The sequence below is a fragment of the Micromonospora sp. NPDC049204 genome (genome assembly GCF_040647935.1).
Classification (GTDB): Bacteria; Actinomycetota; Actinomycetes; order Mycobacteriales; family Micromonosporaceae; genus Micromonospora.
The window spans coordinates 1-226,329 of the sequence record NZ_JBEZDC010000002.1; the positions used below are offsets into that span (position 1 = coordinate 1).

The 226,329-nt window shown below is 71.7% G+C and carries 215 protein-coding genes, 2 tRNA genes and 6 pseudogenes (1 of these 223 only partly in view); 126 read left to right on the forward strand and 97 right to left on the reverse strand.

Going from position 1 to position 226,329, the window contains the following annotated elements; translation table 11 throughout:
* Nucleotides 1-361: 361 nt before the first annotated feature.
* On the forward strand, nt 362-835 hold the full coding sequence (locus AB0A90_RS02950; protein ID WP_357240689.1) for a DUF2243 domain-containing protein: 474 nt from the start codon (nt 362-364) through the stop codon (nt 833-835).
* Nucleotides 832-1,731, forward strand: a complete 900-nt coding sequence (locus AB0A90_RS02955) for a cytochrome c oxidase assembly protein (protein WP_357240692.1) — start codon at nt 832-834, stop codon at nt 1,729-1,731. Before AB0A90_RS02950 ends, AB0A90_RS02955 begins: the two co-directional genes overlap by 4 nt.
* On the opposite strand, the gene AB0A90_RS02960 is transcribed toward AB0A90_RS02955, so the two are convergent.
* The 7 genes from AB0A90_RS02960 to AB0A90_RS02990 form a co-directional block, all read right to left on the reverse strand.
* Nucleotides 1,732-2,001: a hypothetical protein gene (locus AB0A90_RS02960; protein ID WP_357240695.1), complete on the reverse strand. Its 270-nt coding sequence runs from the start codon at nt 1,999-2,001 to the stop codon at nt 1,732-1,734. It abuts the gene before it with no gap.
* A 185-nt stretch (nt 2,002-2,186) separates the two neighbouring features.
* Nucleotides 2,187-3,428 carry a CaiB/BaiF CoA-transferase family protein gene (locus AB0A90_RS02965; RefSeq protein WP_357240698.1) on the reverse strand — a complete coding sequence of 414 codons (1,242 nt, stop codon included), beginning with the start codon at nt 3,426-3,428 and terminating at the stop codon, nt 2,187-2,189.
* Entirely contained in the window at nt 3,425-5,581 is a 2,157-nt protein-coding gene (locus tag AB0A90_RS02970) for a 3-hydroxyacyl-CoA dehydrogenase NAD-binding domain-containing protein (protein WP_357240701.1), read from the reverse strand. Before AB0A90_RS02970 ends, AB0A90_RS02965 begins: the two co-directional genes overlap by 4 nt.
* Before the next feature lie 16 nt (nt 5,582-5,597).
* A complete protein-coding gene (locus AB0A90_RS02975) occupies nt 5,598-6,812 on the reverse strand; it encodes an acetyl-CoA C-acetyltransferase (protein ID WP_357240703.1) in 1,215 nt (404 codons plus the stop codon).
* A complete protein-coding gene (locus AB0A90_RS02980) occupies nt 6,802-7,962 on the reverse strand; it encodes an acyl-CoA dehydrogenase family protein (RefSeq protein ID WP_357240707.1) in 1,161 nt (386 codons plus the stop codon). The genes AB0A90_RS02975 and AB0A90_RS02980 overlap by 11 nt, the downstream gene beginning before the upstream one ends.
* Nucleotides 7,963-8,104: 142 nt before the next feature.
* Nucleotides 8,105-9,121, reverse strand: a complete 1,017-nt coding sequence (locus tag AB0A90_RS02985) for a peptidoglycan recognition family protein (protein WP_357240710.1) — start codon at nt 9,119-9,121, stop codon at nt 8,105-8,107.
* Between the two features lie 316 nt (nt 9,122-9,437).
* On the reverse strand, nt 9,438-9,653 hold the full coding sequence (locus AB0A90_RS02990) for a helix-turn-helix domain-containing protein (protein WP_112621205.1): 216 nt from the start codon (nt 9,651-9,653) through the stop codon (nt 9,438-9,440).
* A gap of 142 nt (nt 9,654-9,795) precedes the next feature.
* Here AB0A90_RS02990 and AB0A90_RS02995 point away from each other — a divergent pair, with 142 nt between their 5' ends.
* Complete coding sequence (locus AB0A90_RS02995; protein ID WP_357240714.1) at nt 9,796-10,053, forward strand: hypothetical protein; 258 nt, start codon at nt 9,796-9,798, stop codon at nt 10,051-10,053.
* A 51-nt stretch (nt 10,054-10,104) separates the two neighbouring features.
* The gene (locus AB0A90_RS03000) at nt 10,105-10,749 is read left to right on the forward strand and encodes a TetR/AcrR family transcriptional regulator (protein WP_357240717.1); all 645 of its coding nucleotides are present in this window, start codon (nt 10,105-10,107) and stop codon (nt 10,747-10,749) included.
* Nucleotides 10,750-10,812: 63 nt separating this feature from the next.
* Here the strand turns inward: AB0A90_RS03000 and AB0A90_RS03005 are convergent, their stop codons facing one another.
* Nucleotides 10,813-11,202 carry a hypothetical protein gene (locus AB0A90_RS03005; RefSeq protein ID WP_357240720.1) on the reverse strand — a complete coding sequence of 130 codons (390 nt, stop codon included), beginning with the start codon at nt 11,200-11,202 and terminating at the stop codon, nt 10,813-10,815.
* 78 nt (nt 11,203-11,280) lie between these two features.
* Here AB0A90_RS03005 and AB0A90_RS03010 point away from each other — a divergent pair, with 78 nt between their 5' ends.
* The 3 genes from AB0A90_RS03010 to AB0A90_RS03020 all read left to right on the forward strand — a co-directional run bounded on the left by AB0A90_RS03010 (nt 11,281) and on the right by AB0A90_RS03020 (nt 13,352).
* On the forward strand, nt 11,281-11,799 hold the full coding sequence (locus tag AB0A90_RS03010) for a MarR family transcriptional regulator (protein WP_357240723.1): 519 nt from the start codon (nt 11,281-11,283) through the stop codon (nt 11,797-11,799).
* A gap of 61 nt (nt 11,800-11,860) precedes the next feature.
* Nucleotides 11,861-12,709, forward strand: coding sequence for an MBL fold metallo-hydrolase (locus AB0A90_RS03015; RefSeq protein ID WP_357240726.1), 849 nt, complete (start codon nt 11,861-11,863; stop codon nt 12,707-12,709).
* Between the two features lie 7 nt (nt 12,710-12,716).
* Nucleotides 12,717-13,352 carry a CGNR zinc finger domain-containing protein gene (locus AB0A90_RS03020; protein WP_357240729.1) on the forward strand — a complete coding sequence of 212 codons (636 nt, stop codon included), beginning with the start codon at nt 12,717-12,719 and terminating at the stop codon, nt 13,350-13,352.
* 46 nt (nt 13,353-13,398) lie between these two features.
* Here AB0A90_RS03020 and AB0A90_RS03025 read toward each other — a convergent pair whose 3' ends face one another.
* Nucleotides 13,399-14,295, reverse strand: a complete 897-nt coding sequence (locus AB0A90_RS03025) for a zf-HC2 domain-containing protein (RefSeq protein ID WP_357240732.1) — start codon at nt 14,293-14,295, stop codon at nt 13,399-13,401.
* A gap of 72 nt (nt 14,296-14,367) precedes the next feature.
* On the opposite strand from AB0A90_RS03025, the gene AB0A90_RS03030 reads away from it, so the two are divergent.
* The 8 genes from AB0A90_RS03030 (at nt 14,368) to AB0A90_RS03065 (ending at nt 26,044) form a co-directional block, all read left to right on the forward strand.
* Nucleotides 14,368-15,408: an SAM-dependent methyltransferase gene (locus AB0A90_RS03030; protein WP_357240735.1), complete on the forward strand. Its 1,041-nt coding sequence runs from the start codon at nt 14,368-14,370 to the stop codon at nt 15,406-15,408.
* Nucleotides 15,409-15,788: 380 nt separating this feature from the next.
* Entirely contained in the window at nt 15,789-15,878 is a 90-nt protein-coding gene (gene kdpF / locus AB0A90_RS03035) for a K(+)-transporting ATPase subunit F (protein ID WP_036390805.1), read from the forward strand.
* Nucleotides 15,878-17,533: a potassium-transporting ATPase subunit KdpA gene (gene kdpA, locus AB0A90_RS03040; protein WP_357240738.1), complete on the forward strand. Its 1,656-nt coding sequence runs from the start codon at nt 15,878-15,880 to the stop codon at nt 17,531-17,533. The genes kdpF and kdpA overlap by 1 nt, the downstream gene beginning before the upstream one ends.
* 20 nt (nt 17,534-17,553) lie before the next feature.
* Entirely contained in the window at nt 17,554-19,749 is a 2,196-nt protein-coding gene (gene kdpB / locus AB0A90_RS03045; protein WP_357240741.1) for a potassium-transporting ATPase subunit KdpB, read from the forward strand.
* Nucleotides 19,749-20,630, forward strand: a complete 882-nt coding sequence (locus AB0A90_RS03050) for a potassium-transporting ATPase subunit C (protein WP_357240744.1) — start codon at nt 19,749-19,751, stop codon at nt 20,628-20,630. The genes kdpB and AB0A90_RS03050 overlap by 1 nt, the downstream gene beginning before the upstream one ends.
* A 71-nt stretch (nt 20,631-20,701) precedes the next feature.
* Complete coding sequence (locus AB0A90_RS03055) at nt 20,702-23,254, forward strand: DUF4118 domain-containing protein (RefSeq protein WP_357240747.1); 2,553 nt, start codon at nt 20,702-20,704, stop codon at nt 23,252-23,254.
* Complete coding sequence (locus AB0A90_RS03060) at nt 23,251-23,931, forward strand: response regulator (protein WP_357240750.1); 681 nt, start codon at nt 23,251-23,253, stop codon at nt 23,929-23,931. The genes AB0A90_RS03055 and AB0A90_RS03060 overlap by 4 nt, the downstream gene beginning before the upstream one ends.
* A gap of 103 nt (nt 23,932-24,034) precedes the next feature.
* Nucleotides 24,035-26,044 carry an FAD-dependent oxidoreductase gene (locus tag AB0A90_RS03065; protein WP_357240752.1) on the forward strand — a complete coding sequence of 670 codons (2,010 nt, stop codon included), beginning with the start codon at nt 24,035-24,037 and terminating at the stop codon, nt 26,042-26,044.
* Here AB0A90_RS03065 and AB0A90_RS03070 read toward each other — a convergent pair.
* The 4 genes from AB0A90_RS03070 to AB0A90_RS03085 all read right to left on the reverse strand — a co-directional run bounded on the left by AB0A90_RS03070 (nt 25,945) and on the right by AB0A90_RS03085 (nt 28,343).
* On the reverse strand, nt 25,945-26,328 hold the full coding sequence (locus AB0A90_RS03070; RefSeq protein WP_357240756.1) for an SAV_915 family protein: 384 nt from the start codon (nt 26,326-26,328) through the stop codon (nt 25,945-25,947). The genes AB0A90_RS03065 and AB0A90_RS03070 overlap by 100 nt on opposite strands.
* Before the next feature lie 39 nt (nt 26,329-26,367).
* Nucleotides 26,368-26,871, reverse strand: coding sequence for a universal stress protein (locus AB0A90_RS03075; protein WP_357240759.1), 504 nt, complete (start codon nt 26,869-26,871; stop codon nt 26,368-26,370).
* Complete coding sequence (locus AB0A90_RS03080; protein WP_357240762.1) at nt 26,868-27,275, reverse strand: hypothetical protein; 408 nt, start codon at nt 27,273-27,275, stop codon at nt 26,868-26,870. Before AB0A90_RS03080 ends, AB0A90_RS03075 begins: the two co-directional genes overlap by 4 nt.
* Before the next feature lie 105 nt (nt 27,276-27,380).
* A complete protein-coding gene (locus AB0A90_RS03085; RefSeq protein ID WP_357240765.1) occupies nt 27,381-28,343 on the reverse strand; it encodes an SDR family oxidoreductase in 963 nt (320 codons plus the stop codon).
* Between the two features lie 144 nt (nt 28,344-28,487).
* Here AB0A90_RS03085 and AB0A90_RS03090 point away from each other — a divergent pair, with 144 nt between their 5' ends.
* Nucleotides 28,488-29,243 carry a dienelactone hydrolase family protein gene (locus tag AB0A90_RS03090; RefSeq protein WP_357240768.1) on the forward strand — a complete coding sequence of 252 codons (756 nt, stop codon included), beginning with the start codon at nt 28,488-28,490 and terminating at the stop codon, nt 29,241-29,243.
* 21 nt (nt 29,244-29,264) lie between these two features.
* Here the strand turns inward: AB0A90_RS03090 and AB0A90_RS03095 are convergent, their stop codons facing one another.
* From AB0A90_RS03095 to AB0A90_RS03130, 8 genes are all read right to left on the reverse strand, one after another.
* Complete coding sequence (locus AB0A90_RS03095) at nt 29,265-30,368, reverse strand: L-dopachrome tautomerase-related protein (RefSeq protein ID WP_357240771.1); 1,104 nt, start codon at nt 30,366-30,368, stop codon at nt 29,265-29,267.
* Nucleotides 30,369-30,464: 96 nt separating this feature from the next.
* Complete coding sequence (locus AB0A90_RS03100; RefSeq protein ID WP_357240774.1) at nt 30,465-31,346, reverse strand: SMP-30/gluconolactonase/LRE family protein; 882 nt, start codon at nt 31,344-31,346, stop codon at nt 30,465-30,467.
* 123 nt (nt 31,347-31,469) lie between these two features.
* Nucleotides 31,470-32,411 carry a sugar kinase gene (locus tag AB0A90_RS03105; protein WP_357240777.1) on the reverse strand — a complete coding sequence of 314 codons (942 nt, stop codon included), beginning with the start codon at nt 32,409-32,411 and terminating at the stop codon, nt 31,470-31,472.
* Nucleotides 32,408-33,028, reverse strand: a complete 621-nt coding sequence (locus AB0A90_RS03110) for a bifunctional 4-hydroxy-2-oxoglutarate aldolase/2-dehydro-3-deoxy-phosphogluconate aldolase (protein WP_357240780.1) — start codon at nt 33,026-33,028, stop codon at nt 32,408-32,410. Before AB0A90_RS03110 ends, AB0A90_RS03105 begins: the two co-directional genes overlap by 4 nt.
* Nucleotides 33,029-33,038: 10 nt before the next feature.
* Complete coding sequence (locus AB0A90_RS03115; protein WP_357240783.1) at nt 33,039-33,878, reverse strand: hypothetical protein; 840 nt, start codon at nt 33,876-33,878, stop codon at nt 33,039-33,041.
* The gene (gene dgoD / locus AB0A90_RS03120) at nt 33,872-35,017 is read right to left on the reverse strand and encodes a galactonate dehydratase (protein ID WP_357240786.1); all 1,146 of its coding nucleotides are present in this window, start codon (nt 35,015-35,017) and stop codon (nt 33,872-33,874) included. Before dgoD ends, AB0A90_RS03115 begins: the two co-directional genes overlap by 7 nt.
* Nucleotides 35,014-35,724, reverse strand: a complete 711-nt coding sequence (locus AB0A90_RS03125; protein WP_357240789.1) for an FCD domain-containing protein — start codon at nt 35,722-35,724, stop codon at nt 35,014-35,016. The genes dgoD and AB0A90_RS03125 overlap by 4 nt, the downstream gene beginning before the upstream one ends.
* Before the next feature lie 35 nt (nt 35,725-35,759).
* Nucleotides 35,760-36,488 carry an SDR family oxidoreductase gene (locus AB0A90_RS03130; RefSeq protein WP_357240792.1) on the reverse strand — a complete coding sequence of 243 codons (729 nt, stop codon included), beginning with the start codon at nt 36,486-36,488 and terminating at the stop codon, nt 35,760-35,762.
* Nucleotides 36,489-36,665: 177 nt separating this feature from the next.
* On the opposite strand from AB0A90_RS03130, the gene AB0A90_RS03135 reads away from it, so the two are divergent.
* Genes AB0A90_RS03135 through AB0A90_RS03155 form a run of 5 tightly spaced genes read left to right on the forward strand, consistent with a single transcriptional unit; the run spans nt 36,666 to nt 44,090 of the window.
* Complete coding sequence (locus AB0A90_RS03135) at nt 36,666-37,961, forward strand: extracellular solute-binding protein (RefSeq protein WP_357240795.1); 1,296 nt, start codon at nt 36,666-36,668, stop codon at nt 37,959-37,961.
* 1 nt (nt 37,962) lies between these two features.
* The gene (locus AB0A90_RS03140; RefSeq protein WP_357240798.1) at nt 37,963-38,880 is read left to right on the forward strand and encodes a sugar ABC transporter permease; all 918 of its coding nucleotides are present in this window, start codon (nt 37,963-37,965) and stop codon (nt 38,878-38,880) included.
* Nucleotides 38,880-39,701: a carbohydrate ABC transporter permease gene (locus AB0A90_RS03145; RefSeq protein WP_357240802.1), complete on the forward strand. Its 822-nt coding sequence runs from the start codon at nt 38,880-38,882 to the stop codon at nt 39,699-39,701. The genes AB0A90_RS03140 and AB0A90_RS03145 overlap by 1 nt, the downstream gene beginning before the upstream one ends.
* Complete coding sequence (locus AB0A90_RS03150) at nt 39,698-41,785, forward strand: alpha-galactosidase (RefSeq protein ID WP_357240805.1); 2,088 nt, start codon at nt 39,698-39,700, stop codon at nt 41,783-41,785. The genes AB0A90_RS03145 and AB0A90_RS03150 overlap by 4 nt, the downstream gene beginning before the upstream one ends.
* A gap of 46 nt (nt 41,786-41,831) precedes the next feature.
* Entirely contained in the window at nt 41,832-44,090 is a 2,259-nt protein-coding gene (locus AB0A90_RS03155) for a glycoside hydrolase family 27 protein (RefSeq protein ID WP_357240808.1), read from the forward strand.
* Between the two features lie 208 nt (nt 44,091-44,298).
* Here the strand turns inward: AB0A90_RS03155 and AB0A90_RS03160 are convergent, their stop codons facing one another.
* The gene (locus AB0A90_RS03160; protein WP_357240811.1) at nt 44,299-44,778 is read right to left on the reverse strand and encodes a helix-turn-helix domain-containing protein; all 480 of its coding nucleotides are present in this window, start codon (nt 44,776-44,778) and stop codon (nt 44,299-44,301) included.
* 104 nt (nt 44,779-44,882) lie between these two features.
* Between AB0A90_RS03160 and AB0A90_RS03165 the strand changes: the two genes are divergently transcribed.
* Nucleotides 44,883-46,427, forward strand: coding sequence for an MFS transporter (locus AB0A90_RS03165; protein WP_357240814.1), 1,545 nt, complete (start codon nt 44,883-44,885; stop codon nt 46,425-46,427).
* Nucleotides 46,428-46,470: 43 nt separating this feature from the next.
* Here AB0A90_RS03165 and AB0A90_RS03170 read toward each other — a convergent pair whose 3' ends face one another.
* Both AB0A90_RS03170 and AB0A90_RS03175 read right to left on the reverse strand, forming a co-directional pair.
* A complete protein-coding gene (locus AB0A90_RS03170) occupies nt 46,471-46,878 on the reverse strand; it encodes a RidA family protein (protein ID WP_357240819.1) in 408 nt (135 codons plus the stop codon).
* Nucleotides 46,875-47,765, reverse strand: coding sequence for an NAD(P)-dependent oxidoreductase (locus tag AB0A90_RS03175; protein ID WP_357240822.1), 891 nt, complete (start codon nt 47,763-47,765; stop codon nt 46,875-46,877). The genes AB0A90_RS03170 and AB0A90_RS03175 overlap by 4 nt, the downstream gene beginning before the upstream one ends.
* Before the next feature lie 19 nt (nt 47,766-47,784).
* On the opposite strand from AB0A90_RS03175, the gene AB0A90_RS03180 reads away from it, so the two are divergent.
* Complete coding sequence (locus AB0A90_RS03180; RefSeq protein WP_357240825.1) at nt 47,785-48,690, forward strand: LysR substrate-binding domain-containing protein; 906 nt, start codon at nt 47,785-47,787, stop codon at nt 48,688-48,690.
* Nucleotides 48,691-48,724: 34 nt separating this feature from the next.
* On the opposite strand, the gene AB0A90_RS03185 is transcribed toward AB0A90_RS03180, so the two are convergent.
* Nucleotides 48,725-49,591, reverse strand: coding sequence for an oxidoreductase (locus AB0A90_RS03185; protein ID WP_357240828.1), 867 nt, complete (start codon nt 49,589-49,591; stop codon nt 48,725-48,727).
* 132 nt (nt 49,592-49,723) lie between these two features.
* Between AB0A90_RS03185 and AB0A90_RS03190 the strand changes: the two genes are divergently transcribed.
* From AB0A90_RS03190 to AB0A90_RS03225, 8 genes are all read left to right on the forward strand, one after another.
* Complete coding sequence (locus tag AB0A90_RS03190; RefSeq protein WP_357240831.1) at nt 49,724-50,605, forward strand: helix-turn-helix transcriptional regulator; 882 nt, start codon at nt 49,724-49,726, stop codon at nt 50,603-50,605.
* 53 nt (nt 50,606-50,658) lie between these two features.
* Complete coding sequence (locus AB0A90_RS03195) at nt 50,659-51,201, forward strand: TetR family transcriptional regulator (protein ID WP_357240834.1); 543 nt, start codon at nt 50,659-50,661, stop codon at nt 51,199-51,201.
* 89 nt (nt 51,202-51,290) lie between these two features.
* Nucleotides 51,291-52,322 carry a zinc-binding dehydrogenase gene (locus tag AB0A90_RS03200; protein WP_357240837.1) on the forward strand — a complete coding sequence of 344 codons (1,032 nt, stop codon included), beginning with the start codon at nt 51,291-51,293 and terminating at the stop codon, nt 52,320-52,322.
* 304 nt (nt 52,323-52,626) lie between these two features.
* Nucleotides 52,627-52,800 carry a hypothetical protein gene (locus tag AB0A90_RS03205; RefSeq protein ID WP_357240840.1) on the forward strand — a complete coding sequence of 58 codons (174 nt, stop codon included), beginning with the start codon at nt 52,627-52,629 and terminating at the stop codon, nt 52,798-52,800.
* Entirely contained in the window at nt 52,797-53,801 is a 1,005-nt protein-coding gene (locus AB0A90_RS03210) for a glycosyltransferase family 4 protein (protein WP_357240843.1), read from the forward strand. Before AB0A90_RS03205 ends, AB0A90_RS03210 begins: the two co-directional genes overlap by 4 nt.
* 117 nt (nt 53,802-53,918) lie before the next feature.
* Complete coding sequence (locus AB0A90_RS03215; RefSeq protein ID WP_357240846.1) at nt 53,919-55,055, forward strand: glycosyltransferase; 1,137 nt, start codon at nt 53,919-53,921, stop codon at nt 55,053-55,055.
* Nucleotides 55,052-56,104 carry a glycosyltransferase gene (locus AB0A90_RS03220; RefSeq protein WP_357240848.1) on the forward strand — a complete coding sequence of 351 codons (1,053 nt, stop codon included), beginning with the start codon at nt 55,052-55,054 and terminating at the stop codon, nt 56,102-56,104. Before AB0A90_RS03215 ends, AB0A90_RS03220 begins: the two co-directional genes overlap by 4 nt.
* Complete coding sequence (locus AB0A90_RS03225) at nt 56,101-57,591, forward strand: glycoside hydrolase family 130 protein (protein ID WP_357240851.1); 1,491 nt, start codon at nt 56,101-56,103, stop codon at nt 57,589-57,591. The genes AB0A90_RS03220 and AB0A90_RS03225 overlap by 4 nt, the downstream gene beginning before the upstream one ends.
* Nucleotides 57,592-57,647: 56 nt before the next feature.
* Here the strand turns inward: AB0A90_RS03225 and AB0A90_RS03230 are convergent, their stop codons facing one another.
* Nucleotides 57,648-58,688 carry an ice-binding family protein gene (locus AB0A90_RS03230; protein ID WP_357240854.1) on the reverse strand — a complete coding sequence of 347 codons (1,041 nt, stop codon included), beginning with the start codon at nt 58,686-58,688 and terminating at the stop codon, nt 57,648-57,650.
* Nucleotides 58,689-58,960: 272 nt separating this feature from the next.
* Between AB0A90_RS03230 and AB0A90_RS03235 the strand changes: the two genes are divergently transcribed.
* Both AB0A90_RS03235 and AB0A90_RS03240 read left to right on the forward strand, forming a co-directional pair.
* Entirely contained in the window at nt 58,961-60,175 is a 1,215-nt protein-coding gene (locus AB0A90_RS03235; RefSeq protein ID WP_357240857.1) for a PP2C family protein-serine/threonine phosphatase, read from the forward strand.
* Between the two features lie 69 nt (nt 60,176-60,244).
* Nucleotides 60,245-61,306 carry a DUF2855 family protein gene (locus AB0A90_RS03240; protein ID WP_357240859.1) on the forward strand — a complete coding sequence of 354 codons (1,062 nt, stop codon included), beginning with the start codon at nt 60,245-60,247 and terminating at the stop codon, nt 61,304-61,306.
* 41 nt (nt 61,307-61,347) lie between these two features.
* Here the strand turns inward: AB0A90_RS03240 and AB0A90_RS03245 are convergent, their stop codons facing one another.
* Both AB0A90_RS03245 and AB0A90_RS03250 read right to left on the reverse strand, forming a co-directional pair.
* Nucleotides 61,348-62,160: an RNA polymerase sigma factor SigF gene (locus AB0A90_RS03245; RefSeq protein WP_357240862.1), complete on the reverse strand. Its 813-nt coding sequence runs from the start codon at nt 62,158-62,160 to the stop codon at nt 61,348-61,350.
* Between the two features lie 226 nt (nt 62,161-62,386).
* Nucleotides 62,387-62,572, reverse strand: coding sequence for a hypothetical protein (locus tag AB0A90_RS03250; protein WP_357240865.1), 186 nt, complete (start codon nt 62,570-62,572; stop codon nt 62,387-62,389).
* Between the two features lie 316 nt (nt 62,573-62,888).
* Here AB0A90_RS03250 and AB0A90_RS03255 point away from each other — a divergent pair, with 316 nt between their 5' ends.
* The 3 genes from AB0A90_RS03255 to AB0A90_RS03265 all read left to right on the forward strand — a co-directional run bounded on the left by AB0A90_RS03255 (nt 62,889) and on the right by AB0A90_RS03265 (nt 66,149).
* Nucleotides 62,889-64,760, forward strand: coding sequence for a sigma-70 family RNA polymerase sigma factor (locus AB0A90_RS03255; protein WP_357240868.1), 1,872 nt, complete (start codon nt 62,889-62,891; stop codon nt 64,758-64,760).
* A gap of 14 nt (nt 64,761-64,774) precedes the next feature.
* Entirely contained in the window at nt 64,775-65,431 is a 657-nt protein-coding gene (locus AB0A90_RS03260; protein WP_357240871.1) for a DUF305 domain-containing protein, read from the forward strand.
* A 244-nt stretch (nt 65,432-65,675) separates the two neighbouring features.
* Nucleotides 65,676-66,149 carry a hypothetical protein gene (locus AB0A90_RS03265; RefSeq protein WP_357240874.1) on the forward strand — a complete coding sequence of 158 codons (474 nt, stop codon included), beginning with the start codon at nt 65,676-65,678 and terminating at the stop codon, nt 66,147-66,149.
* Nucleotides 66,150-66,169: 20 nt separating this feature from the next.
* On the opposite strand, the gene AB0A90_RS03270 is transcribed toward AB0A90_RS03265, so the two are convergent.
* Nucleotides 66,170-66,730, reverse strand: a complete 561-nt coding sequence (locus AB0A90_RS03270) for a GNAT family N-acetyltransferase (protein WP_357240877.1) — start codon at nt 66,728-66,730, stop codon at nt 66,170-66,172.
* 81 nt (nt 66,731-66,811) lie between these two features.
* On the opposite strand from AB0A90_RS03270, the gene AB0A90_RS03275 reads away from it, so the two are divergent.
* From AB0A90_RS03275 to AB0A90_RS03300, 6 genes are all read left to right on the forward strand, one after another.
* On the forward strand, nt 66,812-67,522 hold the full coding sequence (locus AB0A90_RS03275) for a siderophore-interacting protein (RefSeq protein ID WP_357240880.1): 711 nt from the start codon (nt 66,812-66,814) through the stop codon (nt 67,520-67,522).
* Nucleotides 67,519-68,778 (forward strand): MFS transporter, encoded by a 1,260-nt coding sequence (locus tag AB0A90_RS03280; protein WP_357240884.1) that lies wholly within the window; start codon nt 67,519-67,521, stop codon nt 68,776-68,778. The genes AB0A90_RS03275 and AB0A90_RS03280 overlap by 4 nt, the downstream gene beginning before the upstream one ends.
* 105 nt (nt 68,779-68,883) lie before the next feature.
* Nucleotides 68,884-70,056 (forward strand): siderophore biosynthesis protein, encoded by a 1,173-nt coding sequence (locus tag AB0A90_RS03285; RefSeq protein WP_357240887.1) that lies wholly within the window; start codon nt 68,884-68,886, stop codon nt 70,054-70,056.
* On the forward strand, nt 70,053-71,678 hold the full coding sequence (locus AB0A90_RS03290; protein ID WP_357240890.1) for an IucA/IucC family siderophore biosynthesis protein: 1,626 nt from the start codon (nt 70,053-70,055) through the stop codon (nt 71,676-71,678). Before AB0A90_RS03285 ends, AB0A90_RS03290 begins: the two co-directional genes overlap by 4 nt.
* Nucleotides 71,675-73,273, forward strand: a complete 1,599-nt coding sequence (locus AB0A90_RS03295) for an IucA/IucC family protein (protein WP_357240893.1) — start codon at nt 71,675-71,677, stop codon at nt 73,271-73,273. The genes AB0A90_RS03290 and AB0A90_RS03295 overlap by 4 nt, the downstream gene beginning before the upstream one ends.
* Nucleotides 73,270-74,439, forward strand: a complete 1,170-nt coding sequence (locus AB0A90_RS03300; RefSeq protein WP_357240896.1) for an alanine racemase — start codon at nt 73,270-73,272, stop codon at nt 74,437-74,439. Before AB0A90_RS03295 ends, AB0A90_RS03300 begins: the two co-directional genes overlap by 4 nt.
* Nucleotides 74,440-74,456: 17 nt before the next feature.
* Here the strand turns inward: AB0A90_RS03300 and AB0A90_RS03305 are convergent, their stop codons facing one another.
* Genes AB0A90_RS03305 through AB0A90_RS03315 form a run of 3 tightly spaced genes read right to left on the reverse strand, consistent with a single transcriptional unit; the run spans nt 74,457 to nt 78,372 of the window.
* Nucleotides 74,457-75,149, reverse strand: a complete 693-nt coding sequence (locus AB0A90_RS03305; protein WP_357240899.1) for a hypothetical protein — start codon at nt 75,147-75,149, stop codon at nt 74,457-74,459.
* The gene (gene eccE / locus AB0A90_RS03310; RefSeq protein WP_357240902.1) at nt 75,146-76,660 is read right to left on the reverse strand and encodes a type VII secretion protein EccE; all 1,515 of its coding nucleotides are present in this window, start codon (nt 76,658-76,660) and stop codon (nt 75,146-75,148) included. The genes AB0A90_RS03305 and eccE overlap by 4 nt, the downstream gene beginning before the upstream one ends.
* 32 nt (nt 76,661-76,692) lie before the next feature.
* Nucleotides 76,693-78,372 carry a right-handed parallel beta-helix repeat-containing protein gene (locus tag AB0A90_RS03315; RefSeq protein ID WP_357240905.1) on the reverse strand — a complete coding sequence of 560 codons (1,680 nt, stop codon included), beginning with the start codon at nt 78,370-78,372 and terminating at the stop codon, nt 76,693-76,695.
* 152 nt (nt 78,373-78,524) lie between these two features.
* Between AB0A90_RS03315 and AB0A90_RS03320 the strand changes: the two genes are divergently transcribed.
* From AB0A90_RS03320 to AB0A90_RS03330, 3 genes are read left to right on the forward strand one after another with little or no spacing between them, the layout of a single operon-like run.
* Entirely contained in the window at nt 78,525-78,935 is a 411-nt protein-coding gene (locus AB0A90_RS03320) for a YwqJ-related putative deaminase (protein ID WP_357240908.1), read from the forward strand.
* Nucleotides 78,932-79,417 (forward strand): SUKH-3 domain-containing protein, encoded by a 486-nt coding sequence (locus tag AB0A90_RS03325; RefSeq protein WP_357240911.1) that lies wholly within the window; start codon nt 78,932-78,934, stop codon nt 79,415-79,417. The genes AB0A90_RS03320 and AB0A90_RS03325 overlap by 4 nt, the downstream gene beginning before the upstream one ends.
* A complete protein-coding gene (locus tag AB0A90_RS03330; protein ID WP_357240914.1) occupies nt 79,411-80,670 on the forward strand; it encodes an SseB family protein in 1,260 nt (419 codons plus the stop codon). Before AB0A90_RS03325 ends, AB0A90_RS03330 begins: the two co-directional genes overlap by 7 nt.
* 26 nt (nt 80,671-80,696) lie before the next feature.
* On the opposite strand, the gene AB0A90_RS03335 is transcribed toward AB0A90_RS03330, so the two are convergent.
* The 5 genes and pseudogenes from AB0A90_RS03335 to eccCa form a co-directional block, all read right to left on the reverse strand.
* Entirely contained in the window at nt 80,697-81,242 is a 546-nt protein-coding gene (locus AB0A90_RS03335) for a hypothetical protein (RefSeq protein ID WP_357240917.1), read from the reverse strand.
* 353 nt (nt 81,243-81,595) lie between these two features.
* Nucleotides 81,596-82,732, reverse strand: a pseudogene (mycP, locus tag AB0A90_RS03340) (type VII secretion-associated serine protease mycosin); the annotation flags it as partial.
* Nucleotides 82,733-82,833: 101 nt separating this feature from the next.
* Nucleotides 82,834-84,609 (reverse strand): hypothetical protein, encoded by a 1,776-nt coding sequence (locus tag AB0A90_RS03345; protein WP_357240920.1) that lies wholly within the window; start codon nt 84,607-84,609, stop codon nt 82,834-82,836.
* A gap of 34 nt (nt 84,610-84,643) precedes the next feature.
* Complete coding sequence (locus AB0A90_RS03350; RefSeq protein ID WP_357240923.1) at nt 84,644-85,261, reverse strand: hypothetical protein; 618 nt, start codon at nt 85,259-85,261, stop codon at nt 84,644-84,646.
* Between the two features lie 109 nt (nt 85,262-85,370).
* Nucleotides 85,371-89,327, reverse strand: coding sequence for a type VII secretion protein EccCa (gene eccCa / locus AB0A90_RS03355; protein ID WP_357240926.1), 3,957 nt, complete (start codon nt 89,325-89,327; stop codon nt 85,371-85,373).
* Between the two features lie 136 nt (nt 89,328-89,463).
* On the opposite strand from eccCa, the gene eccD reads away from it, so the two are divergent.
* Nucleotides 89,464-90,852 (forward strand): type VII secretion integral membrane protein EccD, encoded by a 1,389-nt coding sequence (gene eccD / locus AB0A90_RS03360; protein WP_357240929.1) that lies wholly within the window; start codon nt 89,464-89,466, stop codon nt 90,850-90,852.
* Nucleotides 90,853-90,893: 41 nt separating this feature from the next.
* Here the strand turns inward: eccD and AB0A90_RS03365 are convergent, their stop codons facing one another.
* The gene (locus tag AB0A90_RS03365) at nt 90,894-91,640 is read right to left on the reverse strand and encodes an SUKH-3 domain-containing protein (protein ID WP_357240932.1); all 747 of its coding nucleotides are present in this window, start codon (nt 91,638-91,640) and stop codon (nt 90,894-90,896) included.
* A gap of 137 nt (nt 91,641-91,777) precedes the next feature.
* On the opposite strand from AB0A90_RS03365, the gene eccB reads away from it, so the two are divergent.
* The 3 genes from eccB (at nt 91,778) to AB0A90_RS03380 (ending at nt 94,003) form a co-directional block, all read left to right on the forward strand.
* Nucleotides 91,778-93,205, forward strand: a complete 1,428-nt coding sequence (eccB, locus tag AB0A90_RS03370; RefSeq protein WP_357240935.1) for a type VII secretion protein EccB — start codon at nt 91,778-91,780, stop codon at nt 93,203-93,205.
* A 162-nt stretch (nt 93,206-93,367) separates the two neighbouring features.
* A complete protein-coding gene (locus tag AB0A90_RS03375; protein WP_357240938.1) occupies nt 93,368-93,697 on the forward strand; it encodes a WXG100 family type VII secretion target in 330 nt (109 codons plus the stop codon).
* Nucleotides 93,698-93,715: 18 nt separating this feature from the next.
* Complete coding sequence (locus AB0A90_RS03380) at nt 93,716-94,003, forward strand: WXG100 family type VII secretion target (protein ID WP_357240941.1); 288 nt, start codon at nt 93,716-93,718, stop codon at nt 94,001-94,003.
* 115 nt (nt 94,004-94,118) lie between these two features.
* Here the strand turns inward: AB0A90_RS03380 and mycP (AB0A90_RS03385) are convergent, their stop codons facing one another.
* The gene (gene mycP, locus AB0A90_RS03385; protein WP_357240944.1) at nt 94,119-95,414 is read right to left on the reverse strand and encodes a type VII secretion-associated serine protease mycosin; all 1,296 of its coding nucleotides are present in this window, start codon (nt 95,412-95,414) and stop codon (nt 94,119-94,121) included.
* 152 nt (nt 95,415-95,566) lie between these two features.
* On the opposite strand from mycP (AB0A90_RS03385), the gene AB0A90_RS03390 reads away from it, so the two are divergent.
* The 6 genes from AB0A90_RS03390 (at nt 95,567) to AB0A90_RS03415 (ending at nt 113,607) form a co-directional block, all read left to right on the forward strand.
* Nucleotides 95,567-95,959 (forward strand): YbaB/EbfC family nucleoid-associated protein, encoded by a 393-nt coding sequence (locus tag AB0A90_RS03390; protein WP_357240948.1) that lies wholly within the window; start codon nt 95,567-95,569, stop codon nt 95,957-95,959.
* On the forward strand, nt 95,956-96,300 hold the full coding sequence (locus AB0A90_RS03395; protein WP_357240951.1) for a hypothetical protein: 345 nt from the start codon (nt 95,956-95,958) through the stop codon (nt 96,298-96,300). Before AB0A90_RS03390 ends, AB0A90_RS03395 begins: the two co-directional genes overlap by 4 nt.
* 153 nt (nt 96,301-96,453) lie before the next feature.
* Nucleotides 96,454-111,447, forward strand: a complete 14,994-nt coding sequence (locus AB0A90_RS03400) for a toxin glutamine deamidase domain-containing protein (RefSeq protein WP_357240954.1) — start codon at nt 96,454-96,456, stop codon at nt 111,445-111,447.
* A 32-nt stretch (nt 111,448-111,479) separates the two neighbouring features.
* Complete coding sequence (locus AB0A90_RS03405; protein ID WP_357240958.1) at nt 111,480-112,328, forward strand: DUF6406 domain-containing protein; 849 nt, start codon at nt 111,480-111,482, stop codon at nt 112,326-112,328.
* Complete coding sequence (locus AB0A90_RS03410) at nt 112,325-112,957, forward strand: hypothetical protein (RefSeq protein ID WP_357240961.1); 633 nt, start codon at nt 112,325-112,327, stop codon at nt 112,955-112,957. The genes AB0A90_RS03405 and AB0A90_RS03410 overlap by 4 nt, the downstream gene beginning before the upstream one ends.
* Before the next feature lie 23 nt (nt 112,958-112,980).
* Entirely contained in the window at nt 112,981-113,607 is a 627-nt protein-coding gene (locus tag AB0A90_RS03415) for a hypothetical protein (protein WP_357240963.1), read from the forward strand.
* A 65-nt stretch (nt 113,608-113,672) separates the two neighbouring features.
* On the opposite strand, the gene AB0A90_RS03420 is transcribed toward AB0A90_RS03415, so the two are convergent.
* Nucleotides 113,673-114,218 carry a hypothetical protein gene (locus AB0A90_RS03420; protein ID WP_357240965.1) on the reverse strand — a complete coding sequence of 182 codons (546 nt, stop codon included), beginning with the start codon at nt 114,216-114,218 and terminating at the stop codon, nt 113,673-113,675.
* A gap of 149 nt (nt 114,219-114,367) precedes the next feature.
* On the opposite strand from AB0A90_RS03420, the gene AB0A90_RS03425 reads away from it, so the two are divergent.
* Nucleotides 114,368-114,718 (forward strand): STAS domain-containing protein, encoded by a 351-nt coding sequence (locus AB0A90_RS03425; protein ID WP_357240969.1) that lies wholly within the window; start codon nt 114,368-114,370, stop codon nt 114,716-114,718.
* A gap of 9 nt (nt 114,719-114,727) precedes the next feature.
* Here the strand turns inward: AB0A90_RS03425 and AB0A90_RS03430 are convergent, their stop codons facing one another.
* A complete protein-coding gene (locus AB0A90_RS03430) occupies nt 114,728-115,972 on the reverse strand; it encodes a PP2C family protein-serine/threonine phosphatase (protein ID WP_357240972.1) in 1,245 nt (414 codons plus the stop codon).
* 232 nt (nt 115,973-116,204) lie between these two features.
* A complete protein-coding gene (locus tag AB0A90_RS03435; RefSeq protein ID WP_357240975.1) occupies nt 116,205-117,587 on the reverse strand; it encodes a lectin in 1,383 nt (460 codons plus the stop codon).
* A gap of 494 nt (nt 117,588-118,081) precedes the next feature.
* Here AB0A90_RS03435 and AB0A90_RS03440 point away from each other — a divergent pair, with 494 nt between their 5' ends.
* Both AB0A90_RS03440 and AB0A90_RS03445 read left to right on the forward strand, forming a co-directional pair.
* Nucleotides 118,082-119,302 (forward strand): DUF418 domain-containing protein, encoded by a 1,221-nt coding sequence (locus tag AB0A90_RS03440; protein ID WP_357240978.1) that lies wholly within the window; start codon nt 118,082-118,084, stop codon nt 119,300-119,302.
* Between the two features lie 97 nt (nt 119,303-119,399).
* Nucleotides 119,400-120,806, forward strand: coding sequence for a glycoside hydrolase family 6 protein (locus tag AB0A90_RS03445; RefSeq protein ID WP_357240981.1), 1,407 nt, complete (start codon nt 119,400-119,402; stop codon nt 120,804-120,806).
* A gap of 148 nt (nt 120,807-120,954) precedes the next feature.
* On the opposite strand, the gene AB0A90_RS03450 is transcribed toward AB0A90_RS03445, so the two are convergent.
* Entirely contained in the window at nt 120,955-122,178 is a 1,224-nt protein-coding gene (locus AB0A90_RS03450; protein WP_357240984.1) for an MFS transporter, read from the reverse strand.
* Nucleotides 122,179-122,469: 291 nt separating this feature from the next.
* On the opposite strand from AB0A90_RS03450, the gene AB0A90_RS03455 reads away from it, so the two are divergent.
* On the forward strand, nt 122,470-123,120 hold the full coding sequence (locus AB0A90_RS03455; RefSeq protein ID WP_357240987.1) for a CGNR zinc finger domain-containing protein: 651 nt from the start codon (nt 122,470-122,472) through the stop codon (nt 123,118-123,120).
* 54 nt (nt 123,121-123,174) lie between these two features.
* Here AB0A90_RS03455 and AB0A90_RS03460 read toward each other — a convergent pair whose 3' ends face one another.
* Complete coding sequence (locus AB0A90_RS03460) at nt 123,175-123,378, reverse strand: hypothetical protein (RefSeq protein WP_357240990.1); 204 nt, start codon at nt 123,376-123,378, stop codon at nt 123,175-123,177.
* 98 nt (nt 123,379-123,476) lie between these two features.
* Here AB0A90_RS03460 and AB0A90_RS03465 point away from each other — a divergent pair, with 98 nt between their 5' ends.
* Both AB0A90_RS03465 and AB0A90_RS03470 read left to right on the forward strand, forming a co-directional pair.
* On the forward strand, nt 123,477-125,429 hold the full coding sequence (locus tag AB0A90_RS03465; RefSeq protein ID WP_357240993.1) for a serine hydrolase domain-containing protein: 1,953 nt from the start codon (nt 123,477-123,479) through the stop codon (nt 125,427-125,429).
* Between the two features lie 237 nt (nt 125,430-125,666).
* Entirely contained in the window at nt 125,667-126,011 is a 345-nt protein-coding gene (locus AB0A90_RS03470) for a DUF1801 domain-containing protein (RefSeq protein ID WP_357240996.1), read from the forward strand.
* Between the two features lie 134 nt (nt 126,012-126,145).
* Here the strand turns inward: AB0A90_RS03470 and AB0A90_RS03475 are convergent, their stop codons facing one another.
* Nucleotides 126,146-127,471 (reverse strand): sugar efflux transporter, encoded by a 1,326-nt coding sequence (locus AB0A90_RS03475; protein ID WP_357240999.1) that lies wholly within the window; start codon nt 127,469-127,471, stop codon nt 126,146-126,148.
* Between the two features lie 331 nt (nt 127,472-127,802).
* Between AB0A90_RS03475 and AB0A90_RS03480 the strand changes: the two genes are divergently transcribed.
* Nucleotides 127,803-128,735, forward strand: coding sequence for a helix-turn-helix transcriptional regulator (locus AB0A90_RS03480; protein WP_357241002.1), 933 nt, complete (start codon nt 127,803-127,805; stop codon nt 128,733-128,735).
* Nucleotides 128,732-129,337 (forward strand): short chain dehydrogenase, encoded by a 606-nt coding sequence (locus AB0A90_RS03485; RefSeq protein ID WP_357241005.1) that lies wholly within the window; start codon nt 128,732-128,734, stop codon nt 129,335-129,337. Before AB0A90_RS03480 ends, AB0A90_RS03485 begins: the two co-directional genes overlap by 4 nt.
* Nucleotides 129,338-129,441: 104 nt before the next feature.
* On the opposite strand, the gene AB0A90_RS03490 is transcribed toward AB0A90_RS03485, so the two are convergent.
* The 3 genes and pseudogenes from AB0A90_RS03490 to AB0A90_RS03500 form a co-directional block, all read right to left on the reverse strand.
* Nucleotides 129,442-129,669, reverse strand: a complete 228-nt coding sequence (locus tag AB0A90_RS03490) for a hypothetical protein (protein WP_357241008.1) — start codon at nt 129,667-129,669, stop codon at nt 129,442-129,444.
* Nucleotides 129,670-130,963: 1,294 nt separating this feature from the next.
* Nucleotides 130,964-131,257 (reverse strand): hypothetical protein, encoded by a 294-nt coding sequence (locus tag AB0A90_RS03495; RefSeq protein WP_357241011.1) that lies wholly within the window; start codon nt 131,255-131,257, stop codon nt 130,964-130,966.
* A 747-nt stretch (nt 131,258-132,004) separates the two neighbouring features.
* Nucleotides 132,005-132,118, reverse strand: a pseudogene (locus tag AB0A90_RS03500) (hypothetical protein); the annotation flags it as partial.
* A gap of 361 nt (nt 132,119-132,479) precedes the next feature.
* Here AB0A90_RS03500 and AB0A90_RS03505 point away from each other — a divergent pair.
* The 4 genes from AB0A90_RS03505 to AB0A90_RS03520 all read left to right on the forward strand — a co-directional run bounded on the left by AB0A90_RS03505 (nt 132,480) and on the right by AB0A90_RS03520 (nt 135,749).
* Nucleotides 132,480-132,824 carry a helix-turn-helix domain-containing protein gene (locus AB0A90_RS03505; RefSeq protein WP_357241014.1) on the forward strand — a complete coding sequence of 115 codons (345 nt, stop codon included), beginning with the start codon at nt 132,480-132,482 and terminating at the stop codon, nt 132,822-132,824.
* A 48-nt stretch (nt 132,825-132,872) separates the two neighbouring features.
* Nucleotides 132,873-133,517, forward strand: a complete 645-nt coding sequence (locus AB0A90_RS03510) for an NAD(P)-binding domain-containing protein (protein WP_357241017.1) — start codon at nt 132,873-132,875, stop codon at nt 133,515-133,517.
* Between the two features lie 647 nt (nt 133,518-134,164).
* Nucleotides 134,165-134,240 (forward strand) — tRNA-Arg (locus tag AB0A90_RS03515).
* Between the two features lie 267 nt (nt 134,241-134,507).
* Nucleotides 134,508-135,749, forward strand: a complete 1,242-nt coding sequence (locus tag AB0A90_RS03520) for an MFS transporter (RefSeq protein WP_357241020.1) — start codon at nt 134,508-134,510, stop codon at nt 135,747-135,749.
* Nucleotides 135,750-136,027: 278 nt separating this feature from the next.
* Here AB0A90_RS03520 and AB0A90_RS03525 read toward each other — a convergent pair whose 3' ends face one another.
* From AB0A90_RS03525 to AB0A90_RS03535, 3 genes are read right to left on the reverse strand one after another with little or no spacing between them, the layout of a single operon-like run.
* Nucleotides 136,028-136,822 carry an ABC transporter permease gene (locus AB0A90_RS03525; protein ID WP_357241023.1) on the reverse strand — a complete coding sequence of 265 codons (795 nt, stop codon included), beginning with the start codon at nt 136,820-136,822 and terminating at the stop codon, nt 136,028-136,030.
* A gap of 13 nt (nt 136,823-136,835) precedes the next feature.
* A complete protein-coding gene (locus tag AB0A90_RS03530) occupies nt 136,836-138,353 on the reverse strand; it encodes a hypothetical protein (RefSeq protein WP_357241026.1) in 1,518 nt (505 codons plus the stop codon).
* Nucleotides 138,354-138,400: 47 nt separating this feature from the next.
* Nucleotides 138,401-139,150: an ATP-binding cassette domain-containing protein gene (locus AB0A90_RS03535; protein WP_357241030.1), complete on the reverse strand. Its 750-nt coding sequence runs from the start codon at nt 139,148-139,150 to the stop codon at nt 138,401-138,403.
* A gap of 117 nt (nt 139,151-139,267) precedes the next feature.
* Here AB0A90_RS03535 and AB0A90_RS03540 point away from each other — a divergent pair, with 117 nt between their 5' ends.
* Both AB0A90_RS03540 and AB0A90_RS03545 read left to right on the forward strand, forming a co-directional pair.
* Complete coding sequence (locus tag AB0A90_RS03540; RefSeq protein WP_357241033.1) at nt 139,268-140,413, forward strand: HAMP domain-containing sensor histidine kinase; 1,146 nt, start codon at nt 139,268-139,270, stop codon at nt 140,411-140,413.
* Complete coding sequence (locus AB0A90_RS03545) at nt 140,410-141,072, forward strand: response regulator transcription factor (RefSeq protein ID WP_357241036.1); 663 nt, start codon at nt 140,410-140,412, stop codon at nt 141,070-141,072. Before AB0A90_RS03540 ends, AB0A90_RS03545 begins: the two co-directional genes overlap by 4 nt.
* A gap of 163 nt (nt 141,073-141,235) precedes the next feature.
* Here the strand turns inward: AB0A90_RS03545 and AB0A90_RS03550 are convergent, their stop codons facing one another.
* Entirely contained in the window at nt 141,236-142,114 is an 879-nt protein-coding gene (locus AB0A90_RS03550) for a DUF1963 domain-containing protein (protein WP_357241039.1), read from the reverse strand.
* A gap of 203 nt (nt 142,115-142,317) precedes the next feature.
* Complete coding sequence (locus AB0A90_RS03555) at nt 142,318-143,202, reverse strand: NAD(P)-binding domain-containing protein (protein WP_357241042.1); 885 nt, start codon at nt 143,200-143,202, stop codon at nt 142,318-142,320.
* 46 nt (nt 143,203-143,248) lie between these two features.
* Here AB0A90_RS03555 and AB0A90_RS03560 point away from each other — a divergent pair, with 46 nt between their 5' ends.
* The gene (locus AB0A90_RS03560; RefSeq protein WP_357241045.1) at nt 143,249-143,620 is read left to right on the forward strand and encodes a helix-turn-helix domain-containing protein; all 372 of its coding nucleotides are present in this window, start codon (nt 143,249-143,251) and stop codon (nt 143,618-143,620) included.
* 101 nt (nt 143,621-143,721) lie between these two features.
* On the opposite strand, the gene AB0A90_RS03565 is transcribed toward AB0A90_RS03560, so the two are convergent.
* From AB0A90_RS03565 to AB0A90_RS03580, 4 genes are all read right to left on the reverse strand, one after another.
* The gene (locus tag AB0A90_RS03565) at nt 143,722-144,072 is read right to left on the reverse strand and encodes a DoxX family protein (protein WP_357241047.1); all 351 of its coding nucleotides are present in this window, start codon (nt 144,070-144,072) and stop codon (nt 143,722-143,724) included.
* Nucleotides 144,073-144,248: 176 nt separating this feature from the next.
* A complete protein-coding gene (locus AB0A90_RS03570; RefSeq protein WP_357241050.1) occupies nt 144,249-145,013 on the reverse strand; it encodes a hypothetical protein in 765 nt (254 codons plus the stop codon).
* Nucleotides 145,014-145,084: 71 nt separating this feature from the next.
* The gene (locus tag AB0A90_RS03575) at nt 145,085-145,666 is read right to left on the reverse strand and encodes an ATP-dependent Clp protease proteolytic subunit (protein ID WP_357242342.1); all 582 of its coding nucleotides are present in this window, start codon (nt 145,664-145,666) and stop codon (nt 145,085-145,087) included.
* A gap of 154 nt (nt 145,667-145,820) precedes the next feature.
* On the reverse strand, nt 145,821-146,306 hold the full coding sequence (locus tag AB0A90_RS03580; RefSeq protein ID WP_357241053.1) for a helix-turn-helix transcriptional regulator: 486 nt from the start codon (nt 146,304-146,306) through the stop codon (nt 145,821-145,823).
* Between the two features lie 277 nt (nt 146,307-146,583).
* Between AB0A90_RS03580 and AB0A90_RS03585 the strand changes: the two genes are divergently transcribed.
* Entirely contained in the window at nt 146,584-147,597 is a 1,014-nt protein-coding gene (locus AB0A90_RS03585; protein WP_357241056.1) for a potassium channel family protein, read from the forward strand.
* 124 nt (nt 147,598-147,721) lie between these two features.
* On the opposite strand, the gene AB0A90_RS03590 is transcribed toward AB0A90_RS03585, so the two are convergent.
* Entirely contained in the window at nt 147,722-148,201 is a 480-nt protein-coding gene (locus AB0A90_RS03590) for a MarR family winged helix-turn-helix transcriptional regulator (RefSeq protein WP_357241059.1), read from the reverse strand.
* A gap of 82 nt (nt 148,202-148,283) precedes the next feature.
* On the opposite strand from AB0A90_RS03590, the gene AB0A90_RS03595 reads away from it, so the two are divergent.
* Complete coding sequence (locus AB0A90_RS03595) at nt 148,284-148,928, forward strand: NAD(P)H-dependent oxidoreductase (RefSeq protein ID WP_357241062.1); 645 nt, start codon at nt 148,284-148,286, stop codon at nt 148,926-148,928.
* A 70-nt stretch (nt 148,929-148,998) separates the two neighbouring features.
* Here AB0A90_RS03595 and AB0A90_RS03600 read toward each other — a convergent pair whose 3' ends face one another.
* The 3 genes from AB0A90_RS03600 to AB0A90_RS03610 form a co-directional block, all read right to left on the reverse strand.
* Complete coding sequence (locus AB0A90_RS03600; RefSeq protein WP_357241065.1) at nt 148,999-150,033, reverse strand: 2-oxoacid:ferredoxin oxidoreductase subunit beta; 1,035 nt, start codon at nt 150,031-150,033, stop codon at nt 148,999-149,001.
* A complete protein-coding gene (locus tag AB0A90_RS03605; RefSeq protein WP_357241068.1) occupies nt 150,026-151,873 on the reverse strand; it encodes a 2-oxoacid:acceptor oxidoreductase subunit alpha in 1,848 nt (615 codons plus the stop codon). Before AB0A90_RS03605 ends, AB0A90_RS03600 begins: the two co-directional genes overlap by 8 nt.
* 298 nt (nt 151,874-152,171) lie before the next feature.
* A complete protein-coding gene (locus AB0A90_RS03610; RefSeq protein ID WP_357241071.1) occupies nt 152,172-153,641 on the reverse strand; it encodes a hypothetical protein in 1,470 nt (489 codons plus the stop codon).
* A 128-nt stretch (nt 153,642-153,769) separates the two neighbouring features.
* Between AB0A90_RS03610 and ndhC the strand changes: the two genes are divergently transcribed.
* Entirely contained in the window at nt 153,770-154,147 is a 378-nt protein-coding gene (gene ndhC, locus AB0A90_RS03615) for an NADH-quinone oxidoreductase subunit A (protein ID WP_088986508.1), read from the forward strand.
* An 11-nt stretch (nt 154,148-154,158) separates the two neighbouring features.
* Here the strand turns inward: ndhC and folP are convergent, their stop codons facing one another.
* Nucleotides 154,159-155,028 (reverse strand): dihydropteroate synthase, encoded by an 870-nt coding sequence (folP, locus tag AB0A90_RS03620; RefSeq protein WP_357241074.1) that lies wholly within the window; start codon nt 155,026-155,028, stop codon nt 154,159-154,161.
* A 153-nt stretch (nt 155,029-155,181) separates the two neighbouring features.
* Between folP and AB0A90_RS03625 the strand changes: the two genes are divergently transcribed.
* The 4 genes from AB0A90_RS03625 (at nt 155,182) to AB0A90_RS03640 (ending at nt 157,623) form a co-directional block, all read left to right on the forward strand.
* Entirely contained in the window at nt 155,182-155,844 is a 663-nt protein-coding gene (locus tag AB0A90_RS03625; RefSeq protein WP_357241077.1) for a DivIVA domain-containing protein, read from the forward strand.
* Nucleotides 155,841-156,338: an SRPBCC family protein gene (locus AB0A90_RS03630; RefSeq protein ID WP_357241080.1), complete on the forward strand. Its 498-nt coding sequence runs from the start codon at nt 155,841-155,843 to the stop codon at nt 156,336-156,338. Before AB0A90_RS03625 ends, AB0A90_RS03630 begins: the two co-directional genes overlap by 4 nt.
* A 66-nt stretch (nt 156,339-156,404) precedes the next feature.
* Nucleotides 156,405-156,986, forward strand: a complete 582-nt coding sequence (locus AB0A90_RS03635; RefSeq protein WP_357241083.1) for a DNA-3-methyladenine glycosylase I — start codon at nt 156,405-156,407, stop codon at nt 156,984-156,986.
* Between the two features lie 13 nt (nt 156,987-156,999).
* Nucleotides 157,000-157,623, forward strand: a complete 624-nt coding sequence (locus AB0A90_RS03640; RefSeq protein ID WP_357241086.1) for a hypothetical protein — start codon at nt 157,000-157,002, stop codon at nt 157,621-157,623.
* Here AB0A90_RS03640 and AB0A90_RS03645 read toward each other — a convergent pair.
* The 4 genes from AB0A90_RS03645 to AB0A90_RS03660 are packed head-to-tail and all read right to left on the reverse strand — an operon-like array spanning nt 157,620 to nt 161,848.
* Nucleotides 157,620-158,861 carry a DUF1501 domain-containing protein gene (locus tag AB0A90_RS03645; protein ID WP_357241089.1) on the reverse strand — a complete coding sequence of 414 codons (1,242 nt, stop codon included), beginning with the start codon at nt 158,859-158,861 and terminating at the stop codon, nt 157,620-157,622. The two genes, AB0A90_RS03640 and AB0A90_RS03645, sit on opposite strands and share 4 nt — an antisense overlap.
* Before the next feature lie 14 nt (nt 158,862-158,875).
* Entirely contained in the window at nt 158,876-160,174 is a 1,299-nt protein-coding gene (locus tag AB0A90_RS03650; RefSeq protein WP_357241092.1) for a DUF1800 domain-containing protein, read from the reverse strand.
* 59 nt (nt 160,175-160,233) lie between these two features.
* Nucleotides 160,234-161,025, reverse strand: coding sequence for an enoyl-CoA hydratase-related protein (locus tag AB0A90_RS03655; RefSeq protein WP_357241095.1), 792 nt, complete (start codon nt 161,023-161,025; stop codon nt 160,234-160,236).
* Between the two features lie 4 nt (nt 161,026-161,029).
* Complete coding sequence (locus AB0A90_RS03660; protein ID WP_357241098.1) at nt 161,030-161,848, reverse strand: PaaX family transcriptional regulator C-terminal domain-containing protein; 819 nt, start codon at nt 161,846-161,848, stop codon at nt 161,030-161,032.
* Nucleotides 161,849-162,037: 189 nt separating this feature from the next.
* Here AB0A90_RS03660 and AB0A90_RS03665 point away from each other — a divergent pair, with 189 nt between their 5' ends.
* Complete coding sequence (locus AB0A90_RS03665) at nt 162,038-162,205, forward strand: DUF3117 domain-containing protein (RefSeq protein WP_007455245.1); 168 nt, start codon at nt 162,038-162,040, stop codon at nt 162,203-162,205.
* Between the two features lie 146 nt (nt 162,206-162,351).
* The gene (locus AB0A90_RS03670) at nt 162,352-163,827 is read left to right on the forward strand and encodes a M17 family metallopeptidase (RefSeq protein WP_357241101.1); all 1,476 of its coding nucleotides are present in this window, start codon (nt 162,352-162,354) and stop codon (nt 163,825-163,827) included.
* Nucleotides 163,828-163,833: 6 nt separating this feature from the next.
* Here the strand turns inward: AB0A90_RS03670 and AB0A90_RS03675 are convergent, their stop codons facing one another.
* Entirely contained in the window at nt 163,834-164,478 is a 645-nt protein-coding gene (locus tag AB0A90_RS03675) for an O-methyltransferase (protein WP_357241104.1), read from the reverse strand.
* 513 nt (nt 164,479-164,991) lie between these two features.
* On the opposite strand from AB0A90_RS03675, the gene AB0A90_RS03680 reads away from it, so the two are divergent.
* On the forward strand, nt 164,992-166,248 hold the full coding sequence (locus tag AB0A90_RS03680; protein WP_357241107.1) for a trypsin-like peptidase domain-containing protein: 1,257 nt from the start codon (nt 164,992-164,994) through the stop codon (nt 166,246-166,248).
* A gap of 75 nt (nt 166,249-166,323) precedes the next feature.
* The gene (locus AB0A90_RS03685) at nt 166,324-166,743 is read left to right on the forward strand and encodes a preprotein translocase subunit TatB (protein WP_357241110.1); all 420 of its coding nucleotides are present in this window, start codon (nt 166,324-166,326) and stop codon (nt 166,741-166,743) included.
* A 308-nt stretch (nt 166,744-167,051) separates the two neighbouring features.
* Here AB0A90_RS03685 and AB0A90_RS03690 read toward each other — a convergent pair whose 3' ends face one another.
* The 3 genes from AB0A90_RS03690 to AB0A90_RS03700 all read right to left on the reverse strand — a co-directional run bounded on the left by AB0A90_RS03690 (nt 167,052) and on the right by AB0A90_RS03700 (nt 170,210).
* A complete protein-coding gene (locus AB0A90_RS03690) occupies nt 167,052-168,203 on the reverse strand; it encodes an Mrp/NBP35 family ATP-binding protein (RefSeq protein ID WP_357241113.1) in 1,152 nt (383 codons plus the stop codon).
* A gap of 77 nt (nt 168,204-168,280) precedes the next feature.
* Nucleotides 168,281-168,931, reverse strand: a complete 651-nt coding sequence (locus tag AB0A90_RS03695; RefSeq protein WP_357241116.1) for a DUF1003 domain-containing protein — start codon at nt 168,929-168,931, stop codon at nt 168,281-168,283.
* A complete protein-coding gene (locus AB0A90_RS03700) occupies nt 168,924-170,210 on the reverse strand; it encodes a CBS domain-containing protein (RefSeq protein WP_357241119.1) in 1,287 nt (428 codons plus the stop codon). Before AB0A90_RS03700 ends, AB0A90_RS03695 begins: the two co-directional genes overlap by 8 nt.
* Nucleotides 170,211-170,243: 33 nt before the next feature.
* On the opposite strand from AB0A90_RS03700, the gene AB0A90_RS03705 reads away from it, so the two are divergent.
* Both AB0A90_RS03705 and AB0A90_RS03710 read left to right on the forward strand, forming a co-directional pair.
* Nucleotides 170,244-171,113: a PhzF family phenazine biosynthesis protein gene (locus tag AB0A90_RS03705; protein ID WP_357241122.1), complete on the forward strand. Its 870-nt coding sequence runs from the start codon at nt 170,244-170,246 to the stop codon at nt 171,111-171,113.
* A 12-nt stretch (nt 171,114-171,125) separates the two neighbouring features.
* The gene (locus tag AB0A90_RS03710) at nt 171,126-171,656 is read left to right on the forward strand and encodes a hypothetical protein (protein ID WP_357241125.1); all 531 of its coding nucleotides are present in this window, start codon (nt 171,126-171,128) and stop codon (nt 171,654-171,656) included.
* Between the two features lie 39 nt (nt 171,657-171,695).
* Here AB0A90_RS03710 and AB0A90_RS03715 read toward each other — a convergent pair whose 3' ends face one another.
* A complete protein-coding gene (locus AB0A90_RS03715; RefSeq protein ID WP_357241128.1) occupies nt 171,696-172,403 on the reverse strand; it encodes an HAD family hydrolase in 708 nt (235 codons plus the stop codon).
* A gap of 106 nt (nt 172,404-172,509) precedes the next feature.
* On the opposite strand from AB0A90_RS03715, the gene AB0A90_RS03720 reads away from it, so the two are divergent.
* The 3 genes from AB0A90_RS03720 to AB0A90_RS03730 all read left to right on the forward strand — a co-directional run bounded on the left by AB0A90_RS03720 (nt 172,510) and on the right by AB0A90_RS03730 (nt 175,478).
* Nucleotides 172,510-173,466 (forward strand): DMT family transporter, encoded by a 957-nt coding sequence (locus AB0A90_RS03720; RefSeq protein WP_357241131.1) that lies wholly within the window; start codon nt 172,510-172,512, stop codon nt 173,464-173,466.
* Nucleotides 173,467-173,562: 96 nt separating this feature from the next.
* Nucleotides 173,563-174,087 (forward strand): SigE family RNA polymerase sigma factor, encoded by a 525-nt coding sequence (locus AB0A90_RS03725; RefSeq protein WP_357241134.1) that lies wholly within the window; start codon nt 173,563-173,565, stop codon nt 174,085-174,087.
* The gene (locus AB0A90_RS03730; RefSeq protein WP_357241137.1) at nt 174,084-175,478 is read left to right on the forward strand and encodes a hypothetical protein; all 1,395 of its coding nucleotides are present in this window, start codon (nt 174,084-174,086) and stop codon (nt 175,476-175,478) included. Before AB0A90_RS03725 ends, AB0A90_RS03730 begins: the two co-directional genes overlap by 4 nt.
* On the opposite strand, the gene AB0A90_RS03735 is transcribed toward AB0A90_RS03730, so the two are convergent.
* Entirely contained in the window at nt 175,456-175,731 is a 276-nt protein-coding gene (locus AB0A90_RS03735) for a hypothetical protein (protein WP_357241140.1), read from the reverse strand. The two genes, AB0A90_RS03730 and AB0A90_RS03735, sit on opposite strands and share 23 nt — an antisense overlap.
* 10 nt (nt 175,732-175,741) lie before the next feature.
* Nucleotides 175,742-176,563, reverse strand: coding sequence for an SDR family NAD(P)-dependent oxidoreductase (locus tag AB0A90_RS03740; protein WP_357242345.1), 822 nt, complete (start codon nt 176,561-176,563; stop codon nt 175,742-175,744).
* Between the two features lie 118 nt (nt 176,564-176,681).
* On the opposite strand from AB0A90_RS03740, the gene AB0A90_RS03745 reads away from it, so the two are divergent.
* Nucleotides 176,682-177,638: a CoA ester lyase gene (locus AB0A90_RS03745; RefSeq protein WP_357241143.1), complete on the forward strand. Its 957-nt coding sequence runs from the start codon at nt 176,682-176,684 to the stop codon at nt 177,636-177,638.
* Between the two features lie 76 nt (nt 177,639-177,714).
* Here AB0A90_RS03745 and AB0A90_RS03750 read toward each other — a convergent pair whose 3' ends face one another.
* Nucleotides 177,715-178,233, reverse strand: coding sequence for a DUF4190 domain-containing protein (locus AB0A90_RS03750; protein WP_357241146.1), 519 nt, complete (start codon nt 178,231-178,233; stop codon nt 177,715-177,717).
* A gap of 118 nt (nt 178,234-178,351) precedes the next feature.
* On the opposite strand from AB0A90_RS03750, the gene AB0A90_RS03755 reads away from it, so the two are divergent.
* Entirely contained in the window at nt 178,352-179,257 is a 906-nt protein-coding gene (locus AB0A90_RS03755; RefSeq protein ID WP_357241149.1) for an SDR family NAD(P)-dependent oxidoreductase, read from the forward strand.
* Nucleotides 179,258-179,270: 13 nt separating this feature from the next.
* Here the strand turns inward: AB0A90_RS03755 and AB0A90_RS03760 are convergent, their stop codons facing one another.
* Nucleotides 179,271-179,810, reverse strand: coding sequence for a DUF4190 domain-containing protein (locus AB0A90_RS03760; protein WP_357241152.1), 540 nt, complete (start codon nt 179,808-179,810; stop codon nt 179,271-179,273).
* A 178-nt stretch (nt 179,811-179,988) separates the two neighbouring features.
* On the opposite strand from AB0A90_RS03760, the gene AB0A90_RS03765 reads away from it, so the two are divergent.
* Entirely contained in the window at nt 179,989-181,185 is a 1,197-nt protein-coding gene (locus tag AB0A90_RS03765) for an acyl-CoA dehydrogenase family protein (protein WP_357242348.1), read from the forward strand.
* A 206-nt stretch (nt 181,186-181,391) separates the two neighbouring features.
* Here the strand turns inward: AB0A90_RS03765 and AB0A90_RS03770 are convergent, their stop codons facing one another.
* Both AB0A90_RS03770 and AB0A90_RS03775 read right to left on the reverse strand, forming a co-directional pair.
* Nucleotides 181,392-181,799 carry a CoA-binding protein gene (locus AB0A90_RS03770; RefSeq protein WP_357241155.1) on the reverse strand — a complete coding sequence of 136 codons (408 nt, stop codon included), beginning with the start codon at nt 181,797-181,799 and terminating at the stop codon, nt 181,392-181,394.
* 20 nt (nt 181,800-181,819) lie between these two features.
* Nucleotides 181,820-182,866, reverse strand: a complete 1,047-nt coding sequence (locus AB0A90_RS03775) for an Rv2578c family radical SAM protein (protein ID WP_357241158.1) — start codon at nt 182,864-182,866, stop codon at nt 181,820-181,822.
* Between the two features lie 93 nt (nt 182,867-182,959).
* On the opposite strand from AB0A90_RS03775, the gene AB0A90_RS03780 reads away from it, so the two are divergent.
* Nucleotides 182,960-183,379, forward strand: coding sequence for a DUF393 domain-containing protein (locus tag AB0A90_RS03780; RefSeq protein ID WP_357241161.1), 420 nt, complete (start codon nt 182,960-182,962; stop codon nt 183,377-183,379).
* Here AB0A90_RS03780 and AB0A90_RS03785 read toward each other — a convergent pair.
* From AB0A90_RS03785 to trxA, 3 genes are all read right to left on the reverse strand, one after another.
* Complete coding sequence (locus AB0A90_RS03785) at nt 183,343-184,299, reverse strand: HTTM domain-containing protein (RefSeq protein ID WP_357241163.1); 957 nt, start codon at nt 184,297-184,299, stop codon at nt 183,343-183,345. The genes AB0A90_RS03780 and AB0A90_RS03785 overlap by 37 nt on opposite strands.
* Nucleotides 184,296-184,736: a hypothetical protein gene (locus tag AB0A90_RS03790; protein WP_357241166.1), complete on the reverse strand. Its 441-nt coding sequence runs from the start codon at nt 184,734-184,736 to the stop codon at nt 184,296-184,298. Before AB0A90_RS03790 ends, AB0A90_RS03785 begins: the two co-directional genes overlap by 4 nt.
* Before the next feature lie 148 nt (nt 184,737-184,884).
* The gene (gene trxA, locus AB0A90_RS03795) at nt 184,885-185,247 is read right to left on the reverse strand and encodes a thioredoxin (RefSeq protein ID WP_074316526.1); all 363 of its coding nucleotides are present in this window, start codon (nt 185,245-185,247) and stop codon (nt 184,885-184,887) included.
* Nucleotides 185,248-185,794: 547 nt separating this feature from the next.
* Here trxA and AB0A90_RS03800 point away from each other — a divergent pair.
* From AB0A90_RS03800 to AB0A90_RS03850, 11 genes are all read left to right on the forward strand, one after another.
* Nucleotides 185,795-186,310: a MaoC family dehydratase gene (locus AB0A90_RS03800; protein ID WP_357241170.1), complete on the forward strand. Its 516-nt coding sequence runs from the start codon at nt 185,795-185,797 to the stop codon at nt 186,308-186,310.
* Nucleotides 186,311-186,427: 117 nt separating this feature from the next.
* Nucleotides 186,428-186,943, forward strand: coding sequence for a hypothetical protein (locus AB0A90_RS03805; RefSeq protein WP_357241173.1), 516 nt, complete (start codon nt 186,428-186,430; stop codon nt 186,941-186,943).
* A 51-nt stretch (nt 186,944-186,994) separates the two neighbouring features.
* Nucleotides 186,995-187,618, forward strand: coding sequence for an RNA methyltransferase (locus AB0A90_RS03810; protein WP_357241176.1), 624 nt, complete (start codon nt 186,995-186,997; stop codon nt 187,616-187,618).
* 79 nt (nt 187,619-187,697) lie between these two features.
* The gene (locus AB0A90_RS03815; RefSeq protein ID WP_357241179.1) at nt 187,698-188,375 is read left to right on the forward strand and encodes a DUF6758 family protein; all 678 of its coding nucleotides are present in this window, start codon (nt 187,698-187,700) and stop codon (nt 188,373-188,375) included.
* Between the two features lie 116 nt (nt 188,376-188,491).
* Complete coding sequence (locus AB0A90_RS03820; RefSeq protein ID WP_007455302.1) at nt 188,492-188,650, forward strand: hypothetical protein; 159 nt, start codon at nt 188,492-188,494, stop codon at nt 188,648-188,650.
* A 6-nt stretch (nt 188,651-188,656) separates the two neighbouring features.
* Nucleotides 188,657-189,532 (forward strand): PH domain-containing protein, encoded by an 876-nt coding sequence (locus tag AB0A90_RS03825; RefSeq protein ID WP_357241182.1) that lies wholly within the window; start codon nt 188,657-188,659, stop codon nt 189,530-189,532.
* A gap of 103 nt (nt 189,533-189,635) precedes the next feature.
* Nucleotides 189,636-190,418, forward strand: a complete 783-nt coding sequence (locus AB0A90_RS03830; RefSeq protein ID WP_357241184.1) for a SigE family RNA polymerase sigma factor — start codon at nt 189,636-189,638, stop codon at nt 190,416-190,418.
* A complete protein-coding gene (locus tag AB0A90_RS03835) occupies nt 190,415-191,674 on the forward strand; it encodes a hypothetical protein (protein ID WP_357241187.1) in 1,260 nt (419 codons plus the stop codon). Before AB0A90_RS03830 ends, AB0A90_RS03835 begins: the two co-directional genes overlap by 4 nt.
* A 61-nt stretch (nt 191,675-191,735) precedes the next feature.
* Nucleotides 191,736-192,608 carry a PHP domain-containing protein gene (locus AB0A90_RS03840; protein WP_357241190.1) on the forward strand — a complete coding sequence of 291 codons (873 nt, stop codon included), beginning with the start codon at nt 191,736-191,738 and terminating at the stop codon, nt 192,606-192,608.
* A gap of 41 nt (nt 192,609-192,649) precedes the next feature.
* Nucleotides 192,650-193,264 (forward strand): MarC family protein, encoded by a 615-nt coding sequence (locus tag AB0A90_RS03845; protein WP_357241193.1) that lies wholly within the window; start codon nt 192,650-192,652, stop codon nt 193,262-193,264.
* A 44-nt stretch (nt 193,265-193,308) separates the two neighbouring features.
* Entirely contained in the window at nt 193,309-194,229 is a 921-nt protein-coding gene (locus AB0A90_RS03850; protein ID WP_357241196.1) for a PD-(D/E)XK nuclease family protein, read from the forward strand.
* A gap of 21 nt (nt 194,230-194,250) precedes the next feature.
* Here the strand turns inward: AB0A90_RS03850 and AB0A90_RS03855 are convergent, their stop codons facing one another.
* Together AB0A90_RS03855 and AB0A90_RS03860 are read right to left on the reverse strand one after the other, a co-directional pair.
* On the reverse strand, nt 194,251-195,114 hold the full coding sequence (locus AB0A90_RS03855) for an oxygenase MpaB family protein (RefSeq protein WP_357241199.1): 864 nt from the start codon (nt 195,112-195,114) through the stop codon (nt 194,251-194,253).
* A 60-nt stretch (nt 195,115-195,174) separates the two neighbouring features.
* A pseudogene (locus AB0A90_RS03860) lies at nt 195,175-195,483 on the reverse strand (transcriptional repressor); the annotation flags it as partial.
* A 185-nt stretch (nt 195,484-195,668) separates the two neighbouring features.
* On the opposite strand from AB0A90_RS03860, the gene AB0A90_RS03865 reads away from it, so the two are divergent.
* Nucleotides 195,669-196,151, forward strand: coding sequence for a hypothetical protein (locus AB0A90_RS03865; RefSeq protein ID WP_357242351.1), 483 nt, complete (start codon nt 195,669-195,671; stop codon nt 196,149-196,151).
* 6 nt (nt 196,152-196,157) lie between these two features.
* Here the strand turns inward: AB0A90_RS03865 and AB0A90_RS03870 are convergent, their stop codons facing one another.
* Nucleotides 196,158-196,490: a hypothetical protein gene (locus AB0A90_RS03870; protein ID WP_357241202.1), complete on the reverse strand. Its 333-nt coding sequence runs from the start codon at nt 196,488-196,490 to the stop codon at nt 196,158-196,160.
* Nucleotides 196,491-196,595: 105 nt separating this feature from the next.
* On the opposite strand from AB0A90_RS03870, the gene AB0A90_RS03875 reads away from it, so the two are divergent.
* Nucleotides 196,596-196,775, forward strand: a complete 180-nt coding sequence (locus AB0A90_RS03875) for a hypothetical protein (protein WP_357242431.1) — start codon at nt 196,596-196,598, stop codon at nt 196,773-196,775.
* Between the two features lie 29 nt (nt 196,776-196,804).
* Here the strand turns inward: AB0A90_RS03875 and AB0A90_RS03880 are convergent, their stop codons facing one another.
* Entirely contained in the window at nt 196,805-197,416 is a 612-nt protein-coding gene (locus tag AB0A90_RS03880; protein ID WP_357241205.1) for a flagellar biosynthesis protein FlgA, read from the reverse strand.
* Between the two features lie 212 nt (nt 197,417-197,628).
* Between AB0A90_RS03880 and AB0A90_RS03885 the strand changes: the two genes are divergently transcribed.
* On the forward strand, nt 197,629-197,976 hold the full coding sequence (locus AB0A90_RS03885; protein ID WP_357242434.1) for a hypothetical protein: 348 nt from the start codon (nt 197,629-197,631) through the stop codon (nt 197,974-197,976).
* A gap of 14 nt (nt 197,977-197,990) precedes the next feature.
* Here the strand turns inward: AB0A90_RS03885 and AB0A90_RS03890 are convergent.
* Together AB0A90_RS03890 and AB0A90_RS03895 are read right to left on the reverse strand one after the other, a co-directional pair.
* Nucleotides 197,991-198,197: pseudogene (locus AB0A90_RS03890) on the reverse strand (FmdB family zinc ribbon protein); the annotation flags it as partial.
* The gene (locus AB0A90_RS03895; protein WP_357241207.1) at nt 198,194-198,871 is read right to left on the reverse strand and encodes a 5-formyltetrahydrofolate cyclo-ligase; all 678 of its coding nucleotides are present in this window, start codon (nt 198,869-198,871) and stop codon (nt 198,194-198,196) included. The gene AB0A90_RS03895 and the pseudogene AB0A90_RS03890, both read right to left, overlap by 4 nt.
* An 85-nt stretch (nt 198,872-198,956) precedes the next feature.
* On the opposite strand from AB0A90_RS03895, the gene AB0A90_RS03900 reads away from it, so the two are divergent.
* The 8 genes from AB0A90_RS03900 to AB0A90_RS03935 all read left to right on the forward strand — a co-directional run bounded on the left by AB0A90_RS03900 (nt 198,957) and on the right by AB0A90_RS03935 (nt 206,836).
* The gene (locus AB0A90_RS03900) at nt 198,957-201,275 is read left to right on the forward strand and encodes a diguanylate cyclase (RefSeq protein WP_357241211.1); all 2,319 of its coding nucleotides are present in this window, start codon (nt 198,957-198,959) and stop codon (nt 201,273-201,275) included.
* Nucleotides 201,276-201,284: 9 nt separating this feature from the next.
* On the forward strand, nt 201,285-202,247 hold the full coding sequence (locus AB0A90_RS03905) for a UTP--glucose-1-phosphate uridylyltransferase (protein WP_357241213.1): 963 nt from the start codon (nt 201,285-201,287) through the stop codon (nt 202,245-202,247).
* Nucleotides 202,244-203,557, forward strand: a complete 1,314-nt coding sequence (glp, locus tag AB0A90_RS03910) for a gephyrin-like molybdotransferase Glp (protein ID WP_357241216.1) — start codon at nt 202,244-202,246, stop codon at nt 203,555-203,557. The genes AB0A90_RS03905 and glp overlap by 4 nt, the downstream gene beginning before the upstream one ends.
* A 79-nt stretch (nt 203,558-203,636) precedes the next feature.
* The gene (locus tag AB0A90_RS03915; RefSeq protein WP_357241219.1) at nt 203,637-204,287 is read left to right on the forward strand and encodes a GNAT family protein; all 651 of its coding nucleotides are present in this window, start codon (nt 203,637-203,639) and stop codon (nt 204,285-204,287) included.
* A gap of 180 nt (nt 204,288-204,467) precedes the next feature.
* Nucleotides 204,468-205,250, forward strand: a complete 783-nt coding sequence (locus tag AB0A90_RS03920) for a hypothetical protein (protein ID WP_357241222.1) — start codon at nt 204,468-204,470, stop codon at nt 205,248-205,250.
* Nucleotides 205,251-205,519: 269 nt separating this feature from the next.
* Nucleotides 205,520-205,593, forward strand: a tRNA-Ala gene (locus AB0A90_RS03925).
* A 62-nt stretch (nt 205,594-205,655) separates the two neighbouring features.
* Nucleotides 205,656-206,015 carry a pyridoxal-phosphate dependent enzyme gene (locus AB0A90_RS03930; RefSeq protein WP_357241224.1) on the forward strand — a complete coding sequence of 120 codons (360 nt, stop codon included), beginning with the start codon at nt 205,656-205,658 and terminating at the stop codon, nt 206,013-206,015.
* 254 nt (nt 206,016-206,269) lie between these two features.
* Complete coding sequence (locus tag AB0A90_RS03935) at nt 206,270-206,836, forward strand: LysE family translocator (protein WP_357241227.1); 567 nt, start codon at nt 206,270-206,272, stop codon at nt 206,834-206,836.
* A gap of 141 nt (nt 206,837-206,977) precedes the next feature.
* On the opposite strand, the gene AB0A90_RS03940 is transcribed toward AB0A90_RS03935, so the two are convergent.
* The 3 genes from AB0A90_RS03940 to AB0A90_RS03950 all read right to left on the reverse strand — a co-directional run bounded on the left by AB0A90_RS03940 (nt 206,978) and on the right by AB0A90_RS03950 (nt 209,169).
* Nucleotides 206,978-207,358, reverse strand: coding sequence for a hypothetical protein (locus AB0A90_RS03940; protein ID WP_357241230.1), 381 nt, complete (start codon nt 207,356-207,358; stop codon nt 206,978-206,980).
* Nucleotides 207,359-207,446: 88 nt separating this feature from the next.
* On the reverse strand, nt 207,447-208,193 hold the full coding sequence (locus AB0A90_RS03945) for a hypothetical protein (protein WP_357241233.1): 747 nt from the start codon (nt 208,191-208,193) through the stop codon (nt 207,447-207,449).
* Nucleotides 208,194-208,281: 88 nt separating this feature from the next.
* Nucleotides 208,282-209,169 carry a hypothetical protein gene (locus tag AB0A90_RS03950; protein ID WP_357241235.1) on the reverse strand — a complete coding sequence of 296 codons (888 nt, stop codon included), beginning with the start codon at nt 209,167-209,169 and terminating at the stop codon, nt 208,282-208,284.
* Nucleotides 209,170-209,565: 396 nt separating this feature from the next.
* On the opposite strand from AB0A90_RS03950, the gene AB0A90_RS03955 reads away from it, so the two are divergent.
* A complete protein-coding gene (locus AB0A90_RS03955; protein ID WP_357241238.1) occupies nt 209,566-210,573 on the forward strand; it encodes a hypothetical protein in 1,008 nt (335 codons plus the stop codon).
* 80 nt (nt 210,574-210,653) lie between these two features.
* Here AB0A90_RS03955 and AB0A90_RS03960 read toward each other — a convergent pair whose 3' ends face one another.
* Entirely contained in the window at nt 210,654-211,019 is a 366-nt protein-coding gene (locus tag AB0A90_RS03960) for a hypothetical protein (RefSeq protein WP_357241241.1), read from the reverse strand.
* A gap of 78 nt (nt 211,020-211,097) precedes the next feature.
* Nucleotides 211,098-211,578 (reverse strand): annotated as a pseudogene (locus AB0A90_RS03965) (4-phosphopantetheinyl transferase).
* 200 nt (nt 211,579-211,778) lie between these two features.
* On the opposite strand from AB0A90_RS03965, the gene AB0A90_RS03970 reads away from it, so the two are divergent.
* A complete protein-coding gene (locus tag AB0A90_RS03970; protein WP_357241244.1) occupies nt 211,779-212,048 on the forward strand; it encodes a hypothetical protein in 270 nt (89 codons plus the stop codon).
* A 62-nt stretch (nt 212,049-212,110) separates the two neighbouring features.
* On the opposite strand, the pseudogene AB0A90_RS03975 reads toward AB0A90_RS03970, so the two are convergent.
* From AB0A90_RS03975 to AB0A90_RS04000, 6 genes and pseudogenes are all read right to left on the reverse strand, one after another.
* Nucleotides 212,111-212,255: pseudogene (locus AB0A90_RS03975) on the reverse strand (peptidase); the annotation flags it as partial.
* A 62-nt stretch (nt 212,256-212,317) separates the two neighbouring features.
* Nucleotides 212,318-212,773, reverse strand: coding sequence for a MaoC family dehydratase (locus AB0A90_RS03980; RefSeq protein ID WP_357241247.1), 456 nt, complete (start codon nt 212,771-212,773; stop codon nt 212,318-212,320).
* Between the two features lie 24 nt (nt 212,774-212,797).
* Complete coding sequence (locus AB0A90_RS03985) at nt 212,798-213,058, reverse strand: hypothetical protein (protein ID WP_357241250.1); 261 nt, start codon at nt 213,056-213,058, stop codon at nt 212,798-212,800.
* 27 nt (nt 213,059-213,085) lie between these two features.
* Entirely contained in the window at nt 213,086-213,763 is a 678-nt protein-coding gene (locus AB0A90_RS03990; RefSeq protein WP_357241253.1) for a TetR-like C-terminal domain-containing protein, read from the reverse strand.
* Entirely contained in the window at nt 213,760-214,506 is a 747-nt protein-coding gene (locus tag AB0A90_RS03995) for an SGNH/GDSL hydrolase family protein (protein WP_357241256.1), read from the reverse strand. The genes AB0A90_RS03990 and AB0A90_RS03995 overlap by 4 nt, the downstream gene beginning before the upstream one ends.
* Before the next feature lie 34 nt (nt 214,507-214,540).
* Complete coding sequence (locus tag AB0A90_RS04000) at nt 214,541-215,245, reverse strand: response regulator transcription factor (RefSeq protein ID WP_357241259.1); 705 nt, start codon at nt 215,243-215,245, stop codon at nt 214,541-214,543.
* Between the two features lie 1,234 nt (nt 215,246-216,479).
* Here AB0A90_RS04000 and AB0A90_RS04005 point away from each other — a divergent pair.
* The 12 genes in view from AB0A90_RS04005 to AB0A90_RS04060 are tightly spaced (at most 33 nt apart) and all read left to right on the forward strand, a layout consistent with a single transcriptional unit that may run on beyond the window.
* On the forward strand, nt 216,480-216,752 hold the full coding sequence (locus AB0A90_RS04005; RefSeq protein ID WP_357241262.1) for an acyl carrier protein: 273 nt from the start codon (nt 216,480-216,482) through the stop codon (nt 216,750-216,752).
* 11 nt (nt 216,753-216,763) lie between these two features.
* Complete coding sequence (locus AB0A90_RS04010; RefSeq protein WP_357241265.1) at nt 216,764-218,014, forward strand: beta-ketoacyl-[acyl-carrier-protein] synthase family protein; 1,251 nt, start codon at nt 216,764-216,766, stop codon at nt 218,012-218,014.
* Entirely contained in the window at nt 218,011-219,150 is a 1,140-nt protein-coding gene (locus tag AB0A90_RS04015) for a beta-ketoacyl synthase N-terminal-like domain-containing protein (RefSeq protein WP_357241268.1), read from the forward strand. Before AB0A90_RS04010 ends, AB0A90_RS04015 begins: the two co-directional genes overlap by 4 nt.
* Entirely contained in the window at nt 219,147-220,070 is a 924-nt protein-coding gene (locus AB0A90_RS04020) for a beta-ketoacyl synthase N-terminal-like domain-containing protein (RefSeq protein WP_357241271.1), read from the forward strand. Before AB0A90_RS04015 ends, AB0A90_RS04020 begins: the two co-directional genes overlap by 4 nt.
* A 5-nt stretch (nt 220,071-220,075) precedes the next feature.
* Nucleotides 220,076-220,867, forward strand: a complete 792-nt coding sequence (locus AB0A90_RS04025; RefSeq protein WP_357241274.1) for an alpha/beta hydrolase — start codon at nt 220,076-220,078, stop codon at nt 220,865-220,867.
* Entirely contained in the window at nt 220,864-221,844 is a 981-nt protein-coding gene (locus AB0A90_RS04030) for a thioesterase (protein WP_357241277.1), read from the forward strand. The genes AB0A90_RS04025 and AB0A90_RS04030 overlap by 4 nt, the downstream gene beginning before the upstream one ends.
* Nucleotides 221,828-223,018: a beta-ketoacyl synthase N-terminal-like domain-containing protein gene (locus tag AB0A90_RS04035; RefSeq protein WP_357241280.1), complete on the forward strand. Its 1,191-nt coding sequence runs from the start codon at nt 221,828-221,830 to the stop codon at nt 223,016-223,018. Before AB0A90_RS04030 ends, AB0A90_RS04035 begins: the two co-directional genes overlap by 17 nt.
* Nucleotides 223,015-223,950, forward strand: coding sequence for a beta-ketoacyl synthase N-terminal-like domain-containing protein (locus AB0A90_RS04040; RefSeq protein ID WP_357241283.1), 936 nt, complete (start codon nt 223,015-223,017; stop codon nt 223,948-223,950). The genes AB0A90_RS04035 and AB0A90_RS04040 overlap by 4 nt, the downstream gene beginning before the upstream one ends.
* Complete coding sequence (locus AB0A90_RS04045; protein WP_357241286.1) at nt 223,934-224,752, forward strand: SDR family oxidoreductase; 819 nt, start codon at nt 223,934-223,936, stop codon at nt 224,750-224,752. Before AB0A90_RS04040 ends, AB0A90_RS04045 begins: the two co-directional genes overlap by 17 nt.
* Before the next feature lie 33 nt (nt 224,753-224,785).
* The gene (locus AB0A90_RS04050; RefSeq protein ID WP_357241289.1) at nt 224,786-225,901 is read left to right on the forward strand and encodes a beta-ketoacyl synthase N-terminal-like domain-containing protein; all 1,116 of its coding nucleotides are present in this window, start codon (nt 224,786-224,788) and stop codon (nt 225,899-225,901) included.
* The gene (locus tag AB0A90_RS04055) at nt 225,894-226,178 is read left to right on the forward strand and encodes a hypothetical protein (RefSeq protein ID WP_357241292.1); all 285 of its coding nucleotides are present in this window, start codon (nt 225,894-225,896) and stop codon (nt 226,176-226,178) included. The genes AB0A90_RS04050 and AB0A90_RS04055 overlap by 8 nt, the downstream gene beginning before the upstream one ends.
* Before the next feature lie 7 nt (nt 226,179-226,185).
* Nucleotides 226,186-226,329: the 5' portion of an acyl carrier protein gene (locus tag AB0A90_RS04060; RefSeq protein ID WP_357241296.1), read on the forward strand. The gene runs 120 nt beyond the window's last position; 144 of the gene's 264 nt are visible here — the first part of the coding sequence; its start codon is at nt 226,186-226,188; the stop codon falls past the right edge of the window.

A 226,329-nucleotide genomic window follows, 5' to 3' on the forward strand; every position in this document is an offset into this window, starting at 1 on the left:
GCCGGCCGTGCGCGGTGCCGGCCGTGCGCGGTGCCGGCCGTGCGCGGTGCCGGCCGTGCGCGGTGCCGGCCGTGCGCGGTGCCGGCCGTGCGCGGCGCCCGTTCGGCGGGCTTGACCGTCCGGCGTGCCCGTTCGGCGGCCTTGCCCGCCCGGCGTGCCCGTTCGGCGGCCTTGACCGCCGCGCCTGCGCTTGATCAACACGGGGTCCTTCATAGCGCGGCATCCCACCCGGTCGGACCCGCCGAGTTCGCCGATCTCGTGTTGACCTTGGGGGTGGGCGTGTCGCCACGCCGGCTTTGGTGGCCGGGATTCATCGTGTTTGGGGGTATTTTTGCCACGACCGGTGGATGCGAGGTGTGTGGTGGCCGAGTCGAGTCTGCCGAGGGCACGCACCGTCGACGTGCGGGCCTCCATCCTCGCCGGCGTCCTGATCGGCATCGCGATCATGGCCGCGGTGGACGAGATCGTCTTCCATCAGGTGCTGGCCTGGCACCACTTCTACGACAGGTCGACGCCGTCGGTGGCGCTCCTCTCCGACGGGCTGCTGCACGCGGCGGAGGTGATCGCCCTGGTCGGCGGGTTCTTCTGGTTCGCCGACCTGCGCCGGCGACACGCCCTGTCGGCCCGGCTCGCCTGGGGTGGCCTCCTGCTCGGCGCCGGGGGGTTCCAGCTCTTCGACGGGCTGGTCGACCACAAGGTCCTCCGGCTGCACCAGATCCGTTACGGGGTGCACCTCGTGCCGTACGACGTGGTGTGGAACGTGGCCGGCGCGGCCCTGCTGCTGGCCGGCGCCCTGCTGATCTGGCGTGCCCGGTCGCGCGACGGCCGTCGATGACGGTGCCGCTGCCGGCTCCGCCCGCCTGGTCCGTTCCGCCGATCGCGCACGGCGGGCAGGCGGCGGATGCGTCGTCCTGGCTGCCGCTGCTCCCGGTCGCGCTGCTGACCGGCGGCTATCTGCTGGCCGCCGCGCGCGACCCCCGGGGTTGGGATCATCGCCGGACCGCCGCCTGGCTGGTCGGGTGCGGAATGCTGGCGGTCGCCGTCGGGCCGTTGGCCCAGCTTCCCGGCGGTCCGCGCGGGCACCTGGCCCAGCATCTGCTGCTCGGCATGCTGGCCCCGCTCGGGCTGGCGCTCGGTGCCCCGGTCACCCTGCTGCTGCGGGTCGCGCCGCCACCGGTACGCCGGGCGGTGGGCCGGTTGCTGCGCGCCCGCCCGCTGCACCTGATCGCGCACCCGGTCACCGCCGCGCTGCTCAGCACGGGTGGGCTGGCGCTGGTGCTGCTCACCCCGCTGTACGCGGCGGCCGAGCGTCAGCCCGCGCTGCATCACGCCGTACACCTGCACTACCTGGCCGCCGGTTATCTCTTCGCCTGGTCCCTGGCCGGGCCGGACCCGGCGCCGCGCCGACCGGGCCTGGCGGTACGGGTCGGCGCGCTCCTGGGTGCGGCAGCCGGACACGCCGTACTGGCCAAGTACCTGTACGCCCAGGCCGAAACCCTCCCACCGAGCCTCATCGACCGGGATCCGGAGGCGTTCCGTTCCGCGGCCCAGCTCATGTACTACGGCGGCGACCTGGCCGAGCTGCTGCTCGCGACAGCCCTCTTCGCCACCTGGTACCACTCCCGCCGCCCCCACCACTCCCGCCGCCGCCCCCACCCCGCTCACCCTCCTGCCCCGTTGATCAAGAGGTTTGCGTCAGAGGAGAGCGATTCCTTGACGCAAACCTCTTGATCAACGAGGTGAGGGCGGGGTCAGGGCGGCGGAGAGCTGGTGCAGGAACGAACGGATGCTTTCCTCACTGTGCCGCGTCTCAGCCTGGTCGTTCAGCGGACCCGGACAGCGCAGCGCCTGACCCAGCGCCTCCCGTGTCTCGGCGCGGTCCCCCGGGTAGAGCCCAGCGGTGACCCCGTCGGCCACCCGAGTCACCACCGCGTCGTCGAGCACCTGGTCGAACTGCACTCCATAGAGGATTCCGTTGACGTGGCTCTTCCACAGGTCCATGCTCGTTGGCTCCCTCATCGTCCGAGGTCAGGGCTCGACGCGATCCACCCGTTGGCGTCGAGGTACGCGGTGCTCTCCGGGAAACGGCGACGCGTCGCGTGCACGTCGCCAAGATCCGCCGGCACACCGACAGGATCCACCGGACCGGGTCGGTGAGACAACCGCCCCTGAGCCACCGCGTCGGGTCAGTTGCGCCGCGGCCAGTCGGCGAGAATCTCCGCTGCCGGTAGGCGGTCCTGCTCCGGGTCCGGTGCCGGGGTTGGCCGGTCGGTCGGCGTCCGACCGAAGCGGGGTGCCGGGGCCGGTTGGATCTCGCCGCCGACCTCGACGAAGGTGCCCCGCGCGGCGTTGTGCGGGTGTTGGTGCGCCTCACCGGGGGCGAGCACCGGCGCGACGCAGGCGTCCAGGTCGGTGAAGACCGCCGTCCACTCGTCCCGGGTCCGCTCGGCGAACCGTTCGGTGAAGCGCCGGCGCAGCTCATCCCAGCCGCTCGGGTCGTACTGCGCCGGCAGGTCCGGGTCGTCGGCCAGGTCGAGGCCGGTGAGGAGTACGTCGTAGAAGGCCGGTTCCATCGCGCCGACGGCCATGAATCCGCCGTCGGCGGTGGCGTACGTGTCGTAGAACGGCGCACCGCCGTCGAACATGTTGCGCCCGCGCGGCGCGGCCCACCGGCCACTGCCGAGCAGCCCGTGCAGGAACGACGTGAGCAGCGCCGACCCGTCCACCATCGCCGCGTCGACCACCTGGCCGACACCCGAGCGTTCCCGTTCCAGCAGCGCCGCCAACACGCCGACGGCGAGCAGCATGCCGCCCCCGCCGAAGTCGGCGAGCAGGTTCATCGGCGCGTACGGGCGCTCGCCGGTCCGACCCAGCGGCTCCAACGCCCCCGCCACCGCGATGTAGTCGATGTCGTGCCCGGCCCGGGACGCCAGCGGGCCGTCCTGGCCCCAGCCGGTCATCCGCGCGTACACCAGCCCGGGGTTTCGCCCCTGGCACACCTCCGGGCCGAAGCCGAGCCGCTCGGCGACCCCCGGCCGGTACGCCTCGACCAGCACGTCGGCCCGTTCGACGAGGCGCAGCAGGTCGGCCACCCCGGCCGGGGACTTCAGGTCCAGTGCGGTCACCCGTCGGCCGCGCTGCAACGGCCCGTCGGTCGGCGCGGCCAGCCGCCCCGCGCCCGGGGCACCCGGCCGGTCCACCCGCACCACGTCCGCCCCGAGGTCGGCGAGCACCATGCAGCCGAACGGGGCCGGCGCGAGGCTCGCCAACTCGACCACCCGCACCCCGGCCAGCGGCCCGCCGCGCGTCGAACCGCCCGGCGTGGCGCCCGGGTCGTCGTGCCGTGTGGCGCCCGGGTCGTCGCCCCGTGCGGTGTCTGGGTCGCTGGCCGCACCCGGTCTGCCGGGGCTCGGCCAGGAGGCCGTCATGCGACGCCAGCCGGTTCGGCGGGACGGGCGGCGAGCCTGTCGACCAGGTCGGCGGGGGGTGTGAACCGGTCGCCGTACCTGTCGGCCAGTTCGGCGGCACGGGTCGCGAACCCGGCCGGGCCGCCCGCGTACTGCCGGACGTAGCGGATCACGCCGCCGGTCCAGGCGGGGAACCCGATGCCGAAGATCGAGCCGATGTTGGCGTCGGTCTCGGTGCGCAGCACCCCCTCGTCGAGGCAGCGCAGCGCGTCCAGTGCCTCGGCGAAGAGCATCCGCTCCTGGAGGTCGGTGAACGGCACCGCCCGGCCGGCGTCGGTGACCAGGTCGGCGAGGCCGGTCCACAGCCGGCCCCGGGTGCCGTCGTCGTAGGAGTAGAAGCCGCGACCGGCCGCTCGCCCCGGCCGGTCGTACGCGTCGACCAACTCGTCGACGAGCCGGTGCGCGGGCAGCGGTAGGTACTCCTCGCTGGCCGCCTCGAACTGGCGGCGGATCCGCTGGATCAGGGTGAGGCTGACCTCGTCGGCAAGTGCCAGCGGCCCGGTCGGGTAGCCGGCCTGCAACGCGGCCTGCTCCACCGACGCGGCGGGGACACCCTCGGCGACCATGCCGACCGCCTCGTCGAGGAACCGGCCGATCACCCGGCTGGTGAAGAAGCCCCGGCCGTCGTTGACCACGATCGGGGTCTTGCCGATCCGCCGGCCCAGGTCGAACGCCCGCGCCAGGGCCGTGTCGCTGGTCCGCTGGCCGACCACGATCTCCAGTAGTGGCATCCGGTCCACCGGGGAGAAGAAGTGCATGCCGATGAAGTCGCTCGGGCGGTCCACTCCCTCGGCCAGCCCGGTGATCGGCAGGGTGGAGGTGTTGGACGCGAGCAACGCGTCGGGTGCCAACACCGGCAGCACCTCGGCGAAGACGGCCTGCTTCAGCGCGGGGTCCTCGAAGACCGCCTCGATGACCGCGTCGCAGCCGGCGAGGGCGTCCACCTGGTCGGTGGTGGTGATCCGGTCCAGTACGGCACGGGCGTCCGCCTCCGTGGCGCGGCCCTTGCGCACCCTGCGGGCGAGCAGCCGTTCGGCGTGCTCCCGGGCACGGCCGGCGGCCTCCGGCGTGACGTCCCGGACCACGACGTCCAGGCCGGCGCTGGCGCAGGCGTACGCGATGCCCGCGCCCATCATGCCGGCGCCGAGCACGGCCACCCGGCGCACCGGCGGGGCGTCCACGCCGGACGGTCGGGCGGCGCCACCGTTGACGGCCTTCAGGTCGAAGAAGAAGGCGCCGATCATGTTCTTGGCGACCTGCCCGGTGAGCAGGCCGATCAGGTGCCGGGTCTCCACCGTCAGGGCGGTGTCCAGGTCGACCTGTGCGCCCTCGACGGCGGTCGCCAGGATCGCCTCGGGTGCGGGCAGCCGGGCACCCTTGAGCTGCTTGCGCAGGGTGGCCGGGAAGGCCGGCAACTGGGTGGCCAGGGAGCGGCTGGCGGGTGTGCCGCCGGGCATCCGGTAGTCCGGCCGGTCCCACGGCTGCGCCGGCTGCGGGTTCGCCGCGATCCAGGCCCGTGCGCGGTCCAGCATCTCGGTGGGTGTGGCGACCACCTCGTCCACGATGCCCGCGGCCAGGGCGTCGGCGGGGCGCATCCGCCGACCGGTGAGCAGCACCGTGGTCAGCGCACCGGCCAGGCCGAGCATTCGTACCGTCCGGGTGACGCCGCCGGCCCCGGGCAGCAGACCCAGGGTCACCTCGGGCAGCCCGAGCCGGCTGTCCGGCGCGTCCAGCGCGATCCGGTGGTGGCAGGCGAGCGCGATCTCCAGGCCACCGCCGAGCGCGGAGCCGTTGATCGCGGCGACCACCGGTCGGCCCAGCGTCTCCAGTCGCCGCAGGTCCCGTTTGATGGTGCCGAGCAGCTCGGCGAGGGCGGGCGCGTCGGCGCGGGTGGCCCGGATCATCTCGGGCAGGTCACCGCCGGCGAAAAACGTGGACTTCGCGCTGGTCACGATCACGCCGACGAGATCGCGCTCCGCCTCCAGCCGGTCCAGCGCGGCGCTCATCGAGGCGGCGTACGCCCGGTTCATGGTGTTCGCGGACTGCTCGGGGTCGTCCAGGGTGAGCGTGACGATGCCGTCGGCGGCGCGGTCGTACCGGATGGTGGTGGTCATGTGTCTTTCCCCCGGGTCAGCAGCGCTCGAGAACGGTGGCGACGCCCATGCCGCCGCCGATGCAGAGGGTCACGAGGGCACGGCGTAGGTCGCGGCGCTCCAACTCGTCCAACGCCGTGCCGAGCAACATGGCTCCGGTGGCGCCCAGCGGGTGCCCGAGCGCGATCGCGCCGCCGTTGACGTTCACCCGGTCGGGGTCGAGGCCCAGGTCGCGGACGTACTTGAGCACCACGGCCGCGAACGCCTCGTTGATCTCGAACAGGTCGATGTCGTCGACTGTCAGCCCGGCGACGGCGAGCGCCTTGTGGGTGGCCGGGATCGGGCCGGTGAGCATCAGCGTCGGGTCGGCGCCGGTGACCGCCGCGCCGGCGATCCTCGCGCGCGGGGTGAGGCCGAGGTCCTGCCCGACCTGCTCCGAGCCGATCAGCACCAGCGCGGCGCCGTCCACGATGCCGGACGAGTTGCCGGCGTGGTGGACGTGCTCGATGGCCTCCAGCCAGTGGAACTTCTGCAACGCGACCGCGTCGAAACCGGCCGCCTCGCCGATCGTGGCGAACGACGGGGTGAGCCGGGCCAGCGCCTCCCGGGTGGTCTCCGGGCGGGGATGCTCGTCGACGGTGAGGATGTCCAACCCGTTGCCGTCGCGGACCGGCACCACCGAGCGGGCGAAGTGCCCGCCGGCACACGCCTTGGCGGCCCGCTCCTGCGACCGCAGCGCGTAACCGTCCACGTCGTCGCGGGTGAACCCCTCCAGGGTGGCGATCAGGTCGGCGCTGACGCCCTGCGGCACGAACGACGTGGCGAGCGCGGTCTGCGGGTCGGTGGCCCAGGCCGCGCCGTCGGAGCCCATCGGCACCCGGGACATCGACTCCACCCCGCCGGCGAGCAGCAGGTGCTCCCAGCCGGAGCGGATCCGCGCGGCGGCGGAGTTGACCGCCTCCAGCCCGGAGGCACAGAACCGGTTGAGCTGCACCCCGCCCACCTCGTCGGGCAACCCGGCCAGCAACGCGGCGGCCCGCGCCAGATCGCCGCCCTGCTCCCCGACCGGGGTGACGATGCCGAGCAGCAGGTCCTCCAGCCGCCCGACGTCCAGGCCGGGGTTGCGCTCGCGCAACGCGTCGATCAGGCCGACGACCAGCGAGATCGGCTTGACGCCGTGCAGCGCGCCGGTGTCCCGGCCGCGTCCGCGCGGGGTGCGGACCGCGTCATAGACGTACGCCTCAGAGGGCACGGGCGATCAGCTCCTTCATGATCTCGTTGGTGCCGCCGTAGATCTTCTGGACGCGGGCGTCGGCGTACATCCGGGCGATCGGGTACTCCGTCGTGTAGCCGTAGCCGCCGAAGATCTGGAGACAGCGGTCGATGACCTCGCACTGCCCGTCGGTGAGCCAGGACTTCGCCATCGCCGCGGTCGCCACGTCCAGGTCGCCGCGCGCGTGCCGGACGATGCAGTCGTCCAGGAAGACCCGGCTGACCCGGGTACGCGTGGCGCACTCGGCGAGCACCATCCGGGTGTTCTGGTGGCCCATCAGTGGCTTGCCGAAGGCGGTGCGCTGCTTGGCGTACGCGACGGTCAGCTCGACCGCCCGTTCCATGGCCGCGACCGCGCCGACGCCGATGACCAGCCGTTCCTGGGGGAGCTGTTGCATGAGCTGGACGAAGCCCAGCCCCTCGGCGTCGCCGAGCAGGTTGGCCGCCGGCACCCGGAACCCGTCGAAGAACAGCTCGGCGGTGTCGTTGGCGTGCAGCCCGATCTTGGACAGCAGTCGGCCCCGACGGAACCCCTCCGGATCGCCGCCGACCTCGCACACCAGCAGCGAGACTCCGGCCGCCCGCTGCTCGGGATCGGTCTTCACGGCCACGATGACCAGGTCGGCCAGGCCGCCGTTGGTGATGAACGTCTTCGCGCCGGTGATCAGGTAGTCGTCTCCGTCGCGGACCGCCCGGGTGCGCATCGCCTGGAGATCGGAACCGCCGTCCGGCTCGGTCATCGCGATCGCGCCGACCAGCTCACCGCTGCACAGGCCGGGCAGCCACCGCCGCTTCTGCTCCTCGCTGCCGTACGCGACCAGGTAGCCGGTGACGATGCCACTGTGGACGGCCAACCCGAGGCTGCTCTCCCCGGTGTACGCCTGCTCGTGCAGCAGCACGGCCTCGTGGGTGAACCCGCCGCCCCCGCCGCCGTACTCCTCCGGGACGGACAGGCCCAACAGCCCCAGCTCGCCGGCGCGGCGGTAGTGCTCGCGGTCCGGGTGGCCCTGTGCCAGCAGGCGGTCGGTGTGCGGCAGCACCTCCTTGGTGAAGAAGGCGCGGGCCAGGTCGGCGAGGTCGTCGTGCTCCGGTTCGCGCCAGGGCGAGGGGGGACCGTCGGGCGTCGGCATGTGCACCACCCTCGCGCGCTGTTGGCAGCATGTCAATAAGTCGCGATCAGCGGCCCCGGAGGCGCCGCGGGCATGATGCGACGCCGCCCCCCACCAGCGCGGCGGGCGCGCTGACTGGAGGGCGGCGGGACAGGGCTGCGAACTAGCGCCTCGGCGGCCGCGGCGGCGGAGTCGGGCGCATGCCGGCCAGCGTGGCCACGTCCTGGCGTAGCTGGCCGAGGTACGGGTGGAAGTAGTCGCCGGGGCACTCGGTCGCACCGGCCCCGATGCTCGCCCAGTCCCGGTGGCCCGAGATGACTGCCACGTTGCCACCCACCCCGCTCACCGGATTGACGTATCCGGTCCGGCCGGTGGGGTTGAGTCGACTCGTGAGGCTGAGACCCGCCAGGACGAGAGCCAGCGACCGTTGCGCGGCGGGGCTGGGCAGGCGGGACGTGTACCGGCCCAGCAGGCAGACGCCGATGTTGCCCGCGTTGTAGCCGCTCACGTGGGCCGCGTTGACCATGAGCGGCCGACCGTCGCTGCCGAAACCCGGGCCGTAGACCGGCTGCGGCCCCGGGTCGGAATAGCGACCCTCGTAGACCCGCCCGGCCTCGTCGATCAACAGGTGGTAGCCGATGTCGCCGAACTCCTGCAGTACGCACTGGTCGTAGTAGATGGCGCGTACCGTGGCCGCCGGATCGGGGTCCTCGTTGTGCTGGTACACCCCACTGTGGTGGACCGTCAGCGTCTGCACCGGGAAGAACTCGGTGGGCCACAGCTGGCTGCCGTTCGGGGCGAGCCGGAGCGACTCGTCAGCTCCCCAACCGGACCGGGGCAGATACGTCGGCTTCCGCCTGGTGCCGGGCGGCAGCGGAAGGTTGTTCGTTTCCGCGCTCGCGACCGTCCGCCGAGCCCCGTCGACCATGTTCAGCTCGACGACGGTGGCCGCCGAGCCGTCGGCGACCTGGACCTCGTACCCGGTGGCGCCGTCGACGACCACGATGTCGGACTGGGCCGACACCGCCTGACCGTCGCGACCGTTCGGGCACGCGCTGATCTCCAGCCAGTCGCTCCACCCCTTGCCGGTGCGAAGGCGCACCGCCGCCGCCGGACCGCTGTGCGCCACGGACAGGTGGGTCAACGGGATGGCCGGGGACGTCACCACCGTTCGGCTCATCAGTCGACCACGGCGGGCCGCGAGCGGCGACGTCACGGTGGAGGTGGACGGTGCCGCCGTCGCGGACCCGGCGAACGTGCCGGCGGCCGAGAGGCCGACAGCCGCACCGGCCGCGCCAGACAACAATCGACGTCGAGAAACCAAGGCTTCGCTCCCTTACCCAGTTGATCCGGTCCGATGGCATGGACGTTTCGGCCGCACTGGTCGGACTGTCACTGATGCGTGGCAAGGGTAGAGCAGAAGGTGGATCACCGCAGGCCGCTCGATCGGCGTACCCCGTCCCGGGACTGTCCTGATCCGACCCGCGCCGGGCGGGTTACTCGGCCTCGTCGCCGTCCGTGGGGCGCGGCGGGCGATGCTCGGCGATCCACGCCTCCACGTCCGCGCGCAGCCACACCGTGGTGCCGTGCAGGCGCTGGAACGGTGCGGGGAAGGTCGGGTAGCGAATGAGCTGACGCATTCGGGTCCGGCTCACGCCGAGCAGATCCTGCAGCTCGTGCGGACCGACCAGCGGACCCGGGACCTCACCCATGACCTGACGGTAGGGCGATCAGGCATGCCTAATTGCGTCTACCTACTTGCGCAGTCCTTTCGAATGGGTGAGGGTGAAGGTGACGGTCCCGGCCAATGGGTCCGGGCTGCCTGGCAGCGATCGCGAGTGATGGGAGAGCCCGATGGATCAGGCGACGGAGTTGGCGTGGCTGCGGGAGCGGGTCGGGGGACTGGAGACGGCGTTGCGCTGCGCACGGAGGGAGTTGTTCGATCTCCGTTGTCGCCTGACGTTGATCGGTCGGGTGGTTCAGGACGTGGACCGGGTGCAGCGAGCGCCCGGGGTTGCCCTCGGCGCGATCAACGCGGCGCTCTACTCCGAGACGTCAAACCTGGGGCAGGTCGCCCGGCATCTGGTTCGGCGTCGACGACCGATCCGTTGATCAAGGTGAGGTCGGGTGGCCGAAGGCGGAGCGGTCGATAGGGTCGGGCAGATGAGTGTCGAGACGGCTCCGCGCCGCCGCCGTCTGGAGCCGGACGCCCGGCGCGGGCAGATCCTGGCCTGTGCGGTCCGGCTGTTCGGCGACCGCCCGTACGCGGACGTGTCCACCACCGACGTCGCCCGCGAGGCTGGTGTCGCGCGTGGTCTGGTCAACCACTACTTCGGTGCGAAGAAGGACCTCTACCTGGAGGTCGTCCGGGTCATGGTGACCATTCCGGAGGTGGCCCTCGAACGGTTGCCCAAGGGTGACCTGCGGACCCGGGTCGACGCCAGCGTCTCCTGGTTTCTCGACGTGGTGTCCCGGCACAGCACCTCGTGGCTGGCCGCGGTCACCGCCCGGGGGATGGGCGGCGACGCGGACGTGGAACGGGTGCTCGCCGAAGCCGAGGAGGTCGCCGCGGACCGCATGCTCGTCGCCGTCGGCCTGGCCGGCGAGGCCGAGCACCGGGAGGAGTTGCGTGCCATGGTTCGCGCGTACGGCGGGCTGGCCACGTCGACCGCCCGGGAGTGGCTCCAGCGCGGGGCGTTGACCCGCGCCCAGGTGCACCTGCTGCTCACCACCACACTGCTGACCATCGTCGAGCAGGTCATCCCGCAGGCCATCGCCGGCCCGACCCGGCCAGCGCCGCCGGCCTGAGCTGGCCGACCCCGCTCTGGTCGGGTTGGTCGGGCCACCCGCCGAACCAGCCGGTGCCGGGCTTCAGACTTGCGCGGCGGCGGGGGTCGACTCGCGGAGCTGGAGCACGATGACGACGGCCAGGATGACGATGGCGATCGGGTCGAACACCAGCGAGATGAGGTTCATGTCGGCTCGCATGCCGCCGTCGACGACGGTCAGGGCGAGAAACACCGACTTGGTGACGATGGCGGTCGCCGCCGCCGGCACTCTGGCCGGCAGGTGGAAGGCTCCCCAGATGATGGCCGCGCCGAGAGCCGCCTGCAGGAGACCCCGGTGCTGGAGCAGCGCGGTGGTCATGGGGTCGGGGTGAGTCAGTCCGTAGCTGCTGGTCAGCAGTTGCGGCCACAGCAGGGCGAGTGCGGGCGTCGCCGTGATCACGCCGACGACGCAGAGGATGACGCGCATCTTCATGGGGCTCTCCAAGTGCGACCGGATCGCTGATCGTCAGCGTAGCTGATAATCAGCCGAACGGAAGACTAGGCTGCGGTGATGCGCTCATCCGAAACCATCGCCTCCGCCACCGGGTACCTGTTGTTGAAGTTGGCCGGCCTCGCCGGCGCCCGGATGGAAGAGGCGCTGTTGCCCTTCCACCTGCGCGGTCGGGATCTGCGGGTGCTGGCCTTCGTCGCGGACGGGGAGTCGTCCCAGCGCGACCTGGGTCAGCGGACCGGACTCGACCGCACCACGATGGTCGCGGTCATCGACGAGCTTGAGCGCAACGGATACGTCCGCCGCGAACGCAGCCCCGACGACCGCCGCAAGCAGCTCATCAGCGTCACCGCCGACGGCCGGGCCACCTTGTCGGAAGCCCTCACGGTGCTGCGCCGGACCGAGGACGATTTCCTTGCTCCCCTCGCCGAGGACGAACGGCGCCAGCTTCACCGGCAGTTGACCCTGCTCTACGCCGCCCACGACCCCGAATGTCAGACCGACGAGGCGGGGGAGCCCGGGACCGCGGATCTCGCTGGGGGTGACGCGGAGCACCGAAGAACAGACCCGCTGAAATAGGCGTACACGCTATGGTTATTTCAGTGGTCGCAAGGTGCGGCGACCCAGCTGAGGAGGAGACATGAGCACATCTGCCCTGTCCTACGACGTTCTCGTCTCGGAAGGCCCGGTTCGGGCGGGGGACCAGCGCATGCCGGACGGGTCGCGGATCCACTGGAACCCGATCTCGTCGACCTTGATCTACGGAGCCGAGGAGGCGCTCCTGGTGGACCCGCCGTTCACCCATGAGCAGATCGCGAAGGTGGGTGACTGGATCGCACGGTCGGGCCGGCGGTTGACCTACATCTACGCCACCCACGGCCACGGCGACCACTGGTTCGGCACCGGGGAGCTGCTCAAGCGCTTCCCCGACGCCGTCAGCTACGCGACGCCCGGCACCATCGAGGTCATGCACCAGCAGGCCACCGTCGGGCGGAGCGAGTTGTTCGACCGGGTCTTCCCCGGCCTGATCCCGGAAACGCCTGTCGTCGCCGTGCCCGTGCCGGCCGAGGGCTTCCTGCTGGAGGGCAATCTCGTCCAGCCGGTCGAGACCGGGCACACCGACACCGACCGGACCACCGTCCTGCACGTGCCGTCGATCGGCCTGGTGGTGGCCGGTGACGTCGTCTACAACGGCGTCCACCAGTACCTCCTGGAGACCGTCGACGGCGGCCTGCGGGAGTGGCTGAAGGCTCTCGATCGCGTGGAGGCGCTCGCACCTCGCGCGGTCGTCGCCGGCCACAAGAACCGGGACCTGCCCGACGATCCGGCAAGCATCGACCAGACCCGGCAGTACCTGCTCAACGTGGAGCGGCTGTTGGCCGAGAAGTCGACAGCCCGCGAGTTCTTCGACGAGCTGACGAGCCTCTATCCGGACTGGGTGAACCCGGGGCCCGCGTGGTACGGGGCGCTCGGCCTGATCGGCAAGTGACCCGATCATGTCCTCGGCACCGCACCCCGCGCTGTGGCCCGCCACCGCGAGATACGACCTGGACCAGGCCCCGGGTGGCCTCGGTCTGGTCCAGGATCTGCTCAACACGATCTCGGCCGGTGCGCCGAGGCAGCCGGACCTTCTCGACGAGCTGACCAGCGCCACGGCGTGGGCACTTGACGCCGCCGATCGATGGTCGACGACCACCGGGCGTTCGGCGCCCGCAGTCGCCCTCGACGCGGCGGGACTCCGGGCGCTACGGACCTTTCGCGACGACCTACGGGACGAGATCCACTCCCGGGTCCACACCACGGCTGAAGCCGGGCGCCCCGCGGCCGAGGAGCCGGCCCCGACCGGGCTGCGTTCCGCCGGTGCCACGCTGCGACTCGACCGGAACGGGTCCGTCCAGCTCGACCCCGCCGGGGTCGGGGCGGAACTGCTGATCTCGCTCGTGCTCGCGACGCTGTTCGAGGCACAACTCGCCGACACCGGGCGGCGGATCAAGACCTGCCGCAATCCACGCTGCCAGGTGGCGTTCTACGACCGGTCCCGGAACAACAGCGGCGTCTGGCACTCCGTCCGCGTCTGCGGGTACCCGAGCAACCTGCGCGCCCACCGCGCGCGCCTACGGCAGGCGGATTGACCTGCCCGCGCCGGGCTGGCGACGCGCCGGTCGACGCCGCCGGCGATCAGGCGGCGCGGCGTCCGCCGGCCCGCCCACCGCGCTCGGCACGCGTCGCCGCGGCGGCATGATCAGCACGCGCCACCGGGGCCGCGTACCGGTCGGCGGCCTGCGCCGGGTACGACCCGGGGCGGACCACCCGCAGCGGCCGGTCCACCTCGTCGGCGCCGAACCGCCAGCGTGACGGTGCGGGCTGCCGCTGCGGCGAAGGTCCACCGGGGCGCAGGCCGGGCCGGGACAGCAACACGGTGATCAGGTAGCCGACCACCAGGAACCCGTGACTGACCAGCCGCTCCCCGCCCACCGATCCGGTGGCCAGGTCGTTGACCGAGAGCAGCAGCAACGTGCCGACGAACGCGCTGAGCATCGGCAGCAGCCCGGCCGGCGGGCTGCGGCGGACCGCCACGAAGAGGAAGCCGGCACCCACCGCCACGTTCCACGCGGCCGACTCGTGCCACAGGTGCTGGCCGGCCGGGTGCAGGTGATCGGCGGTCGCGCCCCGGCCCACCTGGGCCAGCCCGAGCACCAACTGCACCGCGCCGAGCAGCCCGAGCGCCGCGCGTAGCCCGGCGACCAACCCGGCGCGCCCGGAGGCCGCGCGTAGCCCGGCGACCAACCCGGCCCGCCCGAACGCCGCGCGTAGCCCGGCGACCGAGCCACCGCGCCGCCACCACGACCGGCGGACCGGCTCCGCCGCGACGGCGGCCAGGATCGCCGCCGTCCGGTCGGGCACATCGGCCACCAATCGGGTACGAACCCGACGCGTCACCGCGGCCGCCGCCGTGAACCAGGCCCGACAATCGGCACACCCGTCCAGGTGTCCCTGCACCGCCGTCAGTTCGGCGGCGGTCTCCTCCCCGTCCAACTGCGCGGACAGGACCTCCCGCCACTGCTCACACCCCATGTACCGGTAGTCGCTCCGGGGGGCGCTCCGGTTCCCGGCGACCGGGGGCTGTTGTGGAATACTCGCCCGATCATGACGCGTTACGGCCTGCTGATCCTGCCCGCCACCAACCGGGTGTACGCCCGCTCCGCCATCGACCTCACCCGGGCCGAGCTGGAGATCTTCGGCCGTTCGGCCCTCGACGGCCAGATCGGCGAGCTGGACACCGAGGTGGTCGGTGGGGCGTCCTACGTCACCTTCACCGGTGACGGGTTGACCGAGCGGGACCTGGCCGCCCTGGGCAACCTCTCCGCCGGGTACGCGCTGTTCGAGATCGTCGGTGAGTTGCTGCGGCCGATCGAGTGGAGCCGACTGGACCGCTACGACGACGACCTGCTCACCATCCAGAAGTACCCGGGCAAGACCAACGAGCAGTTCACCAAACTGCTGCTCAACGTCACCCTGCTCGCCTCGGACTGGGCCGGTGAGCTGACCAGCCGCCGGTTCCGGGTGCTCGACCCGCTGTGCGGCCGGGGCACCACCCTGAACCAGGCCCTGATGTACGGGTTCGACGCCTCCGGCATCGAGCGCGACCAGAAGGACGTCGAGGCGTACCGGGCGTTCATCACCACCTGGCTGAAGCAGAAGCGGGTCAAGCACCGGGTGCTGGAGTCGGGGCCGGTACGGCGGGAGCGCAAGGTGGTCGGCCGGCGGGTGCGGATCGAGTTGGCTCCGACCCGCGAGGAGCACAAGGCCGGCCAGACCCAACTGCTGGACGTGGTCAACGCCGACACCGCCCGCTCGGCGGAGTTCTTCCGCCCGGAGACCGTCGACCTGGTCGTCGCCGACGCGCCGTACGGCGTGCAGCACGGCAGTCGTACCGCCGAGAAGGGCCTGACCCGCGATCCGCTGGCGTTGCTCGCGGACGCCGCGCCGGTCTGGGCCCGGTTGTTGCGCCCCGGCGGTGCGCTCGGGGTCTCCTGGAACACCCACGTCGCCAGCCGCGAGGACGCGGCGGCGGCGTTGGCCGACGCCGGCCTGACCGTGGTCGACACCGAGCCCTACCGCGCGCTGCGGCACCGGGTCGACCAGTCGATCATGCGCGACGTGCTGGTGGCCCGCCGCCCGGCCTGACCCGGCCCCGCACCTCCGCCCGCCCGGACCCCGCCCCGCACCTCCGCCCGCGCTACACCGCGCCGCCGCCCGCTCCGGGCCGCGGACGGGTCCCGCAACTGACCCCCCACCCCCGGACATGCGCGGGATCTGTGCCGCATTTCACCTGTTCAGTGCACCTGTGTGAAAACCACGTCAAGAAAAGGTTCGGCTCCGTCATGGTCGCGTTATGACCCCTGCCGTCTGGCGGGTGGTGGGGCTTTGATTGCCCGGCGCGACCGGAAGGCGGTCGCGACGAACCTTTCCGGCTGAGGAGTCAGCGTGTCTGACGTGGTGTTCGTGGTCCTGACGGTGGTGCTGTTCGCAGTGCTCGCCCTGGTGGTCCGGGCGGTGGAGAAGCTGTGAACGCGGTAAACGCCGTCGGTCTGGTGCTCGCGATCGTCCTGGGCGCGTTCCTGGTGTTCGCCCTGCTGTTTCCGGAGCGCTTCTGATGACCATGACAACAGCGGGCGTCATCTTCATCGTGACGCTGGTGGCGGCTCTCGTCGCCGTCTACAAGCCGTTCGGTGACTACATGTTCCGGGCGGTCGCCGGCACGAAGCAGTCCCGGGTCGAGCGGGGCATCTTCCGGCTGGTCGGGGTCAACCCGGCCGCCGAGCAGACCTGGGGCGTGTACGCCCGCAGTGTGCTGGCGTTCTCCGCGGTCTCGATCCTGTTCCTGTACGTGTTCCAGCGGGTGCAGAACCACCTGTGGCTGTCCCTGGGCTTCGACCCGGTGGTGCCGCACGGCGCGTGGAACACGGCCGTGTCGTTCGTGACGAACACCAACTGGCAGTCGTACTCGGGTGAGTCGACGATGGGCCACCTGGTGCAGATGGCCGGTCTGGCCGTGCAGAACTTCGTGTCGGCGGCGGTCGGCATCGCGGTGGCGGTGGCGCTGGTCCGCGGCTTCGCCCGCAGTCGCACCGGGCAGCTCGGCAACTTCTGGGTCGACCTGACCCGGATCGTGCTGCGGATCCTGCTGCCGATCGCCGTGCTCGGCGCGATCGCGCTGATGATCGGCGGCGTGGTGCAGAACCTCTCCGGCGGCACCGACGTGAGCACGCTGACCGGCGGATCCCAGACCATCACCGGTGGTCCGGTCGCCAGCCAGGAAGTGATCAAGGAGCTGGGCACCAACGGTGGCGGCTTCTACAACGTCAACAGCGCGCACCCGTTCGAGAACCCGACCACCTGGACGAACTGGCTGGAGATCTTCCTGATCTTCCTGATCCCGTTCAGTCTGCCCCGGGTCTTCGGCCGGATGGTCGGGCAGAACCGGCAGGGCTACGCCATCGCCGCGGTGATGGGCATCCTCGCGTTCCTCAGCGTCGCCATCACCAACATCTTCGAGCTGGCCGGCCACGGCACGGTGCCGCAGGCGGTCGGCGCGGCGATGGAGGGCAAGGAGGTGCGGTTCGACGTGTCGAACTCGGCCACCTTCGCCGCCGCCACCACGCTCACCTCGACCGGCGCGGTGAACTCGTTCCACGACTCGTTCACCTCGCTCGGCGGCATGATGACGATGGTCAACATGATGCTCGGCGAGGTCGCGCCGGGGGGCACCGGTTCGGGTCTCTACGGCCTGCTCATCCTCGCGGTGATCACGGTCTTCGTGGCCGGCCTGATGGTGGGTCGCACCCCCGAGTACCTGGGCAAGAAGATCGGGTCGCGCGAGATCAAGTTCGCCTCGCTCTACTTCCTGATCACGCCGATCCTGGTGCTCGTCGGTACGGCGGCCGCGTTCGCCACCGGCAACAACTCCACGGCGCTCAACGTCGGCCCGCACGGCCTCTCCGAGGTGCTGTACGCGTTCACCTCGGCCAGCAACAACAACGGCTCCGCCTTCGGCGGCATCACCGTCAACACGACCTGGTGGGACACCGCGCTGGGGTTGTGCATGCTGCTGGGCCGCTTCCTGCCGCTCATCTTCGTGCTCGCGTTGGCCGGCTCGCTGGCCCGCCAGGCACCCACCCCCGCGTCCGAGGGCACCCTGCCGACCCACCGACCGCTGTTCATCGGCATGGTCGTCGGCGTCACGGTGGTCCTCGTCGCGCTGACCTTCCTGCCCGCGCTCGCGCTCGGTCCGCTGGCAGAGGGGCTCTGACCATCATGAGGAACGAGGACATGTCCGTCACGTCCGCCCCAACAGAGCAACTCCCCGGCACGCCCGCCACCCAGGGCAACCGGATCGGCGGGGGCCTGCTCGACCCCCAGCAGCTCGTCCGGTCCCTGCCGGACGCGGTACGCAAGCTCGACCCCCGCACGCTGTGGCGCAACCCGGTGATGCTGATCGTCGAGGTCGGCGCGGCCTTCACCACCGTCCTGGCGGTGCTCGACCCGTCGGTGTTCGCCTGGGCGATCACCGTCTGGCTCTGGCTGACGGTGGTCTTCGCCAACCTGGCCGAGGCGGTCGCCGAGGGTCGGGGCAAGGCCCAGGCCGCCACGCTGCGGCAGGCCAAGAAGGACACCATCGCCACCCGGCTGATCGACTGGAAGCCGGGCGCGCGGGCCAACACCTACCGCGACGAGGCGGTGCCCGCGCCGGAGCTGCGCCAGGGCGACGTGGTGCTCGTCGAGGCCGGCGGCATCATCCCCGGCGACGGCGACATCGTCGAGGGCATCGCCAGCGTTGACGAGTCGGCCATCACCGGCGAGTCGGCTCCGGTGATCCGGGAGTCCGGCGGTGACCGCAGCGCGGTCACCGGCGGCACCAAGGTGCTCTCCGACCAGATCATCGTCAAGATCACCCAGAAGCCGGGCGAGAGCTTCATCGACCGGATGATCGCCCTGGTCGAGGGCGCCAACCGGCAGAAGACACCGAACGAGATCGCGCTGAACATCCTGCTCGCCGCGCTCACGGTCATCTTCCTGCTGGCCGTGGTCACCCTCCAGCCGCTGGCGATCTTCAGCAAGGCGTACCAGGCGGCCGCACCGGACAGCGGTGCGATCACCGGCTCCGGCGTCACCGGGGTGGTGCTGATCTCGCTGCTGGTCTGCCTGATCCCCACCACCATCGGCGCGCTGCTCTCCGCCATCGGCATCGCCGGTATGGACCGGCTGGTGCAGCGCAACGTCCTGGCCATGAGCGGCCGGGCCGTCGAGGCCGCCGGTGACGTCAACACCCTGCTGCTGGACAAGACCGGCACCATCACGCTCGGCAACCGGCAGGCCGCCGAGTTCGTACCTGTCGAGGGGGTCGACCCCGCGGCGCTCGCCGACGCCGCGCAACTGTCCAGCCTGGCCGACGAGACCCCGGAGGGGCGCTCGGTGGTGGTGCTGGCGAAGAACGAGTTCGGGATGCGCGAGCGTGAGCCCGGTGTGATGCCGCACGCCACGTTCGTACCGTTCACCGCGCAGACCCGGATGAGCGGCGTCGACCTGACGCCGGACGGCAGCGTGGACGGCGGCGCGGTGGGCACGGCCCGCCGGGTCCGCAAGGGCGCCGCCGCAGCGGTGATGAAGTGGGTACGGGAGAACGGCGGCCACCCGACCGAGCAGGTCGGCGAGATCGTGGACGCGATCAGCGGCACCGGTGGCACTCCGCTCGTGGTCGCCGAGCACGTCGACGGTGCGCCCGCCCGCGCGCTGGGCGTCATCCACCTCAAGGACGTCGTCAAGTCCGGCATGCGGGAGCGGTTCGACGAGATGCGCCGGATGGGCATCCGGACCGTGATGATCACCGGCGACAACCCGCGCACCGCGAAGGCCATCGCCGACGAGGCCGGGGTGGACGACTTCCTGGCCGAGGCCACGCCGGAGGACAAGCTCGCGCTGATCAAGCGGGAGCAGGAGGGTGGTCGGCTGGTCGCGATGACAGGTGACGGCACCAACGACGCGCCGGCGCTCGCCCAGGCCGACGTCGGGGTGGCCATGAACACCGGTACGTCGGCCGCCAAGGAGGCCGGCAACATGGTCGACCTCGACTCCGACCCGACCAAGCTGATCGAGATCGTGGAGATCGGCAAGCAGTTGCTGATCACCCGGGGCGCGCTGACCACGTTCAGCATCGCCAACGACATCGCGAAGTACTTCGCGATCATCCCGGCCATGTTCGCCGGCCTCTACCCGAGCCTGGACGCGCTGAACATCATGCGGCTGTCCAGCCCGGAGTCGGCGATCCTGTCCGCGGTCATCTTCAACGCCCTGGTGATCATCGCGCTGATCCCGCTCGCCCTGCGGGGCGTGCGGTACCGGCCGGCCGCCGCGTCGAAGCTGCTCGGCCGCAACCTGCTGGTCTACGGCCTGGGCGGCATCATCGTGCCGTTCATCGGGATCAAACTCATCGACCTGCTCATCCAGTTCATCCCGGGGATTTCGTGATGCGTCTACCCACCTGGATCGCCCAACACCTCGCCGCGCTGCGCGCCGTACTCGTCTTCACCGTGCTGCTCGGCCTCGTCTACCCACTGGCCCTGGTAGCGGTCGGCAAGTTGCCCGGCCTCGACGACAAGGCCGACGGCTCGCTGATCACCGCGGGCGGAAACACCGTCGGCAGCGCGCTGATCGGCCAGTCCTTCACCGACGCGGACGGCAACCCGATCGCCCGCTACTTCCAGTCCCGCCCCTCCGCCGCCGGCGACGGCTACGACCCGACGTCCACCTCGGCCAGCAACCTGGGTCCGGAGAGCGTCGTCGACACCATCGCCACCGACCCGGAGGAGTCCAGCGAGAGCCTGCTCACCCAGGTCTGTGGGCGCAGCAAGTCGGTCGGCGAGCTGAACGGCGTCGACGGTCGACGCCCGTACTGCACCGAGGACGGGGTGGGCGCGGTGCTCGCGGTCTTCCGCGCCGACGGTCTGACCGGCCGGGTCACCCGGGTGGTCAGCGTCAACCAGGCCGCCCCGGCCACCCCGTTCGTCTCCTCGTACCAGGGGGTGACGGTGGAGCCGGCCCAGCCGGGCGAGGACTACGTGGCCGCCGGCGGGGTGGTCACCCCGATCCGTGGCGACGCGCCCGCCGACCCGGCGGTCCCCGCCGACGCGGTCACCGCCAGCGCGAGCGGCCTCGACCCGCAGATCAGCCCGGCGTACGCCGAGTTGCAGGTGAACCGGGTCGCGCGCGAGCGCGGCGCGGACCCGGCGGCGGTCCGCGAGCTGGTCCAGGAGCACACCGGCGGGCGTGGGCTGGGCTTCATGGGCGAGCCCGGGGTCAACGTGTTGGAACTCAACATCGCCCTCGACAAGCAGTTCGCCGCGCGCTGAGCGCAGTCGCGGGCGGGGCCGTGCCGACCGGCGCGGCCCCGCCCGCCGATCTGACCAGGGAGGATGGTCCCGTGCCACGCGGAGAACTGCGCATCTATCTCGGGGCCGCCCCCGGCGTCGGCAAGACGTACGCCATGTTGGAGGAGGCCCAGCGGCGGGCCGCGCGCGGCACCGACGTGGTGATCGGTTTCGTGGAGACCCACGGCCGCCAACAGACCGCCGGGATGCTCGGCGATCTGGAGCAGGTGCCCCGCCGCACCATGGACTACCGGGGCGCCGAGTTCACCGAGATGGACCTGGACGCGGTGCTGGCCCGCCGGCCCGAGATCGCGATCGTCGACGAGTTGGCGCACACGAACGTGCCCGGTTCCCGGCACGACAAGCGCTGGCAGGACGTCCAGGAGCTGCTGGACGCGGGCATCGACGTGCTGTCCACGGTCAACGTGCAGCACCTGGAGTCGGTGAACGACGTCGTCGCCCAGATCACCGGCACCACCCAGCGGGAGACCGTGCCGGACGAGATCGTCCGCGCCGCCGAGCAGGTCGAGCTCGTCGACATGACCCCGGAGGCGCTGCGCCGGCGGATGGCGCACGGCAACATCTACCGACCCGACAAGATCGACGCCGCGTTGGGCAACTACTTCCGGGTCGGCAACCTCACCGCGCTGCGCGAGCTGGCGCTGCTCTGGCTGGCCGACAAGGTCGACGAGCAGCTCGACCGCTACCGCAGTCAGCAGGGCATCGCGGCCACCTGGGAGGCCCGGGAACGGGTCGTGGTCGCGTTGACCGGTGGCCCGGAGGGCGAGACGCTGATCCGCCGGGCGGCCCGGGTCGCGGCCCGCAGCAAGGGTGCCGACCTGCTCGCCGTGCACGTGGCCCGCAGCGACGGCCTGGCCGGCGCCGACCCGGCCCAACTGGCCCGGCAACGAGTGCTGGTGGAGAGCCTGGGCGGCACGTACCACCAGGTGCTCGGCACCGACGTGCCGGCCGCGCTGCTGGACTTCGCCCAGGGCGTGAACGCCACCCAACTGGTGCTCGGCGCCAGCCGGCGGGGTCGCCTCGCGCAGATCTTCGCCCGAGGCGTCGGGGTGACCACCACCGCGCTCTCCGGCTCGATCGACGTGCACCTGGTCACCCACAAGCAGGCCGGCAAGGGCCGTCGGGCGGCAGCCGTGCCGGCGGCGCTGTCCCGCCGTCGCCGACTGCTCGGCTTCGGCCTGGCGGTGCTGGGCATGCCGCTGCTCACCCTGCTGCTGAAGACCCTGCCCGACCTGACCCTCACCAACGACATCCTGCTGTTCCTCGCCGGGGTCGTCGGGGTCGCGCTTGTCGGCGGGGTGTGGCCGGCCCTGGTCGCCGCGCTCGGCGGGTCGCTGCTGCTCAACTGGTTCTTCACCCCGCCGTACCGGACGCTGACCATCGCCGAGGCGGACAACCTGCTTGCCCTGGCCGTCTTCGTCGGGGTGGCCCTCGCCGTGAGCTGGATCGTCGACGTGGCCGCCCGGCGGACCCGGGAAGCGGCGCGGGCCGCCGCCGACGCGCAGACCCTCGCCGCGGTGGCCGGTGGCGTGCTGCGCGGCGAACGCCCGCTGCCCGCCCTGCTGGACCAGCTCCGGGAGACGTTCGGGTTGCGCGCGGTGAGCGTGCTGGAGCTGGCCGAGGAGGCCAGCGGGCGTCCGGAGCGCGCCCGCGAGGAGCACGCCTGGTGTGTCGTGGCCAGCGTCGGCGACCAGCCGGCGTGCACGCCCGACGGCGGCGAGACGGCGGTGCCGGTCGACGAGCGGATCACCGTCGTGCTCAGCGGCCGACGGCTGGAGGCCGCCGACCGGCGGATCGTCGAGGCGTTCGCCGCCCAGGCCGCCGTCGCGCTGCGCCAGGAACGGCTCGCCGAGGAGGCCGCCACCGCCCGGCCCCTCGCGGCCGCGGACCGGATGCGTACCGCGCTGCTCGCCGCGGTCAGCCACGACCTGCGTACGCCCCTCGCGTCGGCGAAGGCGGCGGTGACCAGCCTGCGCAGCCACGACATCGAGTTCGACGAGTCCGACCGCGAGGAGTTGCTGGAGACCGCCGAGGAGTCGCTGGACCGGCTCGCCCGGCTCGTCGGCAACCTGCTGGACATGAGCCGTCTCCAGGCCGGTGTCCTCGGCATCACGGCGACGGCGATCGGCCTGGAGGACGCCGTACCCCTGGCGTTGGACGAACTTGGCCCGGGGGCCGCGACGGTCGGCACGGACATCCCGGCCGATCTGCCGGCCGCCACCGCCGACCCGGGCCTGCTGGAACGGGTGCTGGTCAACATCATCGCCAACGCCCTGCGCTACAGCCCGCCCGACCAACCGCCCACCATCACCGCCAGCGCGCACGCCGGCCAGGTGGAACTGCGGGTGATCGACCGGGGACCGGGCATCCCGGAGGACCAGTGGGAGCACGTCTTCCTGCCGTTCCAACGCCTCGGTGACCGGGACAACCAGACCGGCGTCGGTCTCGGACTCGCCCTGTCCCGGGGTTTGGCCGAGGCGATGGGTGGCAGCATCACCCCGGAGACCACCCCCGGCGGTGGGCTCACCATGGTGTTGCGGCTGCCAGCCGCCGCCCAGACCAGCTCGGAGGGGCCGCGGGAATGACGCGCATCCTGGTCGTCGACGACGAACCGCAGATCCTGCGTGCCCTGCGGATCAACCTGCGCGCCCGCCGATACGAGGTGGACGTCGCCGACACCGGGGCCGCCGCGTTGAAGGCCGCCGCCAGCCACCCGCCCGACCTGGTGGTGCTGGACCTCGGCCTGCCCGACATCGACGGCGTGGAGGTGATCCGCGGACTGCGCGGCTGGACCACGGTGCCGATCATCGTGCTGTCCGGCCGAGCCGGCAGTGAGGACAAGGTCGCCGCCCTCGACGCCGGCGCCGACGACTACGTGACGAAGCCGTTCGGGGTGGAGGAGCTGCTGGCCCGCATCCGTGCCGTCACCCGTCGGCTCGGCGGGCCCAGCGAGGCGGTACCTGCGCTGCGGATCGGCCAGCACACCGTCGACCTGGTCGACCACCGCGTGCGGCGCGACGACGGCACCGAGGTCAAGCTGACCCCCATCCAGTGGAGCGTGCTGGAGAAGCTGCTGCGCCACCCCGGCAAGCTGGTCAGCCAACGTCAGCTCCTCCAGGACGTGTGGGGGCCGGAATACCAGAACGAGACCAACTACCTGCGGCAGTACCTGGCCCAGCTACGGCGCAAGCTGGAGGACGACCCGGCCCGCCCCCGCCACCTCATCACCGAGCCGGGAATGGGCTACCGCTACCGCCCCTGACCCGTTGACACCCGCCGGCAGAGATTGAAGAATTTCGCTAGCAGTGGCAGCGGCGTGCTTCTGTAACCGTCCCCTCCACCGGTTACCCCTCGGGAGTCCCGCCGTGTCTGAGCCCCTGTCCCGTCGTCGGCTGCTGGCCGCCGGCGGCGCCGGCCTCGTCCTGGCCGGTCTCACCGACCCGTTCCGCGCCGGCCCCGCCCGAGCCGCCGTCACCACCGCCGACCTGGTCGTCTACGGCGCCACCTCCGGCGGGCTGGCCGCCGCGATCACCATGCGCCGACTCGGTCGCACCGCCGTGGTGGTGGAACCCACCAGCCACGTCGGCGGGCTGAGCACCGCCGGGCTGGGCGCCACCGACACCGGCGTCCAGGCGTCCATCGGCGGCCTCGCCGCCGAGTTCTACCGCCGGGTGTACGTGAAGTACCACGGCGGAACCCTCACGCCGACGTCGCCGCTGCGGATGACCTTCGAACCGCGCGTCGCCGCCGCCGTCTTCGCCGAGATGCTGGCCGAGGCGGGCGTGCCGGTGATCGTCGACGCCCGACTGAGCAGCCTCGGCCGCGCCGGCGACCGGATCACGGAGCTGCGCACCGAGGACGGCTCGATCTACCGGGGCGGGATGTTCGTCGACGCCACCTACGAGGGCGATCTGCTGGCCCTGGCCGGGGTGGGGTTCACCGTCGGGCGGGAGTCCAACGACACCTACGGCGAGACGATCAACGGGGTGCAGTCGCGCAACACCCACCAGTTCGTCTACCCCGTCGACCCGTACGTGACGGCCGGCTCGCCCGCCAGCGGTCTGCTGCCGGGCATCTCCGCCACACCGCTCGCCCCGCAGGGCAGCGCCGACGACCGGATCCAGGCGTACTGCTTCCGGATGTGCCTGACCCAGGCGGCCAACCGGATCCCGTTCGGCAAACCGTCCGGCTACGACCCGATCCGCTACGAGCTGCTGCTGCGGCACATCCAGGCCGGTTACGCCGGGCCGTACTTCACCACGCACTCGGTCGGCGGCGGCAAGACCGACTCCAACAACAACGGCGCCGTGTCGACCGACCACATCGGCTTCAACCACGCGTACCCGACGGCGAGCTGGGCCGTACGGGAGAGCATCATCGCCGAGCACCGCACCTACCAGCAGGGGCTGATGTGGTTCCTGGCCAACGACCCCCGGCTGCCGGCGTCGGTCCGGGACTCGACGGCCCGCTGGGGGCTGCCGGTGGACGAGTTCACCATCACCGGGGGCTGGCCGCCGCTGCTCTACATCCGCGAGGCCCGCCGGATGCTCGCCGCGTACGTGATGACCGAGGCCGACTGCCGGGGCCGGGTACGCGCCACCGATTCGGTGGGCCTGGCCAGCTACACGATGGACTCGCACAACTGTCAACGGGTGGTGGTCGACGGCAAGGTGCGCAACGAGGGGGACGTGCAGATCGGGGTGCCGGCGCCGTACCCGGTGAGCTACCGGGCGATCGTGCCGCACCGGGCGCAGTGCGCCAACCTGCTGGTGCCGGTCTGCCTCTCGGCGAGCCACATCGCGTACGGCTCGATCCGGATGGAACCCGTGTTCATGATCCTCGGGCAGGCGGCGGCCACCGCCGCGTCGCTGGCCCTCGCCGGGAACCTCGCCGTGCAGGAGGTGCCCGTGCCCACCCTCCAGTCTCGGCTGCGGCAGGACGGCGCGGTGTTGGAGTGGGGCTCGACGAGCGAGGTGATCCTGGACAACGCCGCGAGCAGCGGGATCACCCGGGCCGGCACGTGGCTGCGCAGCACGAGCGTCGGCGGCTTCTACGGCCCGGACTACGAGCACGACGGCAACACCGCCAAGGGCGTCAACCGGCTGCGGTTCCGCCCCACGCTGCCCGCCGCCGGGTCGTGGACGGTGCAGTTGCGCTGGACCGCCAACGCGAACCGGGCGACGAACGTGCCTGTCGACATCGAATACTCCGGCGGGCTGGTCACCCGCACGGTGGACCAGCGGCAGGCCGGCGGCCAGTGGGTGCCGCTGGGCACCTACCCGTTCACGGCGGGCACCGACGGGAGCGTACTGATCCGCACCGAGGACACCGACGGCCACGTGGTCGCGGACGCGGTGCGCTTCGTCCGCGCCTGACTGATCGGACGGGCGACGGTCTTCGGATCCAGCGGCGGCGCCACCAGCAGGGGGTCGACCTGGATCACGTCGATGCCGAGAGGGCGCAGCATGCCGCGCAACGCGGACTCGCACAACTCCTCCCAGTGCTGATCGACGCCCATCGCGGCGGCCAGGAGCTCCGGCCGGGTGAAGGCGATGCCCAGCCGCTGGCCCTGCGGCGAACGGCCGGTCCGCACCGTCCGCACCAGCCGTCCCGGCAGGTCGCGCACCGGAACGGCGTAAATTATCGGGGCCTCGTCCATGGTGGGGCTGGTCCTTTCGAAAGCGGTGGGGAGAAGAGGTCATCGGCTGAAACGTTCGAGGTCGTGCGCGAAGCGGCGGATCGTCGAGGCCCGCGCCCAGGACGGCGCGGGCACCGCGACGACCGGCACGGCCGCCCTCGTCACGCAGTACCGGGTGACGTGGCCACGCGACCGGCCGAACCGCCCGCGTTCCGGGCTGCCGACGACCAGCAGGTCGGTTTCCCGGTGCGCGTGGTCGACGAGCACCTGCCCGGCGTACCCCTGGGTCGCCACCAATCGGACGGTCACGTCCCGGGGCATGCCGCCGAGCGCCGCGTCGAAGACGCCACGCAGGTAGACCACCGCGGCCCGGTCGCACTCGTCCTGCCAACGCCACGTCAGGGTGCCGGGCCGCCACGTCGGCGCGAAGACCCAGGCGCGTACGGCGTCCAGGTGCGCGCCGTCGCGGCGGGCGAGCTGCATCGCGCGGCGCAGGGCCTGCATTCCGGCGAACGACCGGTCGACGCCCACCACGATCCGGCGGCCAACGGCGGGGCGGCTCACGCGGCGGACACCGCCCACGCCGGGGCGTCCTTTCCGGTACGCGGCTCCGCCTGCGTGCTCAGGTCGAGCGCGCGGAGGATGTAGTTGGCCGCGGCCACCTCCACCCCGGCCCGGCGGCGCAGGTCGGCCACGGCTCGGTGCAGAACGGTCCTGCTGTCGGCGGAGAGTCGCACCACGGCGTCGATGTCGGCGGCGATCCACCACGCGTCGACGGCGCAGGGCTCGTGCCGCAGGTACTCCACCAGGTGACTGCCGGGCGCGGACGGTCCCAGCCGAACGCTCACCAGCGCCTCGTGCCGGCGTGCCGGCTCGCCCGGACTGCCAGGCGCGTCCGGGCCGCTGTCGCTGTCGCTGCCGGGTGGGAGGTCCCCGCGTTCCCAGCGTGTCATCCGCCAAGGACTCATGGGTCCATCGTCACCACCGAGAGGCGGCGGTGCGCCCGCCGATACGCCATTTCGACGGGCCACCGCCAATTCTTGACGCCGCGTTCACGCCGACGCCTACGCCGGTCAGTTGCCGACGAACTCGACACCCACCAGTCGTTCCGAGACGGTCCACAGCCGTGCCGCGTCACTCGTGTCGTGCGCGGAGCGGTAGACGGCCAGTTCGGTCGGTCTGCCGGTGAACTGCCCCAGCCCGTCCGGGCCGTAGAACCGGCCGCCCCGCGCCTGTGGGCTGGTGGCGGCGTAGAGGGCGGGGAGCAGCCCGGCATCCACCGAGTGCACCAGGATGCCCCAGCGGGCCAGCCGGCTCATGATCGAGTGGTGCAGCGACGGCCGGCTGCGTCCCAGGTTGGGACCGGACGCGTACAGGTTGGTCATCGTGGTGCCCGGATGGGCGACGTTGCTGACGATGCCCCAGCCGGCGGCCCGGCTCCGTCGGTCCAGCTCCAACCCGACGTGCAGGGTGGCCAGCTTGGACGCGTTGTACGCCCGGATCGCCGCGTACCGGTGGGTGCTCTGCAGGTCGTCCCAGTCGAGCCGCCCGGAGCGGGCGGCGCTGCTCGACATGGTGGTGACCCGGGCGTGGCCGGCCCGCAGCAGCGGCAGCAGCCGCCCGGTCAGCGCGAAGTGCCCGAGGTGGTTGGTGCCGAATTGCAGCTCGAAGCCCTCGGCGGTGGCATGCCGGGTCGGAGGCGTCATCACGCCGGCATTGTTGATCATGATCTGGATCGGTCGACCCTCGCCGAGCAGCGCGTCGGCCAGCGCGGCCACCGAGTCCAGCGAGGCGAGGTCCAGCTTCCGGGTCGAGACGACGGCACCCGGCACGGCGGCTCGAATGACGTCCAGCGCGGCGGCGCCCTTGGCCGGGTTGCGGACCGGCAGCACCACCTCGGCCCCGGCGCGCGCCAGCCGTGTGGCCAGGCCGAGGCCCAGGCCGTCGCTGCCGCCGGTCACGACGGCGAGTTTTCCAGTCAGGTCCGGAACGGTCAGGTCGAGCACAACAACTCCCAGGTCGGCGGTGTCCCTCATCGGTCGTGGACAAGCCTGGATCGGTCGCCGACCACCACCCAGGGTCGTCTTATCCAGGGATCGACGGTCCCCGGCTGTCGCACGGGCCGGCTGTCCGGCGAGTAACGTCCTTGACGATCATGGACTTTCGGACGAGGAGGCACGGTGCGGACGACGACGGTGGACATCCCGACCAGCGACGGAGTGGCGGACGCGTCCCTGACCCGGCCGGACGGCAACGGCCCCTTCCCGGCGGTGCTGCTCTTCATGGACGCCTTCGGGCCGCGCCCGCGCCTGGTCGAGATGGCGGAACGGATCGCCGCACGGGGTTACCTGGTATTGACGCCCCACCTGTTCTACCGGGCCGGCCGGGCACCGCTGTTCGACCTGTCCCGACTCGGTGAGCCGGACCAGCGCGGCGCGCTCTTCGAGCAGATCATGCCGCTGGCCGGCGCGTTGACCCCGGACGTGTTCGACCGGGACACCACCGCGTACCTCGACTTCCTGGCCGCCCGCGACGACGTCCGGCCGGGTCCGGTCGCCATCACCGGCTACTGCCTGGGCGGCACGAACGCGCTGCGGGCCATCGAGGCGCACCCGGACCGCATCGCCGCGATCGCCAGCTTCCACGGCGGGTACCTCGCCACCGACGCGCCGGACAGCCCCCACCTGGCCGTCGGCTCGATCACCGGCGAGGTGTACTTCGGGCACGCCGACGCCGACCGGTCGATGACGCCCGAGCAGATCGCCACGCTGGAGAAGGCACTCGACGCGGCCGGCGTGCGCTACCGCTCGGAGGTCTACGAGGGCGCCCACCACGGCTTCACCATGGCGGACACCCCGATGTACGACGAGCAGGCCACCGAGCGCCACTGGGCCGCCCTCTTCGACCTGCTGGACCGCGCCCTGCCCGCGAGCTGACTGACGAGCGCGCCGGTCCGGTCAGCGGCGCAGCAGCACCGGGCCGGCGTCGATGCGGGTGCGGAACAGCGCGTACGGCTTGCGCCGCAGGTCCTTGCCCCGCTGGTACTGCGCCTGCCGGTGCAGCTGGTTGGCGGTGACGTAGAGGTACCCGTCGGTGGCCACCGACATGGTGTCCGGCCAGAGCAGCCGAGGGTCGTGGACCAGGGTCTCGTACTCGCCGTCCGGCAGCCGGCGCAACACCGCGTTGTGCTCGTACGCGGTGAGGTAGAGCCGCCCCGCGTCGTCGCTCTCCAACCCGTCCGAGGCGGTGCCCCGGTCCCCCTCGTCGACGACTGTCGCGGCGACCGCCTCCTGGGTGACGCCCGGGTCGGCCAGCGCCTCGGTGGAGACGCTGTGCAGTCGGCGCGAAGCCAGCGGGCAGTAGTAGAGCCGACTGCCGTCGGCCGAGATGGCGATGCCGTCGGAGCCCATGCTCACCGGTTTCGGCGGGCCGTCCGCCGGCCGTTCGAGGAACGGTCGGCCCTCGACCACCGGCCGGAACGTCGCCAGCGGCTCCGCCTTCGTGGACGGGTGGTCGTGCAGCCGCCGCCAGGAAGCGCCACTGGCCAGGTCGACGACGATGATCCCGTTCGGCCCGGAGTCCGCCGAGTCGGTGATGTACGCGACCCCCGCCTCACCGCGCCGCAGGTCGAACCGGACGTCGTTGAGGTACGTCGTCGGCAGCGCCACGTCCGCCGGAAAGGTGATCACCTGGGCGACCGTGTCGGTGTCCAGGTCGATCCGGACCAGCTTCGGGCCGCCCGGCTTCGTGGGCTGGAACATCGGGCTCCCGGTGTCCAGCACCCAGAGCCGGTCGGCCGGGTCCACCACGATGCTCTGCACCGACACGAACGCGCCCGCGTCGTCGTCGCCCGACGGGTCGTTCCACGCCTGGTCGGGGTAGGGCACCTCCCGGCCGTCGCGCAGCTCCACGACGGTGGCCGGCACCTCGTCGCCCCATTTCGGGAAGTTGACGAAGATCCGGCCCTGGTGCGAGACGCTCACCCCGGTCGGCATCGGGCCGGTGAAGGTGTGCACCAACTCCAGCTCGCCCACCGGCTCGTCGCCCACCGGCCCGTTCATGACGCCCACCTCACGATGCCCATCGTCTCGCCTCCTGCTCGGTCGGTAGCGCGCTCCGGTGCGGTTGTTCCCGCCCTGGCGTCCGATATTCCTCGGTCAGCTCACCGGCGCGGCGGCGTACGCGGCGGGCAGGCCGGGGACCTCGACGTCCACCGCGAGCAGCGCGCCGTCCTGCGGACCCGCGGCGCTCAGCCCGACCCGGGCGGTGCCGATGAAGAGTCGGCGCAGGTCGGGGCCGCCCAGGCAGATGCCGGCGGGCTGCTTCGCCGGCAGCCGGATCTCCCGGTCCAGGGTGCCGTCGGGCCGGTAGCGGCGGACCGCCGAGCCACCCCAGAACGCGACCCAGAGGTGGCCCGCCGCGTCGACGGTCATCCCGTCCGGGCCGCCGTCGTCGGGGGAGAGCCGCAGGAACGGCTCCCGCCCGTGCAGGTCTCCGGTGCCCGGGTCGACGGTGAACCTGTCGATCTCGCCGCGCGGTGTGTCGGCCAGGTACATGGTGGTGCCGGTGGCGTCGAACGCCGGCCCGTTCGGAATGGTCAGCCCGGTCACCGCGGGCACCGGTGCTTGGCCCGGGGCCAGCCGGTACAGCGTGCCTTCGCCGGGGACCGCGGCGTACGTCATGCTGCCGGCCCAGAATCGGCCGTGCGGGTCGGCGACCGCGTCGTTCATCCGGGTCGGCTCGGGCGCGTCGCCGACCAGGTCGGCGACCGGTCGGGGGTCGCCGCCGGCGGGCAGCACGGTGACGCCGGTCCCGGCGGCGGCCAGCCAGTCGCCGGGACGGTCGGCCACCGGGGCGACCGCGCCGAGCGGAACGTCGAGGCGGCGCACCTCCCGCAGTGGGGCCGGGGCGTCGCCGTCGGTCTCCAACAGCCGCCCGGCCAGCAGGTCGACGAGGACCAGCCGGTCGTCGACCCAGCGCAGCCCCTCGCCCAGCTCCAGCCGGTCGGTGCTCCAGACGGTCGGCTCGGTCAGCTCCATGGTGCTCCTCCAAGAGATCTCCGGTCGGCGGCGGCCGGTCCGCTTCGGTCGTCGGTGCACCAGCCTGCGCCGGCCGCCGCACCCGTCAGCGGACCGTACCGCCGGGGCATTGGTCGAGCAGCGTCAGCGGACCGTACCGCCCGGCCCGTGGTCGAGCAGCGTCAGCTCGGCTCGGTCGGGCAGGCCCTCCCAGTCACCCCGGGTGGCGACCGCGAACGCGCCGGTGGTGACCGCCCGGTCCAGCCGGGTCGACGCGTCGGCACCGTCGAGCCACCCGGAGAGCAGCCCGGCCACGAACGCGTCGCCCGCGCCGACGGTGTCCACCACCGGCACCGTCCGGGCTGGACGGTGTACCCGGCCGGTGGCGCGGTGGCTGGTCGCCCCGTCGGCGCCGTGCTTGACCACGACCTCGGTCACGCCGGCCGACAGCAGCGCCGCGACCGGGTCGGACGCGTCGGTCAGCACGGCCAACTCGTCGTCGGAGGCGACCACCAGATCGATCGAGGGCAGCAGCGGGCGCAGCGCGTCGGCGGCGTCGGCGACCGACCAGAGCCGTTGCCGGTGGTTGACGTCCAGGCAGACGGTGGTGCCGGCGGCACGGGCGCGCCGCACGGCCGCCACCACCGCCTGGTACGGCTCGACGCCCAGCGCGCAGGTGATGCCGGTGACGTGCAGCAGCCGGGGCGGCGACCCCGGCGCGTCGAAGGCACGTGTCACGTCGGCCGGGCGCAGCCGGGAGCCCGCGGAACCCGCGCGGTGGTAGGTGACCCGGTTGATGTCGGCGACCCGGTTCTCGACGAGGATCAGCCCGGTGGGCGCGGTCGGGTCGATCCGGGACCAGGTCAGGTCGACACCTTCGGCGCGCAGCGTACGGCGGACCAGCTCGCCGGGCTCGTCGGCGCCGGTGACCCCGACCCAGGCGGCCCGGTGGCCGAGCCGGGCCAGCCCGATGGCCACCGTCGACTCGGCCCCGGCGACGGAGATCCCGGCGGTGCCGCCCAGCCGCAGCGGGCCGCTGCTGCGGAAGGCCGCCATCGTCTCGCCGAGCGTGAGCAGGTCGGTCACCGCTGGACCGCCGTGCGGAAGGTGTCCGCGCGCTCGCGCAGCGCCGACAGGTCGCCGCCCCGGACGGCGTCACCCAGCAACGGGGAGCCGACACCCACCGCCACCGCGCCCCGGTCGAGGTACCGTCGCGCGCCGTCCGCGTCGACCCCGCCGACCGGTACGAACGCGGTGCCGGGGAACGGATCCCGCAGCGCGCCGAGGTAGTCGGGTCCGCCGAGGGAGGCCGGGAAGAGCTTGACGGCGGTGGCCCCGGCACTGCCGGCCTGCACCACCTCGGTGGGGGTGAGCGCTCCGGCGAGCACCGGCAGCCCGAGCCGGCCGCCCTCGGCGAGGCTCGGCGCGAGCGCCGGGGTGACCAGGAAACCGGCGCCCGCGTCGGCCGCGGCGCGGGCGTCCTCGGCGCTGAGCACGGTGCCCGCGCCCAGGGCGTAGTCCGCCCCGAGGGCGGTCCGGGCGCGACGGATGATGCCCAGCGCGTCGGCACTTGTCAGGGAGACCTCGACCAGGGCGACGCCGCTCTCGGCCAGGGTGAGTACGGCGGCCAGCGCGGCAGCCGGGTCCGGGCCGCGCACGATGGCCAGCAGCCGGTGGGTACGCAGCTCGTCGAGCAGGTTCATCGCGGTGTCCTCAGTGGATGCGGTGGGCGGAGATGGTGAGTCGCCAGGTGACCTCACCGGCGGGCGGAACGACCACGGCGTCGGCGGGGCCGGCTTCGGCCAGGTCGAAGGCCGCGCCGAGCATCGGTTCGACACCGACGCTGCGGTAGGGGCCGTCGGTCGGCCAGCCGCCCAGGTTGCGCCAGAGGGCGGTGCTGCGGGGCTGGCCCGCGCACTCCAGTTCCAGCGTCAGCCGGTCGTCGCCGTCGATCACCTGGACCCGTGGGCAGTCGAGCAGTACCGCGCCGAGCGCGGTCCCGTCGTCCGGGCCGAGGGTGTCGAGCGTCAGCCCGGCGGGGGACGGCCACTCCCCGGTGAGCCACGGTGAGTCGGCGGGCCAGGTGCCCGGCGGCAGGAGCGCGGCGGCCTCCGGGTACAGCCGGGTCGGTGTGCCGGCGGGCGCGTCGAGGCGGGCCGCGGGGGACAGGTCGAGCAGGGCGTGCGCGGCCCAGACGAACCGGTGACCGGGGTCGGCGGCCAGCCGGTAGTCGGCCACCACCACGCCGCCTTCGTCGGTGATCCGGCGGCTCAGGGTGAACGTCCGCCGCTGGATCACCAGCGTGTCGGGGCCGGCCCGGCGCCAGGGCCGCGACCAGACCTCGCCGTGGTCGGGCTCGCCGCGCACGGTGGGCAGGCACTCCTCCAGCCCGCCGGCGTCAACGAACGCGTCGTCGGCGCGTACCTCGTCTCGGCCGGGGCCGGGGCCGCGCCAGAGCCACTCCCGGCCGCCACCGTGCAGGCTGGTCCACCGGCCGCCGTGCGCCACGTCGTACGCCACGCGCAGCGGCACCGGAGTCGCGCCGGTCACCATTCCGCGAACGACCCGTCGGCGTGCTGCCAGACCGGGTTGCGCCAGGTGTGCGGTGTCTGCGCGGCCTTGCGGACCGCCGCCTCGTCCACGGTGATGCCCAGGCCGGGCCGGTCGAGGCGGGCGATGTGCCCGTCCACGAACCGGAACGGTTCCGGGTCGACCAGGTAGTCCAACAACTCGGAGCCGACGTTGTAGTGGATCCCGATGCTCTGCTCCTGGATCAGGAAGTTCGGCGTCGCGAAGGCCACCTGGAGGCTGGCCGCCAGCGAGATCGGGCCGAGCGGACAGTGCGGGGCGAGCAGCGCGCCGTACGTCTCGGCCAGCGCGGCGATCCGGCGGACCTCGGAGATCCCGCCGGCGTGCGACAGGTCGGGCTGGACCACGGCGACTCCGGCCTGCAACGGGCCGAGGAACTCGGAGCGGCCGTAGAGGCGTTCGCCGGTGGCCACCGGGATCGGTGTGCTGGCGACGATGTCGCGCAGGTGGTGGGCCTGGTCGGGCAGGACCGGCTCCTCCACGAAGAACGGGCGCAGGGGAGCCAGCTCGGGCAGGATCCGGCGTACGGCGGCCAGCCCGGCCCGGCCGTGGAAGTCCAGCGCGATGTCCCGGTCTCCGCCGAGCACCTCGCGGGCGGCGGCGACGCGGCCGACGACCTCGTCCACCTCGGCGGAGGTGGGGATGGGGGAGAGCCGCCCGCACGCGTTCATCTTGACGCCGGTGAGACCGGCGGCGACCTGCGCGGCGGCGGCGTCGGCCACCTCGTCGGGCTCGTCCCCGCCGATCCAGGAGTAGATCCGCACCTTCTCCCGCACCGGGCCGCCGAGGAGCGCGTGCACCGGCGCGCCGTACGCCTGCCCGGCGATGTCCCAGAGCGCCTGGTCGAGGCCGGCGACCGCGCTGGAGAGGATCGGGCCGCCCCGGTAGAAGCCGCCCTTGGTGAGCACCTGCCAGTGCTGCTCGATCCGCAGCGGGTCGGCGCCGATCAGGTATTCGGCGAGCACCTCGACGGCACTGCGCACCACTTCGGCGCGCCCCTCCACCACCGGTTCACCCCACCCGACCAGCCCGTCGTCGGTCTCCACCCGGCAGAACAACCACCGTGGCGCGACCAGGAAGGTCTCGATGCGCTCGATCTTCACTGACTGCCCCTTCGTCCCCGTGCCTTCTCGACGTCGCGGACGGCCTTGTCCAGCAACTCACGCATGGCGGTCTCGGCCGCCGTCTCGTCGCGCTCGCGTAGCGCGTCGACGACGGCACGGTGGCTGGGCACGGGGTCGTCGTGCGCGGCGCCGCCGTGCACCAGGCGGTCGCGTTCGGCGAGCCCGGTCTCCATCACCACCTCCATCCGTTCCAGCAGCTCGTTGTGCGTGGCGGTGAGCAGCGCGCGGTGGAAGGCGAGGTCGGCGGCGACGGCGGCGGCGGGATCACCGTTGGCCTCGGCCATCTCGGCCAGCGCTCGGTCGAGGGCGGCCAGGTCGTCCTCGGTCGCCCGGGTGGCGGCCAGCCGCGCGGCGGCCGGCTCGATGATCGCGCGTACCTCGTGCAGCTTTTCGAGCAGACGCTCGTCGGGGCCCTCGGCGAACTGCCAGCGGATCACGTCGCCGTCGAGCAGGTTCCAGTCGGCGCGGGGCCGGACGAAGGTGCCGCGTTTCTGCCGGGCGTCGACGATGCCCTTGGCCGAGAGGACCTTCAGCGCCTCGCGCAGGGCCGTGAGGCTGACGTCGAACTCCTCCTGAAGGGCGACGATGTTCAGGGTCGCGCCGGCGGGGATCTCACCGGTGAGGATGCGACGGGCGATCGCTTCGACGGTCTGCCCGTGGACGCCGCGGCGTGCGTACTGTGCCAATGCTCCTGGCCTTTTCGCTGGTCGGTATCGATCTCTCAGGCCGAGGCTTTCACCGCTGTCCAGCCACCGTCCACCACGAGGCTCGCGCCGGTGACGTAGGCGGCGTCCGGTGAGGCGAGGAAGGCGACGGTCGCGGCCACCTCGTCCGGGGTGCCGAAGCGTTTCGCCACCGTCTCGGCGACGCTGCGCTCGCGGTCCTCTTCGGACACGTCGGCCCAGGCCGCGGTGAGGATCGGGCCGGGCAGCACGGTGTTGACCCGCACCTGTGGGCCGTACTCCACGGCGAGTTGGCGGCCGAGCGCGACCAGGCCACCCTTGGCCGCGGCGTACGCGGGGCGGCCGGGCAGCCCGACGAGCGCGTGCACCGAGGAGATGAGCACCACCGCGCCGGAGCGGGTCCGCAGGTCGTCCAGGCAGGCGCGCACACCGAGGAACGCGCCGGTGAGGCTGACGCCGAGCTGCTGGTCCCAGGACTGCCGACTGGTCTCGTGGGCCGGGGCGACCCGCACGGCGTACGCGGTGCTGACCAGGATGTCGATCGGGCCGAGGCCGGCGTGTACGGCCGTCACCGCAGCCGCCCAGTCGTGCTCGTCGCTGACATCGGCCACTACGGACAGTGCTCGTCCGCCGCGAGCGGTCAGTTCGTCGGCCAGCGGGGTCGGGTCGTGCACGTCGAGCAGCGCGACCGCCGCACCCTCGGCGGCGAGCCGCCGGGCCGTGGCGGCGCCGATCCCGCCCATAGCGCCGGTGACCAGCGCGTTCATGCCTTCAAGTCGGCGCATAAGCTGATCTACCTGCCCCTCGCCCTGATCTCATCTAATCATTAATTACGAAGATATCTTGACAGCCGGCGACGTCCGATGCAACCTTCTCGACACAGCATTCACATGGACGACACACTGCGCGGTGACGCTGCGTGTCGTAGAGGAAGGGATACCTCCGTGAGCGACTTCGACCCCGGTCGCCGGCGATTCCTTGGCCATCTCGGGCTCGCTGGCCTGGGTGCCCTCGGCGCCAGCTCGTTCCTCAGCGCGTGCGCCAGCTCCGCCAGCGGACCGACGACGAGCAACGGCTCGGGCGCGGTCACCATCCAGTCCAACCTCTCCTCGCCGCAGGCCAAGGCCGCGATGGAGAAGCTGATCGAGACGTTCAACGCGCAGGGCAAGGGCACGGCCAGCCTCAACACGATTGCCTCGGAGACCTTCCGGACCCAACTGCCGACGTACCTGACCTCGGCGAACCCGCCGGACCTCTACACCTGGTACGCGGGCTCGGTCGCCAACGACTACGCCAGCAAGAACCTGCTGCTGGACGTCTCCGACGTGTGGAAGTCGCTTGGCGACTACCCCCAGTCGCTGCGCACCCTCTCCACCGACGCCAGCGGCAAGCAGGTCTTCGTGCCGATGAACAACTACTGGTGGGGCTTCTTCTACCGCAAGTCCAACTTCGCCAAGTGGGGCGTGCAGGAGCCGAAGACCTGGACCGAGTTCCTGGCGCTGTGCGAGACCTTGAAGAGCAAGGGCGTCCCGCCGATCGGCATCGGTCTCGGCGACACCCCGTGGGTGGCCTCGGCCTGGTTCGACTACCTCAACATCCGGATCAACGGTGCGCCGTTCCACCGTGAACTGCTCGCCGGCAAGCAGCGCTTCGACGACCCGAAGGTCAAGGCGGTCTTCACCCGTTGGCGCGAGGCGCTGCCCTACTTCGACCCCAAGGGCAAGGCGTACCCGTTCCAGGAGGCGACCACCGCGCTGCTGGCGGGCAAGACCGGCATGTTCCTGATCGGCACGTTCTTCGCCGACGCCGCACCCAAGGACGCCCTCGGTGACCTGGACTTCTTCCGGTTCCCGATCATCGACCCGGCGGTGCCACTGGCCGAGGAGGCCCCCACGGACGGCTTCTTCGCCAGCGCGAAGACCGCCAACCCGACCGGCACCAGGGCGCTGCTCAGCTACCTCTCCGGGGTCGAGGCCCAGGAGGCGTACGTCAAGGCCAGCTCCGGGATCGTCCTGCCGGCCAACCCGAAGGCCAAGGCGTCCGACTCGCCGCTCGTGGTCAAGGGCAAGGCGATGCTCGACGAGGCCAAGGAACTGACCCAGTTCTTCAACCGCGACTCCAGCGACGCACTCCAGCCGACCGCGGACACCGCGCTCACCAAGTTCATCGACAAGCCGGACCAGATCGACGCGATCCTGCGGGAGTGGCAGGCCGGCGCCGAGAAGGTCTTCAAGGGCTGACGTGACAGCAACGATCTCCACGACCTCGGTCACCCCCACCCGGCGGCGGCGACGATCGGCGCGACTGTCGCCGCTGCTGGTGGCGTTCGTCCTGGTGCCGTTCGCGGTCGAGAGCATCTGGGTGTTCTGGCCGGCGCTCCAGGGCTTCTGGTTCTCGCTCACCCGCTGGGACGGAATGTCGTCGCCGGCCTTCGTCGGCACCGACAACTACGTCGAGCTGGCCGGTGACGCCACCTTCCGCGGCGCGCTGATCAACACGGTGATCTGGCTGGTGCTCTTCGGCGGCCTCTCCGTGCTCGGCGGCTTCGGCATGGCGCTGGTGTTGCAGAAGGAGCGACGCGGCGTCGGCTTCTACCGGGCCGCGCTGTTCACCCCGGTCGTGTTCTCGCTGGTGGTGACCGCGCTGGTCTGGCGGGTGTTCTACCAGCCCGACGGCATCGCCGACACGATCCTGCGGGCCGTCGGGCTGGAGAGCCTGATCCGGCCCTGGCTCGCCGACCCGCAGACCGCCCTGTACGCGGTGATCCTGCCCGCGCTGTGGCGGCAGATCGGGTACGTCATGGTGCTGTTCCTGGCCGGCCTGAAGGCCATCGACCCGGCGCTGCACGAGGCGGCCCGGATGGACGGTGCCAACTCCTGGCAGCGGCTGCGACACGTCACGATTCCCCAGCTCAAGGGGGTCAACGCCGTGGTGCTGTCGGTCATCGTGATCGACTCGCTGCGCTCGTTCGACATCGTCTGGTCGCTGACCAAGGGCGGCCCGTACCACTCGTCGGAGCTGCTCAGCACCTACATGTACTCGACCGCGTTCCAGAGCCTGCGGCTGGGCTACGCCTCGGCCATCGCCGTCGTGATCTTCGTGCTCGCGCTGGCCGTCATCCTCGGCTACCTGGTCCGCGCGTTCCGGGAGGAAGCCTGATGAACAAGCTCCGTACCGGGGCCTTCCACACCGGCATGATCCTGCTCTCGCTGCTGTGGCTCGGGCCGGTGATCTGGGTCGTGGTGATGTCCACCCGGTCGTTCGACGACATCGCCGCGCACGGCGTGGGCAGCCTGCCCCGCTCGTTCACGCTTGACACCTACCGGCAGGCCTGGACCGACGGCGGTGAGTTACGCGCGTTGATCAACAGCATGCTGGTCACCGTCCCGTCGGTGGCGTTGAGTCTCGCCCTCGCGGCGATGGCCGCGTTCGCGCTGAGCCGGTTCCGGATCCCGGGCCGGCGCACGATCCTGCTGCTGATGCTCGCCGGCAACCTGCTGCCACCGCAGATCCTGCTCATCCCGGTGGCCAAGTTCAGCGAGCTGACCGGCCTGTACGACACGCTCTGGGCACTGATCGCGGTGCAGGTCGGCTTCGGGCTCGGCTTCTACACCTTCGTCCTGCACGGCTTCATGCGGGACCTGCCGGGCGAGATCCAGGAGGCGGCCACCATCGACGGCGCCGGCACGGCGCAGATCTTCACGAAGGTGATGCTGCCGCTGACCCGCCCCGCGTTGGCCGCCCTCGGCGCGTTGTCCTTCACCTGGATCTTCAACGACCTGCTCTGGGCGATCACCGTGCTGCGTACCGATGACCACATGCCGGTCACCCCGGCGCTGCTGGCCCTCCAGGGGCAGTTCGTCTCGTCCTGGAACGTCATTGCCGCCGGCACGGTCATCGCGGCCGTCCCCACCGTCGCGGTGTTCCTGCGCTTCCAACGGCACTTCGTCTCCGGCCTGGCGCTCGGAGCGGTCAAGTGACCGCCGCTACCGGGTGGCGCTGGACGCTGCGCGGCACGCACACCGAGTACACCGTCACCGTGCCCGCGCACGGCCGCTGGCTGGAACTTGTCGCCTGGGGGCCGCACGGCGTCTCCGACGGGCCGTCGCCGGTCGCCTACGACGGCCCGGTGCCGTTCCTCACCGCCGGGGACGCGGCCCCCATCGAGTACGCCACCGACGCCGACCGCCCGTTCACCGGGGCCGACCTGGTGATCGAGACCGTGGACGGGCAGCGCCGGGTGGGCTTCGTGCACACCGAGGCGCGGATCGACGACGACCAGCGGGAGCTGGCCGTCGAGTTCGCCGACCCGGTCACCGGGCTGCGCGCCACCGTGCACTACCGGGTGCCCGCCGGCACCGACGTGGTGCAGCGCTGGGTCGAGCTGACCAACGACGGCACCGACGCGCTGCGGGTGGTCCGGGCCGGATCGGGCGGGTTCTGCGTACCCACGCCGCACGGCGCACTGCTCAGCCACCAGTGGGGGCAGTGGGCGCAGGAGTTCCAGCTCTCCCACGTCGAGCTGGGCCACGGAGCGTTCAGCATCGGCAGCTCCCAGGGCGTACCCGGGCATCTGCACGTGCCCTGGCTGGCCGTGCGGGACACCGCCGACCCGGCCGGTCCGGCGTGGGGGATGGGGTTGGCCTGGACCGGTTCGTGGGAGATCAGCGCCGAGCGGGACACCGGCGGCCTGACCCGGGTACGAATCGGCCGTCAGCTGGTCGACGGCCCGCTGGACCTGGACCCCGGCGAGGTGCTGACCCTGCCGGTGGTCACCGGCGCGTACAGCCCGGACGGCCTGGACGGGCTGGCCCGCGTCTGGCACACCCACCAGCGGTTGCTGGCCGCCGACCGGCTCACCCCGCGCCCGGTGCTCTACAACTCCTGGGAGGCCACCTACTTCGCCGTCGAGGCGCAGAGCCAGTTGGCGCTCGCCCGGATCGCCGCCGAGTTGGGCGTGGAGACGTTCGTGGTGGACGACGGCTGGTTCGTCGGTCGGAACGACGACACCGCCGGGCTGGGTGACTGGACGCCCGACCCGGCGAAGTTCCCGGCCGGGTTCGACACGTTCATCGCCGACGTCCGGGCGCTCGGGCTGAACTTCGGGCTCTGGGTCGAGCCGGAGTGCGTCAACCCGAAGTCGACCCTCTACGCCGAGCACCCCGAGTGGGTCTACTCCGTCGACGGTCGGCCGCTCACCCCGGTGCGCAACCAGTACCTGCTCGACCTGGGTCGGCCGGAGGTCGCCGAGTTCGTCCACTCCACGGTGGACGGTCTGCTGCGCCGGTACGACATCGACTACCTGAAGTGGGACTTCAACCGCCCACGTACCGAACCGGGCCGGCCCGGCGAGGTCGGCCCGCTCGACCTGGACGGCGCGCACGTCGCCAACCTGCACCGGATCTACGAGCGACTGCGCCGGGACCACCCCGGCGTGCTGATCGAGGCGTGTGCCGGTGGCGGCGGGCGCACCGACCTGGCGATGGCCGCCCGCGCCGACGTCTTCTGGCCCAGCGACAACACCGGCCCGATGGACCGGTTGGCCATCCAGTACGGCTTCCTGCACGCCAACGCCCCGCACCTGCTCAGCTCCTGGGTCACCGACGCGCCCGGTCTGTTCGATCCGCGACCGCGAACGCTTGCCTTCCGGTTCGTCCTCGCGATGGCCGGCGTGCTCGGCGTCGGCGCGGACATCCGGGCCTGGACCCCCGCCGAGCGGGCCGAGGCAGCCGGCTGGATCGCCCGCTACAAGGAGATCCGGGACGTCGTCACGTACGGCGAGGTGCACCTGATCGGCGGCCCCGACCAGGCCCGCTGCGCGGTGCAGTACACCTCCCCGGACCAGCGCCGAATCGTCGTCCTGGCCTGGCACACCGGCCGCCTCGACGGGACCGGCCTGCTCCCGTCCCGCCCGGTCCGGTTGCCCCTGCGCGGCCTCGACCCGAAGGCCCGTTACTCGCACGGCGACCGGCACTACTCCGGCAGTCACCTGACCGCCGTCGGCCTGCCCGTGCAGTGGAGCGCGACCCACGACGCCGACCTCATCGTGCTGACCCGCGACTGAGGCCGGAGCACCACCACCCCCACCCCCGAGGGACAGGAGTACCTCCATGCGCCTGAACCGACAGCTGACCGCCGCCCTGGCCGTACTCGGCCTGGGCCTGGCCAGCCCCACACCGGCCATGGCCGGCCCCCCACAGGCCAGTCCCCCACAGGCTGGCCTTCCACAGGCTGGCCCCTCGCAGGCCGGCCCTCCGCAGGCTGGTCACGGTCCCGGTCGTCCCGGCCACCCACCGGCCAGCGCCGGGGCCGAGGACCAGGGCGCGCCCACCTTCTTCGACAGTGGGCTCGCCCCGACGCCCTACCAGGGCTGGAACACCTACTTCGGCCTCGGTGGCGATCCCACCGAGGCCGAAGTCAGGTCGGTCACCGACCACATGGTCCGCAGTGGCCTGCGCGACGCCGGCTACACCTACGTCTGGATCGACGGCAACTGGGCCGCGCCCACCCCGCGTAACGAGGCCGGCCAACTCGTCGCCGACCCGGCCCGCTTCCCGGGCGGGATGGCCGCGCTTGCCGCGTACATCCACAGCTTGGGCATGAAGGCCGGCATCTACACCGACGCCGGGCCGTACCTGCCCGGGCAGTGTGGGCTGGGCAGCAACGGCCACTACCAGGCCGACATCGCCCAGTTCGCGGGCTGGGGCTTCGACGCGCTCAAGGCCGACTGGCTCTGCGGCCGGGCCGCCGGCCTCGACCCGGAGGCCACCTTCCGTGAGCTGGCCGAGGCGGTACGCCAGTCGCCGCGGCCGATGCTGCTCAACATCTGCAACCCGGTCAGCTCCGACTGGGGTGGCGGCCCGTACACCCCGGAACAGCTCTCCACCTGGAGCTACACGTACGCGCCCACCATCGCCGACTCCTGGCGGACGTACACCGACGTGGGGCTCACCGACCCGAGCCCCCAGTGGGCGTACCCGTGGGTGCTGCGCAACATGGACGTCAACGCGTACCACCCGGCGGCCACCGGACCGGGGCACTACAACGACCCGGACTACCTGCTGCCGATGCGCCCGCTGCCCGACGGCGGGTACGAGCTGGGCCTGGAGGAGTCCAAGACGCAGCTCGGCATGTGGGCCATCATGGCCGCGCCGCTGGTGATCGGCTCCGACCCGCGTGGCCTGCCGAAGGAGATGATCTCGGCGCTGACCAACCCGGAGATCGTCGCGGTCGACCAGGACCCGCTGGTCCGGCAGGGCGTCAAGGTAGCCGACACCGGCACCGACGCGCAGGTCTGGAGCAAGGTGCTCACCGGCTCCGGCAAGCGGGCCGTCGCCCTGCTGAACCGGCACGACACCGCGCAGCAGATCACCGTGAAATTCGCCGACGTCGCGCTCGGCGGGTCGGTGCGCGTCCGTGACCTGTGGACCCGTGCCGACGTGGACGCCCAGCCGAACACCCCGGGCGTGCAGCCGTTCACCGGCTCGTACACCGTCGAGGTGCCGGCGCACGGGGTGGCCATGCTCGGTCTGACCGGCACCGACCAGGTCGCCGGTGCCAACCTCGGCGGGACCGCCAGCGCCAGCCCCGCGCTGGTCCGAGTGGATGACACCCACGCCACCGCCTTCGTCCGCGACGCTTCCGGCGCACTGGCGGTCAACACCCGCACCGGTACGACGTGGGGCACGCACTGGACGTCACTCGGCGGCCCGGTCGGCGGACGGATCCTCGGCCAACCGGCCGCGTACGCCTCCACTGGCGGGCGGCTCGACGTCTTCGTCCGGGGCACCGACAACGCGGCCTGGCAGCGCACTTTCACCGCCGGGACGTGGGGACCGTGGCGCAGCCTCGGTGGCACGCTCACCGACGCGCCCACGGTGGCCTGGACCAGCCCGACCCAGTGGACCCTCGTGGCGCGCGGAGCCGACGGCAAGATCTGGTCGCGTACGCCGAGCACCGGCTGGGTCGGCGTCGGCGCGCCGGAGAACCGGCCGTTCTACGGTCGGCCGAGCGCGGTCGTCGACGACGCGGGCGTGCTGCACGTGGCGGTCCGCAGCCGCACCGACGAGGTGTGGTGGACCAGCCGGACCGGCACCACCTGGTCGGCCTGGACCAGCCTGGGCGGCACCACCAGCGGCAGCCCCACGTTGCTCGCCACGGCTGGCCGGGTCTACCTGTTCTCGTTGGCCGCCGACAACCGCCTCTGGCAGCGCAACCTGAGCGATGGTGCCTGGGGCGGCTGGTTCCAACGTGGTGAGTTCGCCACCGACGCCTTCCGGGGCGCACCGGGGGCCGCCGCCGGCGCCAACGGCAGCGCCTGGCTGGCGGTACGCGGCGTGGACGACCGGGTGCACCAGATCGTCCTCTGATCACGGTGCTGCGGCCTGGTCAGGTCACGCCAATCGTGCGGTTGCTGTCGCCGAGCCAGCGTCGATCATGGAGTTGTGGTGCCTGGTTCAAGGGGTTTAATGGCGTTTGTCCCCCACCACAACTCCATGATCGACGGGGAGAGGTGGGGCGGGGCGGGGCGGGGCAGGCTCGGCGGGGCGGGGCGGGCGGCGGGCGGCGGGTGGGGGGTTAGTTGTGGCGGATGAGGCCTGGGCCGGGGGCGATGTCGATGTCGCCGTCCTCCACCTCGTGGCCGGCCGCGCAGCGGAGCACCGCGCGGACCGGTTGGCCGCAGTCGTGGTGGGTGGCGACGATGGACGGGCCGGCGTCGTCGGCGGCCCAGGTGTCGCCCCAGTTGCGCAGAGCGGTGATCACTGGCAGCAGTTCGTGGCCCTTGCGGGTGAGCTGGTACTCGTGGCGGGTGCGCTGACCCGGCTCCCGATAGGGGATGCGTTCGAGCAGATCGGCGGCGACCATTTCCTTGAGCCGGGCGGCCATGGCGGGTTCGCCGACGCCGACCCGGCGGACGAAGTCGTCGAAGCGGCGCGTGCCGAGTAGCGCCTCGCGCATGATCAGGACCGTCGACCTGCTGCCGACGATGTCCATCGCCCGGGCTACCGAGCAGTTCTCGCTCGACCAGGAGTCGCGATCTTCTCGGAGGTCCTCCATGCCGTCCAGCGTACCTGACTTGCGTAAAAGCTAGCCAGGTGGTTCACTTGGCCGTCGCTGGCTTATGCGGACATAAGTCAGACCGACCAGCATCGAGGACACCAGTGACCACCAACACCACGGCCCCGACCGCAGCCGCACCCGGCCCGGCCACCGCCAGGTCCGTTCGCGGTTCCCGCCCGGTGACCCTGGTCGCCATGTGCCTGGGCGCGATGATCACGTTCCTCCAGATCACCGCGACGGTCTCCGCGCTGACCACGATCCAGCAGGATCTGCGGGTCGACCCGACCACCCTGATCTGGGTTCCGAGCGCCTACACGCTGATGGTGGCGAGCGTGGTGCTGTCCGCCGCCACCCTCGGCAACCGCTACGGACGCAAGCGCATGTTCGGTGCCGGGGTCCTCGCGATGATCGTTGGCGCCGCCGTCGTGGCCGGTGCCCCGACCGTGGCCTGGGTGATCGTCGGGCAGTTGGTCGCCGGCCTCGGCGGAGCCCTGATCCTGCCGAACAGCCTGGCGATCCTCGGCGCGACGTTCACCGACCCGCACCGACGTACCGAGGTCATCACCGCGTGGTCGGCGGCCTCCGGCATCGGGCTCGCGATCGGCCCACTCATCGCCGGCACGCTGCTGAAGCACCACGCGTGGCACAGCGTCTACCTGTCGACGATCGTGCTGGGCGTGGTCACCCTCGTCGCCGCCATCGGAGTGGCCGAGTCCCGGCCGAGCGCGGGCCGACTCGACGTACCCGGCCTGCTGCTCGGCACCGTCGCCATCGCCGCGGCCGTCTACGCCCTGATCCAGGGCGGCAAGGACGGCTACACCAGCCCGGTGGTGACGGTGGCCTGGATCGCCGCGGCTGCCGCACTCGTCGTGTTCGTCCTGGTCGAGCTGCGTTCCGATGCGCCGATGCTCGACCTGCGGCTGTTCCGGTCCGCGTCGTTCAGCGCCGTCATGGTCGTCGCCGCGGTGTCGCTGTTCGGCTTCACCGGCGTGGCGATCCTGCTGGTCCTCTTCCACGAACGTGTCCAGGCCCTCAGCCCGCTGGACACCGGCTGGCGGATGCTCGTGCTCTTCGGCGCCTACGTGGTCGTCGCCTTCGGCGCCGGGCGGGCGATCCGTCGTACCGGCTTCAAGGCGCCACTCACCCTCGGCCTGGTCTTCGGTGCGGCGGCGAGCTTCGGTCTGGCGGCCCAGGGTCCCACCGCGTCCTTCGGTCACCGGTGGCCGCTGTTCGCCTTGTTCGGTGCCGCGGGCGGCCTGGTGGTGGCCCCGGCGACCGCCGCCGCGCTGGCCAGCGTCGCGCCCGCGCAGGCCGGGATGGCCTCTGGCGCGGTGAACGCCGCCCGACAGGTCGGCTCCGTGCTCGGCACGTCCCTGCTGGGCACGCTCCTGACCACCACGATGCTGGCCGACCTGCCCGGCCGGTTGGCCGCGCACCAGGTCGGTGAACCCACCCGTGGCGCCGTGCAGGCGGCGGTGGCCACCGGTGTCACCGGCGACCAGCCGCTGCCCGACCCGGTCCGGGCGGCGATCGCCGAAGCCATGACCTCCGGCGTCCAGGCCGGGCTACGAATCAACGGCATCGTCTTCCTCGTCACCGCCGTGCTCACCCTCGCCCTCGTCCGCAACCGGCCGCACCAGCACTGAAGCCAGCGCTGCGCCGATCACCACGACGATCAGCCGATGGCGGTCAACCAGTGGTCACGGCCGCGGTGACCTCGACCTCCAGCACCGCGCCGTCGAGAAAGAGCCGGCTCACCTCGACGGTGGTGCTGGCGGGCCTGGTCTGCCCGAAGAAGCGGTTGCGGACGTCCGCATAGCCGGCCAGGTCGCCGAGGTCGGTCAGGAACGTCCGGACGTGCAGCACGTCGGAGAAGGTGGCGCCGTGCGCCGCGAGTAGCGCGCCGATCAACTCGAAGATCCGTTCGGACTGCGTCCGCACGTCGCCGGGTGCGACGACCGCGCCGGTGTCGTCCACCCCGACCTGGCCGGAGAGCATCAGCAGTGCGCCCCCGGGCAGGTCGAGGCGGGCGACGTGCGCGAACCGGTCGCCGAACGGCGCGGCGACGGTCGCGGGGTTGTCCAGGGTCACGTTCACGACTTCTCCTCGGCTGCGGCGGGGTCGGTGAGACGGGCGATGTCGTCCTGCGGATGGCGCGCGGCCGCCAACGCCGACGCGGCGGCGCGCAGCAGGGGTGCCGGCGCGTCGCCGAGCACGTCGAGGGCGAGCCGGGCGTCCTTCGCGGCCAGGGCGGCGGCGAACGCGGCGTCCGTGGCGGTCGCCCGGGCGACCGCGCCGCCGAGCGGCCCGGTGCCAAGTGCGTCGATCGCGGTACGTCTGTCGACGCCGACGGCGTCCGCGACGGTGAGCGCGTCCGCGACCGCGGTGACCGCGGTGACCAGCGCGGTGTTGAGCACCAGCTTCAACGCGGCGCCCCGGCCGGAGCCGCCGCAGCGACGGACGGTGCCCAACGTCCCCAGCAGCGGGGCGACCCGCTCGACGACCGCCTCCTCCCCGCCGACCAACACCACGAGTCGGCCTGTCTCGGCAGCTCCGGCGCTGCCGGCGACCGGAGCGTCGACAAGCGGTACGCCCGCCGGCAGCAGCGTGGCCAGTTCGGCCACGGCCCGGGGACCGATGGTGGACATCTCGATCACGGGGGTGCCCGGCCGCAGCGCCAGTGCCGCACCGGAGTCGACAAGCGTGTGCCGGACGGCGACCGCATCGGTGAGCATGGTGATCACCACGTCGGCGTCGCGGACCGCCTCGGCCGGGCTGCCGGCGGCTCGCGCCCCGGCGTCGACGAGCGGCGCGGTGCGGGCGGACGTGCGATTCCAGACGGTGAGCCGATGCTCGGTGGCCAGCAGCCGACGGCCGATCGCGGTGCCCATCGTGCCCGTACCCAAGAGGGCGATCTCGTTCATCTCGCCAACGCTAGGGTGCGGGAAGCCATGCCACCAGCGACTGTTCCGCATCACTGCCATGCTGCGGGAGCATGTCACGATGCAGCTGAACGCGCTCCAGGTCTTCCGTGCCGTCGCCGAGCACGGCTCCCTCACGGCTGCGGCCCGCAGCCTGCGCTACACCCAGTCGGCGGTGTCCCGACAGATCGCCGCGCTGGAAGCCGAGACCGGGTCGCCGTTGCTGGACCGGCTGCCGCGCGGCGTCGCCCTGACCGAGCAGGGCCGTTGCCTGCTCGGGCACGCCGAGGCGGTGCTCGACCGGCTGGACACCGCCCGGCGGGACCTGGCGGCGCTGCGCGACCTGTCCGCCGGCCGGCTGCGGGTCGGCGCGTTCCCCACGGCGGTCGCCGCGCTTGTGCCACGTGCTCTGGCCAGCTTCAAGTCCGCGCATCCCGAGGTTGCCCTGTCGCTTGTCGAAGGGCTCACGCCGGGGCTGCTGGAGCGCCTGGTCCACGGCGACGCCGACGTCGCCGTGGTGAGCGCCGCCGCGGACCAGCCGCTCGACGCCGACCAGTTCGACCTGCACCACCTCGTCGACGAGACGCTTCTGGTGGCCGTACCCCGGACGCATCGGCTCGCGGACCGGCGGACCATCCGCCTGCGTGACCTGGCCGACGAGTCGTTCATCGCCGGCTCGGCGACCGCCGAGGAGACTCTGCTGCGAGCGACCCTACCGGCGGGCTTTCGCCCGCGGATCGACATCGTCGCGGCCGAGTGGACCGGCAAGCTGGGCTGTGTCGCGGCCGGTCTGGGCGTCGCGCTGGTGCCGGCCCTGGCCGTACGTGCCGCTCCATCCGACCTGACCCTGCTCCGCCTGCACCCCGACGACGCCTCCGTCCGGCGGATCTTCGCCGCGACCGTCGCCGGGCGGAGCCGACCACCGGCGGTACGGCGGTTCCTCACCCACCTGGACCGGGCGGCGGGCCTGAGCGAAGCGGACGGGTGACGCGGACCGCCGTGCGGCGGTCCGCATCCGGGCGTCACCCGGCGATGGCGTCGAGTTCCTCGATCGCGTCGGCCGGCAGCTTCAGATCTGCCGCCGCGAGGTTCTCCCGCAGGTGTGCCAGCGTCGAGGTGCCCGGGATCAGCACGGTGGTGGGGGAGCGCTGGAGGAGCCAGGCGAGGGTGACCTGCTGCGGCGACGACCCCACCCGGGTGGCCACGTCGTTGAGCGTGTCCGACTGCAGCGGCGTGAACCCGCCGAGCGGGAAGAACGCGGCGAACGCGATGTTCTCCGCCGCGCACCTGTCCACCAGGGCGTCGTCCTGCCGGTTCGCGACGTTGTAGAGGTTCTGGACGGTGACCACCGGGGCGATGGCCTGGGCCTCGGTGAGCTGGGTGAGCGTCACGTTGCTGAGCCCGAGATGCCGGATCAGCCCCTCCTGCCGCAGGTCGGCGAGGGCGCCGAACTGCTCGGAGAGGGGATCGTCGCCGGTGCCCTCCGCCACACCGACCCGCAGGTTGACCACGTCGAGCACCTCCAGGCCGAGGTGCTGGAGGTTGTCCCGGACCTGGGCCTTCAGCTCGTCCGGCTCCAGGGCCGGGATCCAGGAGCGGTCGGCGCCGCGTCGCGCGCCGACCTTGGTGACCAGGTGCAGATCATCGGGGTACGGGTGCAGCGCCTCGCGGATCAGCTCGTTCACCACCACCGGGCCGTAGAAGTCGCTGGTGTCGATGTGCCGGACACCGCTGTCGACGGCCTCGCGGAGCACGGCGAGTGCCTGCTCGCGGTCGCGGGGCGGGCCGAAGACACCGGGGCCGGCCAACTGCATCGCCCCGTAGCCCATCCGGCTGAGGGTGAGGCCGTCAGCCAGGGTCAGGGACCCGCCGGGAAGGTTCTCGCTCATGTCGTCCTCTATCCGTAATCGGAGTGGGTATGCGTCGACTGTGCGCCGACAGCCGGCCGGCCGGCAGGGCGAGCTGTTCCTGGTAGTGACACAGCCAGTCACCGGGCGCTCGGGCGATCTACCGTCGGTGGCATGGACGCGACGAACCCACTCGGCGACTTTCTGCGTGCCCGTCGGGAGCAGACCCGGCCCGAGGACGTCGGGCTCGGTCCGGGCGTGGGCCTGCGCCGGGTGCCGGGGCTGCGGCGTGAGGAGGTGGCGATGCTGGCCGGCATCAGCGCCGACTACTACCTGCGGCTGGAGCAGGGTCGCGAGCGGCATCCCTCGGTGCAGGTCCTCGATGCCCTCGCCGGGGTGCTGCGGTTGGATCCGGAGGCGACCGCGTACCTGATCGGGCTGAGCCGCACGCGGTCGCGACGGGCGGTCCGACCTGCCGTCGAGCGGGTGCCGGCCAGCATCCTGCACCTGCTGCGGCAGCTCGACATGCCGGCCTTCGTGCAGAACCGCTACCTCGACATCCTGGCCTCGAACCCGATGGCGAGGGCGCTGTCGCCGAATCTCGCCCCGGGCGCGAACCGACTCCGCGCGGTGTTCCTCGACCCGGCCGAACGGGAGCTGTTCCGCGACTGGCGGCAGGCGATGCAGAGCGTGGTGGGGCAGATGCGTGCCGACTCGGGCGGAGCCACCGACGATCCCCGGTTGACGGCGCTGGTGGGGGAGTTGTCGCTCAAGAGCGACTGCTTCCGCCAGTTGTGGGCGCGGCACGAGGTGCGTCGGCGGGAGGGCGTGGTCAGCCGGCTGCATCATCCGGAGGTGGGTGACCTCGACCTGTACTGCGACAAGCTCGCGGTCGCGGGCGCCGACGGGCAGTTGTTGGTGATCTACCACGCCGAGCCGGGTACGGAGTCCGCGCGTTCCCTGGGGCTGCTCGGCTCGATCGCCGCCAGTACCCGCGACGACATCCCGGACAGCCTCCGACCCGGTGACCCGGCCCGGCTCTACCCCCTGGAGTGAGCCCGTGCCCGGCGGGTTTGACAGTCGTTGTTTGTGAGTGCACACTTACAAACATGCGATCCACTGCCGAAGCCCGTCGGGTCACCGTGCTGAACGGCGCGGTCTCGGCGTTCGCCCGCACCGGCTTCCACGCCACCCCGGTCACCGCCGTGGCCGCCGCCGCCGGCATCTCTGAGGCGTACGTCTTCCGGCTCTTCGCCGGCAAGCTCGGGTTGTTCGTGGCGGCCGCCGAGACGTGTTTCGAGCGGATCGCCGTGGCGATCGAGGCCGGGGGCGAGCGTGCCGCCGGCGGCAGCCCGGAGGAGGTCCTCGACGCGATGGGTGGTGCCTACGCGGAGCTGATCGCCGACCGCGATCTGCTCCTCTTCCAGGTGCAGGCGCAGGCCGTCACGGACATCCCCGAGATCGCCGACGCGGTACGGGCCGGCTACCGGCGGATCGCGACCCTCGTGCAGGACCGGGCCGGCGCCGACGACGCGCAGGTGCAGCGGTTCTTCGCGTACGGCCAGCTCTGCCACCTGATCGTCACCGTCGGCCTGGAGCAGGTTCCGGAGCCGTGGGCCCGTGCCCTGACCGCCGGCATCCGGCACCCCTGACCCGACCACCGACCCCTGGGCCGCGACAGTGGCCCACTTTTTCACCCCGACAAGTGTGTGAGTGCCCACTTACAAACGAGGAGGATCCGATGACCAGCAATGCGATGATCACCGAAGTGGTGCTGCCCGGCGTGGTGGAGCCCGACGGACTCCAACTGCACCGACGTGCCATGCCCGTCCCCGCCCGGGGCCAGGCGCTCGTTCAGGTCGAGGCCACCGGCATCTCGTTCGCCGAGCAGCAGATGCGCCACGACCGCTACCCCGGCCAGCCGAAGTTCCCGTTCGTGCCCGGCTACGACCTCGTCGGCACGGTCCGGGCGGTCGGTCCCGGCGCGGACGACTCGCTTGTCGGCACCCGGGTCGCGGCGGTCACCAAGACCGGCGGCTGGGCCACCCACGCGCTTGTCGACATCGACGCCCTGACCCCCGTACCCGCCGAGCTGGACCCCGCCGCCGCCGAGACCGTCGTCGTCAACGGTGTGACGGCCTGGCAGATGCTGCGAAGTGCCGGCCTGCGGGCCGGGCAGACCATCCTCGTGCACGGCGCGAACGGTGGCGTCGGAACAGTGCTCGTCCAACTCGGACGCCACCTCGGCCTGCGGGTCATCGGCACCGCCGCCGCACGTCATCACGCCGCTCTGCGCGAACTCGGCGTCGAACCGCTCGACTACCGTGACCCGGACCTGGCCGCCCGCGTCCGTGAGCTGTCGCCGAACGGTGTCGACGCCGTCTTCGACCCGGTGGGCGGCCCGGGAGTGCGCACCTCGTACGGCCTGCTCGCCCCCGGCGGCACGCTCGTCGTCTACGGCAACGCCGGCGCCGTGGACTCCGGCCAGTCGGTCGCATGGGTCTTCGTGAAGCTGCTGTCCCGCCTCTACACCTGGAACACGCTGCCCAACGGCCACCGGGCCGGCTTCTACAACTTCTGGGCCGGAAACCTCACCCGCCGGGCCGCGTTCCGGCGTCGCCTGCGCACCGACCTGGGCACCGTGCTCGACCTCCTGCGACAAGGGGTGATCGTGCCGCAGATCGCCGCCCGTTACCCGCTCAGCGAGGTCTCCACCGCGCTGGTGTTCGCCGAGGCGCGCAGCCGGGCGGGCAAGGTGGTGTTGGAGCCCTGATCACCGGTGCGCCGGTGGCGCGTCCCGGCGGCCCGCCGGTCGGTGAAGGTGCGGTCGCGCACCGCGAGGGCGTACGGTGAACATGTCGCCCGGGATCCCGGTGGCCGCCGGACGCCGTCCGCCACCAGCCCAGACAGGGCGTAACCGATCGTCATCCCCATCGCCGCGACGGCTGGTCGTGTTGTTGATCGCCGACCCCGTCCCGGCTGTCCGGTTCGCTGGTCAGCACCGCCGGGACGGCGGTGTCCGGACCATCGTCCTCCGTGCGAATGATCGTTCCGAACGCCTAACAGGGGAGCACCAGATGAGGATCGCCAGGGATCGGATCGTCACCGCACTTCGCGACCGGGGTCAGCAGGCCCGGGCCGACTGGGTCGAGCGCGAGCTGCCGGAGCTGGTCGACCCGGCGAAGCACTCCGGGCTGCTCGCCACCCTGCACCTCAACCCAGCTGATCTCGCCGACGCGTCCTCCCCTTGAGGGTTGCGCTGCTCGGACCGGTCGCCTGGCGTACGCCTCCACAGCACTACGGCCCATGGGAGCAGGTGACCGGCCTGCTCGCGGAGGGGCTGGTCAGCCGCGGCGTCGACGTGACCCTCTTCGCGACACTGGACTCCGTCACCTCCGCCCAACTCGACGGAGTCTGCCCCCGGGGGTACGCGGACGACCCGGACCTGGACGGCCGGGTGTGGGAGGCGATGCACGTCTCGCACGCGCTGGCCCGCTCGGCCGAGTTCGATCTGGTGCACAGTCACCTCGACTGGCTTCCGTTGGCGTTCGCGGAGCACTGCCACGCTCCGCTGCTGACCACGGTGCACGGCTTCTCCGGCGCGGGAATCCTGCCCGCCTACGGCCGAGCCCGCTCGTCGTACGTGTCGATCTCCGACGCCGACCGGGCGCCGGAGCTCGACTACGTCGCCACGGTGTACCACGGCGTCGACGTCGCCGGCCTGCCGTTCACCGACAAGGCCGGCCCCGGGCTGGCCGCCTTCGGCCGGATCCACCCGGACAAGGGCACCCACACCGCGATCGAGATCGCCCGCCGCGCCGGCCGACCCCTGACCATCTGCGGCATCGTGCAGGACGAGCGGTACTTCGCCGAACAGGTGGCCCCGCACATCGACGGTGACCAGGTCGTGTTCCTCGGGTCGGTGGGTCCGCAACGGCGAGCCGAGGTGCTGGGAGACAGCACCGCACTGCTGCACCCGATCGCCTTCGACGAGCCATTCGGACTGTCGGTGGTGGAGTCGATGGTCTGTGGCACGCCTGTCGTCGCGTACCAGCGGGGGTCCATGTCCGAGGTCGTCGACGATGGGGTGACCGGACTCCTCGTCCACACCGTCGACCAGGCCGTCGAGGCGATCACCCGGGCCGCCGACCTCGATCGGGTCGAGTGTCGGGCGCAGGCTCTGCGGCGCTTCAGCGCGCAGCGGATGGTCGACGACTATCTCGTCGTCTACGACCAGCTCGTTCGTACCTGACTGGACCACACACCTCTCCGTTCCGCCGGTCACACACGCTGACCTGCGTACGCCGTTCCCGCGTGAGGCCCCGCCCGTACTCCAGGCGGGGCCGACAACCGGAAAGGCTCGACGTTCATGCCCAGCTACGGATTCCTCAGCACCCACCCACCGACCCGGTGTGGACTGGCCACCTTCAACTCCGCACTCGCCGCCCAGTTGACCGCCGACGGCACTCGCGGGGGCATCGTCCGGGTCACCGATCACGGCGACGACCAGCGCCCGGTGCCCGGGGTCGTGCACACCTGGTCGGCGCTCACCCCGGCCGGCTGGCGGGACGCGGCGGCCGTCCTGAACACCTTCGACGTGGCGATCGTCCAGCACGAGTACGGCATCTACCCCGGCGCCGACGGCGAGGACGTCCTGCCGCTGCTGCGGCGGCTCACCGTGCCGAGCATCGTGGTCCTGCACACCGTGCTCCGCCAGCCCACCGCCCGGCAGAAGTCCCTGTTGGAGCGGATCGTGGCCACCGCCGGCGCGGTGGTCACGATGACCGACACCGCTCGGGACCGGCTGCTCGTCGGGTACGCCGTCCCCGCCGACAAGGTGACGGTCATCCCGCACGGCGCCGCCGAGCTCGCCGACGTACCCGTCGAGCGGCGTACCCGCCCGCACCTGCTGACCTGGGGGCTGCTCGGCCCCGGCAAGGGAGTCGAGTGGTCGTTGCGTGCCCTCGCGCGGTTGCAGGATCTGGAACCGACACCTACCTACACGGTGGCCGGACGGACCCACCCGAAGGTGGTCGAGCACCAGGGTGAGGCGTACCGGGCGGGGCTGCACCAGCTCGGCGCCCAGTTGGGCGTCGCGCACGCCGTCGACTACCAGGACGTCTACCACGACCAGGAGGCGCTGGGCCGGTTGATCCGTTCCGCCGACGTGGTCGTCCTGCCCTACGACTCGCGCGAACAGGTCACCTCCGGCGTACTCATCGAGGCGGTGGCCGCCGGGGTGCCCGTCGTGGCCACGGCGTTCCCGCACGCGGTGGAGCTGCTGACCGGTGGGCCGGGTCTGGTCGTACCCCATCAGAACCCGGCGGCGCTCGCCGCGGCGATCCGGCGGGTCCTGACCGAGCCGGGCCTGACCGCGCGGCTCGCCGGCCGGGTCCGACCGCTGGCCGCGCACCTGCGCTGGCCGGCGGTGGCGGCCCGCTACGAGACGCTCGCCGACCAGCTCAGCGAGGCCCGCCCGCCGGCGGTCAGCGCGGTGCCGGCGTGACCGCGACCACCGGCCGACCCCGGACCTCCCCGCGGGGGCGCTGGGCGACGGCGCCCGCGCCGAGCTTCGCGCACCTGATCCGGATGAGCGACGACACCGGTCTCTTCGAGCACGCCCGGCACGCCATCGTCCGTCGGGAACACGGCTACTGCACCGACGACGTGGCCCGTGGTCTGGTCGTCGTCAGTCGCGAGCCGGACCCGGGCGAGGAGTTGCTGCGGCTCGCGGAGCGGTACCTCGCGTTCCTGACCCATGCGCAGGGCGCCGACGGGGCCTTCCACAACCGGCTCGGGCACGACCGGCGCTGGGCCGACGAACCAGGGCTCGGCGACTGGTGGGGTCGGGCGCTGTGGGGTCTGGGCACGGCCGTCGCCCGCAGCCCCGCACCCTGGGTACGGGAGGAGGCGCTCGTCGCCTTCAGCCGGGGCGCCGGCCGGCGTACCCGGGCACCACACGCGATGGCCTTCGCCGGCCTGGGCGCGGCCGAGGTCCTGCGCCGCCACCCCGGTCACGTCGCCGCGGCGTCCCTGCTGGCGGACGCGGCCAGCACTGTCGGACCGCCGGGCGCCGACCCGCGCTGGTCGTGGCCCCGGCAGGAGCTGACCTATGCCAACGCCGCCCTCGCCGAGGTGGTCATCGTCGCCAGCCAACTGCGCGAGGGTGGGCCACCCCTGGACGACGGCCTGCGGATGTTGGCCTGGTTGCGGGACGTCCAGCTGCGCGACGGACGACTGTCGGTCGTACCGGTCGGAGGTTGGCGGCACGGCGCCGTGCGGTTGCGCCACGACCAGCAGCCGATCGAGGTCGCCGCCTTCGCGGACGCCTGTGCCACGGCGGCCACGGTCACCGGTGACCCCGAGTGGGACACCGGGGTACGACAGGCGGTGGGGTGGTTCCTCGGCGACAACGACCTCGGTGCGCCGATGTGGGATCCGGCGACCGGTGGCGGCTTCGACGGGCTGACCGCACACGGACCCAACCTCAACCAGGGCGCGGAATCCACCCTCTCGCTCCTCGCCACCCTCCAGCACGCCCGGCGGTGGTCGTGACCCGGAGTCTGGCCGTCCGGCAGGACGCCACTCTCGCCCCGGATCCACGGCGGGTCATCGTCAAGCTCTTCGTCCCGGGGGAGGACGCCGCGGTGGTACGCACCCGCGCGCGGGCACTCATCGACCGGGTCGCGCGCCTCGACGACGAGGAGACCGGCCGGCTGCTGCGGGACACCTTCGACCGCTTCGGCGCCCGGCACCGTGACCTGGCCGGCACGTTCCACCACCACTACGACCTCGTCCGGCACCGGGCCGCCCGGGCGCGGGATCTCTCCCCGACCAGCCGGCTGCTGGTCGGCGCGTACTTCAGCCACGAGTACGCCGTGGAGGCCGCTGCCCTCTGCAATCCGTCCATGGTGGCCCACCCGGACCAGACCGGTCTGGGCGCCGGGCAGTTGCGCGTCGCGGTCAGCCTGCGTCAGATCGGCGAGGGTCACCTGTCGTCCATCGGGTTCGCCACCGCCGTCCTCGGACCGGGACGTCAGCTCACCGTCGCCGATCGGACCGGCCCGCTGGCCGTCGGGCAGCGGGTGGGCGTACGGCACCGCCGGGACCTGCTCGTCGCCGGCCTGGCCGAGGAGGGCTGCGACAACGAGGTCGCCGCCACGGTGCTGGACGCCCTGCCCGAGTGGTACGACGAGGCCACCTTCGAGCGGGCGCTCGCCAACCTGCCACCCGATCTGCTCTCCCGCAGCACCGGGTTGAGCACCCTCGAACAACTGCGTCGCACCAACGCCGGCAGCTACGCCACGGCCTTTCCCGCCGACACGGCCCTGCACCAACGGGTGCTCTGGCCGGCCACCCCGGCGGAGAGCAACGGCATGGAGGACGCGCGGTTCGTCCGGTTCGTCGACGAGTCCGGGCCGGTGTACCGGGCCACCTACACCGCCTACGACGGCCGGAGCATCGCCACGCGTGCGCTGGTCAGCAGCGACCTGCGCCGCTTCGAGATGACCCCGATGCGCGGGCCGGGTGCCCGGAACAAGGGGATCGCGCTGTTTCCGCGTACCGTCGGCGGCCGGCACCTGGCGCTGTGTCGGGCCGACGGCGAGACCATCGGCCTGACCGGCCTGGACGCTGACAACCGCTGGCAGGCCCCGATCCCGCTGCACGCGCCGCGGGACAGTTGGGAGTTGATCCAGGTCGGTAACTGCGGATCCCCGATCGAGACCGACGCCGGCTGGCTCGTGCTCACCCACGGCGTCGGACCGATGCGCCGGTACGCGATCGGCGCGCTCCTGCTCGACCTGGACCGACCGGAGCGGGTCATCGCGCACCTTCCGGGTGCGCTCATGTCACCCGACGAGGACGACCGGGACGGGTACGTACCCAACGTCATCTACTCCTGTGGGGCGCTCATCCACGACGGCGAGGTGTGGCTGCCGTACGGGGCGAGTGACGCCCGGGTGGGTTTCGCCACCGTGCCGGTGGCCGCGCTCCGGGCCGCGATGGTGGACTCCCCACCACCGGCCGGGCGGAACGGCTGATCGTTGGTGGTGCTGCCCCGGCGGCCGGTTGGTCACCGCCCGCCGGGGCATCTCGGTCAGGAGTTCGTCGTCCGACGCCGGTAAAGGAGCAGCAGGGCTGCGCCGCTGGCGACGGCGACGCCGCCGATCCCGGTCAGGACGGGCACCAGGGCGCTGCCGCCGCTGCCGCCGGTGACGGGCAGCCTCGTGCGGGTGGGCGTTGCCGTGGGCTGGCCGGTGGGGTTACCCGTGGGCTGGCCGGTGGGCGTACCCGTGGGCTGACCGGTGGGTGTGCCGGTCGGGGTCCCAGTCGGCGTCCCGGTCGGCGTGCCCGTGGGCGTACCGGTCGGTGTTCCGGTCGGCTGGGTGGGCGTACCCGTCGGCTGGAGGCAGACGGGGGCGTTGATGGTGTTGGTGTCGAGGGTGACGGCGCCGGTCCGGGCCATGGCGCGGCCCTGGAGGGTGGCGCCGGTGGTCATGGTGACCGATTCCTGGGCCAGGATGTTGCCCACGAACTGGCTGCCCGTGCCGATGGTGGCCGAGCTGCCCACCTGCCAGTAGACGTTGCAGGGCGAGGAGCCGTTGATGAAGACGACGCTGCTGCCCGACGCGGTGACGAGGGTGGAGTCGATCTGGAAGATGAACACGGCTCCCGGGTCGGCCTGGCTGTTGAGGGTCAGGGCTCCGGTCAGTTGGGCGGCGCCGATCCGGTACACCCCGGGGACCAGCGTGCTGCCACCCAGTTCCGCGGGCAGGATGGTGAACGGGGTCCGACCGGCCGCGTCGTTGTAGGCGGTGGTCAGGTCGTTCTGTGCCTGTAGCGCGACGGCGTCGGCGAGGTGCGTCTCGCCGCCCACGAGGCCGGGCGGGAAGCCGGTCGCGGCGCTGCCGGGGCTGACGCCGAGGTTCTGGGCGAGGAAGGTCGGCCCGGTGTTGGTGACCCTTGCGCCGGCCAGCACGGAGAAGCTCGCCGCCGTGCCGAGGTCGACAGGTGCCTCGGCGGCGCTCGCGCCGGTGCCGCTGAAGATGAGTACGGCGACGGCTGTGCCGCCGGCGGCGACGGCCGCCAGCGCGGACATGGCCGCGCGGCGCGGATGGCTCAATAGCTTGGTTGTCACGACGTGCCCTTTCGCGAAGGCGTCTCACCAGACGCCAGCGGTGCGGTGGTTGGGTGCCGCACCGGACCACAGGGGTTGCTTAAACGGACTTTTTCACACCTAATTCACAAAAGTAGTAAAACCCCAGGGATAGGTGGGGCCGGCGGGGTGCAGGGGCACGCGAGCGGCCGGTGTTGGTGATCGGCAGGTGAGGAACGCGGGCGGGGCAAGGTAGCGTCACCGCACGTCCTGCCGTGGCCGTACGGTTCGGGGAGGATCGGGGGAGGTGGGTCGTGGGCGACGTCGGCGAGATGGTGCGGTGGTTGCAGCTCAACGCACCCCGGAGCGGCCCGGACGAGCTGTCGCAGCTCGTCGCCCGGGCGGCGCCCGCCATCGACGCCACCGAGATCGTGATCTACCTGGCCGACTACACGCAGTCCCTGCTCGTGCCGCTGCTCGGGGCGGGTCTGGTCCGGGACGAGTTGTCGATCGAGACGACCCTCGCCGGCCGGGCCTTCACCAACCTCGACATCCAGCGCGCGCCCGACAACCCGGACCGGGTCTGGGTGCCGCTGCTGCTCGGGTGCGAACGGATGGGCGTGCTGGAGATCGTCTCGCCGGCGGCCGCCGACGCGACCATGGACGGGCCAGCCTGGGAGGTGGCGGTCAACATCGCCCAGATCCTGGTCAACCGGCGGCTCTACGGTGACGTGGTCGAGCGGATGCGGCGGCGACTGCCGATGCAGGTCGCGGCCGAGATCGTGTGGGGGCTGCTGCCGCCGCTGACCTTCGCCACCGACGACCTGGTGATCACCGCCATCCTCGAACCCTGTTACGACGTCGGCGGCGACATCTTCGACTACGCGTTGAACGGCGACGTGCTCAGTGTCGGGCTCTTCGACACCTGTGGGCACGGCATCAAGGCGAGCACGCTGGCCTCGCTCGTGGTCAGCGCGTACCGCAACGCGCGCCGGTGTGGCCTCGACCTGGTCGACACGGCGATCAGCATCGACAGGTGGGTGCGTTCCGAGCACCCGAACTTCTTCGCGACCGGGCTGCTCATGGAGTTGGACCATCGCACCGGCCGACTGAGCATGATCAACGCGGGTCACCCGGGTGCGATGTTGCTGCGCGACGGCAAGGCCATCCGGGAGCTGCCCGGGCCGACCGCGTTGCCGCTCGGGCTGGGCCACCTGTCGGCCCGCCGCCCGAGGGTGCACGTGGAGGAGTTGCACCCGGGCGACCGCATCCTCGCCTACACCGACGGCATCACCGACGCGCGGAGCGCGGACGGGGAACAGTTCGGGTTGGACCGGCTCGTCGACTTCGTCAACCGCGCCCTCAACGACGGGTTGCCCAGCCCGGAGACGATGCGTCGCCTGGTGCGCGCCGTCGTCGGCTACCAGGACGACCGGCTTGAGGACGACGCCACGGCCCTCTTCCTGGAGTGGCGACCGCCGCACCTGCCGCTCGCGCACCTCCGCGACCTCGCCGCGCCCCGCCCCTGACCGGAGACAGTGGGATTTTGCACTCCCAGTGCACTTGTCTGCGTCGGGAGGGGTGTCTAGCGTCACCTCATGGCCGACTCATGGACCTTCGCCGTGGCGCGTGACGACCTCGGAAAGACCACGCTCGTCGAGGGCGCCCCGCCCGCTGTGGCCGACGGCGAGGTGCTGCTGCGGGTGGACCGGGTCGGCCTCACCGCCAACAACGTGACCTACGCGGTGCTCGGCGACGCGATGCGCTACTGGGAGTTCTTCCCACCGGCCGGGCTCGGGCCGCAGTGGGGCCTGCCGCCGCTCTGGGGCTTCGCCGAGGTGGTCACCTCGACGGTCGCCGGCGTCGAGACGGGACAGCGGGTCTACGGCTATCTCCCACCCGCGGGTCACCTGCTGGTGCGCCCGGACCGGGTGGACGCGTCCGGGTTCCGGGACGCGAGCCCGCACCGGGCCGAGTTGCCGTCACCGTACAACGCGTACCGGTCGACCACCGGCGACCCGGCGTACCGGCCCGACCAGGAGGACCTGCTGATCCTGTTCCGGCCGCTGTTCTTCACCTCGTTCATGCTGGCCGACCAGGTCGCCGACAACGACTTCTACGGTGCCGAGTCGCTGCTGCTGTCGTCGGCGTCGAGCAAGACCGCGTACGCCGCCGCGTTCGAGCTGCACGGTCGCGGGCCACGCCTGGTCGGCCTCACCTCGCCCGGCAACCTGGCCTTCACCCGCGCACTCGGCTGCTACGACGAGGTCGTCTCGTACGACGACACCGACGCTCTGGACGCCGTCGCGTCCGTCTACCTCGACCTGTCCGGCGCACCCTCGACCCGGGCCGCCCTGCGTCGGCACCTCGGCGACCGGCTGGTCCGGGACATCGCGGTCGGCCTCACCAACCAGACGCCGAACGCCGACGCCGCCGAAGAGGTGTTCTTCGCGCCGGTCCAGATGCGCAAGCGCGGTCAGGACTGGGGTCGTGCGGGGCTCGACCAGCGGTTCACCGAGGCCTGGCAACGCTTCACCGCCATCGTCGGCGGGTGGCTCGACGTCCAGGTGGGCGCCGGGCCGGAGGCCCTCCAACGCGCCTGGCTCGACGTCCTCGGCGGCCGTACGCCGCCCCGGGTGGGGCACGTCGTCCAACTCTGAGCCGTCGGGGTGCTGCCGGCCGTGGGTCGGCGGTGCCAGCCTCAGAACGCGCTGTGGTCGAGGTCGACGAGGTGATGACGCAGCGCCGCCAACGACCGGGAGATCAGTCGGGAGACGTGCATCTGCGAGACGCCGACCCGGTCGGCGATCTGCGCCTGGGTCAGGTTGCCGTAGAAGCGCAGGGTCAGGATCTGACGTTCGCGCTCCGGCAGCGTGGCGAGGGCCGGCTCCAGGGCGACGCGGATCTCGACGAGGTCGAATTCGTGGTCGTCGCCGCCGAGGGTGTCCCCGAGTTCCCGACTGCCGTCGGCCCCGGCCGGCGTGGACAGCGACGTGGCCCGGTAGGCGCGTGCGCCCTCCAGCCCTTCCAGGACGGTCTCCTCGGACAGGTCGAGGTGGGACGCGATGTCCGCCACCGTCGGCGAGCGACCGAGGGTCTGGGTCAGCGCGCTGTTCGCCGCGCTGATCGACAGGCGCAACTCCTGGAGGCGACGGGGCACGCGCACCGACCAGGTGCGATCCCGGAAGTACCTCTTGATCTCGCCGATGATCGTGGGAATGGCGTACCCGCTGAAGTCGACACCCCGGGTGTGGTCGAAGTTGTCCACGGCCTTGATGAGCCCGACCGAGGCGGTCTGGGTCAGGTCCTCGTCGGGTGCGCCGCGTCCCGAGTAGCGGCGCGCCAGATGCCGGGCCAGCGGCAGCCACGCCTCGATCGCGCGATCCCGCAGTGCGTGGCGGTGTGGGTCGTCCGCCCCGGTCTCCACCAGGGCGACCAGGAGTTCCTCGGGGGTCTGGTCGCTGCTGCGCTGGTCGACGCGGGTGCTGGGGGCCGTTCCGACGATGCTGGCCATGGGGGTGGTCCTTCCCAAACCTGCCCGTCGATCGGATCGACCGGAAGATCTCCGAACCGGCTTGCCGCCGGAGCGCACGTACGGGCGAAGATGCGCTGTCGCAAGGCCACGAGCACGGGCCTCGCCACCGCGTCATGTCGTGCACTTGATGACTCGTACGCTACCCGAAAGGAGTAGCTATTACTAGCCGAAAGTATGAGTGGGCGTGGTGGACCGAACCGCCGGATCAGCCGCGCGGGTCGTGCTCGTCGCCAGCGGTCGGGCTCTGCGGGGCGGGCTGCACCGCGAACGGATGGCGCAGCCGGCGCATGGCCTCCGCGCTGCCGTCGACGGTCACCGCCGACCCGTCGGCCGCGTCGGCGTTCGACGTGGCGAGAAACAGGGCCGGTCGGGCGTTGTCGTTCGATGTCATGCAGGATCCTGTCTTCGGTGAAGGAGGGGCGTCCGGGCCACGGGACGTCTCGTCCGGTGACCTCGTGACGGTTCGGCGCCTCGCAGCGGCGCCCGATCAGGGTGTCTCGTGCACGGGCAAACGCCCGGCGACACCGACACCCCGCACCATACCCGGCGCTGTCGATCCGCACGCGCCGCCGACGGACCCCGGTCGGGCCAGCTCGCCGACGGCGGGAAATTCTGTAATCCCACCTGCCGGTGGCAGTCTCCGAACGTGAGGGCGGTCAGCGCACACAGCGCGGTCCGCGCGGATCAGCACCTGAGGAGTGACAGCCATGCCGTCAGCCGGTCGAGCGCTACCCGATGTCGGGTTGGTCGTCGCGGCCCGACAGGGCGACCAGCGCGCCCTCGACGACGTCGTCGCGGCCTCGCTCCCGTTGGTCTACAACATCGTCGGGCGTGCGCTGCGCGGTCACGCCGACGTCGACGACGTGGTCCAGGAGACGTTGGTACGGGTGATCCGGCACCTGCCCGCGCTCAACGACCCGGCGGCGTACCGGTCCTGGTTGGTGGCGATCGCCATTCGCCAGGTGCGCGACTGGGAACAGCGCCGACGTGTCGCGCTCAACCGTGACGCCGGGCTCGACGTGATCCACAACGTGCCCGACCCCGCCGCCGACTTCGCCGGCATGACCATCCTCCGGCTCGGTCTCACCGACCAACGACGCGAGGTCGCCGAGGCGACCCGCTGGCTCGACCCGGACGACCAGGAGTTGCTCTCGCTCTGGTGGCTGGAGGAGACCGGCGAGATCACCCGGAACGAGGTCGCCGACGCGCTCAGCCTGTCGCCCGGACACGTCGCCGTGCGGATCCACCGGATGAAGGAGCAGATCCAGAGCGCCCGCGCCGTCGTCCGCGCACTGCGTGCCCGCCCTGGTTGTCCGGACCTGGAGGCCGTGACCGTCGACTGGGACGGCACCCCCAGCCCGTTGTGGCGCAAGCGCCTGGCCCGACACGTCCGCGACTGCGCGTTCTGCGGGCGGCTGGGATCCACCCTGCTGCCGATCGACCGGCTGCTCGCCGGACTGCCGATGCTGCCGTTGCCGACGGGTCTCAGCGCCCATCTGCCGAGCGCGGCGGTGCCGTCGGCCGGCGCGCCGGCCGTGCCGCCCCACCCGCCGACGGCTGGGCCGGGTCCAGCCGGTGGTGTGCCCACCGATGCGGGCGGCGGCCCGAGCGCCGTCGACCTCGCGGTGAACCGGCCCCGTGGCCTGCTGCCCTCCCTCGCCGCCGGGGTGGCCGCGGCGGTTCTCGCCATCACCACGGTGGTGGTGATCCTGCCGGAGGATCCACCCGCACCCTCGTGGGCCGCGCCGCCGTCCGCGGCGCCCACCGCCGTCGCCTCGCCGAGCGCCGCGCCGTCGCCGAGCGTCCGACCGCCGTCGAAGGCCCCGGTCGTCCCGGCGGTCAGCTCCGCCCGCAAGGGCGTCGGGGTGTGGAACTTCGCCGGGGCCAGTCAGGCGCTGGCGAACTCGAAGGCCGGCTGGTACTACACGTGGGGCACCCAGCACCCGGGGATCAGTACGCCGCGCGGCGTGACGTTCGTGCCCATGATCCGTGGCGCGGAGAACGTCACCGCCGCCGAGTTGGCTCGGGCGAAGGCGGCGGGGCCGGATCTGCTCACCTTCAACGAACCGGACCTGCCCGAGCAGGCGAACATGACAGTCGAGCAGGCGCTGGACCTGTGGCCGCAGCTGATGGCGACGGGCAGCAGGCTGGGCAGCCCGGCGGTGGCGTGGGGCGCGCCGGATCCGCAGGGTTGGCTGGACCGGTTCATGACCGGCGCCGAGGCCCGGGGCCACCGGGTTGATTTCATCACGCTGCACTGGTTCGGCGCCGACTTCGCGAGCGCCACCGCGGTCGACCAACTCCGGCAGTATCTGCAGGCTGTCCACCAGCGGTACCAGAAACCGATCTGGCTGACCGAGTTCGCCCTGATCCGCTTCGACGGGGGCCGTCAACAGTTCCCGAGTCAGGAGCAGCAGGCGGCCTTCCTCACCGCGGCCACCGCCATGCTCGGTCGACTGTCCTACGTGCAGCGGTACGCCTGGTTCGGCCTGCCCGCCACCGACCAGGACCGATCCGGGTTGTTCAGCGACGGCACCCAGGCGACAGTCGTCGGCCGCGCGTTCCAAGCCGCCCGGTGAGCGAGGGCGAACGGATGGACGAGCACCAGATCGGCAGCGACCGCCCCCGGCCCACCGTCCCCGCCTGGCGGATCGTCGGCGTCGCCGTGGCTCTGGTCGCGACGGCGCTGGCCGTCGGTCTGACCCGTGGCTGGGGCAGCGCCGACCACCCTCCCACCACCCCGTCGGCCGCTCCGGTGGCGACCGCGCCCGTGCTGCTCAACGGCACCGATAACGCCTTCATCCAGCTGCTGATCCCGATGAACGAGGGCGCGCTCGCGTTGATCGACCACCTCGACAGCCGGCCGGCGGACGCGGACCCGTCGCTGCGGGCACTCCTCGACGACGTCCGGGAGGCGCATCGGGCGGAGTTGCGGGACCTCCGGGGGCTGCTGGCCGCGGGCAACGTTCCGGAGCTGAACATCCACGAGGGGCATCAGATGCCCGGCATGGTCACCGACGCCGGTCTCGCCGAGGTGCGGAGCGCGCCCGACGCCGAGGTGTCGTCCCGGGCGGCTGCTCTGCTCCGGGCGCACCTCGCGCAGACCGTGGTGCTGTGCCGGGGTGAACAGACGGCCGGGGGGAGCCCCGAGTTGAAGGCGCTCGCCGGCCGGATCCAGCAGGCGCGGGCCGCCGAGCTGACCGCCCTGGACGGTCGGCCCGGTGCGGCCCAGGCCGCACCGGTCGACTGAGTGACGCCCACCGGGCCGGCCGATGCCGGCAGCTGACCTTCGGGCCGACATCCCCTCGTCGCGGGCGTCCCGTCCCGCTCACCGGGCCGGCACGTCGGACATCTCCCACCCGGCCCGGCGTGCGACGCACCGTACCCGGAGAACGTCGCCGCCCGTCGCGTCCGCCTCGACACCGACGGCGGGTTGGCGCGGTGGCCATCGTCGCGCGGCCGGGCGCGCCGCCGTCACCGCGTCGATCCTGACGGTGAGCGTCGGGTGGCTGCTCGCGATCCTCGCCGCGCCACACGTCACCCTCTCCCCGGGTTGGCGGATGGTTGCCCTCTTCTGCCACCTGTCCTGTCTCGTGGTGGGCTTCGGGGCGGTGCTGACGGTGGACTGGTTCAGCCTCCGGTGGCTGCTGCGCCGGGAACCGCTCGGCACCGTGCTGACCGCCGCACGCGGCGCGCACCTGCTCATCTGGCTGGGCCTGGTGGGTCTGCTCGCCAGCGGCGCCGCCCTGGGTCCGGACACGTCGTCCGGGCTGGTCTGGGTCAAGCTGCTCGCGGTGCTGGTGGTCAGCGTCAACGGGCTGTTCCTCGGCCGGGTCCGGGACCGGCTCGCCGCCGTGGACGGTCGCCCACCCTGGTCCGCCCTGCTCCCCGGCGTCGTCGCCGCCACCCTCTCCCAGATCGGCTGGTGGACCGCTACCCTCGTCGGCTTCTGGAACGCCAACAGCTGACGCCGCCGCCGGCGTGGTGATCAGGCCGGCGTCGGGTGCCTCGCCGCGAACCGGTCGCGGGTCAGGAACGCGAGCTGGGCACGCTTGTCCGGCATGTCGATCTCCGAGTCGAAGGTGAAGCCCTCGATCTCCAGCCGGCGCAGGGCGAGGTGGTTACGGACGTCCGGCTCGACGACGATCCGCTGGGCTGCCGGGTCGCGGAACAGGAAGCGGGCAAGGGCCGGCCCGACGGCGTTGGTGAGGCCCCGGACGATCCGCCGGTCGGGACTGAGCAGCAGGTGCATGCCGATGTCACCGGGCTGCACGCGGTAGCGCTCGCCGACCGGGTCCGCCTCGGGCTGGTAGGTCTGGAAGAGACCGACCGGCTCCACGTCGACCGTGATCAGGTACGCGTGGTGCGTCGGCAGGCTGTCCACGAAGGCGTAGATGTCGCGGACCTCGTCGAGGGTGTGTGAGCCCATGCCCCAGAAGGAGTTGCGGGGTCGGGTGACCCAGTCGTGCAGAAGGGCGGCGTGCCGGTCGGGGTCCACGGCCAGCAACGACAACTCACCAAGACCGGCGACTTTTCCCAGGTGTGTCATCGGGCGCTGTCCTCTGTTCCATCCGGGGCGCGACTTAGGTTAACCTCCCCTAACCAAGGATGACCTTACCTGGAGGGGTGCGTGAAACGGAACTGGGAGGCCCTGGTCCTCAAGGCCATGGGCGGCCGGGACTTTCGGTTGACCGTGCTGGGCACCGAGTCGGTCGACGGGCACTATCAGCGGCTGCTCCTCGACGGGGGTGGCCTGCTGGAGGCGTGCGGGGTGCACCCCACGATGTGGATCCGGCTGTGGTTCGACAACGACGGGCGGGCTCACCAGCGTGCGTACACGCTTGTCGACCCCGACCCGGCCACCGGTCGGTTCACGCTCGAATTCGCCATCCACGACGGCTGCGCCGCCCGCTGGGCCACCACGGCCCAGGTCGGCGACACCATCACCGCGACCGTCCAGGGCAGCGCGTTCGAACTGCCCGACCCCGCGCCGGACCACCTCTACCTGGTCGGCGACGCCGCGTCGCTGCCCGCGGTGAACAGCCTGCTCGACGCCGGCGCCGACATCCCGGCCACGGTCTGGCTCGAGTACGCCCACGAGGGCGAGAAGGCGCTCGCACTGCGGACCCGCGAGCACCACGACGTCACCTGGGTGCCGCGGCGCGACGATGGTCAACACCTCGTCGAAACGGTGTGCGCGGCTCTGCCGGCCAGCGGCGCGGCGCACTACTGGGTGGCCTGCGAGGCCGCCAGCACCCGTGGCATCACCCGGCACATCCGGCGGACGCTGGGCGTCGACAAGGACCGGTTGACCTCCCTCGGCTACTGGAAAGCCGCATGAAGGGCCGGCTCGGCACGCTGACCGCGCTGTACGTCACCCAGTACCTCGGCGTCGGCTTCATCACCGTCGGCCTGACCGCCATCCTGCGCGACGGCGGCACCTCACTGGACACCCTGGCGCTGTTGCAGATCGTCGGTCTGATCTGGCCCATCAAGTTCCTCTGGGCGCCGATCCTCGACCGGTACGGTTCGCGGCACCGTGGCCACTACCGGTCCTGGTTGCTGGTGCTCCAGAGCGCCCTGGTGCTCGCCCTGCTGGCGCTGCTGCCGTTCACCGATCCGGCCGACGCGCTCGGGCCGATCGTCGCGATCTGCGCCGCGTACGTCTTCTTCTCCGCCACACAGGACATCGCGGTGGACGCCGTGGCCGTCCGGATGCTCGCCGAGTCGGCTCGGGGCACCGGCAACGGCATCCAGGTCGCGGCCAGCTACCTCGGCAACCTGCTCGGCGGCGGCGCCTGCGTCCTGGTCTACGACCAGTTCGGCTGGGCACCGGCGATCGGCCTGCTGGTCGCGATGACGGCGGTCGGCCTGCTGGTGGTGTGGCGGTTCCGGGAGCCGCCGCGGACCGACCGGGTGGCCCGGGTGGGCACGGCCTACCGGGCGTTGCTGTCGGTGTTCAGCCAACCGGGCTGCCGGTGGTGGACCTTCGGCGTGGTGCCGCTGGTCTACGTCGGCGCGGGAATGGCGTACTCCCTGGTGACGCCGGCCCTGGTCGACGCGGGCTGGTCGTTGGGTCGGATCGGCGTCGTCACGGGCGTGGTGACGAGCGCTCCGGCCATCGTGGCGGGCCTGGTCGCGGGGTTCGGGGTCAGTCGCTTCGGGCGCAGCGGGGTGCTGGTGGTCGGCGGTGTGACCCTCACGGTGTCGACGTTGCTGCTGTTGCCGCTGATGAACGGCCGTGCGCCGTTGGTGGGCACGGTGGCCGCGCTCTGCTGCTTCATGATGGCCTACACCGTCGCCAACGTCGTGCTCTACACGGTCAACATGGACTACTCGCGACCCGACACCGGCGGCACCGACTTCACCGTCCTGTCGTCGTTCGGCCTGGTCTGCTCGTTCGTGGCGGGGTCCGTCGGTCTCGCGGCCGCCGCGCGGGTCGGCTACCCGGCGGTCGCGGTCGCGGCCATCGTGCTGGTGGCCGCCGGCGTCGCCCTGGGCCTCGCGCACCAGCGGCGCTTCCCGCAGCAGCCGGGTCCCGTCGCCGATCCGGCGACGGAGCAGCCGGCGGCGGAGGCGGTGCGGGCGGTGGCGTGACCGCAGTTCGTGGTGCATCTCGACCAGGTTGGGCAGACCGCACCATATCCGTCTAATAAGGGTAGGCTACCCTAATCATGGCATCGGGTAGTCCACGGAGGCGGTATGAGGATCTGTCTGACCGCGCTCAACCCCACCGACGCCGTCCTGGAAGGGTTCCTCCCGGCGGCGGCGTCGCTGGGGCTGTCGGCCACGGTGCTGACCGACCGGCCCGCGGAATGGCCCGCGGACGCGCCGGTGACGCGCTGCGCGGTCCGGGACGCGGCAGCGGTGGTCGCGGCGACGGCACCGATCCGGCCGGTGGCGCTACTGTCCAACAGCGACCATCTCCAGGAGGCCACCGCGATCGCCGCCCGAAAGCTCGGCCTGCCCGGCAAGGACCCGGACGCCGCCCGTCTCTGCAAGGACAAGGCCGCGGCCCGACGGGCGATCGCGGCCGCCGGCCTTGATCTGGTCCGTACCGTCACCGTCGACCCCGGAACCGCGCCGGAGGTGCCGGCCGGGATGTTCCCCGCGGTGGTCAAACCCCGCGAGGGGGTGGCCAGCGAGGACGCGTACCTGGTGGTCGACCGGACCGAGCTGGTCGCCCGGGTCGCCGAGATCCGGGGCCGGCGGCCGGAGGTGGCCCTGGTGGTGGAGGAGTATCTCGCCGGGGAACTGCGGACATTCGAAACCCTCGGTGACGACACGGATCTCGCCTCCCTCGGCGGGTGGGCGACCGGCCTCGGCCCGCCGCCGACCTTCACCGAGGAGAGCCTTTCCTGGTCACCCCCGACCGAGCCGGCGAGCACCCAACTGCGGGCGTGCCTCGACGCGCTCGGGGTCGGCTTCGGCGCCTGCCACACCGAGTACGTCGTCTCCGGCGACGGCCGGGTCCGCCTCATCGAGGTGAACTACCGCCTCATCGGCGACCGGATGGACCTGATCCTCGCCGAACTGCTCGGCGTGCCGCTGTTCGAACAGGTCATCCGGCTGCACCTCGGCGAGCCGGTGGCCGCCCTGGGTCTGCCCGCCACCGTCGACAGGTACGCCCAGGTCGAGTACGTCTGCGCGGCCCGGACGGGCCGGCTCACCGCCGCACCGGGCCCGCTGGACACCGGCGACGGCGAGGTCCGGCTGGGCTGCCGACCGCTGCGCCCGGTGGGCCGCTTCGCCGAGCACACCGGCACAAATCGCGACTATCTGGCCGTGCTGCACGCGATCGGCCCGGACCGGGACAGCGTCCAGACGTCGTTGGCCGCCTTCCGCAGCGAGCTCCAGTGGACCATCGTCGAGTGAGCGACGACTGCGAGCGGGAGGTGTTCACCCGGGTGCTCGACGCCCTGCTGCGCGAGGACCACCTCGGCCTGCTCAGCACCGGCAGCCCGGACGGGCCGGACTGGTGGCAGGTGCCGCACCCCGCCGGCCTGCTGCGCATCCCGGTGCGGGTGGACGGCTTCCAGCAGGCCCTGCGCAGCGCCGCTCCGACCGTGCTGGTGCTGGCCGACGACACCACCCACCGGACGGACACCCTGGCCGGGCTGTTGACGTTGCTCGCCCCCCGGGACGACGCCGAGGCGGCGACCGGCTGGCGGGACTTCAGCGCCGAGTGCCGCGCCGACCTGCGGGCCCGCCGGCTCGCGGCCCGGCACCGACCACGGGTCTTCGCCGAGGTGGCCGCCGCGCGCCCGAGCACCCCGACCGGTCTGCCGGCGGCCCTCCTGGACGACGTACTCGCCGCCCACCACGGGCACCCCGTCTACCCCACGGACCGGTGCCGGCACGGTCTCGGCGACGACGACCTTCTCCGGTATGCCCCGGAGCACGCCCCGCGTTTCGCGCTGCGCTGGTACGCCGTCCCCACCGAGGACGTCCGGCTCACCGGTGAACTCCCGTCCTGGTGGCCGCGCGCCCGACGACCGGACCAGCTGTTGCTGCCGGCGCACCCGATCACCGCGGAACGCGACGCGTTACCGGTCACGGACCTGCCGGCGATCACCGTACGGCCCACCCTCTCCATGCGGACGGTGGCGCTCGACCTCGACCCGTACCTGCACCTCAAGCTGCCGCTGCCGACCGCGAGCCTCGGCGCCCGCAACCGCCGTACGCTGCGCCCGGACTCACTCGCCGACGGCGCGGCCGTCGCCGCGTTACTCGGCCGGATCGCCAACGCCGAACCCACCTTCGCCGGACGGATCCGGCACGTCGACGAGAGCACCTTCGCGCACGTCGGGGGCGACGAGCGGCGCAGCTTCCTGCTCCGCAGATTCCCGGGTGACCTGGCCGGCGTCTACGTGGTGCCGGTCGCGGCCCTCGCCGCACCCGACCCGAGCGCGGGCACGGTCCTCGAACGGATCAGCCCCGATCGGCCCGGGGCACTGCTGGAGTCCTACCTGGACCTGCTGCTCGACTGGCACGTCTTCCTCTGGCTCCGGCACGGAATCGCGCTGGAGGCGCACCCGCAGAACATCCACCTGCTGGTGCACCCCGACGGCACGGTCGGCCTGCTCTACAAGGACAACGACGGTGCCCGCCTCGACGCGCGGCACGGCGGCCCGGGTGGGCTGACCCTCGACGACGACCGGATGTGGGCGCGCGACCCGCAGGAACTGGCGGACGTGTTCATCACCATCACCCTGCACCTGGCCGCCGCCGCACCCCTGCTCGCGCTGGCCGCGCGCGGGCTGCCCGTGCCGTCACCCGCCGAGGCGCTGGCACCCCGGCTCGCCGCCGCCCGCGACCGGTGGGGTGACGGACCAGCGGCGCGAACCTTCACCGACCGGGTCCTGCGGGCCGCCCACCTGCCCATCAAGGCGATGCTGACCGCCGGCACCCTGCTGCCCAAACAGCGGCTGGGCTGCGCCGACATCAACAAGTACTACCGGCGTACCGGCCCGAACTACCTCCGGGAGACACGATGACGAGCGCCCAGTTGCGCTCCCGCCCGGCCACCGAGACCGGTCAGCTCGCCGACCTGGCCACCGCCCATGCCGTCTTCGGTTGTCTGGTCCGCGAACTCGCCACGCCGGACGGTGGCCCGACAATTGTCGACGGTGCCGCGCATCAGCTGCTGCGGCACCTCGACGTCACGCTGCGCTGCGGGGTCGCGCGACACTCGCCGCTCGGGGCGCACCGCTACGCCGGTCCGGTGCAGCGGCGCACCGACAGCGGACGGTGGGTCGACCTGGACGCGGACGGGCTCGCCAGCCTGGTCGCCGCCGAACTCACCACCCGCACCGGCCTGACCAACGACGAGTTCGTCGAGCAGGTCCAGGCCAGCCGGGACACCGTGGCCCGGCTGCTGGCCGACCGCCCGGCCGAGAACCCCACGCCGACCGGCGACCCGGCCATCGACGCGTACGTCGACTCCGAACAGTCACTGGTCTTCGGCCACCCGCACCATCCCACCCCGAAGTGGCGCAGCGGTGACCCGGAGAGCTGGCGGGCGTACGCCCCGGAGCTGCGCACCTCGTTCCGGCTGCACTGGCTCGCCGTACCGGATGATTTGGCCGTCGGCGCCGGGCCGTTCGACGCGCTCGTGGCCGCCCTCGACCCGCCCCGACCCCCGCGCGGGCACCGCGTCCTGCCGGTGCATCCCTGGCAGCTCGCACTGCTCCCGCCGACCCACCCACGGCTGCGCGACCTGGGCGAGGCCGGCGTGCCGGTGCGGCCGACGGCGAGCGTGCGAACCCTCTACGCCCCGGCGGCCGACCTGTTCGTCAAGACCAGCCTGCACGTACGGATCACCAACTGCCTGCGCAAGAACGCCCGCTACGAACTCACCGGCGCGGTGGCCCTGACCGACCTGCTGGCGCGGGTGCCGATGCCGGACGGGGTGGGGCTGCTCACCGAACCCGCCTACCGCACGGTCGACGTACCCGGTCCGGACGAGGCGTACGGGACGATCCTGCGCACCGGCCTGCGCCCGCACCTGCGTCCGGGGGACACCCCGGTGCTGGCGGCGGCGCTGGCCGCCACGCCACTGGTGACACCCGATCCGGTGGCCTGGTGGCGGGCGTACCTCGGGCTGTTGGTGCCGGCGGTGCTGCGCTGCTGGCTCAACCACGGCGTCGTGCACGAGGCACACCTGCAGAACGTGGTCGTCGTGCTCGACCGCGACCGCCACCCGGTACGCATGCTGCTGCGCGACCTGGAGGGGGTGAAACTCGACGCCGACCGGTGGGCGACCTGGCCGGACGGCGTTCCCGCGCAGGTCCGCTACGGTCGGGTGGACGCCCGCCGACGGATCGTCTACTGCCTGTTCGTCAATCACCTCGGTGGCATCTGCGGGGCGCTCGCCGACGCGCGACCGGGCATCGAACGGCGGCTGTGGCAGGAGCTGCGGGCCGTCGTCGAGGCCGTCGCCGCCGACCTCGACGATCCACCCGAACTGCGCGCGCTGCTGAACGGTGAGCCGCTGCTGGCCAAGGCGAACCTGCTGGTCCGGTGGCGGCGCGACGCGGACCGGGCCGCGCCGTTCGTGCCGGTGCCCAACCCGCTGGGCGGGCCACGGTGACCCGACCCGTCTACGTCCACGACCTCGACGCGCTGGCCACGCAGGCCCGGGCCATCCGGGCGGCGCTGCCCCGGCCGGTGGAGCTGCTCTACGCGGTCAAGGCCAACCCGGACCCCGGTGTGCTGCGTACCCTCGCCCCGGTCGTCGACGGGTTCGAGGCCGCGAGCCGCGGCGAGCTGCGCAGACTGGCCGAGGTGCTGCCGGGACGGGCGCCCGCCGCGTACGCCGGGCCGGGCAAGACCGACGCGGACCTGGTCGCCGCCCTCGCCGCCGGGGTGCACCGCATCCACGTCGAATCGCCCGCCGAGCTTCGGCGACTCGGCGCGCTGGCCACCGCCTCGGGCACCACGGCCCCGGTGCTGCTGCGGGTGAACCTGCCGGTCGACGCGCCCGGCGCGAGCCTGGTGATGGGCGGCGGACCCAGCCCGTTCGGCATGGACCCGGCCGACGCGGTCGAGTGCGCCCGCCACCCGCCCGCCGGCATCGACGTACGCGGGATCCACGCCCACCTGGCCAGCGGGTTGGACGCGTCCCTCGCCGGTGCGGTCGCCGCCGCCGTGGTCGAGTGGGCGGTCACCGAGGTCGGTGCCGCCGAGGTCGACGTCGGCGGGGGCATGGCCGTCGATTACACCGACCCGGCGACGCGATTCGACTGGGTGGGTTACGGCCGGGCACTGACCGACGTCCTCGACGCGTACCCGGGGGTGCGGTTGCGCATCGAGCCGGGCCGGTCGGTCACCGCGTACTGCGGGGCGTACCTCACCGAGGTCATCGACGTGAAGCGCTCCTACGGCGAGTGGTTCGTGGTGGTGGCCGGGGGCACCCACCACCTGCGGACACCGGCGGCGAAGGGGCACTCGCAGCCCTTCACCGTGCACCCGCGGCACGGCCTCGACGGCCCGCGCACCGACGGAGGACCGGTCACCGTGGTCGGGCAGCTCTGCACCCCGAAGGACGTGCTGTCCCGGTCGGCCACCGCCGGGCCGATCGGCGTGGGTGACGTGTTGGCCTTCGCCATGGCCGGGGCGTACGCCTGGAACATCAGCCACCGCGACTTCCTGCTGCACGAGCCACCGCTGTTCCGTACCGGTGACCCGCAGAAACTGGCCGCCGAGTGGGCGGCCCGACCGCTGCGGGAACGACACCAGGGGCCGGCCGACGGCTGAGGGTGGCGGCCGGACGATCAGCCGGTGCGGGCGACGGGACCGATCAACTGGTGTTCGGTGGGAGTCATGCTGAGCATGACCCACTGCACCTTGCCCTTGGTGATCAGGCCGATCATCTCCGGGTGCAGCTGGGCGAACCAGCTTTGTACGCTCACCAGCCCCAACGCGTTCGCCGCCGTCGCTGCCTCCGCCCCCGTCAGCCGCTGGAGCACCACGATGTCACTGCGGACCAGCACATCGACGTCGTAGCCACTCAGATCGTCGCGCACCACCAGGGTGGCCCGCCACGGCGCGCTGAGGCCCGTGTCGGTGGCGGTCACCGGGCCGGTGTCGATCACGACGAGCTGCGGCTCGGTCGGCGTGGCCGCGGTCGGCGGAGGGACCCCCGGCGGAAGGAACGAGGCGATCTCCCGGCCGATGACGCAGCGCCGCAGGAAGGCGTCCCACTCCTGCTCGCGGGCGGTCTGGATGAACAGCCGGGCGCCGATCCCGAGGGCACGGAAGGCGAGCAGCTCGGCGCAGCGTACGCCGCCGGTCAGCATCAACCGCGTCGGTTCGGCGCGGAACAGACGCAGCCCCACCGGCTCCTGCTGCCGGTTGCGACCGACGACGAGGCCGCCGCCCCCGGCGACCACGTGCAGGCCACCGACCGAGGCGGTGTCCGTGCGGTGCAACCCCATCCGACTGCCGGGGAAGGCGACGCTCTTCACCGCAGGAAACCTCCGAGCGGTAGCGTGGCGGCCACGCCGTGCGCGTGCTCGCCATCAAGTCGTTGCAGACGGCCGCCATGGCGGCGGATCGCCTCGTGCAGGGCCTGGTCGGCGGCGGCCAGTGCGGCCGGATCGGCGCCCAGCAGGCGGAAGGCCACCTCCACGGCGAGGTCGTCGCCGTCGGGCCGGGTGGCGGCGATCGACACCACGCTGGCGGCGGCGGGGAGCCCCCGCAGCAACGAATCGACCTCCCACGGCTCGCGGGGCCAGTCCAGCAGCCGGTGGCAGCTCTGCTGCGCGCCCCGGGTCGACCAGGCCCGCCAGGTCTCCCGGGCCAGCATCTGGTCACCCGTCCCGCTGGGTGCCCCACCGGTCAGGTGGGTGAGGGTGGTGACGGCGACGAGCACCTCGTCCCGGTTCAGCATCCGCGCGGCCACCCGCTCCTGCCGCAACTGCCGCCGGGTCCGCCGGATCACCGCGAGGAGCGTCGGGCGCAGGTCGTGGTCGGCGTGGAAATCGGGGGTCCGCGCGGCCTGGAGCACCACCCACGCCTGCCGGCTGGCGGGCACCTCACCGTTCGTCAGTTCCCGGTACGCCCGGTTGACCGCCGCCGCGCCGGAGCGGGCACGTGGTGCCGGCGTCACCTGGATCAGCAACTGCACCACCACCGGCGGTGCCTTCTCGTCGACCGCCGGTAGGAGTGCCGCGGGAGACGGCAGCGCCTGCGGAGCGCTCATCAGCAGGGCACCCTCGGTCGGGTCGACCTCGAAGATGGCGCTCAGCCCACCCCTGTGGGTCAGCAGCACGGCCGGCTGGTCGTCGATCTCGACGATCTCCAACTCGACACCACGCTCCAGGTGGGTCAACAGGCGCAGGGCCGGCTCCGCGTCGGTGCCGGTGAGCTGCCGGCGCCGCCCCCGGAAGCCCCACCAGATCGGAAGCCACTCGTGCAGCCACCGGCCCCGGAACCGGATCACCGTCGGAGCGAGCAGCAGCACCGCCACGACGGCCACCGCGGCGGTGAGCGGCACGCCGTGCGGGGTGGCGGTGAGCACCGCCGCCGCCCCTACCTGCCACGCCAGCAGTTGGGCGACGTTCACGCCACCGACCCGGAGCCCGCGCTGGAACGGTCGCACCCTCCGGGTGGCTGCGGCTTCGGCCGTGGCTTCGCCCGCGGCGGTGGCCGGGACGTCAGCGGCGGCGGAGGGAGCCGCGGCAGTCCTCGCGGCCGGCGCGACGCTCGTCGTCTGCGCGGCCGTCGCGGCCCGTGCGCCGGCGGCCACCTGAGTGGTGTACGTGGTCCCGCTCGCCGCCCGGCCCTGCCCGCGCTGCGCAGCCTGGGTCTGCCCCGGGCCGCCGCCCGCCCAGCTCACCGTCGGCGGGGGCGCTGGTACGCCGGTCTGCTGCGGTGCTGCCACCCGTTGCCCGGGTGGCATCTGCTGCGCCGGTGGGGCACCCGGATGGTGCTGCCAACCCGGTTCACCCGGCCGTGCCGCACCCGGATGCGTCACCGCACGTTCCTCCTCACCTGGGCCGGCACCGCTCAGCGACCGATCGCGGCACGGATGTCGGCCGCCGTCACGGTCCGCAGCTCGTCGAGGCTGGGGCGCTGACCGGACTGGCGCAGCCGCTGCGCCTGCGCCTTACGTACACCCTCGAAGAGCTTGCGGGCCTCACGGGCGTTGCCGAAGTTCTGGTCCCGTTCGATGGTGGCGAAATGCGCCTGAAGCAGATCGGAGACCCCGTCGCCGAGCAGGTACTCGTCGCCGCCGGCCATCCGCTCCACGATGATGACCAGTTGCTCGGGGCTGTAGTTGCCGAACTCGATGGTCTTGGCGAAGCGGGAGGCGAGACCCGGGTTCGCGTCGAGGAACTGGAGCATCTCCCCGGTGTAGCCGGCGGCGATGACAGCGATCTCGTCGCGATGGTCCTCCATCAGCTTGACAAGCGTGTCGATGGCCTCCTGGCCGAAGTCGCCGCCACTGCCGAAGGAGCGGGAGAGGGTGTACGCCTCGTCGATGAAGAGCACCCCACCTCGGGCCGTGTCGAACGCCGCGGCCGTCTTCTCCGCCGTGTGGCCGAGATACTGGCCGACGAGGTCGCGCCGGGACACCTCCCGGAAGGCCCCGCCGGGCAGCGCACCGAGCGCCGCGAGCAGCTCGCCGTAGATGCGGGCCACTGTGGTCTTACCGGTGCCGGGGGCACCCGCGAAGATCAGGTGATGGCTGACCGTGCCGACCGGCAGCCCGGCGCTGCGCCGCCACTCGTTCACCTGGATCTCGTCGATGACCCCACGCACCTCCTCCTTCACGGACTCGAGGCCGACCATGGCCGCAAGGTCGGCGAGCAGCTTCTCGGTGCGTTTGGTGTCCTGCTGGGTGCTGGCCTGGGCCGCCTCGGCCCCGAAGGTGGCCCGCCGGCTGGTGGTGCCCTCCACGATGGTCGGTGTGGCGCCCTCGGCCACGTCGATCGCCGGCTGCGCGGTGTTCTCGGTGGTGCACTCCTCGACCGTGCCGTGGCAGCCACGGGCAAAGGAGACGGCCGGGCCGCGGGTGTCGCGGATCCGGCACCGACGCAGCACCGGGGCGCTCTGCTGCACCACCGCAACGCCAGCGTGCCCGGTATGGGAGATGTCGCAGGCCTCGATGGTGGGCCGGGCGTACTGGTAGATGTAGATGCCCCGGCTGCCGCAACGGGTGATCGTGCTGGTGCGGATCGTCGGGGCGGCGCCGATCCGGAGGATGATGCCGTCCTCGCTGAGGTCGCTGAACTCGCACCCGTCCACGGTGCCGTCGGAATCCTCGACGACGAGCCCGTAGCGGGCGCCGGTGACCCGGCAGCGGGTCAACGTGAACTCAGACCGGCTGGCCACCGAGACGGCCGGGCCGAAGCCGGCGCTCAGCTCGCACCCGGTCATGCTGAGCGTCGCCCGGTCCACGGCCACGACAGGTGCGTCGCCGGCCTTGAGGACCAGATCACGCAGCTCCAGGCGGCCCGAGTTGCAGGACACCGTGGGGTACGCCCCGGACGAGGCGTCGATGGTGACGGTGCCGGCGCCCTGTGCGGCGACGATGGTTATCGCGCGGTCGTTGACGAACAACGCCTCGTAGTAGGTGCCGGGGTTGACCGAGACGACGGCGTCGTCGTCCGCCACCGTGAGCGCGTCACCGATGGTGGGGTACGCGCCGGGCTGGTCCGGGGAGACGAGAAGGGTGCGCGTCATGGCTCCGGCTTCATACGGCAGCGGAAGGGTTAGGCCGACGATATCCCAGGCGGTCGACACGGGGGGAGCCCCCGTGGTCGCGACCGGCGATCGTGCACGATGGCGGGGCCGATCGATGCGGCGGTGGGCCGTTAGGCTCGGGTTCACACGCAGTGCCGGAACCAGGAGCGGGAGGACGGATGGCGGAAACCCGGATGTTGCCGCTCGCCGCGGGTGCGTTGCTGGTCGACGGAACCGTCCACACGCACACGTCGGTCCGCGGTGACCTGGCACCCGACCTGCACCCGGTGATCCGGCGGTTCCTGCACGAACTGCCGACCGGGCAGCGGGAGCGGTTCGCCGGCTGGTGCGCCGAGGTCGTGCTGCTCTCCGACCGCCTCTACGCGGCCGAGGCCGACGGCGGGCCGATCAGCTCGGCCCGGGCCCGCGCGCTGTTGTGGGGGGCGAAGGTGCGGGTGACCCGGGTCCGGGAGGAGGGCGACCCCCGCCACGGTGAGGTGCAGCCGCCCTGCCGCTCGTGCGCGGCGCTGCTGGACTGGTGTGGCGTGGAGGCGCTGGGATGAACGACCGCTTCCCATCCCTGGTGGCCGAGACGCTCCAGGTTGCCGGCTGGGTTCCGGGCCGCCGCGACGACGACCGGGCGCGACAGTGGGCGCTGCGGCTGGCGGCCAGCGCCGCGCCGGACGGACGGCAGCACACCGTCGTCCGGGCCGCGGTGGAGACGTACGCCGAGTTCGGCGGCCTGCTGGTGCGCCCGCAGGGCGACGGCGAACAGATCGCGCCCAGCCCCTTCCACCTGGATCCGTTCCTGGTAGGCCAGTCGGTGGACACCCTCGCCGCGCTCGCCGCGGCAATCGGGGCGCCGCTAACACCGATCGGCGAGGAGGGCGACGGCACCGGCATCCTCGCGATCGACGATCAGGGGCGGGTGTTCGTGCTGGACCACGGCGGTGACTGGTTCCTCGGCGAGCACGTCGACGAGGCGATCACCGCGCTGGTGCTGGGCCGGCAACCCCGCCGGGTACGCCAGGACGGCACGTGGTGATCGACTGGCGGCCGGCGACGCCGACGGAGGGCGCGCTGCTGGCCGCCGCCGAGGCCGCGGACCGGGACACGCTCCTGGCGACGCTGGCCGGCGCTCCGCTGCTGCTGCCGGTGTCACCGGAGGCGGCGGCCGGTCGCGCGCCGATGGCCTGGCCGACGGGCCGGCACGACGGGCGGACCCACGTCATCGCGTTCACCTCACCCGAGGCGATCGCCGCCTGCCTGCCCGGTCAGTCGGTCAGCTACCGCGCCCTCAGCGTCCAGGACCTGGCAAGCGGCTGGCCGGACGACGACTGGCTGCTCGCGGTCGACGCCGGGCTGCCGATCGGCGTGCAGGTCACCGCCGGTGAGCTGCACGTGATCGCCGGTCCCGCTCTCGAGGCCGAGCGAGACCTGCGCGACGCGATCGCCGGGCAGGAACCGGACGCCCTGATGGCGGCGCTGCTCCGCACGGAGCTGCTGGTGCCGCTGCGGCCCGGGGGGTCCGAGTCGAGGGACCTGTCCGATCCGGACTTTCCGTGGCTGTGCCTCTCCGACGAGCAGGGGCAGCCCTGCCTGCCGGTCTTCACCGCCGAGGTGCGGCTGCGACAGGCCCTCGGCGACCTCGACCTGGTCGCGGTCAGCAGCCTCCACCTGGCCGAGCAGTGGCCGGACCCGTCGTGGCAGCTCCTGCTCAACCCCGACACCCCGCTGGCGGCGACGCTGCCCGGCGAGGCCGTCCGAACCCTCCGGGACTGGCTTGGTCAGCTACGGCGGGTGGTCACCGACGCCGCCGAGGGGGAGCGCCAGCACCTGGAGACGGCCGCGTACGCCGAGCCGGCCACGGTGGGCGTACCGGCGCAGCGGACGCCGCCGGACGAGGACGACGAGCCCGACCCGGACCCGGACCTGCCGATCCGGCTGCAACTGGTGATCCCGCACCGGTACCTGCCGTCCTACCTCGACGACGGTTACCAGCGGGCCGCCGGGCTGGTGCACGCCTGGGCCGGCCCGGGCCGGGACACCCCCGCCCGGCTCTACCGGCGCCTCGGCCTGCTCGGCGAGGGTTCGCCGTTCGCGGAGTCCGACGAGTGGGCGGCCGTGCTGCGGTGGGAGCCCAACCAGGACACGCCCGAGGACTGGGGGCGCGGCCAGCCGCGAATGGAGTCGCTTGTCGTGCCGGACGGGACGGGCCTGCACTGCCTCCACCACGACGGCCGGGACGAGTTGCTGGCCCGCTTCGACGCGGCCACCGGGCGCTGGCTGCCGACCTGACCGCGGAGCGGCTCCCACGCTGGTTGTCAGCGTCGATTGCCGGCGAACCAGTCCTTGGCCTGCCGACTCTTCAGCAGGACGAGCGCCACCCCGGCGAGCCCGCCCACGACCAGGGGCGTGACCATCGTCGGCTGGAAGTCGAGTTTGCCCGTCACGAGTAGGCCGACCAGGAAGACGGCGAAGAGCCCGAAAGTGAAACTGGCCGGCACCCGCAGACCCTCGGGACCCAGCCCGCGCCAGGTGAAGACCATCCCCACCACCGTCATGAACACCAGCAGCAGGCAGAGCGCGAGGACCACCACGCCGAGGATGATGATCAAGAACACGCCGTCGCCCTCGGCCCTCATCATCGCCACGAAGAAGGCGATGCCCGCGACGAGCCAGGTGACGGCCACGGGGACCATCAGCAGGATCGCCGCGATCACCGCCGCCGGCCGCCGCCCGGCCGCCGGCACCGGCACACCGGACGGTCCGGCAGGCGGGGGTACGGCCCCCAACTGCGGCGGCGGTACGGGGTTGGGCGGCGGCACGGCGCCGGGAGGAGGTACGGCACCGGGCGGGAGGGTCGACATCTCGTCTCCGTTGGTCGTCAGGTGCCCGGCCGACGCCAGCCGGCCTCACCGGTCGGCTCCGTCGGGTGGGTCGACTGCCCGCCCTGCGGGGGCACGCCCGGGGCTGGTGCCGGGGGCTGCGGTGCGGGCGGGTACGCCGATCCGCTGGATGGCAGGTGCGGTGCCGGCGGGTACGGCGTTCCGGGGGCTGGCAGGTGCGGCGCAGGCGGGTACGGCGTACCGCCGGCTGGCAGGTGCGGTGCCGGCGGGTACGGCGTTCCGCTGGATGGCAGGTGTGGGGCGGGCGGGTACGGCGTACCGGTGGCGGTGGCTGCCCCGACCGGGGTGGGAACCTCTGCCGAGGATGCCAGGGTCCGCTTGCGGCGCCGCCGCCGCAAGATCAGTACCACCGCCGTCGCCACGAGGCCGAGGACGGCGAGTATGACTGCCAACTGGAGCACCAAGGTGCCGTATCTGTTATTCGACTCCCTTGAGGACGGGCGGGCCAGGGTCGGGTCGGCCTCGGGCTCCTCGGCCGCCTGGCTACGACTGTTACGGCCGTCCGGCTCACCGGTCAGCGCCTGGCGCAGGTTGAGCAGCCCCCAACCGTAGTCGGGGTCATGACCCGGCTTGCCGGCGTCCTTGCTTGTCTCCATCATCCGCTTGAACAGGTCGTACGACTTGAGGTCCGGGTACTTCGCCTTGACCAGGGCGACCGCGCCGGAGACGAGCGCGGTGGCGGAACTGCTCCCGCCGGCCATCTTGTACCCCCCGTTGCGCTCCGCGGCGTACAGGTCGTCAGCGGGCGCGGCGAGGTCGGTCTCCTCGGCCGGGATGTGGGCGATTTTGCTCAGTTGCCCGTTGCGGTCGGTGCCGGTCACCGCGATCGCGCCGGGGTGGTTGGCCGGGCTGCCGATGATCACGTCCTTCTCGTTGCCGACGCCGGCGACGACGATCACCCTCTTCTGGTACGCCCGCTTGACCGCTCTGTCGAGGTCGACGTTGTTGGAGCTGCTCAGCGAGACGTTGATGACGTCGGCGCCGTGATCCACCGCCCAGTCGATCCCGGCTGCGATCGCGACCGGCTCGATGATCGACACACCCTCGCGACCCTGCACGGTCACCGGCAGGATCTTGGCCTTCGGTGCGACGCCGAGCACGCCTTCGCTGCCACCCGAGCCGTGCCCGTGCCCGGCGATCAGGGACGCCATCGCGGTGCCGTGCCCGTGCCGGTCCTCATGTCCCTTGCTCTTGTCGTCGTAGAAGTCCACGCCGGGAAGCACGTTGTTCTTCAGGTCCGGGTGGCTGGCGTCCACACCGGTGTCGACGACGGCGACCGTGATGCCCTCACCCTGGGTGATCTTGTGCATCTCGGTCAGCTCAAGGGCGTCGATGTACCAGGCGTCCTTGCGGTCGATGGCGTGTGCCGGCGCGACCGGGACGACCAGGGCAGCCAGGACGCTCAGCGTCAGTGCGGCCACTGCGGACGCCGGACGGGGAACGAGGCGCATCTGCGCGTACCTTCCTCTGTGGGCCGTCGAGCGGCCGGTTGGACGGTCACCGCATGGTACGGGCCGGCCACCCATGGTGTGGTGACCGGCCCGTCCGTGTGTCAACCCTGACCGAGCGCCTTACCCTGCTGCTGCGGTCGGTGCTCCGTTGGTGCCTCGATGGTGCCAACCGCGGCCGAGTCGGTGGTCCAGAGCTCGTCGTCGCCCTCGCCGTACTCCCAGGTCTCCTGCTCGTCCTCCGCCCGGCGCGCTCCGGGGCGGGGGCCGGGGACAGCCGGGCCGCCCCGGCGACCGCCGAGCGACGGCGCCGGCCCGGTGGTGGGAGCCGGACGCGCCGCGCCGCGACCGGTGAGATCCGGACGGGCGCCCTTGCCGGGGGTGAGCGGGCCACCACCGGCACGAGTGCCGCCGGTGCTCGGCGTGGCCGGACGAGCCGCACCCGGAGAGCCGCCGCGCTGGCCGCCGAGGCTCGGCGGTGGCGACGCCGGTCGGCCCGGAGTGCCTCCTGTGCGCTGGGGACCGGCGGTGCTGCCCGGCAGGCGCGGACTGGCCGGCGGGGCCGACCGGTTACCGAGCCCCGGCGCGCCGGGACGGGATCCGCCCGGCCGGCCGGCACCGGTGTTGCCAGGCAGGGTGGGTCGGTTCGGCGCGGCGCCCTTCCCCGGGCTCCCGCCCGGGCTGCCACCACCGCCGGGCAGGGTGGGCCGCCCAGGCGCGGCACCGCGCCTGGGCGGGCTTCCGCCGGGGTTGCTCGCGCCGGGCAGGGTGGGTCGGCTCGGTGCCGGGCCACGGGTGCCCGGGGTGGGACCGCCGGCTCCCGGCAGCGTGGTGCGGGGGGTGCCGGGCCGACCGCCGGTGTTCGGCGCGTTCGGACGCGGACCGCCCAGGCCGCCCGGCAGCACCGGCGTCGGAGGGGGCGGAACTCCTGGCGTGCCGGTGACCGGCGGCGCCACGGGCGGCGGCCCCGGCGGCGGGGGAGGGGCGGTAATGGTGCCGGCGAGCCCCACACCGTCGGGCAGGCCGTCCGGCGGAGGCGTTGGGGTGGGCAGGGCTGTCACGTCGGGCCGGTTCGGCGCGTCGGGCCGGTTGGGCGCGTCGGGCCGGTTGGGCGGGTCCTGGCGGATCCGCCCGTCAGCGGTCATGTTGACTGCCGCCGGGCCCGGCCCGACCGGTCCTTTCGGGCGAGACGGACGCGGGATCTGGGACGGGTTGATGACGACTGCGTTCGTCGGCCCCTTGTAGGTGCCGCCGCGGGAGATGTTCGAGATGTAGACGTCGATGTAGAGGTCCGCGAGCGGCTTGACGATGTTCTTCGCCCGCTCGTGGAATTCTTTCTGCACATCGGAGACCGTTTTGGGGTTGTTCAATCCAAAGATGTCGCCCAGCGAGGTGCTTTCGGCATCCTCCTTACGCTGCCGGGCTTGGTTCTCCTGCTCTGCCTTGTATTCCAGCCAGAGCTTGCGCATCTCGGTCTGCGTCGTCTGGATCTTGCTGGCGATCTGCTCCAGACCGCTGGCCGTCTTGTCGGCGACGTCCTTCCACTCGTCAAGCGAGTGGAGGGCAGCGCCGACCTTGCCCATGAAGACCCGGCCCGCCGGTGACCGCCACTTGGCGTCCAGCGAGTCGGCGTGCCGCTTGAGGTTTTCCCGTGTCGTCTGCAACAGAACGCTTGTCCGCCGCCAGGTCTCGGCCAGGGCGACGGTGCGCTCGTCGCTCTCCTTGCGGGCCTGCTCCCACATGGTCTCGATCGTGAGCCCGTCCCAGGCTGTGGGTTCGTACGGTGCGGCCCCGGCGGCCCGATCCGCGGCATAGTCGTCCGGGACGCCGGTGTAACCCGGGGTGTAGCTCGGCGTCCATCCGTAGTATTTGTCGCTCATCCCCGCTCCTCCGCGTCCCGTTCCCCGCCCACCATCAGGACCGCAGGTCCGGGCGGGCCACCTGGTCGCCGTACATCTGCTCGTTGTCGCCCTGGACCGTATAGGCGCCGGTGCCCTCGCCGATGGTCTCCGACTTGTCGATTTCCGGCGTCGCCTCCGGATCCTGACTGTTATTGGCTTCCGGGGCGAAGTAAGCCTCCGGATCCAGGACCTCCGGCGGGATCGCCTTCGCCGGGTCCGAGGTCTTCTTGTCGTCGCCCTGCCGCCAGAGGTCGTCGAGCGTCTTCTGACCATCGACGGCGGTGAAGGCGTTGTAGATGTCGTCCGTGTCGGCCTGGGCCAACGCGTCTCCGGTGCGGTATTCGCTGGCGATTGACATGGCAGCCATCTGCAGCGACACCAGACCCTTCATCGCGTCACCGAGCATCTTCCCCACCGCCACGCGACTGTCGTCGTGCCGGACACGGAAGAACGCGCCCTCCTTCATCCCACCCGCGCCGAACGGCGCCTGCACGGTGAGCATGGGGCGTACACCGTTCTCGAAGCTGGGCTTGAAATGCTCGTTCAGCTCTTTCTCAATGGCCTTGGCAAAGTCGATCAGCTGCTGGATGTCGACGTCGATGTCCTCGCCGACGAGCCACTCGTCGCCCATCTGTCTCCCCGTTTCGTCCACATGCCGACACCGCGGCTGTGTCCCGAGCCGCGACATTCACAGTCCACTCTGGCCGAGGGTAGCGTCATCGGGCAACCCCGTAGTGTGGTCAGGCTCGCGACGGAAGGTTCACCAACTGCACGAGCCGGGTGCCCTCCCGCCGCGTGACCAGCCAACCTCGGCCGGGTGGCAGCGGCCCGGGGCGGACGGTGCCGAGCAGAACGCCCTCGTCCCGGTTACCGGACATCACGATGCCCGGCGTGCTGATTTCCCGCATCCGCATCAGCACCGGCTCGTACAGCGCCCGGCTCGCACCGCCGGTGCGGCGGGCGATGACCAGGTGCAGGCCGATGTCCCGGGCCTGGGGCAGGAATTCGAGCAGCGGCGTCAGCGGGTTGCTGCCCGCGCTCGACACCAGGTCGTAGTCGTCGACCAGGACGTAGAGGTCCGGTCCCTTCCACCAACTGCGTGCCCGCAGCTGGTCCGGCGTCACGTCGTTGGGAGGGATCCGGTCCCGCATCACCGCGGCGACCTCGGTGATGATCTTCTCGGTGAGCTGGGCCGACGAGCCGTACCCGATCAGGTGCGGGCTGGTGATGTCGCCGAGCATGCTGCGCCGGTAGTCGACGATGACCAGCCGGGCCTCGGTCAGCTCGTGGCGGTCGACGATCGTTTGTGCCAGCGCCCGCAGGAAGGTGCTCTTGCCGGACTCGCTGTCGCCGAAGAGCAGGAAGTGCGGGTCGGCGGCGAAGTCCAGGTGCACCGGTTGCAGGTCCACCTCGGCGATGCCGACCGGCACCCCGGGGCGACCGGTGGCCGGCAGACTGCCGTGCGGGACCACCGGCGGGAGCTGGCGGATCGGCGGCGCGCCCGGCCCCTGCCAGGCGCCGGCCAGGTCGTTCACCAGCTTGCGGGACCCCTCGGGCAGGGTGTCCGCCTCCTGCGCGCCGTCGGTGCGGGGCAGGGCGGCGAGGAACTGGTGCCCATCGGCGGTGATGCCTCGGCCGGGTGATTTCTCCGGCACGTTCATCGCGGCCCGACGGTCCAGGGCGGAGTCGCCCGCGTCAGACAGCCAGAGCTCCAGCCGGGTGCCGAAGACGTCCCGAACGGCGGGACGCAGGTCCATCCAGCGACCCGCGGTGACGATCAGGTGGACGCCGAAGGAGAGACCGCGGTTGGCGATGTCGTTGATGGTCGGCTCAAGATCTTCGAACTCGGACCGGATGCTGGACCAGCCGTCGATGACAAGGAAGACGTCGCCGAACGGGTCGTCGTTGTGCTGGCCGTGCCGACGGGCCCGCCGGTACGCGGCCATCGAGTCGACCCCGCGCTCGCCGAACCGCCGCTCCCGTTCGCCCATCAGCAGTTGCAGCTCGGCGACGGTCCGGCGGACCAGACTGGCATCGAGACGGGTCGCCACCGCGCCGACCTGCGGCAGGTCGCGTAGCGAGGAGAGCGCGTTGCTGGTCAGGTCGAGGCAGTAGACCTGCGCCTCCCGCGGTGTGTGGGTCAGCGCCAGCGACGTCACGATCGTGCGCAGCACGGTGCTCTTGCCACTCTGCGGACCGCCCACGATCACCGCGTGGCCGGCCGAACCAGCCAGGTCGAACCAGAGCACGTCCCGCCGCTGCTCGAACGGCTTGTCGACGATGCCGACGGCCACCTGCAACTCGCCCACCAGGCCGGCGTGCGCCACCGTCACACCCCGGGCGGGGTCGGCGGTCAGTGGCGGCAGCAGCTGATCCAGCGTCGGCGGATCCGACAGCGGGGGCAGCCACACCTGGTGGGCCGGCGCGCCCCGTCCGGTGAGTCGGCCGACCAGGATGTCCAGCACACTGTCGCCGCCCGTGTCGACCGGCTCCGGCGTCGTCTCCTGGGCCTTACGGGTAACCGGCGGCGCGACGTAGGCGGTGCTGTATTCCCGCACCCGCTCCTCGCCGTCACCGGCGGCGACCGCCTCGGCCGTCTTGCTGCGGTAGGTGCCGGAGACGTACGCGGCCTTGAAGCGGATCAGTGGTTCCATGCCGAAGCGCAGGTAGCCGTGGCCCGGTGAACGGGGCAACTCGTACGCGTCGGTGGCACCGAGCACCACCCGGCTCTCCATCGCCGAGAAGGTCCGCAGACCGATCCGGTACGACAGGTGGGTGTCCAGGCCGCGCAGCCGGCCCTCCTCCAACCGCTGCGAGGCCAACAACAGGTGTACGCCGAGCGACCGGCCGACCCGACCGATCTGCACGAACATGTCGATGAAGTCCGGTTTGGCGGTGAGCAGCTCGGAGAACTCGTCGCAGATGATGAGCAGGCTCGGCAGTGGCGCCAGCGGAGCACCCGCGGCCCGGGCCTTCTCGTAGTCGCGCTGCGAGGCGTAGTTGCCGGCCGAGCGGAGCAGCTCCTGCCGACGCACCAACTCGCCGTTGATCGAGTCGGTCATCCGGTCGACGAGCGGCAGCTCGTCGGCCAGGTTGGTGATCACCGCGCTGGTGTGCGGCAGGGCGTCCAGCCGGGTGAAGGTCGCGCCGCCCTTGAAGTCGATCAGGACGAGGTTCAGGTTCTCCGAGCTGTGCGTGACGGCGAGCGCCAGCACCAGCGTGCGCAGCAGCTCGGACTTGCCGGAACCGGTGGCACCGATGAGCAGGCCGTGCGGCCCCATGCCGTCCTGCGCGGACTCCTTGAGGTCCAACTCGACCGGGATCCCGTCGACGCCCACCCCGATCGGCACCCGCAGCCGGTCCCGGTTGGGCCGGGGCTGCCAGGCCAGTTCCATGTCGAACTCGTACGGGTCGCCGATGTTGAGCAGTTCGGCCAGGCCCAGCTCGCTGGTGAGCGGGGCGTCGCCGCCGCGGGACGCGGCCGAGAGACGCAGCGGGGCCAGCTGCATGGCCAGCGCCTCGATCTCCGCGACCCGGCACCCGTCGGCCCGCCCGATCTCCGCCTGACCATCCACGGTGGTGCTGTGCAACTGGCCGTCGGTGCCCACCTCCAGCACGAGCCGAGCCCGGTCCAGCACCCGCGGCGCCGGGTTGGAGAGGTCGAGCAGGGTGACGCCCTCCACGCCACCCTCGGTCATCAGGTGGTCCGACCCGGCGGTGTCGCCGCCGTCGATGACGACCAGGAGATGCGGCCCGCCCGACTGGGGGGACCCACCGGACGAGTTGAACCGGGGCCGGCTGGCCAGCACGTCGTCGAGCATCGCCTCCAGCCCGGTGACCGAGGGCGCGACCAGCCGGAGCTGACCGAGCGCGTCGGTGCGGCTCGGGTGCAGCGCGTGCGGCAGCCACTTCGTCCACTCCCACGCGCCCCGCCGGTCGGCGGCGACGCAGACCGCGACGAGCATGTCGTCCGGCGCGTGGAACGCGGTGGCCTGGGCGAGCACCGCCCGGACGAGCCCTCGGACCGCCTCGTCGTCACCGCGCAGGTGGACCCGGGCGAACCCGTTGAGCGCCATCGTCACCGGCAGATCCGGCACCTCGCCGTACGTGGTGAGGAAGCGGCGCAGCGCCAGCGCGCACATCGGCTCCAGCTTCTCCAGCGACGTCGCGGGCGGCGGAACCAGCGGCGTGGCCAGCTCCTGCGGGCCAAGACCGATGCGTACGGTGGCGAAGTCCACGTCGCCGCGCCGGCGCTCCCACAGCCGTGGCCCGAGCGGGACCGACCACAGCGCGTCCGGGTCCGGATGCCGGTAGAACGCCGCCTCGCGCTGCTTCTGGACCGTCTTGAGCACTCGCCGGCGCTGCCGCGACAGGTGCGTCATGTACTCGCGTCGCTTCTGCAGCATCTCCTGCTTGCTCGGGCCGCCGGAGTTGTTGGTGAGCTGGGAGCCGAGCATGCCGATCGCGGAGAGGCCGAAGAGGCCTCCGGTGACGTAACCGAGGGTGCTGCCGCCTCGGCCGGCGAACATCAGCGCCATCGCGAACGAACCAGCGAGCATCGGCAGCATCATCATCATCTGACCCCAGGCACGCCCGCTGGGCGCGGGCACCTCGGGTGGCGCCTCCAGCAGGACCTCGCCGGACGGGTACTCCGGCTCCGGCTGTCGGGCCGGGCGTTTCACGACGACCGTGCTCACCTATCAGACCTCCCCGCTGGGGTCCGGACCCGACCGGACCGAACCGGCGCCCGCGCCATGGCACATGGTAGGTAGCCTTCTCTCGTCATGACAGCCGCGGGCCACGTCGGCCCGCTCCTCGTTCGAGGGGTCGTCAGTGGTCACCCAGGCCGGAACCGGACTCGCGCGCATCGCCGTCGTCGCCCCCAACCGGCGGCTTGATCTCGCTCTACCCGAGCATCTGCCGCTGGTCGGGCTGCTCCCCGCCGTCCTACGGCAGGCGGATGAGCACCCGTCGGACGGGACGGCACACGGTGGCTGGATGCTGCGCCGCACCGACGGCACCACTGTGGACCTCAATCGTACGCTCGCCGTACAGAACGTTCGGGACGGCGAGACGCTGCATCTCGTGCCGCGCCGCACCGACTGGCCGGAGCTGGCGTACGACGATCTGATGGAGGCCGTCGCGGCCGGCGCCCGCCGACGCGGGGTGGCCTGGAGCCCGCTCGCGACCCGCCTGACGGGCCTGATCGTCGCCGGTGTGCTGCTGCTGCTCGGCCTGGTCGTCATCGTCACGTCCGACGAGCCCGGCATGCTCGGCGGCGTGATCGCCCTCGGCACCGCCGGGGTGCTGCTGCTGGTCGGGATCGTGCTGTCCCGGGCGATGGCCGACTCCCTCGCCGGGGCCGTGGTCGCCGCGGCCGGCCTGCCCTACGCCTTCGTCGGCGGCGTCCTGGTGATCGGGACCGGCGAGTCCGTCTGGGCACTCGGCGCACCGCACGTGCTGCTCGGTTCCGCCATCCTGTTCCTCACCGGCCTGCTCGGTTTCCTCGGGGTGGGCGACGCGACCCGGGTCTTCGTCGCGGCGGTCTTCGCAGGTTTCTGGGGCATGCTCGGCGGCCTCTTCGCCCTCGGCACGATGGACGCGGCGCAGGGCGCGGCGATCATGGTCAGCGCGGTGACCCTGCTGCTGCCAGCGATGCCGCTGCTCGCCGTACGACTCGGCAAGATGCCGATGCCGGCGCTGCCGCGCACCGCCGAGGACCTGCTGCGCGACGAGCCGCAGCCCCGGCGCGAGCTGGTCTATCAGGCCACCGCCCGGGCCGACGAGGTCCTCACCGGCATGATCTTCGGTTCGTTCCTGGTCACCGTCGGCTGCCTGATCGTGCTGACCGCCCACGGCTCGGTCGCCGCCCTGCTGCTGACCGGTGTGGTCGCGCTCGGTCACCTGCTGCGGGCCCGGCTGGTGCCGACCGTGCGGCACCGCGTGCCGCTGCTCGCCGGGGGTCTGGTGGGATTGGCCCTGCTGCCCCTGGTCGGCGCGGCCGACGCCGGGACCGGGCTACGCGTACTGGCCGTGCTTCCGGTGGCGGTGGTCGCGGCCGGGATCTCGGTCAGCGCCGGGCTCGCCTACAGCCGTCGTGCCCCGTCGCCCCGGCTGGCCCGTCTCGGGGACACCCTCGACATCCTGCTGCAGTTGGCCGTGGTGCCGGTCGCATGCAGCGTGCTGGGCCTGTACGCGTTCATGCGCGCGCTGAACGGCTGACGCCAACGGTCCGCTGACCTGTCTGGGTTTGCACCCGAGGCTCACAGGGTGACGTCGGAGACTGCCGGTGTCTTACCTCCTCGGATGAGCGCGATGATCGCGGTGTCGATGTCGGAGCCGACGAAGAAGTCGTCGACCCAATGCAGTTGGAAGACGCGCCCCTGGGCGTCGATGACGAGTTCGGAGGGTCCGTCGGCGTTGTTGCCGAGCGGAAAGACCGGAATCCCATACTCCTCTACGAAGATCTCGGAACCCTCGGCCAGCACCCCGCCCTGGGTGGGATGGACGGCGCTCCCGTAGCCGCTTCCCGAAACGCCGTCTCGGCCGAACTGGGGCAGACGTAGGCCGCCGAATTCGACGAGTGCGGCCCGTGCGGCAGGGAAGAAGTCCAGGCCGGCGAGGTCGTCGGCGAAGCGGGTCAGCCACAGGTCGACGGAGGCGGTCATGTCGCGGCCGGGGAACCAGCCGGCCTTGTCCAGTACCGCTCGGACGTCCGGCGGGAAGCGGCCCTCGGCGGCGCGGCGCTGCGCGTACCGCTTGGCGATTGACGCACCGGCCAGCGAAGGCCACTCGGACAGCTCGCCGGTCTCCCGGTCGATGACGATTGTGGGCTGTCCGGTGGCCGACGGTGGTCGGGGTGGTCCGTTCGTCGGCTCTGGCCGGGGTTCGCGGCGGGAGACGACGAAGCCGAGGTCGAACTCGTACATGTCGACCTCGGGCGGCGGACCGGGGTGGCCGGCGGCGGCCCACTCCCGGGCTCGGGCCAGTGCCTCGTCACGACTGATCATCGGAACTCCTCGCGTCGTGGTCGTCCTGGTCACCGGCCCCGGCCGGATGCCGGCACCACAGCGGTCGACGCGGTGCCTATCGTAGGCACCGCGGTCCGGCACCTGTCCGTGCCGACCGTACGCCAGGGGGAGGTGCCATGCCGTCACGGCGGGACCAGGTCCAGTCGTACCAGTTCTTCGTCCAGCGGATGACGTCCGCGCTCGTGGCGCGCGAGCCTGATCCGGAGGCCGCGCCGTTCCGGCGGCTCGGCGGCGCCGGCCTCGCGGGCATCATGGTGGCGGTGCTCTGCCTCGCCGCGGTGGGCGTCTACGGGTTGCTCCGCCCCGGTGGCGCCACCAAGTGGAAGTCGGCCGACTCGGTCATCCTGGAGAAGGAGACCGGCACGCGGTACGTCTACCGGGACGGCCGCCTGCACCCGGTGGTCAACTACTCGTCCGCGCTGCTCGCGATGGGGTCGGCGGTGCCGACCATCTCCGTCTCCCGCAACTCACTTGTCGGTACGCCGCGCGGGCCCCGGATCGGCATCCCGAACGCACCGGACGCCCTGCCCGACCCGAAACGGATCCTCACCGGCCCGTGGACGCTCTGCACCCAGCCGGCGCGGGACCAGGCGGGTGGGACCGTGGCCACGACGGTGCTCACCCTCGGTAGAGCACCCAACGGTGGGCGCGAGATGGGCGACACGGCGCTGCTGGTCAAGGACACCACGACCAAGCGGTTGCACCTGGTCTGGCACGACCACCGGTACGAGATCCGCAACCAGGCGGTCGTCCTCGAAGGACTGACCATGACCGCGGAACCGGTGGTCGAGGTTGGCGGGGCGTGGCTGAACGCGTTGCCCGCCGGTGAGCCGATCGGCTCCGAGGACGTGGCTGGCCGCGGCGAGTCGTCGGCCGCACTGCAGGACGCCCGGGTCGGCCAGATCTTCGTCGTGCAGAGTCAGAACGGCAGCCGTCAGTACTACCTCGCCAACCGCGACCGGCTGCGTCCGCTGACTCCGCTGCAGGCAGACGTGCTGCTCGCGGACCCGGAGACACGGCAGTCCTACCAGGGCGAGTCGGCTCCTCAGGCCCTGACGCTCGGGGCCGGGGCCGCCGCGGCGGCCCCCAAGGCGCCGCCTCCGGCCGAGGGGCGGCACCGCGCACCCGGCGAACGCCCCGACATCGCCCGGCTGACCGGTGATCAACCGGCGATCTGCGCCGCCTACCGTCCGGGGCAGGATGAGCCGACCCTGCTGTTGGACGCGCAGGTGCAGCCGGTGAAGGAGCCGGTACGCACCGCCGAGCAGACCGGCGACGGCATCCCGCTCGCCGACCGGGTGGTCATCGAGCCGGGGTACGGCGTCCTGGTTGCCGCCATGGCGTCACCGGAGATCACGACGGGCACCCTGAGCCTGGTGACCGACCTGGGCTACCGGTATCCGCTGGCGTCGAAGGAGGTGTCGGAGATGCTCGGCTACCGCGGTGCGCGACCCGTCGAACTGCCCGCGAGTCTGGTCGTCCGGCTTCCGGCCGGCCCGGCACTCGACCCAACCAACGCGAAGCGGGCACTGGACCCGGAGTGACCGGAGCTGCCACAGTGGAGGTAGTTGCGAGTCTGAATGCGGCCGGCCTAGCGCGGGCTGGACTCGACCCGTTACCGTTCGTAGAGCAATGGCGCGACAGCGCCACAATAGAGGCTGCCCCCGGCGATGGGGGGCTATCGATGAGGACGGGGGTGACTCACCATGTCGATGGGTACCGACACCGGCTTGATGGTGAAGACCGAGGGCGACGTAGATGCCGTCGCGGATCGGCTCACCGGTAACCTGAACCAGCTGATGGACCAGCTCGCACCGCTGTACGACCAGTGGAAGGGTGCCGCTGCCGGCTCCTTCCAGGAGGTTCGGACGAAGTTCGACGAGGACATGGCCCGGCTGAACGTGGCGCTGCGGGCGATCGCCGAGGCCGTCGGGTCCGCTGGTAAGGACTACGACGTCAGTGACGACGAGCTCCGGTCCGAGATGACCTCTGCCGGCGCTTCTGCCGGTCAGATCACCGCAGCGCTCAAGCTCTGACGGGGGAGGAGTTCCGAAATGGAAATTCGTTACAACTTCGGTGCACTGAACGCTGCCGCGGACAGCTGCGGCGGTGCCGTGCGGAATGTGACAGGTGAGCTCGAAGGGCTCAAGTCGGGCATCGCGCCGCTGCTTGCTACCTGGGACGGTGACGCCCGCGAGGCGTACTTCCGTCGGCAGAGCGACTGGGAGGCGGCGGCGAACGACCTTCGTGACCTGCTCGGGCGCATCGAGAAGACGCTGCGCGAGTCGGCGGCCAGGATGCAGGCCCGTGAGGCCGCGAACCGGGCGAAGTTCGGCGACTGAGCCCGACCGTACGAAGCGATGGCCCGGCCGCGTGCCGGGCCATCGTCGTTCGCACTGTCGTCTGTGCCGCGACTGCCGGGCGTCGTGACGATGCGTGTCGGCCTCGGGCGGGCCGTCAGCCGCGGGGCAGCGAGGTGGGCACCCGGAAGAACAACTCTTCGGGCTCGTCGATCTCGCCGACCGGAGTCGGCGGGGCCGCCGGCCGAGTCGGTCGCCACCGCAACCGGCGTCCGCGCGGCAGCAAGGAGGCCATCGCGCCGATGGCGAGCGCGATCACTGCGACCAGCAGCCCGACCCAGAGGGCCACCCGGCCGAAGACGCTCCACCGCTCCGAACGCTCCTGCGCCGCCGCGTCAAACGACGGGTCGGGCATCGGGGGTTGGGCAACCGGCGCGTCATTGGTCAGCCGTTCGGTCACCGCCCGGTACGGATTCAGCAGGCCACGCCCGTAGCCCTCCCCGGGGCCACCACGCGCCGGGTCCACCGTCGCGAGGAGACGGCGGCTGACCCCCTCTGCGGGCAGGCCGGGTTCGGCAGCACGGATCAGGGCGGCCGTTGCGCTCACCAGCGGGGTTGCGAAGCTGGTGCCGCTCCAGACGTCGTGGCCGGCGAGGCGGGTCGCCGCCACCACCGCGCCGCCAGGGGCCACGAGGTCGACGTACGGCCCGACCTGCGACTGCTTCACCCGCACGCCCTCCTGGTCGATGGCGCCGACCCCGATCACACCGTCGTAGGCGGCGGGGTAGGGCACCGGATCCGGACGGTCACCGTTCTGGTGCAGGTTGCCGGCAGCGGCGACCAGCACGACGTCGTGCTCCCGCGCGTACTTGATCGCGCTCTCGACGGCGGGGTCGGGGCGGTAGAGCGTCACGGACATGTTGATCACGGCGGCACCGTCGTCGACCGACCCGCGGATGGCCTGCGCGAAGACCTCCGCGGAGACACTCTGACCCCGCGCCTCCTCGCCCTCGTTGCCGGCGCGTTCGCTGACCCGGATCGGGATGATCGTCGCGCCCGGGGCCAGGCCGTGGAAGCCGACGCCGTTCTGCGGGCGGGCGGCGATGAGGCTGGCGACCGCGGTGCCGTGCGAGACACAGTCGACGTTGCCACCGGGTGTCCCACGCAGGGAATCGAAGCCGGTGGCCACCCTGCCGCTCAGCTGCGGGTGGGTGTCGTCGGTGCCGGAGTCGATGACGGCCACCTTGACGTTGACGCCGGTGCTGAACGGCCACACCCGTTGCGGCGCGAGCCACCGCTGATGCCATGGCGTCTCGCTGATGACCTGACCCGGATCGCTCGGGTTCTTGCAGATCGCCGGGGCCGCGACAGCCCGAACCGGCACGCCGAGGATTGTCGAACCCATCAGCGCCACCACCAGAGCAGCGGCGGACGTACGACGGTCGAGACCCATTCCGCGCTCACCTCCCGTCACTACGGCGCCGGTGCATCGTAACGATCCTCGGACGATTACCGGATCCCCGATGTCGCGTCGATTCAGTATGGTCGAGGTGTCACGCCGTTGGCGGGTTGCGGCGGCACGTGGACGTGCAGGGGGAGGACGCCATGGACACGCAAGGACTGCGCGCTCGGGCCGACGAGCTGATGGCCCAGTTCGAGCGGATGCGCTCGGGCGTGGGTGACCTTCAGCAGCGGCTCAAGGCAGTGAACGCCACCGTCACCTCCGAGGACGGCTTCGTCTCGGTGACGGTCGGCCCGCGTGGTCAGGTGGTCAAGGTGGAGTTCGACCCGCGCATCTACCGCCGGCCAAACTCGAAGGAACTCTCCGCCACCGTCACGGAGACGATCCGGAGGGCCACCGAGAAGGCGATGACCGAGGTCGAAGAGCTGATGCGGCCCTTCGTGCCGGACAGCCAGTTCCAGGCGTACATGGGCCACGACCTGGACGGCATCTTCCGTCAGCTGGACAGCGAACTTCCACGGGAGGACGACCGATGACCGACGCAGACGAAACTTTCCTCAAGCCCGACGCCGCCCGGGCTGGTGCCCAGCGGCTCGGCGTCGCCGGCGCGACATTGGCCAGCCGTTGGGCGCAGCACGCCGCCACTATCTCGTCGCTGAACGCCTCCGCCCCCTGGGGCACCGACGAGCCGGGCCAGGGCTTCAACAAGCACTACCTGGAGGGTGGCGACAAAGCCCCCGCCACCAGCGTCCTGAGCGGGGGAAAGACCATCGTGGACCTGATCAAGGTGCTGGGACCGGACGTCCTCAGCGCCGTCGACGGCACGGTCGAGGTCGACGACATGGTCGACAAGTGGTTCGGCGGCGACGGTAAGTAACGTCCGACCTCCGAATGGTCTGGTGAGGACAGAGGGGCAGAGCGGGTGGCGGTACCAAATCCCAGGGGCTTGCTCGGCGATTACACGTGGGTCTGGGACGCCGTCTGCTGGGCCAGTGCCGGTGAGGCATGGCCGACCGGTGACGAGGACCGCATGCGCGACCTCGCCGACGCGTGGGAGGGCCTGGCCAAGGCGATAGGCGACGCCCTCGCCGACGCGGACCCGGCCGCCATGAAGATCCTCCAGAACTGGGGTGGCGGCGCCGGCGGCGCCTTCGGGCAGCTCTGGAACCAGATCGGCGTCGATCCGGGCTCCGGCCTGCCGCTGATGCAGGAGGCCGCGTCCGCCTTCGCCAGCGGTTGCGACAACGCGGCCATGGAGATCGAGTACGCCAAACTGACAGTCCTCATCGCCGTCATCATCACCGTGATCGCGGTCTTCGTGGCGCTGCTGATGGCCTGGTTGGGTGGGGTCTCGGCCGGAGCGATCCCGGGCATCCTCGCCGCCGGGCGGCATGCCGTGACTATCGCGTTCCGGCGGCTGATCGCGCAGATGGGCCGGCAACTCCTCACCCGCGCCGGGATGCAGGCGGCCCTGCGTACCGCGGGCACCCAGATCACCCGGCGGGTCACCAGTGAGACGCTGCGCAACGCCGGGCGGCGGTTCGCCCTCGAGCTCGCCGAGGAGGTCGGTGAGGAACTCATCATCGACATCGGCGCTCAGGCCTACCAGATGAAGAACGGCACGCGGACGGAGTGGGACGTTCGCCGTACCGCCACCGCAGGCGTCGGCGGCGCCTTCGGCGCGGTCCTCGGCACCGGCCTGAACGCCGGCACCCGCTTCGCCCGCAACAATGTCGCGCCGCGGATGCCGATCTCGTTCAGCCCGCCCGCGATGAACTTCCGTGGCGCCGGGGTCGTCCGCTGGGGCGGCAACTCGCTCGCGGCCGGTGCGCAGAACGCCGTCATCTCACCAGCCGCCAGCGTCCTGGCCAACGGCGCCATGTCCGGTCAGTGGAGCATGCCCGGGGGCGAGGCGTTCCTCGGTGGCTTCACCAGCGGTGCCGGTCGCGGCGGCGCCACCTTGGCGGCCAGCAACGCCGGTGCCGGCCTGGCGAATTGGCACAACAAGCACGCCGGCTTTGACCCCGCCGCCGCGACGGGCAACGGCAACGGAACCGGCAACGGGACCGGCACGGGCACCGGAGACCCGACCGTTGGCGAAGCGGACCTCGGCAACCTCGGCGGCACGGGCAATGGCACGGGCTCGGGCAGCGGTTCCGGGAGTGGGTCGGGCTCGGGCAGTGGTTCAGGTTCGGGCAGTGGGTCGGGCTCGGGCAGTGGATCGGGTTCGGGCAGTGGATCGGGTGCGGAGAGTGGCTCGGGTTCGGGCAGTGGGTCCGGCTCGGGGTCGGGCAGCGGTTCGAGCGACAGCAGCCAGGGCGACGGCAGCACCGATGCCGGCCCGAGCAACGCGCCGAACACCGGGTCCGGATCGATCTCACTCGCCCCACCGACCGTCGATGCCGGCGCTCCGCCGGTCGCGGACACGTCCGACCCGTCGGGCACGGGCACCGGTCAGGGCACCGATCCGGCCGCGACCGCCGGTTCGCCGGCCACCGGCACCCCGGTCGCCGCCGAGGCGCCCGCCGCTGGTCCGGTTGCCGACCAGGCCTCCGCCGACGTCAGTTCCGGTGCGGGGACAGACTCCGACGCCAGCGCCGCCCCGGGCACCGGACCCGATACCGAAACCGCTGTCCCTCCCGCGGCGGACACGAACGCCGGGGTGGATTCCGGCAACTCGGCTGGTGGCGTCGACGGCGACACGTCCGGTGGTGGCAGAGCAGGGTCAGACACCTCGACCACCGGCGGCCCTCAGGTCGACACGTCCACGACCAACGAGAGCAGTTCCGGTGGACCCTCGTCGGGCTCGACGGTGGATAGCTCGCCGTCGCGGGTCCCCGACAGTTCCGTGCCGGGTGACACGAGGTCGGACTCCGCGAATGACCCGCTCTCCAGCGACCAGGCACCCGCGGTCGTACCCGGCACGACGGTGGGCACCCCCGCGGCCGCCGGACCTGCACCGGGCACCGTGTCGTCGGCGCCGGTCACGGGTGGCACCGCCACGAACCCCGCCGTAGCCGGGTCGCCGGCACCGACTACCGCGCAACCGGCTGCCACCACGAACGCGCCTGCCACGAACGCGCCTGCCACGAACGCTCCTGCCACGAACGCTCCTGCCACGAACGCTCCTGCCACGAACGCTCCTGCCACTGGCACGAGCAGCCAGACCACGACGGGTCCCCAGACCACACAGGCGACCAACACTGGCACGAACACCCAGCCGACCACCGGGCGCCCGACTCCGACGGTCAACCCGACGGTGGCGAACTCGGCCGGCTCCATCTCGCTCAGCCCCGCCACCACGCCTTCGACAAGTGCCCCGACGACAAACACCGTGCCGGACGGCAGCACCACTCAGGGCACGACGAACCAGCCGGGCACCCCGGCGCAGCAAGCGGAGACCAACCAGCCCGGCACCAGCGAGGCCAGTCCGTCGGGACGGCCCGACGGGCGTACCCCTGTTGTCGGGGTTGGGCCCACGGACGTTGCCGCCGCGCCGGATGGGTCGACTCGGCCGGATGCCGCGCCGGATGGGTCGACTCGGCCGGACGCCGCGCCGGCTGTTCCGGCGACGAGCGGTGACGCCAACCCGTCGAACACGCCGGACGCGGCGGCCGACCCGGACGCCAACACCGACCCGGACGCCAACACCGACCCGGCGGCCGACCCGGACGCCAGCACCGATGCGACGACGGACCCGGTTCCCGCCCAGCGGACTCCCGGCGACGGCGTGGTGATCGTCGTCCCGGGTTCGACCAGCACCACCGACCCGACCACGGGTACTCCGACCGCGCCAAATGCCAACACCGGGACGGTGGACCCGGCGACGCTGAAGCGCTCCAAGGGGCCGACCGGAAACGGCACCTACAGCTGGCACCTCGACCCAATCACCGTCCCCGGTGACCCAAGCGGCCCGGACGCTGAGCAGATGCTCATCGAGGCGTCCCGGACGTTGGCCGAGACAGTCCGGACGGCCGTCAAGGCTAAGACGATCTCCAAGGGCAAGATGCCGGGCATGGCGGGCGCGCTGATGATGCCGAACGGTGACATCACCACCCACACCAGCATGCAGGGCGATAAGAGCACCAAGCCGGCCACCCAACCGGCGGTGCACCCGCTCGCTCAGGCCGTCCTAGATTCCGTCGAGGCCGCGCTCGGCCCTGATATCGGTAAAGGGCATGGCAGTTGCGCTGAGGTGGCCCTGGTATCGGATCAGCTCTACAAGCTTGAGCAGCAGTGGCGGGAGGCCGGTGAGCCGGGCACCTTCGAGCAGTACGCCAAGGATGCCTTTCAAGGGTCGAAGATCGTTACGCACCAGGTCAAAACCGGCTTCGATGACGCCGGGGTCCGGTACGACCTGGGCCACTATCGTCCGCCGTGCCGTTCCTGCACGGATTTCCTGCCGCGGCTCAACGTCGACCCGATCACGGACCCGGAACGGTCGCCGACGGTTTACCAGCCTCCGGTCCCCGGGGTGGTGGGCACCGGGCGACCGCTGAGCGACGCTCGTCCCTTCGGGGATCCCCAGGGCTTGGTCCCGCCGGACCCGGCCGACCAGCAGACACTCGACGATGCCGTGCCCCGCAACCCGGACACCGGCCGGCCCGAAGTGCACCCCGACCCTCGTCAGGGCATATGGGCACGCCTGCTCAACGACGGCGGCCCAACGGTCTCCGGTCGGGCGCGGAACTGCGCCGACGCGGGGCTCTCCTTCCTGTCCACCTGGTTCGGCCGACCCGAGGTGGCAGCGGCCGTGGCGGTCCCGGGGAGCGTCGAGAGCAACAGCACCGCCCGGCAGGAACAGGCGTTGCGCACCCCATTCAGCCACCGTGGCACCGGACCGGCCGGGCTGGCCGATGTCGCCGCTGCTCTGCGGGAGGCCGGTCACGGCTCGGCTGCCCTCATCATCACCGCACCCGCGGACGCCAACGGCCGAGCGCACACCTGGAACGCGGTGAACCACCAGGGCACGATCGTCTGGGTCGACGCTCAGACGGGAGAGGTCTCCGACACGGACCCGATCCACAGCGTCGACAATGTCTGGTCGATCACGCTCGACGCCGAGGGTGACCCGATCACGCCGGCAGTCGACCGGACCGGCACCGACGCGACGGCCGCAGAGCCAGACCCGGTGCCGCCGCACTCCACCGCACCGGCGGATCCGAATTCCGAGATCAGCGCCAACGACCCCTCGGCCGCGCCGGACTCGACGGGAACGACAGACAGCGAGTACCTGAGCGGGTTGTCCGACACCGACCAGACGACGTTGGTCGAGGCCGTCGCTGCTGCCCTGCAGGATGCCAACCAGATCCTCGCCGATATGCGGGGCGTCGCCGCCGAGGTGAACGAGCAACTCGGACTGACCGGCGAGAATGCGCTGCGGACCCTGGGCGAGGGCAACCGGGTCAAGGACACCGAGTCGCTTGCGCGCAAGTACGTCACCGAGTTTGAGCCGCTCGGCCTCGACGTTCCGACCGCACTCACTCAGTTGAACGACGTCGTCCGGTTCTCCATCCAGGCCCCCGAGACGGACGCCTACGGAGCGGGCGTCGATGCCGTACTTGGTGCATTGGAGGCCCAAGGCTATCGACTCACCGACGCCAAAAACTTCTGGCACCCAGGTAACCGTTATCTCGGATTGAACTGCACGCTGGAGGCGCCGGGCGGCCGGACCTTCGAGCTCCAGTTCCCCACCGCTAGCAGTTGGGCGGCGGGCAAGCAGACGCATACGTCGTACGCGATTGTGCGAGACCCCAGGGCTGGTGCGGTCGACCGGGTGCACGCGTTCCTGGACATTCTGGCCGTCAACCAGTCGGTGAGCCGACTGCCTGGCGGCATGCGGCCACTGCAGGATCGGGTAGGCGAGGCCAAGGACACCAGCTTCGCCAAGTGGATTACCAAGCCTGCCCAGGACGGGGTCCGCCGGGCCTACACGAACTGGCTGGCTGAGCAGGGCCGTACATTCGACGAATCCTTGACCGACCGCGGCCTGAGCAGGTCCGACGTGCCCGGTCTGGACGTCGGCCTCTTGAGGGGTACAAATGGAGAAAATGAACTTCAACTACTTCCTGGTGATGAGGCCGGACGTACCGACGGGCCCACCGGCCAACGTGATCGCGGTGGCCGAGACGTCCACGGGGACGCAGGCGGTCAGCTGGCACCGGCGGACCGGGACGTGGAAATACAGTCCGGACGTGGCGGTGGCGATCCTGTACACGGACTGGAACGAGATCCACACCAGCCGGAAGGTCGACCGGGCCACGGCCGAGAGGGAGACGGCCCACTTCACGACGGTCCCGCTGCCGACGGAAGCGGAGTTGACGGAGATCTGCCGCCAGGGGACCTGACCGTTGGCGACGCGTTGGCCGAGGAGACGGCCGGCGAGCAGACCGTCGAAGACTTGTCCGGGGACGACCAGGCCGAGGGTTACCCGGACATGCGGGGCTGGCCGATGCCGGACACCAGGCGTTTCGGGCCGGACGAGCTGACGCAGCTCGAGGATCCCCAATTCCAGGACGATGTCGCCGACAGCCTCTTGACTCCCGACGGGTACGCCACCCTCAGGGATCCGTCCGTCCACCCATACGGCCAGCTGATCAACGACGGTGGCCCTGGCCAGCCTGGCCGGAGCAACAACTGCATCGATTGCGCGTTGGCTGCGCTGGCCAGCTTCCTGGGCGATCCCCAGGTAGCCCTTCCGCGCTGGCCGGACCAGCTCGAAGATGGCTCCCTCGACACTGAGACCGGTGAACTGGACGGCTTCGGCCGGGTGGAGAGTTGGATCGGCGGCGAGTGGACCGGCGACAGCGACGCGATGCCGTCGGCTCCCGCTGAACGCGCTGCGGCAGTTGCCGATCGGTACGCAGAGCTCTACCAGCGGATTCGGGACGCCGGCCCAGGGGCAGCGGCGGTCGTGGTCGTCGAGTGGCTCGCCTTCGACGAGAACACCGGTGAACCCGCGCTCGACGAAGACGGCAACGTGCTCGGGGCCGCGCAACACGCCTTCCTGATCGTGTTTCCGGAGGGTGCGGACGGGCCGGTCTGGTGGGATCCGCAGAGCGGCGACACCATCTCGGAGGCGCTGCCCGGAGACTACGTTGATGGGACGTACGACCTATGGTCGATGGAGGTGGAGCCGAGCGATGGCGATGACCAAAGAGGAAGCCAGGCAACTGATAACCCGCCTACTGGGGACCAGCAACCCGGTGGCGGTGATCCCGTTCGAGTTCGGCTGGGCGGCTCAGGAGACCCTCTCGCCACAGCAACGAGCGCAGGGCAGGCATCTGGGCCAGGGGGTCTTCATCATCGACGAGACGGGAGTGGTGACGGCCCACTCCAGCCTGCCGCCACCCCTGGTGATGAAGCGGTACGCGGCGGCACGCCGGGAGGGTCGGGTAACCGGCCGGCAGGTGTGGCCGAAACTGGCCCAGCCGGACTGACCCCAACCGCTGCCGACACCGACACGACCGCGCCTGCCGTCGACAGCGACACCGACACGACCGCGCCTACCGTCGACACCGACACCGACACCGACACCGACACCGCGCAACCGGCGACCCCGGGCAGCACCGACGCGCCCACCGACGCCAACGCGGCGACCGACGGGCCGATCACCGCGAGCGCGGTGCCCGGCACTGCCTTCCATGGCGAGGGACGGGCACAGGCCGATCCCGACGCCGTCCTGGACCGGGCGCGGACCGCGCTACCCGGTGTGGCCGCGCACGCCGGTGTGCAGGCCGTGACCGCCCTGGCCGACGGGACGTACCAGGTCACCCGCGCTGACGGTAGCCAGTTCAACCTCCGGGTGGACAGCGGGCCGGTGGCCGACCGCGCGGTCGCGGCCAGCGCGTTCGACACCGACGGTACGGCCGTGGTGACGGTCTCCGACCGGGCGGCCGACGCGGTGATCGATCGTGCGGTGGCCCACGAGGTGGCCGAACTGGCTGCCCTCGGTCAGCCACTGGCGGACGGCGCACCGGTCGTGACGCCGCTCAGCCCCGCCGACGTGGCCGAGCTGGTGACGGCCGCGCACCAGGTCGAGATCGCCAACGCGTCGTCCCGGACGGCGGTGCGGCGGGAGTTGGCCGCCATCGTGGACCGGTTGGGTCTGCGTGACGGGATGCTCGGTTCCGAGCAGAAAATGGCCGCCCTGCCGGCCGACGTGCGGGCCGCGCTGGCCGACGCGACAAGCCACCGTTCGACGTGGACGAGCGAGCGTTCCAGAGTGCGAGCCGAGCGCCGCACCGCCTTGGCGGAAGCGAACGGCCGCCCGGTCGGCCTGCCGCGGATGAGGACGTACCTGGCCACGCATTTCACCGTGAACTCGATCCTGGTCGCGCTGGCGACGAAGCTCACCCTGGATGCCGGAGGGCGGCCGGAGCTCGCCCTGATGCTGGGCGCCGGCGCGGTCGTCGGAGCCGTCGCCACCGGCCCGGCGAAGTGGCTGGCGAAGCGGTCCGGCCTGGCCGCCGAGGACCGGCGGGCGCGGTACGACACCCGCCAGGACGCGCGTACCGCCGCGGAGACGGACACCACCACCGCGGAGGCGCTCGCGGCCCAGACCGGGGACGCGAGCCCGGCGGTCCAGGAGCTGGGCGAGGCGGTGACCGGGCTCGGTGAGCAGCTCAGGGCCGTCCAGGAGCAGTTGCAGCAGGGCGAGCGCCGGTACCGGCTGGTGGGCCGGCCCCCCCAGCGCCCGGCGGTCGGCGCAGACCCATCGGCGGCCACCGGCCAAGACCCCGGCAACGGTACGACGTCGCCCGCCGGCCACGGCGGTCCGTCACGTGTCGGGCTGACCCCGCACGAGCAGGGCCGACTTGCCGAGTTGCGCAGTCTCGTCGCCCGGCACGACGGGGCGCGGCCATGGGCGCGGCTCGGCGCCGGCCGGGAGGTCAGGGCGCTGCTGGACAGCCTCGGGCTGCGGCAGGGGACGCCCGGTGTCCAGCAGCGCCGGGACCTGGTGCCGGCCGACGTGCGGCCGCTCGTCGACCGGTTCGGTGGCTCGCGGACGGCGGCGGTGCGGGACCGGGCCCGGGCCGTGGTCGACCGCCACCCGGCCGATGGTCAGCGGCCGGGCAAGGTCGCGCCGTGGTGGATGTCGGTGACGGAGAACGCCCCGAACCTGTTGACGGCCGCCACCATCGTGGGGGTCGGTGACATCCTCGGCCAGCTGCAACTCGGCTGGTCCGGCATCGTGGGCGCGCTCGCTGCAGCGGCGACCGGCGTGGCGGTCGACCCGGTGGTCGCCCGCAAGGAGGCCGCCGCCAAGGACGCCCGGGACACCTGGGACGCAGAACATCCGGCGCTGCCGGCGGAGGCGCTGCTGTCGCAGGCGACCGAGGCGCTCGTCGACCCGATCGGCGCGGTGGACGCTCGCGCCGCCGCCGCCGTGCAACGTACGGCCGACCTGGCGCAGCGCCTCGCCGACGTGGAACGCCGGCTCGCCGAGTCGCAGCGACGCAACGGCGTCGCCGACTCGTTCCGCAACCTGCTCTTCGGCAATCCGGCCTGGGCCGGGCTGGCCCCGCCGAACGCCACCATCCCTGCGCCGCGTTCGTCCACCGACCCGGCGACGTCGACCGGTCCGAGCGCGGCTCCGTCGGCCGATCCACGCACGCCAGCCCTGCAACGGCTCGCCGAGCTCGCCGCACGGCACGCGGCCGCAGGCCCGCTGGCCCGCCCGTCGGTGGCCCGGCAACTGCGGGTCCTGGTCGACCAGCTCGGCCTGCGCGAGGGTACGCCGGGCGTGGACCAGCGCCGTGAGCTGGTGCCGGCGGAGCTGCGGCCGGTGGTCGAGCGGCATGGTCGTCCGAGCCTGACCGACCGGGCGACGCAGCGGCTCACCCGCACGCCGGCACAGGCGACGGACAGCACCGCACGGCCGAGCAACGTGCCGAACCTCGGTGTGTACGCGGTCGAGCAGACACCCGGACCACTGATTCAGGCCGGTACGACGGTCGGGGTGGCCCAGGCACTTCAGGTGGCCGCCGGGGCCGGACCGGGCAACATGCTGGCCGGCGGTCTCCTCGGGCCGCTCCGCGACCTGCTGCTCAAGCGTGTCGAGGCCCGGTTCAAGGACGCTCGACGGACCTGGGACCTGGCCAACCCCAACCCGGCGATGGACCCGACCGCACGGGTGGCAGGACTCGCCGGCCCGTCAACGACGACCCTGACCGACGCCGCTGGTCAGCTCGACGCGGCGTCGCGGCACCTCGACGAGATGAACGCGACCCTGGAGCGGCTGGCGCAGGGGCGAACCACCGCCCCCGGCACCACATCTCCGGAGACCGGCATCGGCACCACCAGGCCCGGTTCGACCGACCCCACGGCGGGGGCCGACCAGGCAGCCGCCACCGGAGCCCCGGATTCGGCGGCCACCGCCCCAGACCAGAACCAGGAAGGGGCCGGTCCGGACCCGCTGAGCAGGGCGGACGCCTGGGAGGTGCAGACGGCCGCGCACCACGTGCGTACCGCTGATCGGGTTTCTCTGAAGCCGGCGTTGCGCGAGCTGCACGCGGTGATCGACCGGCTGGGTCTGCGGGAGGGCATGCTCGGGGCGCCGGACCGGGTCGCGCAACTACCCCCCGAGGCCCAGCAGGTGGTTGCCGAGTTCGGTGGCGACCGCTCGGGCCGGGCGCGGCAGCTCCGGACGCTCCGGGGCGAGCGGCGATCCGCCGAGGACGCTCGTCCCGCGGGCATTCCCCGACTGCGGACCTACCTCGTGTCGAGCGTGCTGACCACCGCCGCGACCGCTGGTGCGGCGACCGCGATCGCATTCGCGGTGGCCAGTCCGCTGGCACCGGTGATCCCCATCGCCGCGGTAGCCGCCGCGCCGGTGATCGGGTTGGCGAAGTGGCACGCCAAGCGGCAGGGCCTCGCCGCCGACGATGTGCGTACCCGGTTCGACGGGCGTAGCGATGCCCGGGATGCCGCGAATCGGGTCGACCAGGTCATTGATCGGCTGAACGAGCCGGTCGCAGAGCTGGAACAGGCGGCCGACCGGGTCGAGGGCCGGCTGGCCGCCGCCGAGGTGGCCACCGACCGGTTGGCCGAGCGGCTGGCGGAGACCCACCGCCGCAACGGCCTGCTGTCCCGCCTCCTGGGCACCGCCGACAATGGTCGGACCGACCCGGCCGCGACCAACCCGGAGAGCGGCGGCAACCCGGATAACCCCACGGACCCCGCCGGCAACGGCGACCCCGGCACCGACTCGGGGCGGATCACTGCTGCGGCCGTACCGAACTCGGGCTTCCACGGTCTGGGGCGCCCGACTGCCGACCCGGCGGCGGTGCTGGACACTGCCCGCGCCGCGATGCCGCAGGTAGCCACGTTCGCCGGGGTGAACGAGGTCACCGCGGTCGGGCCGGACACCTTCGAGGTGCGCGCGGCCGGTCTGAATCCGCTGCGGGTGCAACTGACCGTCGGCTCACTGACCGACGGAGTGGTGGCCCAGTCGACGCGCAACCCGGACGGGTCGTTCACGGTGACCGTCTCGGACCGGGCCGTGGACGGAGTGGTCGCCCGGGCGCTCGCGCACGAGGTCGCGGAACTGGTGGCCCTGCACGAGGCCGGGCAGGCCCTGGTCGGGCCGCTCGACCCGGGCAACGTCGAAGGGCTGATCGACCCGGCCGGGCTCACCGCGCACGACCGGGGTCGGATGGCCGAGATCCGCCAGCTCGCCGCCGAGTACGAGACCGGCGACCAGGCCACCCGCCTCGCCGTGCGGGCCGAGATCGACGCCCTCGTCGACCATCTCGGCCTGCGCGTGGGTGATCCGGCCGCACGCGCGCGATGGGCTGCCCTACCGTCTGACGCGTTGGCGCACCTGATGCGACTGAGCGTGCCGTCGGTGACACCCGAAGCGGTCGCCGCGGTGCTGAAGGGCAGCCCGACGCTCACCGACGTCGAGCGGTTCCGGATGATCGACTACCGGGCCCGGCTTGCCCCGGACTTCCAGGTGCCGGCGACCAGCGAGCTCGACGCGCGGCTGCGCGAGCTGGCGGTGCAGGGTGAGCAGGCCCAGACCAGCCTGCCGCGGATGCCCGCGTACGCAGGACAGATCATCGCCATGCCGCCGGCCCAACTGGACCTGATCCGGCAGGTGGATCCGCAACTCGCCGACCAGATCGCCGCCCAGGGCGTGTACGTCGATTTGACTGGTCAGTTCGACCTGCGACCGTACGCGGTGGACAGTCAGCCCGAAATCAACGTGGGTGACGCCCGACCGGCGTTCGACCTGGGGACGCCGGATGGCCGGCAGGCGCTGCTGGTCGAGGACCGGGTCCGGGCACGCGCCGCGTTGCGCGGTCACACCGGCGGCCGGACGGTCTCGCTGCTCGCCACCCACGATTTCCACTACCTGGGCTCGGGTCGGGTGATGGGTCTGGTGCCGGATGCGCTGACCCAGGTGTTGCGCGGGTTCAGCCCGATCGCCGAGGCGACGACCGCGGAGACCACAGTCGCCGTAGGCCCGGCCGAGACCGCCGTGGTCGCCGACCGGGTCACCCTGCCGGCCGCGGAGGCGGGCAAACCGGGCGTGGTGTACGGGCCGGCGCTCGACAGTCGGACCGGCCAGCCGCCGCCGCTGTTCGACGGGCCGCCCAAGCGCGAGGACGTGCAACAGGGCATGCTCGGCGACTGCGGCATGATCGCGGTGATCGGCGCGGTGGCCGGCCAGGTGCCCGCCGCGCTCGCCGACCTGTTCCACGTCAACTCGGACGGCACGGTGGACGTGCTGCTGCACGAGACCAGCCTGCCCGGCTCGTCGGTGACGCCGACCGGGCGGCGGCTGCGGATCACCGTCCAACCGGACGTGCCGCTGCACCCCGGCCCGGACGGGCCGCAGCGACCTGGCCCGAACGGCCGCACGGCGTACGCGGACCAGTCGACGGTGGGCGTGGCCTGGGCGTCGCTGCTGGAGAAGGCAATCGCCGCGGTCGACCGAACCTGGACGCAGGACCGCCACGACCAGTGGCAGCAGCAGTGGACCAACCAACCCGGCGTGAACGACACCCAGGCTGCCCCGCTCGGCTATGCGCGACTCAACAACGGCAGCTCGCGGTTGGCGCAGGCGGAGCTGCTCAGCCAACTGACCGGCCTGCCGACGTCGGTCAACCAGCTGGACACCACGCCCGGTCAGGAGGCCGTCGCCGAGGCGCGGCTGGCGGAGCTGTTGGCCGCCGGCAGTCCGGTGATCACCGGCACGCGATCGGCGTCGACGTACCCGACCGGGAAGCTTCCACACGGCCTGTACGCCGGACACGCCTACGAGGTGGTGAGTATCGCCAACGGTGAGGTGCAGCTGCGTAATCCCTGGAACAGCAGCCACCCCACACCGATGCCGATGCGCGCCTTCCTCGACCTGATGAGCCCCTGGTACGCGCACGTCGAGCTGGCCCGTACCGCGACCCCGGCGGTGCCGGGCTCGTCGTTCAACGGGCTGGGTCGGCCGGCGGCCGACGCCATCGCGGTGGTGGACGCGGCCCGGGCCGCGCTGCCCACCGTGACGGCGGCCGTACGGGCCCACCAGATCGTCGCGGTCACCGCGGATCGTTTCGAGGTGCGGGTGAGCGGCCTGGACCCGCTGTCGGTGCGGGTGGCGGCCGGCCCGCTCGCCGACGGCGCGGTGGCCCAGACGGTGCGGAACCTCGACGGCTCGTTCACACTCACCGTGTCGGACCGGGCGACTGACGCCGCGGTCACCCGCGCGCTGGCGCACGAGGTGGCGGAGCTGGTGGCGCTGCACGACACCGGCCAGGCACTGGTCGGTCAGCTGGACGTGGACCACCGCGACGGGCCGATCGACCCCGCCGGCCTGACCGCCCAGGACCAGGGTCGGCTGGCCGAGCTGCGGGTCCTCGCCGCGTCGTACGCCGGCGCGGATCCGGCGGCCCGGCTCACCCTCCGGACCGAGATCGACGCCCTGGCCGAGCACCTCGGGCTGCGCCTGGGCACCCCGGACTCGCATGCCCGCTGGGGCGTCCTCCCCGGCGACGTGGCGATGCACCTGATGCAGTTGAGTGTGCCGCTGGTGCGCCCGGACTCGATCGCCGGAGTGCTCCGCGGTGCTCCGTCGAGCCTCGTCGAGCGCTTCCGCGCGATCGACTACCGGTCCCGGCTGGCGCCGGACTTCACGGTGCCCGCGGCCGACGTGGTGGATGCCCGGCTGCGAGAGTTGGCCATTCAGGGCGAGCAGGCGCAGTCGAGCCTGCCGCGGATGCCGGCCTGCGCCGGGCAGATCATCGGCCTGCCGCCGGCCCAGCTGGACCTGATCCGGCAGGCGGATCCGCAGCTCGCCGACCGGATCGCCGCCGAGGGCGTGTACGTCGACCTGACCGGCCGGTTCGACCTGCGCCCGTACGTGCTCGACGGCGCACCGGAGATGAAACTGGCGGAGTCGACGGCGGCCTTCGACCTGGGTACGGAGGTGGGGCGGCAGTCGCTGCTGGCCGAGGATCGGGTTCGCACCCGGGTCGCGTACCGAGCCGAGTACGGCGCGAACCCCGCCGCCGTGGCGGCGCTGAACACGCACGACTTCCACTACCTGACGACTGCCCGGGTGCTGGCCCTGGTGCCGGACGTACTTGCCCGGGCGTTGCACTCGTTGGTGCCCGGCGCACCGCCGCTGGACGTGGAGGTCGAAGCGACGGTCACGGCCCACGAGACCGCGGTGGTCGCCGACCACGTCACGCTGCCGGCCCCGAAGAAGAACCAGGTCGTCCCCGAGTACGGCCAGGCGCACGACGCGCGGACCGGGCAGCCGGCGCCGCTCTTCGACGGACCGCCTCGCCGCGAGCAGGTGCGGCAGGGCTTGCTCGGGGACTGCGGGATGCTGGCCAGCGCTGCCGCCGTCGCCGGTTACCGGCCCGACGTGATCGCCAAGCTCTTCCAGCCCAACCCGGACGGCACCGTCGACGTGTTGCTGCACGAGAGCACCCTGCTCGGTAACGCGATCAACCCGACGGGCCGGCGACTGCGGATCACCGTGCAGCCGGACGTGCCGCTCCGGCCCGGCTACAACGGCGTGACCGCCTACGCCGATCAGTCCGCGAACGGCAGCTCCTGGGCGTCGCTGCTGGAGAAGGCGCTCGCCGCCGTGGACCGGACGTGGAGCGCCGAGCGGCACGTGCAGTGGCAGCGCGACTGGCTTTCGTGGCAAAGGCCACCGGATCCGCACATGGCCGCGCCGACCGGCTACGCCCGGCTGAACGTCGGCAGTCGCCCGCGGATGCAGGCGGAGCTCCTCACCCAGCTCACCGGAGTGCCGAGTCGTGCCGCGATGTTCGACGTCACACCCGGGCGGGAGGCCGCCGTCGAGGCCCAGCTGGCCGCACTACTGGCCGCCGGTAGCCCGGTGATCACCGGAACGCTCGCGGAGAAGGACTACCCGGCATCGATCCGGAGGCAACTTCCGCACAATCTCCGCGCCGGACACGCCTACGAGATGGTGGCGGTCAGGAACGGCCAAGTGCAGCTGCGCAACCCGTGGAACATGGAACACCCGACGCCGATGACGGTGCGGGAGTTTCTCGATCTGATGGACCCGGAATTCGCCTACCTGGAGCCGCAGCCGGCCCCACCAGTTGCGACTTCCGGAGCTACCGTGGCACCTCCACTTCCACCTCCACCGCCGCTTCCGCCGCACCTTCCGCCGGCACCTTCACTTCCACCTCCACCGCCGCTTCCGCCGCACCTTCCGCCGGCAACGCCGTATTCGCCGACGTCGCCGGCTTCACCGGAACACGTCCCCCGCCGGCACACCCTCGGACGGACCCATCTGGAGGAGTCGAGGTACGTCATCGTGTACTACGCCCTGCTCGCAAGCGACGGTACGGTGAGTGGGCTGGGGGTCGTCGAGCCGTCCGAGCAGGGGCAGCGCTCAGCCCACTGGACGGTGGGCGGGGCGCCGCCCGGTCCGGGTGGCTCGCTGCCGGTCGGCCGGGCCGAGGCCGAGCGGATCGCGCGTGAGGTGCTCGGCTTCGCGCTGCCCGACGAGGCGACGTTGCACGACATGCTGGACAGCTGACCTTGCCGAAGAGAGAGCTGGGAGGAGAGCCGTTGCGCTCCTACACGGACGTCATGTGGATCCAAAACAACGCGCCGTCGGACATCGGCCCGGCTCGGCTCGGCGTTTGGTGGATCGACGAGGGTCCCCCGGTCCGGGCGGATATCGTCGTGATGCCGCACTGGGACGGGGAGTCCTCCCACTACGAAGTCACCCTGGGCGAGACCTTCCCCGTGGGCGACGAGACCTGGCGCTTCGCGGACGTCGACATGGAGAGCGCCGACGAGTGGCAGGTGATCGTCCGACGGGTCGACGACAACGAGGTGATGACGCCACCAACCGGCCATGTCTGGAAGGGGGTGAAGCTGCGGCCCTACGGCCAACTGGACGAGGCGCAGTTGCTGGCGGTCGAGGCCGAGCTTGGCGCTCAGCTGCCCGCGAACTACCGGAGGTGGCTGGGGCAGAACAACGGGGCGCAGCCCGAGGTCGAGCACCACGTTCCCGGCCTGCCGTTCGCGCTCATCCCGGAACGCCCCCTGCTCGGCGTCCACCCGCAGTACCCCCCGTTCGACCTGGTGCACGCGCAGCGCGTACACCGGGATCCCTGGCTCTCGCCGGACCTGCTGGTCATCGCGAACCTCTCCGGCGGTCTCCTGGTGCTCACGCTGCGGGAGCGCGACGAGGAACGGGAGGGTATCTACTTCCTGCCGGACACCGCCCTGGGCGGGCCGATGGGTCCCGCGGGTGCTGCGGCGCGTGAACGGCACCTCGTACCGATTGCCCGCTCGATCGGCTATTTCCTGGGCAAGCTGACCCCAATCGAGCTGCCCGACCTGCCGCCAGTGCAAATGATCTGGCCCGGTGAGCCCGGCCACTCCCAGCACGAGGATCAACAGCGATGACGACGACGCAAACCGCGCAGGCAATCCTGCTGCCGGTCGGGCAGTTCTTCGGCACCTTCCACCCGGTGGCCGGCTCGGCCGAGCGTTATCACCGGGTCCGCCTCGGCGACGAGGTGTGGGAGCTGGACGACCAGCGCTTCACCCTGTGGGCGCTGGCGCACGGCACCGGCGACCGACCGGCCGAGCAGCCCTGGACGGTGCCGGCGGTATCCGAAGCGGCGGCGAGCCAACTGCCGGGCGTCGACAGTGCGTCGTTGCTGCACGGGCTGCTGGCCGAAGGGCTGGTCGTCGAGGTCGCCCCCGGCGAGGCGGTGGAGTTCGCTCGCCGGCACCGGGTCGGCGCCCGCATGCTCGGGTTGGGCAACAGCGCCGAGCAACCCTGGCTCTGGTCGATCGGCTTCTTCGAGCGCCCGGTGGTGAGCGTCACCCGCACGGTCTACGACCTGTGGGAGCGGTGCCCGTCCGGGGAGAGCCTGTGGACTATGTGCCAGGCGCTCGCCGACGAGGAACGGGAGGCCGGCGGTACCGAACCGGAACTGGTCGACCCGGAACGGCTGCTCACCTCGTTCCTCTACACCGCCCACCCCCTGCTCAGGGCCAGCGTCGTCTACCTGGACCCGCTGCCGTGACCGATACGACGAGGAATCCCGCGATGACCGCTTCGCTGATCCTGCCAGTAGGGTGGTACACCGGGGAGTTCCACCCGGCCGTCGGCGCCCCGGCGAAGTACCACTCGCTGAGCATCGGCCGCCTCTCGGTGACCATCGAGGACCCGAAGGCCTTTGCGGTCTGGGCCGCGGCGCACCGCCCCCTCGACCGGCCCGAGGCGACCTGGGACCGGGCTGCGGTTAGCGAGGCGGCGATGCGGCTCGGCGTGACCCACCCGGACCGGATCGTCGCGGAGTTCCTGGAGGACGGCCTGCTGGTGGAGGTCACGCCGGACGCACCGGACGTTGAGGACTTCGCCCGCGCTCATCGGGTGCAACCGCTGATGGTGTCGCTGGGCAACACCCCGGAGGATCCACTGCGCTACGGCATCGGTCTCTTCGGTACCGCCCCGGTGCTGCGGCTGCCGGCGCTGGCGCACGACCTGTGGCAGTGGAGCAGCGTGGGCGCCAGCCTGTGGGACGTCTGTCAGGTCTTCGCCGACGCCGGCGCGGAGGCCGAGGTGGCGGACACCCGCGAGCACGACCCTCGGCACCTGCTGCGTGAGTTCCTGGCCGTGTTGCCCCTGCTGGTCGGCGCGAACGCCGCCTGCCTGGACGAGGCCCGCCGGTGAGGACCGCCGCATCCAGGGCCTGGCGGGCCTGAGGGGTTGCTATCCCGGTCGCGGGTCGCGCCGACTCAGACCGCCTGCGGCAGCATCCCGGCGTACGCGGCGCGGACCGCGGCGAGCCGGTCGCGCCGGAAGCGCCCCGGCTCCCGCCGGTGCAGATCGCGTCCCTGCTCGGTGGTGAAGGCGGCGGCGGGCACCACGTCCTCGCCGGGCGGGACGAACTTGAGCACCTCGTCCAGGGCCGCGACGGCCCGGATCAGCGTGGCGCGGGCCCTCTGCGCCGCGTCCCCGGTCGCCACCTCTGCCGGCACCGACCTGGCGTACCCGTCGGCGACCCGGAGCCACTCGCCGGGATCGAGCAGGTGCGACGGCTCGTCCCCGCCGTAGCGGAAATCACCCGCGGGAGCCACGGCGGGCTCGGCCGGCAACCGGAAGACGAATTCGCGTGGCTGGCCGCAGGTGGGACAGGCGCCGGTGTAGCGGGCGGCCAGGTCACCGTCCTCGAGCGCCACGACCGCGCTCTGCCGGGGGAACCGCGTCTCCCCGCAGGAGCAGGGCCGCAGGTCCATGTAGAGGTGCGCCTCCGCGTTCGTGCGACTGGGGGGCAGGATCATGCGCTCCACCGTACCGATCCTTCGCCCTTGCCGACCGCCCCGCGCGGTGGCGCCCATGCGTCGACGAGCGATCGCGGCCAGTTTCTGGCACCGTGAGTACGGCGCGACGTGTTGCCGAGTGCCGGTGACGGCCGTATCGAGGGGGTTACGTGGACTTCACGCTGTCGACGCGGCAGGGGCGGATCGGCACCGTGGTGGAGGTCGTCGGCGACCTGGACATGAGCACCACGCCCGAGCTGAGGGACCAGTTGCGCCTGCTGGCGGAGAGCGGGGTCCAGGTGGTGGTGGTCGACCTGACCGGCGTCGGTTTCCTGGACTCCAGTGGCCTGGGCGCGCTCGTGGTCGCCTACAAGGACCTGCGGGAGCGGGGCGGTTCGCTCGCCCTGGCCGGGGTCGGTCGTTCGGTGCGTACGGTGTTGTCCATCACCTCGGTCGACCGGGTCATCGACGTCTTCGACACGGTGGACGACGCCGAGGAGGCGGCACGGGTGGTGTCGTGACCGCCCTCCCTAGGGGAAGATGCTGGCGCGGGAGGTGTCCGCGCCGGCAGTGCTCGACCGCGATCCCTCGCCCCCGTACCAGTCGATGATGAGCAGTGTCGCGTCGTCGGCCAGGACCGGTCCGGCGATTGCCAGCACCGCGTCGGACAGCGCCCGCACCGCCTCGCGTGGGTGCAGGTGGGAGATGCCGAGCAGGGCGGCGGGCAGGTCCAGGTCGGCGGCGTTGCGTTCACGCATCCCGTCGGTGACGATGACCAGCCGGTCACCGGGCAGCAGGGACACCGCGCCGCTGCGGTAGCCCTCGTCGGGAAACATGCCCAGCGGGAAGTTGGCGGGCAGTTCGAGCGGCGTGGCCCGGCCGTCCCGGACCAGCATCGGCGGAACGTGCCCGGCGTTGAGTAGCTCGCACCGCCCGGTCGCCAGGTCGATGCGGCCCAGCACGGCGGTCACGTAGGCGCCGCGTACGTTGGCGTGCTCGGCGACGGCCCGGTTGGCCCCCTCGGCCTGTTGGATCAGGCTGTCCCCGCGGCGGCGGGTGTTGCGCAGGCTACCCACACCGAGGGTGGCGGTGAGCGCGCTGGCCACGCCGTGGCCCATCGCGTCGGTGACGCTGACGTGCAGCACGTCGCGGGCCACGCTGTAGTCGAAGGTGTCCCCGCCGATGCTGGCGGCGGGTTCCAGCCAGCCGGAGAGCGCGAACGAGCCGGCCTCGCAGGTGAACGAGGCGGGCAGCAGGCGGCGTTGGATCTCGGCGGAGAGAGAGAACGGGGTGCTGCGTTGACCCCATTCGAACAGGTCGGTGTGCCGACGGTTGGCGATGACCACGAACGCCAGCGCGTGCGCGGTGCGGGCGATCTCCGCGACCGCGGCGGTGTCCGGCTCGTCGGGCAGGTCGATCTCCAGCAGGCCGATGGCCTCGCCGCGCTCGGTGACGGGTGCGAGCACCGTCCAGTGGCCGTCTCCGGGAAGCACCAGGGTGGTCTGCTGGCGCAGTGCCCGCTCGTAGGGCCCGCCGTCGAAGGGGAAGACCTGGGCGGCCTCCGTGCCCTGACGCCGATCGGGGCGGCCGATGATCGTCTGATGGGTCAGCCGGACCAGTGCCCGGCCACTGAGGTCGGCGATGAGCAGCGAGACGCCGAGCGCACCCAACGCCGTGGCGACGGCGCCGGTGACAGCCTCGACAGCCTCGACCGGAGCGGCCTCCTCGGCCGACTGGAGCATCCCGGCCAGCACGGCCTGATCGTTGTCCTCCACCCGTCGAGCATAGGCAACCAACGGACCCGCCGACATGGTCTGCCGGCGGCACGGTCCGTCGACCCCTCCCGTCACGGCCACCGGACGACTGCCGGCCGCTCAGGTGAGCGGCCGGCAGCCAGGAACCGGGTACGAGTCCTCGTCCGGAGGCCGACGGGTCAGCCTCTGATCCCCTGTGCCGAAGGCCGGCGACCCGGGACCTACCGTTGCCCTCCCGCGACGGTCGCAGGGTTCAGCTGCGGCTCCATCGTTGGTTGGCCCCGCCGTTGCAGTCCCAGATCTGGATGCGCGTGCCGTTGGCCGTACCGCTGCTGACCACGTCCAGGCAGCGGCCCGAGCCAACGCCCGTGATCGAGCCGTTGGCGTTTACCGACCACCGCTGGTTGGACTGGCCGTTGCAGTCCCAAATGATCACCGAGCTGCCGTTCGCGGTGCCGGCGCCGTTGACGTCGAGACACTTTCCGCCGAAGACGCGCAGCTCCCCGGCGGCGGTCGCGGTCCAGCTTTGGTTGCTCTGGCCGTGGCAGTCCCAGATGATCGCCGCCGCGCCGTTGGCCTGCGAGGCGCCGTTGACGTCCAGGCACCGTCCGGAGGCCGCGTTGCGCAGGGGCGACGTGCCGCCCGGCGGCGGGGTAGTCGGGCTGCCGGTGGGCGACGTGGTCGGCGACGTGGTCGGGGTCGGTGTCGGATCGGTGCTGCCGAACTGGGTGAAGAACCTCCACACCTCGCCCTTGGTCCAGGTCCGGACGCCGCTTTCGCCGCCGCCGTCCACCGGGCCGGGGCCGTGCCCACCGTCGAAGGCGGCCCACACCACCGGATAGCCGGATCGGCAGCCGGAGTAGGTGGTGGTGATGTGGGTCAGGCTGCCCGCTCGTGGCTCGGGCGGGTTCTGCGCGGTGCAACCGTTGTTCCGGACGAACCTGTCCCGCAGGGACCGTCCGGCGGAGATGTTGAGCACCGAGTCCCCGAGGCCGTGGATACCCATGTACGCGATCGGCTGGGTGCCGCCGCTGCACCCGCTGAGCTGCCCGCCGGAGTAGACCGCGACGGCGCGGAAGACGGTCGCCCGGGAGCAGGCAAGCGAGTAGCTCATGCCTCCGCCGTAGCTGAAGCCGAGCGCGAAGAGCTGCGTGGTGTCGACGCACAGGTCCGCCTCGATCAGGCTGATCATGTTGTCGACGAACGTGACGTCCTGGCCGTTGGGGTTGGCCCAGCCGTTGCCGTTGCCCTGGGGGGCGACGAAAATGGTGCTGTTGTTCGCCTGCTGCCGCAGCCCGTAGTAGGACCAGGCCGCCCCGTCCGACCCGCCACCGTCGACGTCGCCGGCGGTGCCGCCGTTCCAGTGGAACCCGAAGATCAACCGGTACGGGTGGTTTCGGTCGTAGTTGTCCGGGATCCGCAGGATGAAGCTGCGGTTCTGGCCGCTGCTCTGGATGGACCGCTGACCGCTCGTCAACGTGGGCGCCTTGCCGCACCCGGCGGTCGCCGCGGCCGGGACGATGTCCGCTGCCGACGCGGTGGTGCCCAGGCCGCCGGCCAGTGCCCCCGCGCTCACGGTCACGACGACAGCCGCGGCCGTTGCCAGAAGACCAAGGATGGGTCTACGTCTTGTCATGATGAGGCTCCCGCCACTCGACACGAACTGACTTAGGCGCAGGGGTCCACGGCGACACCCACGCCGCTATGACGCGCCACTCCCGTCGCCCCCGCCGACCGCACTCCTGGCGGAGGAAACCCTGGAGGACGCGATGTGCCCATGGCGCCCGGCCGGCTCATCGCCAGAGGTTCCCGCGGCTGGCCCGCCGCCCACGCGGGACCAGTTGGTCGATGAATCGTCGGCGACGGACACCGTGGTTGCCCGAACACCAACGGTTGACCGCCGGACGGTGCCGGAGCGCCCGGCCAAACATCGAATCAATTCGCCTCGACGCTAGATCGCACAGTGAAATATGTCAATGCCGTGTCCGGCGGGTTGCGGCCTGGAGGGAGCCTGGGTAGGGCCTGCCCCACCGGCGGCCTTCCCGCTCACTGGCTGTCACCTGGACGGCCCATTTCCTAGCGTTGCAGGAGAGTCCTCCAACACAACTCCTGTCGCTCCGGAGGTGGCCAATGAACCCTTCCATCGAAGACCCGCCCGCCAGGAACCGAGCACCAGCCGGTACGCCCTCCCGGATCGTCGACGTCGACGCTCTGCGCGCCGTGGCGCTGCTCCTCATCCTGATCGTCAACATCGCCTACTTCGCCGACGGCTATTCCTTCCAGCTGGTTCCGGATCCCGCCCACGACTCGTGGGGTGACCAGGCGGTCCGGTGGCTCGTCGAGGCGCTCTTCGCGATGAAGGCGTACCTGCTCTTCTCTTTTTTGTTCGGTTACAGCTTCACGCTCCAGCTCGATTCCGCCGCACGGCGCAACGTCGATTTCGCCCCACGATTCCGGCGACGACTGGCCGGGCTCTTCGTGCTCGGAATCCTGCACGCGGTGCTGCTGTTCCACGGCGACATCCTGACCACGTACGCATTGCTCGGTCTGATCCTGCTCGCCATGCGACGAGTCGCCGTCGGGACCGCGCTGCGTACCGCCGTGCTGGTGACCGGCGGGATCGGCTTCGTCCTCGCGCTCGCCGCCACCGGCGGGGTGCAGCTGGTCACCGATCCGGCGACGGCACTCGCGGCCGGGCAGCGGTCGACCGAGGCGCTGCAGGGTGGGTTCGGCTCGGTGATCGCCGAGCACGTACGCCAACTGCCGGCGATGTTCGGCGCGCTCCTCGTGCAGGGGCCGCTCGCCTTCTCGGCCTTCCTCTTCGGTTATGTGGCCGGGCGGCGCAAGCTCCTCGCCACCATTGGCGAGAACCGGCAGCTCCTGCGCCGGGTGCAGCAGGTGGGCTACCCGATCGGCCTGGCCGGTGGCGTCATCTTCGCCTCGGGCGGGGGCACCGCCAACCTGACCGGTCTGACGGCGGGCGTGCTCACCGCGCCCCTGCTCGCGGCGGCGTACGCGGCCAGCGTGCTCCAGTTCTTCAGGAGTGACCGGGGGCGGCGGGTCGTCGCCGTGCTCGCGCCGGCCGGACGGATGTCCCTGTCGAACTACCTGGGTCAGTCGCTGCTCTGCGTGCTGGTGTTCACCGGAGTTGGTCTGGGCCTCGCCGGCAGCGTCGCACCTGCGGTCGTCGTCCTCATCGCGGTCGCGATCTACGGTGTGCAGCTTGCCGTCAGCGCGGCGTGGATGGCGCGGTTCCGGTACGGGCCGATGGAGTGGGTGTTGCGGGCCTGGACCGAGCGGCAGTGGCCGCCGTTGCGGGCGACCGACCGCAGCCCGGTACTGCATCGATAGGTCTCCACGTCTTGGCAGCGACGCGTGCCTCCGCTACCGTCCATGGGAACGCTCCCACACACTTGGAAACGTCTATGTGACCAGGAGGCAACACGTCGTGGCTATCCTCTCCTCGCTCCGCCGCAGATCGGTGGCCACCAGCCTGGCGGCCGTCGCGGGCGCCACCGCTGTCGGCGTCTGCCTCACCGTCGGCAGCGCCTCCGCGGGCACGCTGTCCGGATCGCTCTACCGCGACCCGAGTTCGGCAGTCGTACGCTGGGTCGCCGCCAACCCCGGCGACTCGCGTACCGCCGTCATCCGCGACAAGATCGCGAGTCAGCCGCAGGCCCGCTGGTTCGCCAACTTCAACCCCTCCACGGTGCAGTCCGAAGTGTCCGGGTACATCGGCGCGGCCAACGCGGCGCAGCAGATCCCGGTGCTGGCGGTGTACGAGATCACCAACCGGGACTGCGGCGGGGCCAGTGCGGGTGGGGCGCCGGACCTCAACCAGTACCAGACGTGGGTGTCCAACTTCGCCCGGGGACTGGGCAACCAGACGGTCATCATCATCCTGGAAACCGACTCGCTCGCCCTGCTGACGTGCCTGAGCAGCGCCGAGATCAACGCGCGCAACCAGGCGATCTCGACGGCCACCCGGACCATCAAGTCGGGCAACCCCAACGCCAAGGTGTACCTCGACGCCGGGCACTCCACCTGGAACGGCGCGGGTGAGACGGCCAACCGCCTCCGGGCGGCCGGCGTGCAGTACGCCGACGGCTTCTTCAGCAACGTGTCCAACTACAACTCCACAGCCAACGAGGCGAACTTCGGCCGGGCGGTCATCTCTTCCCTCAACGGCATGGGCCTCTCGGGCAAGCGCCAGGTCATCGACACCAGCCGCAACGGCGGTGCCAGCGGCGACTGGTGCGGTGACGACAACAGCGACCGGCGCATCGGGCAGTACCCGACGACGAACACCGGCGACAGCAACATCGACGCGTACCTCTGGGTGAAGCCGCCGGGGGAGGCCGACGGCTGCCGCTACACGGCCGGATCGTTCCAGCCCGACCTGGCCTACAGCCTGGCCAACGGTGTGCCCAATCCGCCCACCACGGCGCCGCCGACCACGGTCCCGCCCACCACGGCGCCGCCGACCACGGCTCCGCCGACCACGGCTCCGCCGACGACCGCTCCGCCGACCACGGCTCCCCCCACCACCCCGCCGCCGACCGGTAACGGTTGTTCGGCGTCGGTGGCGGTCAACCAGTGGTCCGGCGGCTTCACCGCGAGCGTGACGGTCACCGCCGGATCCGCGGCCATCAACGGCTGGACCACGACCATCACGCTGCCCAGCGGCGCCGCGGTCACCGGCGTCTGGAGCGCCCAGGCCAGCGGCACCAGCGGCACCATCAGGTACACGAACGTGAGTTACAACGGAAGCGTCGGCGCCGGACAGTCGACCAGCTTCGGCTTCCAGGGCACCGGCACCGGTCCGGGCGCGTCGGCCATCTGTGCGGCCAGCTGACCCCACCCGATGTCACGAGCCCGGTGCGGAGGACCTTTCCGCGCCGGGCTCGTGCGCGTCCTGCGGTACGGGCCGGCCGGTGCCGGAATGACGGCCGGGCCCAATGGGCGTGAAGGACTCGTCGACTCAGTTGCTCCGGTGCACGGACTCAAGCAGCAGCTACGGATTGTCCGACCGGTGGTAGGTCGGGATGGCGACTGCCGGTTTCCCGGTGTCGGCTTCTCCCTCTCCGGGACGTCTCGTGGCAGGCGAGCAGCGCGAACGCCGCGGCCGTCAGCAGGCCACCGAACAACGGGATGACGCGTACCCCGAACGTCGCCAGCAGGCCCGCACCGATGAGCGAGCCGGCGGCGAGGCCGACGTTGAACGCGACACTGAGGCTGGCCGATGCCATGTCGGTGGTCGACGGGGCCACCTGCATGATGCGGTGCTGGATTCCCGCGATCAGCGAGCTGAAGGACATCCCCGCCACGGCGAGCAACGGGATCGTCAGTGCCTTGCTCGCTCCCACCCCGTAGAGGCCGAGCATCGCGGCGGTGATGAGCCCGAGCAGGCCCAGCACGACACCGATCGGGAACCGGTCCAGGACCCGGCCGACCGCCCAGGTGCCGGCGACGCCGAACGAGCCCTGGACGAAGAGCAGCAGGCCGAGGGATGCGGCGGCGAACCCGCTGACGTCGAGGAGGAAGACGGTCATGTAGGTGAACGCGCCCATGGCGCCGGTGACCGCGAGGATGGTGGCGACGAGGAGCACGACGAAGCGGGGCCGATCCGGCATGGGTCCGAAACTGCCCGCACTCTCTTGCGCCGTGTCGCGCGGCAGGAGAAGGACGACCGCGATGCAGGTGACGAAGCCGAGGATGGCCATCGCGAGGAAGGCGGCCCGCCATCCGGCCTGCCCGCCCAACCAGGTGCTCAGCGGTACGCCGAGGACCGGGCCGAGAGCGTTGCCGATCGACAGTCGAGCCACGATGCGGCCGCGGATGTTCGCGGGGAACATCGAGATCGCTACGGGGAACACCACCGCCCAGAAGACCCCGTTGGTGGTGGCGGACACCAGCCGCGCGGCGAGCAGCACCTCGTAGGAGGTCGCGAAGGCCGACACCGTCGTCGCCGCGGCGAACACACCGAGGGAGCCGGCGAGCAGTGGGCGCCGGGGCAGTCGCCGAGTGACCCGGGTCAGCGGGAGCGCCACAATCATGACCACCACGGCGTACCCGGTCACCAGCAGACCGGCCTCGGATCTGGAGCGGCCCAGGTCTGGGGCGATCAGCGTGAGCAACCCGATCGGCAGCACCTCGGTGGTGACGTAACAGAAAGTGGCGGCGGACAGCGCGGCGAGGGCATAGGCCGCGCGTCGTTGGTGCGCCATTGGCTACCTCCCAGATCCTGGACAAGGCGTAGCGGGAAACAGCCAGGCAGGCGGTACGCGGGAAGCCCTCGATCATCTCGATGGCATCACTCATCGCTGCTGCACGGGCGTGATTCCAACAAAACGGGTTTTGAAGGTAGCATAGACAGTCGGAAATTCCTCGCCGTGGCATGGGCCGACGCCGTTCTCCAGAGTGGCCGCTCACCGGGCTCACCGGGCTCACCGCGCTCACCCGGCTCTACTCCAATCGGCCGCAACCGCCCCGGAGGGCTTAGATGGTAGCCTCTCGGCATGCCCCTCGATGTGTGCCAGCTACCGTTGGTTGGTGGGCACCCTGTGCTCGATCTGGTCAACACACGTGAGCGAGGGGGCGCGTCGCCGCACGACTTCCTGTCCGACAGCTCCGCTCTGCTGCGCTGGTCGGTCCGGGTGGGCGTGATCAGCGACGCGGAGGTCGACGAGATTGGCCGTGCGTGGCGCGACGAGCCCGCGGCGGCGCACGCGGGAGTGGTCGCCGTCCGGGACATTCGTGAGGCGCTGCATCTCGTGCTGCTCGCGACGATCACCGACGCGGACGCGGGCACGGCAGGTGACCCGGTCGCGGCCGGAGCCGCGTTGGTCGCACTCCATCAGCGCTGGTCCGGCGCTGCCGCCCGAGCGAGATTCGTGCTCGACTCGTCGCGGGTGCGGCTGACCTACGGCACGGTGCCGGCCATGGTGGTGCCCGACCGGATCGCCGCGGCCGCCCTCGATGTCATGCTGACGGCCGACCTGACCCGGGTACGCCGCTGCCCGGTGCTCGAGGGCGGTTGTGGCTGGCTGTTTCTCGACCAGAGCCGCAGCGGTTCCCGCCGTTGGTGCCGCATGGCCGACTGCGGTAACGCGGTAAAGGCACGACGGCTCACCGAACGTCGCCGTGCCGCCCGGACAGCCGGCCCGTAGGCAGTGACGAAGGGTGGCGGGTCAGCGGCCTGTCGTGCCGGTGGACCTCCTGGCTCAGCCGCTCTCGTCGACGAACCTGTAGTAGCTCATCCGGAACCGTTGCAACAGGGCCTGCATGAACTCCGGACCGGCCTCCGGCGGCACCCGCTCCGCGAAGCCGCGCCCTGCCGGATCGCCGCCCGACCTCCACCTCGGCCCGACCGCCTTGTGTGGGGTGGGGTTGGCGGCTGGTCCACATCCCGGGTGGTCCTTCTCCATCTCGGACGCTCGGTCGGCGGCTCGGTAGGGATAGCCCTACCCCGTAGACGAGTGCCAGCATGATCGGTATCCGGCCGCCGTTTCGGAAGGCTCGGGGTATGCACCTGACCCGCCCGATGCGCATGCTGGTCGCCGGGGTTAGCGCTGGGGCTTTGGCGCTCGTTCCTCTCTCGGCGGCCTCCGCGGCGCTCGTGACCCGGGATTACCCTGCCGTGGCGCCGGCGGGAGCACCGGCCTCCGAGCTAACCGGTATCGGGCAGCTGGTGGACCAGGTCGTCTCGACCCAGTTGGCACGGGACCGGATCCCTGGCGCTGCGGTCGTCGTCGTAGCCGGCGGAAAGCAGGTCTTCGCCAAGGGATACGGCGTCTCGAACGTCCCCGCCCGAACGCCTGTCGATGCGGCCTCGACCGTGTTCTTCACCGGCTCGGTGGCCAAGATCTTCACGGCGACGGCGGCCGCGCAGCTGATCCACCAGGGCAAACTCGATCCGAGCGCCGACGTGAACACGTACCTCAAGGCCTTCAAGATTCGCGACACCTACCCCGGGCACCCGGTCACGGTGGCGGATCTGCTGACCCACACGGCGGGCTTCGACGACGACCCGCGGGGGGTCGCCGTGGCCGACCCCGCAGCCGTGCCGGCCCTGGGGGAATACCTCGCCGCGCACCAGCCCGACCGGGTCCGCCCGCCGGGAACCCTGGCGCGATACGACAATTACGGCGTCGCACTGGCCGGATATCTGGCGCAGGTCGTCTCCGGCCAGCCGTTCGCACAGTACGTCCAGGACCACGTCTTCGGACCGCTGGGGATGAGCGGCACGACATTCGTTCAGCCGCATCCGGCCGCGATCCAGGCGCACGTGGCGGTCGGCTACCGTCCCGTAGGTCGCGGTCAGGTCCGCGAAAAGGGCCAGTACGGCGCGTGGTCACCGACCGGGGCGGGCACGGTGGCCACCGCGACCGACATGGGCACGTTCATGATCGCCCAGATGGCCGACGACCCACGGCTCGGCGCGGGCGTCGCCCAATCGCTGCGGCAGCAGCACTTCACGATGGACCCGCGTCTGCCGGGGATGGGCTGGATGCTGCAGCAGGCGCCGCGCAACGGACAGCCGCTGCTGTTCAAGAACGGCGACGTCCCGGGCTTCCACGCCAATCTCGCGATGCTGCCCGACCAGAAAATCGGGATCTACGTGGTCTACAACGGCGACGGGACGAACGGCGTCGCGAGCTGGAGCGGCAGGGACCTCATCCACCAGATCGTCGACCGCTACGTCCCGGACACGAGTCCAGCACCGAAGGCGGTCAGCGGGATCGACACGTCCGGTCTGGCGGGAAACTATCGGGTCAACCGCATCAGCCACACCCAGGTGACGAAGGTGGTGGCGCTGCTCTCGACGGTCACCGTCGCCGTGGCCCCCGGCGGCTCGCTGACCACGAGCGGTCTGTCGTTGAATCCGAACGCGGGCGACCAGCACTGGTACCCGATCGGCACGGGACTGTTCCAGGAGCAAGCCGGCCAGGCTCAGATCGCCTTCGACGGCAAGGGCAATTTGTTCATGTCGGACGACCCGACGGTCGCCTTCACGAAACTGGCCTGGTATTCGTCGCCGACCCTGCACCAGATCATGCTGGGGGCCGGCGTGATGGTCCTGCTGGTGGCGTTCCTCTGGCTCCCGATCCTGGCGTTGGTACGACAGCGGAAGGGCAGGCCGGCGCACTCGCGCTGGGCGCAAGCGGCGCGGGTAGCAGCGTGGCTCACCGGCGGACTGACGACGGTATTCATCGGCTGGCTCGCCGTGCTGGCGTCAGACATGAACGCCCTCACCGAATCGGTCGTGCTCGGCTCGGTGGTGCTGACGGTCCTGCTGTCCCTGAACGCAATAGCGGTGGCGACAACGGCGGTGATGATCGCCGGCACGGGAGCGGCGTGGGCCAGGCGATGGTGGACCGTCCAGGGCCGAATGGCGTACACGATCACGACCGTCGCTGCCATCAGCTATCTGATGGTGGCCTTCACCTACAACCTGATCGGAACCCCCATCGGCTGAGGGCGCAGGGCACACGCCGCAGCTCACCCGATCACCGGGCGGCACCGCAAGGTGGCTGAGTCGCTGCCTGGAGAGATTGCCGACGTGGCTCAGCCCGCAACGGGGCAGACGGGCCGGGGGGTACCGCGGGAGGATTCGCCCGAGGCGGTTGGCACTGCAGGGTGGGAGCGAGGCGGTCACCGACCCTCGGCTACGGCACGTGTGCAAGACCAGCGAGCACCGATGAGGGAGAAATTAGTGAACGACGAGGTCACCCAGTACATCAACAAGGCGCAGCCGTGGCAGGTCGAGGTCTGCGAGAAGCTTCGCGCGATGATCGACCAGACGGTTCCGGGCGTGGACGAACGACTCCAGTACGGCAAGCCGCACTACCTCAAGAACGGCCACTACGCGGCCGTCATCGCGGTGGCCAAGGCCAAGGTCTCGTTCATGGTCTTCAACGCGACGGACGTACCCGAGGTAAAGGGTTTCCTCCGGGCGATGGGCAAGGGGGAGCGCAAGACCGTCGACATCACCGAAGGGCAGGACGTCGACTTCGGTGCACTCGCCGGCATCCTGGAGAAGACCACTGCTGGCCTGTAGCTGCCGGCGTGCCGCGATCGTGCCGGCCGGCGTCCGTCCGGCCGGTCCGGCGTTCCAGCACCCGCCGGTGTACGACGACCTCGTGGTCGTCGCTCAGCAGCGGCACGGGCCGATGCCGTCGGTGGATCCGGTGATCAGGACACGTGCCGGGTGAACTCCTTGGCGCCGGATGAGGCCGTGCCAGACCAATCCTCCGTTGGGGCGTCGCTGTCGGTGCTGTCCGGCCCGGCGGCTCGCTGGTCGATGACGGGAGTTGCAGGGCCGGGCGTCTTGGGCAGGCGAGTTCTGTTCAGGAAATTGGTGAGGAACAGCAGCAGTACTGCGCCGGCATAGAGAAACGCTCCGATGACGAATGACACGCGGTAGCCGGTTTGCTGTGCCGCACCGAGGACGGGGCCGGCGAGGAGGGCACCGATCGGGATGGTGTTGGTGTAGAGCGTCGAGGCGCGTCCCCGTTCACGGGGCAGCAGGTCCTGGACGTAGGTGATGCCGAGGCCACCGACGGCGGCGACCGTCGCCGCGTTGAGTAGCTGCGCGGCCATGAGTTGCCAGACATCGGTGGCGTAGGCGACCGACACCATGTAGGCGAGGCCACAACCAGTGCCGATGACGAGCAGCCGGTGTATCGGGACGCGGGTGGCGAGATACCCGAAACCGATCATGAGAGGTATCTCCAAACCTGCGCAGAGCCCCAGGAGCAGCCCGGCGCTGCCGATGCCCGCGTCGAGCTCGCGCAGGACGAACAGGGGTAGGGCTTGGACGGCGAGATTGCTGGCGGCGTACAGAAGCGTGAAGGCGCCCACGCTCAACCAGATAGCGGGGTGCCAGGTAGCGGCTTCCACCGCGTGCGGCAGGTGATCATGTTCGGCTGTTGCCGGTTGTCGCCGCCGCAGGACCGCCAGGACCACGACGGCGACCGTGACGTACATCAGTGCGGAGAAGGCGTAGGTCATCGCGAAGCCGCCGGCGGCCAGCAGCAGCGAGGCAAGAGGTGGACCGGCCACCCAGGAGACGGAGAAGAGCATGCGGAACGTGCTCATCTGCATCGCGACGTTGCTACCGCCGCCCAGTGATTCGCGGGCGTAGGCAAAGATCTGGGGCATCACCGCGTTGGCGACGGCGGTCAGCGTCACGGTGATGAGGAGAAAGAGCCAGTAGTTACGGACGATCGCGGAGAGCCCGCTCGATGCGACACCGGCCAGTGCGGTGATAAGCAAAATGCCACGGCGGTGGGGCAACCGGTCGGAGAGGCGGCCGAACAGGCTGGCGACGATCACGGCACTGATCGGTGCGGCAGCAAGAAACACCGCGATGCGAGCGGTGTCAGCACCCAGCGCTTCGTCGAGAAACAGAGTCAGGTAGGGAGTGGCCATCGCGGCGGACAATCCGACCGCGATGAAGACGATGCCGAGAGCGATGAGATGACGACCACCTCGGCCCTGCTCTGATGCTTCTGACACGAATTCTCCGAGGTTGCGTGGGGCATGGGCGTACTCATCAGGACAACGCGCCTGGACCTGAATGTCACACCCACGTCTGCCGCCGTACTCAGCTCAGCGGTCGATCGAGGCCATGTTGGCCTCGTCGTGGCGGGCGCCGGCGGGCGTGAGCGAGTCGAGGCGCTTGAGTTGGTCGGCGGTGAGTCTGACGGCGTCGGCGGTGCGGTGTTCTCCGCGGCCGGAACTTCGTCCACGCCCTGCGGCGCCAGCTCATTCTTGATCTTACCCGTGTGCAAAGGGCCGTTCATGGGAGGAGTAGGCAACACGCGGAGGTCCGCGAAGGTGTCCCTGTTTGGGGCAGGCGGAGATCGGCGATCGGCGCGACGATGAGCTGGTGGTCAACAAAGGCACGAACGATCTCGGCGGCTTTCTACGTAGCCGGCGCGAACGCCTGACGCCAGACGCTGCGGGTATCGAGCCCGGCGCCACTCGTCGGCGAGTCCCGGGACTGCGCAGGGAAGAGCTGGCCGAACTCGCCGGGGTAAGTATCGGCTACTACACGCGACTGGAGCAGGGGGTCAGTGGTAGCGCCTCTGCCGCCGTCATCGACGCGCTGGCCGCGGCGTTGCAGCTCTCTCCGGCGGAGCACGAACATCTGCGGATCCTTGCTGCTCCGCGACGACCGACTCGTCCTCGTGCCCGTAGAAGCAAGCTCAGGCCCTCAGTACGTGAACTGCTCGCCGCCCTGCCTGCAACACCGGCGATCGTGATCGATCACCGCGCCGACGTCCTCGCGTGGAACCGCCTCGGACACGCTCTGCTGGCCGGCCATGTCGACGTCGACGCCCCGGACCTGCGGATTCGGCCCAACATCGCCCGAATGCTGTTCCTCGACCCGCACCATCGCGCGTTGTATTGCGACTGGCACGCCAAGGCGCAGGTCACCGTCGCGGCCCTGCATCAGGCGGTTGCGCGGCACCCGGCCGACCCAGTGCTCGAACAGCTCGTCGGCCAACTCGCCGTCGACAGCCCGGAGTTCGCGCGAATGTGGGCGCGGCGCCCCGTCCGAACGTGCTCGTACTACCTACGAGAACTCGACCATCCGATCGTCGGGCGAGTGACTCTGGCTAACGAGACGGTCACCCTCCCTGACGATGACCAGCAGATCGGCCTGTTTTACGCGCGTCCCGGCACATCTGATGCCGACGCGCTCACCTTGCTGGCACAGAGCCTCGTACGACGCGTCGCGCCAGGAACCCTGTCCCGGAAGGAGGAAGCACGATGAGGATCGTCGTCGTCGGCGGCGCCGGCACCATCGGGCGACGTTTGGTGCCCGCGTTGCGATCGCGCGGCCACGACGTTGTCGTGGCCGGACGCACCTCGGGTGACGTCCATGTCGACCTGACCTCGCACTCGACCATCGAGGCCATGTACCGCGAGGTCGGGGCGGTCGACAGCGTCGTGAGCATCGCAGCGCACGGCGCGCTCGACGAGTTCACGACGCTGACATCCGACGCGCTGTTCGAAAACATGCGAGCCAAGTTCTTCGGGCAGGCAGATCTGGTTCTCACCGGCCAGCACCACTGCGCCGACGGTGCCTCGTTCACCCTGACCTCCGGTATCTTCGCCGACCAAGCATGGCCGCACGTCACCGGCGGCGGCGTCATCAGCGGCGCCCTGCACAGCTTCGGCCTGTCGGCCGCGATCGAGCTACCGCGGGGTATGCGGATCAACGTGGTCAGCCCCACGATGATCGGCGACTCCCTCGACGCCTTCGCCGAACACTTCCCCGGCATGCGTCCGGTGCCGATGGACGAACTCGTCGGCCACTACCTGCACTGCGTGGAAGGTGACGACACCGGCCGCATCATCCGGGCGTACGGCTGACCACGCGACTCGCGCTCACACGTCGTCGTCACGATCATCACGGCTGAACGCGCCGGGCTGCCGCCCGTCCGAGTGGCACTGGAGCCGCTGACGATCGGTGTCGATCAGAACAGGGTGTCGCGCCCACGCAGGTCAACGCGGGTCACTCCCTGCCAGAGCACGTAGTGGGCGGGGCATTCGTGGGCCAGGCGGAGAAGTCCGCGGCCGGCGGTGACGCGCCGCTGCAACTGGGCGAAATTGGTGCGCCCGCGCTCGAAAACGATCAGCTCACCGTCGAGCACTGCGCCGAGCGGTACCGCTGCCCGGATCGCCCGGGTGATGTCTGATGGCAACGTCGGGTATTAGAACCATTGGAATGCCAACGCCGTGCAGTCGGTAGCGGCGACGGTTCGAGAGGTCGAGGCGGAGGAGTGACAGCCTCTTGTCGGGGTTTCCGCCGTCCGTTCACCGTCTGCGACAGGCAAATCGAAGGTTGGTATTGCCCACGACCGTCGCCCCAAGCTCTTGTCTGACGGGCTGCGGGTTTGGTGGACAGCAACGAGACGAACGGCCACTGCCGGCGGCGACATGCGGAGTGATGGCTGCCCGAGGCGTGTTCGGGACTGTTCGGGACTGTTCGGGACAGAGATAGCGGCCTCGTTGTCTTGAGGTCACAATCGAAGCGGGCTAGCTTCGAATCTCATCGATGGGCGGAGGGCGACAGTGGCGCCTGCTGGCGGGGGTCACAACTCCTGCGTCAGCCGCAGCAGTGTCGGCAGCCTGCCAGTCTCGTACGGGGCCGGACCAGGACTTCAATCCGTACGGATATCACTTCACCGAAAGCGTCCACCTTCGCAGCGGCCCAAGCTGGGAGTGTGGGGTGGTGGGTTTTGCGAGCGTCGGCAATAAGGTCGACTACCATTGCTGGCGCTGGGGCGATGACGATAGCGGCTACTGGACCTACCTGCGTACGCGGAATACCGTGTACGGCTGGGTCTGGGAGGGTTATCTGGAGTATGGCGGAACTACTTTCTCTTGCGCCTAATCCGGTCCACAAAGGGTGCCTAGTGCGTCGTCATGCCGCCTTGAACAGGTAATCCGGGCGGCGGATTCTGAAGTTGGTCGCAAACCCTGACTCGAAAACCAAGGCGTCCCGCTCCGCCAAGCCGCACATCGCGGTCGGTGGAGCGGGGCGCCTTTCGTCGTCCCAGGGTCATCGACGGCGGGCAGCGACTTCCCGCCGGAACGCCTCCAACCGGGGTCGGCTCCAATCGGTCAGCTCGCAGCCGTCGGGGGCGCACTGGTGACAGGCACGGTCGTTGCGGTGCAGGTCCGCGATCATGCTCGCGACAACCAGATCACCGGGTGGTGCGTGCGGCTCGGGGCAGCAGCACGGCACCTCCCGGCCATCAACGACCATCACCCGAGCGCAATCGTGCCCCAGATCCAGGGGTTGGCCGGATCGGCAACCCGCGCACCAATGCTTCAGGCCGCCCGGGTCAACAGTTCGGGCTCGTACACCGGCTCACCCACGACTTCGAGGTAGTAGGCCGCGTTGCTGCGGGCTATGCCACGCGGCCACGTTGCAGATGGGGCACCGGTCCGGGTTCGGCCAGTGATCGTCAATGATCGCCTTCGCGGTGCGGATCATCTGCGCGCGAACCGAATCTTCGAACAGGTAGGGCGGGACCAGGCGACGATCCGCTGATACAACTCCTCTCGCGGCGTACCAGGGAGGTCATTCGCCGCGTCGTAGTAGTAGCCGGCCAAGCTCATGGCCAGGCCCTGCGCCTCTCCCTGATACAGCTCCGACAGCGTCACTTTCGCTGGCGCGCAAGGCCACGGCTGCTCGCACTGAAGGCAGTCCCACCCGGGCTTGTTGGGTGCGTGCTCGATCGGTTTCTGCGGCTTCAGGCCGGCGATGACCACGGGGCGGTTCACCGCGGCGAGTCCGTTCGGGTGTCGTTGGCATCACCGGCGGGCGGCGGGTTCGGTGTTGCCGCGTCGGAAGGGCGGGCCGGCGGCGCAGCGGGTGGCCGACCGTAGAGGGTGGCCGGGCCTGTCTGGTCCAACAGCGGCACCGGGCGCTCACGTCGACCTCTGCATGGCCACATCCGTCTGGCCCCTCCTGCCCGGGGAGGGGCGGGGGCACCCCAGGTCCGCCCCCGCCCGCAATGGGGGGTTGGGCGGCGGCGGTGCTGGCACACACCGGCGTGCGCAGGTCGCTTCAACCGCCGCCGCCCGGTCGCGTCCGGCACGGGGGGACCGGACCGGACGACCTGCAACAGACGGTAGGGCGACGGTCACGCAACTTCCGTCACAGCATGAGGCGTTCTCCCACACAGCGCGCCCGCGAGTCCACGCTCATCGGCTGTGTCCGGATACCGAGCCAGCTCAACCGCAGGCGTAGACCGTCAGAGCCGCCGCGTGGTAAGCGCGCAATCACAGCTGCAATCCGTGAGGTGAGTTCAGCATGTTGATCAGCTTCCGCGGCCCGGCGTACTGCGGACGTCGGCGGCAGTGAACACGGACAGCTCAATTCCCGCACGGGCAAGGCGCCGCCCCGCCGGACGCTCGGTCAGCCGGTCGTGCGCAGTACTGGTGGGAGGGTGTTATCGCGCCCGTGCACTATTCCCCGGGAGACTGGGCATTGTTGAGCCCGTATGCCCCGTTCGAGCAGGCGACGGGGTCGAGTGAGTCCTTCAACGGCGAGAACCACAGGCCGTCGTACACCAGCTCGCCCCAGCGCTGGTCCACGCCCCTCTTGAACCGGGCCAGGTCCCGCTCCACGGTCACTGGTTCCCCAGCCGGGATCCTTCACGTGCATGACGTCGATCTTGATGTGTTGAACCCTGGGACAGGGGCTTTGAGGCAGTCGACGGAGCCGCTGTCGTGCCGGCTGTTGCTGACGTCCTCCCATGGCACTGCCCTCGGCCCGAAGCCGGGTCACTGATGACGGTAATGCCGAGTGACGACGGGTCGCCCGAGCGGACATCGACCAAGGTGCGCTCATCGCGGCTACGGACACCGCCGCCCCGCCTTGGCGGCGAGCGTGGGGAAGCGAAGGATGCGACGGCCGACTGCGCCAAGCGGTTCTGCCATGCTCGAGCAGGCCCTGGGCTGACCGCCGGAGGGCATGACGAGAAGCGAAGGTGGGCGTTGCGTGAGTGACTACGACGTGTTTCTCGCTGACTGCCCTGCCCGTACGACGCTGGAACTGGTGGCTGACACCTGGTCGGTGGTCGTGGTGTTCGGGCTGGGACGTGGTCCGCACCGCTATAGCGATCTTCGCGATCGAATCGGCGGGATCAGCAAGAAGATGCTCACTCAGACACTGCGCAAGTTGGAGCGCAACAACCTCGTGGAGCGACGAGTCTTGGCTACCGCGCCTGCGGGCGTGGAGTACCGATTGACCCACCTCGGGCAGAGCCTGCTCGGGCCGGTGTCGGTCCTCGCTCGGTGGGCCGAGGACCATGCCGACGACCTTGCAGTCGACGACGGCAGCTGACCAGGCGGGGAACCGGATAGTGCCCCACGGCTGCCTAACGTCGCTGTCATGAAGATAGGTGTTCTTGGTGCCGGAGTGATGGCCGATGCGCTCGGCACCCGATGGGCGGCGGCCGGCCACGAGTTGATGATCGCGGGCCGGACGGCGGTCAAGGCCGACGCGTTGGCCCGTAAGTGGGGCACCCGCGCCGGCAGCTTCGAGGAGGTGGCCGAGTTCGGCGACATCGCGCTGATCGCGGTCCTCTACCAAGGCATGCCGGCAACCTTGGCCGAGATCGGTGACGGGTTGCGCGGCAAACCGATCGTCGACTGCAACAACGCAGTCGAGATCGAACACTTCACACTGGTCACCGAACCCGGCCGGTCGATGGCACAGCAGATCGAGTCGGCCACCGGCGGTCACGTCGTCAAGGCGTTCAACCTCTGCCAGGCGCTCGTGTGGCAGATGGAACCGCCGGTATTCGACAATCGCCGTCTCGTGGTCCCCTACTGCGGTGAACATTCCGCCGCACTGGACATGACCCGGCAGCTCATCACCGACCTTGGCGGCGAACCACTGCCGATCGGCGACCTCCGACACGCGCACCACCTCGAGGCCATGGCAGCAATCGTGATCTCGCTGCTGTTCGGCGGGCGTGATCCGTACACGGTCTTCAACCTCGTGGATCGGGCCACCCACAGCATCGATGCGTAGCTGAATCGCCGGCACATCGTTGGCCACAGCCGCAGAGCTATCGGGCAGCCCGTCGAGATGTGTCTACTCGGACGCGCAGTCGTCAAGTATGAGCGGGCGTTCCGGGCCGAAGGACGACCCGTGCTTAGTACTCCAGCCGCATTTGGTGGAGTCGGCATCTTCGCTGGTAGTGGGCTGTTTTGGTGCGGTGCTGGCGTCGGCGTCGCCATCGTGACCATCGATGGATGTGGCCGAGGGTCGTGGCGAGGAAGTCGCTGACCACCGGTGAGGTGCGGAATGCCGCCACCGCGAGGCACACCTGGTCGGGCGCCAGGTCCGTGACGGACACATAGCTGACTTCCGGGTGGGAGTAGAACACGGCTGTCGAGTCGATGGCCGGCGGGCAGCACCGCCACCCGTGGCTCGGTGTACAGCGGGGCGACGCGCAGGCCGGTCTCGTCGATGGGCAGCCGCACATAGCCGAAGGTCACCCCGGGTCAATCCGTGCCACTCCAGGTCGGCCCTAGTTAATGATCATGGTCGCCGACCGGCCCGGTGTGGTCGCCGTGTAGTCGTCGGTCGGGCGGTTCGCCGGGTCAACGCAGGTCAACGCGGGTCACTCCCTGCCAACGCGGGTCGACCCGCAGGTCGTTACACTGAGCACTCGCGCCCCCGTAGCTCAGGGGATAGAGCATCGGTTTCCTAAACCGTGTGTCGCAGGTTCGAATCCTGCCGGGGGCACCAGGCAAAACGTAGATCACCTCCCTGATCTGGCACCGGGCGTGGCCTCACCACTTCCGCAAGAAGCCGACATCCTTAGCACTTCTCTGCGAGTCTCCGTGGGGCTGCTAGGTGCTCAGGTGTGCCGAGCCCGCCGGCAAAGTCAGCGGGCGACGACTGAGTCAGCCTGATCCACCGAGCCCTCGCAAGCCGTCAACCGCCTCGCCGTGAGCGCTGAGAATCATCGAACCCTGATGATCACGATCCCGCCGGGAGCACTACGGTAAGGAGATGTCTGCGGATAGACCCCTTACCTTATGGGCGGGACGCGTAGCCGCGCTGCTGGGCATCGTGCTTGTCGCGCTCACCCTGCGCCAGACGGTTGCGGTGATGTCGCCGATCCTCGGTGACATCCGTGCGGACATCCCGATCTCGAACATCGGCGTCGGGCTGCTCGGCACGTTGCCACCGATCCTGCTGGCGGTATCGGGGTTCGTCGCGCCGCGCGTCGCCCGCGGCATCGGCCTCGACGGCGGCATCGTGCTGGCGCTGCTGCTCATGACCCTCGGCCATCTCGTGCGCGCAGCCGCCCCGGGCTACGCGGTGCTGCTCGTCGGCAGCGTCGTCGCGCTCGCCGGCACGGGCATCGGCAATGTGCTGCTGCCGCCGATCGTGCGGCGCTACTTCCCCGACCGGATAGCGTTGCTGACCGCCATCTACGTCTGCATCCTGGGAGTGAGCACGGCCTTGCCCGCGGCGGTCGCCTCCCCGGTCGCCGAGCAGGTCGGATGGCGGTTCTCGCTCGGCATGTGGGCGGCGACCTCGGTGGTTGCGCTCGTTCCGTGGCTCGTCATCAGCACGCGGGAGCGCCGCCGACGACTCTCGGACGCCGACGCCGTCGAGTCCCCGCCCACCACCCTCGTCACGCGACTGTGGCGGTCACGCGTGGCCCTGTCGATCACCGTCGTTTTCTCGACCAGCACGATCCTTACCTACGCGTGTTTCGCCTGGCTGCCCGAGATCCTCGGCGACATCGCTGGCTCGACGCCGACCGAAGCCGGTGTGCTGCTCGCCGTCACCGGCATCATCAGCGCCCCCATCGCGCTCATCGCACCCCTGCTCGTCGCGCGGCTGCGCTCTGTCAGCTGGCTGATCGCCGCCGGTACCGCCAGCTTCGTGCTCGGCTACCTTGGCCTGCTGCTCGCGCCCGCGACACTCACACTGCTCTGGGTGCTGCTCATCGGCTCGGGCTCGATCCTGTTCCCGGTCAGCCTCGTACTCGTCAACGTACGCACCCGAACCCAGGGCGGCACCGTCGCGCTGAGCGGCTTCGCGCAGGGGATCGCGTACGCGCTGGGAGCGCTCGGTCCTCTGCTCGTCGGGCTGCTGCACGACGTGAACGGCGGATGGACCCTGCCGCTGCTGTTTCTGCTCGCCGTCGCCCTCGTGGCGGTCATCCCGGCGTTCACGCTGGCCAAGCCCGCGTTCGTCGAGGACGAACTCGCCCGCTCCTGCTCCAGCCAAGGATCGTGACCACGGATTCGGTGAGCTTTTCTAAGGGCGCAGAATCAAAGGAAGTGGACGGTCGGCGCTAAACACTCGCCAGGCTTCTCGCGGGCCGACACCGATGTCGCGGATCTGCCTGCCGCCGACCGTCGGCCCTCTGGAGTGCCCGTGGATGCTCTGCGGACCACCCCGGGGCATTCAATCGGACATATCATTGTGCTTTGACTCCAATTGAGTCCAATAAGTCCTTGATCGCCGAGAGGAGTTCTTGCTCGGTGGGGCCTACGGTCGCGGGGAGGGGCGGGTCAGGGGTCGCGGTGGTGGAGGAGGAGGGCGCCGAGGAGTAGGGACGCGGCGGACCAGGCGGCCAGGACGGCGAGGCCCGCCCAGGGGCCGATCGGGAGGTTGTCCAGGTCGGTGGTGGCCTGGATGGCGAGGCCCGACGTCATCGGCGCGAACCGGCGCAGCGTCCGTTGCAGCTCCGGGTCGTTGATCACCGCCGCGACGAGCGGCACGGTGTAGAGCAGGGCGAACATCGCCCCCGCCGAGGCCGCCGAGTCTCGGATCGCGGCGGCGACGCCGAGCGCGAGCAGCCCGATCAGCACCAGATAGAGCACCGACCCGACGGCCGCCCGCAGCGTGGGACCGTCGGCCAGCGACGGCGCGGCGATGCCGTTGCCGGGCAGGATCGCCCGGCCGGCGGCCACGCAGCCGAGCACGGCGACGGTCCCGGCGGCCAGGGTCAGGCCGCCGATCAGGACCGCCTTCGCGGCCAGCACCGCTATCCGGCGGGGCGCGGCGGTGAACGTCGTGCGGAGCAGGCCCGTGCCCTGCTCGCCGCCGATCGCCAGCACGGCCAGCATCACGACGACAGCCTGGCCCAACTGCACCCCGGCCAGGCTCAGCGCCGCCGGATCGACACCGCATCCACCCACCTTGCAGCTCGCCGCGGCGACCGCGAACAGGCTCACCAGCACCGTCGCCACCACGAGGCACGGCAGCAGCCAGCGGGCGGCCGGCTCGGTCCGCAGCTTCGTCCACTCGGCGTGCAGCGCCCGGCTCACGCCGTGCCCCAGGTGCGTTCGGTGCGGGGCTCGCAAGCTCGCTCCTCGCTCATGCGTCGCTCCGGCGCAGCTGTGCGGCCGCCAGGCCGAGGGCCAGCGCGGCGTACCCGGCCATGACGGCGAGGCCGCCCCATGCCGGCAGCGGGTAGTAGCCGGACCCGGGTGTGTAGTTGGCCACCACGTGCGCATACTCGGGCGTGACCTGCTGGATCGCGAAGGCCGCGGCGGGGGTCAGCCGCAGCAGCCATTCCGACGCCGCGGTCGGCAGGCCTCCGATGATCACCGCCAGGTACGGCAACACCACCACCGCCACGGCGATGCCGACCGCCGCCAACCCGCGCCGGAGCAGCGCGCCGAGCCCCAGGGTGAGCAGCGCCGTGCCGGCAACCAGCAGACCGGCCTCGACGGCCACCCGCGCGATGGTCGGCGGCGGCAACCCCGGCTGCCGGAAGCCGTTATCCCGCAGCAGGTCCCAGGCGAGCGGGATGACCAGCGCGGCCGCGGCCGTCCCGGCGACGAAGGTGACGGTGCCGAGCACGACGGCCTTCGCCGCCAGGACGCGACCCCGCCGTGGGCTCGCCAGCAGCGTCATCCCGATCAGGCCCCGCCGGAGTTCGGTCGAGACGTTGAGGGCGGCCACCACGATCACCACGATCAGGCCGATGACCAGTCCGATCAGTACAAGCGGGACAGCGGGCCCGGCTTCGCCGGTGAGTGGTGCCATGTCGCCGTTGCCGGAAAGGGTCATGACGCCGCCCGCCTCCTCGACGCTGCCCGGGTGGTGCGGGGTGCCGTCCAGGTTCGGTTTGGCCCCGACGTCGTCGCGGAGCCAGTCGCCGCCGGGCGCGGTGCCGGTCAGCCCGACGTTGTCGAAGGTGGCGGTCGCCTTGGCCAGCCGGGCCTGGGCGGTCCCGCCTCCGACACCACCATCCACGGTGAGGTCACTGGGTGAGGTGACGAAGAGTCCGATCTGGACGGTGCCTGCCAGCGTCGCGGTGCCGACTCTGGTCCAGGATGCGCCGTCGGTCGACTCCTCTCCGGTGAGCGTGTTACCCGCGCGGGTCAGCCGCAGCCAGCGCGGGGCGTCGGCGGATACGGCGCCTGGTCTGCCCGCGGTGTCGTGGATGAAGTTGTGCTGCATCCGCACGCCGTGCTTGGCCGTGACCATGACGGCCACATAGCGGGATCCCTCGGCGGTGCCGTCCTTGGCGATGACGCCGGCCTTCGCCCACTCCACCAGGCCGGGGACGATCTCGTTGTGATTCGGCGGCGGGTAGGTGATCAGGCCGGTCATCGACGTCACCCGTACCGTGATGGCGCCGTCCCCGGCCAGCGGCTGGTGCACGAAGTAGAACTTGTCCCGCACCGCCTCGCCGTCCGGGCCGACCGGGGGCGTCGGGCACTCGACCTCGACAGTCCCCAGAGAGCAGGACGACAGGCTGTTCGACGCGACGTACAGCCCCAGCAGCACGGTCACCACGGCCGCGGCCACGATGCCGAGCACCCAGCCGCGGACCGTCCGGAACTTGGTCCATTCGGCCCGCACGAGTCGTCCGAAGTCGCTCATGCCGCCACCGCCGCTACGCTCCGACGCTGATTCGCCCGCACGCTCGCTCATCGGGTCACCTCCCCGCGGAACTCAACCGCGTCGCGGGTCAGCGCGAAGTAGGCGTCCTCCAGCGAGCCCGCGCCTCCCCCCGGTGTCGCCGCCAGCAGTTCGGACACGGTGGTGTCGGCGAGGACCCGGCCCCGGCCGGCGATCACCACGTGCGCGGCGATGTGTTGGAGCTCGCTCATCAGGTGGCTGGAGACCAGCACGGCCCGCCCCTGGGCGGCGAGGGTCCCCAGTAGCCCGCGCATCCACACGATGCCCTCCGGGTCGAGGCCGTTGAACGGCTCGTCCAGCATCAGCACCGGCGGGTCGCCGAGCAGCGCGGCGGCGATCCCGAGCCGCTGCCGCATGCCCAGGGAGAAGCCGCCGGCTTTGCGGCGGCGGACCTCGCCCAGCCCGGCCTGCTCCAGCACCTCGTCGACCCGCCGGGCAGCGAAGCCCTGCGAATGGGCCAGCCAGAGCAGGTGGTTGCGGGCGGAGCGGCTCGGCTGTAGCGCCCCGGCGTCGAGCAGCGCCCCCACGTGGGTCAGTGGCCGGCGCAGCGTCCGGTAGGGCACGCCGCCGACGAGCGCGGTGCCGGCGTTCGGGGCCGCGAGACCGAGGACCACCCGCATGGTGGTGGACTTGCCGGCGCCGTTCGGGCCGACGAAGCCGGTGACGTGCCCCGGCCGTACCGTGAAGGACATGCCGTCCAGGGCGACGGTGCGCCCGTACCGTTTGTGGAGGTCTGAGACCTCAATGGTGGATTCCATGGGCTCGGTTCTACGGCGCGCGCCGTAACAGCGGTCGAACGCGCACCGTTATGCCGTTGTTAGGTCCGGACCGGAATGCTGGTCACGTGCCGGTCGGCGGCGCGGCAGGGGGAACGGATGCGGACGGCTCGGCTGCGGTTCACGATCATCTACGTGGCGCTGTTCATGCTCTCCGGCGTCGCGCTGCTCGGCCTCACCAGCTTCCTCACGATCGCCCGCACTACCTCCCCGGTCGTGCCCGCGCAGCAACAACGGCCGGACGCCTCCGCCGCGCGGATCGCCGAACTGGAGGCCCGACTGGAGGCCGTGCACCGGGATCAGGCCCGGCAACTGCTGGGAGGCTCGGCGATCGCGCTGGCCGTGATGGGGGTGGCCTCGGTGCTGCTGGGCCGGTCCGTCGCCGGGCGGGTACTGCGCCCGCTGCGCACGATCACCGCGGCCACCCGCCGGATCACCGCCGACAACCTGCACGAGCGGCTGGCCACCCCCGGTCCCGACGACGAGGTCAAGGCGCTCGCCGACACCATCGACGAGTTGCTCGAACGCCTGGAGCAGGCGTTCGCGGCGCAGCGCCGGTTCGTCGCCAACGCCTCCCACGAGCTGCGCACACCGCTGGCCACGATGCGTGCGTCGCTGGACGTCGCGGTCGCGAAGCCCGGGCCGGTGCCGCCGCAGACGGTCGCGCTCGCCGGCCGGCTGCGTACCGAGCTGGACCGGGTCGACGGGCTGCTCGACGGCTTCCTCACCCTGGCCCGCATCCAGCACGGCGCGCTCGCCGACCGCGAACCGGTCTCCGTAGGCGCGCTGGTCACGGAGGTGGTGTCCGCCCGCGCCGCCGACATCGAGGCCAAGCGGCTGACGGTCCGCGCCGAAATGCGGCCGGACGCCTGGACCCGCGGCAACGCGGTGCTGCTCGCCCAGATGACCGGCAATGTGATCGACAATGCGATCACCCACAACGTGCCGGACGGCTGGGTCCGGGTGGTCGCCGCGCCCGAGGCCGGCACGGCACTGCTGGCCGTCGAGACCGGCGGCCCGCCCCTCGACCCGGATCAGGTCGCCCGGCTCGGCCAGCCGTTCCAGCGGCTCGGCCTGGAGCGGACCGCCGGCGGCGGCACCGGGCTGGGCCTGTCGATCGTGGCGGCCGTCGCGGCGGCGCACGGCGGCACGCTGGTGCTGCGTGCCCGGCCCGAGGGCGGCCTGCACGTGGCGATCCGGCTCCCGCTGATACCGCCGGCGTCCGGGGAGGACGAGGCCGCGTGAGGGTGCTGGTGGTCGAGGACGCGCGGGCGCTCGCCGAGGTGATCGCCGAGGGCCTGCGTGACCAGGGGATGGCCGTTGACGTCGCGGTGGATGGCCTGGCGGCCGCCGAGAAGCTGGACCTCGCGCCGTACGAGGTGGTGGTGCTTGACCGCGACCTGCCGGGCCTGCACGGCGACACCCTCTGCCAGATGATCACCGAACGGGGCGACCGCCCGATGGTCCTGATGCTGACCGCGGCTGGCGCGCCCGGCGACCGGGTCACCGGCCTGACGCTCGGCGCCGACGACTACCTGGCCAAGCCGTTCCACTTCCCCGAGCTGGTGCTGCGGATCCGCGCCCTGGCCCGCCGCCGCCCGTCGGCGCAGCCGAGGACGCTGCGCGCGGCTGGCCTGGAGCTCGACCCGGCCCGGCGCACCGCCACCCGCGACGGCCGCCGGCTGGACCTGTCGGTCAAAGAGTTCGCCCTGCTGGAGGCGCTGCTGCGGGCGGCGCCTACGTTCCTGAGCGCCGAATCGCTGCTGGACCAGGTCTGGGACGAGAACACCGACCCATTCACCAACACCGTCACGGTCACGATCGGCCGCCTGCGCCGCAAACTCGGCGAACCGCAGATCATCACCACCAGGGCCGGCGTCGGCTACCGCATCGCCGACCAGTAGGCCGGGGTGGCCGCCGGGTTCGCATCCGCCCACAGATTCCGGACGTGCTGGAAGGCTTCACGTCGACCCCTCCGACCGCGACCGCTACCTCGCCGGGGGTTGTGGACGTGGCCCGCCTTGCGCCGGGCTGCCTGGACTTCGTGCAGGCGCCAGACCCGCTCTTCTATGGGACCAACTCAGCCACGGAAAGTGCCTCGTCCAGCCGGCCGGCGGCCAGGTCGTCGTGACGGATCACGAAACTCCCGTCACTCCGGTAATAGGACTCGTTGTCTACGGGGAAGCGGGCGAGCGACACCCACTCACTCGTTAGCCGGTGTGTCTCCTTCTCCACATGGGAATACCATTTCGCGACCGGGATGACGATCTCGCCGATTTTCTCGCGCCACGCGAGGGTCTGCTCCGCGATGCTCTTGATTACCTCCTCGTCGGCGTACCCACCGATATAGGCGCTGGCGTACCCGTTGTCAGGCGGCCAGAGATCGTTGGCCAGGGTGCGAAGTTCGTCAAGGTGCGGCAGGTCCCGCTCGAGGTCACGGGCCAACTGCTGCTGGAAGGGCGACAGGTCGTCCTCGTCCTCGTCCTCGTCTGCCTCGAACCAATCGGGGAACTCCGCGCGCAGCGTGGCGCCGACGTCGTACTGCTTGTCGACGAGCGCGTGGCCGGCGGACCCTGCCGCCACCTCGGTATCGGCGTCGGCCGGCACATACACGACTCGCCCGTACCTCCGCTCCCCGGTGGCAGCGGCCTGCTCGTGGTTCAGGAAGAACAGCAGCGAGCCGTCTGCCGGCAGGCCGAAGCCGTCGACTCTTGGCAGTGCCGCACAGTCGACCGAGAAGATGAACGGCAACGGATCGACCCCGTCGGACGGCCAGTCCATGTCCACCGGCAGCCGGGGCAACCCGCCGAACTGCCCGACCGGAACACCGCCGGATCCTCCGCTCAACCGGATCGACAAACGGAGGTGCTGATTGAACCGGCTGACCTCGTCGTCCGGGACGCCCAACGCGAGCGCTGCACGACAAAACTGCCCCTGATGATCCACAGCGCAACATGATGCCACGAAGACAACGACCAGGAGGCGAGCCCTCAGCGACCGGGTGCCCATGGCCCGCACGCCCTGTCGTCGGCATCGCTGCCGCCGTGCTCGGGCGCGCGCAGATCGGCAGACGAGGAAGCCGAGCAGCCAACCGGCGGGATGCTCTGGCTGACTGGGATGCGGCTCTGTCGCGGACCGGCGTCCGACCCTCAGCGCCGTCCCAGCATCTCGGTGACCCGGATGAACCCGTCGGTGCCGTGGCCCAGTCCGATCACGCGGCGGGCCATGCCCTCGACGGCGCGCATGACGCCCGCGTCGATGCCGTGTGCCTCCGAGGTGTGGACGATGTGGGCCATGGAGGATGCCGCCGAGGTGATGGGGTTGTCCTCGCCGGAGAAGCGGCCGCTGTCCACCTCCTCCGCGGTCTGCTCGAAGATCGGCGGGAGGATCGCACCGATGCCCTTGGCGAACGGGGCCAGTTCCCGTGCGGTGACACCTTCCGCCCGCGCCACCGCCAACGCGTGCGCGTAGCCCGCCATCGCGGTCCAGAAGATGTCGAGCAACGCGATGTCGTACGCCGCTGCCCGGCCGATCTCGTCGCCGAGGTGGGTGTGGGTCCCGCCCAGCGCGTTCAGCGCCGGCCGGTGCTCCTGGTAGAGGTCGGTCGGTCCGCTGTGGATGAACACCCCGTCCGGCGTCCCGATGGTGGGGATCGGCGTCATGATCGCCCCGTCCAGGTACCCGATGCCGTGCCGTGCCGCCCATCGCGCGGAGTCCCGGGCCCGGTCCGGAGTGTCCGCGGTCAGGTTCACCACCGTGCGCCCCCGGAGCGCATCGGTGACCGCGTCGGGTCTCAGGATGGCGTCCGACGCGTCGTAGTTCACCACGCAGACCACGGTCAGCCCACTCGCGGCGACCGCCTCCTCGGCCGACCGGGCGGCGGTGGCGCCCCGCTCGACCAACTCTCGTCCCCGGCCCGGGGTCCGGTTCCAGACCGTGGTCCGCAGGCCGGCGTCCAGGAATGCGTCGGCCAGGGCTCGTCCCATCGGCCCCAGGCCCAGCACCGTGACAGACTTTTCGGAGTACGAGGACACGATTCAACTCCCGGAAAGCATAGTAAAAGCAGCGAATAGGACGGATATGACGCGCAGTCGTGCACAGGACCTGAATGTCTGCGGGGTGACCGCCGCGATCGCCGTGATCGACGGCAAGTGGAAGACGGCTCTGCTCTGGTTGCTGGAATCCGGTCCGCACCGGCCCGGCGAGCTGCGCCGTCAACTGCCGGGCCTGACCGAGAAGGTGCTGACTCAGGCGCTCCGTGAGATGGAGACCGACGGACTGGTGCACCGGGAGGTGCACGAGGTGCTGCCGTTGAAGACCGTCTACTCGCTGACGGCGTTCGGCCGGGACCTCTCCGAGGCGCTGGCCCCCGTTTCCGACTGGGGCCACCGTCGCCTGGAGAAGCTCATCGAGGCCGGGGGGCCTCCTGAACCATCGGCCACCTCCCCGTAATCCGGCCCTCGCGACTGCCCACCACCAGACTCATGCCGCGCCCACGCGCCGGCAAGTACCCACAAATAAGTGGCTACCGCAGGCGGCGCGGAGCCCTCGGATCACCAGTGGTAGGCCACATTCACCGCCAGCGTGGCCACCGTGGTGGTGAAGAAGACGGCCGGCCCCGCCAGTTGGCGGGAGCCCACCCGCAGGTGCGCGATGAGCGCGCCGACGAAGTACAGCACGAGGCCGGCGGCGGCGAGGGTGCCCAGCAGCGGTACGGCGAATCCGACAAGCAGGCCCAGGGATCCCGCCGCCAGCGTCAGGCCCAACCGGGGCAACCACGAGTGTGGGACGCGCTTCATGTCGGCCTGGGCCTTCGGATAGTCGTGGCCGATCAGGTAGGTGACGGCAGCGATGCCGGTGAAGACCGAGGCAAGAATCGTGAGCGTGACGTACGCGGCGAACATGTGCCCTCCCTGTGGTTGTCTGCCTCAAGGACGGATCGGTGCCGCGGATTGTTACCTGCGGTGCTGTGACCTGAGGCACAGCGTGTGCCACATCGGGTCGTGTCGGGCGTCCGACGCAGCGTGGGCTGCGGGAGACCCGCAGCCCACGCTTGTGACGCCGACGATGTGCCGGTCGGTCAGAGGAACGCGTACATCTCGTCGGCGGCCGCCTCGGTCTCGCCGGCGGGTGGGGCTTCCACCGTGACCGGCTTGCCGAATTCGCTCATCCGCATCTCGGTGACGAGGTCACCAAGCGACTTCGTGGCGATGGTGTAGGAGAGCGTGGTGAGGCGTCCGTCGGCGTCGAGGGTCGCCTCGAACGGAATCGCCGTCGGGTCCTTCGCCAACTTGGCGGTCGACTCGAGGCCCTCCCGCATTCCGGCCTCGGTGCTGGCGACCTCGGCCGCCTTGTTGAGATCGGCGACGCCGGTGTAACGGCCCTCGCCCACCTCCTGGGCGGAGACGGTGCCGCCGATGAGGCCGGTCTGCGACTTGACGTCGAACGACTGGCGCAGCGTGCTCGTCGGCTTGAGCTTGCCGAGGTCGATCTTCATCCAGGGCTTCTCGCCCTCCATCGACTCGGACTTGATGTAGGCGGTGTTGTCGAGCATCCGGACCTCGATCGGTTCCGGGGCCTTGCCGCTGATCTGGATCGCCTTGGCGACGGGATCCATCTTTCCGCCGAGGGTCATCGACTGGCTGCCGGCCTTGATCGAGGCTTGCATGCTGAGCGTGCCCGAGAGGCTGCGGTCCATGCCCTGCTTGACGGCCGCGACAGGTTCGAGTTTGGACGGTGCCGCGGCCGTGGCGTCGGGCTTCGCGGAGTCGTCGGACTTGGTGCCGCAGCCGCCGACGAGGGCGACGGCGAGGACTATCGACAGGGTGGGAATCAGTCGGCGCATAGACGTGACCCTAATAAACGGCCGCCACCGGATTTTCGCCAGTGGTGGCAGCGTCGACAGGCCGGGACGGATCAGGCAATCGTGGGCAGTTGCTCGGCCCGGGTGATCACCTGGTCGATGAGGCCGTAATCCCGGGCCTGCTCGGCGGTGAACCAACGGTCCCGGTCCCAGTCCTGCTGGATCTCGGCGAGGGTTCGTCCAGTGTGCTGGGCAATCAGCTCCTGCATCGTCCGCTTCACGTGCAGCATGTTCTCGGCCTGAATGGTGATGTCCGAGGCGGTGCCGCCCATTCCACCGGACGGCTGGTGCATCATGATCCGCGAGTGCGGCAGCGCGTACCGCTTGCCGGCCGCGCCCGCACAGAGCAGGAACTGCCCCATCGAACCGGCGAACCCGAGCGCCAGCGTGGCAACGTCGTTGCGGACGTAGCGCATCGTGTCGTAGACCGCCATCCCCGCACTCACCGACCCGCCCGGCGAGTTGATGTAGAGGAAGATGTCCCGCTCGGCGTCCTCGGCGGAGAGCAGCAGGATCTGCGCGCAGATCTGGTTGGCCGACTCCTCGGTCACCTCGGTGCCGAGAAAGACGATCCGTTCCCGCAGCAATCGCTCGAACACCTGGTCGCCGAAGGACGGCTGTGCGCCGTCCAGCATCCGTACCCCGGAGGAGATCACGCCGCCGCCTTCCACCACGCCGGCGAGCGGTGGGACCGCCCGGTGGACCGGCCCCTCCAGCGTGCGGGCGACGGTGGTCGCTGGCCCAGTGATTCTGCCGCCGGCAGATCCGCCGACGGCAGAACCGGGCGGCCTACGCGGCGGTCAGCCGCCGCGCGCCCGCCCGAGCCCACGCACAACCCCGCAGAGCGGCGGTACGCGGACCGGAGCGCGAGCCACCAGCGGACGCCGTCGCCCCGACGCAGAGGGTCGGGCCGCTCGCCCCGGGTGCCCGGTGGGGGATCGGCCTGCTCGTCCGCAGGGCGTGCTGGCGCGCGTCGTGTCGGACGACCTCGGCCCGTTCGATCCGGTTGAGCTGTGCCCGTGGTGCGGCCGGGATTCGAGGCTCGACGCGCCGCAGGTCGTCGCGGGCCTCCTCCAGCAGGTCGGACAGGCGGATGCCGAGCGCTCGGCAGATCGCCGCGAGCACCTCCGACGAGGCTTCCTTGCGGCCCCGCTCCACCTCGGACAGGTAGGGCACGGAGACTCCGGCGGTGGCGGCCACCTCGCGCAGCGTGCGGCCCTGGCTCTGACGCAGTCGGCGCAGCACTCCGCCGATGACTCGTCGCAGCAACGACATGCCGGCCTCACTTTCGCGGTCGTCGTCGGGAACACCCTCATCATGCCCTTCCCGGGCCATCCGGACCGTCCCATCCTTTCTCGGTCGCGTCGTCCGCGGCTGGTCGTCGCGAGGGTCGCGACCGCCTCCGTCTGCCGGCCCGCACCGGTTCGTCGTTGTCGTCCGACAGCCGGTGCGGGAGGGACGTCGGTCGTCCCTGCCCAACCCGGACGTGCCGGGGGCGGCGTACCCGCTATGTTGTGCTCGTGCAGGCGACGGTGGCGGGGCAGGTTCGACGGTGATCCATTTTCCCGCGCAGCGCAGGGGTCCGTTGAGCGCGCTGAGCCTGCGGCTCGCCGCCGCCCTGGGCCTGGTCTTCGCCGTGGTCGCCGCGGTCTACCTGGGCCGGGACGGCTACCGTGATGTCAACGAGGACGGCCTCACCCTGCTCGACTGCTTCTACTACGCGGTCGTGTCGCTCTCCACCACCGGCTACGGCGACATCACGCCCGCCGCGCCGTCGGCTCGGCTGGTGAACGTCCTCTTCATCACCCCGGCCCGAGTGATCTTCCTGATCATCCTGGTCGGTACCACCCTGGAAGTTCTGACCGAGCAGTACCGGACCGGCCGTCGCCTGTCGCGGTGGAGGAGAGCCGTGAAGGACCACGTCATCATCTGCGGCTACGGCACCAAGGGGCGCAGCGCCGTCTCCGCCCTGCTGGAAAATGGTCTGGACCGGTCGCGGATCGTGGTGGTGGAGCGCAGCGCCGCTGCCCTGCGGCAGGCCACCTCCGCCGGGCTGGTGGCGATCGAGGGCTCGGCGACCCGCTCGTCGGTGCTGAACGAGGCGCACGTGAAGAACGCGAAGGCCGTGATCATCGCGACCGACAGTGACGACGCGTCGGTGCTCGTCGCGCTCACCGTGCGACAGCTCACCGCCGGGCAGGTCCGGATCATCGCGGCGGCCCGCGAGGCGGAGAACGCGCCGCTGCTCAAGCAGAGCGGTGCGCATCACGTGATCGTCTCGTCGGCCACCGCGGGTCGGCTGCTCGGCCTGTCCACCTCGGCCCCGCCGCTGATCGACGTGGTGGAGGATCTGCTCACCCCCGGTCAGGGCATGGCGCTGGCGATGCGCTCGGCGGAGCGGGACGAGGTGGGTCGTTCACCACGCGAGTTGGACTCGTTGGTGATCGCCCTGGTGCGACGGGGCAAGGTGGTCACGCTGGCCGACCGGGCCGGTGCGGTGATCGAGACCGGAGACATGCTGGTGCATGTCCGCGACGATCGTCCGCAGTCGGCGACGACCTCCTGACCGTCCCGCCCTCGCACGCTTGACCGCCCGTCCCGGCGCAGCTTGTCGTCCGGCCGGTTGATCGTCCCGTCGTCGGGGTGGCGGTGCAGGCGCGTCGTCGGGGTGTTGGTGCAGGCGTGGCGCGTCAGAATGTGTCGTCGGCGGCGCAGATCGCCTCGGTGCAGCTGACCGGCGTCGTGGTGGAGGCCCGCCGCAGCAACTCGTAGAGCGTCTCCCGCTCGCTGGGAGCCAGCGCACCCAGCACCTCGTCCTCGGCTCCGGCGAGGGCACATTCGGCCTCGCTGAGGCGTTTTGCACCACTTTCGGTGAGTTCGACGACGTGCCGGCGCCGGTCCTCGGGTGAGCGGCGACGCTCGATCAACTGCTCCGCTTCCAGGTCGTTGAGCAGCCCGACGATGTTGGTGCTGTCCATTTCCAGGATGGAGGCGAGCGATTGCTGGCTGGTGCCGCCGCCGGCGCGCAGCACGGTGAGCGCGACCAGGTGCCGCGGCCGTAGGCCGAGTGGCGCCAGCACCGACTCCGACCGTAGCCGCATCCGCCGGGCCAGATGGTCCAGGAGCGCGCCAGAGCGGTGCTCCGAGGGGGCGGGCAGCGGGGCGGACATGTGACCCAGTCTACCGAGCTGATGGAACATCGGCCTGCTATAAATAGTTGGTGCTGCACAGACGATCCTTGGAGGAGGAATAATGCATCTGCTGCATATCGACTCGAGCATTCGGGGTGACTGGTCGGTCAGCCGTCGGCTCACCGCCCGCGCGGTCGACACCTGGCGCGCCGCCCACCCGGACGGCACGGTGACCTACCGGGACCTCGGCGCGGAACCGCTGCCGCACCTCGACGCGGCGGGTGGTCTGGCTCGGATGACTCCGCCGGACCAGCACACCCCGGCGCAGCGCGAATCCTGGGAACTCAGCGGGCGGCTGGTCGACGAGGTGAAGCAGGCCGACGTCGTGCTGCTCGGGCTGCCGCTCTACAACTACGGCGCGCCCAGCAGCGTCAAGTCCTGGGTCGACCACCTGATCGTCGCCGGCCTCACCTACGACCCGACGACCCAGGAGGGCCTGCTCGGCGGCCGCGAGTTCGTGGTGCTGGCCACCCGGGGAGGCGGCTACGGTGAGGGCACCCCGCGGCACGGTTGGGACCACGCGGAGCAGTGGCTCCCGCACGGTCTGTCGATGACCGGCCTGGAGCCGCGTTTCATCAGCACCGAGCTGACCCTGGCGCCCTCGGTGCCGGCGATGGCCGAGCTGATCCCGCTGCACGAGGCGAGCCTCGCGGCCACCGAGAAGGAGATCGACAACCTCTGGACGCCGGCCTCCGCCCAGCGCTGAGCCAGCACCGGCACGTACGAGAGCGGCCGCCCCCGGTTCGGGGACGGCCGCTCTCGTCAGGTCGGACAGGTCAGAGAATGGTCCAGGTGTCGCCACTGGTCAGCAGGCCGGCGAGCTGCTGCTCGGGGGTCTCGGTGACCGTCGCCTTGGCGGCCGCGAGCTGACCCTGCACCACACTGTCGTAGGACGGTCGGTCCACCGAGCGGAACACCCCGATCGGGGTGTTGCGCAGGTCCAGGCCGGGCAGCCGGGACAGCGCGAAGGCGTACGCCGGGTCGGCCACCGTCGCGTCGTGCACGACGATCTCCTCCGGGCGGACCGAGCTGGTCTCCCGGACCTCCAGGCCGAACGCGCCCGGCGGATGTACCACGCAGAACTGCCCGTCCGCGCCGAAGGTGATCGGCTGCCCGTGCTCCAGGCGGATCAGGTAGTTGTCCCGGGTGGACGGGTCCTTGAGCTGCTCGAACGCACCGTCGTTGAAGATGTTGCAGTTCTGGTAGATCTCCACGAACGCCGAGCCCTCGTGCTCGGCGGCGGCCCGCAGCACCGACTGCAGGTGCTTGCGGTCGGAGTCGATGGTCCGCCCGACGAAGCTGGCCTCCGCGCCGAGGGCGAGCGAGAGCGGGTTGAACGGGGCGTCCGCCGAGCCGGACGGAGTCGACTTGGTGACCTTGCCGACCTCGGACGTCGGAGAATACTGACCCTTGGTCAGACCGTAGATCCGGTTGTTGAACAGCAGGATCTTGAGGTTGACGTTGCGCCGCAGGGCGTGGATCAGGTGGTTGCCACCGATGGAGAGCGCGTCGCCGTCGCCGGTGACCACCCAGACCGACAGGTCCGGCCGGGACACCGACAGGCCGGTCGCGATCGCCGGGGCGCGGCCGTGGATCGAGTGCATCCCGTAGGTGTTCATGTAGTACGGGAAGCGCGACGAGCAGCCGATCCCGGAGACGAAGACGGTCCGCTCGCGGGGGATGTTCAGTTCCGGCATGAACTGCTGAATGGCCGCGAGGATCGCGTAGTCACCGCAGCCGGGGCACCAGCGCACCTCCTGGTCAGACTTGAAGTCCTTCGCGGTGAGCTTGAGGGCGACGGGCTCAGACATTCTTCAGGACCTCTTCCAGCGTCGTCTCCAGCTCGGTGGCCGTGAACGGCAGGCCACGGACCTGGTTGTAGCTGATCGCGTCGACCAGGTAGCGGGCCCGGATGACGTGGGCGAGCTGGCCCAGGTTCATCTCCGGGATGACCACCCGGTCGTACGCGCGCAGCACCGCACCGAGATTGGCCGGCATCGGGGCCAGGTGCCGCAGGTGCGCCTGGGCGATGGACAGCCCGCGCTGGCGCACCCCCCGGCACGCCGCGCCGATCGGCCCGTACGTCGAGCCCCAGCCGAGGACCAGCACCCGGGCGTCGCCGTCCGGGTCCTCCACCTCGATGTCCGGCACCGGAATCGCCTCGATCCGGGCGGCCCGGGTGCGCACCATGAAATCGTGGTTGGCCGGGTCGTACGAGATGTCGCCGGTCTTGTCGGCCTTCTCCAGGCCGCCGATCCGGTGCTCCAGCCCGGCGGTGCCGGGGATCGCCCACGGCCGGGCCAGGGTCTCCGGGTCACGCAGGTAGGGCAGGAAGGTGGTGCCGTCCTCGCCGTTGGGCTCGGTGGCGAACTCGACCCGCAGGTCGGGCAGCGACTCCACGTCGGGCAGCAGCCACGGCTCGGAGCCGTTGGCGACGTAGTTGTCGGACAGCAGGATCACCGGGGTGCGGTAGGTCAGCGCGATCCGGGCCGCCTCCAGCGCCGCGAAGAAGCAGTCCGACGGCGACCGGGGTGCGATCACCGCGACCGGGGCCTCGCCGTGCCGACCGTAGAGCGCCATGTTGAGGTCGGCCTGCTCGGTCTTGGTCGGCATGCCCGTCGACGGGCCGGCGCGCTGCACGTCCACGATCACCAGGGGCAGCTCCAGCGCCACCGCGAGGGAGATCGTCTCGCTCTTGAGTGCCACGCCGGGGCCGCTGGTGGTGGTCACACCGAGCGCTCCGCCGTACGACGCGCCCAGCGCCGCGCCGACCGCGGCGATCTCGTCCTCGGCCTGCACGGTCGTGACGCCGAAGCGCTTGTGCTTGCTCAGCTCGTGCAGGATGTCCGACGCGGGCGTGATCGGGTACGCGCCGAGGAAGACCGGCAGCCCGGAGCGGACCCCGGCGGCGACCAGCCCCAACGAGAGCGCCGCGTTGCCGGTGATGTTGCGGTAGGTGCCCGGCTTCATCTTCGCCGGCTTGACCTCGTAGCGGACGGCGAAGTCCTCGGTCGTCTCGCCGAAGTTCCAGCCGGCCCGGAAGGCGGCGACGTTGGCCGCGACCAGCTCCGGACGGGACGCGAACTTGCGCTCCAGGAATCGCAGCGTCGACTCGTAGGGCCGCGAATACATCCAGGAGAGCAGGCCGAGGGCGAACATGTTCTTCGACCGCTCGGCGTCCTTCTTGGACACCTGGTAGTCGGCGAGCGCACCGACGGTCATCGAGGTCAGCGCCACCGGGTGCACGACGTAGCCGGCCAGCGAGTCGTCGTCCAACGGGCTGGCCTGGTAGCCGACCTTGGCGAGGTTGCGCTTGGTGAACTCGTCGGTGTTGACGATGATGTCCGCGCCGCGCGGCAGGTCGGCCAGGTTGGCCTTGAGGGCCGCCGGGTTCATCGCCACCAGCACGTTGGGCGCGTCGCCCGGGGTGAGGATGTCGTAGTCGGCGAAGTGCACCTGGAAGCTCGACACACCGGGCAGGGTGCCGGCGGGAGCCCGGATCTCGGCGGGGAAGTTTGGCAGCGTGGAGATGTCGTTGCCGAGCTGCGCCGTCTCCGAGGTGAACCGGTCGCCGGTCAGCTGCATGCCGTCGCCGGAGTCACCGGCGAACCGGATGACCACCCGGTCGAGCTGACGGATCTGCTTGGTCACTGTGCCACCTTCGTTCGCGACTGCGGGGCTCGCAGAAGCTCGCCTTGCCCGGCCACGGGACCTCCTTGACGCGACGTTTCGCCGCACCGCCCCAGGCTGGTCCGGCCGCTGTCGTACCTCTTCTGAGAGCCTACGTCTAAGGGAGCCCTAACCATCGCCGGAGGTCCGCCGACTGGGACCGGAATGGGAGTAGGAATATCCGACTTTGCGAGCTTTTGCCCCGCCCGCCGTAATTCAGATCACCAGAGGTTGCACGCCGGCGGCACCGAACACACGCGGTCCGGGGCCGCTCGTCGATTCAGTCGGCGGTGTGCGACACCGGCTCGGGCGCCGGGCCGGACAACCGGCGGCGCAGCGAGATGGTGGCCAGCGTGAGGGCCAGCACCACCAGCAGCGTGGAGACCACGATCAGGATGATCGCGGTACGCCGTACCGAGGTCGTTCCGTCGTCGTCGGCAGCCCCTCCGGGAAGCACGCCCTGGGATCCGGCCGGCGCGGGCGGTGAGACCACGGGGGTGGCCAGCGCGGCCGCGGCGGTGATCCGGAAACTCATCTGTACCTGCCGGGTCGCGCCGCTGCGTGGGTCGAGTTGGGCGATCACGGCACCGGACAACGGTGCCTCCCGCTGGGCCTGCGGCGTCGCCTCCACCGGCAGCCGCAACTCGGTGGTCCGGCCCGCCGCCACCGTGCCCACGTCGCAGCGGATCCGGCTCGGGTCGGACGCCACGCAGCCGGACGGCGGGGTCGGGATGGTCACCCCGGCTGGCAGGACGACCTCGACCCGGCCGGCGGCGTCCACCGCGCCGGTGTTGCCCAGCCGAAGCGCGAGGGTGCTGGCGGTGCCGCTGATGTCGAAGGCGACCTCGTCGGCGGCCAGCGTGATGCCGGGAACCGGGGGACCGGGCGGGAAGAGCACCGCGAAGCCCTGGTCGTCGACCGCTTCCCCGGGCACCCCCGGCGCGTCCGCGACGACCTGGACGGAGCCGGCGAGGGGCATCTTCTGCCATGCGGTGCCGTCGACCCGCAGGCGGAGCAGAGCGCTGAACCGGACGCCGGCTTCGACCGTCCAGGCCCCACAGTGGTACGTACCTCCGCCGGCGGCGGCGCAGCCCTTCGTCCCCGCGTCGGTCAGCCCGACCGGCAGCGTGTACGAGAGGCGGATCCGTTGCGTCGTCGTGCCGGTGTTGTTGACCGTGACCTGCAGGGTGGTGGCCGTGCTGGCCGCGTTCCAGTACGCCTTGGAGAGCGTCACGTCCTGGGTGGTGACCTGCACACCGAGCGGATTCGCCGGCGGCGCCTCCGCACCCGGGGCGGGCGGCCGGACCGGCGGGGCCGGAGGCGCCGGCAGCACCGGGGGTGCCGGAGGTGCCGGGGGTGCCGGTGTGGCTGGTCCGCCCGGCGCGGGCGCGTTGTTGCTCGGTGCCGGCGGCTGCGTCTCCGGCGGCGGCGCGGTGGTCTCCGGTGCCGGCGGCTGCGTTTCCGGCGGCGGCGCGGTGGTCTCCGGCGCCGGGTTGGTCGGCTCCGGAGACCCGCCCGGCTCCTCGGTCGGAGGCGGCTCGTCCGTCGGGCTGGTCTCCGGCTCACCCCCGGGTTCACCGACCGGGTCGGTAGCCGACACGACCGGGTCCGCCTCCGGCGTCGCCGCGCTGGCCCAGGCCGGCCCCACGGCGAGCGCCGCGAGCAGACCGAGCGCCAGCGAGGTCCCCAGCAGGGACATGGGGTGCCGCCCCGCCGCCCGCTTACCGGGCGATGCCTTCAGGCGGGCCATCTGTCCTCCGGTGCATGGGTGGGTGTCCAATGGTCGGTAACAGTTGCCCCGGCGCACTAGTCCCGACAGGAAACAAATCCGTAACGTGTTTGGGACGGCCCTGACGGGCGGACGGTAGGCTCCCGACTGTGACCGGATACCTGGGCTCGTACGCGACGCTCGGGCTCTTGCTGCTCGCCAGCGTTCTGTTCTTTGTTACGGCGTTCTCGGCCAACCGGGTGTTACGCCCCGCGCGTCCGGCCGACCCGCCGGGCAAGCGGGCCAGCTACGAGTGCGGGCTCGACCCGGTCGGCGCGGACTGGGCGCAGATGCAGATCCGCTACTACGTCTACGCGTATCTGTACGTGCTGTTCGCGGTCGAGGCGGTGTTTCTCTTCCCCTGGGCGGTGGTCTTCGACCGGCCGGGCTTCGGCCTGGTGACGGTGGTGGAGATGGCGGTGTTCGTGGCCGTGCTCGCACTCGGCATCCTCTACGCCTGGCGTAGGAACATCCTCCGCTGGACCTGACCGTCACCGCGTCAGGCCAGGCCCCGGCGGCTTGCCGACGGTGGGCGGTCGCCGCGGATCGAGGCCACCATGTCCAGCACCCGGCGGGTCGGGCCGACCTGGTGAGCCCGGAACACCCGGGCGCCCAGCCAGGCCGAGACCGCCGTCGCGGCGAGCGTCCCCTCCAGGCGTTCCGGCACCGGGAGGTCCAGGGACTCACCGATGAAGTCCTTGTTGGAGAGCGCCACCAGCACCGGCCAACCGGTGTCGGTCAGCTCGCCCAGTCGGCGAGTGATCTCCAGGGAGTGCCTGGTGTTCTTGCCGAAGTCGTGGGCCGGGTCGATGAGGATGCCGTCGGGGCGTACCCCGGCTGCGACCGCTCGCTCGGCGAGCCCGGTCACCGTCGCGACCACGTCGGTGACCACGTCGGTGAAGGCGGCCCGGTGCGGCCGGGTCCGGGGGACCAGGCCGCCGGCGTGCGAGCAGACCAGGCCCGCGCCGGTGCGCGCGGCCACCCGGGCCAGGGTCGGGTCGGCACCCGACCAGGTGTCGTTGAGCAGGTCGGCGCCGGCCGCCACGGCCTCCGTCGCCACCTCGGCGCGCCAGGTGTCGATGGAGATCACCACCTCTGGGAACGCGACCCGGACGGCGGCGATGGTGTCCACCGTGCGGCGGATCTCCTCGACGACGTCCACCTCCGCGCCGGGGCCGGCCTTGACGCCGCCGATGTCGATGATCGCCGCACCCTCCGCCACGGCCCGCTCCACCGCGCGCAGCGCGCTGTCGGCGGCGTAGGTGGCCCCCCGGTCGAAGAACGAGTCCGGGGTGCGGTTGACGATCGCCATCACCACCAGCTCGTCGGGGGCGAACGTGCGCCCACCCAGCCGAAGCGCCCCGGCCATGCCCGCCTCCCGAGAGTCCGCCGTCGCTGCCACGTCGGCCGACCCCGACGCTAGTCGCTGGTCCGACCGCAACTCCGGGCGGCGTCGGTACGGATCGTGATCGGGACGGGTGGCGGGGTCGCTCCCGGCCGGCTGCCGTGCCACGATCAGTACATGGGTCAGCTTCTGCTCCTCCTGGTCGTGGCGTTGACGGTCGCGGCGGTGATATTCGGCGTGACGGTGCTGGTCAGCGGCCGTGATCCCGGTCTGGCGCCCGCCGAGCCGGATTCGCAGGCCGTGGCGCTGCCCGGCACCCGGCCACTGCGCGAATCCGACGTGGGGGCGGTCCGTTTCGACACCGCGTTGCGCGGGTACCGGATGTCCCAGGTCGATCAGGCGATGCGACGTGCCGCCTACGACATCGGCTACAAGTCGGAGCTGATCGGCGTACTGGAGGCGGAGGTCACCGCGTTGCGTGCCGGCCGTATCGACGACGCGGACGTGCTGCGCGACGCTCGTGTTCGGTCCGTCAGCAAGGCGACGACCGCGGACGCGGCCGAGTCCGACGCCGCCGAGTCCACCACTGCCGAGTCCGACGCGGCGACGTCCGACGCGGTCGAGCCGCCGGCCGACGCGACCGGCTCCGGGGCTGCCCCGGTCGGCTCGACCAGCGCGAGCCTGGAACCCACCGCCACCGCGTCACCCGCGGATTCCGACGGTGTGGCACCGGCCGCCGTGCCGTCCGGTGGTACGACGGGCGATCCTGAGCAGACCGACGGCGCCTCCGCCGACGGCACCGGGCAGCACGGCGCGACGGTTCGGTCGGAGTCGGCGTGACCGGCCCGGGGGGCGCCGACGATCTTCGTGAGGCCGCCCAACCCGGTGCTGGTGAGGTAACCGCCACGGTGATCGTCGACGCCCCCGCCGAGCGGGTCTTCGCCGCCCTGCTCGCCTGGGAGCGGCAGTCCGACTGGATCCCGTTCACGCGGGTGCGCGTGGTCGAGGGCGACGGGCGCGAGGGCAGCCGCATCGAGGCCGTGACGGCGCTCGGCCGGGCCGTGCTGCGCGACGAGATGCGGGTGGTCCGGGTCGACGAACCGTACGAGATCGGCGTGGTGCACTACGGGCAGTTGCTGCGCGGCCCGGGTGTGCTGCGCTGCACCCAGCTGGGTCGGAACCGTACCCAGGTCGTCTGGCACGAGTGGTTCCACCTGCCGGGCGGCCGGGCCGGTCGACTGGCGTGGCCGGTGCTCTGGCCCGGCTCCAAGCTCGGCCTCACCCAGGCGCTGAAGAGGTTCGCCCGTCTGGTCGAGCAGGGCCGGCTGCCCTGACCGCGCCGGCGGCCAGCCGGTGCCGGCGGCGATGGGGTGTCGGAGCGATGCCCTAGCGTGTACGACGTGACTGACCTGGTGATCGGCGTCGACGGGCTGGCCCGCTGCGCCTGGGGGTCGAGCACCCCCGACTACGCCATCTACCACGACACCGAGTGGGGTCGGCCGCTGCGCGGAGACGACGCGCTCTACGAGCGGATGACGCTGGAGGCGTTCCAGTCCGGGTTGTCCTGGCTGACCATTCTGCGCAAACGCCCGGCGTTCCGGCTGGCCTTCGACGAGTTCCACATCCCGACCGTCGCCGGATACTCCGACGCCGACGTGACCCGGCTGCTCGCCGACGCCGGCATCGTCCGCAACCGGGCCAAGATCGAGGCGGCGATCGCCAATGCCCGCGCCGCTCTGGAGGTGCCGGAAGGGTTGTCCGAGCTGCTCTGGTCCTACGCCCCGGAGCCCCGACCGGCCCGCCCCGCCTCGTTCGCCGAGCTGGCGCCGATCACCGCGGAGTCGACGGCGATGGCCAAGGCGCTCAAGAAGCGCGGCTTCCGGTTCGTCGGCCCGACCACCGCGTACGCGCTGATGCAGGCCACCGGCATGGTCGACGATCACATCGTCGGCTGTCACGTCACCCTTCCCGCGGCGACATGATGGGATGGCAGGCATGACGACCGAGACCGCGTACCGGGCCGGTGGATCCGGCCGTGCCGACGGCGTGGGCGCGTGGGCCGTGCTGCTGCCGGCCGAGCGGTACGAGGCCGAGCGGCTCGTGCACCACGACACGCTGGAGTTGACCGGGCTGACCGACAGCCGCCGGCCGAGCACGGGAGACCAGGTGGCGGTGCTCGTCGACGCGCCGCCACGGCTGGTCGCGCTCGGCCGGGTCCGCGCGCCGGGTCGCCGGCACCGCGAAGACCCGGACGACCCGCAGTCCCCGGTCGAGCCGGGGACGGTCGTGGTGTCGTACACCCGGCGGGTTTTCGACGAGCCGGTGCCGGCCGACCTGCTGACGCTCGACGGGCCGGTCACCGCGTTGGAGCCGGCGGCCTTCCGGGCGCTGGCCGACCAGCTCGGCCCGCCCCCGGAGCGGCGCACCTGGCTGGTCAGCCTCGACCTGCCGATCGAGGCCGGCACGCGGGCGGAGGCGGTCCGGCTGTTCTGGTCGTACGTGCAGGAGTTGGGTCCGCGTGAGCTGCCCGCCTTCGTCTCGCCGTCCGACGACGAGCTGGCCATGCAGGCGTTCGTGCTGGGCGCGGAGGCCAACCAGGACCCGGAAGAGGACGACTAGAACAGCTTGTCCACGCGTCCCCGCCAGTCGGCGAGAATCGGTCCCGGGTCGGTGTCCAGCACCCGTTCCAGCAGCGTGGCGTAGACGTCCCGGAAGTCGGTCGTGTATTTCAGGTCGCCGTCGTCGAGATCGGTGAGGCTCGGCGGTGCACCGTGCCAGCCGCCGCGCACCCCGGCACCCAGCAGCAGCACGTCCGAGGCGGTGCCGTGGTCGGTGCCGTCCGAGGCGTTGGCCCGGACGCGGCGGCCGAACTCGGAGTAGACCGCCACCACCACCTTCCGACCCGCCTCGGTGCGGCTCATCCGGTCGGCGAACCCGGTCAGCGCCCGGTCCACCTGACCCAGCAGGACGGCCTGCAACTGCTTCTCGTCGGCGTGCGTGTCGAAGCCACCGAGCGACACCGAGAAGGCCCGGGTGGACACTCCGGCCTCGACGCACTGCGCGACCAGGTCGAGTTGCGCGTCCAGCGGGGTGCGGGCACCGCCGGTCGCCGTCGCGGGCGCCTGCTCGCCGTCCGGTTCCGCCGCGTCCGGGTCGGCGGAGTCGCGTACCTGGCGGATCATCTCGTCCACCGACCGCAGGTCGGCGAAGCAGGCGGCGGCCCGGCCCCGGGCCGCCGACTCACCCGCCTCGGCGGCGGCGAGCGCGGTCAGTGTCTCGGCGGGCAGCCCCTTGGCGGCCTTCCGGTCGGCCACCGGCACGGCGGCGCCCGCGCTCCGCTCCCCGGCCAGCAGTGGCGGCAGCGCCGGCTCGAAGGAGACCGCCAGCCGGGGGTCGCCACCGACGGAGTCCAGCCAACGACCCAGCCAACCGGTGTTTCCCGGCCGGTCCGGCTGCGCGGTGTGCCAGATGTCCATCGACCGGAAGTGGCTGCGGTCCGGCTTCGGGTAGCCGACCCCGCGCACGATCGCCAGCCCACCGCCCGACCAGCGCCGGTGCAGACCGGCCAGTGCCGGGTTGAGGCCGAAGCCGTCGTCCAACCGCAGCACCTCCCCGTCGGGGTACGCCAGCTCGGGACGGGCCGCCCGGTAGGCCGGATCGCCGTACGGGATGACCGTGTTGAGCCCGTCATTGCCGCCGTAGAGGGTCACCAGCACCAGCGTGCGGGCCTCTGGATCACGGTCCCCGCCGGTGTCCAGCAGGTCCCGCAGGCGGTACGCGCCGGCGCCGGCGGCCAGCGCGCCCGCGCCGACCACCCCGCTGGTCAGCAGGAACCTGCGTCGGGTCTGGGTGTCCATGTCGACTCCTCCGCTCAGCTGACTGTGTATTCGGGACTGACCAGGCCGGCGGCCAGCAACTTGCGCGGATCGCCGGCCAGCGGGGTGAGGGCGGCCCGGGTACGCGCGCTCCAGCCGTCGACCACCAGCAGTCGCGCCAGCGCGTCCGGCCGGCCGGCGGTGGGCGCGGCGGTCAGCCGGGCCAGCACCGTGGGATTCACCGCGGCGGCGAGCATCCCGGCCGTCCGCAGCCGTGCCTGCAACGACGAGGTGGTCAGCCAGGCGGCCCCGGCCGGCCAGCCGCCCACGCTCGGCGGTCGCAGCGGCACCTGGTCGAGCGCGTTCAGGCCGGCCAGTAGTTGCTTGTGCTCCTGCTCGGGCAGGGCGGAGGGTCGGATGCCGAGCTGCCGCAGCGCCCCGACCAGCCACTCCACCGGCTGCTTGACGAGCGTGCCCCTGGTCTGGGCGAAGGCCGGCGCCGAGAGGATCGCCCGCAGGGTCGTGATGGTGTCCGCGCCGGCCAGGCCCTCCGGTGCCGGGACGTCGGTGCCGGCGTAGCGGAACCAGAGCCGGCCGGCCACGAACGTCGCCGCCGCGGGCTGGGCGGCCAGCAGCCCGGCGTACGCCTCGGCGTCGAACCGGCCGCTCTGCCCGAGGATGGTCTTCTCGCCGGGGTCGTGCCGCTTGGCCTCGAAGCGGGCCGTCCCGGTACGCCTGTCGACCACCCAGCCCGTCAGGGCGCGCGCGCCGGCCTTCACGTCGGCCTCGGTGTAGGCGCCGATGCCGAGGGTGAACAACTCCATCAGCTCGCGGGCCAGGTTCTCGTTCGGGGCCTTGCGGGTGTTCTTCTGCCCGTCCAGCCAGATGATCAGGGCGGGGTCGCGCACCATCGCGGTGACGAGCGGGGCCAGTGGCCCGCGTCCGTGCCGGCGCAGCGTGTCCAGTTGGCCCTGCATCACCCGGGCCGACTTGACCTTCTGCGCGCTTGTCGCCCAGTGCCCGTGCCAGAAGAAGAGCAGCTTCTCGCTCAGCCCGTCCTCGGCGGCCACCATCCGGTCCAGCCACCAGGCGGTGACCTGCTGGAGCTGCTTGCGCCGCTCCGCGTTGGCCTGCTGCCGCTGCTCGCGGGTGGAGTCCTTGGTCAGCCCGGCGTACGGGTCGGCGGACAGCGTGGGGATCGGCGTGGCCGCCGCACCCCGGTCCGTCGCGGGCGGGGTGAGCAGCCGGTCCAGGGTCGCTGCCGGACCGGCCCGCTCGGCGGCGTCCACCTCGTCTGCGGTCGGCCCGAAGGTGGCCCGGCGCAGCAGGTGCGCCACCGCTTCACGATCGCTCATACCGGCCGACGCTAGGCCGCCCGTGTTCGAGGACGGTAAGGGCGGCGTGCGAATCGCGTTCAGCGTCCCTCGAAGACCGGTTTCTGCTTGCCGACGAAGGCGAACGTGGCCGCCCGGTGGTCGGCGGTGGCACCGCAGATCGACTGGGCCTGCGCCTCGGCCGCGAGGGCGTCGGCGAGGGTGCCGGCGTCGGCGATGGAGAGCTGCCGCTTGATCGCCCCGTAGGCGACCGTCGGGCCGGCGGCGAGGCGGGCGGCCAGCTCCTGGGCGGTCGGCAAGACCAACTCGTCGTCATCCACCAGGCGGTTGAGCAGGCCGATCCGGCAGGCCTCCTCGGCACGGACGGGCTCGGCCAGCATCAGCAGCTCCACCGCCTTGGCGTGGCCGACCAGCCGGGGCAGGGTCCAGGAGGCGCCCGTGTCGGCGGCGAGGCCGACCTTGGCGAAGGCCATCAGGAAGCTGGTGGTCGGGCCACCGATGCGGATGTCGGCGAGGAAGGCCAGCGACGCGCCCGCACCGGCGGCCATGCCACGGACCGCGGCGATCACCGGCTTGGGCAGGTTGGCCAGCCGGGCGGCGATCGGGTTGTAGTGCGCCCGCACGGTGCCCAGGGGATCGTTCCCGGAGCTTTCCAGCGTCGCCACGTGCTCGCGCAGGTCCTGACCGGCGCTGAACGACCCGCCCGCCCCGGCCAGCACGACCGCCCGGCAGGACCGGTCGGTCTCCAGCTCCGCCAGGGCGTCCCGCAGCGCCTCCTTCAGCGCCACGTCGAGCGCGTTCATCGCGTTCGCCCGGTTCAGCGTGAGGGTGACGACGGCGTCGGTCCGGTCGACCAGCAGCGGCTCGGTCACGTGTCTAACGACCCTTCTGTCGGACGAGGCGGTTGCCGGCGTCGAGGCACTGTTCGACGTACCGGTCCGCGGCCGGACGCAGGCGGGCCGCGTGCCGGTCGAAGAAACTGGCCGCGGCGGTGCCGGGCCAGCGTTCGGGCAGCAGCGCCGGGGGTAGCTGCGGGTCCCGGAAGAGGAACGTACGCCACGCGTGCACCAGCCGGAACCGGGTCGCGTACGCCTCCTCGTCGCTGCTGCGCACGGTCACGGCGGAGAGCAGTGGGCGCTGGTCCGCGACGAACTGCTCGTAGGCGCGGCCGATCTCGGTCAGGTCCCATGCTCGCCGGACCACGCCCATCGCACCGGGGGTGCCGGCGAAGTGTGCGGCGTTGAACCGCTCGAACCGGATGCCGGCCTCGGCGAGGATCAGGTCGACGTCCTCGGCGGGACGGGTGGCGACCCAGGTCTGCTCGTCGAGCGTGCCGTAGCCGAGGAAGCTCAGGTTCGCGGCGAGCCGCTGGCGGTCCCGTCGGGAGCCCGGGGCCTCCAGCACCAGCAGATCGAACCGGCCGTCCCAGGTGACCCGGCCGGTCCGGTAGATCCGGGAGGCCGCCTCGTCGAGTCGTCGGGCGGCTTTCGGTGTGATCGAATATCCCGGTCCGGAGATCAACCGGAGCGGTTCGAGCCAGCCCTGACGCACCATCCGGGACACGGCGGTGCGAACGGCTGGCGGTGCGATTCCCAGCGGCGCCAGCAGTTTGACCAGGGCAGCAACCGGTGCGCGGCCACCCCTCGGTCGGAGGTGGTCGCCGTACAGGTCGAAGAGTGCCGACCGTGCCTGCATGACCGCACATTGTGACAGGCCTTCTCAAGATAAGCTAGATGCTGTTACATCAATGCTGCTCCGGTTTGGGTCCGGCGGTGTTCATCAGGGAAAATCGCTGTCGACACCCCCGCGACCGTTGCGGGTGGTCGTGACGAAGTGGCTGTGGGGCAACCCACCGACCCTGGTGTAGGTCTGAGGGGAGACAACATGGCGGCGATGAAGCCGCGGACGGGCGACGGTCCGCTGGAAGTCACCAAGGAGGGGCGGGGCATCGTCATGCGGGTCCCGCTGGAGGGCGGTGGCCGGCTCGTCGTCGAGATGACTCCCGACGAGGCCAACGCGCTCGGTGACGCGTTGAAGGCGGCGGCCGGCTGAGTAAGGAGTGGTCCGGGCGGCTCGCACCGCCCGGAGCGTTCCGTGACCCTGAGCCACCGGTACCGCCGGTGGCTCAGGGTCTTCATCACTGCGGGCAGGTGGGCTGAGTTCCGCTCCGCGACACTTTCCTGGAGGTACGGTTCCGCGTGCTCGCCATCCGTCTGATCGCCGAGCCCGACCGGCTCGACGTCCTCGTCCTGCCTGTCCGTCCCGTCGATCCGGCAGCCGGAGGTGACGCCTCGGCCGAGCCCGTGTCGACCGCCGCGGCCCCGCCGGACGACACGGCCGACGAGGCGACCGCACTGGTGTCGGCGGCCCGGCTGAACGGCCGAGCTGGCGAGATCCACACCCAACTGCGCCCCGGACGTACCCCCGGCCGGCTTCTGCTGCTCGGCATCGGCGACGGCGGCGAGGCAGCCTGGCGGACGGCCGGCGCGGCCCTGGCCCGGTCTGCCGCGAATGAGACGCATATCACCATCGCGCTGCCGGGCGAGCTGACTCCGGCCGCGGTGCGCGGGTTGACCGAGGGGCTGCTGCTCGCCTCGCACCGGTACCGGCTGACCGAGGCCGGCGACGCGCCGACGCTCGACGGCATCGACCTGCTGCTCGACGACCCGACCACGTTCGAGGCCACCGTCGCCACGGCCCGGACCACCGCGGCGATGACCCATCTCGCCCGTGACCTGACCAACACGCCCTCCTCGACGAAGACCCCGCAGTGGTTCGTCGACCAGGTGACGTCCGCCGCGGCCGACCTGCCGGACCTGCGACTGCGGGTTCGCGGCCCGGCCGAGTTGGCCGCCGAGGGCTTCGGCGGGATCCTCGCCGTGGGCGGCGGCTCGGCCAGTGGCCCCCGGCTGGTCGAGTTGGACTGGCACCCCGCCGACGCGCGTACCCACGTGGTGCTGGTCGGCAAGGGCATCACCTTCGACACCGGCGGCATCTCGATCAAGCCGGTACCGGCGATGAAACTGATGCGCAAGGACATGGCCGGCGCGGCCGCGGTCGTCGCCGCCACCCTCGGTGCCGCCGCGCTGCGGCTGCCGGTGCGCATCACGACGCTCGCCCCGCTCGCCGAGAACATGGTCAGCGGCTCCGCGTTCCGCCCCGGCGACGTCATCCGGCACTACGGCGGCACGACGAGCGAGACGACCAACTCCGACGCCGAGGGCCGTCTGGTCCTCGCCGACGCCCTGGCGTACGCGGTGCAGCAGCTCGAACCGGACCTACTGCTCGACCTGGCCACCCTCACCGGCGCCAACGCCGTTGCGCTGGGCAAGCGCACCGCCGCGCTGTACAGCGAGAACGACCAACTGGCCGCGGACGTGCTGGCCGCGACCGAGGCGGCGGGCGAGTCGGCCTGGCGGATGCCGCTGCACAACGACTACGCCGAATACCTGGGCAGCGACGTCGCCGATCTCTACAGCGCGCCGACACAGGGTGCCGGTTCGGTGCTGGCCGCGCTCTACCTGCGCGAGTTCACCGGCGAGCTGCGGGACCGCTGGCTGCACCTGGACATGTCGGCCCCGTCCTGGGCGGACGGCGACCAGGCCGAGGTCAGCCGCGGCGCCACCGGTTGGGGCGTTCGGTGGTTGCTGCGCTGGCTGGCCAGCGTCGACTGACCCGGGTCAGCACTTCACCGCGGCGAGCACCCCGTGCCCGACCGGAAGCAGCGCGGGGATCCAGTGCTCCGACTCCCGGACCGCCTTGATCGTCTCGCGGACCGTCACCGTCTCCGCGTCCCGGGCGGCCGGATCACCGATCCGGCCGCTGGCCAACACGCCGTTGAGCGCGAGCACTCCGCCCGGTCGCAACAGCCGCAGTGCGGCTTCCACGCAGGCATGGAAGCCGGTGGCCTCCGCGTCCACGAAGACCAGGTCGTACGCGCCGTCGGCGAGCCGGGGCAGCACGTCGAGCGCCCGACCGGTGATGATCCGCGTACGGCCGGCCGCGAAGCCCGCCTCGGCGAAGATCCGCCGGGCGATCCGCTGATGCTCCACCTCCACGTCGATGGTGGTGAGCACACCGTCGGCGCGCATGCCGCGCAGCAACCAGACACCGCTCACGCCGGTGCCGGTGCCGATCTCCACCACCGCGCGGGCGTTGCCGGCGGCGGCCAGCAGCCGCAACGCCGCTCCCGCGCCCGGGGTGACCGCGTCGAGGCCCACCTCCAGGGCCAGGCTACGGGCGGTGCGCAGGACGAGATCCTCGGTGACGTACGACTCAGCGAACTGCTGAGCCTGGGCCGTCGAACTGCCGGTACCGGCGACCATGGCGATGGGGCACCTCCGGGGGCGGTGCGTGGTGCGGGGGCGGGTTGGCACTGTGAGCGTAGAGGCGACCGCCAGGGGGCGCAGCCGGGCCTCCGCCCGAAGCGATCGCCGGGGGCAACCGCTGACTCCACCGCGCGCATCCGTGCAATCCTGGAAGCGGTATCCCGTCAGCCGCGACCGAACCGGCCCGTGGCCGGGCGACGCGGCGCGGGATCCGGGGACGGACTGGGAGGCACCGACGTGACCGACGGCTGGGACTGGCGCCGGGGCGGTGAGACTCCGGCTCCGGCGCGACCGCCCGGGGCAGAGGCCCCGCCGGTGGGATCGCCATCCATGCCGGGGGCCGGCAGCACGCCTGCTGTGGTGCCGCCGGGCAGCACGCCCGTGGTGGTGCCGCCGGGCAGCACGCCCGTCATGGGGCCGCCGGGGAGCACGCCCGTGGGGCCGCCGGGGGGTGCGCCAGTTGTGCCGCCGGCAGGCGTGCCGGCAGCCGGATACCCGCCGGTGCCGCCCGTGGGGCCGTCACCGGGTTGGCCGGTACCTGTCGCGGGCGGACCCGGGACGGCCGGGGCGTCGCCCTGGTGGTCGGACGCGCTCGCCGATCCCTGGCGGGACCCGGCGGCGCCGACCGCGGTGGTGGTGCCGGGGGTGGTGGCGGCCGGTTCCGAGCCCGAGCCGGTCACCGATCCGGACGCGCCGGGTCGACCGACGCTACGCCAACTGCTGCTCATTCCCGTGATCACCGCGCTGCTGGCCGGCACCCTCGGCGGGGCGCTGGGCTACGCGTTCGCGGTTCGCGGCGGGGCTGCCGGAGTGGTGCTCGGCGGTGCGCCGGCAGAGCCCCCCGCGCTGGCCCAGCGCAAGCCGGAATCGCTTGCCGGTGTCGCCGAACGTGTCCTGCCCAGCGTGGTCACCGTCCGCGTGAGCAGCCTCGGCGGGACCAGCGAGGGCTCCGGCTTCGTCGCCACCGCCGACGGCCACGTGATCACCAACGACCACGTGGTGGCCGGCGGCAGCGGCAAGGCCTCGGTGGTCTTCAACGACGGCAGCACCGCGCCGGCGACAATCGTCGGTCAGGATCCGGAGTCGGACATCGCGGTGATCAAGGTGAGCCGTAGCGGGCTGCGACCTGTGGAGTTCGGCGATTCCGACGCCCTGGCCGTCGGTGACCCGGTGCTCGCCATCGGCTCGCCGCTGTCGCTGGCCAACACGGTCACCGCCGGCATCGTGAGTGCCCTGGACCGGACGATGCAGGCCGGCGAGCCCGGTGGTCCGATCCGCTACTACGCGGCGATCCAGACCGACGCGGCCGTCAACCACGGCAACTCGGGCGGGCCGTTGGTCGACGGCGCCGGGCGGGTGGTCGGGGTGAACTCGACAATCAAGTCACTTGTCGCCGAGGGGCAGGAGGCGGGCAACATCGGGCTCGCCTTCGCCATTCCGATCAACCAGGCCAAGCGGGTGACCCAGGACATCATCGGCACCGGCAAGGCCCGGCGTACGGTGATCGGTGCCCGGGCGGACGGCCCGACCGGGGTCGCCGGGGGTGGCCTGCGGCTGGCGGAGGTGGCGCCGTCCGGCCCGGCGGACAGCGCCGGGTTGAAGGTCGGTGACGTCATCCTCAAGATCAATGGTCGGCCGATGACCGAGCCGACGGACCTGACCGCGTTGGTTCGCAAGTTCGCGCCGGGCTCGGTGGTATCCGTCGAGTTTCGACGGGGCTCCGACCGGCAGAACACCTCGGTAACTCTCGCCGCCGACGCGAAGTGAACACGGCTCACCCCTTGCTCGAACGCCGCCTGGCGTGCGTAGTCTTGCTGCTGACGCGGAGAGGAGGCCAGCGGGATGTTCGAGAACCTGAACTGGTGGGAGATCGGGGCGCTGCTGCTCCTGGCGCTACTGATCTTCGGTGATCGGCTGCCCGCGGTCATCAACGACGGCTTGCGGCTGGTGCGCAACCTGCGAAACATGGCCCGCAACGCCACCGGCGACCTGAGTCGTGAGCTGGGCACCGACATCCAGCTGGAAGACCTGCACCCGAAAGCCTTCATCCGCAAGCACCTCCTCAGCGAGGAGGACGAGGCGGCGATCCGCAAGCCGTTGCAGGGCGTCTACGACAACCTCCGCGCGGACGTCAGCGGCGTGCACGACGACCTGAAGGACGTGGCCAGCGCCGCCGACCTGCGGTCGAACGGGACGCGGCCCACCACGGCCACCGGCAGCACCACCCCGGCACCCCGCGCCAGCTACGACGACGCCACCTGACCGACCCGCGCCCGCCCGGCCCGCCCGCCCGCCCGGCCCGCCCGCCCGCCCGGCCCGCCCGCGCTCGGTGCCTTGATCGACTCGATTTTCAGGAATTCGGCCCCTCAACCGGCCCAGGACGCCGCGACTTTCAGAAACCCGAGTCGATCACGCGGCGGTGCCGGCTACGCGGCGGTGCCGGCTACGCGGCGGTGCCGGCTACGCGGCGGTGCCGGCTACGCCGGGGCTGTGCCGGCTGCGGCCACCCACCGACACGACTCAGCCCGCCGGCCAACAGCGGCCGACGGGCTGGCGGTGGGACGTGGTGGTCAGCGGCCGGCGGGCTTCAGACCGAGCGGCTTGCCGAGCAGTGACTCACGGCGCAGCGCGAGCCGGTCGGCGATGGTGCCGAGGGCCTGCGCGGCCGGGGACTCCGGCTCGGCCAGCACGATCGGGTTGCCCGCGTCGCCGGCCTCACGGACCCGGGTGTCCAGCGGGATCTGACCGAGCAGCGGCACCTGAGCGCCGATGGTCCGGCTCAGCGACTCGGCGACGGCCGTGCCGCCCCCGGAGCCGAAGATCTCCATCCGGGAGCCGTCCGGAAGCTCCAGCCAGGACATGTTCTCGATGACGCCGACCACCCGCTGGTGGGTCTGCAGGGCGATCGCGCCGGCCCGCTCGGCCACCTCGGCGGCGGCGGTCTGCGGGGTGGTGACGATCAGGATCTCCGAGTTGGGGAGCAGTTGGGCCAGCGAGATGGCCACGTCACCCGTGCCCGGGGGAAGGTCGAGCAGGAGCACGTCCAGGTCGCCCCAGTAGACGTCCGCCAGGAACTGCTGCAACGCCCGGTGCAGCATCGGGCCGCGCCACACCACGGCGGCGTTGCCCGAGGTGAACATGCCGATGGAGATCACCTTCACGCCGTGCGCCTGCGGCGGCATGATCATGTCTTCGACCCGGGTGGGCCGGGCCTCCGTGCCGAGCATCCGGGGCACCGAGTGGCCGTAGATGTCCGCGTCGACCACGCCGACGGAGAGCCCACGAGCGGCGAGCGCCGCCGCCAGGTTGACCGTCACGCTGGACTTGCCGACGCCACCCTTGCCGCTGGCCACCGCGTACACGCGGGTGCGGGAGCCGGGCTGCGCGAACGGGATGACGGGCTCCTCGGTGGCGGCGCCGCCACCGCGCAGCTGCGACTGCAACGACTGTCGTTGCTCGGGGGTCATCACCCCAAAGTCGATCTCCACACCGGTCACTCCGGGCACCGCGGCGAGCGCGGTGGTGATGTCCGTACGCAGCTTGTCCTTGAGCGGGCAACCGGCGACGGTGAGCAGCAGCTCGACGCGTACGACGCCGCTGGCAGCGATCGTGGCGGAGCGGACCATGCCCAGCTCGGTGATGGGCCGGCGGATCTCCGGGTCGTTGACGGTGGCCAGGGCGGCCTGGATCGCGTCCTCGACGGTGCTCACGGGTGCTGACATGCCCGCAATGCTACGTCGCGGGGCATCCGTTGCCGCTGCTGCCCGGGGTGGTGTGAGCCAATCGATGACCCCACGGATCAGCCCTCCGGCAGGCGCGGCCCGGCGCCGTCCGGCCGGACGTCCCGGGTGAAGTCGCCGTCCAGGTCGTCGCGCGGTTCGTCCAGGCCGACACCGTCGGTCGGCCGGTGGCTCCGCTTCTCCTGCCGGCTGTCCCGGTCCTGCTGGCGGCGTTCCAGGCGTTGCCGGCGTTGCCCCGCCTCGTCCAGCTCCTCGGCCAGCCGGGTCAGCTCGGAGCGGAGGAAGTCACGGGTCGCCACCTCACCCAACGCGATCCGCAGTGCCGCGATCTCCCGCGCCAGGTACTCGGTGTCCGCCTTCTGCGCGGTGGCTCGCCGCCGGTCCTCCTCCAGGGCCACCCGGTCCCGGTCGGCCTGCCGGTTCTGCGCCAGCAGGATCAGCGGCGCCGCGTAGCTGGCCTGCAACGACAGCACCAGGGTCAAGAACGTGAAGGTGTACGGGTCGAAGCGCAGGTCCGCCGGGGCCAACGTGTTCCAGACGAACCAGATCGTGATCACCACCGTCATGACGACGATGAAGTTCGCGGTGCCCATGCCCCGGGCGATGCCCTCCGACCACCTGCCGAACGCTTCCGCGTCGAACCGGGGCAGCTTGATGCCCCGGGGCTCACGCGGTTGGTCGAGGCGTTCGTTACGCCGCCGCTCAGCCATCCGCGCCGTCCAGCGTCGCGTCGGTGGTGCCCGGGGCGGCCAGGGCGTCGCGGTCCCGCCAGTCCCGGGGGAGCGAGTGGTCCAGCACGTCGTCCACCGTCACGGCGCCGACCAGCCGGTTGCTCCGGTCGATCACCGGCATGGCGACCAGGTCGTAGGTGGCCATCCGACGGGTGATCTCCGGCAGCGGGGTGGTCGGGCGCAGTGGGTCGATGTCGTTGACCACCACCTTGCCCAGCAGGTCGGCCGGCGGTTCACGGAGCAGCGCCTGGAAGTGCACCATGCCCAGGTAGCGACCGGTCGGGGTGTTCTGTGGCGCCCGGGTCACGAAGACCTGCGCGGCGACGGCGGGGGAGAGCTGTGGTTCCCGGATCCGGGCCAGCGCCTCGGCGACGGTGGCGTCCGGCGGGAGGATGACCGGCTCCGAGGTCATCACACTGCCCGCCGTGCCGGGGGTGTACTTCAGGAGCTGACGCACCGGGTCGGCCTCGTCCGGCTCCATCAGGTCCAGCAGCACGTCCTGCTCCGGTGGGGGCAGCTCGTTGAGCAGGTCGGCCGCGTCGTCCGGGTCCATCTCCTCCAGTACGTCCGCGGCCCGTTCCCGGTCCAGTGCGGCGAGGATCTCCACCTGGTCGTGCTCCGGCAGCTCGCTGAGCACGTCGGCCAGCCGCTCGTCGTCCAGTGCGGCAGCCACCTCGTTACGCCGTGCGTCGGGCAGGTCCTGAAGCGCGTTGGCCAGGTCGGCGGGGCGCATGTCCTCCAGGACGGCGAGCAGGTTGGCCGTACCCCGGTTGTCGGCGATGCCGCTGAGCCCGCGCACCCGGTCCCACTCGACCTGGTGCAGGTGGCCGCGGCGGCTGAGCCGGCCGGTCTGCTCCCGTACGGCGACGCGGGTCAACGACCACTCACCGCCGCGGGTGCACTCCATCGCGACGTCCACGACGGCGCCGGGCTGGCCGCCCGGGTCGAGCTGCACCCGCCGGTCGAGGAGTTCCTGGAGGACCAGCAGCTCGTTCGGGCGCTTCTCGAAGCGGCGCAGGTTGAGGGTGCCGGAGCCGAGCACGACGGCGTCCGCGTCGATGGAGGTGATCCGGTTGATGGACAGGAAGATCCGGCGACGCATCGGCATCTCGGCGACGAGACCCACCACCTCCGGGGGGCGCTTGGTCGCCCGCAGCCGGGCCACGGCGTCGCGAACCCGCCCCACCTGGTCACCGTTCGGGTCGAAGACGGCGACTCCGGCGAGACGGGCGATGTAGACCCGGGTCGGCGTGCTCACGGGCACCAGCCTAAGCGCCTAGTGTTTATCAACATGTCGACCTTGGCCTACGAGATCGTGGACGTCTTCACCGACCGCCCCTTCGCCGGCAACCCGCTGGCCGTGGTGTTCGGCGCGGAGGCGCTGGCCACCGAGCAGATGCAGGCGCTCGCGCTGGAGTTCAACCTGTCCGAGACGGTGTTCGTGCTGCCACCGACCCAGTTCGGTGCCACCTACCGGGCCAGGATCTTCACGCCGGTCGAGGAGTTGCCGTTCGCGGGGCACCCGAGCGTCGGCGCGGCGGTGACCGCGAGCCGGCGGGGCATGTTCGGTGTGGGGCAGGTCACCCAGGAGTGCCATGCCGGAGTGCTGCCGATCGAGGTGACCGCGACCGGGGCGACGCTGACCGGTGGCACCCCGACCCTCGGCCCCGAGTTGGACCCGGAGCCGTTGCTGGAGATCGCCGGGTTGACCGCGGACGACCACGTCGGTCCCGCTCCCCGCGTCGCGGGCTGCGGGCTGGAGTTCCCGTACCTGCCGGTGCGTCCGGAGTCGGTGGCCCGCGCGCGGGTGAACGCGGCGGCGGCGCAGCGGTACGGGGTGTCGCACGTCAGCGTCTTCTCCTGGGACGCCGCCGCGCAAACCGCGCACGCGCGGGTGTTCGTGCCGGGGATGGGCGTCCCGGAGGACCCGGCGACCGGCTCGGCGGCGCTCGGCCTCGGCGTCTGGCTGGTGGCGACCGGGCTGCTGCCCGGTGTGGGGCTGTCGGAGTACGCGGTGCGTCAGGGTGTGGAGATGAACCGCCCGTCCGCGCTGGCGTGCACGGTCACCGCGGTGGACGGGGTGGCGGTCGGCGCGACGGTCGCCGGTCAGGTGATGCCGGTGGCCCGGGGCGAGATCACCGTCCCGCCCTTCGTGGGGTGAGCTGGGGTGCCGATGCGGGAGGATGCGGGTGTGACGGACGAGAACGCCCCCGGGGGCACACCGCTTGTCGACGAGGCGATGAAGAAGGCCGCCGTGGCCTGGGTCAGCGTGTCCGGCGGGCCGGCGCTCGCCCTCTGGTGCGCCCCACTGGAGGGCGCGCTGCTGGTGGTCTCCGGGCCGGGCGAGCAGGCCGCGCCGGGGCTGGCCGACGCGACCGAGGCGCAGGTCACCCTGCGCGGCGATCACGGCGGTCGGATCGTCACCTGGCCGGCCCGGGTGAGCCGGGTGCTGCCGGGCACCGAGGCGTGGGACACCGCCGCGCCGCTGGTCGCGGCGAAGCGCCTCAACGCACCGGGTCCGACCGCCGACCTGGTGGCCCGCTGGGCATCCGACGGGTGCGCGGTGAACCGGCTCACCCCGGCGGGTACGTCGCTGGCCGGCGCGGACCTGCCCGCCGACGCCCAGGCCGAGCCACCCCGGCCCACCCCGGCGGTCCGGGCCACCCGCAAACCGTTCCGCCTGCACCGGGTCCGTCGCCGCTGACGGCGACCGCCCACGAGGGGGCCGCCGCCGCTGCTGGGGTCAGCCGGCCGGGACCACGTCGACGTAGCTGTCGACAAGGGTGAGCACCTCACCCAGTGCGCCGAGCGTGGGGCCTCGCCAGTCCAGGTCGGCGTTGAACACCATGTGCGTGGCCAGGTCCGGCGCGGCGAGTCGGACGGCGGTCATCCCGGCCCGCTCGGCGCCGGTCAGCTCCTGGCTGCCGCCGTCACCGACGTAGAGGCAGTCCGCCGGCGCCAGCCCGAGCCGCTGGCAGGCGGTCAGGTAGAGCACCGGATCCGGCTTGCATCGCCCGACCTGCACCGAGAACACCCGCACGTCGAGCAGAGGGGCGACCGCGAGTTGGGGCAGGAAGGCCGGCAGCTCGTGCGTACAGTCGCTGATCACGCCGGTCCGCAGGCCGCGTTGGCGCAGGGCCGCCAGGACGGGCACGGCCTCGGCCCGCAGCCAGGTGTCCGCGCGGACCGCACGGTGTCGGGACGCCACCGCCGCCCGCACCGCATGGTCGCTGGGGTGTACGCCGGCCTGGGCGCACACCCAGCGCAGGGTCGCCTCCGCGTCGCCGAGCCGGCCGCTGGCCCGCTCGTAGTAGGTGCGGTTCAGCACCTCGGTCAGGATCTCGGTGGGACACCCGAGGAGCTCGGCGGTGCCGACGTGCGCGACACCACGCTGCACCGAACGGGTCAGGGTGCCGAAGAAGTCGAACAGGACCGCCTGGTAGCTGGGCATGGCAAAACGCCTCCGGCCGGTCGAGGGTCGCCGGCGCGAACCCGCGTGATCGTAACGGAGTGCTGACGGTCCGTGTTGTCCGTCATACGTGTGAGGATTACGTCCCGTGTCCCCACCTCCGCACCGTCCGTCCCCGGACCTGTCGACCACCGGCGCGGTCGGCCTGGCCGTGGTCGCCGTGTCGTCGTCCGCGCCGCTGATCGCGTACGCGGCCGCTCCCGCGCTGGCCATCGCGTTCTGGCGCAACCTGCTCGCGGTGGCCGTGCTGAGCCCCTTCTCGTTGGCCCGGCGCCGCGCCGAGTTCCGCAGGTTGACCGTGGGGGCGGGACGGCGGGAGGGCCTGTTCTGCGTTCTGGCCGGGGTCGCGCTCGCCGGGCACTTCGCCACCTGGGTGCCGAGCGCCCAGCTCACCTCGGTTGCCACGTCCACCGCCCTGGTCGCCACGCAGCCGGTCTGGCAGGGGCTGATCGCCCGCGCCCAGGGGCGGCGGTTGCCCCGGGTGGTGTGGCTCGGCATCGCGGTGGCGGTCGGCGGTGCGGCGATCACCACCGGGACGGACGTGGGTGTCTCCGGCGCGGCCGTCCTCGGTGACGTGCTGGCGCTGACCGGCGGCGTGTTCGCGGCCGGCTACACCGCCTTCGGCGAGCGGGCCCGCGCCAGCATCAGCACCACCACGTACACCACCATCTGCTACGGGATCTGCGCGCTGATCCTGCTGCTGGTGTGCCTGGTCGGCGGCGTACGGCTGACCGGGTTCGACGGGCACACGTGGCTGGCCATCCTGGCCCTGGTGGCCGGTGCCCAGCTGCTCGGGCACTCGATGTTCAACTACGCCCTGCGGAAGATCTCGGCGACCACGGTGAGCGTGCTGATCCTGCTGGAAGCCCCCGGCGCGGCCCTGCTCGGCTGGGCGTGGCTGGGGCAGCTGCCCCGCCCGTACGCGCTTGTCGGGATGGCGCTGCTGCTGGTCGGGGTGGCGGTGGTGGTGCTCGGCGGTGGTCGGGCCGCTCGCCGGGTCGCGCCGACCGCGCTGCCGACCGACCCGACCCCGCTGGCCGACTGACCGCGCGACGGCGCTGCGGCGAGGTGAGGAACATGGACACTGGTTCCCTCCGCGGCGTGCCCGCCCGGCGTCTATCCGGGTGAGGAGGGCGATCCGTTGACGACTGAGGACCGCACCCGGGACGGCTTCGTCGATTTCGTCCGGGCGGAGACCGCCGGGCTGACCCGGTTCGCGTACCTGCTGACCGGCGATCGGCACCACGCCGAGGACCTGGTCCAGGTCGCGCTGGCTCGGGTCGCCGTGCGCTGGGAGCGGATCGAGGACCCACCCGCGTACCTGCGTCGGGTGCTCTGCACCCAGGCCGCCAGTTGGTGGCGCTGGCGGCGGGCTCGCCCGGCGGAGCGGCTGGGCGGGGCGCTGCCGGAACGATCCGGTCCGGATGACGACGCCGATCTGCGCCTGGTGCTGTCGGCGGCGTTGGCCCGGCTGACCGTGCGGCAGCGTGCGGTCCTCGTGCTGCGCTACTACGAGGACCGCACCGAGACGGAGACCGCGGAACTGCTCGGCTGCCGGGTCGGCACCGTGAAGAGTCAGACCCGCCACGCCCTCGGCCGACTCCGCGTCCTCGCCCCCGAACTGGCCGAACTCGTCGGCCGTGACCCGCAGGAGGTGGCCCGGTGACCGCCCGACTCTCCGCGGCGCTGCGCCGCCTCGCCGACGACGTGCCGCCGGCACGCGTACCGGAGGGGCTCTTCGACGCGGCGCGGACCCGGCACCGCCGTCGCCGGGCCGTCGTCGCCGGCGCGCTCGCCGTCCTGGTCCTCCTTCTCGGCACCGGGTACGCGCTGCACCCGGTGGCCCTGCCGCTGCCCGCCGGTCCGCGGCACGAGACCCCGGGCCTGCCCACCAGGCTCGTCGACCCGCCGCTGCGGACCGCCTCGGTCGGCTACTCGGCACCTGGCGTGGCGGCGATGCTCTTCGGTGGTCCCGCCGTGCGCACCAACTGGTTCGAGACCCGGATGGGTGTGGTGGCCGCCGACGACGACCGGTACCGCGTGCTGAACGGCGATCCGGCAGTCGCGGGTTTCGAGGCGATGCTCTCCCCGGACGGCCGGTACGTCTGGGTGGGCGATTCCCTCCTCGACCTGACGTCGGGGAAGACCACCCCGGATCGCCCGAACGGCTATCCGCTCGCCTTCGCGCCGAACGGGAAACGGTTGGTCTACGCCGACGACGGCACCACGTTCACGCCCCCGAACACCTACGCCACCCCGTACGTGGGGGTCTACGACCGGGATCGCGGAGCGGACGTGCTGCGGGTGCCGGTCGGCACCACCTGGGTCCCGCCGGGGCGCACGGCCGCGCTGTCGTCGGACGGCGGCGACCTCGCCCTCCAGATCCGCGACGAGGTCTGGCTGACCCGGGTGGGCGACGCGGGCGCGGATCGGGTCGCCACGCCGTACCGGAAGCTGCCGCTGGCGGGCGGGCGGCTCGCCGGGGCCGGGTCGTGGTTGCCGGACGGCCGTTCGGTGGCTGTCCTCGGCCGGTCCACCTGTACCGACTGCCCGGTTCCGTCCTACCGAAGAACCTGGACACTGTCGGTGCGGTCCGCAGCCGACGGCACAACGCTGGCCGGCGCGGCGTTCCCAACGTTGCGCTCCCGTTCGTTCGTGCAGCTGCTGGGCTGGCGCTCGGCGGACGAGGCGGTCGCGTTGGTCGGTGTGCCGGGTCCGGAGGCGGTGGACAGCCCGGAGGAGCACGACATCGCCTGGGGGCCGTATCACGAGGTCGGCACGGAGGCGGTGGAGCTGGTGGCGCTACGTCGGGGGGCGACCGCGCCGGAGGTGCTCTTCCGGACGCCGGAGGGCATCACCGACCTGTCGGTCGCCGCCGACCTCGCGATCCGCGGCGCGGTACGCGAGTCCGGCCGCCCCCACTACGGGCCACCGCCGTTCTGGGCGCTCGTGGTGGGGTTCGTCTTGGCGGTTCTCGTCATCCGGGCCGTGCTGTCGCTGCTGCGCCGCTGGCGCGGCCCGCGAGGGCTCGGACCTAGACCTCGTGCACCTCGATGACCCGGGTGGTCGGCGCGGTGTCGCCGAGAGTGGCACGCAGGGCCGTCCGCTCCGGGTCGACGAGGAAGGACTCGTAACCGGCCCGTCCGTCGAAGCGGATCACGTGCACCTCGGTCTGCCCGTCGGTGCCGCGCAGCCGCCGGTCCAGGTGGCCGCCGTGCCGCCCGAGCAGGGCCAGCACGGCGTCCTCGTAGCGCCGCCCGGTGGCCTCGGCCCCGGCGGGAAACTCGACGAGCGCGACGAGCGTCAGCATGCCGCCCACGTCAGTCGAGACCGACGGCCTTGGCGCTGGCCTCCCACAGCCGGGCGGCCAGGTGTGGATCGGCTGCCTTCCGGTACGGGCGACGCACCCGACGGTCGATGTAGTAGGCGCCGTCGACGAGTCGGGAACGGTCCTGACCGGCCAGCCAGACCAGGGTTTCGGCGGCCTTCTCCGGGCTGCGGAACGGAATGATCCGCATGCCGAACGCCACCAACCTGCTGTCGTTCGCGAACCGGGTGCGCACCACCCCGGGGTGGAAGCTGTACGCGGGAACGTCCGGCCAGCGCCGCGCCGCCTCGGCGGCGAACAGGACGTTCGCCTGCTTGCTGGTGCCGTACGCGCCCATCGAGCGGTAGCCGCGCAGCGGGGCGTTCAGGTCGTCCGGGTCGAGTGCGCCGAATCGGTGTGCGCCGGAGGCGGTCACCACGATCCGGCCCAACCGGTCGGCGAGCAGGTTGGTCAGCAGGAACGGGGCGAGGTGGTTGGCCTGGATCGACATCTCGAAGCCGTCGACGGTGCGCAGGGGTTGCAACGCGATCGCGCCGGCGTTGTTGGCGAGCACGTCGATCCGGTCGTACGCGGCCCGGAGTTGCTCGGCCAGTCGGCGCACGTCGTCGAGGCTGGCGAAGTCGGCCCGGAACAGCTCCGGACGCTCGCCGGAGGCCTCCCGTACCCGAACGGCTGCGGCCTGCAGGCGGGCCGGGTCCCGCCCGACCAGCACCACCCGGTCACCCCGGCACGCCAGGTGCACGGCGGCGGCCAGGCCGATGCCGGAGCTGGCCCCGGTCACCACCACCAGTCGACGCCCAGTGAGATCTTCCACAGGTCCATTCACCCCGGTCATGGCGCGAGGTTACCGTGGCGTCACAACGCCCTTTAGGATCGTTAAGTTTTCGTGGGTGGCGTCGGCGTGCCCGCCGGACGCTGGAAGGAGCGCATCCATGGCCGCAGTCGGTCGTCCCCGCCGGTCGTGCCTCGCCGTGCCGGGTTCCAGCGTCAAGATGCTCGGCAAGGCACAGGGGCTGCCCGCCGACCAGGTCTTCCTGGACCTGGAGGACGCCGTCGCCCCACTGGCCAAGCCGGACGCGCGCAAGAACATCGTGGCCGCGCTCAACGAGGGCGACTGGGCCGGCAAGACCCGGGTCGTGCGGGTCAACGACCTGACCACCCCGTGGACCTACCGGGACGTCATCGAGGTCGTCGAGGGCGCCGGCGCGAACCTGGACTGCGTCATGCTGCCGAAGGTGCAGACCGCCGAGCAGGTGCACTGGCTGGACCTGCTGCTCACCCAGATCGAGAAGACGCTCGGCCTGGAGGTCGGCCGGATCGGCATCGAGGCGCAGATCGAGAACGCCGCCGGTCTGGTGAACGTGGACGCGATCGCCGCCGCCTCGCCGCGCGTGGAGACCATCATCTTCGGCCCGGCCGACTTCATGGCGTCCATCAACATGAAGTCGATGGTGGTCGGCGGCCTGATCCCCGACTATCCGGGCGACCCGTACCACTACATCCTGATGCGGATCCTGATGGCCGCCCGGATGCACGACAAGCAGGCCATCGACGGCCCGTTCCTGCAGATCCGGGACGTCGACGCGTTCCGCGCGGTGGCCAAGCGCTCGGCGGCGCTGGGCTTCGACGGCAAGTGGGTGCTGCACCCGGGTCAGATCGACGCCGCCAACGAGGTCTACCAGCCGGCGCAGGCCGACTACGACCACGCCGAGCTGATCCTCGACGCGTACGACCACTACACCTCCGAGGCCGGCGGCAAGCTGGGCGCGGTGATGCTCGGCGACGAGATGATCGACGAGGCCTCCCGCAAGATGGCGCTCGTCATCGCCGCCAAGGGCCGGGCCGCCGGGATGAGCCGAACCTCGTCGTTCACCCCACCGGCCGAATGACCGGTCGGGCCGGGACGACCGCCGCCGGCCGTCGGTCCGGCCCGACAGTCGGCGGTACGTCGATCCCGCCCGTCGGTCAGTAGCTGCTGTCGCTGCTCGCGCCCGTGGTGACCGCGAGGATGATCGCGCCAACGTAGAAGAGGATCAGCAGCCCGAGCAGCCCGGTGAGGATCCACCCGACGATGATGGCGGCCTTCGCCATCCCCGCACCGCCCTCGCCGCTGAGCCGGATCTGTTTCTGCGCCACGTGCCCGAGGATCGCGCCGACCGGCGCGGTGATGCAGGACGCGATGCCGACGAGCGCGAGCACCAGCGCCGCGATCGCCATCCCGTTGGTCTTCTGCGGGTAGCCGTAGCCGGGGTACTGCGGGGGATAACCGGGTGGGCCGTAGGCCGGCGGTGCGTAACCCTTCATCGGCTCACCGAACGGCGGCTGGCCCCCGGCGTACGGGTCGACCGGCGCGTACGGGTCGGCAGGGCCGGGTTGGGCGGGCACCGGCTGACCGGCCACGAGGGTCGGATCCGGTGCGTGGCTCGACGGCTGGGCCGACCACGTGGGGTCGGACCAGTTGCCGGGCGGCGGGGGATTGGTCATGCGAGCTCTCTCCGTCAGGTCGGGTGCGCCGTCAGGGTAGCCAGGGGTGACCAAACCCGTTGCCCCCACTACCGGGTGCCGCGTTGCTCGGACCGGTCCTAACGGGCAGGATCCTGGCATGGCATTCGACGCGCGCGCCGCGGACCGTTCCGGCAGCCGACCCAGACGGGACGTCAGCCGCCCGGGTGGGGCCCGGCGCGCCCGCGCGGCCACGCCGGCGGGCAGCCCGGGCCCGGATGAGCCGGTCGCGCTCGCCGACCCGGTGACCATGCGCCTCGACGGGCGGGTCGCCCTGGTGACCGGGGCGGGCAGCCCGGACGGCATCGGGTACGCCACCGCCCGGCGCCTCGCCGACCTGGGCGCGCGCGTGGCCATCGTCTCCACCACCCGGCGCATCCACGAGCGGGCGACCGAGCTGGGGGTGACCGGATTCGTCGCGGACCTCACCGACGAGTCCGAGGTCGGCGCGCTGGCCGACGCGGTCGCCGAGCAGTTGGGCGACGTCGAGGTGCTGGTCAACAACGCCGGCCTGGCCAGTCGAGCCAGCCAGGGGGTGCTGCGACCGGTCGCCCAGCTGACCTACGACGAGTGGCGCGGCGAGATCGACCGCAACCTGTCCACCGCGTTCCTGTGCAGTCGGGCGTTCATCGGCGGGATGGCCGAGCGGGGCTGGGGCCGGATCGTCAACCTGTCGGCCACGGCCGGCCCGGTCAACGCCCTACCCACCGAGGCCGCGTACGCGGCGGCGAAGGCCGGGGTCGTCGGGCTGACCCGGGCGCTGGCCATGGAGATGATCGCGGACGGGGTGACCGTCAACGCGGTGGCGCCCGGCACCATCTACACTGCGGCGTCCACGATGGCCGAGATCAAGCAGGGGCTGGGCACGCCGGTGGGTCGACCGGGCACTCCGGACGAGGTCGCCGCCGCGATCAGCTTCCTCTGCTCGCCGGCCGCCTCGTACATCACCGGTCAGATGCTCGTGGTGGACGGCGGCAACAGCGTCCGCGAGGCCCGGTTCCGCTGACCGGCGCGGCGGGTCAGTAGCCCCCGCTGTCGCCGGTGTTACCGAGAGCCACCAGGGCCAGCCAGCCACAGCAGGCCAGCACGGTGAGCCCGGTGAACACGTACCCGAGGATCAGCCCCCAGGTGGCGAGCTGGTCGCCCTCCTCGCCGCTGGTGCGGATCTGCCGCTTCGCGACGTGACCGAGCACGGCGCCGGCCGGCGGAAAGACGAAGGCGAAGACCAGCGACAGGATCGCCAGCACGTTGGTGCCCCGACCCGGTCCGGACGGCGGCGGGCCGTACTGGGCGTAGGGGCCCTGCGGGGGGTACGGCGGCTGCTGACCCCAGTGCCCCGACTGGTGCGGCCCCTGCTGCCCGTACGGCGATGGTTCGTCGGCTGGCGGCCCGTACGGTGAGCGTTCCGTCGGCAGCTCGAACGCCGGCTGGTCCGGCTGCGGCGCGTACGGCGACTGGCCGGCCGGCGGCGGCGCGTACGGCGACTGGTCCCGGGGTGGCTCGTAGGGTGACGGCGGTTGCTCGTCTGCTGGTGGTCCCGACGGCGGCGGGTGGCTCACGCGCTGTCCTCCTCCTGCCGGTGCCGGAAAAGTCCCTCTTGCCGGACGCTACCCGTAGCGGTGAACCTTTTCACAGCGGTTGTGTGGACTGGTCACCTTGGCCTCGTCGGTGCGGGAGGCCGATACTGACCCAGCGTTCAGTTACCCACGAGTAGTGCGCGGATCCCCGGAGGCTGAGATGGCCCGACTCGCCCAGACGCCCGGCCTGACCGATGTGCAGACGTCGATCCTGGAGACCGTCCGGGAGTTCGCCGACAAGGAGATCATCCCGCACGCGCAGCGGCTGGAGCACGCCGACGAGTACCCCACCGACATCCTCGACGGCATGCGCGAGATGGGCCTGTTCGGCCTCACCATCGACGAGGAGTACGGCGGGCTCGGCGAATCACTGCTCACCTACGCGCTGGTGGTGGAGCAGTTGTCCCGGGGCTGGATGTCGATCTCCGGCATCGTCAACACCCACTTCATCGTGGCGTACCTGATCTCCCAGCACGGCTCCGCCGAGCAGAAGGCCCGACTGCTGCCGAGGATGGCCACCGGCGAGGTGCGCGGCGCGTTCTCCATGTCCGAGCCGGAGACCGGCTCCGACGTCGCGGCGATCAAGAGCCGGGCCGTACGGGAGGGCGACAACTACGTGCTCAACGGCCAGAAGATGTGGCTGACCAACGGCGCGTACTCCTCGGTGGTGGCCACCCTGGTCAAGACCGACACCGGCGCGGACTCCGTCTACGGCAACATGAGCACGTTCCTGCTGGAGAAGGAGCCGGGCTTCGGCGAGACGGCCCCCGGCCTCACCATCCCCGGCAAGATCGAGAAGATGGGCTACAAGGGCGTCGAGACCACCGAGATGATCCTCGACGGGGTGACCGTGCCCGACTCCGCGATCCTCGGCGGCGCCGACCAGGTCGGCCGAGGCTTCTACCAGATGATGGACGGCATCGAGGTGGGCCGGGTCAACGTGGCCGCCCGCGCCTGCGGCATCTCCATCCGCGCCTTCGAACTGGCGGTCAGCTACGCCCAGCAGCGCAAGACGTTCGGCCAGCCGCTCGCCAAGCACCAGGCGATCGCCTTCAAGCTCGCCGAAATGGGCACGAAGATCGAGGCCGCGCACGCCCTCATGGTCAACGCCGCCCGTCTCAAGGACGCCGGCCAGCGCAACGACGTCGAGGCCGGGATGGCCAAGCTGCTCGCCTCCGAATACTGCGCCGAGGTCGTCCAGGAGGCGTTCCGCATCCACGGCGGCTACGGCTACTCCAAGGAGTACGAGATCGAGCGGCTGATGCGGGAGGCCCCGTTCCTGCTCATCGGCGAGGGCACCTCGGAGATCCAGAAGACCATCATCTCCCGCGGCCTGCTCAAGGAGTACAAGCTCTGACCCGCGCCTGCTGATCCGGTCGCCGGTCGTCTGGTCGCTCTGCCCGCCGCCGACACCCTCCGCTCGGACGTCCAGCGCCGTCGTCGGTCAAGAGCGTGATGACTGTGAGGCATCAATATGACTCACCGGCATCACGCTCCCCGCCGAGGTCGTCCGCGCCGGCGGGCACGGTGTCCCTGCCGCCGACCACCGGGAGCGGGGTGGGGTCAGGTCAGGCGGGTCAGGTTGGCGGCGGCTCGCTCGACGATCAGGCAGCGGTCCTCGACGTAGTCCATGCCGGCCTCCTCGGCGATCCGCCGCGCCTCGGCCGAGACGATGCCCAGTTGCAGCCAGACCGCCGGGGCGCCGATCGCCGCCGCGTCCCGAACCACCTGCACGGCGTCGGCCGCCGGCCGGAACACGTCCACCAGGTCGACCGGATGCGGGATGTCGGCAAGCGACTTGTACGCCCGCTCCCCGAACAGTTCGTCGACCGTCGGGTTGACTGGGATGATGCGCCAGCCGTACCGCTGCATCTGCAACGGCACGCCGTGCGCGGCCTTCAACGGGTCGCGGGACGCGCCCACGACGGCGATCACGGCGGAGTCGGCGAGGATCTGCGAAGCGGTACGCACCCGCCGACTGTAGCTCTGCCCTAGAGCAGGGTGAGCTGTTCGGAGGCCGGCGCTGCGGGTGGCTCGGGCAGGCTGCGGTTGTCGCCCCGCTCCCCGCGGTGCAGCCCGTGCCGGCGGGACGCGATCCGCACCCGCGCGGTCAACTCCCGCTGGTAGGCCTGTGGGGCGTACGCGCCGGCCCGGTAGAGCTCGCGATAGCGGGGCACGAGGTGCGGGTGCTCCCGGGCGAGCCAGTGCGCGTACCACTCCCGGGCACCGGAACGCAGGTGCAGGGGCAGGGCGGTCACGCTCGTCGCACCGGCCGCGGCGATCGCCGACACGGTGGCGTCGATCGACTCGTCGCTGTCGCTGAGGCCGGGCAGGATCGGGGCCATCAGCACCCCGACGGAGAAGCCGGCGTCGGTGAGCGCCCGGACCGCGTCCAGCCGGCGGCGAGGATGCGGCGTGCCCGGCTCGACGGAACGCCAGAGCTGCTCGTCGACGAACCCCACCGAGAAGGAGATGCCCACGGTGGTGACCTCGGCGGCCTGCCGCAGCAGGGGCAGGTCGCGCAGGATCAGCGTGCCCTTGGTGAGGATCGAGAACGGGTTGGCGAACTCCCGCAGGGCCGCGATGATCTGCGGCATCAGCCGGTAGCGACCCTCGGCCCGCTGGTAGCAGTCCACGTTGGTGCCCATCGCCACGTGCGCGCCCCGCCACTTCGGCCCGCCCAACTCCCGTCGGACCAGCTCACCGGCGTTGACCTTGACGATCACCTTCCGGTCGAAGTCCGCACCGGCGTCGAGATCCAAATAAGTGTGAGTATTTCTCGCGAAACAGTAAACACAGGCGTGGGAACAGCCCCGATATGGGTTGATTGTCCACTCGAACGGGACGCGGGACTGCCCGGGCACCCGATTGAGGATCGACTTGGCCTGCACCTCGTAGAAGGTCATCCCGGCGAACTCGGGAGTGTCGAAGGTGCGGGCGACGGCGCCGGGCAGCGCCAGCGGCAGGGGTGGTGTCGCTGGCGCTGCCCGCTCGGGGTCTCCCTCAACCGGGGGAGCGGTGAGGTTGTCCCAGCGCATGGCCACTATTCGAACACGCGTACGAGTGGAGTGCAAGTGACCCGCCGTACACCGGTGGTCGTTCGGGTGGTCGGAGAGGGGAGGATGGACGGTATGGAGACGTCGACCTTCGTCTACGACGGGGACTGCGCGTTCTGCACGCAGTGCGCCGAGTTCATCGCTCGCCGGATTCCCACGGGCGCGCGGGTGGTGCCCTGGCAGTTCTCCGACCTGGACGCGCTCGGTCTCACCGTGGCCGAGTGTGAGGAGGCCGTGCAGTGGGTGGGGGCGGACGGCGTACGTGCCGCCGGTCCGGATGCCATCGCGAAGCTGCTCGCCGACAGCGGCCCGGTCTGGCGGATGGCCGGGGCGGGCCTGCGGTTCCCGCCGGTGCGCGCGGCGGCTTGGCCGGTGTACCGCTGGGTGGCGCGCAACCGGCACCGCCTGCCGGGCGGCACGGCGGCGTGCTCGCTGCCGCAGGAGGCGCGCGAGCGGCTCTACGGTCCGGCCGGACGTCCGACCACCGGGGCCTGATCGCCGAGCGGTGTCCGGTCCGTGCTGGCGCCGACCCGCTCCTGGTCAGGCGGCGGCGATGCGGTGTCGACGTCCGTCGAGGTCGATCCGGGGGTGTCCCGGCCAGCGAGCCGGCGGGCCCAGACCACCGGGCGGACCCGCTCCAGCGGCAGGAAACTGGTCATCGCGGCCAGGTGCGGCGCGAACGAGATCGTGATGGTCGCGATGGTGACGACGTGGAACGAGTAGAAGAAGCCGACCATGGCGAGCCGCCAGCGGGCCGGCAGCAGGAAGACCACCGGGCTGAGCAGTTCGAACGCGACGATGCCGAACTGGGCGACGATCAGCAGGTGCGGCACCTGGGCGATGAGGTCGGCCAGGTCGGTGCCGCGCCGGATGATCGCGCGAGCCAGCACCGAGCCGGTCAGCCAGTCCAGGCCGCCGAAGCGCAGCTTGGCAAAGGCGGCCAGGAAGTACGTGCAGATCACCGCGAGCTGGGTGACGCGCAGCGCCCACCCGCCGGCCTCGGTGTGGGTGGTGTCGCCGTGGCGGGCTCGACCGGCGGTGGGCAGGACGGCCAGTGCGACGAGCAGCCCGATCCGGTCGTGGTCGACCTTCCCGTAGCTCATCGCGATGATCATCCACTCCAGGTACAGCGCGCAGACCGCCCAACCGAGCAGTCGGGGCGCGCGCCCGGTCGCGGCGAGGAGCGCGAGGAGCAGCAGTGCCCAGAAGATGACCGCCACCAGCGCCGGGGTCGGCGTCGGTAGTGGGAGCAGGCGGCCGACCAGCAGCGGCTGGTACAGCTCGCCGGGCACGCTGACCCGGGTGCGCACCCAGGGGGTGAAGAACACCAGGTCGGCGGCGACGAAGAGGTAGATCACGGTCCGGAACGCGGCGATGCGACCGCGCGGCACGGCCTCGGTCAGCCAGCGGCTCATCGGGGAGCCTGCCAGCGGACCACGGTCTCGTCGGTGTGCTTGCCGGTCGGCCGGCCGGCACGGATGCCGTGCCAGCGGATGACGATGCGGATCTCGACGAGCGCGGCGGCATCCGGGTGGCGTTCGGCGTACGCGTCGGCGACCTCGGCGAGCAGCGCCGGGTCGGCGGCGTACCGGTCCTGCTGCCCCTCGATCTCGGCGCGGCGGATGCCTGTCGCGTTCTGGTCGAGGTCGACCACGGCGCCCGTGCTGGTCACCCCCTCGACGCGGGTGTCCGGCGCGGGTGCGTTCGGCGGGTTGGAGGTGGAGTACATCCGGAACGGGCCGAACGGGAAGTCGTCGTCGCTGCCCCAGAAGGTGCCGGCCAGCAGCAGGACGAGAACGAGTGCGGTCGCGCCCAGCCGGGTCACGCGCCCGCGGGTGGTCAGGGTCTCCATCAGGTCGTGACGATACGGGATGTACCGGCCGCCTCGGGTCCCTCCGACGGTCAGGTGGGCCTGCCCGGGCAGCTGATCACGAAGGGGGCACGACGAAGGCCGGACCCCCTGCCGGGGCCCGGCCTTCGGATGCCGTCGTGGAGACGACTCAGTGCTTGTGCTCGGCCAGCTGCTTACGGACGTCGTCCATGTCCAGTGCCTCGACCTGCTCGATCAGGTTTTCGAGGGCGGACTCCGGAAGGGCGCCCGGCTGGGCGAAGACGATCACGCCGTCGCGGATCGCCATGATCGTCGGGATCGACCGGATGTCGAACTTGGCGCCCAGCTCCTGCTGAGCCTCCGTGTCGACCTTGCCGAAGACGATGTTCTGGTGCTTCTCCGAGGAGCGCTCGTAGACCGGGGCGAACCGCTTGCACGGACCACACCAGTCGGCCCAGAAGTCGACCAGGACGATGCCGTCGTTGCCGGTCACCTCGTCGAAGTTCGCCGAGGTCAGCTCAACGGTTGCCATTGCACTCTCCGATCACCGCGGTTTGTCTACGTCCCGTAGAACCAGGGCTGACCGTATCGAATTCCCGGGCGGTCCGGCCCGAAACGTGCGCGGCCTGCCGGGGGGCGCTGCGGGTCATCGACCCACGTCTGTTCATCTCGATCTGCGGAACGCAAATGCATGACGCACTTGCGTGACCTGCGGTGATGGGAGCGGTTCCAGGGAGATCCACCCGCCTGCCCGCTACGAATCGGTAACTTGGTGCCTGACGAGGAGGTATCCGGCCTGCGGAGATCGCTGATCAACTCTCGGTCCATCACTGAGAGTAGTGTTACAAAAAGATAAATGTGACCTCAGTCTCTGTCGGACCTACGCATCCGTAGGGCAGAATTCTCCCCATCAGAGCGTGGGCGGCGGGTGCCGGGGAGGGCCCCGCCGCTCATTGCGTCTCCCCCCTTGTGGGTGACCGGTGTGACATTTCCGCCGTGGTCGCTCCCGGGCAGTTTCCTTAACCACCGGTAAGGCATGCTGTGCCGAACTCCATCGCCGCCCGTCGAAGGGGACCAGGATGCAGTTCGGCCGCTACTACGAGGAGTTCGAGGTCGGCGCGGTCTACCGGCACTGGCCGGGCAAGACCGTGACCGAGTACGACGACCACCTCTTCTGCCTGCTCACCATGAACCACCACCCGCTGCACCTGGACGCGCACTACGCCGCGACAGCCAGCCAGTTCAAGCGCAACGTCGTGGTGGGCAACTACATCTACTCCCTGCTGCTCGGCATGTCGGTGCCGGACGTGAGTGGGAAGGCGATCGCCAACCTCGAGGTCGAGTCGCTGCGGCACGTCGCGCCGACCTTCCACGGCGACACCATCTACGGCGAGACCACCGTGCTGGACAAGCGTGAGTCCGGCTCCAAGCCCGACCGGGGCGTGGTGTCGGTGGAGACCCGCGGATACAACCAGGACGGCACGATGGTCTGCGTCTTCCGGCGCAAGGTCATGGTCCCCAAGCGGGAGTACGCGGCCGCCGCCGCCCCCGAGGGAGTGGATCCGGAGCGGCCCAGCTTCCCCGAGCCACGCTGAGCGGCGCGGCGGGCCGACCGCCGCCCGTACTCCGGCCCAGCTCACCCGTCAGCGGGTTGTGTGGCGAAGGGGCGCTGTCCGGGTCGCGGGGGACATATGCTGACGCCGGAGGTTCCGATGAGCCACTCCGTCGCCGGAGAGCCGCCCTCTGCCGGCCGTCGAGCCGCACCCCTGACCACCGCTGTCTACTCCGCCGCCGAGTGGGATCTGCTCATCAGCCTGCCCGGTCGCGTTCTCGTGGCCACCGCGGCGCCCCGCCCCGGTCGCCCGGATCGAGGAGTGCTGGCGGGTCTGACCGGCCTGGACGCCGTGGCCGCGGGCCGGGCCTCCGACAGCGACCTGGTCCGTGCGGTGGTCGCCGCCATCTACGCCCGGCACGACGGCACGTCGCCGCCGGTCGAACGCCTCGCCGACCTGGTGGACCTGCTGGCCGCCTGTCGGGCGGCGAGTCGCGTCCTCGGGCGGCGCGCCGACCCCGCCGACTCGGCCGCGTACCGCCAGTGGGTGCAGTCGGTCGCGGCCCGGGTCTGCCGCGCGGTGCCCGGCCCCGGCGAACGCCGCGTGGACCAGCCCGCCACCCCGGCGGACCGGCGCTTCCTGGACCGACTCGGTGCCGCGCTCGGTCTGGGCTGACCGGCAGGCCGTCGCGCCGAGCGCCGGCACGGTCCGTACCCTCTGGTGATCGTGACCGACGACCAGCTTGAGGTGGGCGTGGGCCCCTGGCCGGGGGACCCACCGGACGACCCTCGCTACGACCCGCAGTTGCTGGCCGAGGGGGATCGGCGCAACGTCGTCGACCGCTACCGCTACTGGCGGCACGAGGCGATCGTCGCCGACCTGGACCGGCACCGGCACGGCTTCCACGTCGCGATCGAGAACTGGCAGCACGACTTCAACATCGGCACGGTGGTCCGCAACGCCAACGCGTTCAACGCCGCCGAGGTGCACATCGTCGGGCGGCGCCGGTGGAACCGGCGCGGCGCCATGGTGACCGATCGCTACCAGCACGTGCGACACCACGAGACGATCGAGGAGTTCGTCGCCTGGGCGGCCGATCGGCGACTGCCGGTGTTCGGCATCGACAACCTGCCCGGCTCGCTCCCGCTGGAGACCGGCACCCTGCCCCGGCACTGTGTGCTGCTGTTCGGTCAGGAGGGGCCCGGCCTCTCCGCGCCGGCCCGCGCCGCGTGCGACCAGCTCTACTCGATCGCCCAGTACGGCTCGACGAGGTCGATCAACGCGGGCGTGGCCAGCGGTATCGCGATGCACGCCTGGATCCGTGCGCACGCCGGCGCGCCGCCGGACTGACCCACGTACGGTGCCGAATCGGACGTTCCGGCTTGACGTGCCGGCGGTCCGGGGAGACGGTGGGGATGTGAGTGTCGCGGTGAGTTGTCCGAGATGCGGGGGCCCGGTACGGGCGCCGGATCTGATGCACACCGACTCGAGGTGCGTGCGCTGTGGCCCGGTGCCGCCGTTGCACGTGCCCGAGCACATCGGAGCGGAGATCGTGGCGAGCGTGGTGGAGCAGATCACCGCGACCGGCGATCCACCGGTGACGCCGTTGTGGTGCCCGTGGCCGCTGCCCCCCGGTTGGACACTCACCGGCGTGGCGTACGCCGGGGACGAGCGGACGGGAGTGCGGGCGACCGCGGTGGCCTGCGCCGGTCCGGCGCCACTCGGCGGTGGTCCGGCGGATCTCGTCTTCGTGGCCGAGGAACCCGGTGTGGGCCTGGGTACCCGACTCGCCGGGCTGGCCGGCCCGGACCCGGGGCCGGAGTTGGTCGGCGCGCTGACCGACCCGGGGCCAGGTCACCCCGACCACGTCGGACAGGCGAAGATCAAGGTCGGCGGCCATCCGACTCCACTGTGGTTGGTTAATTCTCCGACGGATCGAAGCGCGTACGCCGGCGAAGCTCGGGGAATGTGGCTCCATGCGATAGCCTGGCCGGCGAGTGCGGGTCATCTCCTCGCGGAAGACGTCGTGTTACACGACCTGACCGAGTGGACTCCGCCCGAGCTCGTGTACGGCGCACCGTCCCCGTACCTACCCGGGAGGGCTTGACAAGCTTTCCGGGTTGACGGAGAACGGACGCAGATCTTCACTGTACGACACCACACTGATACTCTGGGTGCCGCTGCGGTAATGGGACCCGGCGCCGCGCGAGAGGATGGCCCGCCATGGTCAAGAAGGTCCTCACCTGGGCCGGAATCGCATTCTTGATCTTCTTCGTCGCCTACCGGCCAAACTCGGCGGCGGATGTGTTCAAGTCGCTCGGCGGCGGGATCATGGATATCGCCCAGGGGTTCGGCGACTTCTTCACCAGCCTCGTCGCTTAACCGCCGATGGGCAGCCCTTCCGGTCCACCCTTCGACCCGGACGACCCCGACCGGGAACGTCGCGAGCGAGACACTGAGCCGATCCCACGGATCGGGCCTGATGACGGCCCGGACTACGGGGCCGGTCCCGGCCTGTCCGACGGTCCGTCCCTTTCGGACGACGTCGGCTATGGCGACGGGCCCGGCTACGCCGGCCAGGGTCGTTCGGGTCGAGCGTGGATCCGGGACCCGGAGGCCGGCTACCAGCAGCCGCAGATCTCCGAGGACGAGCTGGCCGGGTTGCGCGCCGACGCGACGGGCGCGACTCCTCGACGGGTGCTGCCCCTGGAGGACGAGCCCAGCTCGCTGGTCGCCCGCTACCTCTTCCCCACCGAGCGCTACCGGGGTGAGTGGAAGCGGCACTGGATCCACCTCACCAACCCGCTCCTCATCGGCGTCGCGGCGACCTTCGTGCTCGGCTACCTCTCCGGCTTCCTCGCCGGCAACGACGTGGGCGCGCTGACCACCATCGCCGTGCTGCTCTGGTTCGCGGTGATGGGGTGGGTGGCGTGGAAGGTCGCCGACTGGTGGTATGACCGTTTCATCCTGACCAACAAGCGGGTCATGGTGGTCAACGGCATCGTCACCCGCAAGGTGGCGATGATGCCGCTGGTCCGGGTCACCGACATGAAGTACGAGCAGACGCCGACGGGGCGCGCCCTCAACTACGGCACCTTCGTGCTGGAGTCCGCCGGCCAGGAACAGGCGCTCCGCGAGGTCAAGAATCTGCCCAACCCGAACGAGCTCTACCTGCGTGTGGTCGAGGAGATGTACGAGCCGCAGGCAGTCGAGGCTCGGCTCGGCAAGGAGGCCGACGAGGCCAAGGCCGACGACGGGGCGTGAAGGTTTCCGACCGAACATCGGAGCAAGTGCGCACCTTTCGCCATGGACCAGTACGCCTCTGACGTGGCACTCTGCCAGGACGGCTGGGGTGTGGAGGTGGGCGGTGGCGAGCAGGGATCCGTTGGAGGAGCAGTTCCGCGAGTTCGTCGCGGCCCGCTCCGCCGCGCTCCTCCGCACCGCCTATCTGCTCACCGGCGACTGGGCCACGGCCGAGGATCTGCTGCAGACCGCGCTGACCAAGACCTACCTCGCCTGGAAGCGGCTCGGGGGGATCGAGGCCGTCGAGTCGTACGCCCGACGCGTGATGGTCAACACGTCGACCAGTTGGTGGCGGCGACGCTGGCACGGCGAACGCCCCACCGAGGTGTTGCCGGAACGCGCCGGTGTCGACGAGATCTCGCAGCAACTCGACCGGGACCTGCTCTGGCGGCACCTCCGCGAGTTGCCCACCCGGCAGCGGGCGGTGCTGGTGCTCCGCTACTACGAGGACCTGTCGGAGGCGCAGACCGCCGCGATGCTGAACATCTCACCGGGCACGGTGAAGAGTCAGTCGTCCCGGGCGCTGGCCACGCTGCGCCGTCGGATGGGCGCCGACACGCCGGACCTGACCGCCGCAGCCGGTGCTGCCGGTCGGCCGGCCGCTGCCGGTGCCGCCGGCGGGTCGGCCGCCGCGGCCGGCCGGTCCGGCGGCTCGAGCGCCCCGACCGGACCGGTCCCGACCGCCGGTGCCGCGGCCGCGCGCAGAGCGCGCCAGTCGGCCGGCCGCCCCGAGCCCCGCCCGGCCACTCCCCGCCCGGCCGCGCCGCAGCCGATCGGCCCGCAGGTCGTGCTCCCCTCCGCCCCGGCGCCCGTGCCAGTCGGCACTGGCCCCGGGGAGCAGCAGTGAGCGCATTGCCGGGCCAGCCCGACAACCGGACGGACGGCCCGCGGCGTTCTTACCAGGTGCGGCCGGACGAGCTGGAAGGTGCGGTGCGGGAGACCCTCTCGCGCCAGGTCGCCCTCGCCCGCCCACAGGGCGTCGACCCGGCAGGCCAGGCCATCCGCCGCGCGAACCGGATCCGGCGGCGGCGTACCGCGGCCGGCCTGGCCATCGGGGCGGTCGCCACCGTCCTGCTCAGCGCCGGCATGGCACAACTCGGGGCCGAGACCGGCCGCGAGGGTTCACCCATCGTGGTGATCGGTGACCCGGACCTGTCCGGTCGGCCGATCCCGACAGCCAGCGCTTCCGGCACCGATCCCTCGCCCGGACCGTCAGCGGCCCTGCTCGGGGCCGAGACGCTTGTCAGCCCCGACGGCCGACGGCTGGTGCTGCCCGACGTCGGGTCGGCCGAAAGCGCCCAACTCCTGCCCGGTGGCGGCGGTTGGCTGGTGGTCAGTACGCGGACCACCGCGGGCCGCTCCCTCCGGGTGGTGCAGAACGACGGCCTGGTGCAGGTGCTGCTGGCCGGAGCGGGTTCGATCGTGCTGGCCCCGGACAGCCGCCAGGTCGCCTGGCGGGACGGCAGCGATCTGCTGGTGGCGGGGGTGGTCGGCGGTCAATTGATCGGTGCGGCGCGTACCGTGGCGCCCGCCGGCGCGGTGCCCGTCCGGTTCGTCGGCGACAGTGTGCTGGTCCGACCCGACCCGGCGGACGCCGGCCACACCCTCTGGCGACCCGGCGCGGGGCCGTTGACCGAGGCCGTCAACCAGGAAACCCTCAACTTCTACGGTGGGCTGCCCGACGGGCGGCTCGTCGGGCAGATCTCCACCGACCCGGGTCGGACGTGCCTGGCCGTGCTCGACCCGACCCGTCACCTGCGCCCCGTCGAGACCGGCTGCGGGCCGGAGCTCAGCCAGGACGGCGTCGGCGGAATCTCCGCCGACGGGCGGTGGCTGCTGGTGAACGGGCGGGTCGGCAAGACCAGCCGGGCGCTGCTGGTCGACCTGCGGCGGCTCGGGTCGAACCCGACAGCCGTCTCGGCCGGGCCACCGATCACCGGTTCGATCGTCTGGGCCGACGAGTCCCACGCCTCCTACCTCGACGCCGCCGGCGCGCTGGTCCAGGTCGACATCGCTCGGGTTCGGGCCGGGAAACCCGCGAGCCCCGCCGCGGTCTCCGGCGTGCCGGCCGGGGACCGGCCGGTCCTGGTGGCCGGCCTCTGACCCGACCGATCGAGGTGACCTCCGTGAACCGGGCTCGGTTGTTCCTCGGTAGCGTCGGACGGTGACCTCGCGTACCGGCTCCGCCCCGCGTATCGACCTGCACACCCACTCGACGGCCAGCGACGGCACGCTGCCCCCGGCTGAGCTGGTTCGGGCTGCCGCCGAGGCGGGGCTGGACGTGCTGGCGATCACCGACCACGACACCACCGCCGGCTGGGCGCCGGCCGTGCGGGCGTTGCCACCGGGACTACGCCTGATTCGGGGGGCGGAGCTGTCGTGTCGATGGTCCGGCACCCGGCCGGCGGTGCCGCTGCACCTGCTCGCGTACCTGTTCGACCCGGACCACCCGGAACTGGTGGCCGAGCTGGGCCGGGTGCGAGCCGCCCGGGAGGAGCGCGGCGAACGGATCGTCGGGCTGCTGCGGGCCGACGGCATCGACGTGAGCTGGCCGGACATCCTGGCCGGTGCCGGCGGCGGCACCGTCGGCCGCCCGCACATCGCGCAGGCGCTGATCCGGGCCGGCCTGGTCAGCAGCACCCGGGAGGCGTTCGGCCCGGACTGGCTGGGCGAGCGCTACCGGCTGCCCAAGGACGACATCGACGTGTTCCGGGCGATCCACCTGGTCCGGTCGGCGGGCGGCGTGCCGGTCTTCGCCCATCCCCGGGCCACTCGGCGCGGTCGGGTGGTGCCCGACGAGTTGATCGCCGAGCTGGCCGCCGCGGGGCTGGCCGGGCTCGAGGCCGACCATGAGGACCACAGCCCCGCCGAACGGGAGCACGTGCGAGCGCTCGCCGCCGAGTTGGGGCTGTTCGTCACCGGTTCGTCGGATTTCCATGGCACCCACAAAGCCGTCCAGCTCGGTGCCTTCACCACGAGCGTCGATGCGTACGAGCGGATCGTCGCCGCCGGGGTGACCGAGGTCGCTTCGGGCTGATCCGAGTATTTTGCCCACTCTGGCGCGGCTAGGTTGATCACGTGGATCTGAAGCTGTTCGGCGAGGTCTTCGTGACTCTGCTGGTGATCACCGACCCGCCGGGCATGATGCCGATCTTCCTGGCGTTGACCGGCCCGCTGCCCGCCCGGGACCGTAACCGGGCCGCCTGGCAGGCCGTCACGCTGGCGTTGGGCGTGATCGTGGTCTTCGCGGTGGCGGGGCAGACCCTGCTGGACTACCTGCACGTGGACCTACCGGCGTTGCAGGCGGCCGGTGGGCTGCTGCTCGTGCTCGTCGCACTCGAACTGCTCACCGGGAAGACCGACGGCCCGAGCGCGGACGCCACCTCGAACATCGCCCTGGTGCCGCTGGGCACCCCGCTGCTGGCCGGTCCGGGCGCCATCGTGGCGACCATGCTCTTCGTCCAGCAGGCCGACGGGTTCGGCGACTTCACGGCCATCGCCCTGGCGATCCTCGCCGTGATGCTCGCGGTGTGGATCGTCCTCCGCTTCTCCGGCGGCATCGTGAAGATCCTCCGGCCGGGCGGGATCGAGGTGCTGACCAGGATCGCCGGCCTGCTGCTGGCCGCGATCGCCGTGCAGCTCATCGCCGACGCGGTGTTCGCCTTCGTCACCCAGTACGTGAACATGACCTGACCGGCTCCCGCACGGTGTCGGGGGTGGGTGGCAGGATCGCAGGCGTGCGACGATCCTCCTCAGCGGGACGGCCGGCGGCCGGTGGCCGGGCTCCCCGACAGCGCGCCGGCGATGCCGAGCAGCTTGGCTTCGAGGGCATGCCGGAGCGCCTGTTCGTCTGCACCCCGAGCAAGCTCGGCGCGTACGCGGACTGCCCGCGCCGCTACCGCTACTCCTACGTCGACCGGCCGGCCCCGCCCAAGGGCCCGCCGTGGGCGCACAACTCGCTCGGCGCCAGCGTGCACACCGCCCTGAAAAACTGGTATGCGCTGCCCGCCGACCGGCGTCGCCCCGAAGCCCTGGCCACCCTGCTCAAGGGCACCTGGGTCCGCGAGGGTTACCGCGACGACGAGCAGGAGCGGGCCGCCTACCGACGGGCCTTGGGCTGGTTGGAGGCGTACGTCGAGACGCTTGACGCCGACTCGGACCCGCTCGGTGTGGAGCGGGTGGTGGCGGTCAAGACCGCCGTGCTGGCGTTCAACGGCCGCACCGACCGGATCGACTCACGACCCGGGCCGGATGGGCCCGAGCTGGTCATCGTCGACTACAAGACCGGTCGCACCGGCCTGGACACCGACGACGCCCGGGGTTCGCAGGCGTTGGCGCTCTACGCGTACGCGGCCGAGCGGGTGTTCCGCAAGCCGTGCCGTCGGGTGGAGTTGCACCACCTGCCGACCGGCACGGTCGCCGGCCACGACCACACCGTCGAGTCACTGGCCCGGCAGTTGACCCGCGCGGAGGAGACGGCCCGCGACATCATGGCCGCCGAACGGGCGGTCGCCGACGGCGCCGACGCGGACGAGGCGTTCCCGGTGGCGCCCGGCCCGCGCTGCGGCTGGTGCGACTTCCGGCGGCACTGCCCAACGGGCGCGCAGGTGCCGGGCAAGGAGCCGTGGGCGGCCATGGACCGGCACGTCGACGGCTGACCTCGGGTGGCGGCGGCCGGGTCAGCCGGCCAGTTGGCTGGCGGCGTGACGCGCGGCCCGCTCCTTGGCGGCCTGGATCAACGGCCCCTCCAGGTAACGACGGGGCACGGCGGCGAACGCGAGCCGCAGCGCGCGCACGGTCAGGTCCGCCGACACCGCGGTGGTCGGCAGACCGAGCCCGCCGTACATCCGGCGCGCCCAGGCCGGCAGCAGTGCGAAGGCGGTGCCGGCAATCCCCAGGTACGCCCAGCGGGGCGGGCCGAGGGTGAGCCCCAACCGGGCCGGCAGGCTGAGCTTCCACGGCAGCGGCGGAGCGGTGAGGAAGATCGCCGTCTCGGCGGCCTCGCGGGTCATCCGCAGCTCCGGCCGTACGTCGCGGTAGTAGTCCTCGACCTCGGCCGCGGTGCCCGGCACGGTGGCCGGGTCCAGACCGACCAGCTCGGCGGATCGGCGCTGCTCGGTGTAGTAGCCGTCCACCTCGTCGTCGCTCAGCGGCAGCCCGGCCCGCCGGGCCGTGCTGAGGAACGACTCCACCTCGGTGACATGCACCCAGCGCAGCAGGTCCGGCTCGTCGATCCGGAACTCCGCGCCGGTGCGCAGGTCGGTGGCCCGCAGCCGGTCGTGCAGTCGGCGCAGCCGTGCTCCGGCCGCCTCCGCCTCCGCGGTGGTCCCGTAGACGGTGGTTGCGACATAGGTGGCGGTGCGGACCAGGCGGCCCCACGCGTCGGTGCGGTAGTTGCTGTTCTGCGCGACCCCGGCCATCGCCCGAGGGTGCAACGCCTGGAGGTAGAGCGAGCGCAGGCCGGCGACGATCAGGATCGGCTCCTCGTGCACCTTCCACGTGACCGAACCTGGACCGAAGAGGCCGAGGTCATCGGAGTCCACCGCCCAAGAGTGCCACGCTCGGGCCGACCCCGTCGGACACGTCCCGTCGGCGCCGCCCGGTCACACGTCGGCGGAGCGGCGCGCCCGGCAGCCCGGGCAGAGACCCCAGAAGGTCACTTCCGCCTCGTCCACCTCGAACCCGTGCGTGACGTTCGGCTCCAGACACGGTGCGCCGCCCACCGCGCAGTCGATCTCGCCGCAGCCCCGGCAGACCACGTGATGGTGGTTGTCGCCGACACGCGCCTCGTAGCGGGCGGGACCGCCGGCCGGCTCGATCCGGCGGGACGACCCGGCCCGGGACAGCGCGCCCAGCACGTCGTACGCCGCCTGGGTGGAGACCGAGTCGAGGCGTTCCCGGACGCGCCGGCTGAACGAGCATCGACAACCGTCGCCCGGCCCAGGTGGTCGCCGACACAGCCCGGGAAGATCGGGCCTGCTGCCTCCGACGGTGAACCCGATCGACGCGGCGCGCGTGTGACCGGTCGAGAGCCTGGGGACGGCCGGTCGGGCCGTACGCCTGCGCTCTCCTGACCATGATCCACCTGGAGGGTTCGATGTTCGAGGAGATCCTCGGTCTGCCGGGACACGTCCTGGTGGTCCACGCGGTCGTCGTGTTCGTGCCGCTGCTGGCGGTGCTGGCCATGGCGTACGTGGGGCTGCCGCGGTGGCGGCACCGGCTGGACTGGGCTCTGGGCCTCCTCGCCGTGGCGGCGCCGGTGACCGCGTTCGTGGCCGTCAAGTCGGGTGAGGTGTTCACCGACGCGCTTGTCGCCCGGGGCTTCCAGGGACCGATCCTCGACCAGATCTTCGAACACTCCCGCTACGGCGACATCCTCTTCCGGATCGTGGTGCCGCTCGGGATCGGGGCCATTCTGCTGCTGGTGGCGACCAGTGGACATCCCCGGGTGCCGCGGCTGCCGACGCTTGTCACGCCGGTGCTGGCGGTGGCGGTCGTGGCGCTGTCCATCGCCGCCCTGGTCTACGTCTATCTCACCGGCCACAGCGGCGCCGAGGCCGTCTGGGGCACCACCCTCTGACCCGCTTCAGAAGATGATTCGCGAGCAGAGCAGGCAGACCACGACCACCAACACCACGGCGGCCCCCACCCCGAAGCCGTAGGTGACCCGCTGCGAGCGCTGCTCAGCCACGTCCAACTCGGCCATGTCCTGCGGCGGCAGCCGTCGTGGCGGCGCCGGCCGCAGATGTACGGGTGGCCGCCAACCGGTCGGCGGCGGCACGGTCGGCGGCGGGCCCACATAGCCGCTCGCGGGGGTGCTCGTGGACGAGGCGGGGGGTTGGGCCGCCACCGCTTCGTCACCGGTGCCGGGCCGTCGCCAGTAGTCGTCCGGGGTGCTGCCACCGCTGGGGGTCGTCACGCCGTCCGACGCTACCAACGCGACCGGCGGCCCGTCCGCTTCTGCGCGACGCGCCACCGTCGGCGACCGGTCCACTGCCCGTTCGCTGCGCTAGTCTTGCCGCTCGTGAGCCCCATGGAACCCGGCAACCAGGCCGCGCCCGACGACGACCGCACCGTCGACCTGAGCGAGGACTTCGTGGTGCTGCCCGAGCAGACCTCCGACGACACCGACCGGGGCTGGGGCGAGCGGGCGGCTGGCAACGACGACTGGCTGCTCGCCGAGCGTCCTCCGCACTGGGACTGACGCGGAGCGCGGCCAACTCCCGGCGCGACTCAGTCGCGGACGACAATCGCGAAGCGCGTGCCCTCCGGCAACCCGACGGTGCGTTGCGCCTGGTCCGGACGGAGCGCCAGATAGAGCGCCGGGGACCTGTCGGTCGGGGCGGCACCCAACACGTCCAGCACCAGCGCCGCCGGAGCGAGCAACACCGCTTTCGTGCCCACCCCGCCCGGTGCCACCACGAGCAGGTCGACCCGGACTCCTGGACGGGCCACCGCCAGGGCGGCCGGCTCGGCCAGCCGGACCGGCACCCCGACGGCGCCGCTCGGCAGCGGCAGCGGACCCGCCGTGCCGCTCCCGGTGGTTGGGCCGCTTGGGGGTGGACCGGGCGGTCCGCCACCGTCCGTGGGGCCGGCCGCGCCGTCGTCGTCCGGTCTGCCGTTGGTGATCGGACTGCCGTCGGCGTCCGGTCTGGACGTGGCAGCCGCTCCCGTCGGCCCGTCGGAGGGCGCGGCGGGCGGTGGGCAGCCGGTCGGCGGGTGCAGGACGGCTGCGGCCAGGCCGAGCAGGGCGGCGACCATTCCGGCCCGGAACAGGAGGGGTCCGCCGGGCCGGGTGGGTCGGCGCAGTGGCCGTAACGCCCGCGCGGAGTCTGGATCGCCCATCGCCTCTGTCGCCTCCCGCCCTGGGGCGTCGCGGTGACGACCCGTGGGCGGCAGACTAGGCGGCTCACGCCGTGGTCAACCGGCCGTTCGCCGGCGCCTGTGGATAACTCGACGGCCTGTGGACAACGCCCGCCTGCCGGCTCGATCTGCTACGCGAGCGGAGGTGCCGAGCAGGGCGGCCCGCTGATCGACTTGGGGTCACGGAAGCCGGGGTGTCCGGCCTGCCTGGACGGGCCGAGTTCCGTGAACCCGAGTGGATCAAAGTTTGGTCGCCGAGCGAGTCGACCGTGGCGGGTCAGGACGCGGAACTGGCCGCCGCGGCCTTGCCGCCGCCGCTCGACCCGCCGGACGAGCCCGACCCCGAGGAGGACGACCCCGACGAGCCCGACCCCGACGAGGACGACCCGGACGACGACGACCCCGACGAGGACGACCCCGACGAGGACGAGCCAGACGACCCGGAGTCCGCACCCGAGGACGATGAATCGGACTTACCGGGCTTGCCGGTCGTGCCGCCGGCCGTCGCCTCAGAGCCGGACGCCCGCGAGTCGGTGCGGTAGAAGCCCGAACCCTTGAAGACGATGCCGACCGAGTTGAAGACCTTGCGCAGCCGCCCCTGACACGCCGGGCACTCGGTCAGCGGCTCGTCAGAGAAGGACTGCACCGCCTCGAGCTGGTGACCGCACGTGGTGCAGGCGTACTGGTACGTGGGCACGTTCTCCTCCGGATCTGGGCTCAGCCAGTTGGCACTCGACGTATTCGAGTGCCAATGGTGCGTCATTCGCCCCGGGTTCGTCCAGCGGACGTGTGAGGCGCGACATCATGCGGCGCACCCGGGTCGGCGTCAAGCGTACGCACCCCGTCGGCGGGGGTGACGACCGCGCGGACACGACGGTCGTGTGGCTCCGCCGGCAGCGCCTCGACCAGCTCGCCGTCGTGCAGGGGCACCACCGTCAGCGTCGTCTCGGGCACCCGGGCCAGTGCCCGGTCGTACGAGCCGCCGCCGCGTCCGAGTCGCCGACCGAGGCGGTCGACCGCGAGGGCCGGTACGAGCACCAGGTCCGCCTCCGCCACGGCGGCCACCCCGAGACGGGCACCTGTCGGCTCCCGGATACCCCGGCCGGCGGCGATCAAGGCCCCGGGGGCGGTATATGCCGCCCAGTCCAGATCCAGGTCCTCGAGGAGGACCGGCAGCAGCAGCTCGGCGTCGGCCGGAAGGGCCGCGCGCAGCACCTCCGGCAGGTCCGCGCCGCCCGGCTCGGAGCCGACCGGCACGTACGCCGTCATCCGGCGGGGGCGCAGCCGGCGTACCAGCGTGACCAGCTCGGCCTGCACGCGCCCGGCGGCGACGGCCCGGGTGGGGCCGCTCAGTGACCGGCGGCGGGCGAGCAGCTCGACGCGGGCGTCCCGCTTCGCCATTCGGGTCACTTCCGCTTCATCAGAAAATTCCGCCACGCAACACTCCTGACGCAACGCCTCTCTCGCGGTTGCACTGTGTCAGCATCGCAAGCAACGGAGGCGGAACTTCCGGGGGGACCGAGTGACGCTACGCGGGCGGTTGACGGCAGCCTTCCTCGTGGTGGTGCTCGGCCCGGTCCTGCTCGGCGCGCTCTTCGTCGCCTCCACCGTCAGCGCCGTCGACCGCAGCCGCTCCACCGAGCGCCTGGCGGTGGCGGCGTCCACCGTGCGGACCTCGGTCGACGCGCTCTGCCAGCAGCTCCGCGCCACCGCCGACGTGCTGGCTCTCAGCGCCGATCCGTCCGTCGCCGCCGCCCAACTGATCGGCCGGGGCCTGGTCGCCGCGGTGCTGATCACCGACGTGAGCGGCGAGACCACCTTTCTGTCGCCCGGGGCGCCGTCGACCCCGTGGCGGGACTGCTCCGGCCCGACCACGGATGCGACAGGTCCGGTCCGCGCGCTGGCCGCCCACGTCGACCTCCGCGACCGCGCCGGCGCGCTGCTGGGCACGGTGACCGCCGCGCACCGTGTCGACCCGGCGTTCGTGGCCCGGCTGGCGGCGGTGACCGGGGTGGCGGTCACCCTGCTCGACAGCGGAGCCGGCGCCGCCCGGGTCACCCACACGACCGAATCCCGCGAGGTACGCGACGCGGTGCTGGCCGCCGCCAGCGCCGTCGACGGTGAGCGGGTGACCGAGACCAGCCAGGGCCGGTACGTGCGCAGGATCGGGCCCACCGACGCGCAGCCGCTGCCGCTCGTGGTGTCCGTGCCCAGCGAGCGCCCGGCGGGGCTGCACGCCACGCTGATCGGGGTGGTCGTGGTGGCCGCGCTGCTCGCCGTGCTGACCGCCTGGCGGCTGGCCCGGATGACCACCCGACCGCTTATCGAGTTGGCTGGCGCGGTCGACCGGGTCGCGCACGGCGACCTGACCGCCCGGGTGCCGGTCCGCAGCCGCGACGAGTTGGGCCGGCTCGCCGCCGCGTTCAACCGGATGACCCGGGAGACCGGCTCCTACGTCGCGGCGTTGACCAGCAACCGCGACCAGCTCCGCGGTCACCTCGCGGTGCTCGGCGACACCCTGGCCAGCACGCACGACCTGCAACGCATCCTGCAGGTGATCCTGCGCAGCGCCATCGGCGCCACCGGCGCGCGTGCCGGCGCCGTGCTGCTGGTGGAGACCGGCGGGATGCTCGTCGCGCAGTGCACCGAGGGGTTGGACGGGCGCTGGCCGGAGGCGGACGGGGACGGGCCGCCGACGCTCCGGGTGCCGGTCGGGGTCGGTGTGGTCGGCGCCGTCGCCGCCACCGGGGAGCCACAGCGGGGAAGGGCGGAGCCGACCGACGCCCCGTCCATCGAGCCACGCTGCCGCACGTACGTCGCGGTCCCGTTCGCCACCCCGGGCTCGGCCGCGACCACCCTCAGCGGATCCTCCGGCCCGGCCGACGAGGCCGGCGTGGCGGCGGCGCTCGGCGTGCTGGCCCTCTACGACCGGCTGGGCGCCGACGAGTTCGACGACGACGACCTGGCCACCCTGCGCACCTTCGCCGGACACGCGGCGGTGGCTGTCGACAACGTCCGGGTGCACGAGGAGGCCCAACGACTCTCCCTCACCGACCCGCTCACCGGGCTGTGGAACTACCGCTACCTGCGCGAGTCGATCCGACGTGAGGTGGAACGGGCCAGCCGCTTCGGGCGGATGCTCAGCGTCCTCGCCCTGGACCTCGACCGGTTCAAGGACGTCAACGACACGTACGGGCACGCCGCGGGGGACACCGTGCTGGCCGAGTTCGCCAGGCGGATGCGCGGTGAGATCCGCGAGGTCGACCTCGCCTTCCGGCAGGGCGGTGAGGAATTCGTGCTGCTGCTGCCGGAGACCGACGCGCGGGGCGCGGCGATCGTGGCCGAGCGGCTCGGCGCGTCGGTCCGCGAGACGCCGATCGCCGTCGAGGCGTACGCCGGGCCGGTGCTGGTGACGGTGTCGGTGGGCATCGCCGTCTACCCGGACAACGGCAGTACCGGCCGGGAGGTGCTGGAGGCCGCCGACGACGCGCTCTACGCGGCCAAGGCGGCCGGCCGCGACACCTACCGGGTCGCCGAGGTACGCCCGGACGTGACCACCCGGGAGATACCGGTGCTCGCGGGTGCCGTCAGCCCACCCGACGGGCTGCCGCGCGCCGGCCAGCCGGTGCCTGTCAACCGGGAGCCGGGCGGGTCCGCCCGCTCGGAGCCGGCGGTGGGCGTACCGGAAGGGTCGCCGGCGCACGCGTGGCCCGTTCCGGCCGACGACCCGGCGGACATCGACGAGGATGCGGCCCGCGCCGGCCCGGATCCCGCGCGGCCGGGGCCGGGTGGCGGCGCGTCTTCTGGGCCACACCCGCCGCGACAGAGCCGTGGCCGATAGTCTCGCGGCATGTCGGAGCACTCAGCGAACCCCTCATCGACGGCCGCCGCGAACGGCCGTCCCCTGGCGGTCAAGGCCGTCATCCCGGCCGCCGGACTGGCCACCCGGTTCCTGCCCGCCACCAAGGCGGTGCCCAAGGAGTTGCTGCCGGTGGTGGACCGGCCGGTTCTGCAGTACATCGTCGAGGAGGCCACCCAGGCCGGCATCGGTGACGTGTTGCTGATCACCGGTCGGGGTAAGACGTCGATGGTGGACCACTTCGACCGTCGCCCCGACCTGGAGACCAGGCTGGAGGAGAAGGGTGACACCGAGCGGCTGGCCGCGGTGCGTCGGCCCAGCGAGCTGGCCGAGATCTACACCGTGCGGCAGCCCGAGCAGCTCGGGCTCGGCCACGCCGTCGGGTACGCCGAGTCGCACGTCGGCGACCAGCCCTTCGCGGTGCTTCTCGGCGACGAGTTCGTCAAGCCCTCGGAGCCGCTGCTGCCGGCGATGCTCGAGTTGCAGGCCCGCACCGGCGGTGTGGTGCTCGCCTTCTTCGAGGTCGACCCGGCCGAGACCAAGCGGTACGGCATCGCCTCCGTCGAGCCCGCCGAGGCGGAGCTGACCGACATCGGTGAGGTCGTCAGGGTGACCGGAATGGTGGAGAAGCCGCAGCCCGAGGATGCCCCGAGCAACCTCGCGGTGCTCGGCCGGTACGTGCTGCCGGGCAAGATCTTCGACGCGATCCGGCGGACCAAGCCGGGCAGTGGCGGCGAGATCCAGCTGACCGACGCGATGGAGTTGCTGCGCACCGAGGGCACTCCGGTGCACGCGATCGTCTACCGGGGCACCCGCTACGACACCGGCATGCCGCTGGGTTACCTCCAGACGGTGGTGCAGATCGCCGCCGAGCGCGAGGACCTGGGCGCCGAGTTCCGGTCCTGGCTGGCCGACTTCGTCAAGGCCGACGCGGCAGGCGGATCTGGTACATGACCGCGACGGCCGACGCCGAGGCGGCCGCGAACGAGTTGACGCCGCTCGCCGACTACCTGGGCAGCGTGCTGCGCAGGTTGCGCGCGCTGCCGCCACTCGACCTCGAGCTCACCCAGGCGCACGGCAACGTCCTCGCCGAGGACGTCGTCGCGCCGCACGCCTTCCCGGCCTTCGACCAGGCGGCCGTGGACGGCTACGCGGCGCGCTGGGAGGACATTTCCGGAGGGGGTCGCGGGCCGAGCTACGTCCCGGCCCCCTCCGGCACACGCGGTGGCCGGACCATCCGGCTCAACGTGGTCGGCGATCTCGGGGCGGCGAGCTGGCGGCCGGTGCGACTCACCCCGGGCTCGTGCTTCTCGGTGGCCGCCGGGGCGCCGCTGCCGGTCGCCGCCGACGTCGTGGTCCCGGTGGAGTGGACCGACCAGGGCATGGCCGCGGTGGAGATCTTCCGCACCCCCAAACGGGGGTACGGGGTCCGGCGCGCCGGTGCGGAACTGCCCGCCGGCACCCTGCTCGCCCGCGCCGGCACGTACGTGTCCCCGGCCCTGGTCGCGGTCTTCGCCGCCACCGGCATCGGGCACGTGGTGGTCCGCCCCAGCCCGCGGGTGGTCATCGTGGCCACCGGTGACGAACTCGTCGACGTGGGTCGGGGCAGTCAGCCCGGGCAGGTCGTCGACGCGAACTCGCACGCGCTGACGGCCGCCGCGGCCGAGGTGGGCGCACTGGCGTACCGGGTGGGGATCTGCGACGACGACCCGGAGGGGCTGCGCGGGTTGCTGGAGGACCAGACCCTGCGCGCCGACCTCATCATCACCACCGGGGGCACCGGCACCGGCCCCGGAGACATGGTGCGCCGGATCCTGTCCCGCCGCGAGGGTGGCCGGGTCGGGCCGGTCACGTTCACCGACGTGGCGCTCTATCCCGGCACCGCGCTCGGGTTCGGCACGGTCGGCGCCGAGGAGGTGCCGGTGGTCTGCCTGCCCGGCGACCCGGGTGCCGCCCTGATCGGGTTCGAGGTGCTGGCCCGTCCCGCCATCCAACTGCTCGCCGGCGCCGAACCGGTGTTCCGCCCCAGCGTGCGAGCGCACCTGCTGGAGACCGTGTCGTCCCCGGCCGGGTTGCGTGAGTTCCGGCCGGCGCACGTCGCCGAGCGGCGCGGGGGCGGGTACACGGTGCAACCACTCAGCGGTGGACCGTTCACCCTCTCCGGGCTGGCCGAGGCGAACGGGCTGCTGGTGCTCGGTGAGCGGGTCACCACCGCCGCGGCCGGCTCTACCGTGGACGTCCTGCTGCTGGACCGCCGCCGGTGACGGTGTCCCGGACGGACGGTTGGCGGGTCCTGACGGATCCACTTGCGCGCGTCACCGCCCCGCGCGGGAGACTGTAGGGGTGAGTCTCTTCGGACCCCCGCGGCCACCGGGCTGGCCGGTGGAGTTGGCGGACGGCCCGGTGTTGCTGCGGCCCTACCGGCGCTCCGACGCGGTGCCGTGGTCGGAGATCCGCCGGGCCAACCGGGCCTGGCTGGCGCCCTGGGAGTCGTCGTTGCCCGGCGGTTGGGACGAGCTGAACTCACCTGCCGCGTTCCGCTGGGTGCTGCGTGACCAGCGGCGCTCGGCCCGGGAGGGTGACGGCATGCCCTTCGCCGTCTGTCTCCGCGAGGGCAGTCGGGACCTGCTGGTCGGGCACATCAACGTGGGCAGCATCGTGCGACGGGCGCTCTGCTCCGGCTATGTCGGCTACTGGGTGGACGCCCGGGTCGCCGGCCAGGGCGTGATTCCGACGGCGCTCGCCCTCGCCGTGGACCACGCGTTCGGCCCCGGCGGGCTACACCGGGTGGAGGTCAACATCCGTCCGGAGAATCGACCGTCGCGGCGGGTGGTGGAGAAGCTGGGATTCCGCGAGGAGTCGTACCACGTGCGCTACATGCACATCGACGGTGCCTGGCGTGACCACATCGGATACGCGATGACGAGTGAGGAGATCGCTGCCGAGGGCGGCCTGCTGGCCCGCTGGCATCGGGTCCGCGCCTCCGCCCGCTGAGAGGCTGTCCCACGCACGGGATCGGCGCGGCGCGACGGCTTCCTGGTCGGTCCACCGTAACCTCAAGTAACTGCAAGTTGCGGCGAGCGCTCTCCGGCCGGACGATCCACGCACCTAGGCGCGATCGGTGGAAGATCCTGCGGTGGGGTGGCGGTTGCTCCGAATTCGGTGACGGGAGGGGTGAGGGTGCCGACCTCGGTGCTCCTCGCCGTCCTCGCCGCCGCCGGCCTGCTCGCCCTGGCCCCGGCGTTGGTTCGCCGGTACGACGCCACCGAGCGGTTGGTGGCGGAGCGGGCGCAGTCGACGGCGCGGGTGCTCCAGCGCCGCCGGCGGCGACGTACTGTCCCCGGGCGGCAGCCGGTTCACCCGCCGCGCTCACTCGTCGTCACCCTGAGCGAGGACGCGGCTACCGGAGCGTTGACCGCGCCGGTCTCCGGGCCGCCGGCGGGCCGCCGCTCCGGTCGACTGCGCGCCGTGCCACCCGCATCGAAGCGATCCCGCCGCCGCCCGTCGTCCCGCCGTCAGCACACCCCGGCCGTGTACCGGCGTCGCCGGGTGCTCGCCGCCCTGCTGCTGCTCAACGTCGTCGAGCTGATCGGCGTGCTGTTCGCCAGCCCCGGATTCTGGATCGGCTTCGCGGTCACCTTCCTGCTCCTGACCATGTACGTCGTCCACCTGCGAGGTCGCGCCCTCGCCGGGCGTCGCCGCCGCCGCGCCCGAGCCCGGGAGGCCGCCTGGTTGGCCGCCCGGCAGGCCGAGGTACGCCGGGAGCAGGCCCGCCGCGCAGCGGCCCGCCGGGAGGCCCAGCGCCGCCTGGCCGCCCAGCGCGAGGGGGTGCGCCGAGCCGCCATGGGCCTGGACCGCCCCGGCGACCTGCCGGCGGCGGTCAACGGTGGCTCGGTCTCGTACCGACGGGCCGGCGGGCTCCGCGGGCGCCCCTACGAGGCCGGCCGAGGCGCCTGACCGCCGGCATCCCGTGCTGGCCGGCGCCTCGTGCTGGCCAGCTGCCCGGCCGGCTGCCCGGCCGGCGGGCGCTTGATCGACTCGATTTCCCGGAAATCGGGGTGTCGGGGCGTCCCGAATGCCCCGGGTTCCTCTAACGCGAGTGGATCTCCGGGCCAGGTCGAGCGCCGCACCGGGGGCGGATTCGCGGTGAGGGCCGGCGACCTGTTAGCCTTGCTGCCGGCCCGCCCGGTGTAAGCCGGGTGGGACCGAAGCCGGTTCGCCGGTGGGGGGCTGTGGCGCAGACTGGTAGCGCACCTCGTTCGCATCGAGGGGGTCAGGGGTTCAAATCCCCTCAGCTCCACCCAGTTCAGGGCCCTGATCAGCGGAAACGCTGGCCAGGGCCCTAATATTTGTCGATGCGATTTGGCCACGCCGGCCCGGCTCGACACGGTGTTGGTCGCCGGCGGCGGGGGTGGGCTGAGAGCCGGGGTCGCGGCGGCGGTCGGGGGTACCGCCCGGGTCGTCGCGGTCGAGCCGCGCACCATCCCGACCCTGCACACCGCCGTCGCCGAGGGCGGCCCGGTCGACGTGCCGGTGTCCGGGACCGCCGCCGACTCGCTGGGCGCCCGGCGGATCGGTGAGATCGGGTACGCGGTGGCCGCCCGGCCCGGGGTGCGTTCCGTCCTGGTCGACGACGAGGAGATCGTCTTCGCCCGGCGGGACCTGTGGCGGCGCTGGCGGATCGCGGTCGAGCCCAGTGCCCCGCCGCGTGGCCGGAGCTGACCGGTGGCGGGTACCGGCCGGCGCCGGGGGAGCGGGTGGCGGTCGTGCTGTGCGGCGCGAACACCGATCCGGCCGACCTGCGATGACCTGACAACAATTCAACATTCTTTCCTTGCGGAGTCGGCCGCCCGAATGCTGGGAACGGCGGACGGATTGGCGGCGCCTACTTGTCCACGCCGGTGTGGAACACTATGTCGGTGATCGATCTGTCGCTATACCAGACATTTCTTGTGGCGGCCGTGATTCTGGTGATCGTGCCGGGGCCCGATATGGCGTTCATCATCACCATGGGCGTCGGCGGCGGTCCGCTGGCCGGATTCGCCGCCGCGCTGGGCGTGGCGACCGGCCTCGCCGTGCACGCGGTGGCGGCCATCCTTGGCTTCGCCGCGATCTTCGCCGTGGCGCCGTTCCTCTACGACGTGATCCGCTGGGCCGGCGCGGCCTATCTGGTCTACCTGGCCGTCAAGACGTACCTCGAACGCAACGAGACGGCGCTGGCCGCGCCGGCCGGCGTGAACCGCTGGGTGGCGTTCCGCAAGGCGGCCGTGGTGAATCTGCTCAACCCGAAGGTGATTCTGTTCAACGCCGCGTTCCTGCCCCAGTTCGTCAACCCGCAACTCGGCAACGTCGCCGGCCAGTTCCTCATCCTCGGCCTGACCCTGGTGGTCATCGACCTCCTGATCGACGGCGTGATCGGCCTCGCCGCCGGGCACGCGGGTCAGTTGCTGCGCCGCAGCCGGCGGATCATCAAGGCGCTCAACGTGGCCACCGCGGGGGTGTTCGTCGGCCTGGCCCTACGGCTGATGCTGGTCCGGGACTGACCCGCGGCGTGGTGTGATTGTCCGCTCACCGGGGACGCCGGCGCGGTGGCCTGGTGAAATTCTTCGTTGTTTCGCATAATCGAGGAGTACGGAGAAGGGCAGGTCATCTCCGTTTGGCATGAGCGACGTTTCCGTCCCAACTCATGGTTGACGGAGTGATCCTAGGGGCGGTTCGGAGGGTTCATCGTAAACGGGCTTGGGGTGGGCTAGTTCGATGTGATGCTCGACCGGCCGATGCGTCGGACCGCTGTACTCGGTGAGGTCGAACCGGCGGTGGTCGTCGGTGGGGTGGACGGTGACGGCGACGGTGCTTCCGTCTTCGAAGCGCAGCGTGAAGACGGGATCTAGCTCGCAGAGGAACGCGAAGCCGTCGCGGTCCTCGTCACTGTCGCTGACCAGGCGCCCGTGGCCGTTCCAGCCGGCGTCGCTGGCGGTGATCACGACGGCCACTTCGGCACTGCCGAGAAGGGTCGAGGTGTTGGCCCACCAGTCCAGCCAGCAGCGGCCCTCGAACTGATCCATGCCGCTACCTCCTGAAGATCGGAAGATGGTCGGTCTGGCGTGGTCGTTTGGGCTCACGACGACCACCGGACACCCGGTGAGGACCGCGTTAGCTGAACCGCTCGGTCGTCACGGGTATCAGACCGTGCTGTCGCAGGACTGTCGTCAGGTCGGACAGGGTCGAACCCACCGCGCCGTCGGCGGCGGCGACCAGCAGGACTGTCACGTCGAGAGCCCAGGCCCGGGTGTGGGCGACCCGCCGTAGCTCCCAGTCGAACCGGTCGCCGCCCTTCTCCAGGTGACCGCTCGCGGCCGATGCGCCCGTGGCGTCAACCGGCGTACGCCAGCTCGCCCGGAGGCTCGTCACCTGGTCCGGACGGAGATCCTTGGCGAAGAGGACCCGGTAGACGCGCCGCTCGTGCCAGCCGGCCGGCGGCTGTGCCGGGCCGAGCCGCAGCGGCGCGGCGGTCGGAATCGGCTGGTGGACGAGGAAGTACGAGCGCAGCTCCGTGTCGTCGGGCAGATGCCCGCCACCGAGCGTGCGGTAGTGACCCTCGGCCTCGACGCGAGAGGTGGGGACCATCCGCGCCGACGTGTCCGGGTCGGTGCGGATGCTCCGGCTGAGTGCGGCGGAACTCCACCAACCGGCGGCCGGCGTCCAGCCCGCGCTGTCCAGGCCCGTGCTGACGTGGTCGTGCTCCCGGGTGAACTCCTCGACGACGAGCCCCGCGACCCCGCTGGGCGGGTCAGGGTCGTCGCGTCGAGGCAGGACCAGGTAGTAGTCCAGCGAGGACGGTGACCGATGCGCCGTGGTGACCGCTGGACGAGGCGCGGTGTGCACGGGGTTGGCAGCCATCTGTGCCATCTTTCGTCGTGCTTCCGTCGTGGGCCCGGCCACCGTAGCGCCTGGCGGCCGGGTCGTGCCGGCCGCCAGGCGGGACGGATCAGGACCGGGTGAGCCTGACGGTCGAGGTGTCGGTCACGAAGACGTACTCGTCGTACGGGATGTCGTAGGCGATGGCCCGGGTGATGGCCTCGGCGAGCCCCTTGCCGAACGGGGTGGTGCCGGTCGGGACGGCCGCGGCCGTCCATTGGGCCTGGCTGCCCGGGGTGCAGGTCACCTGGGTGGAGAAGCTGCCCCGAACCAATACCTTCCGGACGATCTGCGTGACCGTGCCGTCCACGGACACCGAGATGGGCTGACTGCAGGTCACCGTGCCGTGCAGGACGGCGTTGCCGTTCACCCGGTGGGCGATGCCGTCGGTCGCCACGGCGAGAGCGAGTTGCAGCCGCTCAGGCGGTGGCGGGTTGGCGATGTGCACCTCGCCGCGAGCACCCGCCGTCGCGCCGTTGCAGTACTGCTCGAAGGTGGCGTCCAGGGTCTGTACGTAGCCGTTGGAGCCGAACACCGCGTTGTTGATCGTGAAGATGCCGGTCGCGTCGTCGCAGCCCCGCCCGTTGCCGGACAGGTCGAGGCCGGGTCCGGCCCCGTTGTACGGGTATCGGCTCGTTGTCTCGTAGGTGCCCGGCACCAGCGCCGCGCTGCCGGGCGCGTCGAAGGTGAGGGACCACTGGTCGCCGTTGTAACCGCTGATGCTGACCGTCACGCGGCTGTTGTCGAGCGGACTGTCCGCCGTGAGTTGGTCGTTGTCGTCGGTGGAGTACTGGTAGGAGCCCCCGTCGGTGATGTAGTCACCGGGGTCGCCGTCGAAGGAGACCGAACCGGACTCCACGATCTGCGCCTGTGCGGGCGTGGTCAGGGCCAACCCACCCGACACACAAACGATCGACAGGGCGGCTGTGAGTGCCGCCCTACGCCAGGATCCCTGCATCCCCGTTCCTCTCTGAGGAGAGACAGCCGCACGGGCGGTTGCCCGGCGGTTACTGTCAGCTCATTACGGCACGGATTGATGGTCATAATCGGCCGGTGCGACAAGCCGAACAAAGAGGAGCGTCCGCCACCAGTCGCCGCGTACGCCCCGAATCCGGCGGGCGGTGCCCGGATGGCAGCGGCGACGCCGTATCCCCTGGCCGAGGCGTGTCAGGACCATGAAATTCGGTACGCGCTGGCGGGCCGGTCGTTCCCCCAGCTCAACAGTGGGCACCGTAGGTCCGCGTGATTCCGCTGCTGTCATCTCGCCGACACCCCGCAACCGGACGGTCCACCCGCGGGTGACACCAGTAGTAATCGGCGCTCGGGTTCACCCGGGCTTACACGGGGAGTAAAGATGACTCACACCGCTCGACGGACGCTGGCCGGCGTCACCGCCGCCGGCCTGCTGACCGCCTCTCTCGGCGTCGCTGTCTCCGCACCGGCGACCGCCGCGCCCAGGGCTGCCGCCCTCGGCACCTGCAAGATCAGCACGCTGCCGTACCCGACCGACACCTACCGTGCCGATGCGAACGTCATCGACCCGACGGGCCGCTTCGTCGCCGGCTCGGCCCTACGGAAAGAGGGCACCGACAACCAGTACCTGCTGCTGTTCTGGGACCGGAATCGGCTCACCGAGGTCGAGGCGCCGAGCATGGCGACCCCTGCCGACGTCAACGCCGACGGCGTCGTGATCGGCAACGGCTGGGGCAACAGCAGCCAGCCGTGGCGGTACCGCGACGGCCGGGTCGAGCAACTGCCGGTGGTGCCGTCCGGCACGGGCATCTACGTCACCGCCATCAACAAGGCCGGCGACATCGTCGGCCTCGGCAATGACATCGACACCGGGGAGTACTTCGCGGTGCGCTGGCCGGCCGCTCGGCCGGGCACGGTCGAGGTGCTCGACGCCCCGGCCAATGCCCAGCCGCGAGGGATCACCGCCAACGGGACCATCGTCGGTACCGCCGGTGACTTCGGGTACTGGACCAGTTGGGTCCGCCGGCCGAACGGCCGGTACGACGCACTCACGGTCCCCGGCGCGCAGATGTCCTATGTCAGCGAAGCGGCCGGTCACTGGGCGATCGGCCATGTCGACCTGCCGGACAGCATCTGGGTCCCGGTGCGCTGGAACCTCCGGGACGGCTCGTACACGACGCTCGACCCGCAGTCGCCGACGTTGGAGGACGTCAACGCCAAGGGCGTCGTGGTGGGCGCTGACCGCGTCGTGCGCGGCGCGACCTCCCGGGTGCTGCCGGGCGCCAGCGACGGGGTGGGCATCGGAGCGCGCTCCATCTCCGACACGGGCACCATCGTCGGGTTCCGCAACGGGGAGCGAGTCACCCCGGTGCGCTGGACGGGCTGCTGACACCACGGACAACTGACAAGTGGGCGGGCACCCGTACGGGTGCCCGCCCACACTGCACGCGCGGCCGCCCCGCGCCTGGGTTACGAGTTCCGGCCGGTGGTCCCGATCGTGTTGGTCTTGGTGTCGTCGTCCTGGTTGGTGCTCACGACGGCCGCTACGATGCCGCCCGCGCAGCAGAGCAGGGTGAGCACGGCCGTGGTGATCGCGACGACCACGGCGGTTCTCTTGGAGGCGTGTGTCCGTGCCGTCGCCGGTGCGACGAGCGGATAGCCCGGCAGACCGGTCACCGGGAAACCCTGACCGGTGCCGGGGTGCCCAGCGCCGGCCGCCGGATACGCGGCACCCGAGAACGGCGGCTGCGGTGTTGCTGGAACGGGGCGGTCCGGTGGTTCCAGGTTCGACTGCTGACGGTGGTGCGGCCCGACGGTGGGCTGGGGGTGGGTCACCGTACTCCTTGACGCCTCGGTACGTGCGGTTCGCGAACTCCACCGACGCTACCGTGCGGGGCCGATGGCCCTCGGCGGTCAGCGCAGGGGGAGCACCGCGGCGGTGCGGACCAACCCGTCGACGACCACGAAACGGCCGCTGATCGACGCCGGCGGATCGTCGACCCCCGCCTCGTCCAGCCGGGCCGGTGCGATCCGGGCGGTGAACGTGCCCGCGTCGGGATCGATGTCCAGTCGGGCGTCCTGGAAATCCAACCAGCTCCCGACGACCCGATGCGAGACCTTGTAGACCGTCTCCTTGGCACCGATCAGCACGATCGGCCAGAAGGTGCCGCCGGCCAGACCGGCGCGCGGTCGGCGGCGGCCGGCACGGCGATCGGTGGCAGGCCGAGCTCGGTCAGCGCCCGACGGGCGCAGACCCGCCCGGCGGTGAAGTCCCTCCGGCGGTCGGCACGGCCTGGTCGCTGAGGCACGCCTGCTCGGCGGCGAGCAGCTCGCCGACCCGGTCGGCCGGCCCGGCGACGGCCACCGCGACCGTCGGCGGCAACAGGTCACGCATCGCGCTGGCTTACCCGTCGGTAGGAATGGAGTATCGGGTCAAGCGTCAAATTTCCGACTCCCACAACCGGAGAAGGTACCGCAAGGATGTAACACCGGAGGGCCGCGTGCCGCCCTCTCTGATGGCTCCGGGGGGACCACCATCGAACCTTGGCCGGGCACCGCTGCTGGCCAGTCCCGTGGACATTGGAAGGACGTGCGATGACCGATGGTGCCGAACGGGCGGGGGTGCGGGCCGAAGACCACGCCCCGAAGACCCCCTGCTGGAGCTGCGGCTCCTGCGGTGACGAGTGGCCGTGCGCGACCAAACGCAGCCGGTTGTTGGCTGAGTACGGCAGTGATCGGGCAATGCTCAGCGTCTATCTGGGCTCCTGCCTCGCCGCGGCCACGGAGGACCTGCGCACCGCCCCGGTGATGTCGCTTCAGGACCGCTTCATCGGCTGGCTGCCCCGCCGACCTCGACGCGGCTGACCGCTGGTGGCCCCGCCGTCGGGCGGGGCCACCAGCGGGGCCGGACGCCTCAGCGGCGCCGCGGCCGCCGGGTCATCGCGTGCCCGCCTTGGTGTTCGGCACCAGCGGCGCGGCCAGCTCGCCGTCGTCGGCCGAGGCGCCCCGGTCGGCGATGGTGCCGACCAGCAGGTCCACGTCGATCGGCGCGCCCAGGTCAGGCTGGGCAGGTCGGTGCCCGATCGGCCGGAGAAGGCCGTGCCGCCGAGCCGGGGGAAGCCGGCGCCGCCGGGTCAGCCATAGAACACCAGCACCTGGTCGGCCACACAAGCCGGCTTCGCCGAGCCCTCGATTTCCGCCCTGACCTGCACGATCACCCGGGCGCCATCGCCCATCCGGCGGACGCCGATCAGCTTGGCGGTGGCCCGCAGCCGGGATCCGACCGGCACCGGCTCGCGAAACCGGACTCGGTCGAAGCCGACGTTGACCACGTGACTGACCCCGGCCACCTGCACCATCTCGCCGAGGAAGGCGGTGCACAGCGACAGGGTCAGCGCCCCGTGCAGGATCGTGCCACCGTAGGGGCCCTCGTCGCGGGCCCGTACCGGATCGGTGTGGATCCACTGGTGGTCGCCGGTCACCTCGGCGAACTCGTCGACCTGCTTCTGGTCGATCTGGTGCCACTCGGTCGTACCGATCTGCTCGCCGTCGTGGCCGAGCAGATCGTCGATGCTGTCGAAATATCCCATCCCCCGTGCACCTCTCCACAGTAGTTATCCGTGTTCCGCGACCGGGCCGACCGCGGCGGTGGCCTGATCGCGCGCGCCCCGGTCGCGGCGCCGGCGATCAGGAGCGGTCCGCTGCGGCAAGATCGCCGCAGCGGTGACGGAATCGGAGGAATGGCGAGCGGCGCCGACGACGTACCCACGATCAACCCCCCGATGGCTGTCACTGCCGACCATGCTGCCGGGCGAATGTGCCTGGGCGTAGCCCGGTAAGACTTTTTCCGCGATCACAACTGCATTGACGTACATGGATACAAGATGATCTAGTCTGTTTGCTCAGCTAGGCCCAGCCGTCGGGCCGACGCCGGCCGATCGCCGCACCGACCGGGTGGCGTCGGCGAGGCTGTCGCCGGCCCCGACGAGAACGTGGAGAAGATAGTCGTCAACGCTGGCTCCGATCCCGTAACCGGCGATTTCCAACATCACCCAACCGTGCATCATCGCCCAGACCCGGACGGTCAGATCCCAGTGCGGGCCGGCCCGGAACCGGCCCGCCTCGATGCTTCGGCGGACGTGCACGTCGGCGGCGCCGAGGGTGAGCGAATCGAGTTCGAGATCGCGAGGCTTCAGGCCGAAGTGGGCTTGCGCGACGCCGCCCAGCATGACGGCGTACAGATGGGGGTCGGCCAGTGCGCTGTCTCGGTACACCCGGGCGAGGCGGGCCAGATCGGTGACCGGATCGTCGGTCGGGCGGACCGCCGCCAGCCGCTCGGCGAGCCGGTCGAGCCCCATCTGCACGATCGCCTCGACCAGGTCGGGGACACCCCCGAAATGGGTGTAGATGGCCATCGTGGAGGTGCCGACCTCGGCCGCCAGCCGGCGCGCCGAGAGCGCGGCCGGGCCGTCCGAGCTGAGCAGGCGGCACCCGACGGTCAACAGCGCCTCCCGGACCTCGGCGGCGGCCGCCGGTGCGCCCCGCCTGCGGGCCGGCGTCGTCCGGCGGGCCGGCGTCACCGGCCACTCCGGGCGGTTGCCGGCGACCGGCCGGCCCGCAGGTCCACGACGGTGGCGATCTGTGAGGCGATCGACCGGGCCCAGGCCCGGTAGCCGATCTGCGACGGGTGGAAGCCGTCGGAGGCGAAGAAGTCGGCCAGCGGCACGAGCAGGTCATCGGCCGGCAGGCGGTAGACGTCGGGGTCGCGCCGGGCCAGCAACCGCAGGCGCCGGTTGTACCGCTCGGCCAGCAGGCCCAGCGACCGCCGCAGCGGCGCCGGCAGCCCGATGAACTGCCGGACCGGTGGGAGCTGGATGAACAGGATCGGCACCGAGCGGTCGAGCCGGTGGCGGATCCGGTCGATCAGGGCGAGCAAGTCACGCTCCCAGAGCCGCGGCGGGAGCAGCCGGGTCACGTCGTTGACCCCGATGGAAACGATCACCAGGTCGGGGCGCCACTGCGTGCACGGGTCGCTGAGGTGCCGCAGGAAGTAGGTGTCGAGGGTGCGCGCGCGGGCCCCGGTACGCCCCAGTGCCCGCCAGCAGACGCCCCGGCCGGTCAGCCCGGCCACCGCGGTGGCGAGCTGACCGGCCAGGGCGCTGTCCAGGTGGTCGGCTCCGACGCCGGTGACGGCCGAGTCGCCGACGATCACCATCCGGATGACGGGTCCGTCGCCGGGGGCTTCGCCGAGGTGGTCGCCGGCGGCGTCGGGCAGTCGGGGCATCTCCCGCAGGAAACGGGGCAACCACCGGTTCACCGCCATGCCGACCACCTCGTTCGCCGTCCAAATAACACCGTTATGACATAGCCGACCTTAACAGCCGGGGTCGGACCGAGGCAACGGAAGACCCCTCGCCCGGGTCCGGTGCCGCGAACCCGTGCCGGAAGGCGTACACCACGACCTGAGTGCGGTCCCGCAGCCCGAACTTGGTGGCGATGTGGTGGATATGTGAGCGCACCGTGGTCGCCGAGATGGAGAGCCTGCGCGCGATCTCCGGGTTGGCGACGCCGTCGCACAGCAGGGCGATCACTTCGAGCTCCCGGCGGCTCAGGCTGGCGGCCACCGGCCTTCGGCACGGCCCGGGCCGGTCGATCCGGACCCCTTCGAGCAGGTAGCGGGTGAGTGGCGGGGACAGGAACGCCTCGCCGGCGGCGACCGCCCGGATCGCCATCGCGATGTGGCCGACCGGGCCGTCCCGGTGGACCACCGCCCGCACTCCGTGGTGGATCGCCTGCAGGGCGCTCGCGTGCTCGGCGCCGGAGCACAGGGCGACGATGTGCGGCTCGGCGGTGCCGTCGCCCGGGCCGTCCGGCCGGTCGTCGAGCGTGCGTTCCATCAGGTCGATCACGATCACCTCGGGCGCGCGCGGGTGCACAGTGGTCACCACGCTGTCGTCGGCGAGGATGATGTCCGGCTCGTTACGCAGGGCCGCGGCGACGCCGGCGCGGACTATGGACGGGAGTTCTCTCAGCTGGACCTTGATGACTGCGGAGTTCAACATTCCCCCATGAAGAGTCGACGCGTCGTCCGGGAAAGCGGGCCCGCCTTCCCTGAACCCGGCACCGGGAATCAGCCGCGCCACCCGGCCCGGTGGTAGCTGATGTCCGTACCGGCGGTGTCACGCCGGTCGCCGACGGAATTGACGCTACCGGGATCACATCGGACCAGAATGCGTCAGGAATCCCATCTCGGTGCCCAGCATGTCCTGTCGGATCATCGGCGTCAAGCTATATCTCGGCGGCGTTACCTCTTATTAACAAAGCACTCGATAATTACAAATTACGGTGTTATATCCTTTTTTGTCGACATGCCAAGTCAAGGAGCGTTATTCAGAAAGTCTCCAGCCCCAGGTCCGATGGATCTCCAGGCCCGTTACGGTGTGTAGCACTTCCGGGAAGTCTTCCAGGCGTCCGTGCCAGCCGATTGCGGGTGCTGTTGCAGGTGCGTCGAACGTCGGTGAGGTCCCGGCCGCGGGGTTTGCGCCTGCCGGTGAGCGCGGCGGTACCCAGCTAGCCGAGGCGGCGAGCTGCCAGGTCCATTCGGTCGCAGGTGTGTGGCCCACCGCTCGGCGGTGCCTGACCCGGTCAGGGCCTTGCTGTCCTGACGGGCGCCAGGGCACGGGAGCCCGGTGTCGACCAGACGGCCGCCCAGGTCGGCTTCCGCTCGAACGTTGAACTCGCTCGTCGGCCGCTCGCCGGAGCACATTGCGGTCACGCCGGTGCGTTCTCCGGTAGGGGAAGGAATCCGTCGGCCCAGGACCGCCGGGCGTTTCGCCTGTGCGTGCCAGCTCGGCGGTGGCCCGGCCGAGCACCGGTCGCAGCCGCCTGATGACCCGTGAGACGGTGGCCGGCGAACCCAGCAGAGCGAACATCGTGGTCACCAGTTCAGCGACTTGATCAATGCGAAGTCCGTCATGGTCTGACAGCGCGGCGGCTGGCCTTCGATGATCTCCTTGGTCCGCGACCTTGGTGATCCACAGCGAGGCGGGCGCCGTTACTCGTAGTGACACCATGAGGTCAGCCACAGTGGACCGCCGGAGCCTTCTGAATGACGATCAAGGTTTGGGTGCGCCTGCGTTGAGCCGGCCATCGCAGATTTGGACAGAACGCGTACCCCGTTTTCATTGTGTGTGGAAGACGCCGCCCTCCCGGCCCAATTAGCGTGCTCCCCGTCCTCCGGTGCTGCCGGACGAATTCACGGGATATCGGATCCCGCCGAATGCGAGGAGTTGCCTCATGACCGTCGACGGCGCGATCGGAATCGACGAGGAACGCACACAGATGATCCGGGAGATCGTCTCCGAGGTCCTCGAGGTCGAACTCGACGAGATGACCGAGACCAGCCTCTTCAAGGAGGACCACGGCGCCGACTCGCTGCGGGCCATCGAGCTGCTGGCCGCGCTGGAGCGGGCCTTCGACGTGACGATCGACCAGGCCGAGCTGGCGCGGATGGTGAACCTGGCCGGCGTCTACGCGACGCTGCAGTCCAGCGCCGGCTGGAAAGCCTGACAGGACCGGGCATGGGCGACGTCACTGATCCGCGTCATCGGGTGGTCATCACCGGTCTGGGTGTCGTCACCAGCATCGGCGTCGGCGTGCAGGCCTTTCTCGAGGGTCTGCTCGGCGGCCACAGCCGGGTACGTCCCATCTCCGCCTTCGACACCGAGGGCTACGCGTACGCCAATGGTTGCGAGATCGCCGACTTTGATCCGGGGCAATGGATCGAGCGGACCCCGGTCGACGAGCTCGGCCGGGCCACCCAGTTCTCGGTGGCCGCCGCTGGTATGGCGGTCCGTGACGCGCACCTGAGTCTGGACGACATCCGGGGCCGGCGGACCCTGGTCTCCGTGGGCACCACCGACGGCGAGTCCCGCGACCTCGACCAGCTGGTCGGCCAGGAAGTCGAGGGCGGGCCGATGGCGATGGCGCCGGGGGTGGCGAGCCGGATCGGTGCCACCCGGCTGTCCACCGGCATCGCCCAGGAACTCGAACTGACCGATGTGGAAGCCGTGACCATCCCGACCGCCTGCGCCGCGGGCAACTACGCCCTCGGCTACGGATTCGACGCGGTGCGGGCCGGCGACGTCGAGATCGCCCTGTGTGGCGGAGCGGACGCGTTGTGCCGCAAGACCTTCACCGGCTTCTACCGGCTGGGCACCATCGCCCCCGAGGTGTGCCAGCCGTTCGACCGCGACCGCAAGGGGATCCTCACCGGCGAGGGTGCCGGCATCCTGACCCTGGAGAGCCTCACCTCCGCCCGCGCCCGCGGCGCCCGGATCTACGCCGAGGTGCTCGGGTACGGGCTGAACTGCGACGCCTCGCACCCGGTTGCCCCCGACCGGGACAGCATCGCCGAGTGCATGCGACTGGCCCACCGCAACGCGGGCGTCAAGCCGCACGAGATCGACTTCATCTCGGCCCACGGCACCGGTACCAAGGCCAACGACGTGACCGAGTCGGCCGCGATCCGTCAGGTGTTCGGTGCGGACGCGCCCCGCGCCATTTCGATCAAGGCGATGATCGGGCACACGATGGGCGCGGCGAGCGCGCTGTCGGCGGCGGCCTGCGCCCTGGCCCTGACCAACGACTTCATCCCGCCGACCATCAACCACCGCACCAGCGATCCCGATTGTGACCTGGACTGCGTACCCAACGAGGCGGTGCCGGCCCGGCTCAACGTCGTACAGAACAACGGCCTGGCTTTCGGCGGCAACAACGCCGTGCTGATCCTCGGCCGCGCTCCCGAGCAGTCCGCGGAGCTGATGTCGTGAGCTGGGACATCGTCGGCGCCGGGGTGCGCTCCAACATCGGCGCCGACCTGGGCGACTCGTTCGCCGCGCTGTGTGCGGGGCGCACCGCGCTGGCCGGTCTGCGGGCCTTCGATCTCGACCGGTTCCACACCCACCACGCGTACGAGGTGGACGACCGCAAGAAGCCCGGTGTGGACGAGCCGCTGCGGGCCACCCGGTGGCTGGTGCACGCGATCGGGGCGGCCCTGGCCGACGCCGGCCTGGGCGACCAGCCGCTGACCGCGCCGGTGCTGGTCGGCACCACTCTGCGCGAGCTGCGGACCGCCGAGCTGTGGTGGTACGGGGAGGCCGATCTGAGCCCGGACGATCTGCACTTCGGGCCGGCCCTGCGCCGCGCCTTCGGCGCCCGGGAGACCTACACCGTCGCCAACGCCTGTGCCGCCTCGCTGTACGCCCTGGGGATGGGCGCCGACCTGATCGAGCTCGGCCTCACCGACCGGGTCGTGGTGGCCGGCGTCGACGCCATCACCGAGAGCGCGTTCGGGCTGCTGGACCGGGTCCACGCCGAACCGCCGGCGGCGTTGCTTCCGTTCCACCGGGCACGCCGCGGCATGTTGATGGGCGAGGGCGCGGTCGCCGTCGTGTTGCAGCGCGCGGGGCTACCGGCGGCGAAACGGTACGGCCGGGTCCGTTCGGTTGCGCTCAACTGCGACGCCCGGCACCCCACCGCGCCGGACCGGGCCAACATCGCCGGGGTGATGCGCGAGGCGCACACCCGGGCCGCGGTCGAGGCCGGCGACATCGACCTGGTCATGCTGCACGGCAGCGGCACCCCGCTGAACGACGAGGCCGAGGCCGGCGCCGTCCGGGAGGTTTTCGATCCGCCCTGGGCGAACCCGGCGATGACCGCCATCAAATCGGTCACCGGGCACACCGCCGGCGGCTCGGGGCTGCTCAGCATGCTGATGGCGACCGAGTCGATGCGCCGCGGGGTGGTGCCGCCCGTCCTCGGGCTCACCGATCCGACGCCGGCTGCCGCCGGCTTCCACCTCGTCCGGGACCGGCCGTGGCACGGCCCGGTTCGCGTGGCCCAGGTCAACGCCTTCGGTTTCGGCGGCGTCAACGCGGTCTCGGTGATCGAGGCGGTGGCGTCGTGAGCGCCGGGACGGCCACGCTGATCAGCGGTGTCGGGCTGGCCGTGGCCGGTGTCCGGCAACCGGCCGATCTGCTCGCCTTGGCCGGGCCCGCCGCCATCGCTCCACCGGACTGGCTGACCGGGCGCGGTCTGCGGTACAAGGACCGTGCCACCCGGCTGGCGCTGCTCGCCGCCGGGGAGGCGCTGCGCGACGCCGGGCTGGCCGACACCGAGCCGCCGGCTTCCGGCCGGGACCGGACCGCCGTGGTGGTCAGCACCGATCTGGGCAACCTCGACAGCGTCTGCACGGTCGCCGGCACCATCGCCAAGGAGGGCGTGGACGGCACCAGCCCGATGGACCTACCCAACACGTCCAGCAATGTCACCGCGTCGTGGCTGGCCATCCAGCACCACCTGCGCGGGCCGAACATCACGCTGTGCAATGGCATTGCCGGTGGCCTCGACGCGGTGAGCTGGGGCCGGCTACTGATCCGGGCCGGCCGGGCCGAGCGGGTCCTGGTCGTCGGCTGCGAACCCGACAACACGGTGGTCCAGCGGCTGCTGGGCGGGCCGCCCGGCTCCCGGTTCGACGGCGCGGCCGCGCTGGTCCTGGAGGCCGAGGGATCGGCCGCCGCCCGCGGCACGGTGAACCGGGGCGAGGTGGCCGGGTACGCCCGCCGGGCCGATCTCGCCGGCGCGATCGGCGTCGTCTGCCCGCCCGGCACCGATCCGGCCCTGGTGCTGGGCCGGCCCGGCGAGGCCGGGGACGGCCCAGCCGTGATCGATCTCGCGGCCGCGCTCGGCCGTTGTTCCGGCGCGCTCGGCGTGCTGCAGGCGGTCGCCGCGATTGGCTGGTTCGACTCCGGGCGCACCGGTCCGGTGCTGGCCACGGCGGCTGACGCGGACTCGGCCGGTGCCCTGCTGCTGACCGGGCGTAGGTGAGCGTGGTGCCCAGCCCGAGCAGTGTGACGGTTCGGCCGGCACCGGGTTTCCCGGCGCCGCGCGGCGGAGCCGGCCGGGTGCTGTTGCTGCCGGGACTGGCCGGTGGCGCCCGGATCTGGCAGCCGCTGGCCGCCCGGTTGCGCGGGACCTGTGATGTCTACGAGGCGGCTTTGCCGTGGAACAGCGGCGGCGACCCTGACTGGGCGCTGAGCGGCGATCCGGTGGCGGCCCTCGGCGCGGCGATCGACGGCGTCGGCGGCCGGTGCGAGATCGTCGTCGCGCACTCGTACGCGGCGACGCTCGCGCTGCACCACCTGGCCCGTCGGCCGGCCGGCCCGCCGCCGGCGCTGATGCTGATCTCGCCGTTCTACCGAGCGCACCCGACCGACTTCGAGTGGTCGGACATCACCTACTACCTCAACGACTTCCACCGCATCCTCGAGGCCGGGCTGACCGTCCGCTCCGGCGGCCGGGTCAGCGGCGAGCTGCTGCACGACCTCGGTGCGCGCCTGCGGGAGGTGATCGGCCCGTACGGCTGGATGCGGTTCTTCGACGCCTACCTGCAAACCGCATCGCTGGACCTGAGCGCCTGGCCCGGCCCGGTGGTCGTGGTCGCCGGCGCGGACGATTTCGCGGCCCGACCGTCCGACGCCGAGGCGCTGAGCCGCCACCTGCCGCACGCCGTCCTACACGTCCTGGCGGACTGCGGACATTTCCCGATGGCCGAGCGGCCCGACGAGGTCGCCGCCCTGCTGCTCGCCCACTGCTTGCCGACCCGAGATCAGGAGCTTCGATGACCACCACCCTGCCCGCCACCGCAGACCTGTTGTCCAGCACCGAGACCCTGGTACGCCCGCGCTACGAGGGCTCGAACATCTGCTCCTGGATCGGTTTCAAGCACGTCAACTACCTGGTCGAGGAGGCTGTGCTCGACTACTTCCGGCAGAGCGGCCTGCCGTCGCGGAAGCTCTACGAGCAGCACGCCCTCGGCCTGGACCTGGTGGTGCTCAACACCCGGATCGCGCACGCCTTCCACCTCGACGACCTGGCCCGGGCCACGGTGACCTTCAAGGACGTCAGCGGCGGCGAGCTGGTCCTGGCGGTCACGATCGAGGTCGACCGCGAGTCCGGCCCGGTGCGGGCGGTCACCTCGACGGTCCGGGTCCAGCTGCGGGTCGCCGCCGGGAGCGGGCCGGCCAGTCCGCCGCCGTCCGCGGTCTCGGATCTGGTCACCGACCACATCACCCGCGACGCCGGCCCGGTCGACGCCCGGCGGGCGCTGCCGCTGACGGTGGCCGAACTGGCGGCCGAGGGCAACGCGGTGGTCTGGCGCAGCCGGATCCCCTACTTCTACTGCCATTTCACCGAGCGGCTGCAGATGTCGGGTTACCTGCGCCTGATGGAGGAGGCGGTGGACGTCTTCCTGGCCGAGCGCGGCGCCTCGATCAAGACCCTGCTGGACGAGCAGAACTGGATCCCGGTGGTCCCGCACTCCAACGTGACCATCCTCGACGAGGCACTGATGGAGGAGACGATCTACACCCTGTTCACCGTCGAGCAGGTGTTCAAGCGGGCCACCTACACCGCCCGGCTGGACTGGTTCGTCGAGCGCGACGGCCGGCTGGTGCGCACCGCCACCGGCCAGATCACCCACGGGTACGCGGTCATCCTGGACCGTAGCGACTGGACCCTGGTCGACTTCGACGACCGGCTCTACCACGCGGTCAGCCGGCCGTCCGGCCGGCGGGTGCTGAGCGGTGACGACCTTGCGTAGTGTCGTGGTCACCGGGATCGGCGCCGTCTCCTGCCTCGGCGCGGACGTTCCGGCGTTCTGGCGGGGTCTGCTGGCGGCGCGCTCGGCACCGTCCGCGATCGGTGACCCGCTGGCCCACATGCCGTACCCGCTGGTCTACCAGGTCGACAACCGGGGCGTGCCGGCCGGGCCGCAGGCGGTGGCCGACGTGCCGCTCGGCCGGGCGGCCCGGTTCGCCGTCGCCGCCGGCCGGGCCGCGGTCGCCGACGCCGGGCTCACCGAACCCGAGACCCGGGCGGCCGCCCTGGTCTTCGGCTCCGAGATGGGCAATTCCGATGTGGACGAGAGCCGGCGGGCCGACGGTGCCTCCGATCCCAGGTCGCGCTGGCACTCGGCCGCGGTGACCGCGGCGGCGGTCAGCACGACGCTCGGCCTGGCCGGAGCGAGCACCAGCATCAGCAACGCATGCGCGGCCAGCGGCTACGCCATGGTGGTGGCGCTGGACATGATCCGCAGCGGCGAGCACGACACGGTGCTGGTCGGCGGGGCCGAGGGCCGGTCGCGGGTGGCCCTGGGCGCCTTCAACCGGCTGGGCGCGGTCGACCCCGACCGGTGCCGGCCGTTCGACCGGCACCGCCGCGGCACGATCTTCGGCGAGGGAGCGGCGATGCTGGTCCTGCAGGACGCCGCGACCGCGCGCCGGCACGGCCGGACGCCGTATGCCGAAGTCGCCGGTGGCGCCTGGAGCTGCGACGGCTACCACGCCACGGCGCCCGAGCCGACCGCCCGGCAGCTGCTGCGGGCGATGGGCGAGACCCTCGGTGAGAGCGGGCTCGGCGCCGGCCAGATTGGCTGCGTGATCCCGCACGGCACCGGCACCCGGCACAACGACGTCATGGAGAGCCGCGCCCTGTGCGAGTTCTTCGGCACGTACCGCCCACCGCTGCTCAGCCTCAAGTCGTCGCTCGGGCACACGGCCGGCGCGGCGATGGCGTTCGCCTGCGTGGCCGCCGCCCTGGTGCTGCGGCACGGCCTGATCCCGCCGAGCCCGCGCCTGGGTGAGCAGGATCCGGAGTGCGACGTGTGGATCCCGCAGGACGAGCCGGTGCCGATCGGCCCGGCGGCGATCCTGCTCAACGCGCTCGCCTTCGGCGGCAACAACGTCTCCCTGCTGATAAAGGGGCTCGGGACGTGAGGACGGTCCAGGTGTGGGGCATCGGCTCGGTCGCGCTGCGGACCGAGGGTGGCGGGGAGCCGGCCGACTTCGACATCACCCGCTCGTTCAGCGGCCGCGGCTACCGCCGGCTGCCCGCCGCCTGCCAGTACCTGCTGGCCGCCGCGCAGCGGGCGGTCGATGACTCGGGCGAGCTGATCGGATCAGTTCCGCCGGAGCGACGCGGGGCCTTCGTGGGCACGAACAATGCCGGCAGCCGCCTGCTCGCCGAGATGGACGAGGCGATCATCGGCGGCAGCTCGGACGACATCAGCCCGATGCTCGCCCCGTTCTTCTCGCTCAGCCTGTTCGCCGGCCGGCTGTCCATCGAGTACGCCCTGCGCGGCGGAAACCTGACGATCACCTCGCCGCGGACCGCCGGGCTGGAGGCCGCCGCGGTGTGCCTGCGCTCGATCGCAGCCGGTCGAGCCGACCTGGCCGTGCTGGGTGCGATGGAGGACAGCCCGCCGCCCGGCGAACCCGGTCACCGCGACGGCGACGTGGGCGCGGTGGCGCTGATCTGCGCCCGGCCCCATCCAGGCGGGCCGGACCTCAACCCGTACGGAAGCTTCGAGGTAGCCACCGGTCACCTCTCGCCGGACCAGCCGGTCGAGCCGGTCCTCGACCGGGTGTGGTCCCGGCTCGGCCAGCCGGAGCTGGCGGTGAGCGTGTTCGCCGACGACACCGCGACCGGTGCGGCGGTGCTGACCTGGCTGGTCCGGCGTCGGCACCGGGTGACGCTCTACCCGCCCGGCCCGGGCTGTCTCACACCGTTGCACCACCTGACCGAGTCGTTTCGCCGGCCGGGCGCGGACCTGGTCGTCGTCGCCGCCGCCGCCGAGGGCAACGTCGCCTTCGCGCGCTCGCGGGTGGCCGTCCGGACCCCGGCACGAAGGCATGAAGGAAGCAGGTGAGATCACGATGCTTGTCCCGCTGCGCGGGTCCTGGGCGCTGATCCTCGGCGTCTCCAGCGGCATGGGCCGGGCCACGGCCCGGGCGCTGGCGGCCGAGGGGGTGAACGTCCTGGGCGTCTACTTCGACCGCGACGAAGGGGAGAAGATGGCCGAGGAACTGGCCGGCGAGCTGCGCGAGCAGGGCGTCGAGGCGCACTTCTTCAACCGCAACGCCGCCTCGTCCAGCGCCCGCGAGGAGGTGACCGAGACGGCCGCCCGGCTCACCGGCCCGGCCGGTCTGCGGATCACCCTGCACTCGCTGGCGTTCGGCACCCTGTTGCCGTACCTCGGCGAACCCGGGGCCGAGACGGTGGCGCCGCGTCAGATGGCGATGACTGTCGATGTCATGGCGCACAGTCTGGTCTATTGGACGCAGGCCTTGCACAGCGCCCGCCTGCTCCGGCCGGGCGCCAAGATCTACGCCCTGACCAGCTCGGGCACCTCCCGGATCATGCCGTCCTACGGCGCCGTCTCGGCGGCCAAGTGCGCGCTGGAGTCGCACGTGCGCCAGCTTGCGGTCGAGCTGGCCCCGGCCGGCGTCGCGATCAACGCGCTGCGGGCCGGCATCACCATGACGCCCGCCCTCGAGCTCATCCCAGGCGGCCCGGCCCTGGCCGAGCTCGCGCGCACCCGCAACCCGCACCGGCGCATCACCGTGCCCGAGGACGTCGGCGAGGCGGTGCTCGGACTGTCGCTGTCGGACTCCTCCTGGCTGACCGGCAACGTGATCGGAGTCGACGGTGGCGAACTCGTCTCAATCTGACGACCCGCTCTACCCGAGAGGAGCACCCCAGCCATGACCCTGCGGCCGGTCATCTCACACTGGTCCGCGGTGTCGGCGTTCGGCGCCAGCGCCGCCGCCTTCACCGACGGGCTCCGCGATCAGCTCAGCGCGGTCAGCACCCTGCCCGGCGACGGCGCGGCGATGCCGTACCCCAGGGGCGCGGTCATTCCCGGCTTCTCCCCGGCGGCCGCGCTGGGCAAGAAGGGCACCCGCTCGATGGACCGTGTCACCGCCCTGGCCGTGGCGACCGTAGGCAACCTGCTCGCGGACGGCTGCGCCGACCTGGCCGCCGGCGAGGACCCGCTCGGTCTGGTGCTCGGCACCAGCAACGGCAGCCTGCAGAGCATCATGGACTTCACCCGGGATTCGCTGGTGCGCAGCCGGCCGTACGACGTCGATCCGGCACGCTTCCCCAACACGGTGATGAACTGCGCCGCCGGGCAGTGCGGCATCCGGTACGGCCTGCGCGGCCCGAACACCACCATCGCCGGTGGGCGCACCGCCGCCCTGCTCGCCCTGCGCTACGCCATCCGCATGCAGCACGGCCGGTACGCGGCAAGTCTGTTGTGCGGCGCCGCCGAGGAGTTCTCGGACCAGCGGTGCTGGCTCGACTACCACACCGAACGCCCGACCGATCCGCGGGAGCGGGTGCTCGGCGAAGGCTGTGTGATCTTCCTGGTCGAGCCGGAGGGGCACGCCCGGGCCGCCGGGCGCCGACCGCTGGCCGAGGTGCTCGGGCTGGAGTTTGGGGTGCACGGGCGGCACGCGAGCCCGGACACCGTCCTGGCCCGCGTCATCACCCGCTGCCTGGACCAAGCCGGGCTGCGCCCGCACGACATCGATACGGTCGTGCCGTCGCAGCCGGCCGGCGAGCTCGGCCGGCTGGAGTCCGCGGCCCTGCGCAGCGCGTTGCCCGGCACCCGGGCCCGATGGCTGGAGGTGGCCGATCGGCTCGGCGAGACCTCGGCCGCGTCGGCGGCGTTCCAGATCGCCGCGCTGCTGCCGGTGCCCGGCGCGCCCGCGCCGGCGTCCGCCGGGACGGCCCTGGTGACCTCGGTCGACCGGGACGGCTCGCTCGGCTGTGCCCTGGTTCGGGTCCGGGCCGGCGACGAGGCAGACGATGACTGAGCTCTCGCAGCGCGACCGGGTGCTGGTCGGCATCGACGCGCTGCCGGCCGACGTTCTCGGCTTCACCGACCGGATCGCCTACCCCGAGCGGGTGGAGCAGGCCCGGCAGCGGTCCGGCACGACCGAGGCGGCGATCCACGGCCCGGCCCGGGTCGGTGGCCACCCGGTCGTTCTGGTCGCGTTTCACCGCCGACTGCTGCGGCACCCCGAGTTCCGGTCCGGGGCGTACCGCCTCGGACTGGTCGAATCCATGAGCTCCGGTGACGGAGAGAGATGAGGTCGCCATGAGTGACAACACCGAGCCGCTGGTCGACAAGGACGAGCTGCGCCAGCTTATCGCCGACGCTGTCGACGTGGGAGTCGAGGAGGTCGGCGACGACACCGATTTCGTCACCGAGCTCGAGGTCGACTCGCTGATGGCGCTGGAG

Excerpts from the sequence above, each read along its gene's own strand:
- AB0A90_RS02955 (WP_357240692.1), top strand. The coding sequence starts at position 832 with ATGACGGTGCCGCTGCCGGCTCCGCCCGCCTGGTCCGTTCCGCCGATC.
- AB0A90_RS02960 (WP_357240695.1), bottom strand. The coding sequence starts at position 2,001 with ATGGACCTGTGGAAGAGCCACGTCAACGGAATCCTCTATGGAGTGCAG.
- AB0A90_RS02965 (WP_357240698.1), bottom strand. The coding sequence starts at position 3,428 with ATGACGGCCTCCTGGCCGAGCCCCGGCAGACCGGGTGCGGCCAGCGAC.
- AB0A90_RS02970 (WP_357240701.1), bottom strand. The coding sequence starts at position 5,581 with ATGACCACCACCATCCGGTACGACCGCGCCGCCGACGGCATCGTCACG.
- AB0A90_RS02980 (WP_357240707.1), bottom strand. The coding sequence starts at position 7,962 with ATGCCGACGCCCGACGGTCCCCCCTCGCCCTGGCGCGAACCGGAGCAC.
- AB0A90_RS02985 (WP_357240710.1), bottom strand. The coding sequence starts at position 9,121 with ATGAGCCGAACGGTGGTGACGTCCCCGGCCATCCCGTTGACCCACCTG.
- AB0A90_RS02990 (WP_112621205.1), bottom strand. The coding sequence starts at position 9,653 with ATGGGTGAGGTCCCGGGTCCGCTGGTCGGTCCGCACGAGCTGCAGGAT.
- AB0A90_RS02995 (WP_357240714.1), top strand. The coding sequence starts at position 9,796 with ATGGATCAGGCGACGGAGTTGGCGTGGCTGCGGGAGCGGGTCGGGGGA.
- AB0A90_RS03000 (WP_357240717.1), top strand. The coding sequence starts at position 10,105 with ATGAGTGTCGAGACGGCTCCGCGCCGCCGCCGTCTGGAGCCGGACGCC.
- AB0A90_RS03005 (WP_357240720.1), bottom strand. The coding sequence starts at position 11,202 with ATGAAGATGCGCGTCATCCTCTGCGTCGTCGGCGTGATCACGGCGACG.
- AB0A90_RS03010 (WP_357240723.1), top strand. The coding sequence starts at position 11,281 with ATGCGCTCATCCGAAACCATCGCCTCCGCCACCGGGTACCTGTTGTTG.
- AB0A90_RS03015 (WP_357240726.1), top strand. The coding sequence starts at position 11,861 with ATGAGCACATCTGCCCTGTCCTACGACGTTCTCGTCTCGGAAGGCCCG.
- AB0A90_RS03020 (WP_357240729.1), top strand. The coding sequence starts at position 12,717 with ATGTCCTCGGCACCGCACCCCGCGCTGTGGCCCGCCACCGCGAGATAC.
- AB0A90_RS03025 (WP_357240732.1), bottom strand. The coding sequence starts at position 14,295 with ATGGGGTGTGAGCAGTGGCGGGAGGTCCTGTCCGCGCAGTTGGACGGG.
- AB0A90_RS03030 (WP_357240735.1), top strand. The coding sequence starts at position 14,368 with ATGACGCGTTACGGCCTGCTGATCCTGCCCGCCACCAACCGGGTGTAC.
- kdpA (WP_357240738.1), top strand. The coding sequence starts at position 15,878 with ATGACCATGACAACAGCGGGCGTCATCTTCATCGTGACGCTGGTGGCG.
- kdpB (WP_357240741.1), top strand. The coding sequence starts at position 17,554 with ATGTCCGTCACGTCCGCCCCAACAGAGCAACTCCCCGGCACGCCCGCC.
- AB0A90_RS03050 (WP_357240744.1), top strand. The coding sequence starts at position 19,749 with ATGCGTCTACCCACCTGGATCGCCCAACACCTCGCCGCGCTGCGCGCC.
- AB0A90_RS03060 (WP_357240750.1), top strand. The coding sequence starts at position 23,251 with ATGACGCGCATCCTGGTCGTCGACGACGAACCGCAGATCCTGCGTGCC.
- AB0A90_RS03070 (WP_357240756.1), bottom strand. The coding sequence starts at position 26,328 with ATGGACGAGGCCCCGATAATTTACGCCGTTCCGGTGCGCGACCTGCCG.
- AB0A90_RS03080 (WP_357240762.1), bottom strand. The coding sequence starts at position 27,275 with ATGAGTCCTTGGCGGATGACACGCTGGGAACGCGGGGACCTCCCACCC.
- AB0A90_RS03085 (WP_357240765.1), bottom strand. The coding sequence starts at position 28,343 with ATGAGGGACACCGCCGACCTGGGAGTTGTTGTGCTCGACCTGACCGTT.
- AB0A90_RS03095 (WP_357240771.1), bottom strand. The coding sequence starts at position 30,368 with ATGAACGGGCCGGTGGGCGACGAGCCGGTGGGCGAGCTGGAGTTGGTG.
- AB0A90_RS03100 (WP_357240774.1), bottom strand. The coding sequence starts at position 31,346 with ATGGAGCTGACCGAGCCGACCGTCTGGAGCACCGACCGGCTGGAGCTG.
- AB0A90_RS03110 (WP_357240780.1), bottom strand. The coding sequence starts at position 33,028 with ATGAACCTGCTCGACGAGCTGCGTACCCACCGGCTGCTGGCCATCGTG.
- AB0A90_RS03115 (WP_357240783.1), bottom strand. The coding sequence starts at position 33,878 with ATGGTGACCGGCGCGACTCCGGTGCCGCTGCGCGTGGCGTACGACGTG.
- AB0A90_RS03130 (WP_357240792.1), bottom strand. The coding sequence starts at position 36,488 with ATGAACGCGCTGGTCACCGGCGCTATGGGCGGGATCGGCGCCGCCACG.
- AB0A90_RS03145 (WP_357240802.1), top strand. The coding sequence starts at position 38,880 with ATGAACAAGCTCCGTACCGGGGCCTTCCACACCGGCATGATCCTGCTC.
- AB0A90_RS03155 (WP_357240808.1), top strand. The coding sequence starts at position 41,832 with ATGCGCCTGAACCGACAGCTGACCGCCGCCCTGGCCGTACTCGGCCTG.
- AB0A90_RS03160 (WP_357240811.1), bottom strand. The coding sequence starts at position 44,778 with ATGGAGGACCTCCGAGAAGATCGCGACTCCTGGTCGAGCGAGAACTGC.
- AB0A90_RS03175 (WP_357240822.1), bottom strand. The coding sequence starts at position 47,765 with ATGGCAGTGATGCGGAACAGTCGCTGGTGGCATGGCTTCCCGCACCCT.
- AB0A90_RS03180 (WP_357240825.1), top strand. The coding sequence starts at position 47,785 with ATGCAGCTGAACGCGCTCCAGGTCTTCCGTGCCGTCGCCGAGCACGGC.
- AB0A90_RS03185 (WP_357240828.1), bottom strand. The coding sequence starts at position 49,591 with ATGAGCGAGAACCTTCCCGGCGGGTCCCTGACCCTGGCTGACGGCCTC.
- AB0A90_RS03190 (WP_357240831.1), top strand. The coding sequence starts at position 49,724 with ATGGACGCGACGAACCCACTCGGCGACTTTCTGCGTGCCCGTCGGGAG.
- AB0A90_RS03195 (WP_357240834.1), top strand. The coding sequence starts at position 50,659 with ATGCGATCCACTGCCGAAGCCCGTCGGGTCACCGTGCTGAACGGCGCG.
- AB0A90_RS03200 (WP_357240837.1), top strand. The coding sequence starts at position 51,291 with ATGACCAGCAATGCGATGATCACCGAAGTGGTGCTGCCCGGCGTGGTG.
- AB0A90_RS03205 (WP_357240840.1), top strand. The coding sequence starts at position 52,627 with ATGAGGATCGCCAGGGATCGGATCGTCACCGCACTTCGCGACCGGGGT.
- AB0A90_RS03215 (WP_357240846.1), top strand. The coding sequence starts at position 53,919 with ATGCCCAGCTACGGATTCCTCAGCACCCACCCACCGACCCGGTGTGGA.
- AB0A90_RS03240 (WP_357240859.1), top strand. The coding sequence starts at position 60,245 with ATGGCCGACTCATGGACCTTCGCCGTGGCGCGTGACGACCTCGGAAAG.
- AB0A90_RS03245 (WP_357240862.1), bottom strand. The coding sequence starts at position 62,160 with ATGGCCAGCATCGTCGGAACGGCCCCCAGCACCCGCGTCGACCAGCGC.
- AB0A90_RS03250 (WP_357240865.1), bottom strand. The coding sequence starts at position 62,572 with ATGACATCGAACGACAACGCCCGACCGGCCCTGTTTCTCGCCACGTCG.
- AB0A90_RS03255 (WP_357240868.1), top strand. The coding sequence starts at position 62,889 with ATGCCGTCAGCCGGTCGAGCGCTACCCGATGTCGGGTTGGTCGTCGCG.
- AB0A90_RS03260 (WP_357240871.1), top strand. The coding sequence starts at position 64,775 with ATGGACGAGCACCAGATCGGCAGCGACCGCCCCCGGCCCACCGTCCCC.
- AB0A90_RS03270 (WP_357240877.1), bottom strand. The coding sequence starts at position 66,730 with ATGACACACCTGGGAAAAGTCGCCGGTCTTGGTGAGTTGTCGTTGCTG.
- AB0A90_RS03280 (WP_357240884.1), top strand. The coding sequence starts at position 67,519 with ATGAAGGGCCGGCTCGGCACGCTGACCGCGCTGTACGTCACCCAGTAC.
- AB0A90_RS03285 (WP_357240887.1), top strand. The coding sequence starts at position 68,884 with ATGAGGATCTGTCTGACCGCGCTCAACCCCACCGACGCCGTCCTGGAA.
- AB0A90_RS03295 (WP_357240893.1), top strand. The coding sequence starts at position 71,675 with ATGACGAGCGCCCAGTTGCGCTCCCGCCCGGCCACCGAGACCGGTCAG.
- AB0A90_RS03315 (WP_357240905.1), bottom strand. The coding sequence starts at position 78,372 with ATGACGCGCACCCTTCTCGTCTCCCCGGACCAGCCCGGCGCGTACCCC.
- AB0A90_RS03325 (WP_357240911.1), top strand. The coding sequence starts at position 78,932 with ATGAACGACCGCTTCCCATCCCTGGTGGCCGAGACGCTCCAGGTTGCC.
- AB0A90_RS03335 (WP_357240917.1), bottom strand. The coding sequence starts at position 81,242 with ATGTCGACCCTCCCGCCCGGTGCCGTACCTCCTCCCGGCGCCGTGCCG.
- AB0A90_RS03345 (WP_357240920.1), bottom strand. The coding sequence starts at position 84,609 with ATGAGCGACAAATACTACGGATGGACGCCGAGCTACACCCCGGGTTAC.
- AB0A90_RS03350 (WP_357240923.1), bottom strand. The coding sequence starts at position 85,261 with ATGGGCGACGAGTGGCTCGTCGGCGAGGACATCGACGTCGACATCCAG.
- AB0A90_RS03365 (WP_357240932.1), bottom strand. The coding sequence starts at position 91,640 with ATGATCAGTCGTGACGAGGCACTGGCCCGAGCCCGGGAGTGGGCCGCC.
- eccB (WP_357240935.1), top strand. The coding sequence starts at position 91,778 with ATGCCGTCACGGCGGGACCAGGTCCAGTCGTACCAGTTCTTCGTCCAG.
- AB0A90_RS03375 (WP_357240938.1), top strand. The coding sequence starts at position 93,368 with ATGTCGATGGGTACCGACACCGGCTTGATGGTGAAGACCGAGGGCGAC.
- AB0A90_RS03380 (WP_357240941.1), top strand. The coding sequence starts at position 93,716 with ATGGAAATTCGTTACAACTTCGGTGCACTGAACGCTGCCGCGGACAGC.
- mycP (WP_357240944.1), bottom strand. The coding sequence starts at position 95,414 with ATGGGTCTCGACCGTCGTACGTCCGCCGCTGCTCTGGTGGTGGCGCTG.
- AB0A90_RS03390 (WP_357240948.1), top strand. The coding sequence starts at position 95,567 with ATGGACACGCAAGGACTGCGCGCTCGGGCCGACGAGCTGATGGCCCAG.
- AB0A90_RS03395 (WP_357240951.1), top strand. The coding sequence starts at position 95,956 with ATGACCGACGCAGACGAAACTTTCCTCAAGCCCGACGCCGCCCGGGCT.
- AB0A90_RS03400 (WP_357240954.1), top strand. The coding sequence starts at position 96,454 with ATGCGCGACCTCGCCGACGCGTGGGAGGGCCTGGCCAAGGCGATAGGC.
- AB0A90_RS03410 (WP_357240961.1), top strand. The coding sequence starts at position 112,325 with ATGACGACGACGCAAACCGCGCAGGCAATCCTGCTGCCGGTCGGGCAG.
- AB0A90_RS03415 (WP_357240963.1), top strand. The coding sequence starts at position 112,981 with ATGACCGCTTCGCTGATCCTGCCAGTAGGGTGGTACACCGGGGAGTTC.
- AB0A90_RS03420 (WP_357240965.1), bottom strand. The coding sequence starts at position 114,218 with ATGATCCTGCCCCCCAGTCGCACGAACGCGGAGGCGCACCTCTACATG.
- AB0A90_RS03435 (WP_357240975.1), bottom strand. The coding sequence starts at position 117,587 with ATGACAAGACGTAGACCCATCCTTGGTCTTCTGGCAACGGCCGCGGCT.
- AB0A90_RS03440 (WP_357240978.1), top strand. The coding sequence starts at position 118,082 with ATGAACCCTTCCATCGAAGACCCGCCCGCCAGGAACCGAGCACCAGCC.
- AB0A90_RS03450 (WP_357240984.1), bottom strand. The coding sequence starts at position 122,178 with ATGGCGCACCAACGACGCGCGGCCTATGCCCTCGCCGCGCTGTCCGCC.
- AB0A90_RS03455 (WP_357240987.1), top strand. The coding sequence starts at position 122,470 with ATGCCCCTCGATGTGTGCCAGCTACCGTTGGTTGGTGGGCACCCTGTG.
- AB0A90_RS03460 (WP_357240990.1), bottom strand. The coding sequence starts at position 123,378 with ATGGAGAAGGACCACCCGGGATGTGGACCAGCCGCCAACCCCACCCCA.
- AB0A90_RS03465 (WP_357240993.1), top strand. The coding sequence starts at position 123,477 with ATGCACCTGACCCGCCCGATGCGCATGCTGGTCGCCGGGGTTAGCGCT.
- AB0A90_RS03485 (WP_357241005.1), top strand. The coding sequence starts at position 128,732 with ATGAGGATCGTCGTCGTCGGCGGCGCCGGCACCATCGGGCGACGTTTG.
- AB0A90_RS03510 (WP_357241017.1), top strand. The coding sequence starts at position 132,873 with ATGAAGATAGGTGTTCTTGGTGCCGGAGTGATGGCCGATGCGCTCGGC.
- AB0A90_RS03520 (WP_357241020.1), top strand. The coding sequence starts at position 134,508 with ATGTCTGCGGATAGACCCCTTACCTTATGGGCGGGACGCGTAGCCGCG.
- AB0A90_RS03530 (WP_357241026.1), bottom strand. The coding sequence starts at position 138,353 with ATGAGCGACTTCGGACGACTCGTGCGGGCCGAATGGACCAAGTTCCGG.
- AB0A90_RS03535 (WP_357241030.1), bottom strand. The coding sequence starts at position 139,150 with ATGGAATCCACCATTGAGGTCTCAGACCTCCACAAACGGTACGGGCGC.
- AB0A90_RS03540 (WP_357241033.1), top strand. The coding sequence starts at position 139,268 with ATGCGGACGGCTCGGCTGCGGTTCACGATCATCTACGTGGCGCTGTTC.
- AB0A90_RS03560 (WP_357241045.1), top strand. The coding sequence starts at position 143,249 with ATGACGCGCAGTCGTGCACAGGACCTGAATGTCTGCGGGGTGACCGCC.
- AB0A90_RS03565 (WP_357241047.1), bottom strand. The coding sequence starts at position 144,072 with ATGTTCGCCGCGTACGTCACGCTCACGATTCTTGCCTCGGTCTTCACC.
- AB0A90_RS03570 (WP_357241050.1), bottom strand. The coding sequence starts at position 145,013 with ATGCGCCGACTGATTCCCACCCTGTCGATAGTCCTCGCCGTCGCCCTC.
- AB0A90_RS03575 (WP_357242342.1), bottom strand. The coding sequence starts at position 145,666 with ATGCTGGACGGCGCACAGCCGTCCTTCGGCGACCAGGTGTTCGAGCGA.
- AB0A90_RS03580 (WP_357241053.1), bottom strand. The coding sequence starts at position 146,306 with ATGTCGTTGCTGCGACGAGTCATCGGCGGAGTGCTGCGCCGACTGCGT.
- AB0A90_RS03590 (WP_357241059.1), bottom strand. The coding sequence starts at position 148,201 with ATGTCCGCCCCGCTGCCCGCCCCCTCGGAGCACCGCTCTGGCGCGCTC.
- AB0A90_RS03595 (WP_357241062.1), top strand. The coding sequence starts at position 148,284 with ATGCATCTGCTGCATATCGACTCGAGCATTCGGGGTGACTGGTCGGTC.
- AB0A90_RS03600 (WP_357241065.1), bottom strand. The coding sequence starts at position 150,033 with ATGTCTGAGCCCGTCGCCCTCAAGCTCACCGCGAAGGACTTCAAGTCT.
- AB0A90_RS03610 (WP_357241071.1), bottom strand. The coding sequence starts at position 153,641 with ATGGCCCGCCTGAAGGCATCGCCCGGTAAGCGGGCGGCGGGGCGGCAC.
- folP (WP_357241074.1), bottom strand. The coding sequence starts at position 155,028 with ATGGCCGGGGCGCTTCGGCTGGGTGGGCGCACGTTCGCCCCCGACGAG.
- AB0A90_RS03625 (WP_357241077.1), top strand. The coding sequence starts at position 155,182 with ATGGGTCAGCTTCTGCTCCTCCTGGTCGTGGCGTTGACGGTCGCGGCG.
- AB0A90_RS03640 (WP_357241086.1), top strand. The coding sequence starts at position 157,000 with ATGACGACCGAGACCGCGTACCGGGCCGGTGGATCCGGCCGTGCCGAC.
- AB0A90_RS03645 (WP_357241089.1), bottom strand. The coding sequence starts at position 158,861 with ATGGACACCCAGACCCGACGCAGGTTCCTGCTGACCAGCGGGGTGGTC.
- AB0A90_RS03650 (WP_357241092.1), bottom strand. The coding sequence starts at position 160,174 with ATGAGCGATCGTGAAGCGGTGGCGCACCTGCTGCGCCGGGCCACCTTC.
- AB0A90_RS03660 (WP_357241098.1), bottom strand. The coding sequence starts at position 161,848 with ATGCAGGCACGGTCGGCACTCTTCGACCTGTACGGCGACCACCTCCGA.
- AB0A90_RS03665 (WP_007455245.1), top strand. The coding sequence starts at position 162,038 with ATGGCGGCGATGAAGCCGCGGACGGGCGACGGTCCGCTGGAAGTCACC.
- AB0A90_RS03675 (WP_357241104.1), bottom strand. The coding sequence starts at position 164,478 with ATGGTCGCCGGTACCGGCAGTTCGACGGCCCAGGCTCAGCAGTTCGCT.
- AB0A90_RS03685 (WP_357241110.1), top strand. The coding sequence starts at position 166,324 with ATGTTCGAGAACCTGAACTGGTGGGAGATCGGGGCGCTGCTGCTCCTG.
- AB0A90_RS03690 (WP_357241113.1), bottom strand. The coding sequence starts at position 168,203 with ATGTCAGCACCCGTGAGCACCGTCGAGGACGCGATCCAGGCCGCCCTG.
- AB0A90_RS03695 (WP_357241116.1), bottom strand. The coding sequence starts at position 168,931 with ATGGCTGAGCGGCGGCGTAACGAACGCCTCGACCAACCGCGTGAGCCC.
- AB0A90_RS03705 (WP_357241122.1), top strand. The coding sequence starts at position 170,244 with ATGTCGACCTTGGCCTACGAGATCGTGGACGTCTTCACCGACCGCCCC.
- AB0A90_RS03710 (WP_357241125.1), top strand. The coding sequence starts at position 171,126 with ATGCGGGAGGATGCGGGTGTGACGGACGAGAACGCCCCCGGGGGCACA.
- AB0A90_RS03715 (WP_357241128.1), bottom strand. The coding sequence starts at position 172,403 with ATGCCCAGCTACCAGGCGGTCCTGTTCGACTTCTTCGGCACCCTGACC.
- AB0A90_RS03735 (WP_357241140.1), bottom strand. The coding sequence starts at position 175,731 with ATGCTGACGCTCGTCGCGCTCGTCGAGTTTCCCGCCGGGGCCGAGGCC.
- AB0A90_RS03745 (WP_357241143.1), top strand. The coding sequence starts at position 176,682 with ATGGCCGCAGTCGGTCGTCCCCGCCGGTCGTGCCTCGCCGTGCCGGGT.
- AB0A90_RS03750 (WP_357241146.1), bottom strand. The coding sequence starts at position 178,233 with ATGACCAATCCCCCGCCGCCCGGCAACTGGTCCGACCCCACGTGGTCG.
- AB0A90_RS03755 (WP_357241149.1), top strand. The coding sequence starts at position 178,352 with ATGGCATTCGACGCGCGCGCCGCGGACCGTTCCGGCAGCCGACCCAGA.
- AB0A90_RS03765 (WP_357242348.1), top strand. The coding sequence starts at position 179,989 with ATGGCCCGACTCGCCCAGACGCCCGGCCTGACCGATGTGCAGACGTCG.
- AB0A90_RS03775 (WP_357241158.1), bottom strand. The coding sequence starts at position 182,866 with ATGCGCTGGGACAACCTCACCGCTCCCCCGGTTGAGGGAGACCCCGAG.
- AB0A90_RS03780 (WP_357241161.1), top strand. The coding sequence starts at position 182,960 with ATGGAGACGTCGACCTTCGTCTACGACGGGGACTGCGCGTTCTGCACG.
- AB0A90_RS03785 (WP_357241163.1), bottom strand. The coding sequence starts at position 184,299 with ATGAGCCGCTGGCTGACCGAGGCCGTGCCGCGCGGTCGCATCGCCGCG.
- AB0A90_RS03790 (WP_357241166.1), bottom strand. The coding sequence starts at position 184,736 with ATGGAGACCCTGACCACCCGCGGGCGCGTGACCCGGCTGGGCGCGACC.
- trxA (WP_074316526.1), bottom strand. The coding sequence starts at position 185,247 with ATGGCAACCGTTGAGCTGACCTCGGCGAACTTCGACGAGGTGACCGGC.
- AB0A90_RS03800 (WP_357241170.1), top strand. The coding sequence starts at position 185,795 with ATGCAGTTCGGCCGCTACTACGAGGAGTTCGAGGTCGGCGCGGTCTAC.
- AB0A90_RS03805 (WP_357241173.1), top strand. The coding sequence starts at position 186,428 with ATGAGCCACTCCGTCGCCGGAGAGCCGCCCTCTGCCGGCCGTCGAGCC.
- AB0A90_RS03820 (WP_007455302.1), top strand. The coding sequence starts at position 188,492 with ATGGTCAAGAAGGTCCTCACCTGGGCCGGAATCGCATTCTTGATCTTC.
- AB0A90_RS03825 (WP_357241182.1), top strand. The coding sequence starts at position 188,657 with ATGGGCAGCCCTTCCGGTCCACCCTTCGACCCGGACGACCCCGACCGG.
- AB0A90_RS03865 (WP_357242351.1), top strand. The coding sequence starts at position 195,669 with ATGTTCGAGGAGATCCTCGGTCTGCCGGGACACGTCCTGGTGGTCCAC.
- AB0A90_RS03880 (WP_357241205.1), bottom strand. The coding sequence starts at position 197,416 with ATGGGCGATCCAGACTCCGCGCGGGCGTTACGGCCACTGCGCCGACCC.
- AB0A90_RS03905 (WP_357241213.1), top strand. The coding sequence starts at position 201,285 with ATGTCGGAGCACTCAGCGAACCCCTCATCGACGGCCGCCGCGAACGGC.
- glp (WP_357241216.1), top strand. The coding sequence starts at position 202,244 with ATGACCGCGACGGCCGACGCCGAGGCGGCCGCGAACGAGTTGACGCCG.
- AB0A90_RS03940 (WP_357241230.1), bottom strand. The coding sequence starts at position 207,358 with ATGGATCAGTTCGAGGGCCGCTGCTGGCTGGACTGGTGGGCCAACACC.
- AB0A90_RS03945 (WP_357241233.1), bottom strand. The coding sequence starts at position 208,193 with ATGGCTGCCAACCCCGTGCACACCGCGCCTCGTCCAGCGGTCACCACG.
- AB0A90_RS03950 (WP_357241235.1), bottom strand. The coding sequence starts at position 209,169 with ATGCAGGGATCCTGGCGTAGGGCGGCACTCACAGCCGCCCTGTCGATC.
- AB0A90_RS03955 (WP_357241238.1), top strand. The coding sequence starts at position 209,566 with ATGACTCACACCGCTCGACGGACGCTGGCCGGCGTCACCGCCGCCGGC.
- AB0A90_RS03970 (WP_357241244.1), top strand. The coding sequence starts at position 211,779 with ATGACCGATGGTGCCGAACGGGCGGGGGTGCGGGCCGAAGACCACGCC.
- AB0A90_RS03980 (WP_357241247.1), bottom strand. The coding sequence starts at position 212,773 with ATGGGATATTTCGACAGCATCGACGATCTGCTCGGCCACGACGGCGAG.
- AB0A90_RS03985 (WP_357241250.1), bottom strand. The coding sequence starts at position 213,058 with ATGTACGTCAATGCAGTTGTGATCGCGGAAAAAGTCTTACCGGGCTAC.
- AB0A90_RS03995 (WP_357241256.1), bottom strand. The coding sequence starts at position 214,506 with ATGGCGGTGAACCGGTGGTTGCCCCGTTTCCTGCGGGAGATGCCCCGA.
- AB0A90_RS04000 (WP_357241259.1), bottom strand. The coding sequence starts at position 215,245 with ATGTTGAACTCCGCAGTCATCAAGGTCCAGCTGAGAGAACTCCCGTCC.
- AB0A90_RS04005 (WP_357241262.1), top strand. The coding sequence starts at position 216,480 with ATGACCGTCGACGGCGCGATCGGAATCGACGAGGAACGCACACAGATG.
- AB0A90_RS04010 (WP_357241265.1), top strand. The coding sequence starts at position 216,764 with ATGGGCGACGTCACTGATCCGCGTCATCGGGTGGTCATCACCGGTCTG.
- AB0A90_RS04030 (WP_357241277.1), top strand. The coding sequence starts at position 220,864 with ATGACCACCACCCTGCCCGCCACCGCAGACCTGTTGTCCAGCACCGAG.
- AB0A90_RS04045 (WP_357241286.1), top strand. The coding sequence starts at position 223,934 with ATGAAGGAAGCAGGTGAGATCACGATGCTTGTCCCGCTGCGCGGGTCC.
- AB0A90_RS04050 (WP_357241289.1), top strand. The coding sequence starts at position 224,786 with ATGACCCTGCGGCCGGTCATCTCACACTGGTCCGCGGTGTCGGCGTTC.
- AB0A90_RS04055 (WP_357241292.1), top strand. The coding sequence starts at position 225,894 with ATGACTGAGCTCTCGCAGCGCGACCGGGTGCTGGTCGGCATCGACGCG.